Here is a 230686-nt window from a genome sequence, read left to right on the forward strand (position 1 = left end):
AGAACCTGCCGTATTTACGGGAGATCTCAATGGGGAGCATGAAACTGAATGGTACCGGCTCTTAGCTAAGTCTGGATTTCTCAGGGATACCTATAACCTGGTAAAACATCCCTATGCAAACAACACTTCGTTCAATGGATTTGGCAAGGAAGTAAGCGGCTCCGGAATCATTGACCATGTTTTTGTGACCAAAGACTTCACTGCCAGCAGATGGGGTATTTTAACGGACACTTATCACGGTAAATATCCATCAGACCATTGTCCCATTTTAACAGAAGTAACCCTTAAATAGATGAGTACAGATTCACGCAGGGAGTTTATTAAAAAAGCAGCTTTACTTTCCGGAGGGGCCGCCATCATCAATACCTTACCCCCGGTCATTCAAAAAGCAATGTCTATAGATCCAGCCTTGGGCAGCACCTTTTATGATGCCGAACATATTGTTTTTCTCATGCAGGAAAACCGTTCTTTCGATCATGAATTTGGCACCCTGCAGGGGGTGAGAGGGTTTAACGATCCCAGGGCAATTGATCTGCCGAACAAAAATAAGGTCTGGCTGCAATCCAATAAAGAAGGTGATACCTATGCCCCTTTTCACCTGAATATCAAAGAGACTAAAGTTGCCTGGATGGGCGCATTACCGCATAACTGGACCGACCAGACCGATGCCAGAAATGGCGGAAAATACGACCAGTGGCTTAATGTTAAAAAAGCATATAATCCTACTTATGCCCATATGCCGCTTACAGTAGGTTATTGCAAAAGAGAGGATTTCCCTTTTTATTATTCACTGGCAGATGCCTTTACCGTATGTGATCAGAATTTCTGTTCTGTTATTGCAGGTACCCACCCTAACCGTTATTACTGGATGACCGGTACTGTGCGCGAAAAGAATAATGCTGAGGGAATTGCACATGTATGGAATATCAGTAACTATGATAAACCCACTTTAAACTGGAAAACATTTCCGGAACGCTTAGAAGAAAATGGGGTTTCCTGGAAAATCTATCAGAATGAATTAACCATGGGCTTTGGCTTAAATGGCGAACCCAGTGCATGGCTGAGTAACTTTGGCACCAATGTGCTGGAGTATTTTGAACAATACAATGTACGCCTTCAGCCCGGTGCTATAGCCAATCTGCAGGAGAAGAAGAAATCTTTGCTGGAACAAATTTCCGCTGCACCAGCAGAAAACCTGACTGAAGAGCAGCAGAAAAGTGTAGCTGCTTTAAAAAGATTGCTGCTTAAAACTGAAGAAGACGAGAAAAATTATACGATGACGGCCCATAATGCCTTGTCGGAAAAAGCCAGAAATTTAAACGCCAAAGCCTTCGGTGTCAATACTGGCGACCCTGATTTCCATACGCTTGAAGCTTTCCGGTACAATGAAAATGGAACTGAACGTGAATTGAACATTCCTAAGGGAGATATTCTGCATCAATTCAGGAAAGATGTGGATGAAGATAAACTGCCAGCAGTATCCTGGCTGATGACACCAGCCAACTTCTCCGACCATCCGGGTGTGCCCTGGTTCGGTTCCTGGTTTGTAAGTGAGGTAATGGAAATCCTGACTAAAAATCCGGAGACCTGGAAAAAGACCATTTTCGTGTTAACCTATGACGAGAACGATGGATATTTTGACCATGTCCCTCCTTTTGTACCTCCGCATCCATTTAAAGAAAATGCAGGTAAAGTATCCGAGGGCCTGGACGTAAAACTTGATTTTATCACTAAAACCCAGCAATTCAACCCATCAATGAAGGAAAGTAACATCCGGGAAAGCCAGTTAGGATTGGGTTATCGTGTCCCTATGGTAATCGTTTCCCCATGGACGCGCGGCGGCTATGTATGTTCTGAAGTATTTGACCATACGTCGTCCCTTCAGTTCCTGGAGAATTTCCTGGAGAAAAAGCTGAATAAAAAAATTATTGAGGAGAACATCACTCCCTGGAGAAGAACTGTTTGCGGCGACCTGACCTCAGCATTCAGAACTTATAACGGAGAAAAAATTGAACAGCCAAAGTTCCTGGAGAAAACAGCTTTTATAGAGAAAATATATTCCGCTAAGTTCAAAGAAGTACCCGATAATTACAGAAAACTGAGCGAAGAAGAAATACAGGCCATCAATACAGATCCGCTGTCTTCACCTTATTTCCCGCAACAGGAAAAAGGTATTCGTTCTGCCTGCGCATTGCCTTATGAATTATATGTCAGTGGAGCGTTTAACGACGACAGGTTCACGATTAGCTTTAGCGCAGGAAATAAAACTTTTGGTAAAAAATCAGCTGGCTCGCCTTTTACCGTTTACGCCATGAACCCTTTTAAAGGAGAAACGCTGCGTGTGTGGAACTATACCGTAGCTGCAGGCGATACCTTACAGGACGAGTGGCTTACACGAGATTTTGAAGGTGGGAATTACCATTTAAGGGTATATGGGCCCAATGGTTTTTTCAGAGAGTTTATAGGTGCCACACATCCTCAGCTTACCATAGAATGCCGGTATGAACCGCATCCTGTTCATCCTTTAAAATTGAGCGGAAATATGATCGTTACCGTAACCAATACAGGAAATTACCCACAGGAATTGACACTCGAAGATTTGAGTTATCAAAAAGGAACAAAGGTTTTAAAAGTGGCAGCGAACAGCAAAACAAGTACTTTACTTGATCTTTCAAAATACTACAACTGGTATGACTTTAGCGTGAGCAGTAAAAGTAACAGCCTTTTTAAGGAAAGATTTGCCGGACGTGTAGAAACCGGCATGGCAACCAAAACAGATCCTTTAATGGGCAGAATGGTGAGTTAATGTAAACCGGCATTATTTTTATATGTTATATTTGTATATAAGAATAATCACTAGACAATAGATCATGGATACTACTCATCAGAATAATCCTTATTACTCCAGAACAGACGATACCTTACTCCATGTAGATAATGCAGAATGGAAAAAGATCCTTCCTGCTGATCTCTATACTGTTGCGAGATTACAGGGCACAGAACGTGCTTTCACTGGTCAGTACTGGGATAGCGAAGCAATAGGCACTTATTATTGTGCTGTTTGCGGTAATAAATTATTTAAATCGGATGCCAAATTTGCAAGCAGTTGCGGATGGCCAAGTTTTTTTGAGACGGTAAAACCGGATAGCGTGCACTATAAAGAAGACAACGCATATGGCATGCGCCGTGTTGAAGTTACCTGCGGCCGCTGCGATTCACATTTAGGACATATTTTTGACGATGGCCCTGCACCTACCTACAAAAGGTTCTGCATGAATGGCGTTTCCCTGGAATTTGAACCCGACCAGGTTTAATATTTTCTTATCCCCGGAAAATTACCGGGGATAAACTATTAATGAAGGAGTGTTGCCCTGAAGGCATGAAGACCCGAAACACCCTGCAGATCTTCTACCTCAAAGTTTTCAATTGTATCTCCAAGAATGCCTTCCTGCTGAAGGATTTTAAGATAACCCGCATACTCTTTTGCTTCAGTTTCACTGGAATATACAATAGTGATCCTGCCCATATGGGTAATACGTTTCTGCGTATCCTTGATCATGGCTTTATCAATGCGTTTTTTCACAATTTCAAACCGGGCATTGTAACTGCCATCCACGTCAAACCGCTTTTCATCCATTCTGAAACGTATCGACAAGGTTGTATTGTAAACAAGGACCAGGGTAGTTACCTCCAGCGGATAAGGGAGTTCGGCTTTTAAATGATGATGGGCAAGTTCCATTTCACAAAGCACCCGCAACTGCCATAAACGGAGAGCATATAATTTTTCCAGGCTAAAGTTTTGAAGTTGTGAAATAGAAGCACCAATATACAGGTTATGCTCTACGCCATCCGTTTTAAATCTTTCATAATAATGAGGAAACATTGCCTGGGCCTCATCCTGCCTGTCATCAATAATAGAGGCTAATTTTTCGTTGATTTGCCCAATAGTAGCCTCATATTTTCTGCGGTAGATATGGAAGGCCCCGCTTTCTTTGTCAGTTTCCTTAAAATAACCGGCTATAATCTGCTGCTGACCAGTGTGGACAATCGTTGTTAAACGGGGATGAACATTAAGGTCAATATAATTATAAACATACTGCTCTGTACCAGCTTTAAGTGACAAAGAAACGTCATTGAGAAAATAATTGAGGCGCTGAGTTTCATCTTTAAAAGATTCTACCCCTTCCTGCTCTTCAATCCGTTCCAGAATTTCGATCAGTGTAACCAGCTGATGCTTCAGGTCATTTTGTACACTTGAATTACGGGCTTCAGATGATCCTTTGATATCAACCTGACCATATAAGGGATACACATCCGGAAAAACGATCTCTTCAACGGTTTCTTCTTTTCCTGCCTCCTGGGCAGCGATTACCCGTTGTGCTTCCTGTTTGAATTTCCAGTATACACTGGCATGGATCGTGGTAAACTGATCTTGTATAAAAGCCTGGACCTGGTGCTGAAGTTCAGCAACCAGCCGGTCTATAGAATCGGTTAAAAATGGCATCACCACCTCCAGCTTATTGGCATTGATGCTATTCAATTCCTTAATTCTGGGAGAAATCAATTCTACCACACCCAGCAGCACATTATTCTTCACTACCGGGGCCAGGATAAAACTCCCTATATCCTGTGCAAGAAACCTGCTGGCCAGTTGGCTGTCTGGATTTGCCACCAGAAACTCTGCCGTATCAGAGACAGCAAAAAACACCTTCTTTTCAATCAGGTGATGAAAAGAACCCATACATAATATTTCTTTATCGTACTTCTCGGCATCATCAGGCAGGATAAAACTCTTCATCGCGTGCCCAAAAGAAGCTACCCTAAACCTGCCCTCTTCCTGATTAAAAACCGTAAAGCCTATCCTGATGTCAGGTATCCTGTAAATAGAGCGGAAAATTGACTCTACGCTGCGCTGAAAATCGACAGAATTTAGCACCAGCAATTTCTCTTTAAAAATAGAAACTGCATTTTCTACGGTAGCATCAAACAAGGTCATGATCGCAAAACCTTTCAACAACCAGCTATCCTTCGGAAATTTTTCTTTCCATAATTCCAGGTTATCGTAATTATCCAGCAGCAGGTCAATATCTTCAGGAGATATAGGTAAAGACTTATCTGTAGCCAGTATCTCCAGATAATCGGCATTGTACAAAATGCGGTAATGTTTAGTAATTCCGTTGGCTGTAGGGATATCATAAAACAGGGGCCTGCCAAAATCCAGCTGGGTACCATAAAATTCATTAAGGATCAAACAGCAGCTCAACACATAAAACTGGTGCTGGTCAAAATCCCTGATATTGATCTCAAATTCTTTACCGGCAGCATTCAGAATGTTCCTGAAGCGTTCAGTATGGTTAAAAACAACATTTCTATAGGGAACACTGACAGCTTTAATTTCGTTGTGTGTAAGTACTGCCGGAAAATAGTCGGTCAATAAGCGGCTGATCAATTCTGAATGCTGTTCTACCTGATCGGCCGAGGTGATACCCTCTCGTAATTCCGGATATTGGGAAACCTCTTTCAATAGTGAGCGGGCCAGCTCAGCACGTTCCCCGGTTCCTTCTGCCTGAACTTCCATACCTTCAATCACATGATCAAAGGATAACTTTACCACAAAAGGAGTATCTTCAAAGGAAATGAGATTCATTAGCTAAAGTTAAGAAAAGCGTTTGGAAACTGTAAGTTGATGTAAATTTAATTATTGAGGATCTACATCAGCATCCCCATCGGTTGACGCTTCTGAATTGATTTCCTGGATAACTTCATCCAATTCTGTAGAACAGCGGTATAACATATCAAGCATTTCTGCTTTTTCGATATCATCAGCGGAAGACTTAATCAATAAAGTCAGTGCCAATATAGAAGCTACAGGTTTACGGATCTGGTGCGAATTTAACCAGGATACCGTTTCTAGCTTTTGATTTTGAAGTCCTATTAATGTTTCACGTTCCTTACGCTCTGTGATATCATTTTCCACAGAGATATAACATTCCAATTTTCCCTGGGCATCAAATACAGGGGAAAGATTAAGTGAAACCCAATACTCCTTTCCAAGTTTGGTATGCTTAAGGAGTTCTGCACCAAAAGCTTCATTTTTTGACATTGCAATTTGAAGTCGCTCAACAACCTGCCAGTTATTCTTTTTACTGTACAGCATTTCTACATGACTATGGCCTATTACTTCCGCATCCAAATAACCTGTTACTACTGTAAATGCCGGATTTACCCAGGTAATCTTACCTTCCGGATTGGAGATAATCACCGGGTTATGAATCCTGTTTAAAATTTCTCCGGATCTTTTGAGATCTTCAATATTACGTTTTAATACATCAATATCTTTTATTGCACCTATTACACGTGCGGGTTGTCCTGCTTCATTAAATAACAAATAGCCCTGATCATAAATATATTTATATCCTCCGCCAGCAACCTTTATCCGGTATTCCGAAAACCAGGATTTCTCTCCGGCCTGAATCTTTAACGTAATGAAAGGTTTGACATGTGCAAAATCTTCCGGATGAATAACAGCTATCCACCAATCCAAAGTATCGCCGATCTCATCGGAACTGAATTGGGTCAATTTTGATATTTGATGATTAAAGCTGATTTTTCTTGAAGGCAGGTCAATATCATAAATCACATCCCCTGTGGCATTGGATGCGAGATCATACCGTTCAAGTGCTTGTTTTAAACTGATATCTTTTTCTTTATCAGCCGTAATGTCTGTAAAATAAACAGCAATACCCTCTTCAGTTGGAAAAGCAGAGAGGCGAAGCCATTTATTAAAGACCCTAGAAAAGTCATCCAGCTTTACAGGTATTTTCTCATCCATCGCCTTTTTTTCCAGAACATAGAAATTACTTGATTCTAACTCAGGGAAAATCTCCAAAGCCCTTTTTCCGACCAGATCTTCCTTTATTCCTGTAACGGAATAGAAATTTGAATTCGCCTTTGTGATTATCCAATCCCTGTTAATGGTCACATAACTATCTGTGATACTGTTTAGTGTATCCTCTAAAACAGCATAATTTTTTGCCAGCTGTTTCTTTTGTACGTTAAGTTCTGCATTAATTTCCCGCAGCTGTTGTTCATGGAGGAACTTTTCAGTGGTGTCATGAGCCACTACCATGATCAGGTCTTTATGATCAAGCTGTGTTTTATGAGAATTAACATCCACATAGATCATGGTACCATCTTTCTTCAAATGACGCCATGTGCCCGATTCATAGGCATTATCTTTCATCCGGAGGTAAGAAGCTTTTACCTTTTCAACATCTTCGGGAGGAAGAATATCCATCACGCTCATAGAAAGAAACTCCTTCCTTGAATACCCATAAGCTAAAATTGCTGCATCGTTCACTGAAACGAACTTGAAAGTTTGTGGGTCATAAAACCAGATAGGACTAGGATTACCGTCATAGAGGTTCCGGTATTGTTTTTCATTGTAGGTGATCTTCCTCCGTTCCCTGTCAATTAATAAAAAAAGCAAAAAACCCGTTAAACATATAAAAAATATGCGTTTACCCGTATGGAGGGTACCTGCCAGTTCACTATTCCGGGTAACCCACAAAACTACCTTATCACCAGTAAAAATCCAGGTTATACCAGTAACAACATAAATAAGTGGTACTCTAAATCTTCCTCTTGTCATCCATCACAAATCTACGTAGAAGATACGAATTTTTATTTCACTCACAAAAATTTGACGAATTGCACAGCAGATTTACATCTTTATGTGTTGATTATTTTAGAATCAAGATAATATTTACGTATCGGCTCAAAACTGTCATCCATCTCATATACCAGCGGAATGCCTGTAGGAACTTCATAATTCACTATATCATCATCAGAAATATGGTCCAGATATTTAACTAATCCCCTGAGTGTGTTGCCATGTGCAGCAATCAAAATATGTTTTCCTGCTTTTAGTGCCGGTGATATATTATTCTGATAAAAAGGGATCACCCGCTGCATCGATGTTTCCAGACTTTCGGTAAGCGGCAAAAGTGTTGGATCAACACCTGCATAACGTACATCATGATGTGGCGCACGCGGATCATCTGCCGTTAAAGCTGGTGGAAGTATACCAAACCCCCTTCGCCAGGTCATTACTTTTTCGGCGCCGTATTTTTCTGCTGTTTCTGCTTTGTTCAAACCCTGAAGGGTGCCATAATGTCTTTCATTTAACTGCCATGCTTTAGTTTCAGGAATCCATAGGGAATCCATTTCTTCCAGCACCAGGTGAAGGGTTTTTATCGCCCTCTTTAATACCGAGGTGTAAGCGGTATCAAAAGTAAAACCTGCCTCAGCCAATAATTTTCCTGCCTGAATGGCTTCATTTCTTCCCTGTTCACTCAGGTCTACATCCTGCCATCCTGTAAATCTGTTTTCCAGATTCCACTCACTTTGTCCGTGCCTGATTAAAACTAATTTGTTCATGATGCTAAAGCTAATACGTATTAAACGTCTAAAACAGGCAATTAGTTCGGTCAAATTTTAATTCCGATTCCGATGGTCCCGGTTGGAATAAATATCACTGATCTCAATATTCATTTTCAGGATATGCTGTACAAGATCGTATACTACGGCTACATTATTATCTGAGGTATCAAGAAATTCAAATTCTTCCCATCCTGTTCCATAAAAACCTTCATCCATAGACATTTCTGCATCTATTTCCTGATGAATGATCAGCCTGCATAAAAAGAAAAATGCATTGGCGGCGGTAAAGGGTAATTCCATTATCGCAGAGGAGATATTATCATCAATCAGTCCATCTGCATAATAATAAAGATCAGAATAGATCTGGCTGGCTATCTCATGTAACCTTTCATCGGTATATAACTCTTCCAGGTCAATGGCATACATGATACGGAAGGTATCTATCGTAGCATCAATATAGGCAATACATTTATTGATCGCTATTGAAATATCATCCTCAGCCGCATCGAGCAACTGGAAATGAAGGTCGGCCGTTACATCATCTTCATCCATCCCCAGTAAATCCGGCAATTCACTTTCCAGAATTGCTTTATAACCATACTCTGCAAATTTCACCGTAGAGAAACTTAAAATATGGATCACCAGAGGAATAATATCTTCCTTCGCATATTTAGTTACCGCCATAATTCTTCAATGAGTTTTAAATATAGCTATTATCTGAAACAGATTTTAAAATTCCTAAAGTTTCGTCATCTACCTGCCCAAACAGGGATACTCCCTTTGCACCATGCTGAAGCGCATATTGTATACCCAGTTTCAATTCATCCTTAGATTTAAAATCAGACAGGTAAAGCCCGGCATATAAAGGAAACTTTCCGGCAAGGAAATGTGTGCCTTCCGTTACAGCATCGCCAATCCATTCTACGGGCTCTTTATAAAAACCATGATAGATCATAGGGCATACACCGCTAAGGTTCCAATTGGTCCAGTCCTGGCGCACATTTCTGCGGGCCACTTCTGGTGTTGGAAATACGGCAGCAGTAATCTGCTTTTTATGTTTTACGGCTACATTGGCCAGCCGGTTTACGATAGCTGTAATCTGATTGTAACGGTACTGTCGCCAGGAAAGACTGGCTTCAGGAAAAGTAATAGCCGACAGATCTTGTCCGCGGAAGGCCTTAAAACCTTCCCGACAAACACTGCAATAACAATAATCATATTCCGGTAATTCCTTCGTTTGCTCTATCTTATAATTCTGCCATAGATTAACAGGCAGGATCACATCACAATACCGCACATAATCCAGGTGAATGCCATCTACATAATCTTTATTGAGTATTTCCTGTACTTCATTTTCCAGGTACTGACGTACTTCGGGCCTTGATGGGCATAACCACCGGTAATAATCCACATATGGCGGATGGGTGATACAGCTTTCACCATTACGGTTTACGGCATACCATTCGGGATGTTCTTTCATGACCGACTCAATTTTCCTGTTCATGGTCCATATCCAGCGATGGGCTTCCAGTTTTTGCGCCTTCGCAGCACGAAAATGTTTTTCACTATCTGCTTCAAAGAAAATACCCCTTATACCGGCATCATAGTATTTTTTGTAAAGCACTGCCAGATCTTCTTCTTTATCCGTCAATTTAGGATTCGTCCATACCCAGTGTTTCCATCCTTTTTTTTCTGTGCTGTTTACCACCACCGATGCACTCGAGGATAAAGGGAGTACGGCGGCTGCAACACCTGCAATCAACCCGGATTTAACGAAATTTCTTCTGTTGCTCATTACTTTTCGATTTGCACCAGGCCTTCCTGGTTGATGGTCAATGTACTTTGTTTATCAGCTTTAAGGCTTAGATAAAACTGGTGGTTAGTGGCTTCCATATCCAGCGTATTGGTAATTCCTTCCAGTTCAAAAGTGGGTTTAATACCCAGCTCTTCTAAAGTTACCGCATATTTACCTTGTTTTTCCAGGTATTCTTTTTGCCTGTAATAAACCAGCCACAGATAATTTCTTTGTTTTTCGGCATAGGGAAGCTCAAATGGAGGCTGTACCTGTCCGATAGGTGCCGCACTGAATTTCAGGTAACCCCAGCGCTCAGGATAATGCATATTGATCAGCCCCTGGGGCGACCATACCCAGTTATGTTCAGGAAGATTTTTTCCCAGTGAGTCTGTGTTTTTAACATAATGACCATCCTTTACGGTAGTTCCCCACTCTACCCTGGAGAAATTGATCCTCCATGACTCGCCATCCTGAGGGGCTGCCATATTGCCGTTCCCCATCCTTAACGCCGAAAAAGGAATGGCCATCTCTACTGTCCAGCCTTTATCTGTATCTGAAGGATTATTCAGTGTTCCCTGAACTCTCACCGCAGAGCGCATGCCCAGTGCTTCCCAGCTTGCCAGTCCGCCGCCATTATTGCGGTAAGGTTTAGGCAGAAAAAGGTCCCAGATTGTATTGATTGCATTCACTTCAATTTCGAAATACTGATGTGCATGGTTATTAGGGTCTATAAATATTTCAAAATCGTTATCCTGAAAAACTACTTCGTCATGTTTTTTCACATTTGCCCAAACATGAGGGTCTTTAACCTCCGCAGCGATATATAAATAATTTTTATCCCACATCATTTTAAGGCGTGTATTAAAATAAGGTGCAGGTTGTTTGTCCCCTTCAATATCTGTAAAATTATCTGTCCAGGGAACATTGCTCCATAATTTATCAGAAATATCACCATCTATTACAGGTGCAGCTGTAGTAGACATCGCGGTGTATTGTTTGGGAACGGTAAAAAGAGATTCCAGTCCTTTAAATGACTCCTGCGCTTGTGCAACACCCGAAAAAATAAGCGGGAAGCTGATCAGCGACAATAAAGCCGGTTTACGAATAAACTTTAAAGGTTTCAATGATGCTTTATATAACATTTAAAAGGATTTAGCTTAAATAAAATTTGGCTTTTACACAATTATGGGATAATTAAGGGAAAAATAGGAATTTACATCAAGTTTCTCCGCACATCTCCAAAATAATAATATTTTTCCGTAAATTTAACTGTTCAAACAGATATATATAAAACACAGCGATTAAAAATATTTTGTTTATTATTTATAATAATTTGAAATCCAGAGGTCTGCTTAAACCGTATATAGTACCTTTTACCAAAAAAATTGGTTTAATTTAATAGCCTGACCTTATATGAAAAAATGGATTGTTACGGTCTGGTTAACGCTTCTAATGGTAATCATTTTTAGTTTTTTCTGGTATAACCAATTAGTTTACAGCCTGCCTACTCCTGTACCATCCGATTACAAAACGGTGCGTACAGGGCAGAAAATCAAACTGGCTTCCCCCTTAAATTTTAACAATAACAAACCTGTATTTCTCCATTTTTTTAATCCCGACTGTCCATGTTCCCGGTTTAACATCGACCATTTTAAGTCGCTCGTCAAAACTTACCACAACAGGGTAAACTTTGCAGTCGTATTGATGACTGATAAATCCAATTCAGCAGAAGAGGTTAAAAAAAGATTTGGGATCAGCGTTCCTGTTATTGCAGATTCAACGGTGGCAGCTTTATGCGGTGTATACTCCACTCCGCAGGCAGTGGTATTAAATGCAAACAGGGAGCTTTATTATAGAGGAAATTACAACAAGAGCAGATATTGTACCGACGCCAAAACAAGTTATGCTTTAATCGCCCTAGATGGCGTATTGAATAAAAAGCATATATTGAACGAAGATATATTTGCCCTAAAGTCGTATGGTTGTAAATTACCTAATTGCAAAAATTAATGGCTGATTTCACTTCTACAATTTCATTTACTGAAGACCGTACCATAGAGGACTATAGATTTAATGTAAAGAAGAGATCAGACAGACTGATCAATTATTTTCTAATCAGTTTTTTTATCGCGGGGCTTTTCTTCGCTAGTTTTTACGGTACCTGGAATATTGCTTTTGGCGTTGGCGGGACTACATTATTGGCCTATTATTCCATCAAATGGGGCTTGCCCAATTCTAATCTCTATCAATATGTACTCAGTGTTTGCCTGGGGATATTTATGGCGCAGTTCATTTACCAGATGCACGGCATGTTTGAAATGCACTTCTTTGCTTTTATTGGAAGTGCCATTTTAATTACCTACCAGAACTGGAAACTGCAGATCCCCATGCTGGTTTTTGTCACGCTACACCATCTGGGCTTAAACTACCTGCAAAGCATAGGTTATGGGAATGTATATTTCACCACTCTGGATTACCTGGAAATACAGACAATGAGTATTCACATCCTGCTCACCGCAGTGATCTACTTTATCTGCGGATTATGGGCATACAACCTCAATAAGTACAGCGGGCTGCAACGCTCCATGATGCTGCATATTGAACAACGGAAAGCACATGAAGAAGCGCTGGAGAAATTAAATCAGGACCTGCTCCTTTCTAACCAGGTTGCTATAGATGCCAGAAGGGATGCAGAACGTTCTGCACAAGCCAAAAGTATTTTCCTGGCTACCATGAGCCATGAGATCCGCACCCCAATGAACGGTGTAATGGGCATGACTTCCCTGTTGAATGAAACCAGTCTTACAGAAGAACAGGCAGATTATGTCAATGTGATCAGTATCAGCGGAGAAGCTTTGTTAAGTGTGATCAATGACATCCTGGATTATTCTAAAATTGAATCCGGTCATCTCGATCTGGAAGATCATAGTTTTGAACTTTCAAAATGTATGGAAGATGTGATGGATTTATTTACGCGTAAAGCGACTGCCCAGGAAATTGACCTGCTCTGTGAAATAGACCATCGTTTACCGGATGTATTAATAGGCGATGGATTTCGGCTTAGGCAGATCCTGATCAACCTGGTGAGTAACGCCATGAAATTTACCCAGAAGGGAGAAGTCCACCTCAGCGTAAAACAGCATGCTGTTGAGAATGAAAAAGTAACCCTTCTGTTTGAAATACGTGATACAGGTATTGGAATCCCCGAAGAAAAAATGTCTACCCTGTTCAAAGCATTTTCACAGGTAGACTCTTCTAATACCAGAAAATATGGCGGCACAGGGCTCGGTCTGGTGATCAGTGAAAAACTGGTTAATTTGATGAACGGAAATATCAGCGTAAAAAGTAAATTAAATGAAGGCACTACCTTTTATTTTACAATCGATGTAACGATAGGCATACTTAAAGAACAGATCTCTGCTGTACAGGAGCAACTGCAAAATGAAGGAAAGAAAATACTGGTTGTAGATGATAACCTTACCAACCTGAGGATCCTGAAAACACAATTGGAACAATGGAATTTCATCCCTGTGATCAAGAACAGTCCGGAAGCAGCATTGGTTATGCTGGCTGTTGAACACGATTTCCACCTTATCATTACTGACATGCAGATGCCAGGAATGGACGGGATAGAATTGGCAAAAAATATCAAAGCGAAAAACATCACTACACCCATTATTTTACTAAGTTCAATTGGTGATGAAAGCAGGCATAAATACCCTGACCTGTTTGCTGCCGTACTGAATAAACCAGCAAAGTCTAAACAACTGCAGACCATCATTCATCAGACACTCAACCAGCACGGGGCGCTGAAATCCATTAAACCAAAAGAGAAGTTAACCAATTTATTATCAGAAGATTTTTCTGACCATAACCCATTGCGCATTTTACTGGCAGAAGATCATCCGATAAACCTTAAACTGGCTACCCGGATTTTAAACAAATTGGGTTATGCACCTGATCTGGCGCAAAATGGTATAGAAGCCGTAGAAATGTTTAACAGACAAAACTACGACGTTATTTTAATGGATGTATTAATGCCGGAAATGGATGGCCTGGAAGCCACCAAAATTATCAGAAGCACCAGCAATCCACAGCCTGTTATCATTGCCATGACTGCCAATGTGATGCCAGAAGACAGAAATGAATGTATGGTAGCTGGAATGGACGATTATCTTTCAAAGCCTATTCATATCGAATCGCTGATGAACATGCTCAAAAAAGCATCTTCAGGTAAGAAACCGTACAAGTCCATTAACTAACTTGTTCTTTTTCCGCTCATCAATTTATCTACAGCTTCTTTAAATGAACCCGCGGGACTTACTTCTCCGGAGTTGATAAAAAAGATCTCATCGGCATTCTCAATGGTGTTTAAACGGTGTGCGATAATGACCAGCGTAGTTTCCTTAGGCAGATTATCCAATATCTGCCCAAGCAGCTGTTCTGTAATCGTATCTATATTTGCTGTAGCTTCATCCAGGATAAGCAGTTCCGGTTGTCGTAATACCGCCCTCATAAAGGCGATCAGTTGTTTTTGGCCTATACTCAAACTATCCCCGCCAGACAGGATATCCGTGTCCAGTCCTTTGTCGAAGGTAGTGAGCAGTCCCTCCAGCCTGGCGGCTTTTAATACACCTATAAACTCTTCACTGCTATATTTATGGAAGCGCTCATTACTGTATAAGATATTTTCCTTTACCGTGCCGGTAAATAGAAAAGGTTCCTGTAATATAAAACCTATTTTTTCTGCTCTTTCTTCAGGTGTATAACTGCGGATATCCCTTCCCTTAAGCAATACTGTTCCCTGCTGCGGATCATATAACCTGGCCATAATAGAAGCCGTAGTAGTTTTACCACCGCCGGTAGGCCCAACCAGCGCATAAGTTTTACCCGGCTTCATGGTAAAACTGATATTATGCAGGATCTCATATCCGCCGGTATAGCCAAAGTGTACATTCCTGAATTCCAGTACTGCATCTGTCTGCTCCTGCCCTGTTTCGGCAGAAAGGGTAACGAGGTTACTGCTCAGCGACAAGATCTGGCTGATCCTGTCCCATCCTGCCAGTGCTACCTGGAAACTTGTCCATAGAGACGCCAGCTGGCGCAGCGGATTGTAAAAGTTAGTGGCATAGGAAAGATAACTTACCAGCAGCCCCACGCTAAAGTTACCCTGCGTGATCAGGTAAATTCCAAAGGATAGTACCGTTAACTGTGCAATGGAAGAGAAAAGGCCAAATACAGGCAGAAAGACACTATTTGCCAATCCTGAACCGATAGCCGTGCGGTAATTTTCCTGGTTAACGGTATCAAACCTTTTCCTGAAATAGTCCCTGCGGTTAAAGGCTATGATCACCTTAAAATTGTTCAGGCTTTCCTGTATTTCAGCACTCATACCACCGGTACTTTTTAAATTCAGCGCATTTTTGTGTTTTACCCAGGGAGAAATAGCCCTTGTAAAGATTAAAATGAACAAACCAGGAACCAGTGTGGCCAGTCCGAGTTTAACGTTAATGATCAGCAGGAAAATGCCGGCTCCAATCATCATCATGATACTGCTGATGAATTGCATCAGCGCCTGCGAGAAAAACTGGTTTAGTTTATCTGTATCGTTATTCACTCTCGAAATCAGGTCACCTGCTTTATTTTCATTAAAAAAAGCAACAGGCAATTGCTGGATTTTATTAAAAATGGCATTCCGCAACTCAAAGATAATCCGCTGCCCTATTCCACCCATTAAGCTGGTCTGGAAATAACTCGTTATAAAAGCCACAAGATACATGGTAAGCAGGATTCCCGAGAATACCAATACACCATGATACTGTTTGGTTTGGATATATTTATCTATGGTGTGGCCAATTAAAAAGGGCCCCAGTAAGTTCAATGAAGAGTTTAGCAGTATAGCCGCTAAAGCAAGGATAAGTTTTTTTCTTTCCTGCTCCACCAGTTTCAATAAGCTTTTTAACCCTGTCCAGGTTGAGCTTTTTCTTTCTCCTGCCGGCTGGTTATTTAAATTATAGTTCATATTGACTAGTGCTTTGTTGAGAGTTAAAGATCTGTACATATTCGGGACAGCTGCCCATCAGTTCTTCATGTGTACCGGCTGCCAGCATTTCCCCCTGCATCAGCAGGATGATCTTGGCGTAATTTTCTACTGACGCAATTTTTTGCGTAACAGAAATTAAAGTGAGGCCCGGATAATTCAAGCCGATATTTTCCAGGATCTTTTGCTCCGTCTGGTTATCTACCCTGGCTGTAAAATCATCCAGCAGCAGCACTTTTGGATTAACAGCCAAAGCCCTGGCCAGCATGATCCGCTGTTTTTGTCCTCCGGAAAGGCTCAGTCCCCTCTCAGAAACCTGGGTATCCAGTCCTGCGGGCAATGCATCTACAAAATCTTTCAGTTCTGCAGTAGCGATAGCTTTTCCCAGCGATTCGTCCGTTACCGTATCACTAAAAGCAATATTTTCCCTGATGCTCATGTTAAACATGATGCTATCCTGAAAAACAAATCCTACCTGGCTATGGAAGGCTTCTGCGTCGTAGGCATCAATCGGCTTCCCGTCATATAGAACAGATCCTGATGTAGCCGGAATCAGGCCTGTAAGCAGATAAAGCAGTTGGGTTTTACCGGCAGCAGTAGGTCCTATAACCGCAATCTTTTCACCTGGTTCAACCTTAAAAGAGATATCTTTCAGGATAGCTTTCTGCCCATAGCTGATTTGGATATTTTTGATTTCAATCTCTCCGCTAACAGCAGTGTCCAGTTTTCCTGTCTCCGGCTGGTCTTCTGTATCCAGCACCTGGCTGATCCTGGCAAAGGAGGCCGTAGCCTGTGCAATCACATTACTCATAAAACCTATTACAAGAATAGGAAAGATCAATAAAGCCAGGTAACTGTTAAAAGCGGCAAAGTCTCCTATGGTCATGCTGCCGTTGATCACGTAATGCCCGCCTAAAGCAAGGATCGTTAAACCGGCCATATTAGCAGTAAAAACAATAATGGGAATTAGCCAGGCAAACAGCCTGAGAATAGATACACCAATATCTTTTGCCTGGTTACTTGCCGCAAAAAACTTATCATACTCCAGTTGCTGCGAATTGATCACGCGGATCAGGGCAGAGCCCAGGATACTTTCATTAATTACTTTGTTTAACCAGTCGATCACTTCCCGGCTTTTTTTAAATAACACCTTAACTTTTTTCAGAACCGTATAAAAAGCCCCTCCAATAATGGGGATGATCGCTATTGTGGTTAAGCCCAGTTTCCAATTGATCGTGAGTAATAAAACGCTAGCTCCTATGATGATAAATAGCGAGGAAACAATAGACACGATAGCCTGTGAAACAAACAATTTGATCGAATCTACATCAGAAGTAAGATTGGTCAATAATTTTGAAGGATTGGCCTTTTCAATAAAAGCAAAGCTTTGTCCGGATATTTTCACCGCAATGCGCATTCTTAAATCACGCGCCACCCGTTCGGAGGCAAAGGTTTGCACTATTCCCTGCAGGTAACTGAAAATAAAGATGATCACCGCCACACCCAAAAATTCTTTGATCATTATTTGATAAGAAAAATTGCCGCTATTGTATGCATCTATTCCATGACCGATCAGCCTGGGTAACCATAAGTTTAAGCCATTACTAAATAAAGCGAAAAGAATAAGCAGGGTAACCATACCAGCGTAAGGACGGAGCAGGCTAAAAAGTCCCGGAGAACGCTTTTTATCGCTATTAATTTGTTCTTTCATTATAATCTCATTTGTTTCTCCGCTTTAACCGGCTTTAAATAAAACCAATTTTGGAGAAGCTGATGAAGTTATAAATTTTTATCAACTTTCTAAATTATCATATCATGAAATGAATGATCTGCCAGATGATCATGCGGTTCCGGATCAGCTAAATATTAAACCATTATTGAAATCAGTTGTTGTTGCAACTCATCATTTATATGCAACACAAATTAATATCATGCCAGAAGGACCATCCATCATCATCTTAAAAGAATTGTTAGAACCCCTGCATTTGGTTGGAAAGGAAGTGATTGCTGTTAGCGGCAATACCAGCATTGATATAGAAAGAATGCTTCACCAGCAGGTGAAAGCCATTAAAAGCTGGGGTAAACATTTCCTGATCTGCTTTGATGGATTTACATTAAGGGTGCATTTCATGATGTTTGGCAGTTACCGCATTAACGAGCGAAAAGGAACAGCAGAAAGGTTGCGGCTGGAATTTATTGACGCAGAGTTTAACTTGTATACCTGCTCGCTTACATATATAGAAGGCGATATCAATAAAACCTACGACTGGTCGGCCGATGTTTTATCCGATCAGTGGAACCCAAAAGCTGCGTTGAAAAAGCTGGGCTTAAAACCTGATGTACTGGTCTGCGATGCCCTGCTAGATCAGGAAATATTTTCAGGCGTAGGAAATATTATCAAAAATGAGGTGCTGTACCGCATCAGGGTACATCCCTTAAGTCAGATAGGCAAATTACCTCCCGCAAAGTTAAAAATCCTGATTGCTGAAGCACGAATTTATAGCTTCGACTTTTTAAACTGGAAAAAGGAGTTTACCTTAAAAAAACACTGGCTGGCTTATCGCCAAAAAATCTGTCTGCGCTGTAACCTTCCCTTCCATAAAGAATACCTGGGCAGAGGTAAACGCCAGACTTTCTACTGCAGCAATTGTCAGAAATTATACACGGCCCTGAAAACAGGGCCGCAAACTATTAAAAAAAGCCTACCTATTTAAAAAAGTTCCTGTTCATCAGTATAATAGGTTTTTCGCGCACCTACTTTTTTCATCTTTATGGGTACTCCCGATGGGCTATTTGTTTTTTTAGGAGAATGGATCTTTAGAAAATCCCTCACTTCACCAGAGATAATTTCCGGGTGAACCTTTTTGATTTGTTTGATTGCATTTTCCAATACATGCCGGACAGCTTTTGACAGGTCTTTTAATTTGGCATCAGGAATTTTGTCTGAAGCCGAAAAAGGCGATATGCCTGCCTCCCAAAGAATTTCATCTGCATAGGCATTACCAATACCACGGATCACATGCTGATCTGTCAGTACGTTCTTAATTGCAGCTTTTTTCGAATTTAATACCTGCTTAAAAAAATGCGGATCTACTTCCTTCGCCAGTGCATCAGGTGCCTCATCAGCACCCGGATCGAGTGTTGCCTTTGCCATCCCCCTAAAATCGGTGAGGGTTAAACTTGTTCCATCCTTAAATAGCAGGTCAACAATTGTATATTTTGGCAGCTCTTTTTTATTCTTTAGCAGCTGAAGTTCTCCGTTCAGCATCAGGTGCATACTCAGGACAGCCTTATTTTCAAATTCAAAATATAATTCCTTACCTAAACGGTATACTTTTTTAAGCTTTTGTTTTTCCAGTGCCTGCTGTATCTCCTTTACAGGTACATTCAATTTTTTAATATTCTTAACGGAGATCTCTTTCAGCTCTTTACCATTAAGCTGATGATCAAGATTATGACTAAAAACTTCAAGATCTGGTAATTCGGGCATAGTTAAATGATTTATTGCTGGATTAAACCAAAATACAGAATAAAAAGTTTCAATTGTATATCTTTTTTTAAAAGAGCTGATGGATAACAGATTATCCTTTTAAATCATTATATTCGGTTAATCATCAAATGCTCTCGAATCACATTTTTTGATCTTAACTTTTACGGGGATGAAGAAAGTGATTGTACAGGATGCTGATTGCGATCTGCTGGAAACGATAACCATCGTTTTACAAGAAGGGGAATACACCGTCTTACCCTTACTTTTGTGCAAAGATATAATTTCTCAAATCCCTATTTTCAATCCCCAACTGGTAGTATTGGATTTTAGGTTATATGGCGAAGAGTGTACACATCTCTGCAAACTCATCAAAAAAGATTTTCCGGATCTTCCTGTAATCGCCATGAGCTGCAATTCCAATATTGAAAATGAATATCAGGATGCTGGTTTTGACAATTTTATCATCAAGCCTTTTGATATAGAACATTTACTTGACGTCTTACTGCAATACTAATGAACCTCTATGCAGGTGTGAGTAATCCACATTAAATTTTACTTATTATCAATCACTTAACATACTTATCCACATTAAGTGTGAGTAAGTATGCATATCATTTCCAAACACTTCTCATCAGAGCGTTATCTCTCACCAACCGTTAACACCGGTATTTTACATATTTTATGTAAATTCGGATAAACTAAACCTTATTTATAAAATGAAGAAAATTTTTATTATGCCTTTGGTGGTCATCATCGCTGCAGCTTCTGCCTGCAATAATAAGCATGACCAGGCGGGCAGCGAGAAAACAGGTTCATCGTCTACAGACCCTTTTGCAGAGGCAAGTACACTGGCCTATCATGCACCCGACTTTGATCATATAAAAAATGGAGACTTTCAGCCCGCACTGGAACAGGGAATGAAAATTCAGCTGGAAGAAATGCAGCGCATTGCTGATAATACAGCTGCGCCGACCTTTGAAAACACCATGATACCCATGGAAAAAAGTGGGGCCATGTTATCAAGGGTAAGCAATGTGTTTGACCTGATGACAGGGGCCAATACCAATCCCAGCTTACAAATTATAAAAGAAGCAATTGCTCCCAGACAAGCAGCCCATAATGATGCCATTTACCTGAATGCCAAACTTTTCAAACGAATAGAAACTATTTATAATAACCTCGCAAACCTGAAACTGGACGCAGAGTCAAAACGGTTGGTGGAATATGACTACCAGCAATTTATCCTGGCTGGTGCAAAGTTATCTGATGCTGATAAAATACTGCTTAAAAAACTCAATGAACAGGAGGCGTCTTTAAATGCCAAATTCTCCAACCAGCTGCTGGCAGCCAATAAGGCCGGAGCACTCGTGATTACAGACAAGGCAGAACTCGCAGGACTTTCCTCATCAGATATTGACGCCGCAGCTCAGGATGCAAAAGCAAAAAAAATGGAAGGAAAGTGGTTAATCCCATTACAAAATACCACTCAGCAGCCCTTGCTGCAATCATTAAGTAACCGTTCAACGCGCGAAAAATTATTCAATGCCTCCTGGAACCGTGCTGAACAGAATGATTCCAATGACACAAGAGGTACCATCTCTAAACTGGCTAAGCTGCGTGCCGACAAAGCAAAATTATTAGGCTTCCTTAGTTATGCAGCCTGGAAACTGAGCGACCAAATGGCTAAAACACCAGCAGCAGTAGACCAGTTCTTTGCGCAGTTAGTGCCTGCTGCAACCGCCAAAGCTAAAACAGAAGCAGCAGAGATACAGGCGCAGATCGATAAAGAAAAAGGCGGTTTTAAAGTACAGCCCTGGGATTGGAACTATTATTCAGAAAAAGTAAGGAAAGAAAAATATGACCTTGATGAAAATGAGATCAAACCTTATTTTGAACTGGATAAAGTATTACAAAATGGTGTTTTCTACGCGGCTAACCAACTATATGGCTTAACTTTTAAAGAGCGTCATGACCTGCCTGTTTACCAGAAAGACGTAAGGGTTTTTGAAGTATTCGATAAAGACAATTCTAAAATTGGTTTATTCTACTGCGATTATTTTAAACGCGACAATAAAAATGGAGGGGCCTGGATGTCAAATATGGTAGGCCAATCCAAATTACTGGGTACTCAGCCAGTGATTTATAATATATGTAATTTCACCAAACCCGCAGCAGGGCAGCCGGCCCTGATCAGCTTTAGCGATGTAACCACGATGTTCCATGAATTTGGACATGCCTTGCATGGGTTCTTCGCTAGTCAGCAGTACCCTTCCCTTTCGGGAACAAGTGTTGCACGTGATTTTGTAGAGTTTCCATCTCAATTCAATGAGCACTGGGCACTGGATCCAAAAATATTAAAAAATTACGCTGTACACTACCAGACAGGCAAACCAATGCCCCAGGTTTTAGTAGACAAGATTAAAAAAGCAGCGGCCTTTAACCAGGGTTACAAGCTTACTGAGCTGCTTGCTGCTGCTTCCCTGGATTTAGCATGGCATAAATTACCTGCAGGAGATGCACTGCAAAAAACAGATGATTTTGAGAAAGCATCATTACATCAGTTAAAACTCGATCTTCCTGAAGTTCCTTCACGCTACCGCACTTCCTACTTCTCCCACATCTGGGGCGGAGGATACGCTGCAGGTTATTACGCTTATCTATGGACAGAAATGCTGGATGATGATGCTTATTCCTGGTTCGAAGAGCACGGCGGCCTGAACAGGGAAAATGGTCAGCGTTTCCGTGATATGATCCTTTCCAGAGGAAATACGGAAGATTATGGTAAAATGTTCCGCGATTTTAGAGGACATGATCCTAAAATACAACCAATGGAAATTAACAGAGGACTGATTGCTAAATAATTATACAACCTCAGCGGAAGACCATAGTAAACCGGTCTTTCGCTGAGATTTTAGAAGTATCCTCAATTACTGTTACCCCCATTTCCCTAAGCCTATTCTGGCGCGGTAAAGGTCTTCCAGATTGAATTTAAATTCCGGAAAAACCGCAGATATCAGTTCCTTATTATAAAAATTCCCGCCAGTAGATTGATACTTTTGATGTTCATTCAGCTGGTAGATATAGAAGTACTTTTTCTTTGGATGAATTACCCAATATTCTTTTACACCTGCTTCTTCATAAATTTCAAACTTGTCTATGAGTTCCCTTTTGTTACTTCCTGTTGATAAAATCTCTATAATAAGATCAGGCGCGCCTATACATCCTCTTTCATCAATCTTATTCTGATCACAAACCATACAGATATCCGGCTGTATTACTGTATAAATGTCTTCATCAGCAGTAGATTTCTTAGGCAGCCTAACATCAAATGGCGAGATAAAAAGCTCACAGCCCGGGCAGGATAATACTGCAGAAAGTTTAATGTACAACAAACCACATAAATGCTGGTGTGTGGTAGATGGCCCAGGACTCATCTTAAATACTTTTCCTCTGATCAATTCCAGCCGGTCGTCAAACTTCCAGCTGAAATAGTCCGCATAAGAATATGTTCCTGAAAAATCGATGTCAGATACCTTACTGATAGGCTCATCATCCAGTATAGAACGGTAGGTTTTAATTTTAGCAGGTTTCCTTTTTGCAGTAGTTATAGATTTCTTTTTCATTAATAATTAATTATTAAGAAACAAATTTACTAAGCTGATTGCATTAATAAAAACATTTGTTCTGACCTAAATATCAATATAATAATGATTTGCGATTCATTTTTTCAATTTCCACCAGAATATCTAGCCCTGTTAAAGATTGTTCAAGTTATCTGTAAGAATATTGAACCTGCTATACGAAAAATATCAAAAACTGCGGTTAAGCTTTCCTGATTGAAGGTTATCACGCATACCCATCCATTTGTTTTTGAATCAGTCGGTTTTAGTACTGTACTTATAACAGACGGCCTGAAGTAAATTTTTGATCCTATTTCTTTATCGATGTGAAGTAACTTCGCTATACTGAAGTCAATAGTGTGGATATCAATATTTGGTCTAGATGAACCGCTTTTAGTAGATAAGACAATAAGCCCATTGGAAAAATCAATTCAGCTTGTGTTCTTCCAATCGTTAATTCAGAGTAATCAAATGTTTTTAATATGCTTACATGTTTGAACATTTTATAAAACGTAGAATCATCCAAGTTTATTTTAATATTTGTGCTTTTTTTATCACGATAATCAATTTTGATTTTAACTGCAAAGCTATACGTTGCAACGGAATCCTGCCATTTTTAAACTTGAAATTGTCCGCTTTAACTTAATACATCATTAAGCCTATGGTTATAAGGAGATTGGAAAACCAATTTTGGCTTTTCCTACTATAATGTTGAAGATCCTTATGTTTTAAAAAATGCATTTTGCTCTTATAGATTTACTAAGCATGAATATCCTTTACCGGAGTGGTTTAAGACACTCCGGTCGAGGATTGAAAAATCAATTATTGCGATAGTTTAGCAAATCGGGAATAGGATCTGAGATGAGTAAAACGGCGATATGTAAAACGACCACTTTACAAAAAACTTATAAAACTAATCCGGTTTGTAATTTAACACTATTGATTTTTTAAAGATTTTTAGTCGGCATATCTATAGCTTTTCCATCTATTACAGACTGAATATTTGCGGCGGTGATTTGTTCAGCGTCTGTTTTAGCTACAATTATTCCATTTAATAAACCTACTAAAATAGGACGGCTAGAGAAGATCAGTAAAAGATGGACAGGTGATGACAGCTAGGGCGATTCGTCCTGGCTTCATTTTAGATTACTACTTACAACGTAAGCTAACACTACAGCACAGGTTCCATTTGCTGTAGTGTTAGCTTACAATTGATCCATCAAATTATAACTGGTACAAGTCGATGGACTTAGTATCAGGAAAATTAGAAAAAGCAATTGAAGTAACTGTAACCCCTCCTAATAAAGATGTATATCTGGATAACTTCATTTGGCTGCATGCAAAACTCACGAAACAAAGCTAAACTGGAAAACCAAAATGATGGACTTCGTTTCTCCATTTTACAAAACATGCTACAATGGAATTGATAACACAATCCACGCTTGAAAAAGTTAGAAAAAAAGCAGAGACTAACTCCTGCCAAACGAATGGGGAGGCACCATTCGTTTAATAAATTTTTGAATACATATGACTTATCTACATAGTATGATATTTTATATAGACTCTCTCAAATATGTTTTCAGTATTATCTTTGAAAGTAAACAACACAAGTTTGTCAAGATTTGAATGACTACCTGAAGCTAATATTTTAAATGGCACTTTTAAAGAATCTCCAGGTAAAATAATGACGTTTTTTCTTAATTTAATTGATATACATTCACAACTAACTATGTAATTAATAATATTAAGTTTAGAATTGCCGACATTGTAAATTGTTAAATTAGAATTCTTAGTTTCACTTGGTTGTACAATTCCCACATCTATTGGGTTGGATTTAAATATAGGCTTTTCTTCTTTACACGAGAAGAATAAAATAATCGAAAAGAGACTGAAATATAGATACAATTTATACAAGGTAAAAAAGATTAAATTACGTAATGTTATTGATTACTTTAAGCAATAATAATACAGCTAAATATCATTAGAACATGTACCGGTACAATTAGAAGAACCAGTAATGCCACACGTGCCTTTCTGTCTACATGAGTTGTCGTTACAGGTAGCGTTTAGTACTCCGCAAGAAATGGAATAGTAACAATCACAACTAGTGACAACGTTTGGTATTAATATTCGGTTTGAAGTATTATTTAAATCATTTATATAATTATCGGCTTTTTGGATTGAAAAATTGTCGTTAAAATATGCACATTCGATAAGTAAGTAAAGCTGCTTTCTGGTGAAATTTTCACCGAAATACGGTAAATTTTTTTTTAGAAAAATTTCACCTTGAGAGGGATCTTCATATAATTTTTCAACAGTAACTGAATTTACAAAATTTTGAATTGCGACTATTATTGCTTTTTGTCGTGTATTGAGTGTCAATGAATCATTTTTCAAAATGGCATTCCATTTAGCGTTCCATAGTTTTTGCTTATCATTTGAAGAAAGCAAACTATAACTTTGTCTCAATTCCAATATCGACGTTGATTTTAGAACCTGCTTTGTAGCAACGGATAAATTCCGATTTACATCTTCAATTTTAGTTGAATCTTTAGTACAACTCATGAAAAATAAAAATGGGAGAGTGAAAAATAGATGTTTTCTGATTAGCATATGTTTTATTTATTTGAATTTTGAGATTAAAGTAATATATTTCGTTCTTTGTAAGTTAATAAATTAATTTCTTTATTATTATAAATTTATATAATAAGATTTAGTGTATTATTGATGTAACATCAATAATACACTATTACTAACATTAAGCGATGATTTTCGATTATTAGTTTAGTGACTGCTAAGTAATAGGTGTTTTTGGAATAATTTATTTTAAAAATAAAATATGGTTATGTGATATAATGTATTTTAATCTGTCAGTTTAGATCATTATTTTATAGCCTTAGTTTTGAAAAGAATAGCAATAAACAAATTTTTAATATAAACTACATTATGAGTTTTAATATTGATAATCAAACATATAGGGATCTAAACATATTTGACAGTTACTCGGAGCCTATTTATAATATGTTCAAAGGTACAAGAACATTAGGCGCAAGGGATTTGTTAAAAGCAATAATGCAAAATCCAAGCACTGATATTCAATATATTTCATCCAGGAGAGATGCGATAAAATATTTCTTTGATAATAAATTAAGTCTCGAGATAAAAAACGAGAATTTAGATTTAATAGAATTTTATCTAAACTCCAATGGAAGAAAATCTGAAAAAAATTTGATCGATTCATTTGTAAAGTATGTTACAAAAAACTCCAGTAATGATTACTATATAATTAAGACAGGGCTTAAAAATCTTATAAAACTAGTGAAATATATCTCTACTTTTAATTTAGAGATAATGGCAAAGGATGATGTACCCGACAGTTTGATTAAGATTTCAGAAAAAATCAAATCAATTATTGAGGTTGGATTATTATGTGATGCAATTAGGCTTAATGAAGATACTCTTAACTTCTATCAAATAACCAAACTTGATCATGCCTTTCGAGGTGAGGAAAAAGACAAAATTTTTGAATTTTTGCAAATTGTATATGAATTTGATGTCTTAGAAAGTCTGGCTTTAACAACAAAGAAGAAGGGTTTGTGCTTTCCAGAATATATAGATGGCGATGATATTAATGTTTCTATAATCAGTTTATTTCATCCACAAATACCGAATCCGGTAAAAAATGATATCGTCTTTAAAAGAGAAGATAATATTCTTTTTTTAACAGGTTCAAATATGTCAGGAAAATCATCTTTGCTTAAATCCCTTGGCTTAATTATTTATTTATCACACTTGGGTTTTCCTGTACCTGCTACAGCGATGAAAACAACAATATTCAATGGCTTAATCACAACAATAAATTTGCCTGACGATATCAACCAGGGATTAAGCCACTATTATAGTGAAGTCAAAAGGGTAAAACAGATTGCTTCTGCATTACTTGAAAATGATAAAATGTTCATTATATTAGATGAATTGTTTAAGGGTACCAACGTTAAAGATGCATTTGACGCTTCTTTACTAATTATCTCAGAACTTACCCATATACATAATTCGGTTTTTTTAATCTCTACTCACATCATGGAGTTAGCCGAAGTATTAAATAAATACAAAAACATTTCATTCAAGTATTTAGATACCTCCTATGAGGAGAAAAAAGTAAGATTTACATACAAATTAACAGATGGCATCTCTAGTGAACGCTTAGGGATGTTCATTGTTGAGAATGAGGGAATAGTTGATATAATCAAAAAAGCAAGTTACAAGCAAAAGAAATGATTAACCCACTTTGTCAGGATTTCTACAGCTGTTTGTTGCATGTGCAAGGTCGTACCTAATGGTACACCAGGATCAGTAATTGGAAAGTAAAAGACCAGTAGGGGTTCTCCCGATTCCTTTTATGTAGATGGAGATAAATACGTCTTCGTGGAATGCACCATAATGGAGCGTGTTGCTAGTGCAAAGAGCTTTCACAAAAAACTAACCGATGATGTTGAGCATTGCTTTGATTATGCAATGACCGTTATTCATTACTCTCGGAAGAAAACCGTAACAAATACGTAACAGACCAAATTTTGCATTTTTAAAAATAGTTCGTAAACTGCTTTTGTAAGATAGAAAAGGACATTTTGCCTTTAATATGGCGGTTAGGCTACAAGACTCATAATCTTTTACTCAAACACTTTTTCAAATCGTGTTAAGATTGATTTAAGTTTTCTAATATTTTTTTCGGAAGCAATGTTGAATAAATTAGATTATCTTTTTTTTATCTAATTTCGAACAATGACTTCATTTAAGCCGACCCTAAAAAAATTGACTATAGTCAATCTGAAATTCGCACTACTAACAATGTTTTTGGTGCTCTTTACGCATGCAATAGCCTACCTGTCACATGAATATTCGCACTCGTTTCTTGCTTGGATTTTAGGTTTTAAAGAAAATCCCCTTGCACTTGACTATGGTAGTCCAACATGGCGTAATATTATATTGTTAGGTGATATCGACGAAAACGTAAATTACAAGCAAATTATAGACAGTGGCAATGGTGTATCGGGAGGAATAATCGCTCTTGCGGGTGCCGGAATTGGTAATGGCTTACTCTATTTTTTATGTTATTGGCTAACTAAACTGGACCGTATACGATCAAGTCGTGGCGCTACAATGTTTTTATTTTGGCTATCATTAATGGGAGCTGCCAACTTATTAAGTTATGCACCGCTAAGAGTGATTACTGATCATGGAGATATGGCAATAGCTGCGGGATGTTTTGGCATTTCTACTTGGGTATTATTCCCTTTTGTAACAGCCGGCTCAATGTATTTGATTTATCACTTCTTTTTTAAAATGTTTCCTCAAAATTATCTAAAAGTGGTTGCTGGTTCAAGCCTTAACCTTGTATTTACGATTACAATGATTTCGTATTGGTATTTCGGTTTTTTTGGAAGTGATGGCACAACAATTATCCCCATAATATCAAAATATCTCTTCATCCCTTTTTCAGCAATGTTTTTGGCTTCCAGATATCTTGATCTTCCTTCGCTGTTACAAGAATTACCCAAAAAAAAGTAATGTTCACCTTGAATTTTTAGTACGCAATTCTATTTGATTATTAATCCCGATATATATAGTTCCTCTGCGTTCTCATAGAACAAGCTCGAATCAGGCACCAAAAGATTATGAGTCTTCTACTCTACCAGTTTTTTTTCGCTATCAAATATTTAAAAAAACCCTCTATAAAGGTTTTTCACCCCAATTTAGATAAATTATATTAAATCCTAAAAAACTCTAAAAATTATTTGAAAACATTCTTATATTTTCAAAACTTGGTGATGGATAGATATTTTGACCGAACATAATGTACTTATTAGAGCTAGCAATAAAGCGATAGTCCGAAGCAATCGAAATATTAATCTAGGTGTTATTAAACAGCTTTTATAAAATTTGCAACAAAAGCAATAAGTTAAAACATAATGAATTAACAGTATCTCATGAATCTATATACCTCATGTAATTTTGTTTTAGGCTAAGCGAACAGTTATAAAGATTTGAAAAGGGCCCTTTATGAGTCGTAGTGAAATAAAAAGCCATTTCGCTAAGCCTGCCAGGTAGAAAGAATACTGTGTGAAGCGGCCACAGTACACCATTCTGTTGTAATATTTGTCATTACTAGCATTATTATTATTAAACGGTGGAATAATGATAGTTTCTTATACAAATGATCCTTCCATTATTATGCTACCAACTATCATAAAAAGGCACACATGCGTTGTTTTTTTTTTGCGTTATGAAAGCCGAACCGAAAAACCAATGTCTCTTTCTTATCCTGAAAACCCAACCTCTATAGGCGATCACTTAAGAAAAAAGGGACGGGGCTAAAACTAAATCAAAAAGACGTGGCGACGGGTTGCAGATTGGATCAATTCCAGCCGGTCGTCAAATTTCCAGCTGATATAGTTTGCATAAGAATAAATTCCTGAAAAATCGATATCAAATACCTTACTGCTAGGCTAACCATCCGGTATAGAACGGTAGGCTTTACTTTTTTCAGGTTTCCTTTTTATAGTTATTATAGATTTCTTTTTCATCATCCATTGACTGCTAAGAAATAATTTTACCAAGCTAATTACATTAATAAAAATTTTTGTCCTGAGATAAACATCAGCATGTTAACAAATTACAAGTTATTTTCAAATTTCTATCAGAACGTCAAACCATGTTAAAGTATGTTAAAGTTATCTGTAAGAATACCGGATATACTAAATTAGAAATATTAAAAAACTACGCTAAATTTCTTAACTCTCTTATGCAGCAAACTATCCGTAAATTTTTGTTCTTATGTTCTTTTGTCCCACTTGCAGCTTCGTCCATTGAAGCGCAAACCATCATTAAAGGGTATGTATCAGATGAACAGCAGAAGCCTGCTGGTTTCGCCACTGTCAGATTAGCAAAGACATCAGATTCAACACTCGTCAAAACTACATTAACATCAGTTGATGGAAACTTCTTTTTTGAAGAGGTACAATCAGGGACTTACCTGGTTACCGTAGAATGGATAGGCTACCATAAATCAGTTAGTAATCCTTTCAGCTTAACTATCGGAAACAAAGAAATTACGTTAAAAAACATCCTGCTGCAACCGGAGACAAAACTGTTAAATACAGTCAATATCAATGGTAAAAAACCATTGATAGAAACAAAAGGCGGAAAGACGATACTCAATGTAGGCAGCAGTATCCTGTCTGCTGGAAACTCAGCCCTGGAAATACTCTCCAAAGCACCGGGTGTTACGGTAGACAGGGAAGGAAATATTAGTTTAAAAGGTAAAAGCGGGGTCAATGTAATGATCAACGGAAAACTCACCTATTTATCTGCTGCACAACTGGCTACTTTATTACGCTCTACTGAAGGGAATACGATTGAAACCATTGAGCTGATGAGTAGTCCCCCTGCAACCTATGATGCTTCAGGCAGTGGAGGCATCATCAATATAAAATTAAAGAAAAACAGTAATTACGGAACCAATGGTACTGTTACCGCAGGTACAGGTTACGGTAAATTTTACAAGAACAATACCGGGATCAACTTTAATCACCGCACTAAAAACCTGAATGTTTTTGGCAGTTATACTTATACAAATGATAAAGAATACCAGGATCTGGATCTTGAACGCAGTACAAAAGCAAGCAATGAAACTACTTATTTTAGTCAGCAGGGGCGTAACATCACTAAACTGCAGAACAACAACTACAGGGCCGGGCTGGATTATACCATCAATAAAAAAAACACGATAGGCCTCTTATTTAACGGGTATATCAACAACAACACCAGTAACAATGAAAATAAAACATGGATAGGTAACCAGCCCTCTAAAACAGATTCTTCCATCCTGGCCGAAAACACCGGTAAAGCCAGCTTTAAAAATCAATCCTATAACCTGAATTACAAATCCGTACTAGATACTTCCGGGCAGGAGCTCAGTGCAGATGCAGATTATTCACAATTCCGAAGCAATAGCCAGACTGTATATAACAATTATTTTTACAATAATCTTGGCCAGTCTTTTAAAACACCGGTTATCTATCGGAATGCAACACCTTCTACCGTAAAAATATGGTCGGGCAAATTAGATTATACCATTCCATTTACGGCAAAAACCAAACTGGAAACCGGGTTAAAAAGCAGCTTTGTACAAACAGATAATGATTTCCAATTTGAAGACTTTCAGTTTAACACGTGGAAAAATGACCCATCAAGGAGTAACAGGTTCATTTATAAAGAAAACGTGAATGCCGCTTATGCCAATCTAAATACTGAATTTAACTCCACCTCCCTTCAGGTTGGTTTACGTACAGAACTTACCCATTCAGAAGGCAACTCTCCTACCCTTCAGCAAATAGTGAAAAGAAATTATACAGACCTGTTTCCCAATCTTTCCCTGAGCCAGAAATTATCCGACCAGAATGATATTGGGTTCTCTTACAGCAGAAGAATTGACCGGCCTGATTATCAGTCACTCAATCCCTTTCTGTATTTTAACGACTTGTATACGTATGCCCAGGGAAATCCATTACTCAATCCGCAGTATACCAATTCATTTGAGTTTTCTTACAGTTATAAAAAGATACTTAATGCCACACTTGGGTACAGCCATACCAGAGATGTAATTACCACCACATTGATTACAGATACAATTAAAAAAACTATTCTGATCAAAGATCAGAATCTGGCGGCACAGAACCTCTATAATCTGAATGTAAGTATGCCATTAACCATTACAAAGTGGTGGAATACGACAAATACTATTACCCTTTTTTACAGGAGCTTCAGCTCACCTGATCTGATGGGTGCTTCATTTCACAGCGGAAAAACTTCATACCTGCTAAACACCACGCAATCCTTTACTATAACGCCCACCATCAACGCAGAACTTTCCATGAACTACCAGTCGGCGCAGGTTTATGGCACTTATGCTGTAAAACCACTATATAATATGGATATGGGATTAAGCAAATCATTCGCCGGCAACAGGGCAAATATAAAAGTGGCAGCAAACGATGTATTCAATTTCATGAAAGCAAGGATCAGCAGCGCGATACCGGGTCAGGATTACCAGCTGATACAAAAAGAAGAAACCCGGGTTTTCAGGATAACGTTTAGCTATAATTTTGGAAGCAGCCTGATCAAAGCAGTTGCCACGCATGTCAACGCATCTGATACTGAACAAAAGAGGGTAAAATCAGGTAACTGACCTTTTATTCTATTATCCTGCTAAATATTTAAAAAAAAATATACGGTAACACAATAATCTCCCATTTTTAACGCTTATGTATATGAGAGCGTTAATTAGATGGCGGGGATAATCTGAAAGGATTATCCCCGCTTCTTTTTTGAAGAAGTTTTTTGACTATCTATTAGCAGTAAAAATCAGCCTGAATTTTAGCAACAGCTTAAAAATCAGGACTGAAACTAAGCTTAACACCGTAAGGGTTAACACCCTGGTGTTCCAGGTAATTGAAACGTTTGATAAAATCTACACGTAATATTTTAAAGATATTACCTATTCCAAAACCAGCCTCTGTATAAGGTGTATTACCTAAACTATAAGTACCATTTCCTCCATTTGATCCTGTGGGAAATTGATACAGGCCCTGACTAAACAAAGGGTTATTTTCGTTACGTAAACCACCATATAAAACTTTAAGGGATAAATATTCCCTCCATTTGAGGTGTTCTATCAAAGGTATTTTGTTCAGGAAGAAGCCTTGAAAGGCTTGCGTAAAATTAAATCCTACATAATGATCACTTACAAATTCCAGGTAGTCCATCTGGTTGTAAGCATTGGGATCATAAGCGATAGATTGATTAGCCGGACTGATATTCAATAGCGGAAACGGAACCTTCCCGCTGATCAGGTTGCCCAATACGGTGACATCAGCATATCCAAGCTGAGAAAAATAAAACCGCTTGTAAATATTTGCACTCATGTTGGTATAAGAATAAGCCCCATCAAGAAACCCCTTAAAGGCATGGTTGATCTGCAAATTGAATATCGGATATTTGCTATGGATGGTATGGCGCAACATTGTTCCCTGGATGATCTGCTCATGGGGTGCATAACGTAAGGACAGATCAACTTCACTCGTGGTCAGGTCATGTATAACCGTATGGTCGGCATCATTCATCTGATAAACCAATGTTCCCGCAGCCTGCTGGTTCCAGTTTTTTATACCAATATTGTAGGAAAAGTGATTTTCAAAATCCTTTACATAAGCTACCGAATAAATTCTATTGTATAACCAGTAATCTGTCTTGCCTGTATGAAATGAAGTTAATGCAGCCTGCGAATTATTAATGGCAAAGGTTTGTCCTGGCAGGTTAACATCATACAAATAACTTACTTTAAAATAATCATTTGGATAACGGTACGGAGGTGTTTTATTTAGTGAAAAATAGGTACTTACGTCATATTTCGCTTTCTGGTCTTTTGTACCATAGGCGGCATATCCATCCAGATAGATATTTTCATTAAATTTTGGTGTAGTCCTTCCACCGATCTGGAAACGTCCCCCCTCCTGATTGTTAAAAGAAAAAGAAGAGCCCAACTGGCCTATTTGTATAGGTCCCGCGTTTGCATAACCTCCGGTAATTGCAGAGGCAATCCAGGTTGTCCTTTTGAAGGAAGGCATATTTTGTAACCTGTTAACTTTGGCATAAACCTGGGCCTGCTGACTGGTTAGCGTGTCTGTACGATGCTGTGCCCAATAACTTGTGTCCGTCTGACTGGAACCGACCAGGCTTTGCTTGCTCTTACCTTTGTAAAAATCGGCTACAAGCGGCGAATCCAGTTTATAGTTTGAAAAAACAGCCGTTCGTTCTCCAAAAACACCCATTCCTTTGTTCTTTAAAACACCGAAATCTGCCGCTACGTCACTTTTCATGAGGTAATAACGTCCTCCGGGGAATTTCTTAAAGTCTTGACGGACTTTCAGGCTACGCATAAAATTGATATTGATCTGCCGGTTTACATTCAATTCGCAGGATTCAACGGCATAGTTGCCGTCCAGCGTAACCAGCAACTTTCCCTCAAATAACAGATCACCTTTATTCCGCGGAGTAAAACTGATTTCAACCAATTTTTCATTGCCCAATTTTACGGTATCCTGAATAAAGAATTTGTAAAAATCAGGGGCATGATCAGAGATTGGACTCAAAAACTGGTTACTGATAATAAAAATATTGTTTTTATAAATGTCGATACTGTTTCCATATAAACGGTTCATGTAAGTATCCAGACCTACAGTATCAATGAATTTGATAATATTAATCCCTTTCTCTGCATGCAGCACCTGAATAGATTTTTCAGGATTTTTGCGGTAGAAGTTCTGGGACAGCTTTTCATTAAAATAAACCGGAAGAGAGGTTTGTTTTTGCCCGTTTATTCTTGAGGCTGTATCCAGCATAAACTTATATTTGCTGAAAAAGTGACTATTAAGCAGCTTTGGAGACATATCGAAGACGGATAAGCCGATACGTTCATACAGATCATATTGAAGATAATCTGTGTTTTGCATACGGTTCTGCTCCTTGTGGTTAATTACCTGTTGAATCAGTTCCACAGCGGGGTTTCCCTTGTTTTTGTACTTCTTCAGTTTCCCAGAGCTGATAGCAACTTCTTTTAGCTGGTTCTGACTACCATGAAGCCTAATTTGCAACTCATTAACCTGACCAGCCTTTATTATTTTTGTTACCGACTGATAACCTACATAAGAAAACGTTACCCTGCTGAATAAACCCGGGGCGCTCAGCGTAAATGATCCTTCTGCGTCAGACCTGGTACCGATGTGATTGTCACTAAAACTAATATTGATAGATGCCAGCGACTGCCCGCTAACAGCGTCCATAACTTTCCCTTTCACCAGCGTGGTAACCTGGGCTGTGCTATCTACTTTTTGTGCAGCACTAATAAAAGGAGCTAAAATAAGGAGAAGAAAACTAAGCTTCTTCAACTGGGCTTTATCCAAAAGCGGATACATCAACTTCCCCGTGGAAGCCAATTTTGTTTTTCTATTCCGAAACGACAGTGACAAATTGAATTATTTATTAGTAAACATTAGAGTAACTGTTTTGTCATAGAAAAAGTTTGAGAAATGATATTTATTAGAGCAAAATTAATTTCTAATTTTGAATTATTTCTGAATATAATGAAGTTAATCTTAAAAACAAGCCATCATTGAAGAATATCATTCGGTCAACAAAAGTATAAATCTGCTGAGCCCGGCAATATACTGTACAGCACCTTATTACAAATCGCATCCGGAAGAGGGTTGTAAACCTTCTTTATCTTTAGTAAATGACGGTTTACCCTGTTTAAACGTAACGATCCATATACTATCATAATCGTCATCAGGCCAGATCAGGTCGTTTCTGTTAATGCCCAGGGCACTGATAATAGCGGGGATTCCTGAATGCTCCCAGCAGATCAGCACCGTACCCTTTCTCGTTAACAGATCGGTTGTTAAACCTATCGGGTCCTTTTGTTTATGACTACTGTTGATCACCAGGTTGTATCGGGCGGCCAAAGGGACAACAGTTTGAAACATCCTTGCATGTTTTGTTGAATCTCCCAAACCCAAACCGGGTACAAAGGTAAATTCCGGAACTCCAAATTTAGCCACAATCACAGCTGGCAGCATCCTGGATCTGTTTAAACCCTGACAAGTTAAATTATCGCCCTTAACCGGCTTCTCTGCATGACGTATAAAAACAAGTCTTAAATCGTTTGATTGTGCCTTCACTGCAGATTGGGCAAATACTGTTATAAAAATGAGCAGGATAAAGTTGCTTAAAGTTTTCTTCATTTTTTTGAATAGGAATACCGGTTGCCGGGCAAATGATCAGCTGCTGCAAAGAAACCTGTTAAAACTGGATAAATACTGATTTTCTGGTGCTGAGCAAATCAATAACTTAATTTTAACACTATAGTAACAATCATATTAAGACCCCATTAAACCACCTCCTCTCAAATAAATTGATAAATATTCATGCCTTTTTCTTTCTATCTTCAGAATTAATTCAGAGTATATCTCTTTTTTTGTGAAAGGAGCTTCGACATTAAAACCAAGCGGGCAGCCTGCCGATAAAAAAAATATACTTGAAAAAAGAAAAACTATGTCAATATTAAAAACAGCCTCAATAGCCCTATTGCTTATCAATTTTTGTACAGCAATACAAACCGATGCACAAACAAAAACCGGTATTCATTTATTGCGTACCGATAAGATATATAGTGATGCCGGATGGGATTATCTCCTTGCCGATCATGCCCAGCAAAAGCTTTATGTTTCGCACGGTACACAAGTGAATATCCTGAATGAAAAAACGGGTGATTCTCTCGGGGTAATCACCAATACCCCTGGCGTACATGGTATATTGATCCTGCACGATCTGAAAAAAGGTTATACCACTAATGGAAAAGCTGGCGACTTAACTGTTTTTGATATCAGTACCAATGCGGTTATCAAAAAGATTAAAGCCGGTGAAAATCCTGACGCTATCTTTTATGATGATTTTTCGAAAAAAATATATGTATGTAACGGACGTAGCCTGGATATGAGTGTAATTGATCCGGCAACGGACAAAGTTATTGCTACCATTCCTCTGGGTGGAAAACCAGAAACTGCTGTATCTAACGGAAAAGGAAAAATATTTGTGAATATTGAAGATAAAAATGATGTTTTATCTATCGATGCCAAAACGCTTAAAGTTTTACAACGCTTTAAACTGGAAGGTGGAGAAGAACCTTCAGGCTTAGCTATCGACAGGCTCACTTCCCGCTTATTTGTTGGCTGTGGAAATAAAGTATTGATAGTACTCGATGCGCAGACCGGTAAAAAGATCAGCACCCTTCCTATTGGTGACGGATGCGACGGCGTAGCTTTTGACCCTTCATTAAAACTTGCCTACAGCTCTAATGGCGACGGTACATTAACTGTGATTAAAGAAATTAGCGCGAATCAATTTAAGGTAATAGAAAACATTAAAACATTTCTGGGAGCCCGCACCATCGCTTTAGATTATACCACTCACCATATTTTCCTGCCTACTTCAGATTTTAAAAGTACAGAATTTGAAGGAAAAAAAGCAATCCGTATACCGGGTACTTTCAGGGTACTGGAGTATGGACAGTAAATTTTTCTTACTGCAAAAGAGCTGCAGAAAAGCCCGGTACTTTTAGGGCCGAAATACTTTTTCCATTTTTATCCATATACGGTTATCCTGCTGAAAAACTCCGGGGGTGATAAAGGGCACTAGTGATCTGTCCTTAAAAATCCAGGAAATAATAACCAGAGTTTGTACTCGGCTTGTTGGGGGACGGCTTTGTATAAGTCCGGGAAAGTCCGTTTGGATACGCTCTAAGGACGTTTTTACTAGTTAAAAATACGAACTTACTATTCAGGCAGACGGACTTTCCCCTGATTAGATCAAAGCATGGTCAGGCTCGTGACCGGGCGGTGAGCGATTAAGATTATATAAAATATCACTAACAAAATAAATTCCTATAACCAAGAATTAACATTACTATCCATATATTTTTACATTCCAAAAGTTTAGAAATGGGAAGAGCCTTTCTTCCCATTCATGAGATAAAAAGGCACGCTGTCCCTCCTTTTCTTCTTCAGTCAATATTCCGGATAATCGTAAACTAGAGAACAAGCTTTCGTAGTAGCTATCAATTGATGCAACTTTCTCTGGATCGGTATAAGTAACCAATAGGTTCAATTCGGGATTGGGAATGACAGGAGGAGTTTGATTATTCATTATAAGTTGATTTTACAGTTATTGATTCATTCTCGCATATTGATTAACGACCATTTACATTCAGGTAGCTTTTAAACTTCCTGATAGTCAATAAGTTTTTTCAGGATATCCAGACATTCCTTATCTTTCACTACAGCAAGTGCATCGATTATCATTGATCCATTATCATCCTCTAACCTGACATAATATTTAAACAGCGCAGCGATCATTTTATCCCTTAAAGCTTCGTTAGCCTCTCCTTTAATTCTTTCATATACAATGGCATAACTCACAGTTTCAAAATCAATTAAAACTTTCGTTTTTATCCTTTCGATCATAAACAGCGCATATTCTTTAGAATCTAATAAAACACTATCCGGGATATTGCGCCCATCATCAAATTGGTATTGATCAGAAAAACTCTTTGCTAAAGCATTGAAGCCTGTTATATCTTTTTTTGACAGCTGATCATGTAGCTTAACCTGCAGATCTGTTAGAAGATGTCTTCCCATATGCCCCAGCACATCAGCATGTAACAGGTGATATGAATAATCAGACATTTCTGGCTGATACTTCTCTATGAGATCATACAGCAGGTTAGTATATCTGAACGACTGGTTGTCCTTGTGATACTGATTATCTTTTGTGAACTCTGGCGATACTTTTACCGTATCCGTTTCCACCGCATATAGAAATTCATTCTGGCATCTGTATTTTCCAGAAGCACGGCCAGAAAAGTCAAGATCATAAATATTTGAGACATCAGTTTTATGTACCGTTATTTTAATATCGTCTCCTGGTTCAAAGTGAAATTCCCTGGCTACTGTTATATCCATTAGATAACCAGTCAGCAATAAGGAGAAGTACAAAGGTTTGGATTGACCTTTCAGTTCGAAGATGTATGAGCTGCCAGTATTAGATTTAGGCTGTATTTCTGTTTTTATGGTATTTGACAACCTATGAGGATCTATTCCTTTCTCATAGACCACTAGAAAAGGCCTGCTGATCGTTCCCTCCTCTAAAACAATTTCAAATACTACGTTCTTTTTAGCAGGCGATGTAACGACAACCTGATTGCGTTTTGCATTTACACGTGATAAAGCTAGTTTGGAAGTTCGGTTTAATGTGGATTTCATCTGTTTCATTTTTTTAGGGTTAATATTTTGTGGTTCATTTTCAGAATTATACATAAACCTTTTAGCAGATTGATGTAAAGGGGTAGCTATGGTGATGAGCTTTGCAGCATTTATCGATTCTGCCATTGCCGGGCGGTTTAAACAAAAATTACTCAATAGAATGAGGAAAGCTAATACCCCATTCATAGACGATATTTTTAGGCATAACATGCCCATTAAGCAGTTTTTTGCTTTCATTTTTTGAGATGCTAAAAATTTAAATGATGTATTAGGAGGAATTATAGGTAGAATAAGCGGTTAATAAAATGCACAGCGGCCGAGAAGTATTACCAGTAACCAACCTAAATAGCCGGCCGCGTGTGCATTCATCTTCAGTCCGGAGGTTCGATGATGTTTTTAAATGAATGGATCGGGTTAATTCGCATTGTGGTATGTATTTAGTTTACCAGAGTAAGGGCTGATTGTCCCTCTCCTATTTCCTCAACGAAATTTTAGACATAGGAAGGCCTTTAGGATTAAATCCTTGTTTTTTAGTGATGGAGAATTAAGTTAAAAAGCGGAAAGTTTAGCTGGGTGGTTTAAAGAACGCCTTGTTTCTAATGGAAGTGACAGAGCCAAACAGCACAGTTTGATGATCTGTAAAATGCCTGTGGGCATTCGCTAAATGATTAAAACAGAATAAGCTGTAATTTCGATTTTCCATTGTTATCCATTTTAAGGCATTGAACAAGGAAACTTGTAAGGGGAGCGAAAAGAAATATGGTCGCTCCCCGTACGCATCTGTACCCCCTAGTATGGGTGAGAACGAATTCTCTAAACACGCAATACGGAGAACGCCCATATCTCTACCGCAAAGGTAAAGAAATTGGGCATTTTATCATCCGTAACTTTGCGTGTTTTTAGATTTACTAGGTCTACAGATGCAAAGTTTCTTTGATAGAATACCATCAATTTATAAAAAGTTCATCAGTCTCTAACACTTAAGAACTACAATACAAATATACGAACATTCTTGAATTAACATCTAAAAACAAAATATATTTTATATTTAATTAATATTTAAATCTATATAAACAATTTTTGATAACATATAAAAATATTATGTATAAATAACCATATACCCAAGTGAAGACATCTTATTTTAAAAGAAGGTAATTCCTCATATAAAATATAGAAATATTAATCTGCTGGAATATAAACTGATCATGAAGATATTTTAGCTATACAGGCGGCCAGCCTAGGCAGGTTGTTCCTATTCACCAAAAAAGGCCATATTTGGTGAACGTATTCACCAAATATGGCCTTTTTTGGTGAATAGAAATAAAACTATGATTAAAAGAGCCTTATAGAATCTATTAGAAACCTAAGTAACCTACTGATATAATGGCATCTAAGTTTTAATAATTAATAGATTTAGTAGAAAAACCTGAAATTCCGATTTTTCTACCAAAAGCATCTGTAGAAAGCTCATCTTCTTATTCAGCATACAATGCCAATCAATATCAATGAGTGTACGCGAAAGCAATCTTACCTATTCCGGAAATTATAAATCTGTCCTTAAAACCGCTCCCTGGCTTGCATTAGTTACTAGCGCCCTATACTGACTATCGAAAATCATTGCGTAAACGGCACCAGGCAACCAATAACCAATTCTCTGTTGTGCTGAGTAGGGCAAAAGGCTCTACTAATCTCTCAGTAGCCTGGTCAGCTTCATTGAGATATTCGATTTTTACTACAGAAAAATTAGTAAGCGCAAATTGCAGATCAGACAGGTTATTGCTATTTTTTTCACTGTTAATATTTTGACTAAATCGGGTACGAACGGCAAGCAGGTTAGCTTTGTCTTTTACTTTATGTCCTAATACAGCTTTGATCTTATCAATTGCCTCTGAATAATCTTTAACAAACGAGGCATCTTTGTTCTTTAACACTAATTGTTCGGCAAGAACTAACGCATTAGCCTGTTTTTCGGTAAACATAACTGGCGGAACCCTATAACCCTCCATTAAAGTGTAACCTTTGCCATCTTCTGTCAAGACGGGTACACCTGATTGCTCCAATGCCCTGATATCCCTGTAAATAGTTCTGGTACTTACAGAAAACCTGTTAGCCAGTTCTGGTGCGGTTACAATTCGTTTGGTTTGCAGCTGGGTCAAAATTGCTACCAGTCGGGAAAGGCGGTTAGTGTCGTTATTGTTCATGATTTAAGATCGTCTAATTTACCACCTTGCTTTACTATCCGATACTATTGAATGCGTTATAATTTTCTTGAACAACATACAAATACCAGCAGGTTTCTAATACGCCATAAAAATAGGTTTCTCCAGGAACTGGAAAAACTCCTTTTAAGATGATTTTAGAAATTACCAAACATACATTTTCATTCGTTTAAACAAATAATTGTATTTTTACACGTTATGCTGTGAAAAACCGATTTAACACTATTTCATCGGCAGGGAATTAGATATTCAGTTTTAAATATAGCGGGGATTTTGATGGATGTACTTAAAAGAAACAATGTAGTTATAAAGGGAAAGGGTACATCTCCCATGCTGTTTGCACATGGTTTTGGCTGTGATCAGAATATGTGGCGTTTTATCACACCTGCATTTGAAGATAGCCATAAAATTATTTTATTCGATCATGTAGGAGCAGGTAAATCTGACTTAACAGCATATCATCCTGAAAAATATAAAGAATTAGATGGTTATGCTCAGGATATAATGGAGATTATAAATGAGCTGAACCTGGTAGATATTATTTTTGTTGGGCACTCGGTTAGTGCGATGATGGGAATACTTTCAGCAGAACAGGCCCCCAACTTATTTAAAACGTTGATTTTAGTGTCCCCATCATCTTCTTATATTGATGATAAAGATTATATAGGAGGATTTAGCAGAAATGAGATTGATGAACTATTAGAATCTTTAGATACAAATCATATGGGTTGGTCAATGACTATGGCCCCATTGATAATGGCCAATCCCGACAAAACTGAACTGGGTGAAGAATTAACAAATAGCTTTTGCCGTACCGACCCAACTATTGCCAAGCAATTTGCACGCGCAACTTTTCTCACCGACAGCCGAAGCATACTTCATTCATGTATCACTCCGGCACTTATACTTCAATGTTCAAATGATATTATTGCGCCTGTAGAAGTTGGTGAATATATTCATAAACAAATGGTTGACAGTAAGCTTGTGATTTTAGATGCAACTGGCCATTGCCCGCATTTGAGTGCCCCCGAGGAAACTATATCAGCAATGAAAGGTTATGTATAATATGTTGCCAGATCCAGAGAATATAAACAATTTAAACCTCGAGAATGATTTTGAGGATTTTCTCGAACATTCAGTATCTGGTTATATTTCTACTAAGCCAAGTGGTGAAATTATCAGAACAAACTCCAGGTTAGTGGAATGGTTAGGTTACACTAAGGAAGATTTGATTGGTAAACGTATCACCAGTTTATTGGCTATGGGCAGTAGGATCTTCTATGAAACCCATTTGTCACCCTTATTAAAATTACAAGGATTTTTTGAAGAAGTATCTGCTGAATTATTATTAAAAAACGGCACTAAGCTACAGGTTCTTTTAAATGGTTATGTTAGAAATGATGAAAATAACAAACCACAATTTATACGTTTAAATGTATATCGGGCTACCGAAAGAAAAGTTTATGAGCAAAATTTACGTCTTGCAATTATTGATGCGGAAAAAACGTTAATAGCAGAACGAGAATTAGCGACACTAAGAGAGCAGTTTATAGCTGTTTTAGGTCATGATTTAAGAAATCCCTTGGGCGCAATAAAATCCGGCGCATCGCTTTTAACCCGCTCTGCCTTATCTGACCGCGACAAATCAATTGTAGGGATGATTAAAAACAGCAGCCTGCGTATGGAAGAATTGATAACTAATGTAATGGATTTTGCCAGGGTACGGTTAGGTGGAGGCCTGTCCTTAGATCTGAAAGATATATTAATCGAACCAATTATTTTACATGTTACAGAGGAGTTACGGGTAATCTTTCCTGAAAGAACAGTAACTGTAGATTTTGAAGTCAAAAATACAATTACTTGTGATGCAGGCCGTATTTCACAATTGTTGTCAAACCTGGTTGCTAATGCCCTTACACATGGTTCAGCGAATGAGCCTGTAAATGTAAGCGCTAAAATAGAGCTAAATTATTTTGAGCTTGCAGTTTCAAATGGTGGTAAGCCGATCCCGGAAGATGTACTTGAAACATTATTTGAACCCTTCACACGGGAGGGAACCACTCCAAGTCAGCAAGGCCTGGGCTTAGGATTGTATATCGCCGCTGAAATAGCCCGCGCGCACGGAGGAAATTTAACGGCCACCTCTACTGCTGATGAAACACGCTTTACATTCCGTATGCCACTTCTTTCGATAAAATAAGATAGTCGCACAGCAATCTTACCCTAATCTGTTAACTTTGAAAGATGACCCCTAACCGCGTTATATTTTTCATATTTGATAGTGTTCACCTCCTCGATCTTGCAGGTGCAGTAACCGTTTTTTATGAATCAGGATGTTGTGGAAAGAAATACGATATGCATTATGTTTCGCCATATACCAATCCGGGAACCTCATCTGGTCTTGGATTTACACATGTTGAACCACTCAGCTCAGTAAAAGTTAATAAGGATGACATCGTCATTGTAGCCGGAATGGAAATTGAAAAGTGGAACAGGGCAGATGATCATCTTTGGATACCCTGGTTACAGTCTGCCGCTGCAACTGGCGCCACAATAGCTTCAATTTGTACGGCAGCTTTTGCCCTTGCCGCTGCAGGGCTCTTAAATGGACAAAATTGCACTACGCACTGGGCATGGACCACAGCATTACAACAAAAATATCCCTTGCTTAAAGTGATAGAAAATAAGTTATTTGTGCAAAGCGGCCGGATATTTACCAGCGCGGGAATTGCTACAGGTATTGATCTTGCGCTCTACCTTGTTGAAGAGCAGCACGGGGCGGCTTTTGCGCGTCTTGTGGCAGAAGATATGGTTGTTTATATACGCAGGGATGGAGCTGAAGCACAAAGCAGCATTTATCTGCAAAACAGACAGCATATTAATCATCAGATACATCAGGTACAGGATTATATCACTAAACATTTGCAGCATAAAATAACCATAGGAGAACTGGCGGAGTTAGTTTTTATCAGTCCGAGGAACTTGACACGGCTGTTCAAATCTGCCACCGGAATCACTATCGGACAATATATTCAATTGCTGAGACAGGAAAAAGCTAAACACCTTCTTAAAACCAAACAAAAGATAGCCTGGATAGCGAAAGAATGTGGTTTTAAAAGCAGTGCTCAGCTGCGGAAGTTAGTTAAAGAAGCAAATGATTAAAACAATCGTATAATGGCCGGATTGTGACTACGGCTGTCCTGATTTGTTAATTGTATTCACTTAATTTTGGATTTCAATAGTACATTTATGAAACAGCTATTAGTCGCACTTTTTTTTATTCCCTGCTTTGCATTTGCGCGGGTTAATAAAACTACCTATGTATGTCCGCCATGCAATCGTACATGTGATACCGCTACTTATCAGCAACCTGGCGTTTGTGCGCATTGCGGGATGACTTTAGTCGAGAAAAACCGACAAGTGTCAAAGGATCAAAAAATAACGATTTGTTTCTATTTGTATGATGGCGTAGAAGTTCTCGACTTTGCAGGGCCTATGGAGGTCTTTTCCTACGCAGGCTTCAAAATCATCACTGTCGCAAAAACTAAAGCCCCTCTTTTGTCACAGGGAATTTTAAAGATAACTCCAGATTACAGCATTAAAGATGCCCCGCAAACAGATATTTTTGCAGTATTTGGTGGCTCAGACGAAATAGCAACAGATGATCATGAAGTTATTGCGTGGATAAAATCAAGGGACAGTGCTACTAAAAGCTATTTTTCTGTTTGCACTGGTGCATTTATTCTTGGAAAGGCAGGTCTGCTTGATCAACTTACAGTGACCACTTTTCATAAAAGCATAACAAATCTTCAAAAGGCTGTGCCGAAAGCTAAAGTGCTTCAAAATGTCCGCTATGTTGATAACGGCAGGGTAATCACCACAGCAGGAATATCGGCTGGTATAGATGGTGCTTTGCATCTGGTTGCAAAACTGAGGGGGAAAGAAGTAGCAGCAGCAGTTGCAAAACAAATAGAATATGATAAGTATGTGCCTGAACAAGGGATGGATCTCTCGAACAAGCAATTGTCAAAAACCCAAATCTCCAGCAGTCTGCGTTAAACGTTGATTTGCTTTCAACAACCTTAAAACAATGCAACGCTAACTTGATCAGGATACCTTAATCTTTTCCAGTGATTTCTTTTCGGTGTTCCATTCCCCAATTTGTCAGGTTGTCTATGATGGTCTGTAATGTTTTGCCGTGTTTGGTGAGTTCATACTGAACAGTTACCGGGTGCGTGTCTAAAACTGTACGTTCTACCAATTTGTTGATTTCCAGTTCTTTTAATTCCTTGCTCAACATTTTGTTCGAAATACCAGGTATATCATTCAAAACATCAGAAAACCTTCTTTTGTTATAGTGGCAGATAGATGAAATGATATAGATCTTCCATTTCCCATTGAGTACATCCATGGCATCATGGACAGCCATCATCTCTTTTTTTCGATCTGTTTGAAATTCTTTTTTGCAGTCCATAAGTTACTTTGTTACTTCAAGGTTACTGTTACTTTTTGATACAAAGTTACTAATATAAATTCCATTGATCTAAATTTGTAGCTCAAAATTCAATAAATAAAATGAGCAAACTAAAGAACAAAGTAGCCGTGGTTACAGGTGCATCAAAAGGAATAGGTGCATCTATTGCCAAATATTTCGCTGCCGAAGGTGCAAAAGTTGTTGTGAATTATGCTTCAAGCCAGGAAGGTGCCGATAAAGTTGTTAAAACTATAACCGATAACGGTGGGGTAGCCATTGCATTACAGGGCGATGTAGCAAAAGAATCAGATGTAATCAGGCTGTTTGACGAAACAAAAAATACGTTCGGAACTGTGGATATTTTGGTAAACAATGCTGGCATTTATCAGTATGCGCCAATTGAATTGGTAACTGCAGAATCTATCCAACAGCATTTCAACATCAATGTATTAGGCTCGCTGCTGGCCATCCGTGAAGCGGTAAAACTATTTGGTGATAAAGGCGGAAATATTATCAACATCAGTTCAAGCGCCAGCAATACACCTTTGCCCACAGGCTCTGTATATTCTTCAACCAAGGCAGCATTAGATGCAATTACCATTTCTTTATCGAAGGAATTTGCCGGAAGAAACATCCGTATCAATTCCATTTTACCAGGCGTTGTAGAAACCGAAGGTTCGCATAGCGCTGGCTTTATTGGCAGTGATGCTGAAATAAAATTGGTTGCCAATACGCCGCTTGGCCGTACCGGACAGCCAGAAGATATTGCAAAAGTTGCCGTATTTCTTGCTTCCGATGATTCAGCCTGGATTACAGGAGAGAAAATTTCTGTTTCCGGCGGTATTTACGGACTCTAAAGATTGATGTATGCTTACAGATAAACAAGGAAAACAATCACCTCTCCTGCTACTGATCTTTAAGCAATTATAACCTAAATTTAAATAAAGTGGCGGGGGTTTATATCATCAACCTTCGCTCTCATTAATAACTATAAATAGAATAAAAAATGGCACAGAACAATTATACAGGAGCGTTACAGAAACCAATAGGTTCAGGGTTTAACGCAACCTCAACTACAAATGATGTAATTAAAGGAATTGACCTTAAAGGAAAAATAGCCATTGTTACAGGTGGTGGCGCAGGTATTGGAGTGGAAACGGTTAAAACGCTCTCAAAAGCAGGCGCAACGGTTATCGTACCTGCAAGAGATGTAAAAAAAGCAAAGGAAAACCTGAAAGGAATAACCAATGTTGAAGTAGAAGAATTGGATTTGATAAATCCTGATTCTATTGACGCTTTTGCGGATAAGTTTCTAGCTTCGGGCAGACCATTACATTTGCTCATTAATAACGCAGGAATTATGTTCGTGCCCTTACGCCGTGATGTAAAAGGAAATGAATCACAACTGGCCACCAATTATCTTTCGGTTTTTCAGCTTACCGCCAGATTGTGGGAAGCGCTGAAAAAAGCGGATGGCGCAAGAGTGATCAATGTTTCTTCTTTGGGACACCATTTTGCACCTTTCAATTTCGAAGACCCGAATTTTGAAAATCATGAATATCAAACATTACAGGCTTATGGACAATCAAAAACCGCTGTCAATTTGTTTTCGCTTGAACTGGACAATCGTGCGAAATCATTTGGCGTAAGGGTTTATTCAGTACATCCCGGCAATATCTGGGGAACAGAATTGGCCAGGGAAGCTCCAGTAGAAATATTACAGCAATTTGGCTTCCTGGATGACAAAGGAAATCCTGTACAGGAAGTTATTGATTCGCTTAAAACCATTCCCCAAGGTGCGGCTACAACTGTATGGGCTGCCACGAGCCCGCTATTAAATAAAATAGGCGGTGTATACCTTGAAGATGGCGATATTGCTGAATTAGCTATCGATTCATCCATCCCAAATGGTGTAAAACCTTATTCTCTGGATGAAACCAGCGCCAAACAATTGTGGAAACTGACCGAAGAATTAACAGGCGTTACATTTAACGTTGCTTAATTTTTTTTACCAATAATTCAACCGGGTAATAGTCAAACTAATTTTGACTATTACCCGGTTGATTAGTTATTATGTTTGCATTTTCCATTATTGGAAATCCATTCGTCACCTCTATTCAGCCGGATAATTTTTCTGCAGCTGTTCTATGAATTGATCCTGCTGTCTGATCATTTCTTTATGAGTAGATAAGAGTTTGTTCTGCGTTTTGATCACCTCTTTCAAAGCAGCTACGTGTTTAGTGTCTTTTTCTTCAGTCTTCAATAAGGTGATGAGCTCTTCAGCCTCATAAAACTGAAAGAAATTGACCTTCAGCACATCAGAAATCTGTAGGAGTGAATTTACATCAATAGTCTCCATCTGAAAAATATCTCTCAGAAAAACATTTCTGTCACGTAACAGCTTAACGAAACTACCCTGAGAGAAACCCTGTCTTTTCATTTCCTTCCAAATCAGCATTCCAATCTGTACTTTCATATGGCCTTATTAATACAATTAATAACCTTTAAAGGTTATCTATACATTATGTAGATATCAAAACGGTAATATATTACGTAATTCTGTATGAATTCTGAACTTAACTAAAAACTTACATTAGCGCTATCCAGAATTTCTTCAGAATTCCCTTTTATTATTGTGTTTCAAAACTATCTATCGTTATGGGGCACTACGAAGTTTTAAAGACCGTAAAAGAATTTTGTACGGCACTGCTAACGCAAAAATTAGGGAAAGATCTGTCTTTCCACAACTTATCCCATACTATTGAGGTAGTTGAAGCTTGTAAGGAAATTGCCCTGGAGTCTTGCTTAACCCCTGAAGAAATAGATATCTTATGTATCGCAGCCTGGTTTCATGATGTTGGTTATTGTTATACCTATGAAAACCATGAATTTGAAAGTGTCAATATCGCTGCAACGTTTCTTAATCTATTCAAAACAGATGAAGCAATAGTGAAATTGGTTGTAGGCTGTATACTTGCTACTCAAATCCCCCAGCAACCCAATACAATTTTAGAAAAGATAATTTGTGATGCAGACCTTTATCATCTTTCCAGAACAAACTATCATCAGTATGAGCAGGCCTTAAGAAAAGAGTGGGAAGTTCACCTTAGATTATTTTATACCGATGCAAAATGGAATTTGACAAACTATAAATTACTCACTGTACATAGTTATTTTACCTTTTATGGATTACAGGTACTTCAGCCAGGAAAAGAGGAAAACATCAAAAAATTGCGGCAATTACTTCCTCCTGAAACCTAAACCCGGCCGACATTTTAATCCCGATTTGATTACCACCAGAAAAAACGGTTAGGGGCTAATGGCTCCTGCCGTTTCTTTTTTGGCTGATAACATCTCCTGATTACTCTGAGGATTACAACCGCCAGCAATACAACTATAAATCCACAAATTACCGTGATAACCAATGGATGTGCTTTAAGGTATTTAGCGGCAATCCTTGGCAACAGGAGCAGCAGGATATATTTTTTAGAATGTCCCATTTAAAGAAAATCCGGCAGCCCTCTGCTGAGATAAAGGATCTATTTGCTGATACATCGGTGCAAGTGAATATTTCATCGTAGTATTTTTACCCAGCACCAGTTTTTTCAGGTGCGGATAGATCAGGTAAGCCAGTTTTGTAGAAGCAATACCAAAACCTGCACCGGCAACCACATCACTTACAAAATGTTTGTTATTATACAACCTCAATACACCGGTTGCTGTAGCGACAAAATATCCGGCATAACCGATCCAGGGAGAAACATCCCTGTATTCCTGGTTTAAAAATTCAGCCTCTGCAAAAGCATTGGCTGTATGTCCCGAAGGGAAAGAAGCATCATTGGAACCATCAGGGCGTTTCCTTCCTACCCACTTTTTCACCCCAGACGTGGAAACGCCCATGATACCTTCTGATATGACAAACAATGCTGTTGCATCGGTTAAATTATGCTTTCCCTTTACGCCTAAAAAATTTAAGGCAAACACTGCTGCCCCAGGTGCAAACTGCATGTAATTGTCTAGATGATCGGCAAACAAAGGATGATCTTCCTGCAGTTCATCTCTTGTTGTAAAATCCAGTCTCCTGATTGCATTGTTACCCAAAGAAATTAACCCGTAAGTGATAAAAACAGCAGGCACAATAAAGGACTGGACCTTTGGTGGATCCTGACCTCTCATCACTGAAGTTTTTTGCGGTCTTAAACTGGAATCCCGGGTAGTAGGGGTAACTGTCTGAGCAAATATAAATCCGGGTAAACTTACCGCCAGAATTAAAAAGAAAGATTTCATAAGCACTATTTCTTTGACCATCTGATTTTCCACAGGTCGAAAGCAAATAAACAGCGCAATCCTGAAGTAAGTCTGAATATTCCAGTAGTATCAAGACAAATACTACAAAAAAGCCTGTGCGTAGCGTCGTATCAGCTCGTTAAGCTATCCCAGTAAAACACAAAATGATGTTGTTCATCAGCAAAATGATATTGGATCTTCACGCCAGACTGATCGCAGATTTGCTTCACAATGGAAAGCCCCAAACCGTTATGCTGGCTATGCTGCGCTTCTTTGTAAAAACGATTAAATAATTTGAGCTTATCGAGTGGTTTACCATTTCCGGTATTACTAATCTGCAGCAGTCCTGCTTTCAATTTAATAGTAATATTCCCTCCTTTAACATTATGCCTGCCAGCATTGCTCAACAGGTTATTCAACAGGATCTCTATCAGTTCAGGATTTATAATCAGCGAAGAGTGATCCAGAACAGTTATAACATCAATCCCGTTACCCATCCAGAACTCCTTAAACTGGTCCAGTTTCTCTCTAACCCGCTCCTCCATATCGATTAGTTCTACCTGCCCATATTGAAGGTTCTCTATTTTTGCGAGCAGGAGCAGCGACTGATTTAACTTGGCCAACCGGTGTATACCAGAATAAATACTTTTTAAGGCATCACTCTGACTTTCCGACAATCCCTCCTCTTGTATCACCAGGTCTAATTTAGAACGCATAATAGCCAATGGTGTCTGCATTTCATGCGATGCATTTTCTGTAAATTCCTTTAATATCCTGTAATCATCTTTAGCGCTGTTAATCACTTCAGAAAGGGTGTGGTTCATAAAAGAAAACTCCTCGATATCAGTTTCTGGTAAACTTGGCATTACTTTATTTCCCAGCTTAAATCCTCTCAGTTGATTAATAGTTGCATAGAACGGATGCCATAATTTTCTTAAGATCAATTGGTTCACCAAAATAGAAATCAGGATAATAGCCAGCATCATCCCCAGGGTAGTAAAAACTATGGTCAGCGTGAGCAGCTTTGTTCCTTCCAGTGGTTTATCTATATTAATTTCATACAATTTCCCTTTTACTTTTTGTGTGAAAATCAGCTGACGGAACATCCCCATACGATGTTCTTCAGGATCGTAAAGCCTAACCAGTGAATATTTCTTTTTAACAGGCGCCGGAATCACATGGTAATTAACGTCTACCTCTTCAAAGTTTTTAAATACAGGCAGCGCATCGTTTTTACCTACATATTCCTCCAAACGTTCTTTGTATTCTTTCAGTGTATCATCCAGCTCATGGATCAGTACTAAATTGATAATACCGTAATAAACGGCCCCCGAAATAATGAAAACGGCAATCATTACCGTCAGGTTGATGCGGTTATACTTGGTAAATAGTTTCATTGAGTTGTTGAAACAGGTATGATGAATTTATATCCCATACCATAGATGGCTTTAATGTAATCAGGGCAACCAGCCTTTATCAGCTTATTGCGTAAGTTTTTAATATGGGAATAGATCGAATCGTAATTATCGTACAGATTTACATCATCGCCCCATAAATGATCTATGATAGCTTCTTTAGTAACAACCCTGTTTCTATTGGTGATTAAATACGTTAACAGCTTAAACTCTTTACGTGTTAATAGAACGGATAAACCATCAACTACCAGGGCCTTACCTTTAAGGTCCAGTACCAACCCGCCAATAACGATTTCTTTACACCCAGCTTCAAAATAATTCTTCATACTATCCGACAGATCCTTTTCGTCTTCGATAATCAATAATTTCATGACCAATTAAAAGCAAAGAAATAAGGCAATACTGATTTAATTCTGTAGAAGATCAAATACTTAATCATTTGATCATACCTTCTAAATATCAATTTAACCCTAATCTAAATTTCCGAAAGCAACTTCAAACATTCCTCAAAATTGACAGCTAACATCGCCTATTATTCAGTTGCCATACTTAAAAAATGGGATAAATAAGATGGGTAAGGAAAATTATGAAGACAAGAATGAAGGGCTTTCAGCAAAAAGCTGAAAAGAAAGAACAGCTATTAACAGGTCTTGTTATCTCTATAGTTTTACTAAGGTTTGTATTTGTTTTTATCATGGGGCCAATGCCACAGGATGCCTATTATTTTTTCTACAGTCAGCATCCTGCATTGTCTTACTTCGATCATCCGCCCATGATCGCTTATCTGCTCAGTATGTTTACTACTGTTTTAGGTAAAAATATCATCGCCATAAAATTTGCAGATACTTGCACTACGCTGGCGGGCATAGCCCTGTTTTATCAGCTGGGAAAGTGTTTTCTGGAAGGGCAAAAACTGACTAACGCTTTATATTTATTGTTATCCACCTTAATGGTAACTATTCTATCATTGGTATCCACGCCCGATACCCCATTGGTTTTATTCTGGACCTGGTCACTATGCCTGATTTACCAGGCAATTTTTAAAGACAAACCCGTTTATTGGTTGTGGTCGGGCATAGTGATGGGGCTTACTTTTGACAGTAAATACACCGCTATATTACTGCCTGCCGGGGTCATTTTGTTTTTATTATTATCACCAGCATACCGTCGTTCATTACTATCAGTATGGTTCTGGCTCTCTGTAATTAGCTTTTTCATTGTTATTTCCCCGGTAATCGTCTGGAATGCCCAGCATCATTTTGCTTCTTTTAAATTTCAGGGTGCTTCCAGGGTAAACGATACCACAGGAATACATATTCAGCTTAAATATTTCTTCGGTTTGATCGGTCACCAGTTGCTGGTGGTGATGCCTGTTTTATTGATTGCCATATTTTATTATACTTTCCGTGTGAGTAAAAAACGTCAATTCAGCTTTCCCAGGATTGAGCCAAAAACACTTTTTCTATTATGCTTTTTTCTGCCGATGATCTGCGGCTTTACATTCGTTTCGTTCTTTTGCTGGGTAAAACTGAACTGGCTAATGCCGGCTTATATCACGGGTACGATTTTGGCCGCCGGTTATCTCCCCCGAAAATGGGTAACGTACCAGGTCTATTTGTCTCTTGTCATACATCTGTTGCTGGTTGTAGAGATTATTTTATATCCGTTTCCGGTACAGTCTGATGATACATGGTTTGGCTGGCAGGACCTGGCTGCACAGGTTACACAACTTAAGAAAACGTACCCGAAAACATTTGTATTTTCTGCTGATGGTTATAAAACCTCCGCAGAACTTAACCTGCTGATGAAAGGTTTTACCTATTCGCAGAACGTGATTGGCGAAAATGCATTACAATTTGATTATGTTAATGCCGACCTATCTGTGCTCCACGGGAAAGATGCCTTATTTATTGACTCAGATCCACATTTTAAAAACGAAGAAAAATCAAATCAACCGAATGGGTCTTTGCTTCATTATTTTAGCTCAGTAAAAGAATTACAGCCGATTATCATCAGGAAAAATGGGAAAGCCGTCCGCAAATTCCTGGTCTATTATTGCAGTAATTACGCGATCACAAATTTATAACCCATTCCATAAGCAACTTTGATATAGTCAGGACAGCCGGCCTGCACCAGCTTTTTACGCAGGTTTTTAATATGGGCATAAATAAAATCGTAGTTATCTGCCATCTCAATATTACTTCCCCACAAATGTTCTACCATAGCTTCTTTAGTGACCACTTTATTTTTATTACTCACAAAGTACAGCAGTAACTCATATTCCTTTCTGGTAAGCGGGATTTCCAAGTCGTCCAGCTTTAATGTCTTTTGAAAAATATCCAGTACAAGCTGATCAATGGTGATCTTATTTTTTCCTTCAAAAGAACGCCTGCGTATAATTGAAGTTACCCTCGCACCCAACTCTGCCAGATGAAAAGGCTTAGACAGGTAATCATCGGCACCTGTTTGTAATCCAGCAATTTTATCATCCAATGAATTACGGGCACTGATAATGATCACTCCTTCTGCCTTACCCATAGCTTTTAATTCCTTTAGCACATCCAACCCATTGCCATTGGGCAGTGTGATATCTAAAATGATGCATACATACTCATTCAGATGAATTTTTTGCATGGCAGCATAATAATCATAAACCGGCTCGCAAAGAAAATCCTCACTGGCCAGGTAAATACAAATACTATCAGAAAGCTCTTTTTCGTCTTCTATGACTAACAGTTTCATTGGGTCTGGATTAATTGCTGCCAAATTAATTCACAAAACTGTTTTAATTCTGTTTTCATAGGATCATCATCAATTGAATAAAGGAATACCAGCCTATACTGAATAAGGTTCGCTGAGTTAAAATGCCCCGATTAAAGATTTATTCAAAAATATTCTTTTGTTATAAAACTATTCACTACGTTAGCAGTGTAATACTTAACTACTACACTGATGATAGATATTTCAAACTTATCCTTTGGTTACAGCAACAAGCATTTGCTGTATAAGAACCTCTCCCTTTCCATCCAAAATGGAAATATTTATGGTTTGCTGGGGAAAAATGGTGCTGGTAAATCTACGCTCCTAAAAAACATTGCTGGTATCTTATTCCCTACTGATGGAAACGTTACCGTGGATGAAATGAACCCGAAAAGGAGAAATCCCTCCTTCCTGAGAACTGTTTATTACATTCCTGAAGAAGTATATGTCCCTGCATTAACCATCAAACAGTACTTAAGTCTTTTTGCCGTTTTTTATCCGAATTTTAATGTGGAACAACTCCATAAGTATTTAAAGGAACTGGAGGTAGAGGTTCCTGGTAAACTCAATGCTTTGTCTTTCGGTCAGCAGAAGAAATTCATTATTGCTTTTGGATTAGCCTGTAATACCAAAGTGATATTGATGGATGAACCTACCAACGGATTAGATATTCCTTCAAAATCGCAGTTTAGAAAATTGATTGCCTCAGTAATGACAGAAGAACGGATCATATTTATTTCCACTCATCAAACCAGGGATCTGGAAAACCTAATTGACCAGGTGATCATCGTGGACAACGGGCAGTTATTATTACATGCTTCCATAGAAGAAATTTCTCAAAAGCTCTATTTCGAAACGGTCTCCGTAATCCCTGCCAATAACAAAATCTTATATCGTGAAAATGATCTGAAAGGGACGTCTATTGTAAGAGAGAATTTAACAGGTGAAGACTCCCGTATCAACCTGGAATATCTTTTCAACGGCGTAACTGCAGAACCTCAATTAACCAAAGAAATTTTTCAAAACAATTAACCACTCTCATGAACGATACATTTAACATTACAAGGTTCGGCTGGCTTTTTAGAAAATCAATCCTGGAACGTCCAACATTAATTTTAGGTTCCATAGCGGCTACTATGGCCATTACTTTTCTCTGTTATGCTTTTGTACAGGCAACAATTGGTGTTGAAAGGGCACAGGTAGTCTCTTTCATGGCTGGTTTTTTTATTGGAGGAAGTTTAATGGCCTCCTCGGTATTCAATTATTTTTCCTCGAATGCCAGCGGATCGTCTTTCCTGATGCTCCCTGCCTCACATTTTGAAAAATGGTTGTGCGGAATTTTAACAGCCGGAGTATTATTTACCTTAATCTTTTTGGGGTTTTACCGCGTAATCGATATTTTTTTTGTAAACCATTACCGCAATGGTCTTGATCCAAATAGCCCTGGTTATCAGAATCTCTATCATTCAGTAGATGTATTCGCTTTTGATAATCGAATTGCCCAAAGAATATACCTCATGTACGTGAATGTAGGGGCAACAATGCTGTTAGGTTCTTTGTATTTTAAAAAGGTAAGCTATATCAAAGTAGCACTTATCATCTGCACTTTTGTCGGCTGCACTTACCTGCTGAACCTGGTATTCATAACCTTTCTGTTCAAACATGTTGATGCGGCCAATCCCTTTGATCATGTATTCTTAAAGGTTGGAAATGAAGTAGGATTAATAGGCTTGCCCTACCCATTAGATAACGCTTTTCATATTTTATCACTTTATATTGTTCCAGCAATATTATTGTTAGTCGCCTACCTGCGACTTACGGAAAAAGAATTTTAAATGGAGTTTAGAGAAAAACAATCAATTTATCTACAGATAGCAGAATATGTATGTGAACAGATCTTACTTAAAAGCTGGCTGCCCGGCAATAAGATCTTAAGTATCCGCGACCTGGCCATATTCATGGAAGTAACGCCAAATACCATACAGCGTACTTATGATTTTTTGACCCAAAAACAAATTATAACGAACAAACGTGGTGTCGGTTATTTTGTAGAAGATGAAGGGATAGAACGTGTACTGGCTTTTAGAAGGGAACAATTTGTAGAAAATGAATTACCCGTAATTTTTAGAAACATGTACCTGCTTAACCTTAGTGCAGAAGAATTTAATACCCGGTTCAAAGATTTTATTAAAGAAAATTTCAACTAAAAAATTATGAAACTCAGTTCAATTATACTCCTGGTTATGCTGGCTTTATTTGTAACCAGCTTATTTGCCTCCGATCTGATCCTTAAAGACAGATACAATAAAATTGATAAAAGCGATGTATACTGGAATTATGAAAAAATATTAGAAAAACCCTTTAAACATATTAAACTTACAGGCGGGAATCTTACCAATATTGTATTCGAGCAAAACAAAAATTGCTCGGTGAGGGTTGCGGACTTCTGGGGTGGTTTTAAAAAGAGTAATATCAAAGCCTCTGTTGACCATGACACCTTATTTATTGAACTTCCTAATAACTATACCGACCTGATAGAAAAATCCTGGATGAAAAGTAAAGTCCTGGTTCGCATTGCAGCTCCAGAATTGTTATCGGTTGAAGGTTTTGACACTAATTTCGAAATCCAGAAATTCCAGCAGAAATCGTTAGATATTAATTTATCAGGCAAATCAAGACTAGAAGTAGAAAGTAATAATCACACTTTTGACACCCTTAATATTGTCCAAAAAGATTCTTCGTCAGTTGTTTTTGAGATGAATCCAGATATAAAAGAGTCACCCGATATGCAAGCCAGATTAGTAAATGCGAAACTGCAGGGAGTTTCCGCACTGGATATTGGGCACATGAAATTAAACAGCAGTAAACTTAATATTGGAGATAGTGCCGCGGTAATCCTTTCCGGTAAGTCTATAGGAAAAAATAAATAATTGATACTTTCAATAAAGTTGCACTGCCCCAACAAGTTAGACACTTTACGGGGCAGTGCAGTTTTTAAATTTTGGGGCGTTCAAGGTTGCAAAAAGGCTATTTTATTTTATTCAACCAGCAGACGGTAAGTACAGCTGTAGCGCACACTGGTATAAGATTAACAATTGTATACAGACAAGAGCAAGCAGGTTACACTACAGAATAATTACAGATTTAACTCTTAATATTACGAACCAGAACTGTTAAGCTATCCCTATGCTCAGGCAAAGATGATCATTTAAGGAGTTAGCGTATACATAAACAAAAAATTATGTGGTGGATATATGCACTCTTATCGGCGTTTTTTGCCGCAGTTACAGCCATCTTAGCCAAGATTGGTATTAAAGGAATTGACTCTAACCTGGCTACTGCCATAAGAACTGTGGTGGTTCTTATTTTAGCCTGGGCTATTGTCTTTTTTAAAAATGACCATCACGCACTGGCAAGCCTTACCCGGCAAAACTGGATCTTCCTTGGCCTTTCTGGTCTGGCGACCGGACTTTCCTGGGTCTTCTACTTTAAGGCGCTGTCTATGGGCAGGGTTTCACAGGTGGCGCCTGTTGATAAAGCCAGCGTCGCCATTGCCATCCTGCTGTCTGTTGTTTTCCTTGGAGAACCTTTAACCCTTAAAACAGGTATAGCGGTGCTCCTGATCATTGGTGGAACGCTTGTACTTATCTTTTGATAAATACGGTAAGATCAAACTATTCTGCTGTTATCTTATCAGAAGGAAGCCAGTTATCTGTTCCTCCCAATATATTTTTCACCGTATAAAGCTTTGCTTCTTCAGCACTCAGCTGCTTCGACCAGATCATATGATATATTATAAAGTTGTCCGCGGACCTTTGATAATTAAATCTTAAAAAGGAAATATTGCTTTAAAACTCATATTCCTGCCCATATTGTAAATACCTGAATGACCACTGGAAGAAGCGGAATAATATTCAAAATACTTTAACCGGTTTAAATTCGATTGATAAGCTTTATCAAATACATTATCTACCTGTACAAAAAGATTACAAAAGGTCTTTCCTGATTTACGTTTTAAGATTGTACCGGCACCGGCATTTAACAGTGCATAACCCGGCGTAGCCGTTTCAGTATTGTCCAATGCATAAAAATGATGCTGCGCAGCATAGGCATCCATTTCAGTTTTAAAATAAACCTCAGAAAAAATACCTTCTGTTTTTTGCAGCGTAACCTTCAGCTCAGAACGCAAATGCAATGGCGGGATAAAGGGAATATACTTTGCAGCACCGTTTGATGATTCAACCAATTCCTGGTTTTTGTTAATACCGGTTACATAAGAAATACTGTGGTTAAAAGCCAGCCATTTTAAATTCCGGGGATGTATATTCACAGTAAACTCTGCGCCATATAACCTGGCTGCCGATTGCTGATATTGATAAGTACTGTTACCGGGCACCAGTACTACCGGATTCCCCTTGGCGTCAGTTAATTTTGACTGATAGATATAATTGTTTACATAGTTATTGAAAAATTCAGCGATCAGATCCACATCTTTCAGGTAAGAAATCAGGCCGATATCTTCCTGGAGGCTAAATTCAGGTTTAAAACCCCGGTTACCCAGATAAACAATATGTGCACCCGGATCGAGCCCGTTTGAACCAATTTCAGTGATATTAGGGGCACGGTATCCGCGGGCCACATTTCCTTTGAGCAATAACTGCTCACTTACATTATAGGTTAAGCCCAGGCTCCCTGAAAAACCATGATAAACATTTTTAAACGCGGGAAACTGTAAATGTGCACCTGCGGTATCCGGCAGCCTGACCGAATGCTCAAATCCATTTTTTGCATTGGGGCCAACATAAAAATTGTTCCAACTGATCTGCCGCCTGTCATACCGGATGCCACCAGACAGATCCAACTTTCCGAAGTTCTTTTTAGCAAAGAAGAACATTCCGGCATCAAATAAATTATAATCCGGAATAGGGAAATCTGTAGCCTCCTTACTGCGGTTACCCTGGTACATTCCATTGATGCCTGCAGTACTTTCAATACCGCCAAAAGCTGGTAAATTATATTTCACATCATAATTCAGTGTATTGAGCACTACGTATAACCCTGCCTGTTCCGGTAGTGTGGGATGATTATATTCCCTCCGTATACTTTGCTGTAAACCAAATGAAGCACTCAGCGTTCCCTCCCCCAGTTTAACCTCATTGTGGCTATAGATACGATAATGCTGTATATGCTGATGAAGAGGTGATATCGTGTAAGACTTTAATTCATCGTCGGTTACAAGCGGTCTGTTTTTAATCTGGTCAGTATTCGTTTCACTTACCTGCCGGGAAAATTCCCGGGATAGTGAATCGCGACTACCATCGGGTATTTCCTGCTGGTTATCATATAGGGTAGCTGCAAATTGCGAATAACCCCATTTTTTATCTACCCTGCCCATGGCGGATAAATTATATTCCCTAAATCCTGTATTGTATACCAGGCCATCGATTTTATTCTGATAATCATGTGCTGCTTTAGCGGTAGACCTGAAAGTATACTTCCAGTCGCCTTTTTTATAAGACAGTCCAAGCGATGTACCTATCATTCCATTATTGGTATGGTAATCTGTAACCACATCACCTCTTATCCCTTCTGTATAACCTTCAGGTACCGCCGGAATCAGGTTAATCACGCCGGCTATTGCATCAGATCCATAAGTTAAACTGGCAGGGCCTTTCACTATTTCGGCACGGCCGATACCATACTGATCTATCTCGATCCCATGTTCATCTCCCCATTGCTGTCCCTCCTGCCGTATACCATCATATAAAGTCAGCACCCGGTTATAGCCTAATCCCCTGATAAAAGGTTTGGAGATATTTGGCCCTGTAGTTACTGCATTTACACCAGGAACACCCTTTACAATTGCATCAATAATATTATTGTTTACTTGTTCATTCATCTCCTTTTTTGTCATTACAGCGATCGGTACAGGATTTCTCCGCAAAAGCGTAGCTCTGGAAACACCTGTAACCACCACCTCATTTAATTTATTATGGTCTTCTTTAAGATTTACATTTAAGGTTGTGCCCAAACCAGGATGAATAGTTACCCGGATGAGTTCCGTTGCATAACCCATTGCAGATATTAACACCTGATAAGTACCTGCCGGGACAGCAGTAAAATTGTAATCCCCTTCAGCGCTGGTAACCGTAGCCATTTTCAGGCTTTTGATGGAAATAGTAATATGGGCCATTGGCCCGGCCTCTGCAGTTAGTTTTCCTTTTAAAGATCCATTTTGTGCCTGAACAGCAATGGAGGTGATCATCACCACTAAGAAAGATAGAATTTGTTTCATGTCTGGTTTATATTTAAAGTCAAAGCAAGTAAAAATAATTAGTTATACCTAATTTTATAAATTAGTATTTACTATTTTATGTTATTTGCTTTATTTATCTATTTTTGCAGACAGCCTTATCTGTCATCCATGAATACCTTATCAGAAGAAAATTATTTAAAAGCTATATTCAGCCTTACTCAAAAATCGGAAGAGAAAATAAGCCCGACAGCAATTGCCGAAACGATGGGTAACAATGCAGCCTCTGTAATTGACATGCTCAGAAAGCTAACGGATAAGCAGTTAATAGAATATGATAAGAAACAAGGTGTTCGTTTCACGCCAAAAGGCCTGAAAGATTCCATTCTCATTGTGAGAAAGCATCGTTTATGGGAAGTGTTTTTAGTAGAAAAATTGGGATTTCATTGGGATGAAATACATGATATTGCCGAAGAGCTGGAGCATGTGAGCAATATTTCAATGGCAGACAGACTGGATAAATTCCTGGGGTTCCCGGAATACGATCCGCATGGCGACCCTATACCTAAAGCCAATGGGAAATTACCTAAACCCTTTACCATCAGCTTAACTGAAGTAACCATAGGTAATACTTGTAAAGTGGGCGCTGTAAAAGATACAAGCAGCTCTTTTTTGCAATACCTGCTAAAATTGGGGATTGGTATTGGGTCGACAATAAAAGTGCTGGAAAGAATAGATTTTGACAAGTCCCTGGTCATACAGATCAACGGCCAGCATACCAATACCGTTTCTCAGCTCTTCAGCGAAAACATTCTTATTGCTTAAATGACGCAAAAAAGCCCAAAAGCAAATCGTTAATGATCTCCGGTGCTTCCAATACAACAAGATGGGAAGCATTTGGCACCACGTGGATATGCTCTGTATGAAGCGCTTCCGAGAGCATTTCGGCCGTTAATACAGGCGTACTTGTATCTTCTTCTCCCACAATCACCATTGCAGGAACGGAAATCTGCTTTAATCCCTCCAGGTTATCCAATGTAGAGATCATATCCCACATCGACGCATGAAACAATGGCTCCTGCCGGATAAGGATCTTGGTGATCAGGTCGATCACATCCGGCCGGCGTTCAGCAAAACCTGGTGTAAACCATCTCGCCAGTGATACCGGAGCTAATGCCCTGATACCTTCATTACGAACAAACCTGGCGCGTTCTTTTAAGGCAGTGCGTACCGGCTCCGGAAAGGTACATGATGTACCGATCAGCGTTAAAGAACGCACAAGATCCGGCCGTTCCAGCGCAGCTGTCTGAATGACCATCCCGCCAAAGGATATACCTGCTAAATGGACAGGTCCCGCATTTAAGTCTGTGATCAGCCGGATCAAAACTGCTGCGAATTTTGTAAAGGACAGTTCACCGGGTAACTGCTCAGAAAGACCATGACCAGGTAAATCAAGTGCAACTACATCATAATCCTGTTGAAGCGCAGCAATTTGACTTCCCCATAGGGTAAGATCCAACCCAACGGCATGGACCAGCACAACCGGGGTACCGCCACGGGGACCAGTTCTCACTTTATGGATCGTATAATGATCTGAGGCTGAATGATTTTCCATTTATACTATATTGATTAAAATGTTTTTTGTAATTTTACTATGGCAATTGTTACAAAACACTAATAATTGTAACTTGACAACAAATGTAAGGCAATAACGTATCTCCCAGCATTATTTGTCACATTATTACAAATTCATTATGAAACCAAAAGAAATTGACAAGGCAGATATTGAGATCCTGATGGATGTAGATTTTTTAGTTTCTGTTATTGTTGCTATAGGGGAAGTAGCCAATATCACTGGTGTGCCACAAAGGAAAATCAGGTATTGGGATGAAAAAGGGATCATCGAACCCGTAGATAAAACATCCACCTACAGGCAGTATAATTATTTGAACATCAAAAAAGTTGTATTGGTACAGGAACTGCTGGATGAAGGTTTTACCCTGGATGCGGCGGCTAAAAAGGTAAATGAGAGGTATACCAAAGTGGCTGAAGTATTTAAGCGTGTATCAGCATTAAAAGATCATCAGAAAAAATAGCTGTAGCCCTAACCTTATTGCACTTCTTTACTCTGTAAGCTCATTCTTTATTTGAAAGGGCCACTCCTTTTGCAGCTTTGACTTGATCAGGTAAACTACTATTCCTGTGCCAATAACGATCAAACCACCTATAACCAATGTAAGGCCGGTGGCTATAAGAATACCGCCCCACATCAGGATAGCTAAATATACCGGTAATGGGAAAAATGGCATTTTATAAGGAAATTCAACTTTCGTTCTTGCTTTTCTCAGCAAGAGCAAGCCCACTGCCTGCGCTATAAACTGTACCAGTATACGCATGGCCAATATCGCACTGATCACATCACTCAGTTTAAATAACAAGCTAAAAACAAAAGCAACTCCCCCTAAAAACAACAGTGAGATATAAGGGAAATTCCCTTTGGGATGGAGTTTTGCAAATATTTCAAAAAATGCTCCATCAGCTGCCGCAGCATAAGGAACCCTGCTATAACCCAGCGTAGCTGAAAATACAGAAGCAAAGGCCACCAGTAATACCAGACAGGTAATCAATTTTGCGGCAAACGGGCCAGCCAGCTGCTGCATAAATTCACTGATCACAAACTTACTGTCTTTTGCCTGCTGCCAGGGAATAACACTCACCACGCTTACATTCATACACAGGTAAAGCAGCGCAATGCCGGCAATGGAGAGGAACATACTTCTTGGGATGTTCTTTGAAGGATTGATAATATCCCCTCCCAAATGGCATACGTTATAATAACCCAAATAGCTATATACACTTTTCACACTGGCAAAACCAATGGCCGTAACAAAAGCAAAGTTCAGTGTGAGGCCATCATTCATATGTTTGATGGGATGCATAAAATTGCCATGGGCAATCCCTCCGCCGATAATCCAGAACATGGTAAGCAATACTGCCGACCACAATACAACGCTTATTTTACCAATAGATTCAATTTTACGGTATAGCAACAGCACAATGGCAATTACCACCCCGCCACTTAATGCCTTAGCAGCAATTACAGGTAATGGCAGCAGATAAGAGAAGTAGGCCGAAAAACCAATTGCAGCTGAAGCGATCACCAGTGGTGCCTGGATCATAGTTTGCCAGACAAATAAGAAACTCATAAGTTTGCCCCAATCCTTTTTGCCATAAGTTTCTTTAAGGAAATTATAAGATCCCCCGGCCAGTGGAAAAGCGGCGCCCAGTTCACTCCATACCATTGCATCCACCATGGATAAAAAAGCACCTGCCAGCCATGCATATAAAAAGAAAGGGCCATTCATCATTCCTATTACCATCGGTAAAGTGATGAATGGCCCTATACCTACCATATCAGTCATATTAATTGCAGTAGCCTGCAACAAGCCGAGGCTTCGTTCCGGAGTTTTTTGAGACATATATTCTAATTCTTTGACTGGTTTTTAAAGCCGGAAAAGAGCTGCGCTAAAGTTACAGCTTCCGTCAGTGCTTTTTGTCAAAATAGAACAATGTTTGCTCAATTACCACAATAACGTTCCGGTATAAAGACTATCAGAAATATGTTTTCGGTCGGAAGCAATAAAAGCCACATACGTATGCACCGTAATTTTCTCGTGATATCTTGGTATGCTGATATTTTCAACACCTTCCTTTCTTTTCGCTCCATCCAGTATACAAAAGGAATGATGTTTTTCGGGACAGTAAGCAATCAGCATGACATGATCATTAAGTTTCATTCCCGGCAGTGTCAATTCAGTATTCCAGGTAAATTCCAGGCCAATGTCTGTTGTCTGTACCTTGACTTCGGTATTTACAGGAATATCCCCCTTACTAAAAATAGCTTTGGTAAAATCTATTTGCTGATCAGGATATGCTCCGCTTATAGCACTCTGCCAGTTCAAAGCTGTAGCCCTATTATAGGAATTGGACACTGTATTTTTTACTTCCAGTGCAAAACCTAACTCTACAAATTCCGTTGCATGCCTGAGTAAAACCGATAATAATTTAGTCTTCTGCCTGACAGCGAGTTGAGCTAAAGTCGCTGGTTTTTTCGTGATTCCAATTCCTCTTGAAACCACTTGTCCGTTTAGTGGGTAAGAAACTGTATCTCCCAGTTTCCCTGTTAAAACACCATTTTTTAAAATTGCCATTTTTTATTTGATTAAGTTATACCATATACAATTATACTTAAGACGATATACTAAAGACATTGTTACATTTTTCAGTTAATAATTAGCTTTATTTTAATAACATTCTGAATATCCCCTGGAAGGTCTTTGGAAAGGCGTTGGTTTATCCCAGGGATAAACCAACGCCTTTCCAAAGACCTTCCAGGGACTACCCAACATTTATTCAAAACAAAACCAAAATAGGTCAGATTTTTATCTTGCTGTATATTTCAATAGGCTATTAAATCGTTTTAATAATAAAACACAAAAAGGAATAATAATTAATAAATATTAAACTTAATTAAAGTAATAAAATAATTCATTATATTTACAGTACCAATCTAAATCATTGCAAGTATTATTATAAATAGTTAACAGGTTATTGAAGCAAAGTATTTTTAAACAAACAGCGCTATTAAGCGAAAACAGCAGGAAACTACTCTTCTGCTTTTATTAAAACTGCTGCGACCAAAAAGCCTTAATATTTAATTCACCCACACTGTTGGGGGGTAATCTTACTGTAATGATAAATTATAAAGATCTTTCTGATCATGAATTGATAGATTTACTAAAATCTGATGATCATCAGGCATTCAACCATCTCTTTAAACGTAACCAGGCACTTTCATTTTCATTCACCTACAAAAGGATCAATGATAAAGAATCAGCAAAAGACCTGGTTCATGAAGTATTTGCCGATTTATGGGAAAACCGCCTTTCGCTCAACATTCCCGGAAATTTTCAGGCTTACCTTTACACGGTTCTCAGAAACAGGATTATCAATCAGTACAGACGTAAAAAGATAGTTCAAAAATATATAGATCATGCCACGGAACACTCCAGCCAGGCACATACCGGCACAGATCATCTGGTACGAAATAAAAATTTATCAGCATTAATTGAAAAAGAAGTAGCTGCACTTCCGGATAAGATGCGTCTTGTATTTGAATTGAGCAGAACGAATTTATTTTCCCGAAAACAAATAGCGTCACATCTTAATCTTCCTGAAGAAACTATTAAAAGCCGTATGCGCAGAGCACTTATAATTTTAAAAAACAGGTTGGGAACGGATGCATTGATAACGGCTTAGTACCTGGTTGATTTACATGACTGTAATCGTATTACAACCTGTAAGCAGTTTCCTGTTTTGCGGCCGATAACACTAAAAAACTTTGAACGGTAGCGATGTAAGGCATCTTATCCAGCTTTTCACGCAGGAAAGTATTATAAGAAACCATATCCGGCATGATAATTTTTAACATAAAATCATAATGTCCTGTTAAATGATAACATTCCATTACCTCCGGACATTTGGTCAGCTCTGCCTGGAAATCTTTTAATACTTCTTCGGAATGGCTGGTGAGCTGCACATGAGGAAAAGCAACGAATACAGCCCGGATCTTGTCCAAATCAACCACTGCTACTGTCTTTTTAATATAACCCAGTTCTTTTAAACGGCTTACTCTTTCCGCAATCGGACTTACTGTTTTATTTAATTGATAGGCTAATTCTTTATAGGTCATTAGTCCATCCTCCTGCAGTAAATTTAATATCCCAAGATCAGTTTGATCCAGTTTGTAATTATTCATAGTAAAATGATATACTTAGTGTATTTAAAATCAAATAAAGCAACGGAGAGCATTTACAACATTAGCATCATACAGGCTAATCTAAACCATTTTATTCTGATTAAAGAATAAACAAGGTTACAAAAATATAATTACACTTAGTGTACAAATAACAACAGTTAGACCCATCTTAAAAAGCCTGTAAAATAAAATTCTGCCATTTCAGGATTATCAAAACAAAACCAAATTATAAAGATATTTTAACCCGCTAAACAGTTTTTTTTACCAAGTATGATCAATTGTGAATTGATAAATTATTAAAGTCCTCAACTTTGCAATAATATTAAATCTAACCAAAATCAAATGTCAGTAGTAAAGAAACACAATTTCGGGGCAGGCCCCTGTATCTTGCCTCCCGCTGTGATGGAACAGGCTGCAAATGCAATCATCAACTGGAACAACATGGGGCTGTCTATACTCGAAATATCGCACAGAAGCCCTGAATTTGAAAGTGTAATCCTAAAAGCACAGCTACTGATCAGAGAACTGTTAAATGTACCCAACAACTATGAAATCCTTTTTTTACAGGGAGGGGCAAGTAGCCAATTCTCTATGGTTCCAATGAACTTCCTGAAAAACCCATCCTATGGGGCATATCTGGATACAGGTTATTTTGCACAAAAAGCAATTAAAGAAGCTGGCTTGTTTGGACAGGTAGAAATTGTTGCTTCATCACAGGATAAGGACTATTCTTATATCCCTGACATCATTGAACTTCCACAGGGAGCCGCTTATTTGCATTGTACATCAAACAATACCATTGAAGGTACACAAATGCTCAGCTTCCCGGAAAATACAGCTCCGCTGATCTGCGATATGTCTTCAGATATCTTTTCCAGGTCTGTAGACATCAAAAAATTCGACCTGATTTATGCAGGTGCCCAAAAAAACCTGGGACCGGCAGGCATGACCCTCATCATTGCCAAAAATGAATTTTTAAACACTGCGAAATCACCTGTGCCTTCCATGTCAGATTATCGGATTTACCGCGATAATATGAGCATGTATAATACCCCTCCTGTGTTTTCCATTTACGTGGCCCTACTGAACCTGATCTGGCTTAGGGACCAGGGAGGGATTTCCGCGATTGAATTGCAGAATGTAAAAAAAGCAAATACACTTTATAGAGAGGTAGATCGTAACCCGCTGTTCTATGGAACTGCCAATGCAGCACATCGCTCAAAAATGAATGTAACGTTCAAAATGCACGACCCTAAATTAGAAGAAGAATTTTTGCGGTTCGCAGCAGAAAATGGAATTGTAGGAATCAAAGGATACCGCACCGTGGGCGGCTTTAGAGCATCTCTTTACAATGCACTGCCTTTATCGAGTGTTGAATTTTTAGCCCAGCTTATGCAGGATTTTGAGCAAAAGAAAAACCCGGTACACCAATCATCTAACCTCGAAACTGCAAATCACTAATATGGCAAATATAAAAGCATTCAGAGCGCTTAGAGCTGGTTTAACTGAAAAAGGAAGCCTGATAAAGGATCTTAAAATTATTTTAGAACCCTCGTCAAATTATTCGGAAAGCCTTCAGCCTTACCTTTCCTCTTTCAGGCGCCTGATGCTGAATAAGTCATTGTATATTGAAAATGAACCCGCCATTTACATTTATGAAAATTGCGGAAGAAATGGTAAACAAAGGGGCATATGGGCATTGACAAATGTGAATGACCATACGATAAATGATATCATCCTGCATGAACAAACGATAACCGAACAGGAAGAAAAAATCAAAACTTACCGTGAACAAATCGGACTGGAAGGGGAACCCATCTTACTCACTTATCTACCCCGTGTTGAGCTGAACATACTGATCGAAAAAATAATCCAATCCACACCGCCGGAGTATTATTTTCATGAAGGGGTTTTACATCAGCTCTGGAAAGTAACCAGTACGGCCGTTATTGAAGAACTAAAAAGGGAATTCTCAAATTTAAAAAACCTGTATGTTGCAGATGGCCATCACCGGCTTGCCGCAGCATTGAGCTTGCAACATGAAGAGGAACAATGGATTTCAACGTTATATGTAGCCACAGATCAACTTAACATCAGAGAGTTTAACAGATTGATTCTTCCTGACACGCACATTAACAGGGAGGCTTTACTGGAACTGATCAATCAGTATTTCCTTGTTTATGCCATTCCAGGCAATACCCCTTTTCGCCCTGCCCGTCATCATCAAATGGGAATGTGCCTGTGCGGGAAATGGTACCAGCTGGACTTAATGGAAGATAAACATCCGGAAATTGACGCCACCATTTTGCAGGAATATATCCTGGAACCGTTTTTTAAAATTGAAGACCCGCGTGATGATTCGAGATTAAAGAATTTAGATCCTTTGGATGGCTGGGCAAAGTTAATCGTGGAAACCAAAGAAAATTTATCTTCTATAGCGTTTACACTGTTCCCAATGACAGCAGATCAGCTAATTAGTTGTGCAAATGAGCAGAAGACCCTGCCTCCAAAATCAACATGGATTGAGCCAAAAATACCTTACGGATTGTTATTGCACTGGTCAAAACAACCCGACCTCAAAGAGATCGTATCATGATGACAACAGACAATTTACTATACAACTGTGCTGTATTTTTATTCTTAGTGATTGCGCTGGTTTTGATTGTCAACGCATGGAACTTGTTCCGTGAAAAGAAAAACAGTGATGATGATTTTACACATTGGCTGTAAGCTATATCAGCCAATCCAGAAAACCGGCAGCTTTCTGTTTACTCACTACTGGTTTATGTGCAACTGCGACGTTTAAATTTACCGTTATGGTACGCGTGATACTCGTAGAAAGATCTTTTATGGCAGTTTTATTCACCAAAAACTGACGATTAATACGGTAAAAAGAGATACCCATCTGCTTTTCCAGCTCTTCCAGGCTCTTTTGCACAAAATAAGACTTCGCTTCAAAGGTAACCAGCTGCACTAATTCATTCTCCAGGTAAAACAAAGCGATCTCTGTAAATGCAACCGGAAGGATCTTGTCCTTATACCTCACCAGCATACGGTCTCCCCTGTGGTTTCTCTTTTCCAGTAGTTCCAGAATCAGGTTATGACTGAGCGGACTGAGCATATCTTTCAGCTCCCTGTATTTAGACATTGCCCTGGCCACCGTTGTTTTATCGAATGGCTTCATGATGTAATCAATACTATGCGTTTCAAATGCACTCAACGCAAATTCATCATAGGCTGTACAAAATATGACCGGTGTTTTAAGATGGGCTTTACTCAATATGTCAAAGCTGGTTCCATCACCCAGTTGTATATCGCAAAATAACAGGTCGGGCGCTTCATTTTCTGCAAAATAGGCCATTGCCTCTCTTACGGAATGTAACATGGTTACTACCTGCGCTTCCGGCTGAACCTTCAGAATGGTTTCCTTCAGGTCTTCAGCGGTATTCCGCTCATCTTCTATGATTATAATTTTCACTGTTCGTTAGTTTTAAACTGACATAAAAATAAGATTGACCCGTCAGTATGATGATCTTCTCTCCGGTTAAACTTTCATACCTTTCACTCAGGTTAGACAATCCGCTGCCCATAGAATGTTCCTTGTCGTAATTAGGCCGGTAATCATTTTTCACCGTAATAATACCGTCCGCTTCGCTGATTTCAATGTGCATAGGTTCTTCTTCTGAAAAGGAATTATGCTTAATCGCGTTTTCTGTTAGCAGCTGTAGAGTAAATACAGGCAAATAACTGCTGTCCCTGATATCTTCACTGATATCGATGGTATAATATAAGGCATCGCCTAACCTTACCTTTTGCAGTTCCAGGTAGTCTGAGCAAAAGCTGAGTTCGCTAGTCAATGTGGCCGAGCTGCCCTTCATAGATGACATAGATGCCCTTAGAAAATTTGATAATTTAACCAGATAATTAGAGGCTACCTCCGGTTGTCTATGAATAAGCGATTTAATGGTAGTTAAGGCGTTAAATAAAAAATGAGGGTGGATCTGTTGTAAAAGCAATCTATTTACAGCTTCAGAATTAGCGATTTTCAGTGCTGCATTTTCAAGGCTTACCCGCATCCGTTCATGTTGTGAGAGTACAAACTCTTGCCAGGTCACAATAAAATAGGTAATCAGTGCACTTTGAAGTATCGAGTAAATGACTAAAGATCTCCCCTGAAAATGAGATTTATAATCATGGAGCAGGATTTTAATCTTGATGAGATAAACAACCAGCATGTTATTTAACATCATTGGAAAAGCCCCAAGCAGAGAGATCAGCAAAAATGCACATAAGGTAAGTTTAAAGCTACGCAGGTTCCGGCTATATAAAAACCAGATAATAAATATCGAAATAAAGTTCAATATCATGATCATCAAAAACATGTCGCATGCATTAACGAATGAACTTTTTGCATTTTCACGTTCCATCCAGTTCGTAAAGAAGAGAATGGTTGTCAACGTCATGGTCGAAAATAAAGCCATTCTGATCATCGCCCTGATAGGAAAAACTTCGGCTATTTTATTAAAGATGGTTATCATATACTAAGCTAAGATCCACATTTTTGTTCATTTATCATTTCGGGAAGTAAACTACGCAATTACTTGCCTTGTCTAAAAAACGGCAGGAATGAAATGGTGAAATTTACAAAAGGCGTAGTACTGTTCTTGTTCTGTACAAAATAGGTATTCCAGCTATCGGTACGTTTAGCCAGCCTGGAATCTATAGTGGAGAAAAGACCGCCGTAAACACCTAATATCAGCTTTTTAGTCACGCGGTATTCATAAGACGGGCCTGTTTTTAGTTCTACCTGCGTAGAGCTTACATCCTGCGGCAGCGGAGGCTGGTTCAGGGAAAAGAAAGAATAACTACTGCTCAGCTCTGTACCAAATGAAACCCAGCTATTGGGGGTCACCTGTCTGCGCAGGGATACCCTGCTCGGCAGATCAAAAAATAATTCTGTTTTGCCATCGCCAAACTTTTGCCAGTAGCTAAAAACGGGAAGTACCGGAATAACCGACGAACGGTCCAGTATGACGGCTACACCAATTGTAAAAGCATGAGTTGCTGTCCGCTTTAGCGGAAAGACGATACTGCCTAAATAACTCACCTTTTCTACCGTGGATAACTGATCGGTAAGACCTGCCAGTGTACTGCTATAAATAACCGGAGAATGGAATAATGAATCATTGTGAGAGAAGGTAACAGCAAAACCAACTGTCTGACGGTTAAAGTTCATGTCCTTTACCGGAAATTGCGGATTAAAATCCTGTACCTGGTCGATTTGATAATGCTGGTTTACATAACTAAAAGATCCAACTAAGCTATTATGGCCCCACTGTGAAAAGGGAACATTAAAGTTAGCCTTTTCACGTGTCAGCCTCAATTTACCTTTATACAAAGGGTTTCCATAAAGATTGGCGGTGGTGTTTCCCCCATCAATAAACTCTGTAGATATTGCACCCTGCCTTAATATTGGATAAGCAATTGCTGCCTGATCCAGATACACGCGCTTGATGGAATCTACGTTTACTTTAGTTTCAGTTTTTTTTGCAAGTGTTTGCGACAAAGCGGCGCCCATCCAAATGTTTAAGCAAATCAGTATTAAAATTATTGTTTTCATGTGATATCGGATTACTGTACAGACATTCCTGAACAGGGTTAAATAATTAAATAGCGGGTACTTTTTCAAGATTAGTTTCAGGCTTTTCCTGAAACCTGACAATCAGTTTATCGATGATCAGGTACATGGATGGCACAACGAAAAGCGTAAGGATCATGGAACTGGTAAGCCCGCCAATAATTACCCAGGCCATCCCATTTTTGATCTCCGAACCAGCACCAGTGGCTGTTGCAATGGGCAGCATTCCCAGTATCATGGCCAGCGTGGTCATTAAAATTGGTCGCAGACGCTCTTTACCCGCTTCTACAAGCGCATCTTTTGCAGAACGTCCTTCACTTTTCAGCTGATTGGTAAAGTCGACGATTAGGATGGCATTTTTAGAAACCAGCCCAAGCAGCATCACAATACCTATGATAGAAAATATATTCAGCGTTTCCATGCTCAGCGCCAGGGCCAGCAAAGCCCCGATAATGGCTACCGGAATAGAAAACAATACCACAAAAGGATAAATCAGGCTTTCATATAATGCAACCATGATCAGGTATACCAGCATAATAGCGGTAGCCAGTGCCAGCCCGAGGCTACCAAAGGCATCGGCCTGGTTCTTTACATCCCCAAGATATTCTATGGAAATACCATCCGGCAGTTTAACACCGGTTAGTTTAGCTTTGATATCATCTGCAACGGTGCCAACCGGGCGGCCAACTACACTCACATTAACAGTAATGGCGTTGACCCTGTCACTCCTTTGCAGCACACTTTCCCCAAGGGCTTCCTTTACCTCAGCAAATTGAGAGAGCACAAAACTTTGTCCGTTGTTATTGGTAAAAGACAGGTTTTTAACATTATTAATATCACTCCGGTTGTGGCTGTCGAGGCCAATCATGATATCATAATCATTACCCGACTGCTTGAATTTACTTTTATCATTTCCACTGAAGGAGTTTTGCAATGCAGCACCAATCTGGCTGGCATCCAGTCCGAGTATAGCCATTTTATCGCGGTTGAGATTGATCTCTATATCCGGCTTCTGGTCTTTTACAGAGAGTTCAACAAACTGTGTACCCGGGATAGTAGTAATGATTTTTTGATAAGCTTCTGCCGTTGCCCTTACTCCTTTCAGGTCTGTCCCTTTGATAGCGATTTGTATAGCCGCCACATTACTGCCACCGGAAACAGATACTGTTCCAAAAGTTACTTTTACACCGGGTATCATGGCGCTCAGTTTCTTTTGCATCGCCAGTCCGAAATCCTGTGAAGAAAACTTGCGCTGCTTTTTATCTACGAGACTGACAGTAAGTTCCGACAGATTAGCATTATTAGTGGTACCGGCAATACTACCTGTTACAAAACCAATACTGGAAAAAACATTCACCACCGCTTTTTGTGAGAGCAGTGCTTTTTCTGCGACTTGAGTAGTGATATTGGTTTGATAAAGAGATGCCGCAGGAGCAAGTTCCAGTTTAATGATCACGGTTCCCTGATCACCGTCAGGAATAAAAGTAGAGCCAATAAATCCTTTTCCAACCAGTAAGAAGGAACCAAAGATCAATAAGATCACAAAAGAAAGGAGATAACGCTTTTTATGCAGCACAACCCCCAGAAGTTTCGCATAATCTTCTTTAAGCCGCTCAATAAAATTCTCAAAACCAAGATTCAGTTTCCCCCAGAGTGTGTCGGGGTTCATCATTTCAATTTTACCAAAACGGCTGGCCAGCATAGGTGTAACGGTGAAGGAAACAAACAAACTCATCAGGGTAGAAATAACCACAACCATCGCAAATTCTCTCAAAATGGCGCCAATCAAGCCGCCAGCTAATGCCAATGGTAAGAACACTACCACGTCTACCAGGGTAATGGCCAGTGCTGTAAAACCGATCTCGCTCCTCCCCTCCAGGGCAGCTTTTACACGGTCGGACCCCATCTCCAGGTGACGGTAAATATTTTCAAGCACCACAATAGAATCATCTACCAGGATACCTACCACCAGCGACATTGCCATGAGAGACATCAGGTTGAGTGAAAAACCCATCAGATGCATCGCTATAAAAGTAGGAATGATAGAAGATGGCAGGGCAATCAGGATAAACATTGAACTCCTGACGCTATGTAAAAAAGCAAGCATCACTACCCCTACAATAAGCACCGCTAAACCCAGATCTTCCATTACCGCATCAGCGGAAGCTAAAGTATAAATACTCTGGTCCCTGGATATACTAAATTGAACACCCTGTTTTGCATATTGATGTTCAATGGCAGCAAAACTGGCTTTGGTCAGCTTACTTACATCCACCGCATTGGCATCCGTTTGTTTGATGATCTGGATTCCTATAGAAGGCAACCCGTTGATATGATTAATGGCAGTAGCTTTTGCCGTACCATCCACCACTTCAGCAATATCACGCAGATAAATGGTACCACCTTTTGCATCCTGTGAAACAATCAGGTTTCTCATCTGGTCCATATCAGTCACCTTGGCATCAAAAAGAATAGATAGCTGCTGATCTTTTGTTTCCAGGCTTCCTGCCGGGAAAGATTGATTGGCATTACTGATGGTCTTTGTGACCTCGCCAATAGCCAGTCCGTAAGCCCTCAGTTTGCCCTGGTCTATATTCACCCTGATCTGTCTTTCATCACCGCCGATAATGTTCACCTGACCTACACCCTGCACATTTTGCAGCACTGCTTTCAGCTGTTTATCAATCAGATCGTACAATGCACGCGAGTCCAGTTTAGAAGTAATACCTGCACTGATCACCGGGGCATCATCCAGGCTAATCTTATTGACCACTGGTTTCTTCACGTCATCAGGGAGGTCATTTTGCGTTTGATCGGCTTTACGCTGTATATCCCGCTCTGCCTTATCAACGTCTGCAGTACTTTTTAACTGAACCGTGATCAATGATATTCCTTCCTGAGAAGTGGATGAGATTTTATCCAGTCCTTCTATGGAAGAAAAAGCATCCTCCAGTTTTTTGGTAACGGAGCTCTCCACTTCAGAAGCTGAAGCACCGGTATAAATAGTACTCACACTAACGGTATTGATCTGAATTTTTGGAAGCAGGTTATAGCTTAACTGAAAATAGCTTTCGATACCAAATATGATGAGCACCGTAAAGATCACAATGATCAGTAAGGGTCTTTTGATGGAAATTTCTGTAATAGACATATGCTTATAAATTATTTGGATATACTTACCGGGGTACCGTCCTTAAGATTGATTTGTCCGGATAAAACCACCACATCATTCTTATTCAGCCCACTTAATATTTCAATAAAATCACCCATTTCCCGACCTGTGACCACAGTTTTTTGTCTTGCCCGATTATTTATCACCACATAAACAGAAGCATTCTGCACACTTTCTGCCAGGGCTTCCCGCGGAATAACCAACACCTGCTGGCGGGTATATTTAGAAAAATCAGCATAAACAAAAGTTCCTGAATGCAGTACATATTGAGGATCACTATCGATCATCACTTCAACCGCATAACTATGGGTGGCATCGGCCTGGGGGCTGACAAAGGAGATGGTACCGTTAAATACTTTGCCACGGTACACTTCTGTTGTGATCTTTACATGCTGCCCTTGTTTAACCTGGTAAACTTCGTTCTCGGTAAGATTAACCTGTACTTTGATCTCTGATACATTGACTATAGTAGCGATCTCGGCACCCGCATTTACAAATACCCCCTGTTCAACATCTTTCACAGAGATAATGCCGTTGGTGGGCGACTTCAAACCTGCATCATCCAGTTGTTTTTTAGCGTGATTCAGCTGATTTACTGCATCGTTGTAATCCTGCCTGGTTTGGTTCAGTTTTTCTTCTGTTGCCGCATGGCCGGCATATAGTTCAGTATAGGTTTGAAGGTCGTTTTTCAACTTAGAGAGGTTGGTTGCTGCCTTTTGCTGATCCAGCTGAAGTAATCGGCTATCCATTACAGCCAATACCTGACCCTGTTTTACCCTGTCGCCCAGTTTAAATTTTAGATACTGGATGGTACCACTGCTGGCAGCCAAAACTTTTGCTTCCTGAAAAGGGGCCAGTGTACCCGTTTTTTTGATGCTGAGATCCAACAGCTGTTCCTGAACGCCGCCTGCTTTCACTGGAATACGGACAGCTGTGGCTACCACAGGTTTATTCTTTTCGTCCAGTTGTTTTTTATTGCTAAACAGCTTAAAGGCAATTAACAGGATAATTACCACGATGATTATGCGGATGATGTATTTACGTACCATATCGATTGATTACAAAGAATTATAAAAGTTTTGAAGTGTGCCGTTAGACTTTTCCAGGTCGATCTTTGCCAGGTAAAAGTTATAGAGGGAAGTGAGGTAATTGTTTTCAGCCTCCTTTAAGGAACTTTGCGCATTGAGCCAATCGGTCAAATCTGTTACCCCTTTTTGGTATTGAAAATCGGTAGTTTTAAAGACCGACCGGGCCAGTTCTATGTTCCGGCTGTTATTGTCTACATCACTTTGCGATTTATTGAGTTTGGTTCTGGCATTTTCATATTCCAGACGGAATTTATCAGCATCCAGTTTCACGTTTTCCAGCGCATCGAGGTGTTTAAATTTTGCCTGGTCATACTGGGCATTTCTTTTATAAAAATTAAAAAACGGAATGGATACCTTAAAGCCCACGGCAGAAAAGGGCGAGAGCTGGTTAAGGGCCGGGCTCAGTTCTTTACCAAAACCCACAGCACCATAACGTGCATAAGCGGTAAGCTTTGGTAACCCTTCGGCTCTAATCTTTTTTTGATCTATCCCCAGCAAATCTGCATTTACCATGGCCAGCTGATAATCCGAACGATTGGTAACCTGGAAGGCACTGCTATTACTTTTTAGCAGCATATCATGGAGCGGTCCGGCAGCCGGACTCTCAATTTCAAGGGCGTTGTCCAGCGAATAGCCCATTGCATTCTTCAGCTGATTTTCTGAGTAGGTTAAATTGCTCTCGGCAACGCTGATCTGGGAACGGGTATTATTGTAATTCACAGTAATCTTATCCAGGTCTGACTGTATGGCTACTCCTTTTATTACTTTCAAAGAAGAGAGCTGCATCTGGCTGTTATAGGTGGCCAGATTAATGTTCAGCAGGGAAAGCTGTTCACGATACACATAGATCTGGTAATACGAGGTGCAGATATTATAAATGATCGTTTCATTATTTTGCTGGATGTTCAGATCAGCCTGATGCTTGCTGTATTTGTTTGCTTTTAAACCGGTTAGCAGCGACTGATCATATATAGTTTGATCTACTTCTGCCGTCCCTGTTGTATTGTATTTTTGAGTGAAGGAAATCCTAAGGTCATTTGGGCCCAAAATCCCGGCAGGGATAATTGATTCCTGCAATTTAAGGTTATTGTCCAGGCCGGCATTGACATTAAAGGATGGTAGATAAGCAGCAAGCGCTTCCTTGCTCTGGGCATCGGCAGCCTTTCTGTCGTTGGCGTATATGTTATTGCTCCGGTTATTCTTTAACCCGTAGGCAATGCAATCTTTTAAGCTCCATCTTTGCTGGCCATAAACTGTAACAGAGGTGAAGTAAAGGATAAAAAAGAGATAATATTTATGTATCATTTTTTTATGGATAATGTTCTTTCCAGGTATCGTTTACCTTTGATTTCCACGACAAAACTGTACAGTATCCGGATGAATAAAAACTAAAGCTCACCGAGGCGGGCAAAATGAAGGGGGAAACATAATTTTTAGCCGGGAAGCAAAATGTATAATTTGATTTGAAAACAAAAAGGGCACCCTATAGGCGCCCCTTCTGCTTTTTATCAAATAAATTGCTGCTATTTTTAACTTAAAACAAGTTGTTATTTCCCTAAGATTTCCGTTAACTTTTGTTCTAAGGCTTCACCTTTTACATTTACAGCAATGATCTTTCCTTCCTTGTCAATCAGGTAATTCTGCGGTATCGAAGTTATTCCATATAACTTAGCTGCTGCATTGTTCCAAAAGTTCAAATCAGATACCTGTGTCCAGGTAAGATGGTCCTGATGAATGGCTTTTATCCACGACTCTTTTTTTCCTTCCTGATCCAGGGATACGCCCAGCACAGTAAAACCTTTACCATGGTATTGCTGATAAGCTTTAACCACATTGGGGTTTTCTGCCCGGCAGGGCATACACCAGCTGGCCCAGAAATCTAGCAGTACATATTGTCCCCGCAGGTCTGAAAGTTTAACCATTTTGCCTGCGGTATCCGGCAACTGAAAATCAGGGGCTATTTTACCAATCGCAGTGATTCTGGTAGCTTCTATTTTGGAAACAACTTCTTTTGCATAATTGGTGTTTTTATAGGTAGCACCCAGCTTGTTATAAAGGAACTCCGCTTTATCTACCGGCATACCGGAAAACCTGGAATCCAGCAGGAATAAAGAAGCAAAAGCATCAGGATGCTGAAGGACAAATTTTTCCAGACGAATGCCATCGGCCTTTTCCTGCTCAGCATTAAGACTTTCATAATATTTAATGATCTCCGCGTATTTAGGATCTTGTTTGGTTAGCTTTTCCATGTAATCTGCCCCATATTTTTCATTGAGTTTCGCCCTGATCTGCTGCGCCGCTATATTGCCTGGTTCTACAAACTGATTGTACAAATCATTATCCGGAGCATCTTTGACAACAGAATTGGCTATAGTTTCCAGATCAGCTTTGATATTCACTACGCCCGGCCTGGCTACCAAAATTCCGTAAGGGGCATAACCATGTTTCTTTTTTGCTTCAAATTCGCTATAAAACATATACCTGGATGGCCCTTTATAAGCAACTGAAATGGAAAATGTCCCATTTTTTACCGTTACAGAATCGTGGTCTTTGGTAGCGTGATTGTATAAAATCAGTTTGGAACCATCATAGATTTGATCAGTGGTACCTTCAAAAGTTATTTTTTCTGCTTGTTGTGCTTTCGCTTTGGTCAGTAAACCTGTAATCAGGCCTAATGAAAGTAAAATCTTCTTCATTTAAATTTAATTTTTAATAACGGATTTTAATTTTTGGTCCAGCCCGCCTTCATTATTACCTTCTACGCCCGACCGCCAGATTATTTTACCAGCAGGATCTACCAAAACCTGTGTAGGTAATCCGCTGATATTATATTTATAACCAATATCTGTAGCCTTATCACTAACCAGTATTCCATTTGCCCCCATCTTTAAACCCTGCAGTACATGTTTCCATGGAAGCCCGTCTTTTTTAACCGCCGCCCTCCAGGCATCGGGAGTTTTATCATCAGAAGCCACCCCTATAATTTCGAACCCTCTATCTTTGTATAGGGCATACAATTCTTTCAAATGTGGATTTGACTTTCGGCAGGGCACACACCAGCTGGCCCAAAAATCTACCAGCACATATTTCCCTTTCTCATCTGATAGTTTTAACGGTTTACCATTGATATCAACTGTTGAAAATTCTGCTGCCATCGCCCCTGGAACACCCACTTTTCTTTTAGCAATCTGCTCCATCACTGCTTTTCCATAATAACTATTTTTCACAATTTCAGGGAAGCTATCGTAGATCGTTTTCAAAGAATCCAGAGACGACCCCCTGTCAAAAGAAACCAAATAGGCTTTGACATAAGATTTTGGATAACTCTTCATAAAATTATTATCGAGCTCTTCCGCATCCTGATGATAGGGAATCAGTACCCAGTTTTTCATTTCCTGATACGCAACATTACTTCGTTTATTGACTGCAGTAAGGGTATCCATCACATTTGCCCACTTTTTCTCTAACCTGGCCCTGTTTTTACGTAATACCTGAAATTCATCATTGGCAGGTGAGCCTGTTAAGGTCACGTTTCTGATGTCGTTCCCGGCAACAGTAATTTGCATATCCCTGGCTTCCAGAAAAATCTGCGTATTATGGAGATCGTCATAACCCATCCTTTTAAAGTTATTACTTAAATAACCTATGCTCGCTCCGTCAATCATTCCCTTAAAGGTAAACCGGCCGTCTATTACCTTTGCGCTATCTAACTTCCTAACGCCTGCCTCATTGATATAAAGCATATAAAAAGACGAATTGGTAACCGGGCTTTTTACCTCTCCGGAAAGGGTAAACTGATTGGATGGATGTTTTTCCTGTGAGAACGTATGTATTGAAATAAGGATTAATAATCCTGTTAGGAATTGTTTCATTGTTTTGCTTTTAAGAATCAAGATGAGCCGGTAATGATTTTATGGCCCATCTTGTTCTGGTTTAATAATTTAGTACCCCGGATTTTGTGTCATTTTGCTATTGCTGGTGATCTCTGCCTCAGGAACAGGTAAGATTAAAAGAGATTGTGCGGTGAGGCTGGGCACCATCGCTTTAACGGTAGCAAAGGGCAATCTTCGCAGCGCCAGCCAGTCCTGCCCTGCTTCGCCGATGAAATTCTTCATCGATTCTTTCGCAATCAGCAGCTGTAACCCTGCATTGGTGTGTTCCGCTTCAACAGCGGAGAAATCAGTAAGGCCTGCGTGTGACATCACCGTTTCTAACAATGTCCTTGCTTTTGCCTGGTCCCCTCCTGATGTGACTAAAGCTTCAGCTTCCAGCAAATAAGCTTCAGTTAATCTAAAGGCATAACTGTTCTCCGTAATTGGATTAGCCACCGTAACAGGGAATACGCCGGGGTAATATTTGGTAAAAGATGCAATAGTGCCATAAGAGGTTGAACTTCTGTACTGGTACAGCCAGGTATTTCTTGGATCATTTTTTAGCAGTGAAACCAAAGAATCCGATCCGTAATACTGGTTAAAATACAGGTAATTCTGGTACTTATAATCCTGCTGTGGAGCTGTATACGGCTTTACCCCCAAAATCACCTCATTACTGGTAAGGGCTTTCGACCAGAAGATATCTTTTACGTTACTTTCCAAAGTAAAAGAACTGCTGGTAATCACATCATTGGTAAGGCTGATCACAGAAGCCATATCGCCACCTGCGTTTCTATTGATCAGCACCCTCGCTTTAAGTAATTTTGCTGCCGATACATTGGCATACCAAATATCTGTATTCAGCGCAGGGAGGCCGGCAATAGCATCATCCAGATCGGCTATGATTGCGTCGTAACTAGCTTTAACAGTAGCCCTTGGAAGATTGATATTGCTTACATCCACAAATTCCGTTCTCAGGAGTATCCCATTTGCACTGCTGATGTCATTGTACTGACCATAATAAAGCAAAAGCTCACTATCGCCATAGGCCCTCAGGAACTTCGCCTCGGCAATCATTTGCGTTTTTTTTGCTGCCGCGATACTATTTACCGGGGCAACATTTTTCAGGAAACCATTGGCCGCATTGACCAGTCCATAACCGTAGGTCCAGATCCTGTCTACAAAGGGAGAAGTAGAGATATAATTATGCACACCAAAAGCGTTTCCGGTAATGGTACTTACCATGGTACCGGCCAGTACAGAGGGAAGCCCCTCGTTGGGGTCCGACCATAAAATTGTGGGTACGTTATTATTATCCACGCCTGATGCAGCAAAGCGATAATAAACACCATTTAAAACTGTGGAGGCACTGGTTGCATCGGTGATCACGTTCCCGTCTACCTGGGAGGTAGTAGGCAGCACATTCAGTTCCTTTTTACAGGCGCTCATACTGCAGCTTAGGAAAAGAAAAAAAAGTATTTTAGTTATGTTTTGTTTCATATTAGATATTTTAAGGATTAGAAACCAACTCTTACACCCAGCGACATGGTACGTACCGGAGGATAATTACTGACATCAAAATAACCGCCCGCAACACTATAGCTATCATTGGTAGTTTCTGGATTTGTACCCGGATATTTTGTAATGGTAAACAGGTTAGTCGCTGAGGCGAAAACTGACAGGTTTTGCATTCCTGATTTTTTGATCCACGGCATGTTTTTGTTAAACCTGTAGTTCAGTGTTAGCGTCCTTAGTTTGATATAAGAAGAATTATACACACTCAGGTTGGTACTTCCTGTATTAGCCAGCGGTTCATCAATTAATCGTGGTCTTGACGATCCTGTGTTGGTAGGCGTCCAGTGGTCAAGCATGGTCACATTTGCATTGGAAGTACCGTTGAACTCTAAACTGGAAACATCATCTGCCCACATCAGTTTACCGCCGTAGGAGTAGGTAAAATACGCGGTCAGGTCAAAATTCCTGTAACTGAAACCTTCTGTAAAACCACCATAAAACTTAGCTTCCCCATTGCCAATAATTTCTGTGTTTGAAATAGGCCTGCCATAAGCATTAGGTGCAGCAAGCACATACATCGGATCTCCAATGGCTAAATACTTATAGATTAAACTGGAATAAATTGGGCCCATGGCTGCTTTATAGGCATCTAATTGCTGTTGATTCTGGATGATACCAGTGATCTTACGCCCAACAAGCAAACCCAGCGGCTGGCCTTCAATAATTGCTGTATTATTTCCCGTTTCTAATCCGGTCAAACTTCCCAGTTGCCCAACATTGGCACCCAGCAACTGGTTAACCATCGATCTGTTCCAGCTAATGTTAAAGGACATGTTCCATTTAAAATCTTTTGCTTTGATCAGGTCTCCGTTTAAAGCAACTTCAAATCCCTTATTCGTAATATTGGCTACATTGTTCAATTCCGAAGCATAAGAACTGCTTGGTGCTACCGGCAGGTTTAATAATACACCATTGGTTTTTTTATGGTAATAGTCAAGCGTACCCGATAGCCTGTTGCCAAATAAAGTAAAATCTAAACCGGCATCAACCTGTTTGGTAGTTTCCCATTTCAAAGCATTGTTTCCTACTTGTGTTGGCAGTAAGGCACTCGCCCCGGCATAGGAAGCCGGAGAATATAAGGTACGGTACATCTGGTCGCCGATGTTCTGCGTACCGGTTACCCCGTAGCTGGCCCTGAATTTTAAATCATCCAGCCAGGTTACTTTCTTCAGGAAATTCTCCTGCGACAACCTGTATCCAATGGCTCCTGAAGGAAAATACCCGAATTTATTATCCGGTCCGAATTTGGAAGAACCATCAGTACGTCCTGTAAAAGTAAGCAGGTACTTATCCATGTATGTATAGTTTGCCCGCAGGTAAAAGGAAAGCAGATAACTTTGAGGAGAGGTAGGATTATCACCGCTCACTTGCAGCGGAGTAGTTGCCGAAGATAAGGACGTCAGCGTCTGATCGTTCGGATAACCTGTTCCTGTAGCGGTAAAATAACTATATTTCCTGGTTTCATAAGAAGTTCCTGCCAGCAGGTTAAGCTCATTTTTCTCATCCAGCTTTTTGTGATAGGTTAAGGTATTCTCCACAAACCAGTTGGCCAGCTGACTGTTGGAATTACTGCCTATACCACCACTGGCATCTGAATTTCCAGTGTAACTGCTTACACTAACATAACTTGGGTTATAGTTTCGCTGGTTATAACTCTGCATATTTAAGGACACCATACTCTTAAATTCCAGCGCTTTACTGATATGCAGTATGGCAGCCGTTGAGCCCAGCAAGTTGAATGTTCTTGAATTATTTATCGCTGTACTTAAAGCCAGCGGATTTTGAAAACCCTGGTAGGAAGCCCCGACAGCACTAAAATTAGTAAAGTTGCCTGTTGCATCATAAGGAGAATAATCTGGTCTTGCCCTTAGTGCCTGTGAATAGGTTCCATCAGAAAGATTTTGCTCTGTATAGGCCAGGTCGATATTGGTTAAAAAGCTAAAATGGCTGCTGATTGTATTTTCCAGGTTGATCTTTCCTGATATCCTTTTGTAATCCGTACCGATCACCACCCCCGGCGAATTGTTGTACCCGATGGAAGAGTAATATTTGGAACCTGCACTACCGCCCTGTACAGCAACATCAGCATTATTTGATACTGTGTTCCGTGTAACCAGGTCTATCCAGTTGGTATTGGCGGTGCCAAAATATGTTCCGGGGCTATTAACGATAGAATTTACGGTTGGGTCCTGCGCCAGCCCCAATGCAGCACGGTAATTATAGCTGTTTTGGGCAGACTCCGTTAACATTGATTTATACTGGCTTGCATTTAATACTTTTTCAGTAATTGGGGAAGAAACTGTAGTATAATAGTTGGCGGTAATCTGTGGCCTCATATTAAAACTACCTCTTTTGGTGGTGATGATCACTACCCCATTGGCGGCTTTTGACCCGTAGATCGCTGTAGAAGAAGCGTCTTTAAGAATACTGATGGATTCTATATCTTCAGGATTTAAACCGTTGAGGGCATTTAAACCATTAACAGAAGAAGATGACAGGGCAGAGCCACTACCAGCTCCTGAACTGATATCACTGCCTGCAGGGTTAGGAGTGTTGTATCCGGGATTGAGAAAGCTGGACTGTATCTGAACGGGCACACCATCGATGATATAGAGCGGATCGTTACCTCCCAGTAAAGAAGATGAGCCCCTGATCCTGATCTTAACTGCGCCTCCGGGAGATCCGTCACTCTTAGTAACCTGCACCCCCGCAGCTTTACCTGCCATTGCATTATCAATAGTGGTAAAAGGAACATCTTGTACCTGCGCTGCGTCAATGGTAGATACAGAACCGGTCAGATCTTTTTTCCTGGTGCTGCCATAACCTACAATAACTGTTTCTGATAAGCTGTTTGTAGCTGAGTGCAGCAGGATGGATACATTGCTTTCCGCTCCGGTTATTTGGTATTGTGTTTTGGCGAAGCCGATAAAAGTAAATTCTGCAATATCTCCCTTTTCAGCTTTAATACTGAACCACCCTCTGCTGTTGGTAATGGCAACAATAGGTTTACCCTTAATTTTTACAGATACGCCTGGTAAGGTATTCCCCAAAGAATCGGTAACCTTACCGCTAACTTCCACAGGAAAATTAAACAGATCAATGACCCTGTCTGTCAGCGTTTTTTCCTTGACGATGACAGATTGCGCATCCATCACGTAAGATAGCGGCTGATCTTTAAAACATAAGCCGAGCACCACTGAGATATCAGCATTGGCTACATGTATACTTACAGGTTTTGAGTTGCTTAACAGCTTTCCGGTGTAGAAAAACTGGTAGCCGGTCTGGGCATGTATTTCCTTAAATAACTTTTCCAGAGGAACGTTTTTCTCTGAAATAGATATTTTCTGGGCTACCCCTTTCGCGCTGACATGCAGCAAAGCTAAAAACAACATTAACACAGTTAATTTCATAATCCGCAGGATTTTTGAAGAAAGGTAAGACGGTGTCTTACCCGGAAACAGAGCGTAAAAATTCATACATTTGAATGGGTTGGATTTAATTTTTCAATAGTTCATTAACATTGGCATTTGGTGATTGAGTTCAATCTTTTTCCCGGGGATGTTGGTAGCATCTCCGGTTTTTTTGAACTTAAAGGTTAAGGCATAACCACTACCCTCCTTCCCTCAACTTTAAAGTGTATTTGTCCCGTTAGTTCTAATTTTCTCAACACATCATTCAGCTGCTGCGATCTGGCAACAGACCCTGCAAACCAATCGTCAGGAATAGCCCCTTCATATTGTACGTCTATATTGTACCATCTGGACAGTTTTTTCATGATACTTTCAATATGCTCATGGTTGAATAAAAAGTTGCCGTTTTTCCAGGCAATAGTAGCTTCAGCATCGTCTGGAATCACCTTTAAAGTGGCAGCAGCCAAAACAGACTGCTGACCAGGTTTTAAAATGCAGTTTAGGGTATTGCCGGAAACTTTTACAGATCCTTGAAATAGACTGGTCTTCGTTTCATTTTCCTCAGCATAAGAGCTGATGTTAAAATGGGTGCCCAGATCTTCTACCTGCTGCTGACTGGTTTTGACGATGAAAGGCTGACTGGCATTATGGGTAACTTCGAAATAGGCTTCGCCTTTTAATTCTACGGTACGGTTCTTCAGGCCTGCAAATGAAGCCGGATATTTTAAAGAGGAAGCAGCGTTGAGCCATATTTTTGTTCCATCAGGCAAAACTACTTCATACTGCCCGCCTCTTGGTGTTTCGATTGTATTGTAGGATGAACCTGAATTGGCAGTATTTGCTGAACCACTATAGACCAATTGCCCCTGTGCTGTTTGAGAGATTTGCATACCGGTCTGATCATGGAGCGTATCCGTCGCGGTATTGTTCAGGACAACACGTTTGCCATTACTCAGGGTTAAATAAGCTTTATTAGTGCCTGGTGAGACATTATTCACATAAACAGACTGATTTTTCCGGGCCTGATGATTTACAAAAAGGAACAGGCTTGTCCCTGCAACGATCAAAATAACCGCTGCCGCAGCGAACCGCAGCCATACGGTCACAGTCCTGAGCGGAGCTCTTTCCGGCAGGGATGCTTTGAGGGATTGCCATACCTGGTCCAGATCTTCATTTAATTCCTGCTCCACCACAGGATGAAGACCCTGTGAAGATTTTAGCTGTACAAACCAGGAATCGAGCAATTGCTTTTCCTGTTCCGTACATTGACCATTGCTGAATTTCTTTAATAAGTCCTGAGCTTCTTTATTATCCATAGCTTAGAAGATGATGTTTCATCTTTGTTATAACTATAGACCGGTAACATGACCAGTGGGCCCAGAGAAAAATACTATTTTTCTTAAATTACTTCAGATTAAAAAGAATAAGCAGATAAATGAAGACACCAAACCTCAATCTTAATATTTTTAGTGCATTATTAACCTGATTTTTGACCGTTTTTTCAGAAATGCCCAATTTTGAAGCTATTTCTTTATGCGTATAATTCAATTTACGGCTCAATTCAAAAACTTCGCGCATTTTTTCAGGAAGTTGGGAAATTTCCTTTTCGATGAGTAACGAAAGCTGGTTCTGACGTACCAGATGGTCTGTGGCGTTTTCGTTATGTTGGATAAACTCAGCTAGCGAAGATATATATTTCGACTCTACCTGTTTGTGGGCAATGACTTTAAATATCGTATTGCGTACAGCGGTATATAAGTAACCTGCTAACTGCGACTCCAGTTTAAAATCCTTTCTGTTACTCCACAGGGCCGCAAATATTTGTTGTAAAATATCTTTTGATTCTTCACGGTCCCTTAGCAGATTAAAAGCATGAATATAGAGAACAGCTTTGTACCGGCTATAAATTTCAGCAAACGCATTTTGATCATCTTCCCTAATCAGGGAAATCAGCTCAACATCAGAAAGTTCGCCGTAAATGATCATTACATACAAATATGGAAAAATGTAATGATAATATAACATTATCTTTAAATAGCATCCACATCACCTTCACTAACCTCAAAAAAGCAGACAATTTGCAAAGCGTTTGATTGACAACAAATTAACTAAGTCTATACATTGATACAAAGATATCTATACATGAAGATATAAAGAATGTTTCCCGAAACCCTGGCTAGACATTCATAAGTTATAAAGGATAAGCCGTTTCGCTTTTCGTTTCAGAAAGCACAAAAAAACTTTGTACCGTACTAATATTGGCCAGCGTAGCGAGTTTATTTCTCAAAAAAAGATGATAAGTGTCCATATCGCTGGTAGCGATCCTGAGAATAAAATCGAAGGCGCCTGTCATCTGAAAACATTCCATTACCTCACTAAACTTTCCTACTTCCTTTTCAAATTCGAAAAGCGTAGCTGCTGTATGTTCTTTTAGCAGCACCTGAGAAAAGGCAATCAGGCTTTTGTCAATCTTCTTACGGTCAAGGATGGCAACAACACGCTTGATGTAACCCTGTTCTTTTAATCTTTTAATCCTTTCATGAACAGTAGCAATAGATTTATTCAGCTTAAAGGCCAGCTCCTTATTGGTCTGCGTAGCGTCTTGCTGTAAAAGCCGTAAAATTTCCAGGTCGGTGGGGTCAAGTTCAGATATCATAATAGAGAAAATACAAATCGAAAAAAGATATAATAACCATTTAAATTAAGAGGCATTAATAGAAATACTAACAATTTAACAGCTAAATTCCATAAAATTTACGGATATACGAACAACTATTGTTATTATAAATTGCATTACGGAGTTTTACCGAAATATTAAACACGTTATAAAGCTGTAAAATGTTAAGTGAAACCTTAGAATCATCCTGTTTAACCATAAATCTTAAGCACAAATTTGAGCATTTGTGGCATTTGGTAGGCAACACCCCGATGCTGGAATTACACTATACTTATAAGGGTAACACCGGAAGGATTTATGTAAAATGTGAACACTATAACCTGACAGGAAGTATCAAAGACCGCATCGCATTGTTCACTTTATACAATGCCTATAAAGAATGCAGGATTAAACCCGGAGACACGATCATTGAAGCAACAAGTGGTAACACCGGGATAGCATTTGCTGCTATTGGCAAAGCATTGGGCCATCCGGTAAAAATTATTATGCCTAACTGGCTGAGCAAAGAAAGAATAGATATTATCAAAAGTTTAGGCGCAGAAGTGATCCTGATCAGCAAAGAACAGGGTGGGTTCTTAGGTAGTATCCAACTGGCAGAGACCATGGCTTCAACAGATCCATATACCTTTTTACCCCGCCAATTTGAAAACCAGGATAACCCAAGGGCGCATGAAGAATCAACAGGTGTGGAAATATGGGAACAGCTAAAATTAAATCAAGTCAGCCCTGATGCTTTTGTAGCAGGAGTTGGGACCGGCGGTACGATCATGGGTGTGGGCAGGTATCTTAAAAGCCAGAAACCATCGGTAAAGATACACCCGCTGGAACCTGCAGAATCGCCTACCTTAACTACCGGATACAAAGTGGGAAGCCACCGCATACAGGGTATATCTGATGAATTTATCCCCGAAATCGTTAAACTGAATGAAGTTGATGAGGTAATCCAGGCATGCGATGGTGATGCCATCCTGATGGCTCAGAAATTGGCCGGTCAGCTGGGTTTAGCGGTAGGGATTTCATCCGGAGCTAACGTAATCGGCGCGATCAAACTGCAGCAGCAGCTTGGATTTGACAGTTGCGTAGTCACTATTTTCTCCGACAGCAATAAAAAATACCTGAGTACCGACCTGATGAAAACAGAACCAGTGAAAGAAGGGTATCTCAGCCCTGATACAGAATTTATCGATTATCATCCAATCGGCAGGTTAAAATAATCTACCAGGAACCATTTCAACTATAACTATTCAACATGAAAAAACTTATTTTATCCTTCATCATCGCTGTAGCAGCAATCTCTGCACACAGCCAGATCTTAAAACCCGTTACCTGGAGTTACGCCGCAAAAAAGACCAGCGCTACGGAAGCTACTATTTTTATGAAAGCCACAATTGATGCAGGCTGGCATATCTATTCGCAAAATTTAAAAGATGGTGGCCCTATTAAAACCACTTTTACCTTCCCCGCAGCAAAGGATTATACGCTTGTAGGAACAACGATGGAGCCTAAAGCAATCACCAAACATGAGGATACATTTAATATGGACGTTAGTTTTTTCGAAAAAAGTGTGGTTTTTCAACAAAAAATCAAGCTTAAAGCCGGACAGACTATTGTTAAGGGCAGCGTAGAATTTATGACATGTGATGATAAACAATGTCAGCCGCCAGAAGATATTAGTTTCAGCATTCCTGTAAAATAGTATTACAATGAAGGCAAAAATAATGTTCATTGTAATGCTGATGCTGGTCATCAATTCCTATTGCAGTTTTGCACAGGGAACTGATACCGCTGGGATTCAGTTTACGGAGATCAAAGATAGTGTCCCGGCAGCCACCGCAGTCAAACCTGCAACTGTAGTACGATCTTCTTCAAAAAGCAAAGAAATAACAGCGAAAAGCAGCACTGCGAAAAAACAACAGAATGTGCAACAGTCTTTTTGGGGCATCTTTTTAGCGGGGTTTGTAGGTGGGCTTGCAGCTTTACTGATGCCCTGCATTTTCCCGATGCTGCCTTTAACCGTTAGTTTTTTTACCAAGGGAAGTGAGAAAGGAAAAGCTTTTAACCGGGCAGCGCTATATGGCTTATTTATTATCCTGATCTATGTTGTATTGGGATTACTGGTAACTGTATTGTTTGGTGCTGATGCGCTGAACAGCTTATCTACCAATGGTATTTTCAACTTCCTGTTCTTTCTCCTGCTCGTTGCTTTTGCAGCTTCCTTTTTAGGTGCTTTCGAAATCACCCTACCTTCTTCATGGGTGAATAAAATGGATGCCAATTCTGATAAAGGAGGAATAGCAGGATTATTTTTCATGGCCGGCACCCTGGCATTGGTATCATTTTCCTGTACCGGTCCTATCATCGGAACACTACTGGTACAAGCCGCTACCAGCGGGGCATTATTAGGCCCGGCTATAGGAATGTTTGGCTTTTCGCTGGCGCTTGCTATCCCATTTGTATTGTTTGCACTTTTCCCTTCAGCTTTAAGCGCATTGCCTAAATCTGGTGGCTGGCTCAACAGCGTGAAAGTGGTACTGGGGTTTCTGGAGCTGGCCTTCGCTTTAAAATTCCTGAGTAATGTTGATCTTGCTTACCACTGGGAGTGGTTTGATAGAGAGATCTTCCTGGTATTGTGGATTACCATATTCGCATTGATGGGTTTCTATCTTTTAGGGAAGCTGAAGCTGGCACACGATAGTGAGCTGAGTTATGTCTCGGTACCGAGATTGCTCCTTTCCATTATCGTATTATCCTTTACAATGTATATGATACCCGGATTATGGGGAGCACCGTTGAAATCAATCTCAGCTTTTCTTCCGCCACAGCAAACACAGGATTTCGATTTGTATACACCAACGTTAATCCCTGCTACAGGCAGCCAAAATGTTCCAAGCTCTTCCGGCCCGCATAAATATGCAGCAATCTTTCATGCTCCATTAAACCTGGATGCCTTTTTTGACTATGACGAAGGTGTTGCCTATGCAAAAAAAGTGCACAAACCAGTGCTGATAGATTTTACCGGGCATGCCTGTGTAAACTGCAGGAAAATGGAAGCAAACGTATGGCCGGATAAAGAAATCTATAAAATGATTAGTCAGGATTACGTATTGATCCAGCTATATGTAGACGATAAAACTGAAGTAGATGGCAAAGATGTAGTCACTACCTCAACAGGTAAAGTGTTAAATACCATAGGTAAAAAATGGAGTAACCTGCAGGCTGAAAAATTTCAGTCAAATTCGCAGCCATTTTATGTATTACTAAATGCTGATACTGGTCAGCCATTGGTAAAACCAAATGGAGCTGATTACGAAACAGCAAATTATAAAAAGTTTTTAGATAGCGGGCTAGTTGCCTGGCATCAATAAGAGTTTATCAGATGGTGGATGCCAATGATAAGTTAGGTAATAGTTAATAGTGGAACCGCCTCGTTCTGAGGCGGTTTTTTTATTTTAATCCTGTCTATACATGACCAGGAACAAGTAAACTGAAATAATCAGTCAAAATCTGCCCGGCTTCGATTTTCAAAAAATCAAGATCTTCATCTTTAGGATGGCTCTCTCCTTTTTTCAAAGGTTTTAAACCCATGGCTTCACGGCGCAGGTTATTTTTTTCAAAGGCCTTAGTCTCATCAGCATCACGTTTCTGCTTTAATGTAACTTCATTCAGCGAAACTGTTTTCTCATCCTCCTGTTTCTTAAAGTCCGCAATATCCTCCAGGAGGTATTTATAACTTGCACTGTTCCTCATTCGGTCATCATGTAGCTTACGCAATTGAGGAAGCACCTGGTCAAAATTACCTGCTTTTGTATAATTACTCTGTTTGATCCTGTCAAAAGGTAATGCCGAAGGTTCGGTATCTTCACCATATTTATCCAGCGGGATAAGCGCAGGAAAATCGATATCAGGCACTACTCCTTTATGCTGGGTAGAATTGCCGCTTATCCTGTAAAACTTGGCGATGGTTAGGTTAAGCTGACCAAGAGAACGGTCTTTACCTTCACTTTTAGCAAATAACTCTTTAATTCCAGGATTGAGCATATCATCCAGGTTGTATGCATTTTGAACAGTGCCTTTTCCATAGGTCTGTGTACCCAGGATCAGTCCGCGGCCATAATCCTGTATCGCACCCGCAAAAATCTCAGAAGCAGACGCACTCAGCCTGTCAACCAGCACTGCCATTGGCCCAGCCCAGGTGATACCCGGATCATCGTCTTCATTTACCTCTACCTGGTTACGGGCATCACGCACCTGCACCACCGGGCCGGTTTTAATAAACAGGCCGGTCAGGCTAACTGCCTCTACCAGCGAGCCTCCTCCATTTTGACGCAAGTCTATCACAATACCATCTACGTGCTGTTGTTTAAGCGTATCCAATATCAGTTTCACATCACGGGTAGTACTTTTATAATTGGGATCATGGGCACTATAAGCAGCAAAATCAAGGTAAAAAGCAGGCACGTTGATAATCCCAATTTTTACGGTTTTACCATTTTCCTGATAAGTGCGGATTTCCTTTTTGGCCGACATATCCTGAAGGATGATCTTTTCCCTTACCAATTCAACAATTTTAGGTTTCTCTGAATTGATCTCGCCTTTAGGCAGAATTTTCAATCTGACGATAGTACCCTTCTTTCCGCGGATCAGCGGAATAGCATTATCCCTGCGCCAGCCAATGATATCCTGAAACACGCCGTCCTTACCTTGCGCTACACCGATGATACGGTCGTCAATATTAATCAGGTGACTCTTGGCAGCAGGACCACCAGCAATAACTTCTTTAATGGTGATGTATTCATTTTCTGAATTCAGGCTTGCTCCTATGCCTTCTACGGAGCGCGACATCTCAATGTTAAACTCAGCGGCATTAACCGGGTTAAAATAACTGGTATGGGGATCTATAGCACTGGTTAAAGCATCCATAAATAGCTGCATTACATCCTGACTTGATAAACTGTTAGATTGCGATAACAAACTTTGATAGCGCTTTCTCAGGGTCTCTTTATTTTTAGCCATATCCGGACTGGCCAGTTTTAAATTTAAAAGGTCATACTTCACGCGTTTGTCCCATAAATCGTTCATCTCTGCAGGAGAGCTGATCCAGGGTAACTGATCACGGTCGTAGGTAAACTCATCTTTCTGGTCATAATTATAATCTTTGTCCAGCTGGCTGAGCGAATACCGTATACGCTCGTTGTATCTTTTTTTATATGTATTAAAGATATAAAATGCATTATCCAGGTTACCTTCGTTGATATCATCATCCAGCGTTGTTTTTAGCCCCTCAAAGCCCTGAATATCTGAAGCCAGAAAATAACTATGGTTTTCATCCAATGCCTTAATATAATGCGTGAATATCAATGCAGATATAGAATCGTTAATCGCTAATTTTTTATAATTATATCTGGTGATCATTTCTGCGATCATCTTGCAAACTACATTTTGCTGCTTTCCCGGATGTAAATCTCCCGGTCCCGCAACAGCAGGCAGTTGATGGGACGAAGCTTGACAGGAGAGTGCTGCACAGAGTACAAAAAAGAGATATACTTTTTTAAACATGTTCTTAACCGTTATGGATTCTAAATTATTTCTAAACATTAATATGATGTAAGCGATGAGGTTGATCTGCTGCGCTAAGAACATAAAGGTAAAAAGAACCTCCTATGATTGAATATTTATTTATCAGCCGCATATCATCTTTGGTTTTGGCTCAAAATGAGTATCTTCAGATCTTATCTTCAACCATGACCAGACTTTCCTCATCAACGTATTTTCTCCTTTCCTTTTTATTGTTACTTATCACTTTACGCAGTTTCGGCCAGACAGAAAAGGCAGAAGCCGAGTTACAGGGTATCATGAAAAAACTGGATGTTGTTGGCCTCTCCGTGGCTGTAGTAAAGGATGGAAATATCATTTACACTCATTCTTTCGGACTAAAAAACATCGCGCTCAATACTCCACTTACGGATAAAGATATCTTCAGGATTGCTTCCATCTCAAAATCTTTTTCTGCAACTTCTATCATGCAGCTTGCTGAAGCTGGAAAGCTGTCTTTAAATGATGATTTCAGCGATCTCATTGGCTTTAAGGTAAGAAATCCAAAATATCCGGAAACCGTGATCACACTTAAAATGATCCTTTCGCATACTTCCAGTATCAACGATAGTGAAGGTTACCTGAGCCTCGATGTCATCAATCCGGCAAAAAATCCAAACTGGGAAAAGTGTTACAGTGACTATGAACCCGGAAAAGGTTACAAATATTGTAACCTCAATTTCAACATGACGGGTACGGTAATAGAAAAAGTTTCCGGAGAACGTTTCGATAAATATGTTAAACACCACATTTTAGATCCGCTGGGATTATATGGTGGTTACTGCGTTGACGACCTCGACTCTACCCGTTTTGCCACAATTTACGAATATGATTCCGTTGCAAAACAGTTCAAACCTTCTCCGGGAGCCTATGCGCCACGCAGGGAAGAGATAAAAAATTATGTAATGGGTTACAGTACACCGATATTCTCTCCCACAGGGGGAATGAAAATCTCTGCAACCGACCTGGCAAAGTACATGACCATGCACATGAACCAGGGCGAATACAAGGGTGTTAGGATTATCTCCAAAAAAAGCGCAAAACTGATGCAAACCAAAATCTCTGAGGAAGAAGGTTATGGCCTGGCCATTAGCAACCGCACCAACCTCATTCCCGGCAAATTAATGACCGGCCACATCGGCGAAGCATATGGATTGAACAGCGCCATGTTTTTCCAGACAAAAGAGAAATTTGGAATCGTTGTGATTACCAATGGATGCAGCCCCACAGAAACTGATGGCATCAATGACCTGTTAAGGGCAGCTACCATCAGTTTGTACAACAATTTTATTGCTTCACCAAAAAGCCATTAAAGCAGGGTTGTTTCTAAAGCCTGTTCCAGTTTGCTAATGGTAGAAAGGGTTAAGTTTTCTCCTCCTGACACTATCTTAGAGATGAGCTGACGGGAAACACCCATCCTTTGTGCCAACTCAGACTGAGACAACCCTTTTTCTTTTATTGTCATTAATATTTTAACGGCAATTTTCCTGGACTTATCGAGCCAGTGTTTATTCTTTTGGTGCCATTCTGCATCTGCTATCCAGCCATTATCCGGAGTAGCCAGATCTTGTAATTTGTTTTTGTTGTTTTCTACTGTTTTCATAATAAATTCATTTCATGAAATCCTTCTAAATCATATACACCCTGCTCTTTTAAAAAAAATTCACACCAGTTCATTTTTATCAGTTCATGCCTGGTATGCTCCCTTTCCTGCATGCTTCGTGTGAGTTTTATTGCCCCACCCGTAATCATATAAATGCCATCCATAGTTTTTAAAGCATATATTCTTAACCAGCTTTTTGACCTAAGGCCATATACCTTGCGGTTACTGAATACTGAGTTCTTTTCTTCCTGATGTAATGGTTTAAAAAGGTCCTCCAACCCTTTGCTATCACCTGATTTTGCCAGTGACAGTACTGTTTGCTGTAACTGATAAGCTTCTTCAATTGTATTAAAAATTGCATCTTCAATTGGAGAATTCTTATAAAATTCTGTGTTTAAATCTTTTGCATTCTCTTCAAAAAAATTCTCCAGGTATGCTGTGTCTGTCCAATTTTTAAATAGTCTTCTAAATTCATTTACAGGATATTCTTTATATTTAGCTGAGTATATATTCCCAAAGATATGAATAATTTCCATTTTGTCAATATTTAAGTTTACATTTTTTAAAAAATAATTTCCATTAATTCCCTATTACGACTACATCTATCTCCAAGAGACAAAATAACATCATTATATTCATATTTAAAACATTAATTAAATAAAAAAGAAAATTAAGCCTAGATATTAATCTATCTCACTTAAAAAAAATATACGAAGCTTTATGGAATTTTTGAATAAGTTCATCTTTATATAAATTTGATAAACCCGCAATATGAAAAAATTACCCTTGTTATTCCTTTCCCTGATCTCTCTATATCTTTTTAGCTGTAATCAGGGCAGTGGCTCTAAAACTACTGTCAAATCAACAGATACCGTATTTAAATTATCCTGCTACAGGGCTATTGACGGTGAAGACACCGCTTTTCTGCAGTTAAAGGATTTCAAAAAGAGAACAGAGGGAAAGCTGTTATTCAAGTTCTTTAAAAAAGACAAAAATGATGGAGACATCAAAGGAACTTATAAAGGAGATACCTTGTTTGTAAATTATGGTTACCATGTGGGTCAGGAAACCAACTGGCATATCAATCCTGTAGCGTTGCTAAAAAAAGATGGAAAACTAGTTATGGGAGTAGGAAAAATAGGCTATCTTCTGGGTATTCCTTATTTCGATAAAAAAGTGCCGATAGATTTTGAGCAAGGCAGATTTACTTTTGAGCCTGTAGAATGTTCAAAATAGATGTTGTTATAACCCTACGCTTAAGATCTTCTTGAATGTGATAGCTTAGGATTGCGGCTTTGATGAATAATAGCGATAATTACAATTTGCTGTAAATCATCACTTATGTAAAAATGGACAGCATAAGGAAAAACTTCTGTAAAAGCTGTTCTTACATTTCTATATTTAATTTCATAGCCAAAAGGATTATTCACAATCTAGAAATGCACTTTTTTACTTCAAGAGAAAACTCCCTTTCTAAACCAGCTTTTTGCTCCTTATACCAATATTTGGCCTCTTTGATATCTGATTTTACAATATCAAAGTAATGTATTGTAAAGCCCATTAATTTACTTATCCAGTTCGTCTATTAACTCTGAGATTGGCAAGATTCTAGAAGGATCTTTTTCTATAGCATCGAGACGATGATCAATGATCTCTTTGTGCCATTGAGGTAATTTAGAATTCATATGATCTACTTCAGGATATTTATTTCTTATCCTCTCCCATTCTTTGATAGGAACCTGGACAGCTGTAACTTGTCCTTTTTCGTTCGAAAGATATTGTACACTCATAATAACAAATTTAAAAATTATCCTGCAATAATTGTGCGAAAATTTACATCTTCATTTTTCAATTCGCTCTTCCAATCAGTCAGCTTCATAAAAGTAACCAATCCCAATTAATTTTCAATTAAGAATCTTCCTGAATAAATATAATAAAGAAGATAATAAGCTTTAATAAAAAAGGACAAACCTTTCAGTTTGTCCTTTTTTATTAAAGCTTATTATCTTAATCTGCAATCGCCCTGAACATCAGTGCGCCAACAGTTAAATTCGTCCGGCTGTCGATCAATATAGCAGATCCGTTAGCTTTATTTTCTGAATACAGATCATAAGCCAGTTCATCCGCTGTTTTGATCACTACACGGCCAATATCATTCAGTTTAAATTCATGTGCATCTTCTTTCTCGAGCGTATTGATATTCACTTTGTGCAGGATATCTTTCACTTTACACTTCGTTAGCTTACTGTTGTGCTGTAAGAAATAAGTGATGGAATCATCCATTGGTTTATTGTCCATCCAGCAAAGATCAGCTTCAATCAGCTGTGAGTTTTGCGGTAAATGTGCAGAGTTTACCAATACATCCCCCCTGCTGATATCGATGTTATCTTTCAGGTGTAAAGTAACTGACATCCCCGCAACAGCTTCTTCCGGTGTTTTTTCAAACACTTCTATTCTATCAATCACAGAACTGCTGCCTGAAGGCAATACAGTCACCTTATCGTTCACTTTAAAGGCTCCGCTAAGGATCCTTCCGGCATACCCCCTATAATCATGAAGTTCATCTGTCTGCGGCCTGATTACCCATTGTACGGGCATCCTTGCATAATCAGACGTCTGGTTGCTGGTTACCTCTACGGTTTCCAGGAAATCCAGCAGGCTGGTACCTTCATACCAGGGCATGTTCTCCGATTTATTCACAATATTGTCGCCGCGTAAAGCACTTACAGGGATAAACGTAACATCGTTAAGGTTAAGGTTCGCAGCCAGTGTTTTGTAGGTTGCGGTGATGTTGTTATACACTTCTTCACTATAACCTTCCATATCCATTTTATTGATACATATCACTACATGGCTTACGCCTAACAGAGAAACCAGATAAGAGTGACGTACAGTTTGTTCTACTACGCCATTTCTCGCATCGATCAGTATAATAGCCAGGTTTGCTGTAGAAGCACCGGTAACCATGTTACGGGTATACTGAATATGTCCAGGGGTATCTGCAATAATAAACTTGCGCTTCTCTGTCTGGAAATATTTATAGGCTACGTCAATGGTAATGCCCTGCTCTCTTTCTGCACGGAGTCCGTCAGTTAAGATCGCCAGGTCAATGCTGCCATCGTCATTTTTACGGTTAGACTGCTGTAATGCTTCCAGCTGATCTGCCAGAATTGAATTGGTATCATATAACAGGCGGCCAATAAGGGTACTCTTACCGTCATCAACGCTTCCTGCTGTAAAAAATTTGAGTATGTTCATTTAAAAGTATCCTCCTTTTTTGCGGTCTTCCATTGCTGCTTCCGATACTTTATCGTCCAGACGGGCCCCACGTTCACTTATTTTTGATGCACTGATTTCATCTATGATATCATCGATCTGATCAGCTTCAGATTCAACAGCTGCCGTACAGCTCATATCTCCTACGGTACGGAACCTTACCATACGGTTGGTTACGATATCGGCTTCATCCATATTGAGGAAAGGAGATGCAGCCATCAGCTGTCCGTTTCTGGTAATGCAGTCCCTTTGATGAGCAAAATAGATAGATGGCAACGACATATTTTCACGACGGATATAATTCCACACATCAAGCTCTGTCCAGTTGCTGATAGGAAACACCCTTACATTTTCCCCTTTATGGATCTTACCGTTATAGATGTTCCATAATTCAGGACGCTGACGTTTAGGGTCCCACTGACCAAACTCATCCCTTACAGAGAAAATCCTTTCTTTGGCCCTTGCTTTTTCTTCATCCCTTCTGGCACCACCTATACAGGCATCAAAACCATGTTTAGCGATAGTATCCAGTAAAGTAACCGTTTGCAGTGAATTTCTGCTGGCGTTTTTACCTTTTTGCTCCACCACTTTACCTTCATCGATAGATTCCTGTACATAACCTACGATCAGTTTTTCGCCTAAGCGTTCCACCATCTGGTCCCTGTAAGTAATGGTTTCTTCAAAATTGTGACCGGTATCAATGTGTACCAATGGAAAAGGAAACTTACCGGGACGGAATGCTTTTTCGGCAAGCCTCACCAAAGTAATGGAATCTTTTCCTCCCGAGAACAGCAATGCCGGTTTCTCAAACTGGCCGGCTACTTCGCGCAGAATATGAATTGCTTCTGCCTCTAATTCGTCTAAATAATCTAAGTTATATTTACTCATTTGTTTAAATTATGCTGTGACATGCAAGCCACATTCCTTCTTCGACTGATCTTCCCACCACCATCTTCCGGCTCTGAAATCTTCACCTGGTGCTACTGCCCTGGTACAGGGGGCGCAACCGATGCTGGGAAACCCTTTGTCGTGAAGAGTATTATATACAATATTGTTCTTCTTAATATATGCTTTAACTTCATCCAGGCTCCAATCGAAGATAGGATGAAATTTGATCAGCTGGTTTTGTTCGTCCCATTCCAGGTTAGACATATCATGTCTGTTGAGGGATTGCTCTGAACGGATTCCAGTCACCCATAACTTGTTTCCTGCCAGCGCTCTCTTTAATGGTACAATCTTACGAATATTACAGCATTCTTTTCTGTTTTCTACAGATTCATAGAAGCTGCTGGGCCCTTTTTTTGAAATCATTTCTTCCAGAGCGGCCGCATCAGGATAATAAGCATAGATAGGTTTCTGGTAATTTTCCAGTGTCCTGTTCCATACGTAATAGGTTTCCGGAAACAGGCGTCCGGTTTCCAGTGTAAATACTTTTACAGGAATATCATTAGCAAAGATCATGTCCGTAATCACCTGGTCTTCCCAGCCAAAACTGGTAGAAAAGGTAATTTGTCCGGGAAACTTTTGCGCAAGGAAACGAATGGCCTCTATGGGTCCAAGTTCCTTTATCTGCGCAGCTATTTCATCCAAATATGCTTCCATTAGAATAAGGGATGTTTTAAAATAAAATTAATTATACTCTTGATGCTGACAAGGATTACAATGATCCCTACTGCTACCATGATGCTTTTTGCAGAGATCTTGTTAGATACCCGCGCCGCTATCGGTGAGGCAAGCGCACTGCCAATCACCAATCCAGCTATGGCTTCCCAGTGTGCAGATTTTAACATCGTAAAAAAGGTGAGCGAGCTCATCGTAGCAATAAAAAAACGGGTTAGTTTAACCGTTCCCAGGGAGAACCTTGCGCTTCTTCCTCCGGCAATTAACGTAGACAGCACGATAGATCCCCATCCGCCACCACCAACAGCATCAATAAAACCACCAAATAAACCCAAAAGGCCTATTTTTCTGATCTTGCCCCCCGCTCTTTTGCGGGAGATTTTAAAGGCTTTGGACAAGATTACCCCGCCCAAAATTAAAGTATACAGAGAAACTACAGGTTTCGTATATTCCTCGTAATGTTCTAAAGATGATAAAAGATAAGCACCGGCAACACCACCAATGATACCGGGGATGATCAGCATTTTGAACATCTTCCAGTTTACATTGCCCATCTTGTAATGCATCCATCCAGCTATCCCGTTACTCATGATCTCAGAAAGATGGACCCCCATACTGGCTGATGCCGGCGGTATGCCCATCGACAAAGAAAAGGCAGTTGAAGTAACACCATAAGACATGCCGATGGCACCATCAATCATGGAAAATACAAAACCAGCACCCAGAAACCAGTAAAATAAAGGATTAATTTCTGCTACATAGGCCTGAAACTGGGGTTCTCTATGCCAGCATACGGTAACGATCACCGCAATAAAAAGTACAATAGCCAGCCAGATAATCCATTTAAACCTGGCGAAAGAAGGTCTGTTGTCCTTAGGCTCAACGAGCGAGGCACTTACTTCATTTAATTTTTTAACTTTTGAGGTGAAGTCCCCCTGTAAGGTATTTCGGAATTTACTCATTTGCTGTAAGGTGATATCAAGTTCGTCCGGTAGGCTCTCATTAAATAATTCTTTTAATCTTTTGGCTATAGTAGGCGATCTGCCGTTAGTAGAGATAGCGATTTTCAGGTCTCCTTTTTTAACAACGGATCCCAGGTAAAAATCACATAACTCAGGCTTGTCCGCCACATTAACCAGTAATTTCAACACATGTGCATCACGTTTAATCTGCTCGTTGAGCACATTGTTATTGGTAGCGGCAATGATAATATCCGCCTGCTGCAAGTCAGCTGCCGCATAACTCTTTTGGAGTAAGGTAAGCTGAGGCAAACGCGCCGCCAGTTCAGTAACCTCTTCGCAGATCTGTTCTGCAATAATGGTTATTTTTGCATGTTCGCTCTGGCTCAGTACAGCAGTTAATTTTTCCAGTCCCACAGGCCCTGCACCAATAATTACGGTATGTAAGTGGTTCAGTTTTAAAAACACAGGAAATAGCTGGTTACCTTCCAATTCTCAAACGTTAACTATAACTCTTCTTTTATTGCGGCAAAAAAATCTTTGATCGGCTGAAACTGTGGATGCAATGAAACTACTTCGCCAAATACCAGGATAGCTGGTGCGCCAATACCTTTTTCTTCGACCACTTCCATAATCGTATCTACAATGCCCACAGCCAGTTTTTCATTTTCAGTAGACCCGCCTTGTATAACCGCTACAGGTAAATTGTTTTTTCCTTCCTGCTGATACAATTTCACGATCTCTTTTAATTTCTTAAAGCCCATCAGCACAATCACTGTTGCTTTTGTCCTTACGGCCTCATAAAGATCATTTGAAATCTTGCCTGATGCCGTTGTTCCGGTAACTACCCAGAAGCTTTCGCTCAAACCCCTGTGCGTAACAGGAATCTGCTGTAAGCCAGGAACAGCAACAGAACTTGATAAGCCCGGGATCATCTCCGCAGGGATGCTATAACCCGCAGCAAAATCCAGCTCTTCAAAACCACGTCCGAATACAAATGGGTCGCCCCCTTTTAAACGCACCACATGACCATAGTTCAATGCATAATCTACCATGAGTTTATTGATGGCTTTTTGCGAATAAGAGTGCTCACCGGAACGTTTGCCTACGTAAACCTTAATAGAATCTACAGAGGCATAATCCAGTACTTTTTCATTAACCAGCGCATCATATAAGATCACATCTGCATCTTTTAAAGCATTTGCCCCTTTCATGGTGATCAGTTCCGGATCACCCGGACCAGCGCCAACTAGCGTGATCCTGGGTTCTCTTATTTTTCTCTTTGATGAGGTGATCATGAGGCAAACTGCGCCTCTCTTTTCGCCTTCATCGCTTTATAAAATTCTGTAGCCTGGTTAAGGTAAGTAACCGCAAACTCTTCCGTAGGTTCGTTCTTATTGATCTGAAGAACCAGTTCGTTAAAGGTTGAAGATAAAGTTACCTCTCCTGTTTCTACATAATGGGCATCAAATTCTCTCAGGATACCAATTTGTGTACTACTGTTTACGCCTTTATCCAGCAGCATTGCTTTTGCTGTATTCACAAATACACTGTAAGAATGGTAGATCGCATCCGACCAGGCTTTGCCTTCAAAAGCTTCGCCTGCCCAGTTTAACTTCTCTTCACCTTCTAATAATAAAGTAGCTACCAGATCGATCACCACACCGGCACATTCACCAACACCAATAGCAGTTTCAAAAGTTTCTTCGTGGCCCCAGTCTACATACTCGCTGTCTGTTAATGTACTCAGATCGGCAATTGGTTTAAGCAGCTGATAGAAATAATCTTTTCCTTTAGCATCATAATAAGCATGGAAGCTTTCTTCTTCAGCCGAATTGGTATGAAAATCATCAAGCACAGCTCTTAATACTGCCGGTGCGCGTTTAGTTGGTGTTTTGATCACACGTTCTGCTACCCTGCCTTCGCCATCTCCTACTGTTCCACCGCCCAGCATTACCTGTACTGCAGGAACAACTTTACCATTTGCTTTTACAGAACTGCCATGAAAACCAATGTGCGCCAGGCCATGCTGACCGCAGGAGTTCATACATCCGCTTATTTTTATTTTGATATCCTTGTCGTAAATCAGATCAGGATACTCATCGTAAATCACATTTTCCAATACTACTGCCAAAGACATACTGTTAGAAATACCCAGGTTACAGGTATCTGTACCAGGGCAGGTAGTTACATCTGCAATACTGTCAAATCCAGGTACTGCAAAACCAAGCTCGTTCAGGTTGTTGTATAAAGGCAGTAATCCTTCTTTACGGACAAACTTTAGCAGCAATCCCTGATTTTGGGTAATGCGGATTTCATCTGCGGCATAAGAACAGATAGCATCTACTAATAACCTGGCTTTATCGGTTTTGATATCCCCTTTTGGTATTTTAATATATACACCATAAAAACCGCTTTGCTTTTGTTCAAATACGTTGGTGTCCAGCCATTGCTGGTAATGTTTTTCATCCGCAGGTGTTTTACCGGCTTCAGTTACAGGTTCAGGAAGAGCAGGCTGAGGAACCGTATCCCTGTCAATTTTGAAAACCTTGGATTTATTAGCCTTTACTTCTTCTGTGATTAAACGGCTTACTTCTTCCAGCCCCAGTTTTTGCACCAGGTATTTCATTCTTGCTTTATTCCTGTTGGTTCTTTCTCCGTAACGGTCAAAAACGCGCAATACAGATTCTGCATAGGGGATCAGCTCATCTTCATGAAGAAATTCATGAACAACACTGGCCAGGAAAGGTTGTGCGCCTAAACCACCGGCAAACATCACTTTGAAACCTCTTTCGCCAGCTGCATTGATTTTAGGGATAAATCCCATATCATGAATATAACTGAAAGCCGTATCTTTCTCTGTAGCAGAGAAAGAGATCTTGATCTTTCTGCCCAGTTCCTGGCAGATAGGGTTTCTTAAAAAATATTTAAAAACAGCCTGCGCATAAGGCGAAACATCAAAAAGTTCATCGGGGTTAATTCCTGAATCGGCCGAAGAAGTAACGTTTCTTACGGTATTACCACAAGCCTCTCGCAAAGTGATATCATCACGTTCAAGTTCTGCCCAAAGTTCAGGCGTACGGTCAAGACTTACATAATGGATCTGGATATCCTGTCTGGTCGTTAAATGCAGGTTACCGCTGCCATACTCATCAGATACGTCTGCCATACGCAGCAATTGCTGAAAAGTTACCTTTCCAAATGGCAATTTAATACGTACCATTTGTACTCCTGGCTGACGCTGACCGTAAACACCTCGGGCCAGCCTTAAGCTGCGGAACTTTTCATCGTGTATTTTTCCCTCGCGAAAAGCACGGATCTTCTGCTCAAGATCGATGATATCTTTTTCAACAATAGGATTTTCTAGCTCTGTTCTAAAACTTTGCATTTCAGTAAATCTTGGTTTTGGTTTAATTTGTTGAGAGACAAATTACCATCTCTGTGCTTCAAATATAGACAATCTATATAGAATATAATATAATCTATATAGAAGTTATAGATTATAATCTCAAAAAATGACAAACCATTTATATGGAGTTTGGCGATATCAGGATGGCCAAAAGCCATAAAAAATAAAATCCTGAGTGATGATCATCACTCAGGATTTCCATAGGAATTAAATTATTACTTAATCATTTTTATCATCTTTCCGCTCAGTGAAACAGCAGCACTATCAGAGAGATTATAATTGGTTTTTACAATTTTCGGATCCAACAAAGTAAGACTACTTTTTCCGGGCACGTCCAGCTGTGCAGTATCGATTTGATTATCTCCGGAAAGTATCAGTTCAGCACCGCCTTTTACTTTATCTCCAACAATGGCGTGCAGGGTATGCAACTGCATCCCGTTCAGGGATATATTTACATTCTGGCAAAGCTGAACATAAAAATTATCCGATTGGTAACCCTTTACTGAAGAACCTACCCCAGGATAACTTTCACTTAGTTTATTACTAAAATAAGAAGAAGTAACCACCGCATTCAGTTTTTTGGTAATGACAATTACTTCGCCCTTCCATGCCCTCTCACTCTGCGCTCTGCTATCAGGTGTTAAATCCATTATCAGCGTATCCCGATTAACGTTAAACACTACATTATTTTTCACTCTTCTATTGATCCAGACACCTTCTTTATCTCCCTGTTCTATCTGTACGCCGAGTAAATTAGCGGCATGGATATCAATATTTTCTATTCCTTTTACCGGTGTAAATGACATATCTGTGAAACGGCTTTTATATTCCCCGCTCAGGTAAACTTTTTTTAGCTGGTAATTAAAAGCGGTTAAACTGCCCAATGTAACCAGGCATATTCCTATAATGAACATTGTACTTATCTTCATGATCGTTAATTTATTTGTTTTCTAATTTGAACAGCTCAAAACGCTGTTTGATCTCCTCCATACTGATGTCCAGAAACTGCAGGGTTTTAAATAGTTCCGGAAGCTCCTGTCCCAGAAAGCGCTCTTTTCTAAAACCAATTATTTTTTCTTTTGCATCCAGGCTAACGAAAAAACCAATCCCGCGTTTGTTCATGATCACTTCTTTCCCCTGAAGGAACTCGTAAGAGCGCATTACGGTATTTGGATTTACCTGAAGTTCTACAGCTAAATCTCTTACCGATGGAATCTTTTCATTCAGCACCCATTTCTCTAAAAGTATATTGTCACCCACATAGGCTGCTATCTGCAGATATATTGCCTCGTTTTCTCTAAATTCCATCTTATACTTGTTTTTCTTTCAGTTTAAAATAAGCGGTAGTCCATAATAATACAGTGAGTGCACAGACCATGAGGTTAAAAATCATATCCGCTGACTCATTTGGATGTATTGGATGAAAAATGGTATTTTCCACCACATATAAGTTTTTAAATGGTGCTGTAGCATGTACTGTTGCATCAAACATGGAATGGATCATACCATAATTTACCATAGAGATCAGTGCTAAAAAAACAAATAAAACAAAGGTTGTTTTAACAAAGTGTAGCTTCTCAAAGTATATTGCCCCAAGAAAAGCAACCGAATGCAGGACTATAAAGGCCAAATAGCAGAAAAAAACTACCGGATCTTTGATACTCAGCTTCATCAATTCATTATGCATCAAAGAATAATGATTTGGAATCTGAATAATAACACTATCCACCGCATAAAAACATAGGATAAACAGGAGTTGGAAAATCACAAAGGAATAAATCCATGCCACCAAAAATCTTTCAAAATGTGAGATTGGCAGTGTTAATGCAGGAATTGCTTTTTTCTTGCTGCCCAATTCCGAAAAGATCATACTGGTAAATATCGTTCCCGAAAAAATAAGGAAAATAAAAAAGTATACAACTTGTATTTTGACAGGTACCATCCCGTTATTAGAATATGCAAAAAGCCCAAGCACGATGCTTAAAATACCTGTTAATACGGCAACAGACATTAGATAAGTGCTAAACTGCTCCCTGCTATGTTTATTGAATAATCTAGAAAATCGGGTAAAACTGAATATGTTGTTCATGGGTTTATTTTAAGAGGTCAATGATAGATGTATGTCCAGAAATAATGGCGTTAAAAAGCATTTCCATATCCACTTTTCCATATCCCTCACCAGTATTTATACTGATGGTATTTGCGCCGATCATATTCTCTTCCTTATAAAGGATGTGCTCCTGGTTAGCTTGTGAAGCTCTAGTAAACTGAATACGTTCAGCAATGGTATCCAGTGAACTATTTAACACAATCTCGCGTTCATGCAGCACTACCAGTGTATCGATCAGGCTATCCAGGTCCCTTACCTGGTGGGTAGAGATAATGATACAACGGTTATCCGTTAATGCAGAGGCGATGATCTTGCGGAACTGAATTTTGGAAGGTATATCTAAACCATTTGTTGGTTCGTCCATAATCAGCAAGCTGGTATTTGTGGCTAACCCAAAAGAGATCATCACTTTTTTCTGCTGACCAAACGAGAGCTTATGAAGCGGTTTGTTAACAGGAGCATCAAACAACTCCAGCATTTTCAGGAATTGTCCTTTGTTAAAGTTCGGATAAAAATGTCCGGTACTTTCAATGAACTGCTCTGCGGTCAATGCAGGCATGTACAATTCTTCAGGGATGAAAAACAATTCCTGCAAAAAGGCCGGCAAACGCTTAGCGGCATGGTAACCATTTACGGTACATCTTCCTTCCAGCGGATAAACGAGCCCGGCTAGGTTTTTCAGTAAAGTTGATTTTCCTGCCCCGTTTTTCCCTAATAAACCATAAATATGGCCAACCTGCAGCGACAGGTTAAGGTTTTTAAACAGCAATGAATTTTTGTTGTAGCCGAAGCTGAGATTAGTAACTTCTATCATAATCGTTGCATTCTAGTGTACTAGTTAAATAGTACAGTACAAATTTATCAAAGAAAATGAATATTCCAACTTTATTAAAAAAAAGACAAAAAAAAAACCCGGACATCCATCCGGGTATTTTCTTTATCAACTAAACCTTAACAAGAGTTACTAACCAAATATTCTCTTGCCACAAACATAGCTGTCTAATATAAAATCTATGTTAAAATTTTATGATCTGTAAATACAGCCATATACAGCAGCCAAAGCTTAGTCACATGGAAAGGAATTTCGCTGTGCTATTTTTTTTTTATTTAAATTTCGCCTCTTTTCATTTTACCCCTGATACAGAAATGCTGATTCTCACTTATATTATCCTTTTTTTAGCTGTTGTCTACTTACTGATCTACTTATATAAAAAGAACTTTTTAGAAGCATCTCAACGGGCAGAGCTGAAACGGGATTGGGGAAGCGCAAAAAATGGCAGGTTCTTTCATTTCGATTCCATAGAAAACTATTTCTTAAATACTATCAGTGAATCTGCAGACAAGCTGCAGCTGATTTCTGATAAAATAGCAGACGATCTTTACCTGAATGATGTGTTTAAACTGATCGACCGTACCATATCTAAAGTGGGGCAGCAGTTTTTATATGCCCGGTTACGAACCATAGACAAGGATCCAAAAGATCTATATATACAGGATGCTTTCGCCGAGCTGATCACCGCAGATGAAAAGCTAAGGGTAGATACCCAGCTTAAGCTATTAAATCTGCAGAAAAATGATTCTTATTATTTTCAGGATCTTGTTTATGCAAAAAAAGTAGAGCGCCCCGGTTTTATGCCTTTCGTTTATTTCCTCACTTTTTTAAATATCGCCTGTCTTTGCGGCGCCTTTTTTAAACCCGGTTTACTACTGGTTTTTATGGGTGTATTTATGATCAATTCGGGGATTCACTTCTGGAATAAAAACAATGTTAGCGTACATACCTCATCGCTGGGGGAATTTCTTAAAGTTTTTGATACTGCACAGCAACTCAATGCAGATCCAAAAATACAGCGTCATTTTCCGGATACCAACGAGCTGATGAGGGAACTTACCCCGCTAAAAAGAAAAATGATAGGCGTGCGGCTTGATAGCATGGCTGAAGGCGATGCAGCCGTGATAGGTTTTATGCTCTTTGAATTGCTCAAAATAGCCTTCAATATAGAGATCATCTCTTTTTATTCTGTGATTGACTCCTTACGTGCAGAAAGGGAAAATCTAAAAAAACTGTTCATCTATGTAGGTACGATTGATGCAGCAATTTCTATCTCTTCTCTAAGATCATCCATGGACGAATACTGCAAACCGGATTTCAGCCAGGAGCATATACTCCAGGTAGAAGACATAAAAAATCCGCTGATTGCAAACTGCATTCCTAATGATTTACTGCTTGACCATAAAAACCTGCTGCTTACCGGCTCCAATATGTCGGGCAAAACTACTTTCATCAGATCTGTGGGAATGAATATGATCATGGGTCAGACGCTACTCACCTGCATGGCTAAAAAATTCGTGATGCCATATTCAAAAATATTCTCTTCTATTACCATATCTGACAGCCTGCTGGAAGATAAGAGTTATTATTTTGAAGAAATGAGGATCATCAAAGAATTTATCCGTGAATCTGAAAGTGAAGCCCCTTGTTTTTTTATTCTGGATGAGATCTTTAAAGGGACCAACACTATTGAAAGGGTGTCTGCTGGAAAAGCCATTTTATCTTACCTGGCAAAAAGCAATAATCTTGTTTTTGTTTCCACACATGATACAGAATTAAATGAACTGCTAAAGAGTGAATACGACCTTTATCATTTCACCGAAACTGTAGAAGCAGAAGAATTAATCTTTGATCATACCATTAAAAAAGGATCATTAAAGACAAGGAATGCAATCAGGATATTGGAAATTAACGATTACCCGGCATCTATCATTACCGATGCCAATGCGACGGTAGACCTGCTGACGAAAGATTAGACAGAGACCCTGGTATGGCTTACAATTTCTTTGATCAGCATATCCAGTTCATCGGCACTTTTATTAAGCAGCTCAATAAGTTCCTTTCCTTCTTCTGAAAGCTTAACCTCATTTAAAAGAGAGATCAACCCGATAATATTGGCTACAGGTTTTCTGATCATGTGCGATTGGTTCATGGCAATTTTCATAAACATCTCTTTGTTATCATCAATAGTTTTATGGGCCAGCGACAAGCTGCTGCTTAGAGAGGAGTAATTGGCCAGTTGCAGCAATTTCTGCTTATGGATATTGGTGAAAGACCCAAACCACAATACCAGCTTCCTGTCTTCATCATAATAAGGTTCTGCACGTAATAAAAACCATTCAGGATCTTTTCCTTTTGCATGCAGCCTGATTTCTTTTTCCAATTTTCTTCCACTCTCCAAACACTCCCTCCATGAAACAACTACAGCTTCCCGGTCTTCATGAAAAACTCCATTGAACTTCCTGTAATCAATAACAGTGCCCTCACTAAAATAGTCTTTAAGCTTCTGATTAATAAAATTCAGCTCCCCTGTGGGCAAGGCAGTCCAGATTAAATTTGGAATGGTATTGGAAAGAAATTCAAATCTTCTCTTTTCCTCTTCAGCATACCGCTTAGACTGCAAGAGTTCTGCTTCATATTTTTTTCTGTCGGTAATATTTTGTACTGTCGCATTGACGGCAATAACCATCCCCTCTTCATCTTTATAAGCTACGGCATTAAACAAGGCGTCAAAATTACCGTTGGGCCCGATAAAGCTGAAGTTGATTTCACTGGCAAAACCACGGATGCTTAGCAATGGGGTGATCACCATCTCATAATATAAATTTCCTCCAATAGCTAATAGAGAAGTGAATTTTAAATTATAGATCTCTTCTTCAGTTAAGCCAATCCACCTGGAAAAAGTTTCGTTCACACGCAGGATACTACCATCAGGAAGAAAAGAAATAAAACCACAGGGTGCCTTTTGATACAGATAATCAGAATTAGTGATCTCGGCAAACCGTAAAGGCTCATTTTCTATAAAGGATGATCTGCTCATGATGAATAGATAAAATTCCTGATCGCGCTAATCACTTTTTTCGGGTCGCTCAATTGAGGAAAATGGCCTACAGTATCTAAAAGATGCAGCCGGTTTCCAGGTGTATGCTGCTGAATATACCGGGCAACTTTCTCTGAGGTAAGAATATCCTCCCTGCCCTGAAGCGTCAAACTTGGAATACTGAGCCGCGGCAGGTGTTTTCTATGATCAGATGAGAAAGTAACCTGCGCAAACTTCCTGGAGATCTCAGGGTCTGAAGTACAGAAATTTTCTGTAAAATGCTGATCAAGAACAGGTATTTCCATAGCTGTATCAGAGGTTACAATGGGTCTTGACCATCCCAGATGGTTATTGTCCATCACTTCCAGCAGTGCATCCAGGTCGTCCTGTTCCATCCCCCCATAATAATCATGATCATTGATATAACGTGGTGAAGGACAGATAAAAATAAGTTTACTAAATAAATGAGGTGATTGTATTGACGCATGCAGGCCAATCATACTGCTTACAGAATGACCTATAAAAATCACCTTTTCCAATTCCAGTTCCCCGCAGATTTCGATCACATCCTGTACATATCCATCCAGTGAACTGTAACGAATTGTATCATAAGCACTAAAATCAGAGCATCCGGCTCCCACATAATCAAACAACACCAATTTAAAATCATCCAGAAAACCCGGCAAAATTGATCTCCATGTATGCTGATCACAGCCAAAACCATGCGCAAACAATAATGTCTGAGTGCCTTTACCTATAATTTTCACATTGTTTCTGGTAGAAATTTTATTCATCAATAAAGTATCGTTAATACTCATAAGTTATTGTTATAATTCACTTCAAGAATCTGACGTTATAATTGAAAACATTCTAAATTTTAAGTGATTAAATGCATATTAACCTATCAACAACCGAAAATATAATATTCAAATAGATATTCTGGTAATCTAAAGGAACAAATTGACTGTATTATCATATTAGGCAAAAGATGTGCCATGTATGACATAGTTTATTAAAATGTTTTTATATTACAAATAGAATAATTTTTTCGCCCCAACTCAAATTTGATAATTAATAGAGAAGCAAAAAATAAATCAGGCCATAAAGGCCGCTTTTAATTGCTGATCTGCGCATAACGTGCTTTTTTATATACATCGTCCTGAACATGTATCTTCAATTTTTTGAAGGTTTCCAGCGGACCTTTAGTAGCGAAAAGATTAATTAACCATGCAGGAATACTTCCCATAGGGTCTACTTCCAGCACATATTCTGCCTGAACCATATTCTTACTGACCGGAGTAATGGTCCATTGTCCAACAGAATGGTTAATCCTCACAATGTTTTGCTTTTCTGCGACATAACCTGGTATACAGGGTGAATTAATGGTAACGACTTTATTTGGTGCCTGTGGCTCTACCTGAATATGTACTACATAATCACGGTTTTTAGCTGGCCAGGGAACTTCTACTTCCGAATAATAAATGAGTTCCAGCGGTGATATCTGTTTGATCATCACATTTTTTTTACTGTGGTATACCCATTCGCTGCAGGTTTGTATATCCATAATGGCTGCCAGCAGCTGTGTAGTGGTTGCCTCTAATGTACAGCTTACTTTCACGGCTTTGATACTGGAATTTTGCATTGGGCGGGTATAAACTTTAATTCCTTCCTGGTTTGTTGATAAAGTCCATTTATCCTGTGCACTTGCGGTAGAGAAAATGCCAAAAAAAAGAAAAAGCAATATAATGTGGTAAAAACTGGCAGAACGGTACATAAAAAATAAATCTGGAATATAATTCGATTTGGTTCCAAAAGTACGCAATATTAGTAGCTAAGACCTTTTAAATGGCTGAATTTAAAGTCATCAACACGTAATTATGCAATGTGGTATTGTTTTGTTTGTAACGTTTCTATATATTTGTTTAACAAAAATCTAAAAACTCTCATCATAATTTTATTTTTATCTGAAGTAAAAAACCCTAATAACAGTATCACAGTCATAGCACCAAAACCAAATTCTATGAGAAAATACCTTTTAGGCGGAGCAGGATTAGTTTTTAGTACACTTGCACTGACCATTATTAGCTGGACACCGTCTTTAAATGGTGTTTCTACCGCTAAAACTGTAACTGAAGACTCGTTGTATACCCAGTATGTCAGTAAGATCTACACAGGGGCGCATCTTCAACAAGCAGGACTTAATCCTGAAGTATTTCAAAAGGCATTAACCGGGTTTTATAATCTGAAAAGCAGTGGCAAGATCTCCACGGAAAAATCTATTCTGACGATTGCGGATTTTGATGTAAACAGCACTAAAAAACGACTTTGGATTATTGATCTTAAAAAAGATTCACTTTTATTGAATACCTGGGTAGCTCATGGTTCCAACAGCGGAGCCGATATGGCCACACGTTTTTCTGATGCCAATGATTCTAATGAAAGCAGCCTGGGCTTTTATGTAACCGCCGAGATTTACAATGGTAAACATGGCCGCTCATTAAGGCTTGATGGTATGGATGAAGGTTATAATTCAAACGCACGCAAAAGATCCATTGTAGTGCATGGTGCACCTTATGTAAGCCAGAGTACCATTGATCAACTGGGAAGGCTAGGTCATAGCCAGGGCTGCCCGGCAGTCCCTGCTGAGTTATCAAACCTGGTGATCAATACTATTGAAGGAAAAACTGTTATTTTTATCAATGGAAGCGACCAGTCTTATTCTTCAAAATACCTGGATACACATCTGGCAGCAAACAGTATTATCCCTATGCAGGACACTACCAGTACTTTGATTGCACGTATATAGAATAAAGGAGCGGGTTAAACCGCTCCTATTTTTTGAAGATAAGTATACAGTATTCTATCCAGTCCATATACATCTTTTCTTACCTGAAGGATATTTCCGTCATCAACCCAGGAAGTGTAATAGGTTAAATAAACCGGAACTTTTTTGGGCAGGGCGATATTGGTAGCAACAGCAGCAGCCGTATCATCAGCAGTACTATCCATCTGTTTTTTGATTTGTTCAAATTCGGTACCGTCCCCAAACAGTGCATGAGCCAGATCCAATGGTTTTTCTAAACGCACACAACCATGGCTAACAGCCCTCATCGATTGGCTGAAGGCAGCTTTGGCAGGTGTATCATGTAAGTAAACCGCACTCTTATTGTTAAACAGGAATTTTATTTTACCCAAAGAGTTATCTGCACCAGGACGCTGCTTAAACTGGTACTTTTTACCTGCGCCGGCATCAGACCAATCGATCAGCTCTGTATCTTCTACCAGTTGTCCTTTTTCATAAACATCGATATTATGACTGGAAAGGTAATACTTATCGGCCGCAGCCTCTTTGGTAATTTCATTGCTGGCTATACTCTGCGGAATATTCCATACAGGATTAACCTGCACACTGTGGATCAGGCTGTTTAACTGAGGTGTTTCCCTTGAAAAAGAACCCGCCTTTGCCCGTCCCTCACCTACACAGACCTTCATATTCAGTACAGACTTCCCTGCTTCCATCACATCAAGCCGGTAATCGGCAATATTTACGATCACATATTTTTCATCTAAGGGTTTATTTTTCCAGCGTAATCTTTCCAGGTTGATCTTTAAAACTTTCTGTGTTTCCTCTACGCTAATGCCGGGTGCGGCGGTACCCTCTTTTAATGCCTTTTGCAGGGCGATGTACTGCAGATCTTTTGGCTGGATACTATCCAGGTACTGCCTAAAATCAGTCAGGTCAAAAATGTGGATCATTGCCAGACTATCCGGCCTTTTAGTATCGGTATAGTAGGCTGTATAAATACTTTTGGGACTAACTACGCCGTACTGCAGGGCATTGCTATAACTAATCAATGAATTAGCTGTTAACAGCTCCAGCCTGGCCAGTGTATGGTAGGCTTCATTAACAGTTTTTATCCCATTTTTATCGTATAACTTATTGATTAGTGCACCAAATTCCTGGGCACGAAAAAAACCAGGGTCCAAACCATGCTCACCAGCTTTGTTAAAATAAGAAAAAAGCAACTGCATTCCCTTGTTGTGAATATTTTTTAAGATCATCACCGGCTCATAACCGTTCTGTTCATAAAAAGCAGCTGTTAAGCCAGGATAGCCTAAATTTTGATGATAAGCCAGTTCTTTTTTGAAAACTTCGGCAAAAGCGTCATTGTCTATTTTTTTAAATACTTTATTTCCGGTCTCAGTAAATAAAGTATTTCCAAGGTCCGATTTGCTTTTATGACAGCCCTGTAACATTAACAGCACTCCCATAATAAATACAACAATAACTGTTGTAACAAGCTTTCCAGCAAATAATTTTTTAACCATATCTTTAGCAACACCCATTTAATTATAATTGTTTAACGATTTTATCAAGTTAATCATAAGAACGACTCCTGATCAAATTAAATATTATCCTGCTGTAAATTCAAAGTTTTGATTAATCTAACATTTTCGATATTTTGCTGTTAAATCAATGGAAGCTGTGCATTCAGGCTTCATTACCATTCAAAGAAAAAATACAAAATAATGAAATCAATAAAATCTTATGCTGCATACGCTGCAGAAAAACCACTTGCCCCTTACGCACTTGATCGCCGCGAACCGGGAGCTAAAGATGTAGAAATAGAAATCTTATTCTGCGGTGTTTGTCACTCAGACATCCACACAGCACGTAACGAATGGGGAGCAACCCAATACCCTGCAGTACCTGGTCATGAAATTGTAGGTAAAGTTACCCGCGTAGGCGAATCTGTAACGAAATTCAAAGCAGGTGATACGGTAGGTGTAGGCTGTTTTGTAGATTCATGCGGTCATTGCGACAATTGTAAAGACCACCAGGAACAATACTGTGAAAACGGTAATACTCAAACTTATAATGCTCTTGAACAAGATAAAAAAACCCTTACCTACGGTGGTTATTCTACCCACATCGTAGTTACAGAAGGTTTTGTACTTTCAGTATCTGACAAATTACCTTTAGAAAAAGTTGCACCATTGCTTTGCGCAGGTATCACTACCTATTCTCCTTTACGCCATTGGGGAGTAAAAGCAGGTCATAAACTGGCCGTTGTAGGTTTAGGCGGATTAGGACACATGGCAGTAAAACTGGCAGCCTCTATGGGTGCTGAAGTTACCATGTTAAGCCGCTCACCTAAAAAAGAAAAAGATGCAGCAGAATTAGGTGCACATCATTTTAAACTGACTACCGAAAAAGATACCATGAAAGAACTGGCTAACACCTTTGATTTCATTATCGATACCGTATCAGCAGAGCATGATTATAACGAATACCTTGCTTTATTAAAAACAAATGGGGTAATGATCTTATTGGGTGTTCCACCGGTACCAGCTACAGTTGCTCCGGGACAACTGATCTTCGGCAGACGCAGTCTGGTAGGATCTTTAGTTGGCGGAATTAAAGAAACACAGGAAATGCTTGATTATTGTGCAGAACACAATATCACATCAGATGTGGAAATGATCCGTATGGACCAGATCAACGAAGCCTATGAGCGCACCCTTGCAGGTGATGTTCATTACCGTTTTGTAATTGACATGGCTACGATCTAAATTTTATCATCCCTCTACTCGTTTACCATAACTGTAGAGGGATATTTTACTTGTCCCTCCCGGTTCACGGCTCAATTGTATTTGTGTACCAATCCTTTCTTTTAAGGCTTCCACATGGGAAATAATCCCTATATTTTTTCCGCCGGCCTGCAAATTTTCCAGTGCAGTGATTGCCACATCCAGCGTTTCTGCATCCAGGGTACCAAAACCTTCGTCAATGAACAAAGAATTGATCTGCACCTTACGGCTTGCCAGATCCGATAAGCCTAATGCCAGCGCCAGGCTCACCAAAAAGCTTTCCCCTCCTGAAAGTGTAGACATTGGCCTGATCACATCAGCCTGATAGCCGTCAATGATCTGCAGGTCCAGATCCTTTTCCGGGCTTTTTAAAATACTATAACGGTCACTCAACCGCAGCAAATGACGGTTGGCAAGCTCTGTTAACCGCGCCAGGGTTAAGCCCTGGGCAAAACGGCTGAATTTCTTTCCATCTGCAGAACCTATCAAAACGGATAACTGCTGGAAACGGTCAAACTCTTTTTGCTGGCTCTCTATCTGCTGTGCTACTTCGGTATGTTTAAGCTTCAGCAGATCGTCTTCTGAGAGGATGCGGATCAATCTTCCTTTTTCCTGCTGAAGAAGTGATATTGCCTGTCCCTGCTCTTCCACCAAAGGCAATAAAACCTCTTTTGTGTTTTCTGTTTTATTTTTTTGACGTTCTGTAACCAATTCTTTTTCAGTTGCAGTCAACAGACTTTTCCCTGAAGCTATTTTTTGTGTGGATTCTTTTTGCAATTCTTCGGCAGACTGAGCTTCCTGATCAGGAAGATATAATTGTTTCAAATCTTCTATAGAAGATAATCCTTCCGTATTTAATTGTGCTGTTAGTTTCTCCAAATGCGCATTAAACAGCTGTTTGCTGTTTAGAAATGAAGTATTCAACGTAGACTGCCGATCTTCGATAATACGCACTCTTTCCTGTTTTTCCTGTAAAGCAAGCTGAAGGTTTTCAGTTTGATCCCTATTCTTTTTTACCTCTTCCGTTAGTAACAACCGTTCCTTTGCAGGATCCTTTAATCCAAAAAGTTTCTTACGCTCTTCCTGTAACTGCTCCAGGATAATGCTTGCTTTCTTTAACTGATCATTAAGCAGCTCAACGGCATTCTTCTTCTCGCCGATAGCTTTTGCAATATTGTTTAATTCCGTTTCTTTCTCCCGAAGATCGGGCTGAAGCTGATGGAGTTCCTTTTCTGATTGATGATAATGATTGTAACGGTTATTTAGGCTAAGGATTACCTCATCTGCCTGGCCGGCATTAAATTCAATGCTTAATGGCGTTAGTAACTGAACACAACTGTTATGCAGCGCTTCCATTTCAGCAGTCGCTGTCATCAAATCATTGGCCACGGCACTGATTTGTTTTTCGGCAAAAGTGACGGTCAGCTTTGCCTGTTCTGCTTTGTTTTTCTCCAGGGCCAGCTGTTCCTTTTGCTGATTTACTCCTGTTTCCAACACACTGATCTCCAGCTGGAAATTTTTCACTAGCTGCAATTGTTTATTTAGCGCATCGTACTGAGACTTTTTTTTATGAATAACTGCGGTTATAATATCCACCTTATCAATATTAAGAGGTTTAGGTAACCGCTCGTTATTCAGCTGAAACTCCGAAAGGATCTGTGCCAATGAATTTTGAGACACAAGCATTGATTGGTCCCCCGCTTCAATTTGATTGCTTAGTGTATTGACAATAATTGATTGTGCATCGAGTCTCTGCTTTAGCAGTTCCAGTTTCACTTGTTGCTGATTACGACGTTCTTCGGTCTCGGTGACCCTGGATGGGTAATGCCCATCTACAAATGGATGATGAACAGAGCCACAAAGCGGACAGGGCCGCTCTACCTGTAATTGCAAACGATCGGCATCATATTTCTGTACCTTTACTTCCAGCTCATAGATCTGCTGCAGGTGTACCAGCAACCCTGCTTCATACTGATTTTCCTGTTGAAGGTTATTCAATAAACTTTGTTCTTCTTCTTTCTTCTGCTGGTAGTTAACTAGTGTTTTGAGCAGGGCATTTTTATCCTGCTCCAGTTTGTGATAGGAACTGGCCAGTTTGAACTGCTGTTCTGAGGTATTGATCAGTACAGGCAGCTGTCTTAATTCTGCTTCCAGATCTTGATCGGCTTTACCTTCCAGAACAGCATCAAGAGATGCTTTTAGCCGCTCAATAGCGGCATATGAATTTAATAACTGCTGATCAGCTATTGTGATATTTTTCCGGCTCTGCTGTAACTCGCCAGCGGCCCGATCTTTCTGACTGATATGTTCCTGCTGTACTTGTTCAGCAGCGCGCTTTTTTAATGCTAATGATGCCAATTGTTGGGTAAACTGCCTGAAAACAATTACTGTTTTATCCAAAACGGCATCACTCTCCTTATCCTTTAACCACTGGCTAAGCTGCTCAATTCTCAGTTGAATGGTTTTTAACGCTTCGTTCATCCCGGAACGTAAATTTTCGGTAACCTGAAGGTTTAACCTTGCTGCTTCAAAAGACTGACCGGTTTGTTCATATTGGTTTTTAGCCTGTGTAATCAGTAAATCTTTTTTACTGACTTCCTCGAAAACAGGCCCCATTTCTAAAAGTAATTTCTCTTTTAGCGCCGTTTGCTGTTTCGATGCCAGCAATAAATCATTAGTCTGCTTTTCCTGTTTCAGCACTTCAGGATACTGCAGTTTGGCTTCGGTCAGATCAAGATTTATCTTTTGCTGCTGATTTTCTATGATAGTAAGCTCTGCCAGTGCAGGGCGATGAACCAATGCCCGCAAATGCTGCTGCAGCTGAATAAACCGTGGTTCATGTGCTGCATGAAATAACTCTGCTGCCGAAAGATCGGTTAACAGTTCCTGTTTCCTGGATTCCAGTTTCTCCAGGTTATCCAGCCAGATCAGTTGATCTCTCCATCCCGATTCTTCCTTCTTCAGCACAGTTTCCTGATCTGACAGTGCCTGGAGAGATGTTGAATAAGCCTCTCTTTCTTCAACCGTCAGCAAAACCACATGATCCAGCCTACCCCGCAGGTGATCAAGTTTCAAACGCTCCTCCCTCGCTTTTTCATAAGCAGCGACAGATAACTGTGAATAGATTCCTGTATCAGTGATCTTTTCTAACAATTCACTTCTTTCATTCTCATCTGCTTTTAGAAAGCGGGTAAAATCGCCCTGCGATAAAATTACAGAACGAAGGAACTGGTTATAATCCAGTCCGCATAGTTTAACAATCTCTTCCCTTACATCGTTTAGCGGGTGTTCAATAATGATCTGTCCTGTCAGCGCATCGGCCAACTCCATCTTTTGCGTTTGGAGCTGGCCATCGGCCCTGCCGCGGCTGCGCCTGATAGACCATTTGGCGCGGTATAATTTATCCCTCACTTCAAATTCTACTTCTGCGTAGGATTCTGCCGTATGACGGGTCATAATTTCAAATACGTCTTTACTGTGACGGTGCACCCTGCCATAAAGTGCGGCAGTGATGGCATCCAGTAAAGTAGTTTTCCCTGCCCCTGTGGGGCCTGTAATTGCAAATATTCCGCTTTCAGTGAATGGAGGCCTATCAAAGCGGATTTCGTGCTGTCCCTTAAGGGAATTGAGGTTCAGAAATTTAATGCTGATAATCTTCATGGTCTTTCTTCCTTTTGGATCATATACTCCTGTACTTCATTAAAAGCAGTCAGCAATACCGTATGGTCCTGCTCCGGATAAGCCGAAGCGCAGCACTTTAAAAATACTGTTTTGGGATCGAGATCTGTTAAAGCCATAGCTTCTGCTGTTTGTTCATCCAGGTTTTGTGCTGCTTTTATTCTGAACTGTCTTGGAAACAGGCGTTCTATAAATGGCTTGTTCACAATCAGCGAATTCAGCTGTTCTTCCAGGTCAAAAATAGTGCTTTCTGTTTCCACCTGAATTTCTACCCACGCAGGAAATAGGGTATGAGGATCTCCCAGTAAAACGAGTTTTGTTTTTACCTTTTCAAAATCTCCCTTAATGCGGATCAGCCTGCGTGTGCAGGGAACTTCAAGCGTTTCGAGACTGGTCATTTCCCCCTCCTGAAATTCCAGGATAACTACCTGCTTTTTATCGTCAGTTTCTGAAAAACTTAAAGGAATGGGCGAACCGGAATACCGGATATGGTTGAGCTGATTGATTAGCTGCGGGCGGTGAATATGCCCCAGGGCAACGTAATCAAACTCTTTTGGAAACTGATCACCGCCAATCTGCCCGAGATTACCTACATGGATTTCCTTTTCACTGTCGGATGTACTTGATCCGGCCGCAAAAAGATGTCCGGTAGCAATAACCGGAATATGGTTTAGCTTATAGTTGCTGATATGTTTTAAAAAACGGTGGTAATGGTCGGTAATTCCCTGCTTAATTCTGCTTTCCCTTTCTTCCATTGTTTCACCTGCTACAGAGAGCCTGATGTCACGATCGCGCAGAAAAGGAACTGCACAGACAACCAGCTCCAGTTTACCCTCATGGCTGATCTCTATGATCTGGTCGGTAAATTCTTCAGGAACCCCGCCAATGATATGTACATTAAAATATTTTAAAAGGGATTGAGGGGCATTGAGTGTGCTGATCGAGTCGTGGTTGCCCCCAATAATGATCACCTCGCGGCAGCAGGTATCTTTTACCTGCCTTAAGAAGCCATAATACTGTTCAAAAGCAGTATTAGAAGGACTTCCGGTATCAAAAATATCGCCTGCAACAATTAAAACATCAATCTTTTCTGTTTGTAAGGTTACGATTAACCAATTCAGAAAAGCCTGATGCTCGTCGGTGCGTTCACTTTGTTCTAATCTTTTGCCCAGGTGCCAGTCGGCAGTATGAAGAATTCTCATTGTCGTCTGCTAAATTAAGCAATTGGATAGACAAATGGTTCATCTGTCCCTCAGCTTATGGCTGTCCCGGCGTAGTGGTAATCACGCTATCCACTACAAATTTACTTACACCTCTCCAAGGAAGGGTGTGCAGGTACTCTTTATAATGCAGTTCCAGACTTAAGCCGGCACTTTTATTCAGCCTGTCTGTCACTTTCTGGTCCTGTACGGAAAACATAAATTCATTGGAAGCAACGGTACCACCAGTTTGCGAGCGGATACCACTCTGGATCAAACGTCCTTCATTCGTTTTAAAAACGTAACCTTTTTTAACAAAATAGTTCAGTTGTCCGGCTTTAACCCCTTCCCCAAAAACGAAATAATAACGGTAGTAAAAGAATCCTGCCAGCAGGAGGATAATGACCACAAAGATGATGGGCCCGATATTACTTTTTGATTTAGTTTTTGTAGTACTATAATTTTCCATTGAAGAGGTTTTTCATTAATAAATTAAATGTATTTACCGGTTAAGATACTACCACGATCATTTTCATTGTTTTTGAAAGTGGTATGCCCCCCGGATTTCCTGTTCAATATCCAATAATTATTCCACAATTATCTATTCTTTGTGAATATTGCCCTTATAACAACACCTCGCAGAGATAACCTTGCTGTTGCAGCAGGGTAACTATTTCGTCACGACTGCTTTCTACGCAAATTGCCCTTAATACTTTATCCACATCTTCCAGATCAATAGTCCAGTTATTTGCGCCAATCAGTTCATTTAACTGAATAAATAAAGGCGACTGATCAGAATATTCTTCAACAGATGTCCTGAAAACCAGTACAGTTTTCGATTCTTTTTCTGTCCTGAAATCCCACGGTTTAAGGGCTTCTGCGGATTGTGCAGAAGCCCTAACATAATTAATTACCCCAGTCCAGAAGCTATGGGTTTGGTTTTTCATTTCCAGCCCCCGCCTAAGGCTCTGTACAATTCAACCTCAGCATTCAGCTGATCAGTTTTAATGGTAGCCAGATCAAGTTCACTTTGCAAAGCATTACTTTGCGCAGTAATCACTTCCAGGTAGTTTGCCATTCCGCTTTTGAATAACAGATTTGCATTATTCAAACCCAGTTTAACTACACCAACCCTTGTATTAGCTATGGTATATTGTTGTTTTAATTTCTCAATTTTAATCAGTTGATCGGACACGTCTCCAACAGCAGTTAAGACTGACTGTTTGAATTGGATCACCGTTTTATCACGGTCTACCAGCGCCAGTTCATACTGTGTTCTCATCTCTTTATGCTGGAAGATAGGCTGGGTAATTCCGCCGGCAACCATACCGAACAGAGAACCCGGCAAGTTGAACCAGTTTTTAAACACATAAGAATCTACACCACCAGCGGCACTGATCACAAATGAAGGGTAAAGACTTGCTTTGGCAATGCCTACTTTGGCATTGGCTTTAACCAGTTCCAGCTCGGCGCTTTTCACATCAGGTCTTAAGCTGACCATGGCAGCAGGGAAACCTGTTGACAAATTATCCTGATCCTGCAATGAACCCAACAAACCAGCCCTTGCAATAGATTTAGGGAAAGCACCGGTAAGAATACTCAATGCATTTTCCTGCAGGCCAATCATCTGTTCCAATTGCGGAACCAATCCGGCAGCTACCAGCTCCTGGGCTTCTGCCTGCTGGATAGCCAGGGAAGTTGTTTGTCCGGCATCAAATTGCAACTTGATAATGGTTAGTGTGCTATCATTCAGGGAAAGGTTTTTCTTTGCTATATCCAACTGAGTATCCAGCATAATAAGGTTGTAAAATCCTTCTGCAACATTAGCTACCAAACGTGTCTGCACTGCTTTTTTCGCTTCTGCAGATTGTAGAAAGGAAGCGCCGGCTTCTCTTCTCTGGTTACCTATCTTATTCCAGATATCGGCTTCCCAGCTTAATCCTACAGTTGCATTGTAATCCTCGATGTGTTTTGCCGTAGAATACTGGGCAAGGCTCAATCCATTCAAACTGTTATCAGAATAACGGTTAGTGCTTGCATTTACCTGTAAATTGACAGTTGGAACATTGCCTAACTTAGCTTGTTTAAATACCAGCGACGCTGACTCTATATTTTTTACTGCGATCTGTATATCATAATTATTGATCACAGCGGTATCGATCAGGTCCCTGATTGCTTTTTCCTTAAAGAACTCTTTGTAAGGAAGGCTGGCGATACTCAGGCTATCCGTAGCCGTACTGTTCCTGAATTGTTCAGGAGCAGCATGGGTAGGCTTTGGAATATCCTTCGAAACTTTACATGCACCCGCAGCAAGCAGTACTAAAAGCACGATATATATATTTTTATACGATTTCATATTCTTTGGGGGTATTTTCAATTTCAATTGTTTGTTCGGGTACACCAGAAACTTTTTCCTGCAGGAACTGGAAGATCACAAATAATACAGGGATAATAAACAGTCCCAGGATAACTCCGGTGATCATACCTCCGGCAGCACCAATACTAATGGAGTGGTTACCCAAAGCAGATGGACCAGTTGCCCTCATCATTGGGGTAAGACCTGCTACGAAAGCCAGCGATGTCATAATAATCGGACGCAGCCTTAATTGTGCAGCTTCCAACGCGGCTTCAACCAGCGTCTTCCCGGATTTTCTATGCTGCACGGCAAATTCTACAATCAGAATCGCATTCTTAGCGAGCAAACCAATCAGCATGACCAGTGCAACCTGTACATAAATGTTATTTTCAATTCCTGTTAAACCAATGGCAGCAAAAACACCGAACACACCAGTAGGAATAGATAAGATAACAGCAAATGGCAGGATATAACTTTCATATTGTGCAGAAAGCAGGAAGTAAACAAATACCAGACATAAACTGAAAATAACTACAGACTGTCCGCCGGAAGTAATTTCCTCCCTTGTCAAACCTGAATACTCATAGGAATATCCTGTTGGCAATTGTTTTGCAGCTACTTCATCTACAGCCCTGATCGCATCTCCGGAGCTAAACCCAGGTTTAGGAATCGCGTTGATCTCGATAGAGTTAAACAGGTTATAACGGGAAACCGTTTCTGTACCATATACACGTTTCAGTTTGATCAGTGTATTGATCGGTACATTTTCGCCATTTCTATTTTTAACAAATACTCCATCCATAGAAGAAGGATCGGCACGATCAACCACATCGGCCTGAACCATTACCCTGTAGTATTTACCAAATCGGTTAAAGTCTGAAGCCTGTGCACTACCAAAATAAGCCTGCATAGTAGATAACAACTCTTTGGTAGAAACGCCTAACTGTTCTACTTTAGCTTCATCCACTTCCATTTGCAGCTGTGGATAATCTGCTCTAAACGTTGTAAAGGCAACGGCTATTTCAGGGCGTTTCATCAGCTCGCCAATAAAATTATTGGATATACCGCTGAACTTATTCAGGTCGCCACCTGTTCTATCCTGAAGTACAAAATCCAATCCATCCACGTTACTGAAACCAGGAACGGTAGGGAAAGTGAAGACGAAGAAATTGGCACCTTTTATTGAAGCCAGTTTACCTCTAACAATATTCATAATGGCAGTGATATCCTTTACATCTCCTCTTTCCTTTGTAGGTTTTAGCAGAATAAACATCGCACCTGCAGAAGGGCCGCTGGATTGTGTAAGTAAATTGAAACCAGATAATCCATTATATATTTTAGTAAACGCTAAGGGCCTGATTAAGTCTTCAGACTGTTTTACTACTGCAGTAGTTCTCTCTAATGACGCACCTGCAGGCATAGACAAGGAAATAGCAATAAAGCCCTGATCTTCTGAAGGAATAAATCCTGTAGGTGTTCTTTTCACCATCCAAACGGTGGCCAAAATCACTACAACTAAACCAGCAATACCTATCCATTTGGTTTTGATCAGGAATTTCACACTGTTTACATACCTGTTTGTCAGGGAAGTAAAACCGGTGTTAAAGCCAATAAAGAAACGCTCTTTAAAGCTCTTTTTAACCACCTCGCCAGCATGACCATGAGCCATATGTACATTCTTCAGGAACAAGGCACATAAGGCAGGACTCAGCGTTAATGCATTTACTGCAGAAATTACAATTGCAATAGCCAGTGTAAAGGCAAACTGTCTGTAGAACATACCAGTTGATCCTTCCATAAAACCAACGGGAAGGAACACGGCGCTCATCACCAGTGTAATGGAAATAATTGCCCCTGTTATCTCATGCATGGCCGATGCCGTAGCTAATTTTGGAGGAAGGTGTTCATGTTCCATCTTGGCATGCACTGCCTCCACTACCACAATCGCATCATCCACCACAATACCGATGGCCAGTACCAGCGCGAACAGCGTTAATAAGTTAATAGAGAAACCAAAGATGGACATGAAAAAGAACGTTCCTAAAATCGCTACCGGAACTGCAATAGCAGGAATCAGTGTAGATCGGAAATCCTGTAAAAAGATAAATACAACAATAAACACCAGGATAAAGGCCTCGATCAGAGTATGTATAACCTGATCAATGGACTGATCCAGGGATACCTTGGTATTGTATAAATTTACTACGTGTATGCCTTTTGGAAAGTCTTTCTGGGCTTTTTTAATGAATTTATCGATCGCGATCTGGATATCATTTGAATTGGATCCGCTCAATTGCTGAATCGCGATATTTAATCCTGTTTTACCGTCAATACGGGTAAGACTGGAATAAGTATAAGCACCAAATTCAACCCTCGCTACATCTTTCAATCGGAGGAATGAACCATCAGGATTGGAACGAATGATAATATTCTCATACTGCTCTGGTTTGGTCAGCTTTCCTTTATATTTTAATACATATTGGAAAGCCACTTTGCTGCTTTCACCAAACATACCCGGTGCTGCTTCAAGATTTTTATCTTTAATGGCTGCTGTAACATCATCAGGTGTTAAATTATAAGTTGCCATTTGCGCTGGCTTCAGCCATACGCGCATCGAATAATCTTTACTACCACCAAAAATTACGGCTGCACCTACCCCTTGTATCCTTTTAATCTCAGGGATTAAATTGATCTGGGCATAGTTGTCCATAAAAGTCTGATCATACTTTTTTTCGTCATCAGTAAACATACTGAGTACCATGATCAAACTGTTCTGCTGTTTAGCAGTGGTTACCCCTGCTTGTACTACCTCTGTAGGTAACTGACTGGTAGCTTGTGATACACGGTTTTGTACATTCACCGCTGCCAAATCCGGATTTGTTCCCAGTTTGAAATACACCGTAATGGTGAGGGACCCGTCATTACTTGCAGTAGAGCTCATGTACGTCATGTTCTCTACCCCGTTAATAGACTCTTCTAAAGAAGGCGCTACTGAACGAAGTACAGTTTCAGCATTTGCACCAGGATAAAGTGCCGTAACCTGAACGGCGGGGGGCGCAATATCAGGGAATTGCTGTAAGGGTAGCCTGGTCATTCCCAGGATACCGAGTATTACCAACAGAATGGAAATTACTGTTGCTAATACAGGTCTTTCTATAAATCTTTTAAACATGATTGTTATGAATTATCTTTTTGCAGTTTTAACTGGTTCTTCTTTTAATTTTTCAGGTTTAATGACATCACCATCTTTAAGTTTATCGATACCTTCATAAACTATTCTGTCGCCTGATTTCAATCCGTCTTTTACCAGGTAATTTTCTCCGCTGGTACCCTGGATGGCAATAGGTTGTCTGCTCACTTTATTCGAATCTCCAACCAGGAACACGAACATTTTATCCTGTACTTCCACTGTTGAAGATTGTGGGATCAAAATAGCATCCGGGTGTTGCAGGCTTAATCTGATTTTACCAGTATTTCCTGAGCGCAAAAGACCTTGTTTGTTTGCAAATGTAGCTCTCAGAGAAATGGAACCTGTTTGTTTATCAAATTGTCCGTCAACCATATCTACCTTGCCTTGCTCTCCGTAAACACTGTTATCTGCTAAAACTAATGATACACCCGGCAGTTTCTTTAATCTTTCTGCGGTAGTACTTCCAGGATATTTGGCATTAAAGGCCACAAAATCATCTTCACCTAAAGAAAAGTAAACATGTACTTCATGTGAATCAGAAAGTGTTGTTAGTGCAACTGCATCGGTTGGAGAAATAATACTTCCTTGTTTTTTAGGCAGTCTACCAACATTACCCGCTACAGGAGCCTTAATTAAAGTATAACCGAGGTTGATTTCTGCAGCAGCCACTGCTGCTTTTGCCTGTTCAACACCTGCCTGTGTAGACTGGTAGGTTGCTGTAGCAGTTTTTAATTGAAATTCTGAAACTACCTTGTTTTTAACCAAAGGAGTTAATTTATCTACTTCTATCTGAGCATTGATGACCGCTGCCTGAGCTACATGTAATAAAGCTTTCGCATTATTTAATGCTTCTCTGAAGGGGCGTTCATTGATCTTGAACAAAGGTTGTCCCTTTTGTACCTGGGCACCTTCGTTTACCAGAATCTGATCTAAGATCCCGGAAACTTGCGGGCGTATTTCCAGATCAACTGTTCCCTGAATTGAAGCTGGATAATCTGTATAAGTTGTTTCTGAACTATTTTGTAAAGATATAACCTGAAGAGATTGAGGTTCAGGTGCGGGAGCCTGAGCCTGATTGCCGGCACACCCGGCAAATAGTATCGCCATTAGTAAAATTGAAGTTCTCATAACGTTTGTCGACTGATTTAACTTGTAAATAAAAGGGGTATATATATTAGTGATTATGTGATGCATGAATTGATGTTTTAACATGTAAATGATTTAACAGCGTTAGCTGTTTAGAGAAAAAAAACGTGACACTTTGAGAGGCTTTCTTCCTGGTACTGAAAGAAATGGTGTATAGATAATTTAACAGCGTTAAGTATTCCATAAAAAAATATTAGTCGTTTATTGCTTTAATAATTCCATTGATCGCATCTTTTAAAATATGCTGATTCATTTCGTCGTTGGTGCCTTTTCTTACCAGGTTGATAGAGATCAGGCCGTGGATAATAGACCAGAAGGTAAAATACTTCCGGCAGATAATTTCTTCACTGGGGTTTGGATCTGTCATAATTGCCGCGATAGCGTCATAAGTCAGCTTTCTTGCAGCTTCGGCTTCGGGCTGGCTTTTCACCATTTCACAACAGATCATGTCTACACCAAACATCAGCTGATAAAATTCTTTATGGGTAAATGCGAAATCCCAATAAGCCATCCAGATTGCAGCAAGCTGTTCTTCCGGAGTTATACATTTAGCTATCGCTTCTTTGAAATCATTTAGCAGCAACACATTCCCCCTGCGGGTAAGCTCCAGCAAAATGCCCTCTTTATTGGCAAAATACTCGTATATAATAGGTGCTGTATATTCAATTTTATCTGCGATCTTACGCATACTCAGCGCCTGCCATCCATCTTCTTTTACGATTTGCAAGGCTGCTTCAATAATATTGATCCTAGTTTCTTCTTTAAGTCTTTGAATTCTCTCTTTGCTACCCATGGTAAACTTCTCCTGTGTAAATTAATCTAACAGTGTTAGACAAATGTATAACTAGTTTTCTGTATCTCTATCAGCCGATTGTAAAAACGCATCGAACAATATCATTACATTTTTAACGCAAATGATATAAATAACTTATTATCGGTAATTTAAAACAGATAACCTAACTGATATGGATGTTTTTTTTATATCGAATAAATGAGATTAAGATGAAAAAGGCATCATTTTCCCGCATGAGCACGTACCACTTTTATCCTCAATGCTAAAAAGCTTCAGGAAATAATTGTAAAACCCAATCCGGTCCTTCATCGCCATCTGTCCTTCGCCTTTATTACATTCTATTGCACCGTTAATAATATTGATCGTCATTCCAAATCCTGGCTGATAGCCAGATTTCAATTCTGCGGCAGAAGGTTTCCATACACCAGTAATCACATCGTGTGCTGATGGCTTCTGCCCTTGTGGTGTCATCCAGAAATATAAAGCTGTTTTAAAAGCCAAGACAGGATCTGTACTTACCTGCTCCGGGTTATTTAACAAAATATCCTTGTTCCCCAGGATACAGGTAGACGCAAATCCATAATTTCCGTTATAACTTAACTGTAAAGGACCACGTCCATAATAACTGGCACCTTTTACTGCCGGATAAATCTTATTAAGAATCACGTAAGAAGAACTGGTATCTATCTCTTGTTTTAACATCAGGCCATCATTATATTGGTGATCTGTTCCGTTACGGGTTTCATGGGCTATCTGTGCGAAAAAAGCAGCGGCCTCTTTTTTATCCAACGTCCTGTTTTTGTCACCACAAAAGTTGTCATAATCTAAATCAACCACAGTGTATTCCTGCTTTTTCGCCCAATCCTGATCCCAGTCATCATCCTGTCTTACTATAGTTGATACACCGCTTAATTTATCAATTCTGGTAATTTTATAGATCCACTGCCCCCGTTTTTCAATTTTCACTTCAACATTACCCATTTCATCGATCGCTTTTTTAAGAGCAGCATAGGTAAAAAATTGACTGTGCTGTGGAAAAAACTGATTAAAGTCTTTTTCTGAAAAAAATGAAAGTAAGGATGTTGCAGGTTTTTGATGGATGGGTTGCTTGCAGCCAAGCCCTGAGAGCGCCGCCATCATAGTCAGTATAACCAACATGCCAGTTTTAAAAGTTTTACCTCTCTTATTATATCTGATACCCGACAGTATTTCCATGCTACAACTACTCACAATAAATGTGCCCGCTGTAATAATTTCACATAGTTTAACGTTTATTTGCGATAACAGGAACAGATCAAAGAATACTTTTTGAAAGATTACAATCCAATTTACGAAGGAAACGGGAGCCCGGAGATTGTAAAAACTTTAGAAAGCTGCTAGAGAAACATACCGTGAGCGGAGCCAGAAAAAAAAATAATTTCTGTGTTCAGGAATATGCAGATGCCCAGCGCTTGCATCCTGACTACCTGTGCAATGTGATCGAAAGTAAAACACATTAAGCAATTGGTACCTGAATCAAAGAAAAAACCATTGCAGAAGCCAAATCATTACTACAAAATTCGTCTTCCTCTGTCAAAGAAATAGCTTATCTGCTGGGCTTTACCAAATCGGCATATTTTAGTAGCTATTTCAAAAACATACGGATATGTCACCTGTTTGATGTAGAAAAAACATCGTACAGCTATCTCTTCGCCATTAAGCTGAACAATAGCTGCATCCTGACTATTTTTCAAAAATCAATATATCCTGAAAGAAAATACCCGGTTCTTCTTTCCAGTTGCCTGGATAATACTGATTCAGTTTCAAACCTGAATTTTTTATTAGGATTTCCATTCCTTCTGGTGTAACACCAATCACATCTTCAGGAACTTTAGCCTGTTTTGTAGTCATCCAGTTTTTGGAATCATACGCATTTACATCAAAGATCCATTCGTTTTGAGGGGTGCTATGAAACCTTCCGTGCGCATCACTTCTTTTTACCAGCGATTCTTCATAGTCGTCATTTAAAAAGAAAAAAGTAACAATTGCTTTTCCGCCTTTTTTTAACACCCTATGGATCTCCTTCAGATAAAAAGTAGCATCAACTTCATTCATATGTGTCCATACAGAAAGTGCTACAACCAAGTCCCGCGACTCATTTGCAATAGGCCATGGTTTTAACAAAGAAGACTGATCATTTGCATAAGTAGCATTGGCAACATCCAAATGAATAAAATCATAATTACTCATTTTGAAATGGCTTTTGCAAAAGTTGATATCCTCCTGCATCACATCAATTCCCGTGTAGGTTCCACCTTCTCCTACGAAAGGTTCTGAAGATATTCCCAGTAATCCGGTACCGCAGCCAATGTCCAAGATTTTATTCCCGGTTTTGTTTTCCAGAGCCTGGTAGATGATGGTTTGAAATATACCAATCACATGTGCCCACTCTGCATAGGACATTTTTCCGCCCCTTCTATTTTCAAAACTGGGTATTAAACGTATGTTTCTAGTTCTTTTTATATGTCCTTTATCTGTATCCCGAAAAATTTCATCGATCAGTGGAAACGGGGTTTTGTTCATAATGGCAAAATAAAACAATTATTTCTTTGAAAAAAATCAGGGACTTCATTTGCCTTCTTTTATTTTGGTTTTCCACTACTTTGTTACACATTGATTAAAAAGAGATTATAATGTCATTGATTTCAATCATTATTAACTCAAACAAGATCAAATTTTATGTGTCTTATCCTCCTATAGCTAAACAGCCAAAGCTGACCGCCATCTTTTTAAATCATCTTAAGTAAGGCATGCTCCACGCCCCGTATTTCAGCCAGGCCTTTCAGGCGCCCGATACCAGAATATCCGGGGTTAACCTTTTTCTTCAGGTCGTCCAGCATTCTGTGCCCATGATCCGGACGCATAGGAATACTTAGTTTTCTTTCCTGCTGAATTTCAACCAGCTTCCTGATTACCCCAAACATATCTACATCACCTTCCAGGTGGTTGTCTTCAAAAAAGTCACCAAATTCGTTTCTTCTGGTACTTCTCAAATGAACAAAGTTCACTCTTTCCTTAAACTGTTCGAGAATAGCAACCAGATCATTATCTGCTCTTACGCCCAATGAACCCGTACAATAACACAATCCGTTAGCCAGGGAAGGTACAGTTGTAAAAAGTCTCTCTAATTGTTCAGCGGTACTGATGATTCTTGGCAAGCCAAATATGGCGCAGGGAGGGTCGTCCGGATGAATCACCATTTTTATTCCATGTGCTTCCGATACCGGGATCACCTCTTGCAGAAAAGCAACTAAATGCTGGAAGAGCCGTTCTTCATCAATACCGGCATAAAAACCGAGTGTAGTGAGAAAATCTGCCAGCCCAAAACTTTCTTCGCTGCCTGGTAGTCCGGCAATAATATTACGCTCAATTTTAAATTTTTCTTCTTCATTCAGACCCTTGAAATATAACGTTCCGCGTTCCAGTTCCGCGGGCGTATAATCCGCTTCAGCTTTCTCCCTTTTGAGTATAAAAACATCAAAAGCTACCAGGGCCGCTTTGCTGAACAACAAGGCTTCCGCACCATTTGGCAATTTATAATCGAGATGTGTCCTGGTCCAGTCCAGCACAGGCATAAAGTTATACGTAACGGTGTTAATGCCGCAGCTGGCCAGATGGGCAAGGGATAATTTATAGTTCTCGATATATTCCTGGTAATTTCCTTTTCTTACTTTAATGTCTTCATGGACGGGTAAACTTTCTACCACAGACCATACCAAACCAGCATCATGGATCAACTGCTGGTGCGCACTGATATCCTCCACCGACCAAACCCTGCCGTTTGAAATATGATGCAATGCTGAAACAACACCGCTGCAGCCTGCCTGTAAAATATCTGCTAAGCTAACCGGATCATTCGGCCCGTACCAGCGCATCGTCTGTATCATTTTAAACATGGTTTATTTATTAAATACTAACAATTCTATTTTAATAAGAAAAGACTAAAGTTTTATCGGGAGAGCCGAGTTTGGAGCTCTTTTGAGCATCTTTATAAGTCATATGAAAGATATTGGTCTGATCATCAAAAAGATCATACAAAACAGTACTGGTGACTTCTAATTTACTGATATACGTTACCTTGGCAGATTCCATGTAGATCACAATTGCTTCCTTATCGTTTTCAAATCCGATATAAGTTAGCGGCAGTGGTTTTCCATTAACACCCAATGTAAAATGGGTACTCATGTATTTATGGATCAGGGCATCCATTTCATTGTGCCTGGCCCCGGACGAAAGATCGGCCTTAACTTTATATTTCTTGCCAATCAGCTGTTCAAAATCGTCAATAAATACCCTGCAGCCCACTTCTATCGTTCCACTTTTAAAATTATAATTTAATTCTGAAGAGCTGAGATGCAACGGATGTTTGTCCCTTTTTTCATACGCCAAAAGATCGGCTGGTTTAAAAAAACAACAGATTACGTAACAAATTAATAGAGATTGGCGGACTAAAGGCGACATAGTTTCGATTTAATTTTTTCAATACAAAAAAACGTTTTAAATTTAGACTTACAACAAAAAACTTAAAATGAATAAAACGCTACTTACCATACTTTTCCTCGGTTCTTGTTTACAGGCCTCTTTTGGACAAGATATTCAAAACAACCCGGGAAGCAATCACGGGAACAAGTTTGAACAATTGGGGACCATTCTTAACACGCCCAATGAGCAACGTACCGCCAGCGGTGCGCCTGGTGTAAAATACTGGCAGCAACGTGCAGATTATGATATCAAATGTAACCTGGATGAACAAAACCTGCAGCTTACCGGTGCTGAAAAAATCACTTACTTCAACAACTCTCCTGATGTGCTGACTTATATCTGGTTGCAGTTAGATGAGAACGAACACAGCAATATTAACAATGCAAATTATCAGAGCAGTTCAAAAATGCCTGAGATTGCAACCACTAAAAGTATAGACCGCGAAATTGATGCTGCAAGTACTATAGATAATGGAAACGGTGTTTCTATCCTCAAAATCACCGACGCCTTAGGAAAAAACATAAAATATACGGTTAATAAAACCATGATGCGTGTAGAGTTGCCTGTACCTTTAAAATCAGGTCAGCAATTTGTTTTCAACGTAAACTGGAAATATAAAATCACCGACAGGTTAACCCTTGGCGGCCGTGGTGGTTATGAATACTTCCCTGAAGATGGCAACTACTTGTTCACCATGACACAATGGTATCCAAGACTATGTGTATACAGTGACTTCCAGGGATGGCAAAATCATCAGTTTACCGGAAGAGGCGAGTTTGCTTTAACCTTCGGAAATTTCAAAGTACAAATGACTGTACCTGCAGACCATGTAGTTGGCGGAACAGGAGAATGTATCAATTACAGCGCTGTATTAACCCCTGCTGAACTTGCAAAGTATAACCAGTCTAAAACCGCTGCAGAACCTGTAGAAATTGTAACACTGGACCAGGCTAAAAAAGCAGAAGTAGCAAAAAGTAAAGCCACAAAAACCTGGGTATTCCAGGCCAATAACGTGCGCGATTTTGCATGGACTTCTTCCAGGAAATTTATCTGGGATGCAATGGGCCAGAAAATTGACGGCAAAACTGTCATGTGCATGAGTTATTATGGTAAAGAAGCCTACAATTTATACAGAAATTACTCTACCAAAGCTGTAGCACATACGGTTAAAACCTATTCACATTTTACCTTCCCTTATCCATATCCTGTAGCACAGAGTGTAGAAGCTTCCAACGGAATGGAATACCCGATGATCTGTTTCAACTACGGAAGGACAGAAAAAGACGGTACTTACAGTGAAACCGCAAAAAATGGAATGCTTGGTGTAATTATACACGAAGTAGGACATAACTTCTTCCCGATGATAGTGAACAGTGATGAACGTCAGTGGACCTGGATGGATGAAGGATTAAACTCTTTTGTGGAATACCTGACAGAAGAACTTTGGGACAATAAATTTCCTACCAAAAAAGGAGCAGCCTATAACATCGTTGATTATATGAAATTGCCGAAAGATGAACTGGAGCCAATTATGACCAATTCCGAGAACATTACCCGCTTTGGTCCTAATGCCTATACCAAACCTGCAACGGCGCTTAATATTTTAAGAGAGACCATCATGGGCAGGGACCTGTTCGATTATGCTTTCAAAGCCTATGCGAACAGATGGGCTTTTAAACACCCCACCCCTGCTGATTTCTTCAGAACAATGGAAGATGCCAGCGGTGAAGACCTGGATTGGTTCTGGAGAGGCTGGTTCTATGGTACCGATGCCTGTGATATTTCACTGGATACCGTAAAATTTGCCAAAGCTGATGTAGATTCTAAAATTCCTGCTTCAAAAACCAGAATGGTGAAAATAGCACCGCCTATGGTAAATTCATTTGATGATATTTCTAAGGTAAGGAACAGGGATGATAAAAGTATCCAGTTCTATACCGACAAGGATAAAGCCACACAGGATTTTTACTGGAGATATGACAGGGGTTTAGAAAAATATGATGCTGCTACGGAACATAAACAGGAAACAGCATCTCCATTTGAAGCACTGTCTTCAGAAGATCAATCCAAATATGCAGGTAAGTTCTTTTATGAATTATCCTTCAGCAATAAAGGCGGATTAGTGATGCCTGTCATTGTAGAATTTACCTACACCGACGGAACAAAGAAAATTGACAGGATACCTGCGCAGATATGGAGACACAATGAGCAGCATGCTTCTAAATTCTATGTTCAGGATAAAGAAGTAGCTTCGATACGTCTCGACCCAATGCGTGAAACTGCGGATATTGATGAGAGCAATAACACCTGGGGAGGCAAAGCGCAGACTTCAAGATTCGAGTTGTTTAAACAAAAGGCTGCCGCCGCGCGCGGGCAGTCTGTTGGCATCAATCCAATGCAAAATGTTAAGGGTACACTCTAAGTTATTTTAATAAAACAGACACCTGCCGGGATTAAACTTCCGGCAGGTTTTTTTTTGTGCCGCTTTTTGTCTGGAAAAACCGGCTATAACTCGTCTAAAAGGCTTTTTCAAAGCACCCATAAAGTCATATAGATATCAAATTAAGTGTCTTACTCCCTTCTCAGCATGCTTAGATATAACATTTTAATGACTTAGCTGTTTATTTAAGGAATTAAGGCGTTTTCCAGATTTTATATGGCCAGAAATTTGTTAATTTGAACCGTCATTATAAATGAAGCAACGCTCATAAACAAGCAATATGTCCAGTACACAAAAAACAGAAGAAAGTTCTCATATCTTATCTATTGATATTGGCGGAACAGGAATCAAAGCCTGTATTTTAACAAAGGAAGGCGAGTTATTCTCCGATTACACTAAACTTCCTACCCCGCTGGATTCCACCCCCGAAGCAGTAATTGAAGTGATCCATCAATTGGTAACTCCTTTAGCTCCCTATGGAAAAATAGCCATCGGATTTCCAGGATTTGTAAAATTAGGTGTGGTAGAAACCGCCCCTAATCTGGCAAAAAATAAATGGACCGGTTATCCCCTCGCACAGCACATCAGCGATCTCCTGAAAAAACCAGTAAGATTGATCAACGATGCAGATCAGCAGGCATTGGGCATCATCAGTGGTAAGGGTTTCGAAATTGTACTGACTTTAGGTACCGGTTTTGGTACTGCACTAACTTATGATGGCGAATTGCTCCCCCATCTTGAACTGTCGCATCTTCCTATTACAAAAAACAAAGACTACGATGCTTATATCGGAGATAAAGCTTTTGTAAAAGAAGGTAAAAAAGAATGGAACGATAGATTGCAGCGGATCATTGAAATCTACAAAACAGTGTTCAACTATGACGAACTCTATCTTGGAGGAGGAAATGCAAAACATATCTCTTTTGATTTAGACCATAACATCCATGTTGTTTCCAACAGGGATGGAATTAAAGGTGGTGCCAAATTATGGGCAGCCAAAGAAAAATACCACGTTTTTACCACGCATCCAAAAATAAATACATCAAATGGAAAGTAAGTACACATTAGGAATGATAGGCCTCGGAACAATGGGGCGCAATTTATTACTGAACATGGCCGATAATGGCTTTGCAGTTACGGGTTACGACAAGGACTCGAAGATGATCGCGAAACTCAAAGAAGATGGAGCAAAACACAACCTTACGGCCTACTCTTCTCTAGAAGATTTTGTTCAAAGCCTTGAATTACCAAGAAGAATTATGCTTTTGGTACCCGCTGGCCCAATCGTTGACAGTGTAATTAAAGAACTTCAGCCTTTATTGGATAAAGGTGATATTATTATTGATAGCGGAAATTCTCATTTTACAGATACCAACCGAAGAATCGCTGATCTTTCTGACGCAGGAATACATTTCTTCGGAATGGGTATCTCTGGCGGAGAAGAAGGTGCCCGTTTTGGCCCTAGTATCATGCCAGGTGGCGATAAAGAAGCTTATGGTTCTATGAAAGCTATACTGGAAGCTGTTTCTGCAAAAGTAAACGGCGATCCTTGTGTAACTTATATTGGCCCGGGTGCTTCAGGTCATTTTGTTAAAATGGTACACAATGGTATCGAATATTCAATGATGCAGCTTTTAGCTGAATCATACGATATCATGAAAAATGCACTGGATTATTCAAACGAACAAATTCATGAGGTGTTTACCAAATGGAACAATGGCCGTTTGAAATCTTTCCTTTTAGAGATTACTGCAGAAATCTTCCTGGTTAAAGATGATAAAGGTACTGGCAACGACCTGCTGGATATGATCAAGGATGAAGCAAAATCCAAAGGTACAGGAATGTGGACTTCACAGGTTTCTATGGATTTACAATTGCCTATTCCTACCATCAATGAAGCCGTAAGCACCAGGGACCTTTCGAAATTTAAAACGCTTCGTGTAGCTTTAGCCAAAGCTTATCCGGAAGCTAAACCTACAGCAGAGAATAAAGAACAATTTATTGTTGAACTGGAGCAGGCGTTATATTTCTCTGTGATCACTTCTTATGCACAGGGTTTACACTTGTTATGGCAGGCATCAATCTCTTATAAATATGAGCTGAAATTGCATGAGATTGCCCAGATCTGGCGCGGTGGATGTATCATCAGGGCTGAATTTTTAGAAGATATTTACCAGGCTTACAAAAAACAACCTGCTTTGGAACATTTATATGCTGATGCAGGTGTTCAGGCTAAAATTACGGAGATCCTTCCCGGAATGAAATCTGTAGTGGCCCATGCTGCTAAAAGCGGACTGGCTATCCCGGCATTTGCTTCTGCCCTGTCTTACTTTGATTCCTTAAGAACAGCAAGAATGCCATCTAACTTAATTCAGGCACAAAGAGATCTCTTTGGTGCACATACATTTGAACGTACAGACGCAGAAGGAACTTTCCACGCCATCTGGAATCCGAAAAAATCTTAAATTACAAAAGATGAAAACAAGTAAATGCCTTAATCCCACTATCTTTGTCATATTTGGTGGCACCGGTGATTTAAATTTGCGCAAATTAGCGCCAGCAATATATAACCTGAACTCTGATGGCTTTATGTCTAAAGAGTATGCAATCATTGGAACAGCAAGAAAGAAGTTAACTGACGATGAATTCCGTACTACCCTGATGGGCGGTATCAATTCATTTTCCCGCGCCGGAAAAGTAAAAAAAGATCAGTGGGAAGAGTTTGCTAAAAATGTATATTACAGCTCTTCAGATGTATCTGCTCCAGAAACTTTTACCGATCTGAAAGCCAGCATTGAAAAATTAAAGAAAGCATTTGGCCCTAAAGCACAGGTAATTTATTATCTGGCAGTAGCACCAAATCTTTTCCCCCTGATTGCTGAGTGTTTACAAAAATACGACCTGGTTGGTACAGAAGAGGATTGCCGCGTAGTAATTGAAAAACCTTTTGGACATGATTTAGAGTCTGCAAAAGAATTAAATAAATTATTAGCTGGTATCTTTTCTGAGAAACAGATCTACAGAATTGACCATTACCTGGGTAAAGAAACTGTTCAGAATATCATGGCCTTCCGTTTTGCCAACTCTTTCTTAGAGCCGCTTTGGAACCGTAACCATATTGAGCATGTGCAGATCTCTGTAACAGAACAATTGGGTGTGGGTGATCGTGGTGGTTATTATGACGGATCAGGCGCTTTAAGAGATATGATCCAGAATCATATTCTTCAGTTGCTTTGTTTAATCGGCATGGAAACACCTATTAACTTTGATGCCGATGAAATCAGGAACAAAAAAGTAGATGTATTAAAAGCAATGCGTCCTTTCAGTCCCGAAGATATCCGCTTAAGCACTGTCCGCGGACAGTATTCTAAAGGATGGGTAGAAGGAAAAGAAGTTCCTGGATACAGAACTGAAAAAGATGTAAACCCACAATCCAATACAGAAACTTTTGCAGCAGCCAAATTCTTTGTAGATAACTGGCGCTGGCAGGGAATACCTTTTTATGTACGTACAGGAAAACGTTTATTCCAGACTTCATCCCTGATCACGATACAATTTAAAGATGTTCCTCACCAGATCTTCCCTGCAGGTGTTGCAGAACACTGGCAGCAAAACAGGCTGATCATCAGTATCCAGCCTGAAATGAGTATCCGTTTACAGGTTCAGGCCAAAAGGCCAGGATTAGACATGGTACTTAACCCTGTTGATATGGTGTTCGATTACAAAGGAACTTATACTGCACAGGCCCCGGAAGCTTATGAAACCTTATTGTTAGATGTAATGACAGCTGATCAAACACAGTTTATGCGTGCAGATCAGGTAGAAAGTGCATGGGAACTGGTAATGCCTATCGTAAATTCGTGGGAAAGTAAAACTTCATTGAGCTTCCCTAATTATCCGGCAGATTCATGGGGACCTGAAGATGCTGAAGCATTAATCGCAAGAGATGGATTCCATTGGTTTACATTACCCTTAAAAAACAAGGATTAGAATGAACTTACTCATCTATAAAACAAAAAGTGAGCTGCTGAAAGATTTAGCGGAATACGTAATTACGATCGGCGAAAAGGCTATTGCAGAAAAAGACTGCTTTAATTTTGTGCTTACCGGCGGTAATTCTCCAAAGGATTTATATTCCATGCTGGCTACTGAATACCGGGAAAAGCTGGACTGGACAAAAGTTTTCTTCTTTTTTGGAGATGAGCGCAATGTTCCTCCAGGCCATGCGGATTACAACGGATTGATGGCTAAAAAGTCGATCATTGACCCGCTCAATGTAGCTTCAGATCATGTCTTTTTTGTAGATACTACGCTGGCTCCTGCAGATGCAGCATCAGCTTATGCAAAAATCATTACTGATCATTTTAATGGCGCTGAGCTAACGTTCGATCTGATTTTATTGGGAATGGGTGATGAAGGACATACCGCTTCTTTATTCCCTTATACTACAGCCCTGGCCAATAAAGAAGTGAATGTAGTAGCTAATTACGTAGAGAAATTAGCTGCCGACAGGATCACCTTTACCGCGCCTTTGATCAATAAAGCAAAAAACGTTGCCTTCCTTGTTTTTGGAGAAGGTAAAGCAGATGCAATTAAACATGTGGTGGAAGACGATCCGAAAAATCCGGACCTGTATCCATCACAGCTGATCGATCCGGTTGATGGTGGTTTAACCTTCTTCCTGGACAGTGAAGCAGCAAAATTGCTGAATAATTAACAGCAGAAAATTTTAAAAAAGCCCTGTTCCAGTCATGGAACGGGGCTTTTTTATGTGATAAGGCATCCATTGCGGGTTTACTGTCGTATACCTAATTGTTTATTCCCCCTATTTTAACGTCAGATGGAACAAATCCTTTCAGTTTATGTTATACTATTTTACGACCTGCAATTTCTTTAATGGTAAATTTTCAAACAGATATTTTAATTATTGGAGGCGGACTTGCAGGGCTAACAGCGGCATTGCATTTGCAACAGGCAGGCTTAGAGGTCATACTCGTTGAAAAAAATACTTATCCCCATCATAAAGTATGCGGAGAATATATTTCCAATGAAGTTCTTCCTTATCTGAAATGGCTGGATGCGGATCCGGAAGTATTATTACCTACTGCAATTAAGCGACTCCACTTCTCTACCTTGTCTGGCAGGAGCATGACAACCAGCCTCCCGCTTGGAGGGTTTGGGCTTAGCCGTTATAGTCTGGATCATTTCCTCTATCAAAAATTCATCAGCAAAGGTGGAACTGTGATCCATGATACTGTAGTGAGCGTGAACCATGAAAATGATTTCAGGGTGATGACCCAGGATGAAAAACAAATATCTGCAAAACAGGTGATTGGTGCCTATGGCAAACGGGCGGCTATCGACATCAAATTAAAAAGGGGTTTCATGCAGCATAAATCGCCTTTTCTTGCGGTAAAAGCACATTACTCAGGAGAGTTTTGTAGTGACATCGTTGGGCTGCATAATTTTAGCGGCGGTTATTGTGGCATATCTAAAGTTGAAAACGAAAAAATAAATATTTGTTACCTGGCTGATTATCCTACATTTAAAAAGTACAAAAATATTACTGCCTACCAGCAGCAGGTTCTTTATCAGAACAGGCACCTGGAAAAAATCTTTGAAAGCTGCAATTTACTGTTTGAAGCGCCGTTAACCATCAGCCAGTTATCCTTTGGTACCAGGGAAGCCGTAACGGGTCACATCTTAATGATCGGAGATACTGCAGGCCTGATACATCCCCTTTGCGGAAATGGGATGAGCATGGCAATACATAGCGCAAAAATCTGTTCAGAGTTACTGATACAATTTTTCCGGGGAACAATTAAAAGTAAAGCTGTATTGGAAAAACTTTATATTTCATCCTGGAACGCACAATTCAAATCCCGCTTAAAAATGGGTAATACCTTATCGGCTATTTTAAAAAAAGAACGTCTGGCAGATGTGGTATTAAGCGGAATGCTGCGCGTCCCTTCTTTACTGCCGCTGATCATAAAAAAGACGCATGGAAAAACTTTAACTGTCAATGAATAAATGTTTGTAGATACCACTTATAGAAGTACAGCCTCCGAAATTATGGATGATTTCCAGATGGAAGGAGAAGTACTAAGAAATGCGCTGGATAAAATAGCCAGTATTAACCGGTTACTCGGCGGAAATAAAGTTACCCTCGGAGGAGTGAAATGGCTGCTCAAAGGGCAACCAAAATCCACTGTCTTTCGTATTACAGATATAGGTTGCGGAAATGGAGATATGCTGAGGGCATTAGCGGAGTATGCCAATGAAAATGATTTAAACTTTATACTGACTGGTATAGATGCAAACAATTTTACGGTAAAACATGCCCGCAGTTTATCAATGGATTATCCGAACATCAGTTACCTGTGTAAAGATATATTTGATGAACTGCAAACTGTTCAGCCCTGGGATATTGTATTGTGTACGCTTACTTTACATCATTTTAAAGAGGAAGAGATTATCAGTCTGCTGCAAAGTTTCCGGCACTCGGCAAGTTTGGGGATAGTAATCAATGATCTGCAGAGGAGTATGTTAGCCTATTATCTTTTTAAGGCATTGTGTTTTGTATTTCGCCTCAATGACATGTCACGCGAAGATGGGCTGGTGTCTATCCTTCGTGGCTTTAAAAAGTCAGACCTGCTGACCTATACAAAAAAGTTAAATTTTAAAAATTACAGCATTAACTGGAAATGGGCATTCCGCTACCAATGGATCATAAAAAAATAGCATGAGTGTAAAAGTAAAAGCCGTAACTAAAGTACTGCCTGAGCATTCGAGAGAGACTGCAGATATTATCCCCTTTTTGGATGTGTGGCTGCATGGGCAGGAAGACCGTTTTGTAAGGAAAGTGAAAAAGATATTCGAAAATGCCGGTGTAGACGGAAGGTATTCTATTATGTCGCCCGAAGAAGTATTCAGCAGCCTGAGCTTTGAGGAAAGGAACGATATCTATATCAGGGAAAGTATCAAATTAGGAGAAACAGTACTGCGGAATGCACTGGATAAAGCAGGATGGCAAGCTCAGGACCTGGATTATATCATTACAGTAAGCTGTACAGGAATTATGATCCCTTCCCTGGATGCCTACCTGATCAATGCCTTACATTTGCGCCAGGATATTATCAGGCTGCCGGTTACGGAAATTGGCTGTGTGGCCGGGGTTTCGGGCATGATATACGCTAAGAACTTCCTGAAGAACAATCCGGGCAAACGGGCAGCTGTAATTGCTGTGGAGTCCCCTACCGCCACTTTCCAGATCAATGATTTTTCCATGCCCAACATTGTCAGTGCGGCAATTTTTGGAGATGGGGCAGCCTGCGTATTATTGTCTTCTCATTCGGATGATAATGGACCTGAACTGGTTGCCGAAGAGATGTACCATTTTTATGAAGCCGAGGAGATGATGGGTTTTAGGCTCAGCAATACCGGCTTACAAATGGTACTGGACATTAGGGTACCCCAAACGATTGCCGATCATTTTCCTGCTATTGTTCATCCTTTCCTGGCTAAGAACGGATTGGAAATTGGAGATATCGATCACCTGATCTTTCATCCCGGCGGTAGGAAGATCGTAGAAATTGTAGAAGAATTATTCGGAACGCTGGGCAAAAACATAGACGACACCAAAGAGGTACTTCGGTTATACGGAAATATGTCGAGCGCCACAGTATTGTATGTGCTGGAAAGATTTATGGACAAACAGCCTGCACCGGGAGAAAAGGGATTGATGTTAAGCTTCGGGCCCGGATTTACCGCACAAAGAATTTTATTGCAATGGTAAGCTATTTTTGTATTTACTTTACGGAAATTTAAGACAATGATGAACGCACAGGAAATACTGGCAAAGCTGCCTTACAGCAAACCTTTTTTATTTGTAGATGAGTTGCTGCAAATTGATGAAAACGGATCTGCCGGAACATTTACATTTGATAAAGACCTTGATTTTTATAAAGGGCATTTTAAAGATTCTCCGGTTACACCCGGAGTAATTTTAACAGAAACCATGGCACAGATAGGGCTGGTTTGTTTAGGAATTTATTTATATGGCGACAGTAATGCAGAAATGAAGGCACATGTAATGCTTACCTCTGTGGCCGTCGATTTTATGAAACCTGTATTCCCGGGTGAAAAGGTAACAGTAACTGCAAAAAAAGTATACTTCCGCTTTAAAAAGCTGAATTGTAATGTAGTGATGAAAAATGAAGCGGGTGAAACCGTTTGCAAAGGAAATATCTCTGGCATGGTGACAGCAAAACTGCATGACTAAACGCGTGGTGATTACCGGACTGGGAGTTGTTTCGCCAAATGGTTCAGACCTGGCTCAATTCAGACATTCGATTAAGAATGGGGTGTCTGGTATTCAGCATCATGCTGAACTGGAACGACTCCTGTTCTCCTGTCAGATTGCCGGAATTCCGGTGATTGACGAAGAACACCTCCGGCAATATTTCAGCGCGTTGGAATTAAGAAACCTGGACAGCAAAGGCATTGTTTATGGCGTTATTGCCGGAATGGATGCCTGGAAAGATGCAGGTTTAACAATGGGAAATCCGGATGAGCCCGACTGGGATAGCGGTACTATTTTCGGAACAGGCACTTCAGGAATAGATAAATTCAGGGCTGCGATCTATAAAGTTGATGATTTGCAAATCAGGAAACTGGGCAGTACTGTTGTAATACAAACTATGGCAAGTGGTGTAAGTGCCTTCCTTTCCGGGAAGCTGGGACTAGGGAATCAAGTAAGCACGAACTCTTCTGCCTGTGCAACTGGTGTAGAAAGCATTTTAATGGCTTATGAACGCATCAAATCCGGAAAGGCAACGATTATGCTGGCGGGCAGCACTACTGACAGTGGCCCTTATATATGGGGTGGTTTTGATGCCATGAAAGTTTGTACTTATAAACACAATGAAACACCGGAACAAGGCTGCCGGCCAATGAGCAGCACGGCCAGTGGTTTTGTACCCGGTGCCGGTGCAGGGGCTATGGTTCTGGAAACACTGGAAAGCGCCCTGGCAAGGGGTGCCAGGATTTACGGTGAAATTCTGGGAGGCCACATTAATTCGGGCGGTCAGCGAGGCTCGGGAACCATGACAGCTCCTAACAGTGATGCTGTACAACGCTGTATAACGATGGCACTTAAGGAATCAGGGGTAGAAAAACACGAAGTAGAAGTTATCAATGCACATTTAACAGCGACAACCAAGGATACACTCGAAATTGAGAACTGGGCAGCAGCACTAGGCAGATCGGGCAGGGATTTTCCTTATATCAATTCTATCAAGGGGATGATCGGTCATTGTATCAGTGCCGCCGGTAGCATTGAATGCGTTGCTTCAGTTTTACAACTGGCTGAAGGTTTTATTTTTCCGAATGTAAATTGTGAAGATCTGCATCCCGACATCGAAGCGATCGTAGACCGGGAGCGAATTCCACAGATTTGCCTGGATCATCAGTTCAATATATTGGCTAAGGCAAGTTTTGGCTTTGGTGACGTTAACGCCTGTATAATTTTAAAACGATATGAATAGAGAGAAAAGCGAATTGTTAATCGAAATTAAGAAAATTGTAACGCCTTATACAGAGGATAAAGCGGCTCTGGAAAACATCAGTGAAGACACCGATTTTATTAAAGATCTGAAGATCAATTCGGCAAACCTGGTGGATATTGTACTGGATGTGGAAGAAGAATTTAACATCGAAATTGACAATGATTCAATGGCCAGGATGCTCACCGTTAGTGCAGCGATAGAAATCATTGAAACAAAACTGGAAGAAATTGATAGGAAATGACTTGGTTGACCTGGAACAGGCCCGGCTGGACAGCAACTGGCGCAGAGAAGGATACCTGGCTAAAATCTATACGCTAAAAGAACAGGAACTGATCTTACAGTCGCCTTCTTCAGATACTACCCTCTGGCTGTTATGGACTATGAAAGAAGCCTGTTATAAAATTGTAAACCGCATGACAGGTGTCCGTCAGTTCAGTCCGTTAAGCTTTGTTTGCCAGGATCTCCTTACAGATGACATACAGGCCACAGGACGCGTTAGATACAAAAAGCATGAATATATCACCCGCAGTACCGTCAGTGATCAGCTGATCCATTCTATTGCTGTTTCCAGGATCACTTATTTTAAAAACTTGAAATCACATTTCCTGGCAAATGACCAGGCTTATCTTCAAAAATTCAATCGTTTATCCACCGGTTATAGATTGATAAAAACCACATCAGGGCTTCCTGAGCTCATCCATTCCGTTACCGGTAACAGGCACGCAGTTTCAGTAAGTCATCACGGAAAATACCTCGCTATTGTTTATTCAGATTCTCTTCTATTAACAGATTAATAATCCCATCGGCCATACCTACCCTTGGAACATGGATCTGTTTGATACCGGTCCATTTCATCAGGGTAATAAAGATTTCACAGGCCGGAATGATCACGTCTGCACGATCCGGATTTAAATCGAAGATCTGCATTCTTTCTTTCAGGGAATGTCCGTTCAGCTGGTTATAAAGTGATTTTAATTTCATGAAGGTTAAAGGCATACCTTCCTTTTCATTGGCCATCTTATATAACTTATTGATATTTCCGCCGGTACCAATACCTGCCAGGTTTTTATGGGCTTTGGTCTGCTCTTTTACCCAGAGTTTCATTTCCTCCCAGGTTTCTTCCTTATCCTGGTTGTCCAGAATACGTATTGTTCCAATATTAAAAGATTTGGAAGCTACAGGTACTTTATTTACAAAAACAGAAAGCTCAGTACTGCCTCCGCCAACATCAATGTACAGATAATTTTTATTGATATCGAGGTTTTTTTCAATATGGTTTGCATAGATAATATTAGCTTCCCTCTGTCCTTCAATGATCTCCAGGTCGAGGTTAGCTTTCTCTTTAATCAGCTTTATGATTTCCTGTCCATTTTCTGCTTCACGCATAGAGGAAGTAGCGCAGGCCAGGTATTCAGACACCTGATAAACGTCCATCAGGTTTTTAAAAGCTATCATTGTTTTCAGCAGGTCTTCGATTTTACGTGCAGAAATCAAATGATCAAGAAAAGCATCGTCGCCCAAACGTAAAGGTACCCTCACCAGTGTATTTTTTTTGAATTCGAACCCCTTTTCGGTATAGGTTATATCTGCGATAAGCAGTCTAACCGCATTAGAGCCAACGTCTATCGCAGCATATCTCAGCATAATATTTTACTGGTGTTTGGTTTTTAAGTAATTATAAGTTTGAACCTGTGCTCTCACCTTTGTGCTGAGTCGGTTTTTATGATATTTGTTGTTATTCATCCTGGTGATATCTCTGGATTTTACATTATCCTGCAATTGAAAATCAATGATATCCCTGATCTCCTGTTTCACATCTTCATCCAGTACAGGAAAGCCAACTTCCACACGGTGTTCGAAATTCCTGCTCATCAAATCGCCGGAAGACAGGAAAATTTCTTCCTTACCGTCGTTTCCATAAATGAATACCCGGGCATGCTCCAGATATCTGTCGATGATACTGATGGCGGTAATGTTTTCACTGAAGCCTTTTACACCAGGAACCAAACAGCAAATACCACGGACAATCAGCTGTATCTTTACGCCTGCATTGCTGGCCTCATATAACTTTTCGATAAAACCTTCGTCAGCAAGACTGTTTACTTTAAAAATCAGGTAAGCTGGTTTGCCGGATTTGGCAATTTTAATTTCGCGGTTAATCAGCGTATAAAACTTTTTCCTTGATTCTAAAGGAGAAACGATCAGATGTTTAAAGCCCGAAGCGACTGTCTTTTTGTTCAGCGCAGCAAACAGCTTGATCAAGTCATGGGTAATTTCCTTTTTTGCGGTAAAAATACTGTGATCACAATATAACCGCGCTGTTTTTTCATTGAAATTGCCTGTTGCCAGGTTAGCGTAATATACAGGCCGCCCACGTTCTATACGGGTTACCAGGCAAATTTTGGAATGCACTTTATAATCTGTCAACCCATAGTTTACATGTACTCCTTCTTCCTCCAGCCTGTTTGTCCAGAAGATATTGGCGCGTTCATCAAATCTTGCTTTTAATTCTACCAGGCAATTTACCTTTTTACCGTTTTTAGCGGCATTAATCAATGCATTGATTACCCTTGAATTTTCCGCCAGTCGGTATAAAGTAATATTGATTGCGGTAACCTTGGGATCTATGGCTGCTTCACGCAGAAATAAAATGATATAGTCATAAGACTGGTATGGCAGATTAATGAGATAATCCTTTTCTGCCAGTTTATCAAAGATACTTTGTGTACGGTGTAAGCCATGTACTTTTAGAGGAACGCTGGGTGCGTATTCTAAACTCTTGTCCCCCACGTTCGGGAACCTGATAAAATCACCAAAACGATGGTACCTGTTTCCGGGAATTAAGCTTTCTGCCTCAATTTTCAATTTGGCCACCAATACGCTTAACATATCAAATGGCATTTCTGTATCATACAGTAAACGCATAGGTTTACCCTTCTTACGTTTATCCAGACTTGTCTTTAGTTCATCGATAAACTTTTCACTCACATTTTTATCAATGTCCAGTTCTGCATCTCTGGTTAGCTGTATAGAAAAAGCATCCAGCTCATCATATTTAAATACATAAAAGATATCATCTAAACAGTACTTGATAATATCCTCGGCAAGAATGATAAACTTTAAGCCATTAGTCTCCGGCAGCACCAGAAACCTTGGCAATTCAGGAGGCAGTTCAATTAAAGCATAACGTTCTTCTTTCTTTCCTGACTTCTTTTTTAGGCGTACAAAAAAATAGAGGTAACGGTCTTTTAATTCAGGGAAAGGCTTGTCCAGATCAACCATGATCGGTACCACGTTGGAAAGTATCTTATCCCTGAAATGTTCTCTTACAAACTCTCCCCTGGCTACGTTTAGCTGGGTATCATTTAAAATAAAAATACGGTTTTGCGCCAGTTCATTAATTAGTGTAGCCTGAAAAAGCTGCTCAAATTTACGTTCCTGTCTAACTACAATATTTTTTATTTCATTGAGTATTTTTTTTGGATTAAATCCTAATAATTCTTTTGTTTTGTCGTTCAAATTGGACAGTCTGGTCATTGTAGCCACACGTACCCTATAGAACTCCTCCAAATTAGAAGAGAAAATAGATAGAAATTTAATCCGTTCAATCAGGGGGACTGTTTCATCAGATGCCTCCTGTAATACACGTTCATTAAAATATAACCAGCTGATCTCTCTATTTAAAAATGGTGCCTTTTTCTTAGCCATGGAGTAAAATCAAAAAAATCCCTATCGGGAAGGATGCCCAAAACTGCAAATTCTATTGTTAATTCAATGTTAATTATTTGATCATTAACAGTTCAGGAACAACTATTCTTTTACGTCTTCGTTTGATTTTTCAACCGGGGCTTCTTCAGCAACATCAGTTTTTTCCGAACTTACTGTAGCTGCAGGACTAGTTGCATAGGTTCTTTTTCTAACAGCTGGTTTGGTAGTTTTTTTGACTGCAGGAGTAGCTTTAACAGTAGCAGCAGGGATAGTATCTGCAACTTTCTCAGTTTTAGCAACAAGTGTTTTAGCCGGGCTTTTTGCAGCAGCATTCCCTGGTTTAGGTCCTCTTTTAGCACCCTGAAAAGGAGTAGCGGCAGCAGTTTTAGCAGTTGTTTTTCTTGCACTAACTGGTTTACTGACAACTTCTTTAGCTTCAGTTGCAGCGGCAACTACAGGAACTTTAATACTGCTCGTAACAGGTGTAGCTTTTGCCACTGCTTTTTTCACTTCTTTTACAGCTTTACCAGTACCTTTTACAACCGTATTTTTGCTCTGTTTTACTTTAGATTCAATTTGCTTTTCAGCCTTTTTCAGTTTAGCCTCCTCTTTTGGTGCGCTATCATTTGTTATTTTAAATTTCTTAACCATTTTGGCAGAAATTTCTTTAGCGGCTTTAGCAATGTCATCACCTATTTTTTCAGCGTCATGGCCAAGGTGGTTAATGGCTTCGATAAATTTCTGGGATAAACTTAATTCTAATTCTTTTTTAACTGCTTTTTTAGCAAGTTTTTTCTGCACTTTTGGTTTACGGGTTTTCATATGTATATATTTGTTGTTTATGGTATGAAGCTTGCATTAATTAACGCAGGTCTCATTATTTATGTTTAGCCTTGACGTTAAGTAATTAACGTCTTAAATCTAATATTTTTTTTATTCTAAAGCTATAATCATGCCCACTTTCGATATTGTAAGTAAAGTTGACGCGCAGACATTGGACAACGCAATGAACAACGCAAAAAAAGAGATCCTTAACCGCTATGATTTCTCTACTTCTAAGAGTACCATTGACCACGATAAAAAAACCAATATCATTACCATCGTTACTGAAGATGATATGCGTTTGAAAGCCATAGAAGATTCTATTATTTCACGCATGATGAAACAAAATTTAGATCCTAAGAGTCTTGATTTTGGTAAAGAAGTTTATGCTTCCGGAAATATGATCAGGAAAGAAATTTCCATCAAAGAGGGAATAGATAAAGAGACTGCCAAAAAAGTAGTGGCAAAAATTAAAGCCAGCGGATTAAAAGTTCAACCTTCGATGATGGACGACCAGGTAAGGGTACAAAGCAAAAATATTGACGACCTGCAAAAGGTTATTGCTTTATGTAAAGGCGAAGATTTCGGCCAGCCACTTCAGTTTATCAACATGCGTAATTAAGTTTTAAAATGGAGATCACAGAAAACGGCTTTCTCTTTTCTGACGATAAAAATAAGATTGATGCAATAGCCATACATGATTACCTCAGTACACAGTCTTATTGGGCACAGGGAATTCCATTGGCAACTGTAAAGAGATCTATCGCTAATTCTCTTTGTTTTGGCGTTTATAAGGATAAAGAGCAGATAGGTTTTGCCAGATGGATAACCGACACTGCTACTTTTGCCTATCTCGCGGATGTATACATCAAAGAGGAATTTCGCGGACTGGGTTTATCAAAAAAACTAATGTCACTAATGTTATTTCATCAGGATTTGCAGGGATTGAGAAGATACCAGCTGGCTACCAGGGATGCACATGGTTTATATAGCCAATTTGGTTTTGCAGCATTGGAAGATCCGGATAATATCATGGCAATTGTCATCAAAAATGCCTACAAAAAAGCCATCGATAACTAGTCATCGATGGCTTTTTTTATTTATTAACGTTTAATCTAAACGCTGTCCTTTAACACCTTCTTTAGTAATGATTACAGGTTTAATCAGCCCATTTTCATCAAAAGACATTACATCTATACAAGTCTCCCTGTGGTTACCATCTGTTTCTGTTAATGGCCTCCTGTGGTAAACAATATACCAGAGATCTTTTTTTGCGTTGTGAATAATAGAGTGGTGACCTGCTCCTGTTGCAATCGCCGGGTCTTGCTTTAAGATTTTTCCGATTCTTTTGAACGGACCAAGCGGAGAATCTGACATCGCATAGGCAACAGAATAATCAGGGCCTGTCCAGCCACCTTCAGACCACATGAAATAATATTTTCCTTTTCTCACGAACATATAGGGACCTTCAACATATTTGTCGGGAGTGATCTCTTTGTACGTTTGTCCGTCTTTAAAAGGAACCAGTGATTTAAAATCTTTACTCAGTTTTACGATATTACAATGCGACCAGCCACCGTAGATCATGTAATATTGGCCGTCTGTATCTTTAAATATAAACTGGTCTATCGGCTGTGCGCCATTATGGAAACTACCAACAAGTGGTTTACCAATTAAATCTTTGTAAGGTCCACCGGGATGATTGGAAACCGATACACCAATACCGCCCAGTTCTTTATCATTTTGAATATCATTGGCGCCAAAGAATAAGTAGTACTTATTTTCTTTTTCTACAATACCAGGCGCCCACATCGCTTTTTTAGCCCATTTAACGCCTGAAGTATCTAATACATGCGGATGTTTTGTCCAGGTAATCAGGTCTTCAGAGCTAAAAGCATCCAGGAAAACCTGTTCCTTATAGGGTGCAGAAAAAGTAGGATATACCCAATATTGTTTATTAAAAATAGCAGATTCCGGATCGGCATACCAACCCTTAAAAATAGGGTTTCCTGAAGTTGTTTTTTCCTGTGCAAAACTGCAGGTAAACACTGCAGAAACCAGTAAAAATGTAGCGGCAAAAATTCTCATAAGCGGGTTTAAAAATTAGGCGTATTCCAAAGGGTGAGTTCAAACGGTTTTTACGTCAGTCTCATTGTAATCCTTAATGTCGCTAATATAGCCGTTCAGGATTAAAAAGTCGAACAACGGTTTAGCATCAGGCGTAACCGGCATATTCGCAGTAGTAATGACCTGGTTTGATTTTTTATCCAGGTAAGGATAAGCAAATAACTTTACATTCTGACTGAACATATCACTTACATAACTCATCAGCTGACTGGAATAATTTTCACCAAAATTGCTGGAGTTAAATACAAATTTAAGGTTATTGATATTGGTAGATATGCCTACGCTTTTCGGTTTACACCTGCCCAGGTATTTAGCCAGTTTATTGTGACGTGCAAAGTTGGATACGATGACCAGGTTACCGGTTTTACACATTTCTTCTGCACGCTGGGCTACAGCCCGCAGGTCAATATCTTCGTGGTTGATTTCATCCGCGGTCAGCACATTGGACAACAATACTTCAATCAATACGCTCAGGTTTTCTTTTTTTACATGTTCGGTTCTTTGAAACTGATCAACCGCTTTATTGAACATGCTAAAATTAGGCAGTGATTTCTGCGCATATTTTGTCCTGAGGATCATGATGTCTTTTTTGTACAGCAGATCTTTAGCCAGGCAAGGGTTACCCAGAGAATCAAAGATGGCAGCATCAGAGAAGTCCTTTACAATCAGGTACAAGTTCAGCAGGATATTGTTGATGTTTTTAAAAACAGGTCCGCTAACAGAGATCAAGTCGATTTCTACAGAACCTACAGTTAGGTTTTCTGCCAATGACTCAATCATATTTTTCGGCTCATTATGATAGTAAAAAGCCGCATAAACCAGATTTACACCTATAGTGCCTAATACGTTCTGCTGTAAAGCAGCATCCGTATCCAGTAACCTGACATGAAAAAATATCTCATTGGGTTCTCCGCCTGGTTCAGTCTGAAATTTAATTCCAATCCATCCATGAGGATCATTTGATTTGTTATAATTCAGTGTGGTTACCGTATCTGCGAAAGCAAAAAACGTTCTGGAATCATATTTTTCACCGCTTAACCTTTCTGTAAGTAGTTCAAATTCATGGTTAAGCATCTTTTTTAGCCTCGACTGGCTTACATATCTTCCTGTTTCTTCTGCACCATATATCGCATCACTAAAGGTCATATCATAGGCAGACATAGTTTTAGCCACTGTTCCCGAAGCTGCACCGGCAGTAAAAAAATTACGTGCTACTTCCTGCCCTGCCCCAATCTCAGCAAAAGTTCCGTAAATATTAGGGTTTAAATTAATATTTAAGGCTTTACGCTTGGTATCAAGAATTTCTCTTTCCATTCCGCAAAAATAGCACAAATGCCCGAATTTGAGGGATATTTTTGTCTATATTGGTCATCTGATGCTAAATGTAATCGATCTAAATATCCAGTTTTTTAATCAGGAAGAACGCTCCTGGCACACCGCAGTAAAAAATATCAGTTTCAAAACAGAAAAAGGAAGGGTACTTGGGATAGTTGGCGAGTCGGGTTCCGGTAAATCTGTCACTTCATTTTCCATTATGCGCCTGCACGATCCGCAGAATACCAGGATTGGCGGTGATATTCTGTTTAATCAGGTCAGCTTACCTGCTTTATCCGATCAGGAGATGAATACCTACCGGGGAAACCGCATCGCGATGATCTTTCAGGAACCTATGACATCTCTTAACCCTGTTTTTACCTGTGGTTACCAGGTGCAGGAAGCCATTATATTACACCAGCATTTAAGTAAAGCAGCAGCCAGGGAAAAAACCGTCGCACTTTTTAAAGAAGTTCAATTACCGCGTCCGGAACTGCTATTCGATACTTATCCGCATCAAATTTCCGGCGGACAGAAACAAAGGGTAATGATCGCCATGGCTTTAAGTTGTAACCCAGAACTGCTCATTGCCGATGAACCCACCACAGCCCTTGATGCCACCGTTCAGCAAACTATCCTGCAACTGCTCCTTAAAATAAAAAAAGAAAGGGATATGGCTATGATTTTTATTTCGCATGACCTGGGAGTGATCAGTGAAATTGCGGACGATGTTGCGGTGATGTACAAAGGAGAAATTGTGGAGCAGGGACCGGTTACACAGCTTTTTCATCATCCGCAACATGCCTATACCAAAGGTTTGCTGGCCTGCAGGCCTTCCCCTTTGTACCGTTTAAAAAAATTGCCGGTGGTGGCAGATTTCATGGGGGCTAATGCCGTCCAGGAAATCACCCATCTGCTGGCTGCCAATAGTTATACACAACAGGAGATTGATGACAGAAGGAAAAAATTATATGCTTCCGCTCCGCTCCTTGAAATTAAAAATCTCTGCACCTGGTATCCTTCGGTTAAAGCCGTTGACGACGTCAGCTTTAAGCTTTTTCCGGGAGAAACACTCGGTCTGGTTGGAGAATCAGGATGTGGTAAAACTACACTGGGCAGAACCATCCTCCGGCTCGCGGAACCTACCTCGGGTTCGATTTTTTTTGAGGGACAGGATATTACCCATTTAAAGAACAGTGATTTAAGAAAACTGAGAAAGGAGATCCAGCTGATTTTCCAGGACCCCTACTCTTCTTTAAACCCCAGGCTAACTGTAGGCAGCGCACTGATGGAGCCACTGCTGGTACACCGGTTATTTAATTCTGAAAGACAGCGCAAGACCCATGTGCAGCAACTGCTGGAATTGGTAGATCTGCAGCCCGACCATCTAAACCGTTATCCACATGAATTTTCCGGCGGTCAGCGTCAGCGCATTGTTATTGCCCGTGCGTTGGCCCTGCAGCCCAAACTGATTATTTGTGATGAATCGGTATCTGCCCTGGATGTTTCTGTACAGGCACAGGTATTGAATTTACTGCGAAGATTGCAGCAGGAATTAGGTCTTACCTATATTTTTATCACACATGACCTGGCTGTGGTGAAACATTTATCAGACCGCATGATGGTGATGAATAAAGGGAAAATAGAGGAAGAAGGTTTCCCGGAAACCATCTATGAACACCCAAAATCCACCTATACAAAAAAATTAATCGCAGCAATTCCCGGCCTTTAAGACCATAAGATTCGTTTCAAAGTGTTACCTTCGACATATTGACAAAATACTATGGCAAAAAAGAAATCTTCCCAGATAAAAACTGTCTTAACACAGTTGATAAGCGATGTTCTGGAGAATAGCAATATTGAAGCTCTGAATTACAAACAGGTTTCAGCCAAATTGAATATAAATGATGAAGAGTCCAGAGAGACTATTTTAGAAATATTAAAAGAACAGGCCCAGAAGGGTGTTTTTTCAGAACCTCAAAAAGGCAAATTTAAACTGAAGGACTTGAAAACCTTTATCACCGGAAAAGTTGACATGACCGCCGAAGGCGCAGCTTTTATTATTCCGGACGACGAGTTTGAAAAAGATGTGTTCGTTTCTGCACGCAAGCTGCACAATGCCCTTCATGGGGATAAAGTAAAAGTTTATATCTACGCCAAAAAGAGCGGCAGAAAAAATGAAGGTGAAGTTGTAGAAATTATACAACGGCTAAAAACCGATTTTATCGGTGTGATCAAAATATCAGAAAGGTTTGCTTTTGTGACCGTTGATGATAAAAAGATGCTGCACAATATCTTTGTTCCGCTAACGGACCTGGCTGGTGCAAGAAACGGGCAAAAAGTACAGGTAGCGATTACCGACTGGCCCGAAGGTGCTAAAAACCCTATTGGAAAGATCATCAATATCCTGGGTACCCAGGGAGAAAACGATACGGAGATGAATGCGATCCTGGCTCAATACGGCTTTCCGCTATCCTTCCCGCCGGAAGTTGAGAAAGAGGCCAATGATATTCCTGAGCAGATCACCGAAGAAGAACTGAAAGACCGCAGGGATTTCCGTGAAACCGTTACTTTTACGATCGACCCGGCAGATGCAAAAGATTTTGATGATGCCATTTCGTTTCAAAAGCTGCCCAACGGCAATTACGAAATTGGTGTTCATATTGCCGATGTTTCACATTATGTGCAGCCTAAAACTTATCTGGATAAAGAAGCTTACTCCAGGGCTACTTCCGTTTACCTGGTAGACAGGGTAATCCCTATGCTTCCGGAAAGGTTAAGTAACGGTGTCTGTTCTTTGCGTCCTCATGAAGATAAACTTTGCTTTGCTGCAGTTTTTGAACTGGACGAGGAAGCGAACATTCATCATGAATGGTTTGGCAGAACGGTTATCCATTCCAACAGGCGCTTTAGCTATGAAGAAGCACAAGAGGTGATAGAAAATAAAGCTGGTGATCATGCTGAAGAAATTCTTAAACTCAATGAACTGGCTTATATCCTGCGCGACAGGAAGTTTAAAAACGGTGCCATTAGTTTTGAAAGTACGGAAGTAAAATTCCAGCTGGATGAAAAAGGGAAACCTACGGGGGTTTACGTGAAAGAGCGTAAAGATGCCCACAAACTGATTGAAGATTTTATGCTGCTGGCCAACAGAAAAGTGGCTGAATTTATCGCTAAAAAAGGCAAAGGCAAATCAAAATACACTTTCATTTACCGTTCCCACGATTCTCCTAACCTGGAAAACCTGGGTAATTTTGCTTTATTCGCTGCACGCTTTGGTTATAAAATCAATATGAAAACGGATAAGGATATTGCCAAATCACTCAACTTCCTGATGGAAGATGTGGAAGGTAAAAAAGAGCAGAATGTGCTTACCCAGCTGGCTATCCGGTCTATGGCTAAAGCCGTTTATACAACAAAAAAAACCAGCCATTACGGACTGGCCTTTGACCATTATACCCACTTTACCTCTCCTATCCGCCGTTATCCGGATGTAATGGTCCACCGCTTGCTTGCCGCTTATCTTAACGGAGAAAAATCGGCCAATGAAGAAGAATATGAAACCGCAGCTTCGCATTCCTCAGCAATGGAAAAACGCGCTGCCGACGCAGAACGTGCTTCCATTAAATACAAACAGGTAGAATACCTGGAAGAAAATGTGGGCAAACTCTATATGGGTATCATCTCCGGTGTTACTGAATGGGGAATGTATGTAGAACTGATTGAGAACAAATGTGAAGGCATGATCAGGCTGAAAGATATCGCCGATGATTTTTATGTGCTTGATGAAAAAAACTATTGCATTGTAGGACAGCGCAAGAAAAAAAAATACCAGCTGGGCGATGAAGTAAAGGTAAAAGTGAAAAAGGTAGATCTTTCCAAAAGGCAGATCGATTTCTCATTAGTACAGGACTAGCGGTGGGTAATCATCAATCAAAGGCCGTTATGCTGCTGTTGCTGATTATCTCTGCTACCGCAGTCATGGCACAGCAAAAATTGAGGGGTACCATCCTGGAAAGAAATACAGGAACACCTGTTCCCTTTGTTACCGTACAAATAAAAAATTCAACAAGTACGCTAACCAATGAAAATGGTGATTTTGAATTGACCCTACCTGCCCTGCCTGCTGAACTCAGTATTTCACATATCAATTACAACCCGGTTACCCTGCAGGTAACAACAGCTGATGAACGGGTTAAAGTTTACCTTGATCCAAGGGTGATGAGCCTGAAAGAAGTAACCGTTGGCAATCCCGCGATTACGATCATGCAGGAAGCCAGTGATAAAGCGCGCAAAAATATCGATAAGGTATATTACAGCAAGGCTTTTCTCCGGCAAACTGCTTATCAGGATGGAAATCCGTCTTATTTGAATGAAATAGTTTTTAATGCCGGATGGAAGCCCTATGGTTTATTACTCTGGGAACCTACACAGGCCAGGCATTTGGAGGGGCCAAAGGGAATTTCTTATACCAATACAAGTTTCTGGTCGTTCGTCATATCCGGTTACGTGTACAATTCGGCCCTGCTTAAACCACTCACCAAAAAAGTAGATTCTTTGTATACCTTTAAACTGGCAGGTACATATGAACAAAACGGACAGGAAATTGCCAAGATCATCTGCACGCCAAGACCTTCGGTTAAGCTGAAGCGGTTTGAAGGGATCTATTACGTGAATACTGTTACCAGTAATGTAGTAAAAATAGAAGGAACAATTAAAGGGTTGAACTTCACCAATGCAGGCCCTACGAAAGTTAAAAATAAAGTGGCCGTTTTTATTGCACAGTATAAATTAAATAAATTTGGAGATAATGTATTGGATTATTCTATTTTTAATACCTCGAACAAACTCACCGCATTGGGCATAGGCGTAGAAAACACCGATATGTTCTCTACATTATACATGATCGATGATGAGTCAGTAGACACTTCACAACTGAAAGAAGTCAGATCTGATATTAATGATGCCGATCTGGTAAAAGCCACTACCTTTAATGCAGATTTCTGGAGAAACAACCAGGGTATCAAAAGAACAGAAAAGGAACAAAACGCAATTGAAATTTTAGAAAAAACACCCCATTAAGAAAATAATGTATACCATTCCTGAACTACAACAATTAGTAGAAGCGGCAATCAATCGAGTTGAATACCCCAAGCAGCCCTCCAACCTTTACGAACCCATACGTTATATTATGCGCCTCGGCGGCAAAAGGATCAGGCCGGTATTGTTGCTGCTTTCCAGCGAGTTGTTCAACCCTGATGTAACGATAGCTATTGAAGCCGCCCTGGCGATTGAAACCTTCCATAATTTTACGCTGATCCATGATGATATTATGGACAATGCTCCATTACGAAGAGGCCAGGATACCGTACACATCAAATGGGGGGTAAACAATGCGATATTAAGCGGAGATGTAATGATGGTGGAAGCCAACAAACATCTTACACTTTTAAATACAGAGGTGCTTAAAGATGCACTGAATTGTTTTAACAGCACCGCACAGGGTGTTTGTGAAGGACAGCAGCTGGATATGGAATTTGAGCAGCGCGAAGACGTAAGTATTGATGAATATATCAATATGATCCGTTTAAAAACGGCCGTTTTATTAGGAGGTTCCATGAAACTAGGCGCCATAGTAGCAGGGGCAAGCACAGCTGATGCCAGCCTGCTTTATGATTTTGGAGAGAATTTTGGAATCGCTTTTCAGCTGCAGGATGATATCCTGGATGTATATGGAGATCCTCTTAAATTTGGCAAGCAGGTTGGCGGCGATATTATTTCCAATAAACAGACCTTTCTCCTGCTCAAACTAAAAGAGCTGGCTAACCCGGATGATTTAAAATTGCTGGAACAACAATCCTACAATACAGATTATCCTTCAAAAATAGAATTCATTACCGCACTGTACAGCCAATATAAAATAAGAGAACTGGCAGTAACAGAAATGAAACATATTTTGGAAATAGCTTTTACATCACTGGAGAAAGTAAGTATTGAAACTGCTAAAAAAACAAAACTTACTGAGCTTGCAACTTCATTAATTAATAGAGAGCATTAAAAAAGGAACAAGCTAATTATCAACCAGGTGTTTTATTTTATCATAAGTTAAAGGCTTTGTAAGGAAGTCTTTAACCGACTTATGGGATAGCGCCCTGGCGCGTTCTGCGGGATCAATTGTAGAAGAGATGATCACTACGTCCACTAAAATATTTTGTTCTTCCAGCAGCCTTAAAAAGTTCCATCCATCTATCTCCGGCATATTCAGATCCAGCAGGATCAGATCTGGCAGATTATTTTCTTTCAGGTAGTCCAGCGCCAGTACCGGATTATCAAACTGTACCACTTCTTTATTTTTATTGTACTTGGTAATGATCATGTGGTGCAGCTTGTTGGTTAGAGAGTCATCGTCTACCAGCATAATCCTTTTGGAATCTGTGATGGTTACATCGCCAATAAAATCCTGTACAACCTGCCCTTTATTTAACAGCCTGTTGAGCATCTTGATAATATCATCCAGTTTTTCTGCCTGTACATTAATATCTGAAAGCAGCTCTTTTATTTTGTGGGTATCGAACGATTCCATATCCGGAAAGTTCAGCATACTGGATAAACTCAGAATATTGGTAATGGGAGCGCGAAGATCATGTGAAGCCAGGTGAGAATATTCATCCAGCAGTTTCATTTGGTTTGATTTTCTATTGTTGTCAATCACAGTACATACTACATAGGGCTGCTCTGGATCAGTGAAAACAGGAGTCAGCACAATCTGCAGCAACACATCATCTCTGTCATCCAGCTTGAGTCTCTTTTCAATATTAAAAGACTTGCCTTCAAAACATTCTGCCACCAATTTAGAGAATGCTTTTACATACTTTTGAGAAATGATTTCCACAAAAGATTCCCCAATCACCGGATCTTTTGCTAAGAAATACCCTATTTTCTCTTTGGATTGGATGTTGAAAAAAGTAATGTGATTTTTTTTATTGAAAAGAAAATAAGAATTGTCAGCATAGTAATCACAATGAGCGTTAAGCTTCATAGCTGATTCCCTTTAATTTGACACAAATACAAGCATTCATTTTAATATCTTTTGACATTTAACTATTTATTTTAAATCCGGATTTTGTTTAAACCCGTAAGTATTTGACACGCATAAATTAACTATGGTGCGATAATTGCGATTTTACACAATACAATAAAGTCACAAACCAACAAAAAAAATATTATTTATGCAAGAAATTCTGTCAAAGAAAATATTAGGAGAGAGAATTAGGTCCCTAAGAATCGAAAAGGCTTATGCTCAAGCTTATGTAGCTGATTTTTTAAACTTGTCAAGAAGTAATTACTCTCAGATAGAACTGGGCAATCAATATCCTTCATTTAGCACTTTAAATGCACTTTCTAAACATTACGACAAGAGTTATGAGTGGCTTCTACATGGTGTAGAGGATACACAAAATGAGCCTAAGATCAAGCCCTTTGAAACGATATTACAAGATCTGGAATCAAGCCTTAAAAACTTTTCTGCTTCACTGAAACAACTGGAGAATGAATTGCAGCATATTAAAAAGACGCTGGTTACTAACTAAAAAATGGTCAAACAGCAAAAAGGCCACAACTGATCGTTGCGGCCCTTGAATAATAATAGAAGAAACTATTCTGCCGGAGCAGCTTCTGTTTCTACAGCAGGTTCAGCTTTAGCAGCTTTTTTTGCCGGTGCTTTTTTTGCAGGTGCTTCAGCAGCTTCAACTTCAGCTACAGGAGCTTTAGCTTTAGCAACTTTAACAACAGGTGCAACAGTTTCCGCAACCTCAGTAACCACAGCTACAGGTAATACAGAAACATATGATTTGTTATCTTGTTTCTTTTTGAAAACTACAGTACCGTCAACCAAAGCAAATAATGTATGATCTTTACCGATACCTACTCCTTTATCAGGATGGTGTTTAGTTCCGCGCTGACGTACTAAGATGTTTCCTGCAATTGCATTCTGACCACCAAAGATTTTGATACCTAAGCGCTTGCTATGTGACTCACGTCCGTTCCTGGAACTACCGGCTCCTTTTTTATGTGCCATTTTGTTTTATATTTTATGAACCAGCAGTGTAACCTGCCCGTTTATTGTTTAACAAATAATTATAAACTGATACCAGAGATCTGGATTTTAGTGAAATACTGGCGGTGGCCATTTTTCTTTTTGTAACCTTTTCTACGTTTCTTTTTGAAAACGATTACTTTATCGCCTTTTAAATGAGACACGATTTTAGCTGAAACGATTGCACCTGCTAATAATGGGGCACCTACGGAAATTGTTCCTCCGTCTTCAACCAACAATACATTGTCAAATTCAATACTAGCGCCTTCATCTCCTTGCAAACGGTGTACAAAAAGGTGCTGGTCTTTTGCAACTTTGAATTGCTGTCCTGCTATATTTACTATTGCGTACATTGTTAAATAATTAGTATTTTAAATTGTTTATTTTTTTATCGAGGTGCAAATATAGAATTTATATTTATAATTCCATAACGAATTACTTTTTCTTATTATATCTTTCCTGTGCATCATTGATGGTTCCCTCTACCAGCTTCCTCATTTGCCCGGCCACATCCCTTAGTTTAGGAATATCATTAAAGTCGGTCACAAAGATCACCTTTTTAGACTTACGTTTGTAATTGAACTGAAATACATAACGCAGTACTTTGGATTTGTTCAGGTCTGTACCTGCATTGGAAATTACATCAGGGAAATTCCAGTAGCCCAGCTCATCAGCTTTATTGTGCAGGTAAATAATGTCTGTTTCTCTGAGTTTTACATTGGTTTTGATCAGTGAATCTTTTGCGTCCAGGTACTGGTATTCGCCGGTAGCAGAGTCATAAAAATTGGGAAGATCATTTCCTAAACCCCATTTGAACTGGAAGGACACAAATTCGTCAGATCTGAAAGGGGCATTTCTAATAATTGGCGTATAGTAAATTACACAATAGGCCAGAAAGGGAACAACAATAGTTAGCAGTAAAAATATTTTTTTTGCGTTGGTACTCATATATAGTGTAAATGTATAAAATAATTAATCTTGGGCTTCGGTTAGTTCTCCCTCCCACTTGCTGACTACAGCAGTAGCGATGCTATTACCAATAACGTTTGTGGCTGACCTTCCCATATCCAGTAAGGGATCGATACCGATCAGCAATGCCAGTCCCGCTTCAGGAATATTAAAGCTGGCAATTGTGCCGGATATCACTACGAGCGCGGCTCGCGGCACACCAGCAATACCTTTACTGGTAAGCATCAGGATGAACATCATCGTGATTTGCTGCTGAACAGATAAATGGATACCATATGATTGCGCGATGAACAGTGAAGCAAAGGTCATATATAACATGGATCCGTCGAGGTTAAAAGAATAACCCAATGGCAGTACAAAACTCACAATTTTATCCTTACAGCCAAAACGCTCCAGCTGCAGCATGGTTTTAGGATAAGCAGCCTCACTGCTGGCCGTACTAAAAGCCACCAGTACTGGCTCTTTCATCCTGTTCATCAGATTGAATATCCTTCCTTTAAGTACAAGATAGCCAATCATGATCAGCAGCAGCCAAAGCATCAGCATACTGGAGTAAAATTCACCAATAAATAAAGCATAAGTAGACAAAACGCTTAAACCCTGCTTGGCCACAATAGCTGCCATGGCACCAAATACGGCAAAGGGTGCAAAGTTCATTACATAACCTGTCATTTTAAGAATCACATGGGCAATCGCATCAAAAAATTCTATTACCTTTTTACCTTTCTCCCCAATGGCCGCTGTGGCTACACCAAAGAACAGCGAGAAGACCACAATCTGCAGAATTTCATTGTTCGCCATCGCTTCGATCATACTTTTAGGTACAATGTGGGCAATAAAATCTTTGGCAGAAAAAGCCGTTTTCTGGATTCCTGTGTCTGCATGACTTTCGGGCAAAGGCAGATGCATCGCTTCTCCGGGCCTGAAAATATTTACCATGATCAGTCCCAGGAACAAAGATAATACAGAGGCACTGAGGAACCAGAGCATGGTTTTGCCCCCTATCCGTCCTACGGCCTTAATATCCCCTACTTTAGCTACACCAACCACCAGGGTAGTAAAAACAAGCGGGGCAATGATCATTTTGATGAGACGGAGAAAGATGTCACTCAGGAGCGTAAGCGGCTCCAGTTTTTCTTCCCTGATCTTTTCATTTTCCTTTTTTATGGTCAGCACTGCCTTTTTCTGACTGCTGAGTTGAACATACTGAACTGAAGTTGTATCTTTTATCCCATCCCGTCTGATATCAATATTTTTCACCAGGGCATCTGACGAAAGAATTTTGTTATTATAGGTTCCGAAAGAATTTATATTTAATATATACCCCAGAATAATGCCAAGGACCAATGCCAGAAATATAAAAAATGTTAATCTGTTGTTTTTTGACATTCCAGTTGAGCGTAATTTTTTCCGAGCGTAAAACTACGATAAATAAAATGTTTTTAAAGATTGTGGAAAAGCTAAGAAAAAACAATTTGGCTGTAACAATTCTTTACCTTTCTGGTCAAACCACAAAAACAAAGCAGATTGGATCAGAAAGACCTCTTATTTAAACAAATCTTCGATGAAAATTCCAAGAAGATCTTCCATTTATGCTATGGTTATACCGGCGATGCCGATGCCGCAAACGATCTGCTGCAGGAGACATTCTTAAAAGTATGGCAAAACCTCGATAAGTTCAGACAGAAGTCGCTGATCTCTACCTGGATCTACCGAATCGCGGTAAATACCTGCCTAACTTATCTCAGGACAGAAAAAAGACAGGCCAAAGATGAACTGACAGATAGCATCATAGAAAACAAAACAGAAGAATTTTCTGAGAAAAATGAGCAGGTAGCTCTTTTATATACATCCATATCAAAATTAGAGGAAAACGACCGTTTAATTATTACCATGGTACTTGATGAGCTGCCTTACAATGAGATCGCAGAAATTTCAGGTATCAGTGAAGGAAATCTTAGGGTTAAGATTCACCGGATTAAACAAAAACTCACCGAATTATACAATCAACATGCAAGAATTTGAACATATACAATCCCTTTGGCAATCACATTCTGTAGAGGTGAAAATCTCTGCAGCGGAGATGCTGGAACAGGCGAAAAAAGAGGTGAATGCACTGCGCACCAAGTCTCTTTTTAACATCGCGGGAATGGTGATCTCATTTATTGCGATCAGCTCGTTACTGGTGTTCTTCAGTTTCAATTCCTGGACCACTACTTTAGGAATTGGTATTATCGTACTGGCAGTAGCCATTTCTACGTTATTGCTTTACCGTGAACACCGTTTGATTTCACGAAACGATTTTACCGAAAACCCGGGGATATTTTTGGCCAGGCTGCATGATTATCAGCTGAGCCGCTTCAATTTATACAACAAGTTATACTGGTTTTATGCCATAGCAATTTCTCTTGGGTTTATCCTATTTTTCTTTGAAACGCTGCAAAACCTAAGTACCTGGATACAAGCAGCCATCATTCTTTTTACCGTGATATGGATGGCTTTCTGCGCTACCATACTCCGCAGATCATTCATGAAAAAGGAGAAAGAACGAATTGACCTGCTCATCGAGAAATTCGAAAGGATTACTGCGCAGTTTGAAGAAAAAGGATAAATATAAAAGGCCCTTAAATCGCTCTGATTTAAGGGCCTTTTAGTAAAAATAATTTCAGCTCTATTTAGTGTCTTTAACTTCGTCCACTGAAAAAATATTTCCCCTTAAATGATACACCAGTGTTTTCATGGCGCCTTTTTGAAGCGTGCTATCCGTAGAATTTACAATAGGAAACGATCTGAATAACTCTCCATTTTTCATGGTATACTTATCATTTCCCGCATAGATCTTCTTCATCTTACTGCTTAGCGGGGGGAAGCTCAGTTTATTAAAGTTATTGTTGCTGTATTCGTAAACATTGAGATCTTTTACATTTTTCTTGCTCAGCAGCTCAATGTATAGTTCCGGATTACCGTCATTGTCCAGATCCATATTCCATACATCAGTAATAACTCCTTTGCGTTCTACGGATTGTGACCTGTAGTTGTTCTTTACTGAATCAGACATCAGCAACAGGTAAGCACCTACACTATCCACGCCTTTTCCCCAGCTCACTACCTCATAATTCAATCCCGGTTTGATAATAATATCTTTGTAAAAAGGAAATTGCCCGGCGTGTTTCTTCACTGTTGTTTCGGTCTGTACCGTTGCTGCTTCCGGGGCATCCAGTTTCATTGGTGCGGTACGATGACAGGCAAACAAAAACAGCAGCCCCACTAAAAGTGCCGACTGCTGTAAATTATATTTAAAATTCGTTCTCATCTTGGTTCATTGCTTTAAGGGATCATTAAAGCTACCAGTAACTTGTTCTTCCTGATTTGAAAGCAAATGTTACTGGTACTTTATTGTAGCAATTTATACTAAAAAAGGATTTTAACCAAATTTAAAAAGTTAAATAGGCTATTTAGCCCCATTGTTCAATATCGTATCGGAAACCACACTGCGTTTGCCATTTGGCGTAATCACAATCGTTTTGAAATCCAGTTTCTGTCCTTTTGGTACATCGATCTTTAACGGTGTAGTATATTGATTGGATACTTCAGAAGGACGGGTATTATCTAACGTGTAATAGATCTTGGCACCCTGTACAGGAGCTTTTAACTCCATCGTGATGTTGTCTCCATCCAGTTCTTTATCTGATTGTCCAATTGGTCCTGGTACCCAAAAATTAGTACTGGTTTTATCCAGGCGCGCCAGGTGCAGCGGCAATCTATCCTCAGAGAAATTCTTCAGGTCTTTTTTGGCTACAGGTGTCCAGGCAATTTCGCTCAGTGCCATCATTCTTGGTAAAACCATATACTCTACCTTAGCGCCGGTTTCGATATATTCCGTCCATAAGTTGGCCTGTACACCTTCAATAAATTTTTGCTGATCGGCATTTAACTCTGCTGGAACAGGGTCATAAGCGTAAATCTTTGAATATGGATCTACACCGCCAATGTTGACCGGTTCGTCAGGTGATTTTGATTGTGCATGATCTACGTACAATCCATTACTTCCCGGGGTCATAATTACATTATGATTCAATTTAGCGGCAGCGATACCACCTTCAACACCTCTCCACGACATTACTGTTGCATTTGGTGCCAAACCGCCTTCCAGGATCTCGTCCCATCCAATAATCGAGCGGCCTTTGGAATTGATATATTTCTCGATACGGGCGATGAAATAACTTTGCAGTTCGTGTTCATCCTTTAATCCTTTATCTTTAATTAGCTGCTGGCAGAAAGGCGATTGTTTCCAGTATTCTTTAGGACTTTCATCACCACCAATATGGATATATTTTGATGGAAATAAAACCATTACTTCATCCAGCACATCTTCTAAAAACTTAAAGGTATATTCTGTTGGGGCATATACATCATCAAACACTCCCCAGGTTTGCTGTACCTGTTTTCCTTTTCTTGAACCTGACCACGGCGCTTTAGGATCGATATAGGTATCCCTTTCCGGAAAGCAGCTCAACTGAGGGTAAGCAGCGATGGCAGCAGAACTATGTCCTGGCAACTCAATTTCAGGAATTACGTTGATAAATCTTTTGGTCGCATAGGCAACCACTTCTTTTACTTCTTCCTGTGTATAATACCCCTTTACAAGCTTATTATCGGTGGTTATACCGGGATGGTGACCAACAATGGAGCCGCTTCTTTCAGCACCTATACTGGTTAGCTTTGGATATTTTTTTATCTCTATCCTCCAGCCCTGATCTTCAGTTAAGTGCCAGTGGAAATTGTTTAACTTGTACATCGCCATCAGGTCGATATATTTTTTAACAAAAGACACAGGGAAGAAATGTCTTCCTACGTCAAGGTGCATTCCCCTGTATTTGAATCTTGGATAATCATTGATCACGCTGGCCTGAATATCAATTTCATCCCCTTTTTTCTCAGGCATCATCTGCATCAGCGATTGTACCCCATAGAACAATCCTGCTCCTTTACCTGTAACGGTAATACTTTTGGCGTCAACCTTCAGGGTATATCCTTCTTCCGGCAACTGATCTGCACCATCAGAACTCAATATAATAGCATGCTGTGTGCCCGTTGCCTTAGTGGTTCTTAAAGCAAAGCCGCCTTTAGCAGCAATATACGCATTCAGCATATCTGCAGTAGCCGCATTGGGTGCTTCGTTAGAAACCAATACCACAGTTTTATCCAGTTTAAAATATCCCGATTGTCTTTGCACCGATACCGGCGCAGGAATAATTCCAAGATTTTCATCGGTCTGGGCCTTTACACTCATCGTAATGCAGGCGAGTACCAGGCCTGAGATCACTTTCTTCATAATTTATAGTTTTGGTTAACGTTGATTTTCTTTTCCAGTCTGATATCTGTAGAACCTGCGCCAAGCATCAGGGTAAAATCCCCTGCTTCTACTACGCGCTGCATTTGCTGGTTCATTAAACTCAGATCATTTTTATGCAGGGTAAATTCTACTGTTCTTGTCGCGCCTGCCTTGATATTTATACGGCTGAAAGCCTTCAGTGTTTTAACGGGTGTAACTACGGAAGAAACATCATCACGAAGATACAATTGCACTACCTCATCACCATCTATGGCACTGCTGTTAGTTACCTTGAGACTCACATTCACCGTCAGGTTGTCTCCTGCATTTACTGTTGCATCCAGATCGCTATACACAAATTTGCTGTAGCTTAGCCCATAACCAAAAGCATATAACGGAGTTGCAGGTCCTTCTACATAATCATGCTTAGATGAATTCTGGTAATTGTAATAATCAGGCAGTTGTCCTACTGATCTCGGAACAGATATCGGCAGTCTCCCGGCAGGATTATAATCACCAAATAAAACATCAGCAATGGCATCTCCGCCTTCCTGTCCCGGATACCAGGCAGTAATGATAGCGGCAGCGTTTGCAGCAGGCCAATTCAGGTTTAGCGGCCTTCCGCCGATAAATACTACCACTACCGGTTTCCCGGTTTTTACTACAGCCTGCAACAATTCAAGCTGTTTACCCATCAGGTCTAAGGTTTCCCTGTCATATCCCTCACCGGCTTCCATATCACTTACTTCAGCAGTACCTTTACCAACTATTGCTGCTCCGGTACTGATATATTCGGTTTTAAAATCGCGGGCACTTGATCCGCCGATCACCACTACTGCTACATCCGATTGTTTTGCTGCTGCTACTGCTTCGGCAATATGCACATTGGCAGTATCCCTTATCGCACAGCCTTTCACATAATTGATTTTTGCTGCAGGCAGCTTAGCAGTAATCCCTTCCAGAACAGTAATTATAGCTTTTGGATCCTGCGGAGCAGTATAATCACCCAGCTGGTTATAAATATTATCAGCATTGGGTCCTATCACTGCGATAGAACTAATAGTTTTCTTCAATGGCAATACTGCATTTTCATTCTTTAACAGGATGATGGATTCCTGTGCTACCTTACGGGAAAGGGTAACAGTAGCTTCCTTCCGTACTTCTTTTCTAGCCAATTTAGGATCTACATAAGGATTTTCAAACAAACCCATTTCGAACTTCATCGCTAACAACCGTCCTGTAGCTTCGTCTATGCGTTGCATAGAAACCGCACCATTTTTAATCGCTTCCAGCAAAGGAGCCGAGAAAACAACACCACCCAGATCGTTATCCAATCCTGCGTTCATTGCCAGTGCGGCAGCATCAATATTGTTTGCCGCAACATGCTGCGTGAGCACTAATCCATCGATACTTCCCAGATCGGATACAGAAAAGCCTTTGAACCCCCATTGTCTGTGCAGCAGGGTATCCAATAAATAGGGGTTACTGCTACATGGAACGCCATCAACAGAATTATAGGCGGCCATGATAGACAAAGCACCAGCTTTAATCGACGCTTCAAATGGTGGCAGATAACTCTGGATCAGTTCTCTTCTGCCGGGATTAATCAGACCTGCATTATGGCCCCCTTCAGGACTTCCATAAGCAGTAAAATGTTTTAAGGTAGAAATGACGTTTACACCGCTGCCGATAGTATTATCCTTTCCCTGGAACCCTTTCACCATGGCTACGCCCATCATGCTATTTAAAAATGGATCTTCACCATAAGTTTCCTCTACCCTTGACCACCTAGGTTCGCGTGCCAGATCCAGCACCGGGCCATAACCAATATGTGCCCCCTGTAACCTTGCTTCTTTGGCAATAGCCGCAGCCATGGATTGGATCAACATAGGATCCCAGGTACTGCTCTGCCCGATAGAGGTTGGAAAAACGGTAGTTCCGATAGCCATGTGTCCATGCGGACATTCCTCGGCAATCAATACAGGTATTTGCAACCTGGTATGTTCAATAATATATTTTTGCAGTGCATTGGTTGCCAGTGCTGCTTTATAAGGATCCAAGCCAGTTTCCAGGGTTTTTCTTGTCCATGGATCTGCTCTAAGCGTTGCCCATAACATGCCATACTGGTTAGCCGCCACAGTTTTTTTAAACTTCTCCGAAGCAACTACGCCATCACCTTTCTTCTCATACATTTCCCAGCCCAGCAAAGTTGACAGCTGACCAACTTTTTCTTCAACGGTCATTCTGCCAAGAAGATCTTTTACCCTGTCGGCCACCGGGGCCTTTGGGTTCTTGTAAAGCGGTACTTCTTTTTTCTGTGCAAACAGGAACGCAGGACAGGATATAAAAAGAACTGGCAAAAGCCAGTTCCGTAATTGAGTTTGATTGATAAACATCTTTTAATGAATGTTAAATTATGTCAGTAAATGAGGGCGTTTCTGATACACTTCCCACAGAAATTCACCAAATATGGTATTTGCCCAGGCAAACCACGGGCGGGTAAACGTTTCGGGATGATCCTTCTTATAGGATTCATGCATAAAACCTTTTCCTGCATGACTTGCCTTTAACCAGGCCACACATTGTTTGATTTCTTCATCATCTGTACTGGTTAATCCCCTGGCAATAATGCTCAGCGGCCAGATCATATCCTGCTCCTCTACATGGGGCCCACCTATTCCTTCACTGGAAGTACCTTTATAGAAATAAGGGTTATGTTCAGACAAGGCGAATTTGCGTGTGTTCTGATAAACAGGATCTGTAACTTTTACAGCATCAAGGTAAGGCAATGAAAGCAGACTTGGTACATTGGCATCATCCATCAGGTTAACGTTTCCAAAACCATCTACTTCAAAAGCATAGATTTTGCCATAAACCGGATGTTCTACCTTTGCGTATTTTTCAATTGCCGCCTCTACTTCCTGCGCTAAAGCAGTTAGTTCCGCAGCCAAAGCTTCATCCTTCTGCACCACGGTCATCATTTCTGCCATCTGTTTTAAACTCACTACAGCAAAAAGATTAGAAGGGATCAGGAAAGGAAAAATGGTAGCATCATCACTTGGCCTGAACATCGAACAGATCAGTCCTACAGGTTTAACCGGAAAACCATAACCTAACATGGGCAGGCTGTCCGTAGGTTTGGCCGTATTCCGCTGAAAGTGGTAAGGTCCCAGTCCTGTTTTTCTTTGCTGCTCTTTAAAAGTAGCCAGGATCAGCTTTACGCCAGATTTCCAACGCTCGTCATAAGGAGCAGTATCACCTGTCATTTTCCAGTAGTTATAAGCCAGACGCATGGTATAACACAGGGAATCTATTTCCCATTTGCGCTCATGTACTCCTGCCTGCATCGTAGTATGATCACTCTGCCATTCACTTTTCTGATCGCCGCTATGGTAAAATGCATTGGCATAAGGATCTTTCAGTACATAAGTAGTCTGACGGCTAATGACCCCCGCAACCAATTGTTGCAGCTTTTTATCCTGCTTCATAAAAGCAAGATAAGGCCAAACCTGCGCAGAGCTATCCCTTAACCACATGGCATCAATATCACCGGTGATCACATAGGTATCCGGTTTACCATCAACTGTGGAAAAAGTAACAGTTGTATCCAGGGTATTGGGCAGACAGTTGTTGAATAACCATCCCAGTTCTTTGTCGGTAACTTTTTTCTGGAATTCCAGAATAGCCTTTTCTACGGCAGGGCTGCTGAATTTTCTTTTGTTCAGCGGCACCCTTACATTAGGATAAGCCAGTTCGAAAGCACTCAGCTCATTGCTTAAAAAAAGCCCCGCGCTCAGCAAACTGGTTTTGGTAATAAAATCTTTTCTATTCATTATATCTGGTTTAATATCGTATCGGTTTTTTTGCCAGCTTTATAACCTAAAGTAGCATAATAAAATATAAATAAATAACATGGAACCATGATCCAGTAGGCCTGCTGAGGATTTACTACATCGGCAAGCGCACCATAACACAAGGGAATCACTGCTCCTCCTGCAATACCCATAATCAGTAAAGAGGAAGCTATTTTTGTAAATCTGCCAAGGCCAGACAAAGCCAGAGGCCATATCGCCGGCCAAACCAGTGAATTGGCCAAACCTAACAGGGCGATGAACAACACGGAAACATAACCTGTAGTGGAAATGGCAATAATTACCAGGACTACCCCTAAGGCTGCAAACCATTTCATCGCTTTTTCCTGACTGATATATTTAGGAATACAGATAATTCCAATCAGGTAACCTATAATCATCCCGAGCAGGGTAAAGCTGGTAAAAAACTTGGCCGTAGCCAATGGGATTCCCTGGTAAGAACCGTAACTGATTACTGTATCACCAGCCATTACCTCTACACCTACGTAAAGGAATAGTGTTAATACACCCATTAGCAAATGCGGAAACTGAAACACACTGGTTTTACCGGCTGTAGCTGCAGATACACTTTCATCTTCAACATCTGCATCGATCTCAGGCAGATCGGAAAAATAGATCAGCACTGCCAGGACCACCAATACAGCAATGATTCCTACATAAGGAAGGATCACCCTTGAAGCCAGGTCGTTCAGCTGACTTACCTTTTCGGCAGCACTCATCGTGAGTAAACGGTGTTTAAAGCCATCTACATCTTTCAGCGCAATAGCACCCAATGCAATAGGTGCAATGGCACCCGCCACTTTATTACAGATACCCATGATACTGATTCTTTTGGCGGCACTTTCGGGTGCACCCAGGATCGTAATATAAGGGTTAGATGCAGTCTGTAATAAGGCAAGACCTGTACCCTGTACAAACAAACCCAGCAGAAAAAGAACATAGGTACGCGACAGCGCGGCTGGAATAAAGATCAGTGCACCCAAGCCCATCACTATCAATCCTAAAGCCATACCTTTTTTAAAACCTGTTACTTTTAATACGGAGGCCGATGGTATAGCCATCACCAGGTAACTGATATAAAAGGCAAAAGCCACCAGGTAAGATTCAAAGTTATTGAGCTCACAGGCAATTCTCAGATAAGGGATCAAAACGGAATTTAACCAGGTTACAAATCCGAATATAAAGAACAATGCCCCGATAATATAAATGGGCTGGATTCCTTTTTTTGCTGTTGTTGTCATTTAGTATTGCTTGTTATAAGAGATGATTAATATTAGAATTTCCATTTCACAAAGGCTTCCATAGCCTCGTACTCTGCCAGTCCAAGCTGATCGTATGCTTTTGCGGTTTCTGTTGTACGTGCTTCTGCCCTTACCCAAAACTCTCTTGAATCATCTCCAGGGAACACAGGAAGATCTTTTTGCGACTGGTGTTTGAAGATAGCCAGTCTTTTTCTTTGCACTTCCTGCGGCGATAAAGGCACACACATTTCAATTTCGTAAGTTTCGAACTCGTGCCATGCACCTCTGTACATCCATAACCAGCAATCCTTTGTCCAGTCTTCTGTAGCTCTCAAACGGATCATGGCTTCAATGATAATATTGAAACAAACTTTATGCGTTCCATGCGGATCTGCAAAATCACCGGCAGCAAATATCTGATGTGGTTTTACTTTTTGCAGCAGCTCCATCGTTTGGATGATGTCATCCTCATAACTTACATTTTTCTGGAACTTACCCCTGTCATAAAAAGGAAGGTCCTGGAAATGGATACGCTCATCCGTTAAACCGGCAAATCGTGCACCCGCAATCGCTTCTCCTTTTCTGATCAGTTTTTTAACGGTACGAATTTCTTCAGGGTCTGTCTGGTTAGGCAGTTTTTTGCTGATAAAATCGCGCATACTATGATAGGTAGCTTTTAAGGCTGCAGAATCTTCGCCCCTTGATTCTACAAAATCAATATTGAACTCCATGAAACGCAATACATCATCATCCCAAACTGCGGTATTTCCTGAAGTCTGATAAGCTACATGTACTTCATGTCCCTGATCTGCCAAACGGATAAAAGTACCGCCCATAGAAATTACATCATCATCAGGATGCGGAGAGAAGATAATCACACGTTTGTGATCCGGAGCTGCACGTTCCGGACGTTGACTATCATCTGCATTTGGTTTACCACCCGGCCAGCCGGTAATGGTGTGCTGCAATTTATTGAATATCTGAATATTGATATTGTACACCGGACCACGTTCTGTAGCCAGCTGTGCCATACCATTATTGTTGTAATTGTCTTCTGTTAACTTCAGGATCGGTTTACCCAAAGTTTTTGCCAGCCAGATTACCGCTTTAGTTACCTGACGATCTTCCCAATGGCAGTCTTTCACTAACCACGGTGTATCAAAACGCGTTAATGAAGTAGCTGCATCCTGATCCAGGATAAACTCAACATTTTGCGACAGTTGTAAGAAAGTAGCCGGTACTTCTGAAGATAATTCGCCTTCCACTGCTTTTTTAACGATAGAAGCTTTTTTCTCGTTCCAGGCCATCAGGATAATTTCCTTTGCCTTGAAGATGGTACCGATACCCATGGTGATCGCTTTGGTAGGCACATTGGCCACGCCACCAAAATCACGTGAAGCATCTCTTCTGGTCAGATCGTCTAATGTTACCAGACGTGTACCTGAGTTAGGCGCAGATCCCGGCTCATTAAAACCAATGTGGCCTGTTCTTCCTATACCCAGCAATTGTAAATCTATCCCTCCAAAACCGCTGATCTTCTGCTCATATCTTAAACAGAAATCTTCAATTTGTTCCCTTTCCAAAAGACCGTCCGGGATATTTATATTTTCGCGTTTGATGTCGATATGGTTGAACAGATTTTCGTTCATGAAACGAACATAACTCTGGTCGGCATCAGGTTTCATTGGATAATACTCATCCAGATTAAAAGTAACTACGTTATTGAAACTTAATCCTTCCTCTTTGTGTAATCTGATCAGTTCTTTGTAAACCTTAACAGGAGTGGCTCCGGTAGCCAGACCTAATACGGCCTGTTCACCTTTTTCCTGTTTTGAAATAATCAGTGATGCGATTCTTTTTGCAACCTCTACGCTTGCAGTTTGTTCATCACTGAATACGCTTACGGGTAATTTCTCGTATCTGGTTTCTTCCAGCAAATTTAATCTTGACATGCTTGTTATGTATAAAATTTGAGTTATGGGTTTATCTGGATTGTTTGGTTGTCACCTGTATAATTTGTGAGGGTCAGCATAGGTATAGCAGCTCCTTTTTCCGGGTTATAATCAATAATAATCTTTTTTTCTGCTCCCGGAAGAACGGAGAAATAATTATCATCATAAAATACAGGTAAAATCCTTTGTTTGGTACCGGCATCTACTAATGAAATACGATTAAAGAAACTTACCGGATTATTTGCCGGGTTGGCTAAAGTCACTTCAATCTTGCCCGATTTCAATTGTCTGGCGTGGGTGTTCAGCTGAACGGCTTTCAGTTCGTTCAATCCTGAATACATTCCTTTGTCGTCTGCAATCCAGTATAAGTTATTGCTCAGCAATTTCTGATGTTCATCCAGTAACTGCAGGGAAAGGAAGGAACCTTTTTTAGCGGAAAGTTCATCGACTTTCTTTTTGATAGATTCAATCTTTTTAATGCTTGATGGATCCATAAAGCAGAATACCTGCATAATATCGGTTACTTTCCCATCCATATCATATGATTTGGCAACCAGCATAATATTACGTTTGGCTTCGAAACTATTGTTCACTACCATTACGGTTCCATCTACCGGATTATACATGGAATGCAATGATTCACTTCCTGAACGCAAGCCGAATAAACAGGCATTCGGGTCAAGGTAATAATCATACATCTGTCCGCGCATGGATGTCCATGGATTCTGGGTTTTCCAGATGATTACACCTGTATACCAATCCCACATGTGTGAGCTAAAACCTTCCATCAGGCCTCTGTACTGATTGTAGTTAACCAGCTGTGCTTTTTTAGCAAAATCTGCCAGATTGGTAGGTTTACCGTAAGGTAAAATATGGTCTTCATAACCTACACCCAGGTAATTGTGGTAATCCCATACTGAATCTGCTTTTTCTGAAGGGCCTTTAGGCTCACGTTTGTCTTTTGCGATAAACTGAGGGGCAACCTGACTGGCTGCCGGCATGATCTTTTGAATAGACTCCAGATCTCCAACACCTACAGAACCCACTTCAGAATTGAAAGGGAAAGTTCTGGTATTCCAGAAGGTAGAAATATCCTGTATACCGTATGGGCCATCACCATTTCCGCCCAGGGTATTTTTAGACATATCATCAGAATTTGAATATTCTACGAACCAGCGTGTACCATCTAAAGCAGGTAAAATAGAATCACGCAGAGGAACAAGAATATCTTCCGGAGGAGTAATCTCATTTCCACCGCACCAGATGGCTAATGAAGGGTGATTTCTTACCATTTTAATCATATCTGCAGCCGATTCCAGGAATAAATGGTGATCGTCAGGATATTGCCTGCGTGTCCATTGATCTTCCGATTTCATAGGGTCTACCCATCTGCCATTGCAGTCGCCAGACATCCAGAAATCCTGGAACACAAGGATACCATATTTATCACAGGCTTCAAAAAATTCAGGGCGTTCTATCAGTGAACCTCCCCAGATCCTGATCAGGTTCAGGTTCATATCACGGTGATACCTGATCTCGGCATCATATCTTTCTTTGGTAAAACGAAGCATGGCATCAGACATGATCCAGTCGCCACCTTTAATAAATACTTTCTGTCCGTTTACACTAATCTGCTTGCTGCTGGTGGTACTGTTCCAGGTAGCTTGAATTTCTCTTACCCCTACGCTCACCGTCTGGCTGTCACAAACTACCGTACCTTTTACAAAACTAACATGTAAAGGATACAGGTTTTGCTGTCCATAACCACTTGGCCACCATAATTTAGGATTCTTAAGGCTTAAGTCGGCGAATTTAATTTCAGCAGTGCTATTAGGCATTAAGGTAACAACCTTTACCATTTTCTGACCGTCCAGCGTATATACCAGACTTCCGGTTACTGCTTTAGCAGTTGAATTTTTCAGTTCGGCAGAAACTTTAATAATAGCAGGTGCCTGAGGACCCGAGGTTAAACGTTTTCCGGGAACTAAAGTGATCACATGCGGATTGTCTAAACTTACAGCACCCGTTCTTTCAATATAAACTTTATCCCAGATACCTGTGTTTCTATCCCTGATCGGACGGATCCAGTCCCATCCGGCAGTGTATTGAGAAGATACGCCGCGGGCGATTGTTCCGTCGCCACCCTGACCACCGTTAGGGTTACCTACCACATCTGGTGGATGAACGATCACGGCCAGCCTGTTGGTGCCTTTGATCAGCAACTTGGTAATATTATAAGATTTTCTAAGATACATTCCTTTAAAAGGTGCTGTATTCACTTTTTTACCATTCAGAAAAATATCACAGCTGTAGTTTATCCCTCTGAATTTTAACCATACCTGTCCGTCAGCAGAAGGGATGGCCTCTTTAAAGTCTTTAACAAACCAGTAGGTATAAAAATCCCTTCCGGTTTCGTAAATGTCTTTGATATGGGCATTGTTCATTCCAAAATATGGATCAGGAACTTCTTTATTGGCCAGCATTGTGGTTAATACGGTACCGGGAACAATAGCCTTTTTCCAGTCGGCCGTAGAAAATGAATAGTTTGAAATTTCAGTACCCTGAGCTCTAACCTGAGTAACAGGCTTACACAACCAGCCTGAATTAAGTTCATACTGATCCTGTGCAGAAAGATGCCCTGCAGCCGAAAGCAGGAGCAACAAGCAGCACAGTGTTTTAAGCCATTGAAATGAAGATGTTTTAAACATGAGTATAGATAAAAATAGTAATTTATTGCGTAACTGAATATGGACGGTCTTCTGGTTTTATACCCCATGTTGCAGAGGGTTTATCACCCATTATGATAACGATCTTACCACCTTTAACGATCTCGCTGTGCAGGATATAAGATTTAGTATAAGGTTTTCCGTTGAGTGTGATCGACTGGATGTATTTATTTACTGCCGAATTGTTTTTTACAGACATACTAAAAGTTTGTCCATAACCTACTTTTAATGTAGCTTCATTGATGACAGGGCTGCCAAACACATACATTCCGTTAGCCGGGTTCTCTGCATAAAAGCCTAAGGAAGATAAAATATACCAGGCAGACATCTGGCCTACATCTTCGTTTCCGCTTAAACCATCAAAATGGTCAGAGTACAGATTATCCAGGATATACCTTACTTTTTCTGCGGTTTTATAAGGCTGACCAGCGTAGGCATACATGTAAGTGATATGGTGACTTGGCTCATTGCCATGTGCATATTGGCCGATCAAACCGCTGATATCAGGAGATGATTCAGAGCCCATATCACCTTTTGCGGTAAACAGGGAATCCAGTTTAGCAACAAAAGGTTTGGTACCGCCCAATAATTTGGTCAGGCCTTCCACATCCTGTGGTACCAGCCATAAATATTGCCATGCATTACCTTCTGTATAATCATCCTGACGGTGAACTGCTCTAAAAGGACTAAAAGGAGTTCTCCAGGTGTTGTTCGCAAAACGGCCTCGCATAAAGCGGGTTTCCTTGTCAAAATAATTTTTATAGTTTTCACCGCGTTTGCTCCAGTAAGCATAAGCTTCATGGTCGCCGCGGTTCTTAGCTACCTGGGCAACCGACCAGTCTGCAATTGCATATTCCAATCCCATGGCTACAGATTCTACTGTACTATCGGCAGGAATAAAGCCGTATTTCTTTACTAGGTTTAGTCCTCTTTCATCTCTCATACCTGTAGCTTTTAAAGCTTCATAAGCAAGATCTTTATCAAAACCTTTAATCCCTTTCAGGTAAGCATCGGCCACTACGATCATACCAGGATTACCTACCATACAATCCGTTTCATTGCCCATCAACGGCCATACCGGTAATTTACCTGTTTGCTGATAGATAGCCAGGAAGCTGTTCACGATATCTCCTTCCCTTTCGCTGTTAATTAAGCTCATTAAAGGCATTGCCGCTCTATATGTATCCCATAGAGAGAAAGTAGTATAATTGGTAAAAGGAGCATTTTTATATACCTTTTTATCGGTACCCAGGTAATCGCCGTTCACATCATTATAGGTTGACGGAGCAATCATGGTATGGTACAATGCAGTATAAAAGATCTTCATGCGGGACAGATCGTTTGTTTTGATCACTACCCTGCTCAGTTCCTTATTCCAGGCATCATTTGCTTTAAGCACCTGCTGATTGAAATTCCAGCCTGGGATCTCTGCTTTCATGTTCAATTTTGCATTTTCGATGCTCACTGGTGAGATCGCTACTTTAATACGGATCGGCCCTGAAGTTTGTGCATCAAAAACAGCAAGTCCCAATACGCCTAAACCTTTCAATTCGGTTCCTGCTTTGGTATCGGTACTGTCAGATACAGAAAACTTTTTGATAGGCTTGGAAAACACAGCAGTAAAATAAATACGCTGATCTGCTGCCCAGCCTTTAGAATAACGGTAACCAGAAACGGTAGTGTCATTTTCCTGGTGGATGTAAGTTTCCGTAGGTTTATCCCACTGGATTCCCTGTTTCAGGTTGATAATGATTTTTGGTTCTTTCCCTGCGGGGAAAGTATACTGATGAAAACCAACTCTATTACTTGCCGTCAGTTCTGCTTTAATATGGTAGCGGTTTACCATCACACTGTAATAACCCGGCTTAGCTACTTCCTGCTGATGAGAGTAAGTAGAATAATATCCGCTTTGCTCATCACCTGATTTACCTTCGGTCAGCTTCACCTCACCTACTACAGGCATAATGGAAATATCGCCAAGGTCGCCAATACCGGTACCGCTTAAATGCGTATGAGAAAATCCTACAATGGTGGTATCACTGTAATGATAACCTGAGCACCAGTCCCATCCAGCAGATATATTTTTAAGCCCCAGCTGCACAGCGCCGAAAGGTACATCAGCACCTACAAAAACGTGTCCATGGCCTCCGGTTCCAATAAATGGGTCTACATATTTGGTTAGCTGTATGGCCGATTTATTTTGCGCCATACTTTGCCCGCTTAAAGCAGCTACGAAAGTAGTGCCCAGCAGTAATCGCTTTACTGGATAATGGAAGCGATGAAATCTAATTTTAAACATAGTTGTAATTATAGTACAGGATATGAAAAAGCCAATGCGCCGTAAACGGACGGGTTATTTTGTATATTGTCTGGAAGGTGAACGGTTACGGTCTCTCCTTTTAACTCCCACTGAACTGGTTTATTACTATTCAGCAAAATCATTTTACTTCCTTTTTTAGGGGCATTACCAGTCCATTGAATCGTTTTAGCAATACTACTATCCTTAAAGCAATAAATGGCATTTTTGGTCATCTTATCCTTGCTTTGTGTAAACCAGGTATTTCCATCATGGTACACCGCGGTGATCCGGGTAGCATAAATAGCCTTACCATTGGCTTTCATCCATTTTCCGATCTCTTCCAGGCGTGAAACAGCTACATCAGGGAAAGTACCATCAGGACGGGGACCAACACCAAGCAGTAAACTGCCACCTTTAGCTACCACTTCCACCAGGGAGCGGATCACTTCATTTGGTGTTTTATAATGATCATTGGGCACAAATCCCCAGGCATTGCCTAAAGTTAAACAGCTTTCCCAGGGATGGTCCAGCTGCTGCTCCGGAATTTTCTGCTCTGGTGTCTGGTAATTCTCATAAGGTCCGTGAACCGTTCTGTCTACCATAAGCAAACCAGGTTGCGCTTTACGTGCCATAGTGGCAATTTTAGGCATATCAATATCCTGGCTCCATTCAGGAATAGCTGCACCCCATGCCCTAACTTCTGGCGTTACGGTTTCCAGCGGACGTACCCATCCCCCGTCTAACCATAGGATATCTATAGAACCATAATTGTTCATCAGCTCACCAATCTGGTTAAAGGCGAAATTTTTGAACTGGTTCCATCTCCAGGAATACTTACGGATATCATAATTGGTATTGCGGTCTGGCGTAGCGTATTTAGACCACCAGAAATATTGTGAATGCCAGTCCGGTTTAGAGAAATAAGCGCCGATCATAAATCCCTGTTTTCTGAAGGAGTCGAAAACATACTTGGCCACATCGGCTTTCGGATTATCTTTGAATGGCCCGGAGGCAATATTGAAGTCAGATTGTTTGGTGTCAAACATCGAGAAACCATCGTGATGTTTGGTGGTAAAGATCATGTATTTCATACCGGCATCTTTACCTGCTTTGGCCCACTGATCGGGGTTAAACTTAACGGGATTAAACTGCTTGCTTAAGCCCCAGTACCATTTTTTGTAATCTTCATAAGCAACCGTACTATCAGGACGTTCTATCCAGGGTTCAGAGCAGAGTTCCCATGATTCAATAATTCCAGGGACAGCATATAGCCCCCAATGGATAAGCATTCCGAATTTCTGATCCTGCCATTTATCCAGTTTTGCTTTTACAGCTTCGTCTGCCGGCCACTCATAGATCGTGGATTGTTGATGGACACCATTTTGAGCTGCGGTTTTTAAGGATAAAAGTAAGAAGGCTCCAATTATCCAATTAAATTTTTTCATTCGTTTAGGTTGTTTTTTTTCAATCGTACTTACTGCTTCCTGTCTCCAGTCTGCAATGGGCGGTTATAGGTGATTTATTTGTAAATTTTATATCTATGAGGTGTAAATTTTATCATTATCATACAATTATCAAAAAAAAACGGGAGATCTGTTAAATCTGCCCGTAATATCTCAAAAAAAAAAAACAATTCCTACCGTATTGGTATTATTAAGCGTTTTTAGCTGAATAATCTATACGGCAGGAATTGCCGGAGCATTATTTATCCCAGTAAACCCTGGAAGTTAACTGATCTCCACCACTAATTAAAGCAACAGCAGCAGCGTAGTTTGCGCCGTTCACTGTAACTTCAGTAGCCGGATAAGGCATTCTTCTTGGAATAGTTCCACCTGTAACGTTTCCGGTATATTGTACCGGAGTTAATACAGGATAACCAGATCTTCTCCAGTTGGCCCAAACCTCGATAAAGTTGAAGTTTGCGATATCAGTAGCCCAGTATTGCTCGTTGATCATTTTCATTTCTGAACCTGCAACCAGAGGGTTGGCCGCTACATAAGCAGCAATATCAGCAGTAGCAATAGTAGAGCTTCCGGTAGACATTTGCGACATAGAGTTCAGTGCAGCGGTAACTGCATTTGAATAATGTGTGGCGGCAGTTCCCGCGGCCCAGCCCCTGTAAGCAGCTTCAGCCAATAATAGTTCTGATTCTGCATAAGACATGACAAAAAGAGGACCCGACTGTTGCATGTAAACAGCAACCCTCGGACGTGAATAACCACCCAGAGCAGCAATATCACCTGTAGTACCCGTTGCACCCGGATAATTTGGTGCTTTACTGATGTCAAATGCACCACCATTCTGATCGTAGCCGTTTGGCATACCAATCTGCGCGCTTGCGGCTGTATTTCCTGATAAAGTTTGGTCGGCATTGTTAGCTTTTCCAGCCAAAGGAATTTCACCGATCACCCCTAAACGAGGATCATTTGTTGCCCTTAACCAGTTGATATAGGTCTGGCTCCATCTTACCTGCTGAAAATCATCAGTAACCAATAAAGCAGCTGTATTTGCATTTTTCGTATCACTGTTGGAAGCATCTGTTTTCAGGATCGCATTGTCATCATTACTGGCCATGGTACCGCCTGCATAAGCTGTTTCAGCCCATGTTTTAGCAGTTGCCAGATCAGATTTTGTCAAACGCATCGCTATTCTCAGCATCAGCGAGTAACCCAGTTTTTTCCATTTGGTTACGTCTCCTGTGTAATAAAGATCACCTGAAACGGCCAGAGAAGTAGTATTCAGCGCTGTAATTGCCGCCTGCAACTGAGTAAGCATAGCAGGATAAATGCTTTGCTGTTTGTCATATGAAGGAGTTACATTACCTGTAGAAGCCAGTAAAGCCTGAGTAAAAGGAACATCACCATAAGTATCGGTAATTCTCTGGAACATCATCATCTCATTGATCTTAGCGATCTGGATTACATTGTTGTATTTTACCGGGTCCTGTGCATTGGCAATGATAATTGCCTGATTCATTTCACTTAGCGCAGTGTACGTAGTACTCCAGATTTCAGCCTGATAACCCACCGTTCCACTGGTAGTGATGTATTTATCACCGTTACCATAATAGTTTAAGGTACTGGCCAGTCCCTGCATCATCATTGACTGATACAACAATTGTGTATAACCAGTATTTGCATATTCCAGCTCTCCTGACGTAAGCAGGTAATTAGGATTATTATTTGCAGCCGTAGCTGATTTTGGGTCTGTATTGGTTTTCTCCAAATTCTCCTTTGAGCAAGAGGACAAAACCACAGCCGAAAAAGCAAAGTATATAAATATTTTTTTCATCTGATACATATTGATTTTTATAGGTGATGAAAATTGCATTAGCTTATTTATTAAGCTGATACAGGTTTCATTTTGTGTTCTATCTAAATTTAAAATTAACATTGAATCCGTAAGTTCTGGTGTAAGGCAAAGAACCACCTTCAACACCTGCGGAACCTACTTGTGAGGAGAATGTGTTTTCAGGATCGATATTATCTGTATGTTTCATGATCGTAAATAAGTTACGGGCAACCAGGTTCACGCTGATAGAAGAAAAAGGTATTTTACCCAGCATTTTTTGAGTGAAGGTATAACCGAAAGTAGCCTGACGGAATTTAATGAAACTGCCATCCAGTACCGATAACTTAGATATGTTGTTAATCAAACCTGTGTAGTAAGTCTGTGCATCAACGTTAGTTGTATTGGTAGCACCCGATTCCGTTACACCAGTAGCTACCACACCAGTTTCCCTGCCAACAAGCGTAGCTTTGTTCAACCCATATTCATAAGAATTGTATTCCGTAGCAGATAATACTTTATTACCAAACCTGTAATCGATCAGGAACGAAGCATCCCAGTGTTTGTAATGGAAATCATTCGTCCATCCACCATATATTTTTGGTAAACCAGAACCATAAGCTTTCAGGTCACCACGCTCAGGGATACCATTGGCACCGATAATGATATTTCCTTTGGCATCATACTTATAATCGTAAGCCATGATCTGTGCAACAGAATAACCCTGTACTACATCTACAAAAGCATTACCCGGTCTGTAGGTACCTGTTTGAATAGGCGCATTCGTAGTTCCGTCAATTTCCAATACCTTGTTCTTCACGGTAGTGAAGTTGAAACTTGAATTCCAGGTAAAGTCTTTAGATTTAATTGGTGTACCTGATAACAATAACTCTATACCTTTATTCTGTGTAGAACCTAAATTAACATATCTGTAATCATACCCTGAAGAAGTTGAGGTTGAAGCCTGAACTATCTCCCCTGTTGTTTTCCTGGTAAAGAATGAGGCATCAATACCGATCCTGTTTTTTAAGAACTTCAATTCTGTACCTATTTCATATTCTGTTAAAGAGTATGGTTTTAACTCTTCGTTAGGCAGGATATCACTGTATGTGCTTCTTGGCGTACCATTGATAGAATTGGCAATGGTGTAATATTGCTGGGTTAAATAAGCATCTGCCGGCTCACCGCTAGTTTTAGCATATGAAGCCCTTAATTTACCAAAGCTCAACCAATCCGGATGACCTAACTGCGAGAATACAAAACTTGTAGATACTGAAGGTGTAAAGATACTGTTGTTGTTAGTTGGTAAAGTAGAGAAAGTATCGTAACGTCCTGTAGTACTCAAGGTAATCAAACCTTTGTAGCTAAAATCTGCGGTATAATATACTGAAGGAGTTTTTAACTGGTGATAATCATAAACAACTGCTTTAGTCAGCAAGTTAGATGGGGTATATAAGTAAGGAACGATAAACGACTGACCGCTGGAACCTGTTTCCTGATAAGTATTCTGACGATAGTTACCACCCACACTTGCATTTACATTAAAATCTTTGAAGATATCTTTGTTGAAATTCAACAGGAAGTCTGCATTCATTTCTACTGTTTGTGCCTGGGTCAATGCATTTAATTGTCCCTGGTTATTGGTTGTGTAGGCGGTCCCTGTAGGGGTTACGGATAAATTTTCATCATTTGATAAATCATAACCGAACCTGCCCATCAGGGAAAGGTAATCTGTAAACTGGTACTTTGCCGACATAGCGGTAGTGATCCGTTTACGGCTATAGTTATTGACAAACTGACTGGTTACGAAATAAGGGTTGGTAACATAGGAGTTATCATTCCAGCTTGATTCTGCTCCGGTTAGGGAATTGTAACCTGGTGCCAGCGTTTTCACCCCCATACTGGTAGGCAGGAACGACACGGCATAATTGGCATTTAATGGTGAATCACTTAAATAAGGACGGTTTTTATCTTCCTGATCTACGTAGTTAGCCATTAAATTAAAAGTCAGCTTTTTAGTCAGCTGTTGCGTAGTACTGAAATTGAAAGTTTTTCTTTGCAGTCCACTGTTTTGCAGGATAGACTGTCCGTCTAAATCAGCAGCAGAAAAACGATAAGTTCCTTTTTCACCACCTCCTGCAATGGATACGCTATTGGTATAACTGGCTGCAGTACGGTAAAAAGTACTAATGTTATTCGTTACCGCAGAATAAGGGTGGTAACTGCCATCATAAGCAATGGTAGATGAACCATCTAATTTCGATCCCCATGAGTACAGGCCTGAACTGATTGCCGAAGCTACAGTAGTAGGTTTATTGCCTGCAACACCCTGACCATATTCATATTGGTAATCGGTATTGTTAATAGCGGTTTCAAATTGTGTATTCGAATTAAATTCTATCTGTACCTTTCCGGCTTTACCGCTTTTAGTAGTAATCAGGATTACCCCATTAGCTGCTCTTGCACCATACAATGCAGAAGCAGTTGAACCTTTCAGTACGGTCATGCTTTCCACATCATCAGGATTGATATTGCTGAATCCATCACCACCATCAGCTCCTCCGTATTGTCCGGCTGTTGATCTTACCGTATTGTCGATCGGAACTCCATCAATAACCAGTAAGGGTTGTGTGCTTCCTGTAAATGAAGTTGCACCGCGAATGGTTAATCTTACTGAAGCACCAGGGCCGCCAGTAGTACCGCCAACACTTAAACCAGCTACCTGGCCTTCCAGTGAATTGGCTACGTTGGATTCTCTCGCTTTATCCATGGTTGCACCGCTCACCTTAGTAACAGAATAACCCAGTGTTTTTTGATCTTTCGTAATACCCAGCGCAGTAACTACAACCTCAGTCAGGTCGTTTGCATTAGGTTTAAGGCTGATGTTCAAAGAAGTTTGTCCGTTAACAGGGATCTCCTGTGTAGCATAACTTACATAAGATACGATCAATACCGCATCAGAAGGTGCGCTTAATGTGTAAACACCATTAGCATCTGTAATAGCACCGCCTTTACCGTTTTTAATCTTAATGGAAGCACCAATTACCGGCATACCGGTTTCGTCGGTGATCTTTCCTTTAATAATAATATCGGCAAATTTTTCTCCCTGAGGAACGATAACGATCAGATTGTTTGGCAATACGTTATAGGTAAGTTCTGTATTGTTCAATAAATCATGAAGAACTTTGGCTATAGGCGCATCTGTTACATCAATATTGATGTTCTTTCCAGTGGGTACCTGGCGGTTGCTAAACATAAACCGGTAATCTGACTTCGCTTCAATTTGTGCGAGTACATCTGCAAATTCGGCAGACTTCAATTTTAAAGTGACTTTTTTCTGGGAATAAACTCCCGCAACAGCACTCAGGTTAAAAATCAGCAATAACCCACACGTTAGTTTCATGATGGGTAAGGATTCTATTGGCGCATTTTTATGAACTGCGCGGTGTAAGCGCGTAAAAAATTTCATACGATAATGATTAGTTGATAGGTTATAAAACAATTGGGTTGTTTAGCTGAAATTGGGACATAGATCGCCCACCTCATGTAATTAAGTCGTATTTTTAGTCATCTGATTTAGGTTAGGTTAGTGTTTTGCGGTTGTTGTTAAATAGGTTTCACTGTTAAAAAATGGACACGGTAGAATCATTCATAGAAAAATTAAATTTCTCTGTGAGTTGAAGAGCTTTGAGAGCTTCATTGATATTCTCCTTTTCAATTACGCCGGTAAATCTCAGCTGCTTTACAGTTTCACTCTGAAAATTGATATCGATATTGTACCATCTTTCCATACTGCGGGCAAGCGTTGAAAAATCCTCATTTTTGAAAGTGAGTTTATTTTCCGTCCAGGAGGTTTCTATAACTGTTGAGTGGTCAGGTTTAAAATAAGTTAATTGTCTTACAACGGCAGTTGCATTTTGCTTCGCGTTCTTCGTTCTTCTTCTTTCGTTACGCAAATTGGTTAACACCAGCTTTTGAGATGGCTTAAGAAAGATCTGCTTTTTTGCGGCGTCTTTTAGGGTAACTGTTATTGCGCCATGAATAAGTGTGGCTTCTGTTGAATTTTCATTTTCATAGGCCTGTACATTAAAAGTAGTGCCGACTACTTTAATGTCCATATCTTTTGTGTGTATAATAAAAGGATGGGCTTTATCTTTACTCACATCAAAAAAAGCTTCACCGCTTAAAAACACATCCCTTGTAGAGTCAGAAAAATTAGCCGGGTATTCCAGTCTGGTATCTGAATTTAAACGTACCTGAGTTCCATCCTTGAGCGTAAAAACAGACCTCACTCCTTTTGCTGTTTCTTTAACAATCAGTTCTTTTTTATAGGCAAAATAAGTATGGCAGGTAATAAACGTAAAACAGATCAGGAGCAAGGCGGCTGCAGCCTGATGTATCCATCCAAATCCGGCAGTAGCCGGCTGAGTATAAACAATTGGTTCTTCTGCTACCTTGTTGTATAAGGCTAAAGGCAGCTCTTCTTCTTCGGCCTCATCACCGCTGGTTATCCTTTGCTGAATGTTTTTAAATAAAATGCTGGAATCATATTCCTCTTTGTGGCTATTGGCCCAGAATGCCCGTAATAGCTCTTCTTCCTTTCTATCGTAATTTGGCTCTCCTCTCAAATAGGCTAATTCCCGCTGCTCGTCAACTGTGATTTCTCCAGCAAGATCCTTGGTAAGCAGCTCAATAAACCTATTTTTCTCCATTTAATATATATTACGACCAAGGTCATTTAATAGTAAGACAATATTTACAACCCAAATGCTTACAGGAAATCAAAATATATTTCAATAATTCTCAAAAAACATTTTATTTCTTTAACGCCGTAAGCATTTTACCACTATTATTGTCTAATTAATACCGTTATAAATTCAAAAAGACAACAGATGAAAAAAATCAGGCTAATAATTATAATGAATCTATTATTTAGTTTGTCGTTCAGCATTTCATATGCACAAAATAGCCTCGTTTCCAACAATTACACTACAGAAAAAGGTTTAAAACATTTAAAAATAGAAAGAGCAACTATATACACACCAGATACCAACTGGTTTTATAACCATCATCCGTCAGTTACTAAATTTAAAGGCAAGTTCTTCGCTATATGGTCTAATGGTATAAAAGATGAAGATTCACCGGGGCAACGGGTTGTTATTGCTACTTCTTCCAACTTCAAAGACTGGTCGGCGCCTGTAGTGCTGGCCTCGCCTTCACTCACTAATGATACGCTTAACGTATTAACTGCTGCAGGATTTCACCAGTTCAAAGATACCCTGGTAGCTTATTATGGTGAATACACCAAAAGAAAGATACATACCCGCCTGTGGGCTAAAACAACTACAGATGGTATTCACTGGAGTGAGCCTATTGATATGCATATGCCAGTAATTCCCAATCACGGACCGGAACCCACACAGTCTGGCAGGCTCATCATCAGTGGGAATTTTCTTTATCCTTATACGGACGACTACCGTGGATTATCGGGGTGGAAAAGAAGTAGCTTTTACCCGGATTCACTGCTTAAACAGGATAACTCAACAACCTTTTATAAACCGGCAGAAAAAACAGGCGTTCCCCCTTTATGCGAAGGTTCATTTTATCAGACTGATGATGCCGTTTTACATTTATTAGTGCGGGTAACTGGAAAAGGCTGGAAAGGCAGGTTATGGCTTTCACAGAGCGCAGACAATGGAGAAAAATGGTCTAAACCTGTAGAAACGCCTTTTAGTGATAATGACAGTAAATTTCACTTTGGCAGGTTACCCGATAAAAACTATTATTATGCGGGTATACCTGATACTTTGCATCATTATGACAGGAACCCGTTGGTACTGGCCCTGTCTGCAGACGGAAAACATTTTGACCGGCAGTTTATTATTGCTGATGAACCTTATCACATTAAAAAAAACGGATTATGGAAAGGCGGAGAGTATGGTTATCCCCATACGATGATTGATGAGGGATGGATGTATGTGATCATCTCCAGGAAAAAAGAAGCCATCGAATTAATCCGTTTTCCACTGGCACAATTAAAGAAGTAATTATTTCATGAATTTAGAGACTGTACTGTTTTTGCTTAGATAAGGGCTCATTTCTTTACTTAATTTCTGCATGGCCCTTAATACCTGGCTTTGAACAGTTTTGTGGGAAATATTTAAGATCTCTGACACTTCTTTGTATTTCATTCCATCTTCTTTGACCAGCTGGAATATAATCTTGCATTGCTGAGGCAGGGTATCAATAGCCTGATCTAATTTATAGAAAAGTTCCTTTTTTTCAATTTCCGCTTCAGGATTACTGTAAGCAACAAATTCCATAGGGCTATCTTCTATCTGCACCAAATGCATGAGTGAGTTTTTTTTGATATGATTCAGGGATCTGTTTTTAACGGAAATGAAGATATATGTTTCCAGGTTATCTACCTCCACCAGTTTCATTCGCTGGTTCCAGAAATTCACAAATACATCCGCTACAATTTCTTCTGCGATTTCTTTTTTGTTCACATACAACTCGCAAAATTTAATGAGTTTTGTATTCAATAAAATGAAGAATTTTTCAAATGATTGGTGATCATTATCAATGGCAACCTTAGTCCATAATCTTTTTAAGTCAAGTCCTTTTTCTATCAAAACAATATTATTAAATCGTTTTATCTACTTATTTTTTTTGAATTTATGATAAAAACGAGAGAACACAAAGGCATGTTACTGTTAAATAAAGTTAAAAGAAGCCGAACAAGCGTCAAGCAGACATTATTTCCTGCAATTATCCGATTAATTTATATAATTGATTTAAAAAGGTAAAAACAGATATTAAAATTGAACTAAAAAATTTATAAAAGAAGGATTAATAGTAGCCATATTAGATAATATTGAGGGAAATAATGCAAAATCAAAAAAGCCTGTTAGTTTTCACTAACAGGCTTTTCTTTCAATGCTTCTTTTTGAGTTTATGAATTTATGATGACATAACCTTTACTTCATCTTCTTTTGCGGCCAGGTAGCGTTCTGCATCCAGCGCAGCCATACAACCGGAACCTGCCGCAGTGATGGCCTGACGATAATAGTGATCCTGAACATCTCCCGCAGCAAAAACACCTTCTACATTTGTTTTTGTTGTACCGGGCGTAGTTTTAAGGTAACCTGTCTCATCCATTTCCAACCAGCCTTTAAAAATATCTGTATTGGGTTTATGACCGATAGCCACAAAGAACCCTTCAACTTCCAAATCTGTTTCTGCACCGGTCTGGTTATTTAACACCCTTAAACCAGTTACATTTTTTCCATTTCCTAAAACCTCTTTGGCTTCGGAATTATAAATAACTTCTATATTAGGTGTATTCAACACGCGGCTAACCATTGCTTTAGAAGCCCTGAATTCATCGCGGCGAACCAGCATATATACTTTTTTACACAATTTAGCCAGGTAAGTAGCTTCTTCCGCAGCTGTATCACCAGCACCTACAATAGCTACATCCTGGTTCCTGAAGAAGAAACCGTCACACACTGCACAAGCAGATACGCCAAAACCATTGTAATGCTGTTCACTTGGTAATCCCAGCCATTTCGCAGTGGCACCTGTAGAAATGATCACCGTATCAGCAGTAATAGTTTTGATTTCATCCACTACCACTTTATGCGGTGTGCTTGAAAAGTCTACCGAACTTACATAACCGAAACGGATATCTGTACCAAAACGTTCCGCCTGTTTGCGAAAATCTTCCATCATCTCAGGGCCCATTACTCCTGACGGATAACCTGGAAAATTATCAACATCAGTAGTCTGTGTTAATTGTCCTCCGGCTTCCATGCCAGTGTATAATACTGGTTTCAGATCTGCCCTTGCAGCATAAATTGCAGCTGTATATCCAGCAGGACCTGAACCAATGATCAGGCATTGAACGTGTTCTATTTCTTGAGAAGTATTCATATGATAATTTATAATAGCTATGTGCAAGGATGCACCAGCATGCTTTCTTTTACGCTACAAAAATAAGCTTTAATGCGGTATGCACCAAAGTTATAGCTTAGTTAATTGACATTTTTACCTTCAGCTTGCTTATCACGCAGCTTTTTACCTTTAAGCGAGGAGATTAGTTTACCGTTATCATATACATCCTCCTGCTTACCGTAATTTAACGTCCAGGTACCATTCTTTTTACCTGCCCTGAACAAGCCTTGCTCTTTGATCTTTCCGTCTTCATCAAAAAACTGAAAAGCCCCATGAGCTACCCCCTGCGAAAAGGTAATTACTTGTTTCAACTTGCCATCAGGATAGTTACTGAGCCATCTGCCCACACGCAGTCCGTTGTGAAAAATACCTGTCAGTTCAATAAACCGCTCTCTTCCATTGATCTCCGTACTGTAATTTACATTGTTGTTGTCTGGTGTGATCCAGGCATAATAAACAAATTTACCCTCGGGCACCTGCAGTTTATCATCTCTAAATGAACCCGACGTGAGCAGTATGCCATCAAAATTGAATTTTTTAAAGGTATATAGTGAATCTCCCGTGAGCTTGCCATAAACAGCATAGGTTGTTGCCAGTGTAGAATCTTTGGTGATCTGATCTTTATTGTCAAGCAAAATGGATTTAACCTGGCTATAAGAAGACAGGCCTGCTATCAATAAAAAAAAGCAGATGGTTATTCGTTTCATAGTAAGATCAAATTTAGTGACTAGGTCTGTATAATTCCGACATTGAATTGTCTTTTTATTGGCGACTGATTAGCGGCTTCAATCCCCATAGAGATCACTTTACGGGTCTCCAGCGGATCGATAATCCCGTCTACCCATAATCGTGAAGCAGCGTAATATGGCGTAGTCTGACTATTGTAACGGTCGGTAGTTTCTTTCAGCATTGCGGCTTCTTTTTCAGGAGTGATCGTTTCTCCTTTAGATTTTAACGCTGCAGCCTGTATCTGCATTAAGGTGCTCGCGGCCTGCGCCCCGCCCATAACAGCTATTTTAGCACTTGGCCAGGCATAGATCAATCTTGGGTCATAGGCTTTACCACACATAGCGTAATTTCCTGCACCGTAAGAATTACCAATGATAATGGTAAACTTAGGTACCACTGAGTTGGCTACTGCATTCACCATCTTTGCCCCATCTTTGATAATGCCACCCTGTTCAGATCTGCTGCCCACCATAAAACCGGTTACATCCTGCAGAAATACCAGCGGAATCTTTTTCTGGTTACAGTTCATGATAAAACGTGCCGCCTTGTCGGCACTATCAGAGTAGATCACCCCGCCAAACTGCATCTCTCCTTTTTTAGATTTCACTACTTTGCGCTGGTTGGCCACGACGCCTACCGCCCAGCCATCAATCCGGCCTAAGCCGCAGATGATGCTTTGACCATATTCCTTTTTATATTCTTCAAATGCCGAATCATCCAGTAAACGGTTTACGATCTCATGCATATCGTATTGTTTTTCCCTGTTTTCTGGAAGAATGCCATAGATCTCTTCGGGGTTGAGTTTGGGTAAAGCAGGTTTTTCACGGCTAAAGCCGGCCGACTGAGGTTCGCCCAGCATACTCATGATCTTTCGGATGCTATCCAGACAGGCCTGATCATTCGGGTGTTTGTAATCTGTCACACCTGATATTTCACAATGCGTAACAGCACCGCCGAGGGTTTCATTGTCTACCTCTTCCCCTATCGCAGATTTTACCAGATAAGAGCCCGCAAGAAATACCGAACCCGTACCTTCAACAATCATGGCTTCATCACTCATAATTGGCAAATAAGCGCCTCCTGCTACACAGGAACCCATAATCGCAGAGATCTGGACAATTCCTTCCGCAGACATCAGGGCGTTGTTCCTGAACATCCTTCCAAAGTGTTCCTTATCCGGGAAAATTTCATCCTGCATCGGCAGATAAACACCTGCACTATCTACCAGATAGATCACCGGCAAACGGTTTTCCATCGCAATTTCCTGTGCACGAAGGTTTTTCTTAGCCGTCATAGGAAACCAGGCACCCGCTTTAACCGTTGCATCATTGGCCACAACCATACACTGGCGGCCCGAAACATAACCGATCACGCAGACTACCCCTGCCGAAGGACATCCCCCCTGATCGGCATACAGATCTTCCGCAGCCAAAGCCCCCAACTCCAGAAATTCTGTGTTTTTATCAATCAGGTAGGCAATCCTTTCCCGGGCCAGCATTTTACCTTTTTCTTTTTGCTTAGCCGCACTTTTCTCCCCGCCACCTTTATATATTTTCTTTAGCCGGGTCTTTAACTCATACACCAGCTGCTTATTAATATCTTCGTTTTTATTAAATTCAATGTCCATGCTGGCAAGATAAATTATTCCTTCAAATTAAGGAAACACCGATACAAATATTATTGCGGAAAAACAGGCTTATTGTGAGTTATACACTAATGAAAGGCACATCTGCCAAATCAGGTTTTGTCCCTGAACCAAACATCATCCGGGGCCGACTGGAAGATTTTCATCTTTTCCAGCAGTACAAGGGGATCGTCTGAATCAATCACCAGTGCCCTGTTTTTTTCTTTCAGTAAACGGTGCTGCACCATCACGTCCATTTGCGCAAAAAGATGATCATAATATCCGCCAACATTTAATACGCCTATTGCTTTTTCATGTAAGCCCAGCTGAAGCCAGGTCAATACTTCAAAAAACTCTTCCAATGTGCCAAAACCACCGGGAAGAATGATAAATCCGTCGGCAAGATCGGCCATTTTCTGTTTACGCTCATGCATATTCTCTGTAATGATCAGCTCTGTAACGGCTGTATGCCCCACTTCCATATCAAACAGGAATTGCGGAATTACACCCGTCACTTCTCCGCCACGTTTCAGCACTTCATCGGCTATAATTCCCATTACGCCTACACTGCCTCCGCCATAGATTAAACGGATATTTTGATCAACAAAAGCCTGCGCCAGATGCTCAATAGCAGTTCTTAAAAGAGGGTCGCCATTAAAGTTGGCTCCACAATACACACAAATAGATTTCATAGAAAAATTAGGGTAAAAAAAAGATGATTTACATACCGCCCTGCAGTATGTAAATCATCTTAAATATAGTGAATTACGAGTTACTGACGTGAATAATTTGGTGCTTCTTTCGTAATAGAAATATCATGTGGATGGCTTTCTCTCATTCCTGCTGCAGTGATGCGCACAAACTTGGCTTCCTGCAACTGGTCGATGGTTGCAGCACCACAATAGTGCATCCCTGCCCTCAGGCCACCTACATACTGATAAATTACTTCTGCCAGTGTGCCTTTGTAAGGAACACGTCCTACAATACCTTCAGGAACCAGTTTGGTAACTACATCTTCATCATCCTGGAAATAACGGTCTTTAGATCCTACCTGCATCGCTTCTACAGACCCCATACCGCGGTAAGATTTAAACTTACGTCCTTCGTAAATGATTGTTTCGCCCGGTGATTCTTCTACCCCTGCAAACAATGAACCTGCCATAATTGCGCTGGCCCCAGCTGCAATTGCTTTTACAATATCTCCTGTTTGTTTGATCCCGCCATCAGCGATTACAGGAATACCAGTTCCTTTCAGTGCCTGTGCGCATTCAAAAACAGCGTATAATTGAGGCACTCCCACACCCGCAACTATTCTTGTTGTACAAATTGAACCAGGCCCTATACCTACTTTAACCGCATCGGCACCAGCTTCGGCCAGAGCCCTTGCGGCATCAGCCGTAGCAATATTCCCAGCGATAACCTGCAGTTCAGGAAAACGCGCTTTAACCGCTTTAACCATATCGATCACACCTTTTGAATGTCCGTGAGCTGTATCCACCACAACCACATCTACTCCCGCCTGTACCAGGGCAGCAACACGATCAATGTTATCGGCAGCAACACCTACTGCGGCACCAACCCTTAAGCGGCCGCGTTCATCTTTACAGGCTTTGGGATAATTTTTATATTTCTGAATATCTTTAAAAGTGATTAGTCCCCCAAGCTTACCACCCTTGGTCACTACAGGAAGTTTTTCAATTTTATAATTCTGTAGAATCTCTTCTGCCTGAACCAGTGTGGTTCCTTCAGGTGCAGTGATCAGGTTTTCACGGGTCATCACTTCAGAAACCGGGCGCTGCATGTTCTTTTGAAAACGCAGGTCGCGGTTGGTGATAATGCCTACCAGTTTATTTTCTTCATCGATAACCGGGATACCGCCTATCTTAAATTTAGTCATGATATGTAAAGCATCCGATAAGACCGCATTGGCACGTAAAGTAACAGGATCCTGGATCATTCCGCTTTCCGAACGTTTTACTTTGGTGACTTCCTCAGCCTGGCGTGCGATACTCATATTTTTATGGAGTATACCTATACCCCCTGCCTGTGCAATAGCAATAGCCAGTCCCGATTCGGTAACGGTATCCATCGCAGCAGAAACAATTGGTAAATTCAGTCGTATTTTTTTTGTCAGTTGACTTCCGGTGTCCACATCGCGGGGAAGTACTTCAGAATATGCAGGAACTAATAATACGTCATCGTATGTTAATCCTTCGGCAATAAATTTATTTGGGTCGAGTTGCATGAGCAAATAATTTTTAGGAGTTATTACTTGCCGGGCAAATCTACACAAATTTTATCAATTCCGAAATAATTCACGGTATGACTGGCCTGTAATTGTTAGGAGCTTGTTTTACCAAATTATACATTAACTGTACCCTAAGTAAAGGGTAACTGAACCTATTTGGCCATATAGGTACAGTTACTGCGCTCTCAGGTCACTGTATAGGCTTACTTTGGTAAAACAAATGTCGAATAAGTGCTAGCTAAGATATAACGACAACCCAACCAGTATCGCTTTTAAAAGTAAAAATGGTAATTAAAATAGAGGTCAATCTACCTAGCGGATTAAGGATTTATATAAGCAAGAAATTTAAATGAGGTTTATATTTTTCCTTTTAAAAAATTAGAATTAATATTGCTTTATACGCTCACGCTCATGTATAAATTGTACCCCTTATTTTTAATCATCCTGTTATCAGGTATACTTAAATTATCAGCACAGTCCCTCCAATCACCAGATCCTAAAACTTTTAAATTCGGCAAGGTGACCCAGGAGGAATTTGACACCAAAGCTACTGGTGCAGATTCTTCTGCTGCTGCAATTAAATTGTTTGATATTGGTACCGGGTATTTTGAAGTGAGCCACACTTCCGGCGCTTTAATTTACGCCTTTGAAAGACGCGTGAGATATAAAATACTCAGCAAAAACGGCTATAATCTGGCTGATCTGGAGATATCGTTATACAATAACGACAAAGGATATGAGGAGAAGCTGTCCACGCTGACAGGCGCTACTTATAATCTCAGCGGCAGCAATATTATAGTCAGCAAAATGAATAGCGATGCTAAATTTTCCAGCCGCCGCGATAAGAATCATACTGTAAAAAAATTCACTCTTCCCAATGTAAAAGAAGGATCTATTATCGAATACAGCTACAAGACAGTATCAGATTTTATTTACCAGCTTGACGACTGGTATTTCCAGAGCCGTTATCCTTGTAAATATTCGTCTTTTACTATTACCATACCTCAATATTACAACTATAAAATATCTGCCGGTGGTTATATTAATATCCAGCAGGACAAACCTGCAGAGGTTTCACAATTGTTTTATATTCCTTCAGACCAAATGCATCCCGTTGCTTCAACAGTAAATGCACTTGCCTTAAAAACCCACTATTACGCACAAAATGTTCCGGCGATAAAGGATGAAAGTTACATTACTACTATCAGCGATTACATCAGCAGAATTGGCTTTGAATTAAATACGGTCCGGTTTCCAAACGCTGATCCTAAAGATTATAATTCTACCTGGCCAAAAATTATTGCCGAGATGATGGTACATGAGCATTTTGGAGGATTTATCAAAAACAACGGGTATGCGGATCAGCTGGTTAAGGGAATTTTACAAGACGAAAAAGATCCTGATGCTCAAATGAACCTGATCTTTAACTACGTAAAAAACAATATCAAGTGGAACGGGACTTACAACGATTACACAGAAGTAAATGATCAGAAAACGGTGCTGGAAAAGAAATCCGGAAATTCAGCCGAAATCAATCTCATCCTTCTTAATTTGCTTACTACTGCAAGACTGGAAAGCTATCCTGTTTTACTGAGTACCAGGAATAACGGAACCCATCCCGGGTACCCGCTGTTATCAAAATTCAATACTTTGATTATCCAGGTAGAAATTGATGGTAAAAAACATCTGCTGGATGCTACCGATAAAAACAATAGCAGTGACCTGCTCAGTTATCAGGACCTGAATCATAAGGGATTAAAATTAAACCTGAGTACAAATGAAGGCGAATGGATATTTCTGGAAACAAGTAAACCTAATATTAGCAGTACGCGGTACAACTTATTGCTCAATACAGAAAATAAGCTTACCGGGAGCCTGCTTCTTTCTGCGTCAAATTACAAGGGACTAAACAGGAGAAAAGCTTATCAGGAAGCAGCAAGCCAGGAAGAATTTATCAAAACTTATAAAAGTTCAAAAACCGGGCTCAACATCAGCAATTACAGCATCAGCAATTTAACCGAACCCATAGAACCGCTCATAGAAACTATGGATGTGGATATTGAAGACAATATAGAAGAGGCCGGGAAGCTGGTTTATTTTAACCCCCTGTTATTTCAACGAACTAAAGAAAATCCTTTCAATTTAGAGGAACGAAACTTTCCTGTAGATTTCGCATATCCTTTTGATGAAAATTATAGTCTGATTCTTGATTTTCCTGCGAATTACCAACTGGATAAATTACCCAAGAACGAAAAGTTTGTATTGCCGGATGCAGGGGGATCATTTATGATCACCTATACCGCTGAAGGGAATAAAATTGCGATTATTAGTAAATTAAATATATCCAAACCCATATTTAGTGCTAACGAATATTATACTTTAAAAGAATTATACAAGAATATTGTACGCAAGCAGGGAGAACAAATTGTATTTAAAAAACCATAGGTTTAAACATTTAATCATTAGCTACCTTCCTTAATCACCGTAACCATTAATTACATTAAAAGATATAATTATTTATTTCACTTAAATAGGGTTAAATATTTTTTATTAATTAAATTTAATATTACTATTGCATTTACAAAATGCTCCCCGATGTATAAATTATTAAAATTAAGTTTAATAATCCTTTTCTCAGGATTAATTAAAGTAGATGCGCAAACTCCGCAGACTGCACCCCCTGCCCACAAATTCGGAAAAATAACTCCTCAGGAATTCGAAACTAAAGGTTTTGGACAGGATTCTGCAGCTGCTGCAGTAAAGATATTCGATATTGGAGAAGGTTCTTTTGATATCAGTACCAGTACAGGCGGTTTCGTTTATGTATTTTCAAGACATGTACGTTATAAAATCATCAACAAAAACGGATATGACCTTGCCGATCTGGAAATTCAGCTTTATCATGGCAACAAAGGGTCGGAAGAAAAGCTTAGTGCAATACACGCAGCCACTTATAACCTCAATGACAATAAAATTGAGGTGAGTAAAATGGCTACGGATGCAAAATTCACCAGTCAGCTGGATAAAAATATTATCATTAAAAAATTTACCCTCCCCAATGTAAAAGAAGGATCGATCATTGAATATGAATATACTACAACCTCCGATTTTACCTTTAAGCTGGATGACTGGTATTTCCAGAGTTCATATCCATGTAAGTATTCCTCTTATACCATTAAAATCCCCGAATATTTTCAATATAAGCGTGCGTTGGGTGGTTATATTTATGTTCATCAAAACCCCTCTGTACCGGTTACCCAAAACTATTACTTTACAGGCACAAACAATTCCAAGCCAGAAACGGTAACCTCCACCTCTACTGAAACACAATATTTCGCGGAAAATATTCCTGCGATAAAAAGCGAAAATTATATTACTACACTTCAGGATTATATCAGTAAAATAGGCTTTGAGTTAACCTCTACCAGCTTTCCCGGTTCTTCTTATAAAGATTATAGCTCCAGCTGGCCTAAAATCGTAAATGAAATGATGAATGAGGAGAAATTTGGCCAGTTCATCAAACATGATAATTATTCAAAAGGACTTTCCAGCACAATTGTGAAAACTGAGAAAGACCCCGAACTGCAAACAAACCTAATCTTCGATTACATTAAAAACAATATTAAATGGAATGGAAAATATAGTTATTATACTACTGAAACAAATCAAAGGACTGTTCTGGACAAAAAATCAGGTAACTCTGCAGATATTAACCTGAGCCTGTTCTTGCTTTTAAAGGCCGCAGGGATCAACTGTTATCCTGTTTTATTGAGCACCAGAGCAAATGGTGCGCACCCTGGTTATCCATTAGAAACAAAATTTAACAATGTTATTGTTCAGGTAGAAATTGGAGATAAAAAGTTGTTACTGGATGCCACTGACAAGAACCATGTTTGTGACCTGATCAGCTATCAGAATTTAAACCATCAGGGCTTAAGAATAGATCTGAATATGATGGATGCGGAATGGATACCGATAGAAAATATCAATCTGAGCAGAACAAATGTAATGTACATGCTCACCTTAAAAACTGACAATACCCTTACTGGGAGCCTTGCCATTTCGTCAGATAATTATGATGGTTTACAACGGAGAACTGCTTACCAGTCGGCGGCAAGTGAAGCTGAATTTCTGAAGACCTATAAAAGTAATAAAACCGGTTTAGAAATTAGTAATTATAAAATTTCCAACCTGGACCATCCAGATCTGCCATTGATGGAAACAATGGATATTACGATTGAAGATAATGTTGAAGACGCAGGAAACCTTGCTTACCTGATGCCGATGTTATTCGAACGCACCAAAGAAAATCCATTCAGTTTAGAAGAGCGAAATTTCCCTGTAGATTTTGCCCACCCTTTTGAAGAAAATTTCAGATTAACCATTGATTTCCCTGCAACTTATCAGCTGGATAAATTACCTAAAAATGAAAAGTTTGTTTTGCCAAAGGACGCAGGTTCATTTTCAATCATCTACGTAGTTGAAGGAAATAAAATAGCTATCAGAAGTAAGATCAATATATTAAAACCCATTTTCAGCGCTGATGAATATTATACTTTAAAAGAATTGTATAAAAACATTATTCGCAAGCAGGCTGAACAAATTGTATTTAAGAAGTCATGAAAATAAACATCTATTTGTTCACTATCTTATTAAGTTATGCAGGTGTGGCAAAATCACAGGAGAGTTATGATGTCACTAAAATTCCTGCAGAACTAATAAAGAACTCAACAGTTGTTGTGCGTAACGAGGAGCAAAACCTGGTTGTTAAAAGTTTAAGCAACGCTACATTGAGTTATAAAACAGCCATTACCATTTTAAGCAAAAATGGCGACGGTGCTGCTCAGATGTCTGAATATTATGACAAGTTTTCTTCTGTCTACAACCTGAAGGCAACGATGTATAATGCCCAGGGCGTTAAAATAAAATCTTACAAAAGCGCCGACTTTAAAGATGAAAGTTTAACTGCTGATGGAACAATGTATGACGATGACAGAATGAAAAAACTGGAATTTCTAAACACCAATTATCCTTATACCATTGAATATAGTTATGAAAAGGATTTTAATGGTTACATCTATTTCCCTACCTGGAGCCCGCTGGATGAATTTGGCTGTTCGGTAGAAAAATCGAGTTATACATTGCAAAGTCCGCCGGAGATTAAATTCAACTTCTTAAAAAGCGCTGGTATTAAAACCGATTCTGCTGTAGTCAATAATAAAGTAATCTATAAATGGTCATGCCAGAATCTTGCTGCTATTGAATATGAACCAATGGCGACCGGATTGGCTGAAATCACACCATGGGTAAAGACCTCTCCCAATCAGTTTGAATATGATAATTCAATAGGAAAGGTAGATAACTGGAAAAATTTGGGATCCTGGATGTATGCACTGAGCTCACAGGTCCAGACACTTCCTGAAAGTACCAAAGCAACAGTAAAAACCCTGATTGCCAACGCGAAAACGGATAAGGAAAAAATTGATATTCTTTATAGGTATTTACAGTCCAATACCAGATACGTAAGTGTTCAACTGGGCATAGGCGGCTTTAAGCCAATAGACGCATCAAAAGTTGCTACGGTGAATTATGGTGATTGCAAGGCATTGTCTAACTATATGAAGACATTGTTATCAGAAGCTGGTATCCAATCAAACCTCGTTATACTGGGCTCTGGTATGCCATCACTGAATCCCAAATATTCGAGTTTCGGACAAACGAACCATATGATCTTATGTGTGCCCGCCGCTAAGGATACCACCTGGCTGGAATGTACCAGTCAATATATCCCTGCTGGTTTTCTTGGAAATGACGATGCTGCACGTAATGTATTGTTAATCACCTCCGCCGGCGGAAAACTGGTAAAAACACCGGTATATAGCCCCGAGGAAAATTTTCAGAACAGAACTACTACCGTAACTTTAACCCCCGATGGATCGGCAGATATTTTGATTAAAACAGATTATGGCGCCTGCCAGTATGAAGATCATTTAGGAATGATGCTGATCGAACCTACAGACCAGCGAAAACGGTTACTCAACAGCCTTGGAATACCCAATATGGAAATCTCTACGGCCAGCTTCACACAACCTGATAAAAACACGCCTAAATTAGAAAGCAGGATCGCCTTGAAAAGCACACAAATGTTAAGTGAAGGCGGCGACAAGTTATTTCTAACACTAAACCTTTTAAACAGGAAAGAAAGCGTTCCTCAGAAAGTTGAAAACCGCAAAACTCCTTTTGCCCTTCCCTACGGATTTAAAGATACAGATGAAATTATCTATACCCTTCCCCAGGGGTATAAAGCCGAGTTTATACCCAAGGATGTTGTCCTGGAATCAGAGTTCGGAAAATATACATCGAAAGCGATACTGAAAGACAATACCATTGTGTACACCCGCACACAACGGATCAACAGTAAAAAATATCCTCCTGAAAAATATAAGGACCTGGTAGATTTCTATAAGAAAATCTATCTGGCAGATAAAGAAAAAGCAGTACTGGCTAAAGTAAATTAGCCAGTACTAGGCTTATTTTTTCCCTACAATAACTTTAGTGAAGTCTGCAGTATTCAGGTACTTGTTGGCCAAAACCTGTAATTCTTCGGCAGTAATTGTCTTTACCGTATGAATATAGTTGTCATAATAATCATAACCCAATCCTGAGAAATAGATATTTTTGAACTTATCTGCATGGGAGAATGCATTTTCTAAACTCCCCAGCATAGAGCCTAACATATAACTCCTTACCAGATCCAGCTCTTCAGCGGAAACCAGTTCAGATTTTAACAGATCGATCTCTTTTTCAATTTCAGTCAGCGCATTGCTGCACACATCGGCACCTACTTCTGTTGCTATGAAAAAATACCCGGAATCTTTCATGGAAACGATTGCGGAACCAATTCCATAGGTATAACCTTTATCTTCACGGATATTAGCCATTAAACGTGAACCGAAATAACCGCCCAGCAAACAATTCATAACCTGAAATCCAGGAAAATCTGTATGTGTCCTGTTGATGGTTCTTACCCCCATCCTTATAGCCGACTGGATCGCATCAGGACGCTCAACAAAGAGTTCTCCCTTTACAGCAGGCTCAAATGAAAACTGGTTCACAACAGAGGCAGACTTATTGTTCCATTCTTTTCCAAAAAAGTTATTGAGCAAGGCAAATTCTGCGTCTTCAAATTTACCGGCAACAAATATTGTACAGTTCTCAGGTTTATAAGCAGCGCTGAAATAAGCTGTCAGGTCATTTCTTTCCATCGCCTGATAATCATCCATACCGATATCAGAACCATAGGTAGACTGGCCAAAAATGGAATTGGCAAAATTCTTCCTGGCAATAAAATCATTCTTCTGCAGGCTTACTTTTAAAGACTGCTGCTGATTTTGTTTAAAAATATCCAGTTCTTGCTGAGGAAAGATACTCTCATTTAAGATAGACCATAAAATAGGCAATACCGCTTCCAGATGTTTAGTTAGCGTATATACCTTGATATTGGATTGATCTGCACCATAATCGGTTTGCAGAAAAGCACCATAATAATCTACTTCATCAGCAATTTCCCTTGCAGTTAAAGTGCTGGTTCCATTATTGATCAGGTGGCTTACGCCAATAGCCTGCAAGGGCTTGGTCTGATCCCAGTTTACATTTTCAAATACAAATTCAATACGGACCAATTCCTGTTTACCGGCATTAATGGTAAACACTTTAATGCCGTTATCCAATTCCTGTTGTTGAGGAGCAATAAAATTTATTTCATTAACCTGTTTGGATTCAGGCGTAAGCGTACGATCAAGCATTTTCGGAGGTTAAATAATATAAAGTTGAACATTGCTCTCTAACGAAAGTCTTTTTTGCGGCCTGCAGTATTTTTTGGGCATCTACAGCAAGGTATTTATCGATCTCTGTGTTTAAACCTTCTGCATCGCCCAGCAACTCGTAATAAGCAAGGTTCATTGCTTTGTCCAGCAAGCTCATTTCGGCAAATACCATAATAGATTCTGATTTGTTCTTCACTTTGGTCAGCTCTACCGGGGTAACTTCTTCCGTCGCAATTTTATGGAGTTCTGCCCACACCGCATTTTCGGCAGTTTCCATGGCCACTCCCTCACTCAATTTGCCTTCTACCACAAACAAACCTTCATCCATACTGCTCGTAATATATGCATGAACATCACTGAACAACTGCTGCTCTTTCAATAGGCTATTGTACAATCTGGAAGACTGGCCCTGAGAAAGAATGTCTGACATCAAATCGTATGCCTGATAATATTCATCTTTACGGGAAGGCATTTTAAAGGCCATATAAAAAGCATTTAGCGGAACCTTTGCTATGATAGTTTCTTTTCTTTCTTCTGTCTGTACAGGTTCTGCAGGTAAATTCCTGACATATTTATCCCCGGCAGGGATAGGACCAAACCATTTTTCCGCCAGTAATTTAATATCTTCAGTTTTTACATTACCTCCTACCACCATAATGGCATTGCTGGGGTTATAATGTTTTTTAAAGAAGGCCTTAACATCTTCCATCTGCGCATTTTCAATCTGCGCCAGGTCCTGTCCAATGGTTGCCCATCTGTAAGGATGTTTTTTGTAAGCCAAAGGCCTTAACTTCAACCATACATCGCCATAAGGCTGGTTCAAATACCTTTGCTTAAACTCTTCACAAACGACGTTACGCTGTGTTTCCAGACTTTTTTCAGAAAACGCAAGACTCAGCATACGGTCACTTTCCAGCCAGAATGCGGTTTCAATATTGGTTGCCGGTAAGGTGATATAATAATTAGTAATATCATTACTGGTGAAGGCATTGTTTTCTCCCCCCACCCTTTGCAAAGGTTCATCATAACTTGGGATATTTACAGATCCTCCAAACATCAAATGCTCAAAAAGGTGCGCAAAGCCTGTTTTATCCTCTTCTTCGTCCCTGGCTCCAACATCATATAGAATGTTCAATACTGCCATGGGCGTTGTATCATCTTCGTGTACAAGTACACGTAAGCCATTAGCCAGTGTAAAACGATTAAAATCTACCATAAAAAAATATAATTCAGCCAAATATAAGAATAATGAGTTAGGCTAAAATATGATATTTCTTAAACGTGGATTAAAATGGATAAAGGTACATTTTATAGACATTCATATTAGATTTTTGGGACAAATGGGATTGTTTAACGGAATTACCCCATCAACCGATTCAATTAATAAGAAGCGTTAAATAAAGCCACCCCGAATTATCCGGATGGCTTTATTTTTCTTAAGCTTTATCCGTGTTCGATTTTATACCATCTAAACTATCCAGTATCAGATCGATATGATCATCATTCATCGACGCATCCGTATATTTTACCATTACTGCCGAAAAAACATAATCACCTTCATCAAAATCTTTAAGATGACTGTGTGATACCAATGCATAACCCAAATCGCCCAGGTTATTCAGTTGATTTTCAAATGAACTGATGTTATCCTCTACTACTACCTTATATTCCTTAGCCATAATTTTCTTTATTTTTTTTAAAGGTGATCATCAAAATAGAAAATTCAAAGTTTTCATCCAAAACAATATAGGTTATAGCATTTAATGACTGATAATGTGATAATCTCGTGAAATAAAAACAGGAGAACTTATGGTATATTTGTGCTATGAATACTGCCGAATTATTACAAAGGGCTCTGCAATTCGACTTTTTAAGTAAAGAAGAAGGTGTGTTTCTATACCATAATGCTTCAACAGCCGACCTGGCCTTTGTGGCCAATGAATTAAGGAAAAAACAAGTACCAAGTGGCAAAGTTACCTGGCAGATTGACCGCAATGTAAATACAACCAATGTTTGTATTGCCAATTGCAAGTTCTGCAATTTCTTCAGAAGACCCGGACATGAGGACAGCTATATCACTGATATAGAAACTTACAAAGTGAAAATCGAAGAAACTTTCAGACTTGGAGGCGATCAGTTGCTGTTACAGGGAGGACACCATCCCGACCTTGGACTGAGCTTTTACGCCGACCTTTTCAGAAAATTGAAGGAGCTGTATCCTGATCTTAAACTGCATGCTTTAGGTCCGCCGGAAATTGCACACGTAGCTAAACTGGAAAAAATATCCCATACCGAAGTTCTAAAGGCATTAAAAGAAGCAGGAATGGACTCTTTACCTGGTGCCGGTGCCGAAATCCTCAATGACAGGGTAAGAAGACTGATCTCCAAAGGTAAATGCGGCGGTCAGGAATGGCTGGATGTAATGCGTGCAGCCCATCAGCTGGATATTACAACCTCTGCAACCATGATGTTTGGCCACGTGGAAACTATAGATGAAAGATTTGAACATTTAGTTTGGATAAGGGAAGTACAAAGTGAAAAACCTGAAAGTGCAAAAGGCTTTTTAGCCTTTATCCCATGGCCTTTTCAGGATGATGGTACTTTATTAAAACGCCTGAGAGGCATCACCAATGATGTTTCCGGAGATGAATATATCAGGATGCTTGCCCTGAGCAGGATCATGCTGCCTAACATCAAAAATATACAGGCTTCCTGGTTAACAGTAGGCAAGAACGTAGCACAATTGTGCTTACACGCGGGTGCAAACGATTTTGGATCTATTATGATTGAAGAAAATGTTGTTTCTGCAGCAGGTGCCCCTCACCGTTTCACGGCAAAAGGAATACAGGATGCCATCAGGGAGGCTGGTTTTGAACCACAACTGAGAGGTCAGCAATACAACTACCGTGATATGCCAGAGCAACTGGAAGAACAGGTAATCAACTATTAAAGGCAAGTAATAGATTATTCAGAAACGGGTAATCAAATATCTCTGCTAATTTGGTATAAAAAACAGAAGAGGACAATTTGTCCTCTTCCTATCTTAAACCTAAACAAACTATTATTCTATTCTTATCTGATAAATAAAGAAGCAATAGCTAATACTGCCTCTTTTGTTAAAGGCTCATCAAAAGAAGCTGTTGCAGCTGCTGTAGAAACCCCCAGACTAGTAATATCAACACCAGCCTGTGTAATGTTATCTTCACCAGCATAAGTCATGTCTAACTGTGGAACACCACTATCATTCGCACCAGTAATCCATGGTGTTAAAGCTGTCAAACCACCTCCTTCAGTAGTTCTGCGTGCCTGACGAATGTGTGAAGCGTGACGTGCTTCAACTGAATGTATCTGTAAAGCTGTTTTTAATACACCTGGTGCACTGATTAAATTACCGGCCTGGCCTTTATAAGCTCTTACGCCTGTATCTTCAAATCCTTGTGCTACAGCCAGGAAAGTTGGGAAGCTGGAGAATACTGTAGGGAAATTACCTTTTGCAGTATAATCAAAATTAGCTGCTGTGAAACTTACCGGTGTACCACCCGAAGCAGTGATCGCTCCTTTTAACAAAGCAACGTGCTCCATTTCGTGAGTAAGAATGGTGTTGATTGCACTGGTGTGCACTCCTGAAGGAACTAATCCTGATGAAGCAGCACCTGTCTGATAAAAATAAAACTCAATATATTCTAAAGTCAATGCGAAGTTCAGTACATCTAAAACTGTTGATGAAGTCTGTCCGTATGCTTTTTTGAACATTGAACCTAAGGCAAGAGGAACCGCAGCCAAAGCTACTTTAGATCCAAAACCATAAAATTCTTTCATTGCTGCTCTGCGGGGACTTATACGTTCGTATATTTCACCATCTACTTTTTCAATTTCTTCTAATATGTTTACGATATTCATGATGTTCTGATTAAGATGTTGCTGTTGGTAAGTTAGATCCGTTAATTGTAGTTTTCACATATGTTTGTGCTATTGCAAGCACATCCTTTGGTGCCCTTGCAGCATCCAAACCATTTAAATCGATTACAGTTGAATCTGCAAACGTTCCATCACTGATCAGATCGCGTATCAGAGCAGCATGGCGTGCTTCAACTGAAACGATTTTGCCAGCAAGCAATAAATAATCTGCAGACTTGATCAGGTTACCAGCACCATTATAAGCTGAAACACCCAAATCTTCGAATGCTTTAGCCGTAGCCAATACATTTTGTCTTACACTGAAATTAATTGAGGTAAAATCTACTGTTAAACCAATGATCGCAGAAGCTCCCAGGGCTTTTTTGAAAAACTCTCTGTGCGCTATCTCATGATCCCTGATGTCAGTTAACAAACCCAGTTCATAAGCAGAGATACCAGAATATGGAGATTGTACTACAGCAGTATAAAATGCAGCTTCCAGTTGTTCTAAAGCATAAGCGTAATTTAAGATACCAACATCACCTGATCCTAAATTAACTCCTGCACTATTGCCTGTATTTTGGTTGTCTTTTTTACATCCGGCAGCAATCAAAGCTATACCGGCTGCTCCCGCTCCTGCATACTGTAAGAAAGATCTGCGTTGGAGGGATGCAGTCAGGATACCGCTTTCTTTGTGCAGTAATTCCTGATCTTCTGGTTGGAAATTTTTCATAGGTATTATTTTAAATAATGGGTTCGATTATATTTTTTTATGTTTGCGTATATAGCTCCACATACGGGGGAAAAAATGATTCGGTTTTGACATAAACTGGATTACTCCCTTGGGCTCTGTCAATTATTATTTTCACCCTATAAGAATTAAACGCCTGTGCTTAATGTAATTATAGTTGATGACGAAGAATTTGCCCGCTCTTCCCTGTATTTTCTCTTACAGGAAAACTGCGAAAATGTACGCATCTGTGGAATTGCAAAATCTGTAGATGAAGCGCGCGAATTGCTTTTAAATGAGGACATTGATCTTATTTTTCTGGATATCGCCATGCCCGGAAAAAATGGCTTTGAACTGATTCCGGATGCTAAAGCTCACCATGCCCAGGTAGTATTTACAACTGCATTTGACCAGTATGCTTTGAAGGCAATTAAAGCCAGTGCACTGGACTATTTATTAAAGCCTATCGACATTGATGAACTCAGGGAAACTGTAGAAAAAGCAGCTAAACTGATAAAACATAACGCGCCCGAAGCTGATAAAAGTGAATCTTTGAAGCAGCTTGCCTCAGTGTTATCCGACAGATCTGAGATCCGAAAGCTCAGTTTACCCAATGGCCAGGGTTATACGCTGATCGGGGTAGATGAGATTATCCACATCGAAGCCGATAGCAATTATTCTGTTTTTCACTTGGAAAACAGGGAGAAAATTACAGTTTCCAGGATCCTTAAAGACTATGAGGAGATCCTTCCTGATGACCAGTTTGTACGTATCCACAAATCCAGTATTGTAAACCTGAATTATTTGAAAGAATACAATTCCAAAAACGGACTGGAAGTTTTGCTGAAAAATGGAGAAAAAATTGCAGTTTCACGCAGAAGGGCAAGTGTTTTTGTGGAAAAAGTTAAATTATACACCAGTTTTACAAGTGAAAAGTAAAGTAATAGCATCCTTTTTAAAAGGATCTCTGCTAGTTATTCTTTTGTTTTTACCGGGCATTTATGCTGCCGGACAAAGCCCTTTTATCAAACATTACAGTACTAAAGACGGCCTGCCCAGCAACAATTGTTATTTTACACTGCAGGATAAAAAAGGTTATATCTGGATCGCTTCTGACGCTGGCGTAAGCCGCTTTGACGGGAAGGTTTTTGAATCTTTTTCCATTGATGAAGGTTTGCCCGATAACCAGATCATCCGCCTCAATGAAGACCGTACAGGAAGGATCTGGTTTTCCGCATTCAATGGCCAGCTCAGCTACTTTTACAATGGAAAAATCTACAATGAGCATAACAATAAACTACTCAGGTTACTCAAATTCAGCGGAATAATTATATCATTTTTTGAAGACAGTAAAGAAAACCTCTGGCTTGGAACCAATAAAAACCTGCTGGTTAGATGGGATGGAAAGTCAGTCAGGAAATATACTTCCGCCAGCCATTCCGGTCAGTTTATCAACACTTTTGTATATGAAGATAAAGCCGGGAAAATATGGGCCAGCAGCGCCCATTGCCTGCACCTGTTTGACGGATCTACTTTTAAACGGGTAAAACAAACTATTGATCCATTTTCTTATAAAACAGCTGTAAACCTGCCCGACAAAACGATGCTTTTTTTAGACAGTAAAGGGCTCAATTTTAATGATGGAGAACAGCAAAGGCTCACCTTAAAGATAGATAATTCACTGCTGACTGATAATCCCGGATATTTTTATGCTGAAAATGAAAAGGATATCTGGTTGACTAACAATTCCGGCGTTTACCACCTTAAAAGCGATGGATCGCAAATACATTACCTTCATCATATCACTACCAGCCAGGCAATCAAAGACAACAAAGGCAACATGTGGTTCACCACAAATAATGGTATTTATATGTTGCCCGAACAATCTAAAAGGATATATGTGATTGATGAACATACCGGCTTAAGCAGTAATGGTGTGAAGAGTATCATGAAAGACCGGCTAAACAGGTTATGGCTGGGATTGGACAATGGAGTGATCGATATCCTTAAAAAACCGACTAATGTAGTGAGCAGGATTGATCTGCCCGATAAAAAGAAATTCGGCAGTATTAAACAGCTGGCGATGGATTCTAGCGGAAAAATAGTCTTTTTTGCTTCAGATTATGGGCTGGGTAGCTTAAAAAATAACGGGGAGATCACGGGAGCGATCTCTTATCTGCAAGAGACCAATAATTTTGGTTTCGTACTCAAAAATTTCAGCCTCAGCAGAAATAACCATCTTGCGATGGCACTTTCATCAGGAGTAGTGCTATTGAACGACCCTGTTCATCAGTTATCATTTAATTCCTCTGCTTATAAAGAAGGGGGAAATTTTTTTAGCAGCAGGTCTTACCGGGTATATTATGACCAGTCAGAAAATCTGTGGTTCTCCAATACCAGCGGCTTAGCTCAATTTTCAGCAAAAAAATTGTACACGCGTTATCTCCAGGACTCATTGCTCACCAAAAGAATAAATGATATTGCCCAGCTGCCAGATAGCACCCTGGTATTGGCTACAGATGGATATGGCCTGCTTTTTTTTAAACACAACCGGCTGATCAGGCATCTTACCCGTAAAAATGGACTTGCCAATAACATCTGTAAAAAAATTTTTCTTCAGAAAGATTATATATGGGTAATCAATAACAGTGCAGTAAACAGGGTTTTCCTGAAAGGCAGTTATCCGGTAGAAACATTTGAGTATACCAATAGCCTGCTGGATAATGATGTTAACGGCCTGTATGTTGATAGGGATACTGCCTATTTTGCCACAAACCACGGCCTTGTTTTTTTTGAAAGTAAAGCCTTTAACAAGTTGCAGGAAGCCCCAGTGGTAATGATTTCAGCAATTAATACCCGTAAAAAACGACTGGATATTAACTCTCCTTCTATAGTCCTGGAACCGGGAGATAACAACATCGTTTTTTATTACAGCGCTATTGATTTTCAAAACAATACCCTTTTATACCGGTACAGGCTAAAAACCAGTGGCAGCTGGACAGAGACAAAAAGCAGGCATCTGGAGTTTTCCTCCCTCTCACCTGGAAAATATACCTTTGAAATCAGTGCTAAAACCAGTAACAGCCAGTGGAGTAAACCTGAACGTGTAACCTTTGTACTCAAGGGGCATCCGTGGCAGTCTTTATGGTTCCTGTTTTTACTCCTGCTGATAGCGAGTATTAGCTTTTACAAAATAGCGGTAAAGATAACCAGACAGCAAAAAGATAAGGAGCAGCAGAAATTAGTTTTAAAGAACAGGATACTCATGCTGGAACAACAGGCCTTACAGGCCATGATGAATCCTCATTTTGTATTTAATGTAATGAATTCCATTCAGCACTACATCAATACAAAAGATACTTCTTCTGCCAATAAGGTATTAACAGGGTTTGCGAGACTGATTAGAAAAAACCTGGATATCTGTACAAAAAGTTTTATTTCACTGGAAGAGGAAATCGAATATTTAACGCTTTACCTGAGCCTTGAAAAAAAGAGATTTGGAGAAAAGTTCAACTACACGATCACCGTTGGGGAAAATATTGATCAGGATGAAACGATGATTCCTTCCATGATCCTGCAGCCCTATATTGAAAATGCGATCTGGCATGGGATTATGCCGCTGGAAGAAGGTGGTGAAGTTGAGATCAGTATTGATCATCATGGTGCTGATAAACTACTGATAAAGATTATCGACAATGGTATAGGAATAGACAATTCCATAAAAGATAAAAGGGGCCACCATGAGAGTAAAGGCATGAACCTCACCCAGGAGAGGATTAACCTGCTCAACCAGATTGAAGAGAATCCCATACAAATATACATCAGTCAGAATGGTAATTCCGGCACAACGATCGCGATCACTATTCCCAACTGCTAGTCATTTACCGTTTACTCAACCAAACCTACCACTTACTAAGTATAATTGATATCCTATTAAAATAGCATTAAACTTGTTATAGATATTAAAGCAAACTTAGTTTGTAAATCGTTCTTATAGAATTGGTAAAAGATATTTTTTCACCTAACCTAAAACTTATCTCAATTCAGGTTTCATTTGTGTGTTAAAAGTGGTAAAGCCAAAACTTTACCACTTTTTTTTTGCAAAAAAATTAGTTATCTGACCAGCAACCGGTTGAACTTTCTTAGCATAATTTTGAAAAAAGTTCTTTTTTTGAAAAGCTTTTTATGTTAATTTTGGATAGGGAAAAAAATCAATAAAATAGCCTTAGTGCTATTTAAAAAGATTTTTCGTAATTTTAACATATCAATAAATTCTGGCAATTTTATTATTAGACAAATGGCAAATCCAAAAAAATCCGTTAAGAAAGGTTCATTAGATGATCAGGCGCAGGACAAGGAAATGAATGATGAAAATTTTGATGACACCACAGAAACCAAGAAGAAGTTTGACGACGATGATGACGATGATTTTGACTTGCCGTTAGATGACCTGGATACGTTCGACGATTTTGATGACGAGGACGATAATTACTAAATCATTCCGATTCACCCATATTTACAGAGCATCTTAAACCAAGATGCTTTTTTATTTAAAATCCAATTTCATCCCTGATGCAAATCATTCCTGTTACCAGTTCACAGACAAAAAAAGAGTTTTTAGCCGTTCCGCATTCTATCTACCAAAATGACAAAAACTGGATCTGCCCACTGGACCAGGATGTGGAAAAAACCTTCGACCCTAAAAAAAACCCATTTTTTAAACATGGTGAATGTAGCCGGTGGATACTTAAAGATGATCAGGGTATAACTATTGGCCGTGTTGCTGCTTTTATCAATACTAAAAAGGCATATCACTACGAACAGCCTACCGGGGGAATGGGATTTTTTGAATGTACGAACAACCAGGAAGCCGCCTTTAAGCTGTTTGATACCGCACAGGATTGGCTGAAAGAAAAGGGAATGAAGGCCATGGATGGTCCTATTAATTTTGGGGAGAATGATACTTTCTGGGGATTACTGGTAGAGGGTTTTACCCCGCCTTCTTACGGGATGAACTATAATCCTGCTTATTACCAGGTCTTTTTTGAAAACTACGGCTTTGTAACTTCCTATCAGCAAATCACCAATCACCTAAACGTAAGGGCCCCATTCCCCGAACGTTTTACAAAAATTGCTACCTGGGTGGCTAATAAACCGGGGTATACCTTTGAACATTTCTCTAAAAAGAATGCAGAAAAGTATGTAAACGACCTGATGGAAATCTATAATGATGGTTGGAAAGATTTTGAAAACTTCGTGCCGATCAAAAAAGAGACCCTACAGGAGAGTTTTAAGCAGATGGAGGCAATCATGGATGAAAAACTAATTTGGTTTGCTTACCTGAACGGAGAACCGGCTTCATTCGTAGTTATTATCCCTGATGCTAATCAAATGATAAAGGATTTTAACGGCAAACTGGGTCTAATTGAAAAGTTGAAATTTGTTTACAGAAGATGGAAAGGCGTAAACAGGATGAGGGCAATAGTGATGGGGACTAAAACAGCTTATCAAAAACACGGATTGGAATCTGCTTTATTTATTAAGCTTAAAGAATATGTACTCCCGATGGAGCAATATGACGAACTGGAGCTTTCCTGGGTAGGTGATTTTAATGATAAAATGCTCTCTATTCATGAAGCAACAGGTGCCACTTTTGGAAAGCGGCACCTTACGCTGCGTAAATTGTTCTCTTAAAAAAGAGATCTATTTTTCCCTGATCTCTTCGTAAAGATCAATCACCTTCTTTTGAAGTTTGATGATCTCTTCTTCTCTCAGTGAAAGTTTCGCTTTAAGGTTATTGATCTCTTCAAAGTTTACCGATTGAGGGTTTTCCCCTTCTTTAGAGATAATGTCCATTGTTGAAACTTCAAAAAGGTTAGCGATCTGAGCAAGTCTTGAAATGTTAATGTCTGTAATTCCAGTTTCAATTTTAGAAAATGCGGGAATAGAGATATTTAATCTTTTAGCTACTTCGCCTTGGCTCCATCCGTTTTTCTGACGAAGCTGTCTGATGTTTTTACCGATAATGTTCATTTTTTATAAATTTAGGTGTGTTTTGTTCTTCAATTATTCAACTCATGTGCCAGTTTAACTAAATCAATACCGCCAAAATTGCCTGAGCTCATCATTAGCAGGTTGGTATTGGTAAAATCAAGTCCCCTCAAATATTGTTCAAGGGTATCGGCATTGTCAAAAAAAGTAAGCCTGCTGTTCTTAAATGCTGTTTGAACATCAATTACTGTAAAAGGTTTAATTTTTTTTTGTTGAAATGTCTTTTCATCAATATATACGATAGAATTATCTGCCTGGATCATTGTATCTGCATATTGCAGTAAAAAATTTTTATTTAAACTACTAAATGTGTGTAATTCTATACAAGCTACTAACTTTCTTTCCTCAAATTGTGACTTTACTGCCTCAATTGTCGCTTTTAACTTGGATGGTGAATGTGCAAAATCTTTATACACACTGGTATTATTTTTAGCAAATAACAACTCCAATCTTTTAGCAGCCCCTTTAAAGGAAGTAATTGCCTGATAGAAGTCAGCCTCATTAATCCCAACCGCTTCACAAACCAATTTCGCAGCGCTTAAATTCATAAGGTTATGATCACCAAAAACTTTCAGCGGCAGGTTTTGAGGAAGTAAATATGTTACACCATCTTTAACGCTGTGCGGTGGGATTTCGTACCCGGTTTTAGTGATTAACGATTGGTTTGCATCAACAATATTACATAATTCTTTATCACTCTCACAATAGATTAATATTCCCCCAGGTTGTATCGTATCAATAAATATTTCAAATTGCTTTAAATAATCCTCAAAAGTTGGAAATACGTTAACATGATCCCACGCTACACCACTGATTACGGCAATATTTGCTTGATAAAGATGAAACTTTGGCCTCCTGTCAATTGGAGAAGCTAAATACTCATCTCCTTCAATAATTATCATCGGTGCCGAATCAGTTACCTTTACCATGGTATCAAATCCTTCCAGCTGTGCCCCTACCAGGTAATCAAAATCCTTTCCGTGGTAGTTAAGTACATGCAGGATCATAGAGGTAATAGTGGTTTTACCATGGCTGCCTCCTATAACTACCCTTACCTTATCCTTGGTTTGCTCATAGATATACTCAGGATAAGAATAGATCTTTAGCCCAAGTGTACGCGCACGCAATAATTCCGGGTTATCCACCAGTGCGTGCATACCTAATATCACCGCATCGAGATCCGGGGTAATAGATTCTTCAAACCAACCCATTTTGTCAGGTAGTAAGCCATACCTGGACAGTCTGCTGGCAGAAGGTTCAAATATCATATCATCAGAACCAGTCACTGTAAAACCTTTTTTGTATAAAGCTATTGCAAGATTATGCATTGCACTTCCCCCTATAGCTATAAAATGTATTCGCATCTCAAATATTAAAAAAAATAACGTAATTAAAGAATTTTTTTCATTTTAATTCTTTTTAAATCGCGCAGCAACCCATTCCCCTATTTTTTTGTGGCTAACGTAACTTATATGTAAAAGTTTACAGGCATCTGTAATCATCTCTAAATCGGGCGATTCATAAAAACCACTAAAGTAGATTTCACCGCCGCTTTTTAGTACTTCAGCATATACCGGAATCTGGTCAAGCAAAATATTACGGTTAATGTTTGCCAGAATGATATCGTAATTTAACCGGGGAATTGTTTCTTTACCCCCGCATAAAGCAGTGATATTGGTTATACCGTTCAGTGCAGCATTTTCTTTAGCACTCAGGTAACAAACTTCATCGTTATCTATCGCAAAAAGTTCTCCCGCACCTCTTTTGGAAGCCAGAATAGCTAGTATACCAGTTCCGCAGCCCATATCGAGGATCAATTTATCTCTCACAGCTGCCTCCAGAACGTATTGCATCATCATCGTGGTAGTTTGATGGTGCCCGGTACCAAATGCCATTTTTGGATCGATAACAATCTCGTACTCATATTGAGGCTGGGCAGGATGAAAAGTTGCCCTTACATAACAGTTATCCGCTATAATCAGCGGTTCAAAGTTTTTTTCCCATTCTTCATTCCAGTTCTCCGCTGCAATTTCTGTTACAGTAAAGTTGTATTCAAATTCATCTTCAAACTGAAGAAGTGTATCGTCAAGGGCTTGCTGCTGATAACTGTCGTAATCTATAAATGCAGAAAAACCATTTTCAGTATCTTCAAATGTATTGAATCCAATTTCGGCCAATTCATTGATCAGCAGGTCCTGCTGATACCCCTGAATACTAATAAAGCTAAATGTTACCTGAATATACTGCATTAAGCATTAAAAGTTTTAACGATATCTGCAAAATCACGCGATTTCAGAGAAGCCCCGCCTATTAATCCACCATCGATATCTTTCTGTGCGAACAGCTCTGCAGCATTTTTAGGATTACAGCTTCCACCATATAAAATAGAGGTCTCTTCTCCTACTGTCTCGTCATATTGAGCAGTAATTTCGGCACGTATAAATTCATGTACTTCCTGAGCCTGCGCTGCGGTAGCAGTTAATCCTGTACCAATAGCCCAAACCGGCTCATAAGCGATAACTATTTTAGAAAAATCTGCTGCACTTAAATCAAACACACCATTTTCCAGTTGTCCTCTTAAAATTTCAAAGAAATTACCGTTGTTTCTTTCATCCAATGTTTCACCGATACAAAAGATAGGTGTTAACTGGTTAGCCAGGGCAATCTTAGTTTTCTCGGCAAGCAGGGCATCACTTTCAGCAAAATACTGACGGCGTTCTGAGTGTCCGATAATTACATATTCACAACCAACAGATTTGACCATTTTAGCAGAGATTTCACCTGTATAAGCTCCACTTTCTTTTTGGTGACAATCCTGTGCACCGATTTTAACTGTTTCCCCACCCAATTTAGACAGACTGTTCAAATGGATAAAAGGAGCGCATATGATAGCAATTTGGTCGCCTTTTTTTTCATCTCTAACGATGTTAACGATTTCTGAAAACAAAGAAATACCTTCTGCGTAATCTGTGTTCATTTTCCAATTTCCTGCTACTATTTTCTTTCTCATAATTAATCTATTGTTATTTCGGTTGTACTATTATTTTAATCTCAGCTTAGGTTGTTACTGCTATATATTGTTAAACGTCATAATTACACTAATAAGTGCGAAAGTAAAAAACTCTTATTTAAAAATGCCTATAAATTGACGTTAATTTGAAAATTTCGGCCAAGATATCTTTTTCTAACTGATTAAATTCAATATTTCTGCGTTCAAATACCTTTTCCGTAGTATCAACTAGTTTATCCAGCCTGTAATCCTCAAATCCACTGGCACCGCCCCATGAAAAATCGGGAACAAAATTTGGCGGGTAACCGCCTCCGAATACGTTAGCACCAACACCTACTACCGTACCTGTATTGAACATCGTATTGATTCCGCATTTGGCATGATCTGCCATGATCAATCCACAAAACTGAAGACCCGTTTTACGGAAGGCAGTCTGTTCATAATCCCACAACTTAACCTCTGCGTAGTTATTTTTAAGATTTGAATTATTGCTGTCGGCCCCCATATTACACCACTGCCCCAATACTGAATTTCCCAGATATCCTTCATGTCCCTTGGAAGAGCTTCCCCAAATCACCGCATTGTTAATTTCTCCGCCTACCCTGCTATATGGCCCTATCGTAGTTTGCCCGTAAATCTTACTGCCCATTTTCACCACTGAATTTTCACAGAGCGCAAACGATCCCCTGATATGGCTACCTTCCCAAACCTGTGAGTTTTTACCCAGATATACCGGACCATTCAGCGTATTAAACGTAGAACATTCGACTTCCGCACCTTCTTCAATAAATATATCATCCCCCAGCAGCATATTTGTAGAACTTAAGCTGGCTGAAGTCCTGCCCTGGGTTAACAACTTAAAATCAGCTTTCAGCTGAAGATCATTGTTTTTAAAAATATCTTCAGGATATACGATCCGTGTAAATGTCCCAGGATAATCCACAGGGTTAAGCGTTGCCGCCTGGGCTAAGCTCAGCAGTTCACCGGGATTAATCTTAAAAGCAAGGATGATTTTATCCTGCCTGAGCACTTCGCCTTCACGAAGCATAGTAATTGCTTCAAATAGAAATTCGTCAGGGCATACAGCGCCATTGATAAAAGTATCCGCATCGGGATGGATGGTATATTTAGCGGACAGATAATCTGCCGTATAGTATCCGGGGGTCTGCCCTGCATACCTTCCCCATTTTTCAGCTATGGTTAATATGCCTAAACGCAGATCGGCCACGGGCCTGGTGAAAGTGAGCGGGCGCAGGGAGAACCATGAGCTATCGTCGAATAAATTAAAAGATACCATGGGTGCAAAAATAAAAAAAGTCCCGAAGCATACGCATCGGGACCTTAAGATAATTTCTTATATGGCTAAAATTATTTCTTAGCGTAACGGGTTTTGAATTTATCAATACGACCAGCAGTATCTACCAGTTTCATTTTACCAGTGTAAAATGGGTGAGAGGTGTGCGAGATCTCTAATTTATATAGAGGGTACTCATTACCATCTTCCCAAGTAACAGTTTCTTTAGTATCTACACAAGATTTAGTTAAGAAAGAATATTCGTTAGACATATCTTTAAATACTACGAATCTATAGTTTGATGGGTGAAGATCTTTTTTCATATGAATATATACTTATTTGTCGCTTATTTTGAAGGTTGCAAATATCCAAATTATATTCTTTATATACAAGAATTAATGTAAAATTATGTACTATACTTTTTCCAGGTTTCTATTTTCTGTTTCTGCCGGCTAATGTATTCATCTGCAATTACTTCTGCCGATGGTAGTTGAGAACGTCCAATCAGCAGGGATTTCATCCGTTCTTCGTTTACATCTGCACGGTATAATATATTCATCATTTTAGAGATATCATTATCCAGTAACCAGGAAAAAGCATAGATCATTTTTTCCCTGATCATCTCATCAGATAACTCTTCTTCCAATTCAAAATCCTTACTGATGATCCTGATCAGCGATTTATTCTCCTCCATCAGCTGCAGTTTTAATTTCCTGGCACAATTCTACCAGCACACCATTTGTGCCTTTCGGATGCACAAAACAGATGAGCTTATTGTCGGCCCCCGGTTTAGGTTCCTCACTTAACAACACAAATCCTTCGTTCTTTAATCTTTCCATTTCCTGGCGGATGTCATCCACATCAAATGCAATATGATGAATACCCTCTCCTCTTTTTTCGATGAAAGTACCCACCGGGCTGTTAGCCGCCGAAGCAGCAAGCAGCTCAATTTTGTTTTCACCGGTCAGGAAAAAAGCGGTATCCACTCCCTCCGAAGCAACCGATTCGCGTTTGTATGCCGGAACACCCAATAACTTTGCATAAAGATCACAGGATTGATCCAGATCTTTAACTGCTATGCCAATATGTTCAATTTTATTCATCTGAAGATTTAGCGTTAGAAAAATGTAAAAATGCATGTTTTGCAGTTGCTATCATAGGGCTTGTTTACAATTTGTGGTAATCTTTTTTTGTACATTTGTAAAGTAGAAAAGAATAATTCACAGCCAATGGAACTTCCTATTTATCTAGATAACAATGCAACAACACCTCTCGACCCAAGGGTGCTTGAAGTGATGCTGCCTTATTTAACCAGTAAATTCGGTAATGCCGCCAGCCGTAACCACGCTTTTGGCTGGGTTGCAGAAGAAGGCGTGGATTATGCCCGTGAACAGGCCGCTAAATTAATTGGCTGTGCGGATAAGGAGATCATCTTCACTTCCGGCGCTACAGAAGCAGATAATCTCGGTATCAAGGGCGTGTTCGAAATGTATCATGAGAAGGGAAATCATATCATTACTGCAACTACAGAACATAAAGCTGTTTTAGATACCTGTAAACATCTGGAAAAGTTAGGCGCCAGGGTAACTTATCTGAAGGTAAAAGAAGATGGCCTGATCGATCTTGCTGAACTGGAAGCAGCAATGACAGAACAAACGATACTGGTTACCATTATGTATGGAAATAACGAGATCGGTGTAGTGCAGCCCATTAAAGAAATATCAGCTATAGCCCATAAATACGGTGCTTTATTCATGACCGATGCAACACAGGCAGTTGGTAAAATACCTGTTGACGTGAATGCAGACGGAATAGATCTGATGGCTTTTAGTGCGCATAAAATGTATGGCCCTAAAGGTGTTGGTGTGTTATATGTACGCCGTAAAAACCCAAGGGTAAAAGTAACGGCACAAATGGATGGCGGCGGTCATGAGCGCGGTATGCGTTCAGGCACATTAAATGTACCTGGTATAGTAGGTTTAGGTAAAGCCTGCGAACTGTGCCGCTTAGAAATGGATGAAGAAGCCAAACGTCTTTCTGCCTTAAGGAATAAACTGGAAAGCGCTTTGGGCGAAATGGAAGAAAGTTATGTGAACGGCAATACAGAACACCGCCTGCCGCATGTATCCAATATATCTTTCAAATATGTGGAAGGTGAAGGATTAATGATGGCCATGAAAGACCTTGCCGTTTCTTCCGGTTCGGCCTGCACCTCTGCATCACTGGAACCTTCTTATGTATTAAAAAGCCTGGGCCTTTCAGATGACCTTGCTCATTCTTCTATACGTTTTGGCCTTGGCCGTTTTACCACCGAAGAAGAAATTGATTATGCAATTGAAAATACAAAAAAAGCAGTTGACCACTTAAGAAATCTATCCCCGCTTTGGGAGATGTTTAAAGAAGGAATTGACCTGAGTAAAATTGAATGGGCTGAACATTAGTTTTAGTAATCATCATCCTACAAAACAATAAAAACGACACCCTGATAAAGGACCTGAAAATTAACAATGGCATATTCAGAAAAAGTAATGGAACACTATACCAACCCACGCAATGTTGGTACTTTAGACAAAAACAGCAAATCAGTAGGTACTGGTTTAGTTGGCGCTCCTGAATGCGGCGATGTCATGCGTTTGCAGATTGAGGTTGATGAAAACAATGTGATTACTGACGCCAAGTTTAAAACCTTTGGCTGCGGCTCTGCCATTGCTTCTTCTTCTTTAGCTACAGAGTGGTTAAAAGGTAAAACAGTAGATGAAGCCATGACGATTGACAACATGGATATCGTGGAAGAACTGGCGCTGCCACCTGTAAAAATCCACTGCTCTGTACTGGCAGAAGATGCCATCAAATCCGCTATTAACGATTACCGTGTTAAAAATGGAATGGCACCAATTGAACTGGCAAAATCACATCATTAAATATTACTTTATGGCATGCTTTTAGCAGCCGATTAACAGATTTTAAATCAATAAGCATATGATCACTATAACAGAAAAAGCAAAAGGTAAAATTGATCACTTAATGCAGGAATCTCAAATGGACACCAATTACTTTTTACGGGTTTCTGTAAAAGGCGGAGGATGTTCAGGGTTAACCTATAATTTAGATTTCGATAACGAACAAAAAACAGATGATCAGTTTTTTGAAGATAAAGGAATACGTATTGCATTGGATATGAAATCATTTTTATACCTCGCAGGTACGGAGCTTGACTTCACAGATGGTATAAACGGAAAAGGTTTTAATTTTAACAATCCCAATGCAACCCGCACTTGCGGATGCGGAGAGAGCTTCTCCGTTTAATTTCTACCAAATGACATTGAAAAGGGCGCCTATGGTGCCCTTTTGTCATGAAAAAAATTTTCTGGTACCCTGTAGCTGCTTGTTTTCAGTATCTTGATTGTGTTTTTAGTGTAAAAAACTTTATTATTGCCTCGCAAAACATCAAATATGGTATCATTTAACGAATTTTCTACCGTTCCAGGTTTATTAAGAAACGTGGTAGAAAACATTCATCCGCCTGAAGACACTTTTCTTATCCACAAAAAAAACGAAGAATGGGAGAATATCTCCTTTAAGCAAACCTTAAACAAGGCTGACGCAGTTGCTGCATTCTTCCTGGAAAAGAAAATCGTTAAAGGCGACCGCCTGGGGCTGATCATTGAAAATGGCCCGGATTATGTTTATTACGACCAGGGCATTCAGCAGATCGGGGCAATCAATGTATCCATCTACCCTACCCTTTCAGAACAGGAAGTAGAATATATCATTAATGATTCAGGGATGAAAGCCATCCTGATTGGTAATCCTTTCCTCTACAAAAAAGTTTTAAAAATTGCCGATAACTGCCGCGCATTATTATATATTATTCCCGCATTTGCGGAATATGCTAAAACAGTTGTTCCTGGAGACCTGCACGCTGAAGTCATCAGTTTTGAACAGCTGCTCGCATCGGGTACAGACTTAACCCCTTCTTATCAGTCACAGATTACGGAAAGGCGTACAGCGCTGCGCCCCTCAGATACATCTTCCCTTGTTTATACCTCCGGCACTACCGGTACGCCTAAAGGTGTGATGTTATCTCATGGAAATTTTGTAGAAAATGTCAAAGTGTGCCTGCAGCAAATTCCAGTGATTGATGAAACCGATGTTTTCTTATCGTTTTTACCGCTGTCGCACGTTTTTGAACGGACAGCAACCTACCATGTCTGCTGCGCACAGGGCTGCAGGATGGCTTTTGCACAAAGTTTAGAGCTGCTGGCTAAAAATATGGGTGAGATTAAACCAACGGTGATGAACTGCGTACCCCGCTTACTGGAGCGTATTCACGACAAAGCCATTAAAAGCGGAACTGCCGACGGAGGATTAAAGTCTAAGATTTTCCTCTGGGCACTGGAAACAGGAAAAAATTACCGCCAGAAATTCGAAGCCGGACAAACACCGGGACTGTTCTTATCCACAGAAAAAATGATCGCCGAAAAACTGGTTTTCAGTAAGATTAAAGAGAAAACCGGTGGCAGATTAAAGTTTATGATATCCGGCGGTGCAGCACTCCCTAAAAATGTGGGTGAATTTTTTGGCAACCTGGGTATTAAAGTACTGGAAGGATTCGGATTGACAGAAACCTCACCGGTAATGTCTGTTACAGAATATGACAGACAGGTTTATGGCACCGTAGGACGTGTTATTCCCGGTATAGAAATCGGTATTCAGGATGTAGAAACCAAAGACATCATCAATATTCAAACCCATGAAACATTCAATGAAGATTTTGAATGTGCAGAAGGAGAGATCATTGTTCGCGGTCATTGTGTAATGCAGGGGTATTTTAACAAACCTGCCGAAACCGCCGAAGCTATTGATAAGAACAACTGGTTTCATACCGGTGATATAGGCCGCTTTTATAAAGGTAACCTCCAGATCACAGACCGCTTAAAAAACATGATCGTAAATGCTTATGGCAAGAATGTTTATCCTACCCCTGTAGAAAATATCTACCTGAAAAGTATGAAAATTGAACAGCTGTTTTTAATAGGTGACAAAAGAGAATACCTAACGGCTATCATTATTCCTAACAGGGAAAGCCTTCAGGAACATTTTAATTTACCAGATGCCTTTTTCACGCAACCGGAGATCTTCATCAGCGAACCACAGATCATCGACTGGATTGGTCAGGATATCAAAAAGTTTTCCAATGAGCTGTCTAAGTTTGAACGGATAAAGAATTTCAAGGTGAAAAGAAACCCCTTCAGTATGGATGAAGGAGAGATCACACCTACCATGAAAATAAAGCGTAAGGTAGTAGAAAAGAAATACGTGGAAAGTATTAATGCCATGTATGCCGCATCAGTTGAAGCTGATTAGAATTTTCTAACAAAACACCCTTCTTATTTACTATTTTTGCGGAACATTCGAATGGTTATCATTCGAATGTTCGTCATTATAACCTTATCCGGCGAAAGCCGAATATTTAAAACATATGAGTACAGGACTATCAGAACAAGAAGTATTGCGCAGAAATGCGCTTGTCCAGTTACGTGAACTGGGAATTGACCCCTATCCTGCCGAGGGTTATGAGGTCAACGCAAACGCAGCAGATATACTAGCCAACTTTGAAACCAATAAGGAAGCTTATCAAAATATAAGTTTAGCCGGAAGGATCATGACCCGCCGTATCATGGGAAGTGCTGCTTTTGCAGAATTACAAGATGCTACAGGCCGTATCCAGGTTTATTTAAAGCGGGATGAACTTTGTCCTGATGAAGATAAAACATTATACAATACTGTTTTTAAGAAATTACTGGACCTTGGCGATTTTATTGGTATCAAAGGGTTTGTGTTTTTAACACAAACCGGCGAAATCTCTATACACGTTACTGAATTCAAGTTATTATCGAAATCGCTAAAACCACTGCCAGTGGTTAAACGCGATGAAGAAGGAAATATATTTGACGGGTTTACAGATCCTGAATTAAGATACAGACAGCGTTATGTAGACCTGACCGTAAACCCAGGCTTTAAACAGATCTTCATTAACCGCTCAAAGGTGATCAGGACCATGCGTAATTACTTTGATGAGCAGGGCTGGATGGAGGTAGAAACCCCAATTCTGCAGCAAATTCATGGAGGTGCAGCGGCACGTCCCTTTGCTACACACCACAATACGCTGGACATGCCTTTGTATTTGAGGATTGCCAATGAATTGTATCTAAAAAGACTGATCGTTGCCGGTTTCGATGGTGTTTATGAATTTGGAAAAATGTTCAGGAATGAAGGTATGGACCGCACGCATAATCCTGAGTACACAGCAATGGAAATCTATGTGGCTTACAAAGATTATATCTGGATGATGGCCATGGTAGAAGAATGTCTGGAAAAAGTAGCCATAGCTATCAACGGTACGCCTATCGCAAAAGTTGGAGAAAAGGAAATCAATTTTGCAGGACCTTATGAAAAGCTCACCATGTACGAATCGATCCAGAAATATACAGGGATCGATGTATCGGCCATGACCGAAAACGAACTGATAGCTGCCTGTAAAAGTTTCGGCATTGAAGTGAACCCAAGTATGGGCCGCGGAAAGCTGATCGACGAGATATTCGGCGAAAAAGTAGAGGCCAACCTGATACAGCCTACTTATATTACCGACTATCCTCTGGAAATGTCGCCACTGGCTAAAAAACACAGAAGCAAAGCAGGGCTGGTAGAAAGATTTGAACTCTTCGTAAACGGAAAGGAAATTGGCAATGCCTATTCTGAATTGAATGACCCGATAGATCAGAAAGAACGTTTTGAAGATCAGTTAAAATTAGCCGCCAGAGGCGATGATGAAGCGATGGTAATGGATGAAGATTTTGTCCGCTCACTGGAATATGGAATGCCTCCTACCTCAGGGTTAGGTATTGGTATAGACCGTTTGGTGATGCTAATGACTAACCAGACTACTATACAGGAAGTATTGTTCTTCCCTCAAATGAGACCGGAGAAAAAAACAAGGGTAACCAGCGATGAAGATTTTGTCAAAGCAGGAATACCGGCAGAATGGGTTCAGGTGATCAGGAAAATGGGCTTTAACACAGTTGAAGATCTTGCCGGAGCCAATGCCAACAAGGTATTCAACGACCTCGGTGGAATGCGCAAGAAATTGAAGCTGGATTTAACAATGCCGTCAAAAGAAGAGGTAACCGCCTGGTTCTCTTAACACAAACATAATATAAACTTAAAGGCCTGCCGTAGTAATATACGGCAGGCCTTTCTTATTTTTATAAAACATTAAAATTGTATAGCTATGAACAACTCTAGTCTTGAAATAACTGAAAACGAATACTGCATAAAACTAAATAAAGATGCTTTTGACTTGTCGCTGATCCGTCAGCTGATCAAGAGGATCCAGTCAGAACAATTATTTTTTAGCAGAAGCAAAGACTATCTGGAGGATGATATCCTGAGCAGAGGCGGTCTGAATGAAAATGAGAACTTTGACAGTTTAAACGAAAAATAAAAAAAGCCACATGTTGTGGCTTTTTTTATACTCAATTTCTATTGATCACTATCTGTATCTTACCTGTTGCTGTTTATCCAGCATTCCCAGCTGATCTTTCATTTGTTTGATCTGATCTGCCAGCAACTTATTCTTATCGGCTTTCTTAGCCTCCGTAAGATACATTTGCGCTTCTCTCTTGTTACGTTTACCCATTGCAATACCAGCTAAGCTGAGCTTGGCTAATGCAATGTTATGATCCATCTGCATACCCAATGAAAGTGCTTTCTTAAAATATTTCTCTGATTGCATTGGTGCTTTCCTGGACTCTATCAATCCTACCAGCAGATTGTAATAACCATGCTGCATCCTGATCAGCTGTTTTTCATAATTGGTTATTCTGTTCAAATAACCTTCGGCTTTCGGCATATCGTCTTTACGCAGGAACCATTGTGCAAGCAGCATATTTTCATTGTAGAAAAAGGTTGCAATAATGATGATACTGATCAGCACCGCTAAAACACCCCATCCCCAAAAACCGAAAATCATAAGTGCTATAGCAGCACCCAATATCACAAAACCTGCAATAAGTCTTACTATGTTTGGCATATCTGTTTTTAAATTATTTTTTTTGCAAATATCGTGTTTATATACCGGATATCAGATTTAAAATCACAATTATTATACACCCGTTGAAAACAAAATGTATCGTGGCACATGCAAAATGAGCAGCCGATAAACCAAAACAATGAACATTTGAAGCTTATATTTGTTACCAATCTGACAAATCAGCATTAAAAGAAATATATAACATATGCACAATTCATATACACGTGAGGAATTGGCAACTTCGCAAGAGATGCAAGGAAGATACGACATAGAATATCCCGGTTATCAACCAGACCAAAAAGCCATCAGTCACTTAAAAACCTTGATTAAAAATAAAAAAATAACCATTGTTTTGGGTACCTGGTGCGGAGACAGTAAATTGCAGCTGCCACGGTTTTATAAAGTCATGGATGAAGCCGGTGCACAAGATGGACAGGTAACGCTGATCTGCGTGGATGAATCGAAAAAGGCAGAAAATGGCCTGATTGATCATTTAAACATAGATCGTATCCCGGTGTTTATCTTCACGGAAAATGATATGGAAATAGGTCGTATAACAGAGTCGCCATTGTCTTCGCTGGAAAACGATATGGTTGAAATCTTAACAAAAAAATAGAAAAATGTCTGCAGCGTTAGAACCGGGCTGGTTAAATGTGCTCGAAACTGAATTTGAAAAACAATACATGAAAGACCTGAAGGCTTTTTTACTGAGTGAAAAAGAAAATGGTTTTACCGTATTCCCAAAAGGTGCTGACATTTTCAATGCCTTTAACTACACGCCTTTTGATAAAGTTAAAGTAGTGATTCTTGGTCAGGACCCCTATCATGGGGATGGCCAGGCACACGGCCTGTCGTTCTCTGTAAAAAAAGGGGTTACCGTTCCACCCTCCTTAAAAAATATTTACAAAGAACTGGAAACAGATATAGAGGGCTTTAAAACACCAAATCATGGTAACCTGACACAATGGGCAGAAGAAGGTGTTCTTTTGCTGAACGCCACACTTACCGTTCGTGCACATCAGCCAGGATCACATCAGGGAAAAGGATGGGAAGCATTTACCGACCAGGCTATCAGTCAATTATCAAATCAAAAAACAGGCCTCGTATTCTTATTGTGGGGGAAATTTGCGCAGAATAAATCATTACTGATCGATGAGCAAAAACATACGGTGATCAAATCAGCACATCCTTCGCCTTTTTCTGCTTACAATGGTTTTTTTGGAAGTAAACCCTTTTCTAAAACCAATGCGGCTTTAACCAAACAGGGATTACAGCCTGTTAACTGGCAAATCAGCTAGTTAACAGGCCAGGAGCCTTTTTTTAATATTCCAGAGGAACGATAGGTTCTTTTTTTGTAGTAGACATAATCATCATCGTTTGAAAAGTTTTCACTACGCTGATCTTACTGATTTTGTCCATAATCAGACGTTCATAAGCCTTAATATCACTTACATATACCTTTAAAAGGAAATCGGCCTGACCAGTAACGTGATGACATTCAGTGATTTCCTTGATCTGGTTCACTTCATCCAAAAATATCTGGATGGTATTATTTTTATGAAAATCTAGTTGCACCTGGATAAAGGTTTTAATTCCCAAACCTAATTTTTCCTCATCAACCAGTGCATGATAACTCTTAATAAAGCCAGACATCTCTAACTTCCTCACCCTTTCCAGCGTAGGTGCTGGCGATAATCCAATTTCCTGAGATAAAAGCAGATTGGTTATTCTCCCGTTTTCCTGTAAAAGTTTAAGTATTTTAAAATCTATTTTATCTAATTCTGCAGCCATTTTATCGATATTGAACTCAAAGATAGAATATCGCTTGTCAATCCGCCAAATTTAATTCTAAAAATTATCAATAAAATTATGCTTTATTTTATAAAATAATTTTTAGATTAGACTAAATTTACAATTAGAGCAATGCAATCTTTCACTGAAGAGAACTATCTGAAAACCATCTATCATCTATCACAGGTCAATGAAAGCCCTGTGCAGACCAATGCCATAGCAGAAAAGATGCAAACCAGGGCTGCATCGGTTACTGATATGCTAAAGAAACTTTTCGATAAACAGCTGATCGATTATAAAAAATACCAGGGAGTGACCTTAACTACCCATGGTGAGACGGTCGCTATCGGCGTAGTAAGAAAACATCGCTTATGGGAAGTGTTCCTGGTAGAAAAACTTCAATTCAGATGGGACGAAGTACATGAAATTGCAGAAGAGCTGGAGCATATCAATTCTGCAGCGCTGGTAGAACGGCTGGATGAATTTCTCGGCTTTCCAAAAAGGGATCCGCACGGAGATCCCATTCCAAACAGGGACGGAATTTTTGAACCCTCCCTAAACGTTAACCTGCATCAGATCCCAAAAGGAAACTATGCAGTTATTATAGGCGTAAGCGAGCATTCGCCTGCTTTTCTGAGGCACCTGGAAAAACTGGAACTCACCATCGGCGTGGTACTGGAGCTAATTGAAATTACTGAATATGATGGTTCCGTGGAACTGCTCGTGAACAACAAAAAAATTAATATCAGCAGGGAAGTTGCACAGCATATTCTCGTAAATCGTAAAGAAACCGTATAGATAGAACGCTCCATGAAAAACTCAGAATCGTTAAGCGAAGTACATGAAAGTGTAGATACCAGTAAAAGGACAGGCTGGAGAAGACTCCTCTCTTTTATAGGACCAGCCTACCTCGTGAGTGTAGGATATATGGACCCTGGAAACTGGGCCACAGACCTGGCCGGAGGAAGTAAGTTCGGCTATCAGCTGATCTGGATTTTACTGATGTCTAACCTGATCGCCTTGTTACTACAATCTTTAAGCGCCAGGCTGGGGATAGTTAGGGGACTTGACCTGGCGCAAGCTTCAAGAAATGCGTATCCTAAATGGGCCAATATTCCATTATTTGGTTTGGCACAAACAGCCATTGTAGCATGTGATCTTGCCGAAATCATTGGTATGGCAATTGGTTTAAACCTTCTTTTTGGCCTTCCACTGATCTGGGGTATCAGCGTAACCATTTTTGACACCGTTCTTCTATTATTTCTGATGAATAAAGGAATGCGCAAAATGGAAGTATTTATCGTTTCCATGGTTTTTATTGTTGGCTTATCCTTTCTTGTAGAAATGTTTATTGTTGAACCTTCATTCAAAGAAATTGCCAGGGGGCTTCAACCTTCTTTTTTATCGGGACAAGCCTTGTATATTGCTATTGGGATTATTGGGGCTACAGTGATGCCACATAACCTTTACCTGCATTCTTCCCTGGTACAAACCAGAAAATTTGACCGGGATGAGAAAGGAATCAGAGAAGCGATAAAATTCAATTTCATTGATACCGCAGTAGCATTAAACCTTGCTTTTTTTGTCAATGCAGCTATTCTGATCCTTGCCGCCGCTGCTTTTTTTAAAAATGGCTTGCATGAAGTAGCCGAGATACAGGATGCCTACAAACTATTGGGACATATTTTTGGCAGGGTTGCCCCCACCCTTTTTGCATTGGCTTTAATCGCTGCCGGTCAAAGTTCAACCGTTACCGGTACGCTTGCCGGGCAGATCATCATGGAAGGACATATTCATTTGAGGATACAACCCTGGCTACGCAGGTTTATTACCCGCTTGCTGGCTATTATCCCCGCCTTTTTTACTATTCTGTATTACGGAAACGACGCCTTGGGCGGATTGTTGATCCTGAGCCAGGTGGTGCTGAGTTTACAGTTGGGATTTGCAGTAATCCCGCTGATTCACTTTACCTCCGATAAAAAAGAAATGAAAGGTTTTGCGATCAAATTATGGGTTAAGGTTATTGCCTGGGTAAGCGCTGCAGTTATCGTCATCCTGAATATAAAATTAGTAATTGAACAGATCACAAGCTGGTCTAAAGCAGCAGATGGCTGGTATATGTATATACTGATTATACCAATAGCCATCCTGATAGGCCTTTTCCTGCTGTATATTTTTATTTATCCCCTGTTCATCAAGAGTAAAATCAGAAGTAATGTACCTCACGGAAATGCTCTTGAAATAGAACATATAGAAAAGATCCACTATACGAGGATTGGCATTACAGTAGATTTTTCTAAAAATGACCTCAATACCATCAAACATGCGTTAATCCAGGGAGGAAAACACGGTGAATATCATCTGATCCATATTGTAGAAACAGCTGTGGCCCGCTACCATGGAAAAACAACTATGGACCATGAAACATTGAGTGATACGGATAACCTGGAAAAATACAGCTCAAACCTAAAAGAACTTGGCTATCATGCTATCCCGCATATTGGTTTTGGTAATGCTTCGAGAGCTATTGCCGATATCACCAAAACCAACGACCTGGAATTACTGGTTATGGGTGCCCATGGCCATAACGGATTAAAAGATTTAATATTTGGCACGACTGTGGAAGCAGTAAGACATAAAATCACCGTTCCTGTTTTAGTGGTCAGATAACCATTTAAAATAGGGCGGCTTGTAAAATTCAGATAAAGCTGTCGTAAATCGACATTTCTTTCTGATATTAGCGAATTCTATGAAGAACGACATTCAAATAAAAAATAAAAGAGCTTACTTC

General features: G+C 39.9%; 194 protein-coding genes (2 of these 194 cut by a window edge). 80 read left to right on the plus strand and 114 right to left on the minus strand.

Features of this window, described 5'->3' with window-relative positions; all coding sequences use genetic code 11:
• From GSQ84_RS01935 to msrB, 3 genes are all read left to right on the plus strand, one after another.
• On the plus strand, positions 1–292 hold the 3' portion of the coding sequence (locus GSQ84_RS01935; RefSeq protein WP_174238625.1) for an endonuclease/exonuclease/phosphatase family protein. 548 nt of this gene lie to the left of the window's left edge; 292 of the gene's 840 nt are visible here — the last part of the coding sequence; its start codon lies off the left edge, out of view; its stop codon occupies positions 290–292.
• Positions 293–2806, plus strand: a complete 2514-nt coding sequence (locus GSQ84_RS01940) for a phosphocholine-specific phospholipase C (protein WP_158795567.1) — start codon at positions 293–295, stop codon at positions 2804–2806.
• A 64-nt stretch (positions 2807–2870) separates the two neighbouring features.
• On the plus strand, positions 2871–3314 hold the full coding sequence (gene msrB / locus GSQ84_RS01945; protein WP_158795568.1) for a peptide-methionine (R)-S-oxide reductase MsrB: 444 nt from the start codon (positions 2871–2873) through the stop codon (positions 3312–3314).
• 38 nt (positions 3315–3352) lie between these two features.
• Here msrB and GSQ84_RS01950 read toward each other — a convergent pair whose 3' ends face one another.
• The 6 genes from GSQ84_RS01950 to GSQ84_RS01975 form a co-directional block, all read right to left on the minus strand.
• Positions 3353–5647 carry a GAF domain-containing protein gene (locus GSQ84_RS01950; protein ID WP_158795569.1) on the minus strand — a complete coding sequence of 765 codons (2295 nt, stop codon included), beginning with the start codon at positions 5645–5647 and terminating at the stop codon, positions 3353–3355.
• A gap of 51 nt (positions 5648–5698) precedes the next feature.
• Positions 5699–7651: a PAS domain S-box protein gene (locus GSQ84_RS01955; protein WP_158795570.1), complete on the minus strand. Its 1953-nt coding sequence runs from the start codon at positions 7649–7651 to the stop codon at positions 5699–5701.
• A gap of 80 nt (positions 7652–7731) precedes the next feature.
• Positions 7732–8439: a 2,3-diphosphoglycerate-dependent phosphoglycerate mutase gene (gene gpmA, locus GSQ84_RS01960; RefSeq protein ID WP_158795571.1), complete on the minus strand. Its 708-nt coding sequence runs from the start codon at positions 8437–8439 to the stop codon at positions 7732–7734.
• A 57-nt stretch (positions 8440–8496) separates the two neighbouring features.
• On the minus strand, positions 8497–9126 hold the full coding sequence (locus tag GSQ84_RS01965; protein WP_158795572.1) for a hypothetical protein: 630 nt from the start codon (positions 9124–9126) through the stop codon (positions 8497–8499).
• A 16-nt stretch (positions 9127–9142) separates the two neighbouring features.
• Positions 9143–10237: a family 10 glycosylhydrolase gene (locus tag GSQ84_RS01970; RefSeq protein WP_158795573.1), complete on the minus strand. Its 1095-nt coding sequence runs from the start codon at positions 10235–10237 to the stop codon at positions 9143–9145.
• Positions 10237–11379 carry a carbohydrate-binding family 9-like protein gene (locus GSQ84_RS01975; RefSeq protein WP_158795574.1) on the minus strand — a complete coding sequence of 381 codons (1143 nt, stop codon included), beginning with the start codon at positions 11377–11379 and terminating at the stop codon, positions 10237–10239. Before GSQ84_RS01975 ends, GSQ84_RS01970 begins: the two co-directional genes overlap by 1 nt.
• 271 nt (positions 11380–11650) lie before the next feature.
• On the opposite strand from GSQ84_RS01975, the gene GSQ84_RS01980 reads away from it, so the two are divergent.
• Positions 11651–12247 (plus strand): redoxin domain-containing protein, encoded by a 597-nt coding sequence (locus GSQ84_RS01980; protein ID WP_158795575.1) that lies wholly within the window; start codon positions 11651–11653, stop codon positions 12245–12247.
• Entirely contained in the window at positions 12247–14499 is a 2253-nt protein-coding gene (locus GSQ84_RS01985) for a response regulator (protein ID WP_158795576.1), read from the plus strand. The genes GSQ84_RS01980 and GSQ84_RS01985 overlap by 1 nt, the downstream gene beginning before the upstream one ends.
• Here the strand turns inward: GSQ84_RS01985 and GSQ84_RS01990 are convergent.
• Positions 14496–16259 carry an ABC transporter ATP-binding protein gene (locus tag GSQ84_RS01990; RefSeq protein WP_158795577.1) on the minus strand — a complete coding sequence of 588 codons (1764 nt, stop codon included), beginning with the start codon at positions 16257–16259 and terminating at the stop codon, positions 14496–14498. The two genes, GSQ84_RS01985 and GSQ84_RS01990, sit on opposite strands and share 4 nt — an antisense overlap.
• Entirely contained in the window at positions 16249–17988 is a 1740-nt protein-coding gene (locus tag GSQ84_RS01995) for an ABC transporter ATP-binding protein (RefSeq protein WP_158795578.1), read from the minus strand. The genes GSQ84_RS01990 and GSQ84_RS01995 overlap by 11 nt, the downstream gene beginning before the upstream one ends.
• Positions 17989–18097: 109 nt before the next feature.
• Between GSQ84_RS01995 and GSQ84_RS02000 the strand changes: the two genes are divergently transcribed.
• Positions 18098–18991 (plus strand): DNA-formamidopyrimidine glycosylase family protein, encoded by an 894-nt coding sequence (locus GSQ84_RS02000; protein ID WP_254070760.1) that lies wholly within the window; start codon positions 18098–18100, stop codon positions 18989–18991.
• On the opposite strand, the gene GSQ84_RS02005 is transcribed toward GSQ84_RS02000, so the two are convergent.
• Positions 18988–19767, minus strand: coding sequence for an Fpg/Nei family DNA glycosylase (locus GSQ84_RS02005; protein ID WP_158795579.1), 780 nt, complete (start codon positions 19765–19767; stop codon positions 18988–18990). The two genes, GSQ84_RS02000 and GSQ84_RS02005, sit on opposite strands and share 4 nt — an antisense overlap.
• 169 nt (positions 19768–19936) lie before the next feature.
• Between GSQ84_RS02005 and GSQ84_RS02010 the strand changes: the two genes are divergently transcribed.
• Together GSQ84_RS02010 and dcp are read left to right on the plus strand one after the other, a co-directional pair.
• Positions 19937–20281, plus strand: coding sequence for a response regulator (locus GSQ84_RS02010; RefSeq protein WP_158795580.1), 345 nt, complete (start codon positions 19937–19939; stop codon positions 20279–20281).
• A 202-nt stretch (positions 20282–20483) separates the two neighbouring features.
• Entirely contained in the window at positions 20484–22628 is a 2145-nt protein-coding gene (gene dcp, locus GSQ84_RS02015) for a peptidyl-dipeptidase Dcp (protein ID WP_158795581.1), read from the plus strand.
• Positions 22629–22700: 72 nt separating this feature from the next.
• On the opposite strand, the gene GSQ84_RS02020 is transcribed toward dcp, so the two are convergent.
• From GSQ84_RS02020 to GSQ84_RS02030, 3 genes are all read right to left on the minus strand, one after another.
• A complete protein-coding gene (locus GSQ84_RS02020) occupies positions 22701–23390 on the minus strand; it encodes a Uma2 family endonuclease (protein ID WP_158795582.1) in 690 nt (229 codons plus the stop codon).
• 1533 nt (positions 23391–24923) lie between these two features.
• Entirely contained in the window at positions 24924–25301 is a 378-nt protein-coding gene (locus tag GSQ84_RS28320; protein ID WP_371416346.1) for a DUF1573 domain-containing protein, read from the minus strand.
• A gap of 57 nt (positions 25302–25358) precedes the next feature.
• Positions 25359–26000, minus strand: a complete 642-nt coding sequence (locus GSQ84_RS02030; protein ID WP_216848848.1) for a bacteriocin fulvocin C-related protein — start codon at positions 25998–26000, stop codon at positions 25359–25361.
• A gap of 333 nt (positions 26001–26333) precedes the next feature.
• On the opposite strand from GSQ84_RS02030, the gene GSQ84_RS02035 reads away from it, so the two are divergent.
• The 3 genes from GSQ84_RS02035 to GSQ84_RS02045 all read left to right on the plus strand — a co-directional run bounded on the left by GSQ84_RS02035 (position 26334) and on the right by GSQ84_RS02045 (position 32634).
• Entirely contained in the window at positions 26334–27665 is a 1332-nt protein-coding gene (locus GSQ84_RS02035) for a hypothetical protein (RefSeq protein ID WP_158795585.1), read from the plus strand.
• A 504-nt stretch (positions 27666–28169) separates the two neighbouring features.
• The gene (locus tag GSQ84_RS02040; RefSeq protein WP_158795586.1) at positions 28170–28955 is read left to right on the plus strand and encodes a hypothetical protein; all 786 of its coding nucleotides are present in this window, start codon (positions 28170–28172) and stop codon (positions 28953–28955) included.
• 1234 nt (positions 28956–30189) lie between these two features.
• Complete coding sequence (locus tag GSQ84_RS02045; RefSeq protein WP_158795587.1) at positions 30190–32634, plus strand: TonB-dependent receptor domain-containing protein; 2445 nt, start codon at positions 30190–30192, stop codon at positions 32632–32634.
• Between the two features lie 199 nt (positions 32635–32833).
• Here GSQ84_RS02045 and GSQ84_RS02050 read toward each other — a convergent pair whose 3' ends face one another.
• Both GSQ84_RS02050 and GSQ84_RS02055 read right to left on the minus strand, forming a co-directional pair.
• On the minus strand, positions 32834–35473 hold the full coding sequence (locus GSQ84_RS02050) for a DUF5686 and carboxypeptidase-like regulatory domain-containing protein (protein WP_158795588.1): 2640 nt from the start codon (positions 35471–35473) through the stop codon (positions 32834–32836).
• A gap of 213 nt (positions 35474–35686) precedes the next feature.
• Positions 35687–36244 carry a histidine phosphatase family protein gene (locus GSQ84_RS02055; RefSeq protein ID WP_158795589.1) on the minus strand — a complete coding sequence of 186 codons (558 nt, stop codon included), beginning with the start codon at positions 36242–36244 and terminating at the stop codon, positions 35687–35689.
• A 310-nt stretch (positions 36245–36554) separates the two neighbouring features.
• On the opposite strand from GSQ84_RS02055, the gene GSQ84_RS02060 reads away from it, so the two are divergent.
• Entirely contained in the window at positions 36555–37574 is a 1020-nt protein-coding gene (locus GSQ84_RS02060) for a YncE family protein (protein ID WP_158795590.1), read from the plus strand.
• A 390-nt stretch (positions 37575–37964) separates the two neighbouring features.
• Here the strand turns inward: GSQ84_RS02060 and GSQ84_RS02065 are convergent, their stop codons facing one another.
• The 3 genes from GSQ84_RS02065 to GSQ84_RS02075 all read right to left on the minus strand — a co-directional run bounded on the left by GSQ84_RS02065 (position 37965) and on the right by GSQ84_RS02075 (position 41520).
• Complete coding sequence (locus GSQ84_RS02065) at positions 37965–38204, minus strand: hypothetical protein (RefSeq protein WP_158795591.1); 240 nt, start codon at positions 38202–38204, stop codon at positions 37965–37967.
• Positions 38205–38275: 71 nt separating this feature from the next.
• Entirely contained in the window at positions 38276–39445 is a 1170-nt protein-coding gene (locus tag GSQ84_RS02070) for a hypothetical protein (RefSeq protein ID WP_158795592.1), read from the minus strand.
• 1478 nt (positions 39446–40923) lie between these two features.
• Positions 40924–41520, minus strand: a complete 597-nt coding sequence (locus GSQ84_RS02075; protein ID WP_158795593.1) for a YafY family protein — start codon at positions 41518–41520, stop codon at positions 40924–40926.
• 294 nt (positions 41521–41814) lie between these two features.
• On the opposite strand from GSQ84_RS02075, the gene GSQ84_RS02080 reads away from it, so the two are divergent.
• The 4 genes from GSQ84_RS02080 (at position 41815) to GSQ84_RS02095 (ending at position 45597) form a co-directional block, all read left to right on the plus strand.
• Positions 41815–42603 (plus strand): alpha/beta fold hydrolase, encoded by a 789-nt coding sequence (locus tag GSQ84_RS02080; protein WP_158795594.1) that lies wholly within the window; start codon positions 41815–41817, stop codon positions 42601–42603.
• A 1-nt stretch (position 42604) separates the two neighbouring features.
• The gene (locus GSQ84_RS02085; protein ID WP_158795595.1) at positions 42605–43738 is read left to right on the plus strand and encodes a PAS domain-containing sensor histidine kinase; all 1134 of its coding nucleotides are present in this window, start codon (positions 42605–42607) and stop codon (positions 43736–43738) included.
• Positions 43739–43782: 44 nt separating this feature from the next.
• Positions 43783–44700 (plus strand): GlxA family transcriptional regulator, encoded by a 918-nt coding sequence (locus GSQ84_RS02090; protein WP_158795596.1) that lies wholly within the window; start codon positions 43783–43785, stop codon positions 44698–44700.
• A gap of 87 nt (positions 44701–44787) precedes the next feature.
• Positions 44788–45597, plus strand: coding sequence for a DJ-1/PfpI family protein (locus GSQ84_RS02095; protein WP_158795597.1), 810 nt, complete (start codon positions 44788–44790; stop codon positions 45595–45597).
• Positions 45598–45655: 58 nt separating this feature from the next.
• On the opposite strand, the gene GSQ84_RS02100 is transcribed toward GSQ84_RS02095, so the two are convergent.
• Complete coding sequence (locus tag GSQ84_RS02100; RefSeq protein WP_158795598.1) at positions 45656–46012, minus strand: helix-turn-helix domain-containing protein; 357 nt, start codon at positions 46010–46012, stop codon at positions 45656–45658.
• A gap of 101 nt (positions 46013–46113) precedes the next feature.
• On the opposite strand from GSQ84_RS02100, the gene GSQ84_RS02105 reads away from it, so the two are divergent.
• Complete coding sequence (locus GSQ84_RS02105; protein WP_158795599.1) at positions 46114–46869, plus strand: SDR family NAD(P)-dependent oxidoreductase; 756 nt, start codon at positions 46114–46116, stop codon at positions 46867–46869.
• Positions 46870–47018: 149 nt separating this feature from the next.
• A complete protein-coding gene (locus tag GSQ84_RS02110) occupies positions 47019–48014 on the plus strand; it encodes an SDR family NAD(P)-dependent oxidoreductase (RefSeq protein WP_158795600.1) in 996 nt (331 codons plus the stop codon).
• A gap of 111 nt (positions 48015–48125) precedes the next feature.
• Here GSQ84_RS02110 and GSQ84_RS02115 read toward each other — a convergent pair whose 3' ends face one another.
• Positions 48126–48488 carry a hypothetical protein gene (locus GSQ84_RS02115; RefSeq protein WP_158795601.1) on the minus strand — a complete coding sequence of 121 codons (363 nt, stop codon included), beginning with the start codon at positions 48486–48488 and terminating at the stop codon, positions 48126–48128.
• 182 nt (positions 48489–48670) lie between these two features.
• Between GSQ84_RS02115 and GSQ84_RS02120 the strand changes: the two genes are divergently transcribed.
• Positions 48671–49273, plus strand: a complete 603-nt coding sequence (locus tag GSQ84_RS02120; protein ID WP_158795602.1) for an HD domain-containing protein — start codon at positions 48671–48673, stop codon at positions 49271–49273.
• A gap of 225 nt (positions 49274–49498) precedes the next feature.
• Here the strand turns inward: GSQ84_RS02120 and GSQ84_RS02125 are convergent, their stop codons facing one another.
• The 3 genes from GSQ84_RS02125 to GSQ84_RS02135 all read right to left on the minus strand — a co-directional run bounded on the left by GSQ84_RS02125 (position 49499) and on the right by GSQ84_RS02135 (position 52085).
• Entirely contained in the window at positions 49499–50299 is an 801-nt protein-coding gene (locus GSQ84_RS02125) for a phosphatase PAP2 family protein (protein WP_174238626.1), read from the minus strand.
• A gap of 131 nt (positions 50300–50430) precedes the next feature.
• Positions 50431–51696: a HAMP domain-containing sensor histidine kinase gene (locus GSQ84_RS02130; RefSeq protein ID WP_158795603.1), complete on the minus strand. Its 1266-nt coding sequence runs from the start codon at positions 51694–51696 to the stop codon at positions 50431–50433.
• The gene (locus GSQ84_RS02135; protein WP_158795604.1) at positions 51693–52085 is read right to left on the minus strand and encodes a winged helix-turn-helix domain-containing protein; all 393 of its coding nucleotides are present in this window, start codon (positions 52083–52085) and stop codon (positions 51693–51695) included. The genes GSQ84_RS02130 and GSQ84_RS02135 overlap by 4 nt, the downstream gene beginning before the upstream one ends.
• A 215-nt stretch (positions 52086–52300) precedes the next feature.
• On the opposite strand from GSQ84_RS02135, the gene GSQ84_RS02140 reads away from it, so the two are divergent.
• Entirely contained in the window at positions 52301–53800 is a 1500-nt protein-coding gene (locus tag GSQ84_RS02140) for a glycosyltransferase family 39 protein (RefSeq protein WP_158795605.1), read from the plus strand.
• On the opposite strand, the gene GSQ84_RS02145 is transcribed toward GSQ84_RS02140, so the two are convergent.
• Positions 53779–54456 (minus strand): response regulator transcription factor, encoded by a 678-nt coding sequence (locus tag GSQ84_RS02145; protein ID WP_158795606.1) that lies wholly within the window; start codon positions 54454–54456, stop codon positions 53779–53781. The two genes, GSQ84_RS02140 and GSQ84_RS02145, sit on opposite strands and share 22 nt — an antisense overlap.
• A 210-nt stretch (positions 54457–54666) precedes the next feature.
• Here GSQ84_RS02145 and GSQ84_RS02150 point away from each other — a divergent pair, with 210 nt between their 5' ends.
• From GSQ84_RS02150 to GSQ84_RS02170, 5 genes are all read left to right on the plus strand, one after another.
• Positions 54667–55506, plus strand: coding sequence for an ATP-binding cassette domain-containing protein (locus tag GSQ84_RS02150; RefSeq protein ID WP_158795607.1), 840 nt, complete (start codon positions 54667–54669; stop codon positions 55504–55506).
• A gap of 8 nt (positions 55507–55514) precedes the next feature.
• The gene (locus GSQ84_RS02155) at positions 55515–56309 is read left to right on the plus strand and encodes a hypothetical protein (RefSeq protein WP_158795608.1); all 795 of its coding nucleotides are present in this window, start codon (positions 55515–55517) and stop codon (positions 56307–56309) included.
• A complete protein-coding gene (locus GSQ84_RS02160; RefSeq protein ID WP_158795609.1) occupies positions 56310–56681 on the plus strand; it encodes a GntR family transcriptional regulator in 372 nt (123 codons plus the stop codon).
• Positions 56682–56687: 6 nt separating this feature from the next.
• Positions 56688–57404 carry a hypothetical protein gene (locus GSQ84_RS02165; protein ID WP_158795610.1) on the plus strand — a complete coding sequence of 239 codons (717 nt, stop codon included), beginning with the start codon at positions 56688–56690 and terminating at the stop codon, positions 57402–57404.
• A 311-nt stretch (positions 57405–57715) separates the two neighbouring features.
• On the plus strand, positions 57716–58129 hold the full coding sequence (locus tag GSQ84_RS02170; protein ID WP_158795611.1) for an EamA family transporter: 414 nt from the start codon (positions 57716–57718) through the stop codon (positions 58127–58129).
• A 174-nt stretch (positions 58130–58303) separates the two neighbouring features.
• On the opposite strand, the gene GSQ84_RS02175 is transcribed toward GSQ84_RS02170, so the two are convergent.
• The gene (locus GSQ84_RS02175; RefSeq protein ID WP_158795612.1) at positions 58304–60769 is read right to left on the minus strand and encodes a TonB-dependent receptor; all 2466 of its coding nucleotides are present in this window, start codon (positions 60767–60769) and stop codon (positions 58304–58306) included.
• A gap of 129 nt (positions 60770–60898) precedes the next feature.
• On the opposite strand from GSQ84_RS02175, the gene GSQ84_RS02180 reads away from it, so the two are divergent.
• Entirely contained in the window at positions 60899–61552 is a 654-nt protein-coding gene (locus GSQ84_RS02180; RefSeq protein WP_158795613.1) for a metal-dependent transcriptional regulator, read from the plus strand.
• Here GSQ84_RS02180 and GSQ84_RS02185 read toward each other — a convergent pair.
• Positions 61542–62342, minus strand: a complete 801-nt coding sequence (locus tag GSQ84_RS02185) for an alpha/beta fold hydrolase (protein WP_158795614.1) — start codon at positions 62340–62342, stop codon at positions 61542–61544. The genes GSQ84_RS02180 and GSQ84_RS02185 overlap by 11 nt on opposite strands.
• Before the next feature lie 139 nt (positions 62343–62481).
• Between GSQ84_RS02185 and GSQ84_RS02190 the strand changes: the two genes are divergently transcribed.
• Positions 62482–62823: a MerR family transcriptional regulator gene (locus GSQ84_RS02190; protein WP_158795615.1), complete on the plus strand. Its 342-nt coding sequence runs from the start codon at positions 62482–62484 to the stop codon at positions 62821–62823.
• A gap of 27 nt (positions 62824–62850) precedes the next feature.
• Here the strand turns inward: GSQ84_RS02190 and GSQ84_RS02195 are convergent, their stop codons facing one another.
• Both GSQ84_RS02195 and GSQ84_RS02200 read right to left on the minus strand, forming a co-directional pair.
• Positions 62851–64206 carry an APC family permease gene (locus tag GSQ84_RS02195; RefSeq protein ID WP_158795616.1) on the minus strand — a complete coding sequence of 452 codons (1356 nt, stop codon included), beginning with the start codon at positions 64204–64206 and terminating at the stop codon, positions 62851–62853.
• 102 nt (positions 64207–64308) lie between these two features.
• Positions 64309–64938, minus strand: a complete 630-nt coding sequence (locus GSQ84_RS02200) for a DUF6266 family protein (RefSeq protein ID WP_158795617.1) — start codon at positions 64936–64938, stop codon at positions 64309–64311.
• Positions 64939–65479: 541 nt separating this feature from the next.
• Between GSQ84_RS02200 and GSQ84_RS02205 the strand changes: the two genes are divergently transcribed.
• Entirely contained in the window at positions 65480–66046 is a 567-nt protein-coding gene (locus GSQ84_RS02205; protein WP_158795618.1) for an RNA polymerase sigma factor, read from the plus strand.
• Positions 66047–66077: 31 nt separating this feature from the next.
• Here GSQ84_RS02205 and GSQ84_RS02210 read toward each other — a convergent pair whose 3' ends face one another.
• Positions 66078–66545 carry an Lrp/AsnC family transcriptional regulator gene (locus GSQ84_RS02210; RefSeq protein WP_158795619.1) on the minus strand — a complete coding sequence of 156 codons (468 nt, stop codon included), beginning with the start codon at positions 66543–66545 and terminating at the stop codon, positions 66078–66080.
• A 342-nt stretch (positions 66546–66887) separates the two neighbouring features.
• On the opposite strand from GSQ84_RS02210, the gene serC reads away from it, so the two are divergent.
• Genes serC through GSQ84_RS02225 form a run of 3 tightly spaced genes read left to right on the plus strand, consistent with a single transcriptional unit; the run spans position 66888 to position 69275 of the window.
• Complete coding sequence (serC, locus tag GSQ84_RS02215) at positions 66888–68006, plus strand: 3-phosphoserine/phosphohydroxythreonine transaminase (RefSeq protein WP_158795620.1); 1119 nt, start codon at positions 66888–66890, stop codon at positions 68004–68006.
• Between the two features lies 1 nt (position 68007).
• Positions 68008–69141 (plus strand): DUF1015 family protein, encoded by a 1134-nt coding sequence (locus GSQ84_RS02220; protein WP_158795621.1) that lies wholly within the window; start codon positions 68008–68010, stop codon positions 69139–69141.
• Positions 69138–69275, plus strand: a complete 138-nt coding sequence (locus GSQ84_RS02225) for a hypothetical protein (protein WP_158795622.1) — start codon at positions 69138–69140, stop codon at positions 69273–69275. Before GSQ84_RS02220 ends, GSQ84_RS02225 begins: the two co-directional genes overlap by 4 nt.
• Position 69276: 1 nt before the next feature.
• Here GSQ84_RS02225 and GSQ84_RS02230 read toward each other — a convergent pair whose 3' ends face one another.
• The 13 genes from GSQ84_RS02230 to GSQ84_RS02290 all read right to left on the minus strand — a co-directional run bounded on the left by GSQ84_RS02230 (position 69277) and on the right by GSQ84_RS02290 (position 87956).
• A complete protein-coding gene (locus GSQ84_RS02230; protein WP_158795623.1) occupies positions 69277–70023 on the minus strand; it encodes a LytTR family DNA-binding domain-containing protein in 747 nt (248 codons plus the stop codon).
• A complete protein-coding gene (locus tag GSQ84_RS02235; protein ID WP_158795624.1) occupies positions 69998–71083 on the minus strand; it encodes a sensor histidine kinase in 1086 nt (361 codons plus the stop codon). Before GSQ84_RS02235 ends, GSQ84_RS02230 begins: the two co-directional genes overlap by 26 nt.
• A gap of 59 nt (positions 71084–71142) precedes the next feature.
• Positions 71143–72165 carry a DUF6268 family outer membrane beta-barrel protein gene (locus tag GSQ84_RS02240; RefSeq protein WP_158795625.1) on the minus strand — a complete coding sequence of 341 codons (1023 nt, stop codon included), beginning with the start codon at positions 72163–72165 and terminating at the stop codon, positions 71143–71145.
• 46 nt (positions 72166–72211) lie between these two features.
• The gene (locus GSQ84_RS02245; protein ID WP_158795626.1) at positions 72212–75334 is read right to left on the minus strand and encodes an efflux RND transporter permease subunit; all 3123 of its coding nucleotides are present in this window, start codon (positions 75332–75334) and stop codon (positions 72212–72214) included.
• A gap of 11 nt (positions 75335–75345) precedes the next feature.
• On the minus strand, positions 75346–76404 hold the full coding sequence (locus GSQ84_RS02250) for an efflux RND transporter periplasmic adaptor subunit (RefSeq protein WP_158795627.1): 1059 nt from the start codon (positions 76402–76404) through the stop codon (positions 75346–75348).
• A 9-nt stretch (positions 76405–76413) separates the two neighbouring features.
• Positions 76414–77748, minus strand: a complete 1335-nt coding sequence (locus tag GSQ84_RS02255) for a TolC family protein (RefSeq protein ID WP_158795628.1) — start codon at positions 77746–77748, stop codon at positions 76414–76416.
• 242 nt (positions 77749–77990) lie between these two features.
• A complete protein-coding gene (locus GSQ84_RS02260; protein ID WP_158795629.1) occupies positions 77991–79139 on the minus strand; it encodes a TlpA disulfide reductase family protein in 1149 nt (382 codons plus the stop codon).
• Positions 79140–79145: 6 nt separating this feature from the next.
• Positions 79146–80315, minus strand: coding sequence for a TlpA disulfide reductase family protein (locus GSQ84_RS02265; protein WP_158795630.1), 1170 nt, complete (start codon positions 80313–80315; stop codon positions 79146–79148).
• 69 nt (positions 80316–80384) lie between these two features.
• Entirely contained in the window at positions 80385–81815 is a 1431-nt protein-coding gene (locus tag GSQ84_RS02270; protein WP_158795631.1) for a RagB/SusD family nutrient uptake outer membrane protein, read from the minus strand.
• A 17-nt stretch (positions 81816–81832) separates the two neighbouring features.
• Positions 81833–85366, minus strand: a complete 3534-nt coding sequence (locus GSQ84_RS02275; protein ID WP_216848849.1) for a SusC/RagA family TonB-linked outer membrane protein — start codon at positions 85364–85366, stop codon at positions 81833–81835.
• Between the two features lie 119 nt (positions 85367–85485).
• Positions 85486–86616, minus strand: a complete 1131-nt coding sequence (locus GSQ84_RS02280; RefSeq protein ID WP_158795633.1) for a FecR family protein — start codon at positions 86614–86616, stop codon at positions 85486–85488.
• A gap of 88 nt (positions 86617–86704) precedes the next feature.
• Complete coding sequence (locus tag GSQ84_RS02285) at positions 86705–87286, minus strand: RNA polymerase sigma factor (RefSeq protein WP_158795634.1); 582 nt, start codon at positions 87284–87286, stop codon at positions 86705–86707.
• A 205-nt stretch (positions 87287–87491) separates the two neighbouring features.
• A complete protein-coding gene (locus GSQ84_RS02290; protein ID WP_158795635.1) occupies positions 87492–87956 on the minus strand; it encodes an Lrp/AsnC family transcriptional regulator in 465 nt (154 codons plus the stop codon).
• 182 nt (positions 87957–88138) lie between these two features.
• Here GSQ84_RS02290 and GSQ84_RS02295 point away from each other — a divergent pair, with 182 nt between their 5' ends.
• The 3 genes from GSQ84_RS02295 to GSQ84_RS02305 are packed head-to-tail and all read left to right on the plus strand — an operon-like array spanning position 88139 to position 91342.
• Positions 88139–89191: a PLP-dependent cysteine synthase family protein gene (locus tag GSQ84_RS02295; RefSeq protein ID WP_158795636.1), complete on the plus strand. Its 1053-nt coding sequence runs from the start codon at positions 88139–88141 to the stop codon at positions 89189–89191.
• Positions 89192–89226: 35 nt separating this feature from the next.
• A complete protein-coding gene (locus tag GSQ84_RS02300) occupies positions 89227–89673 on the plus strand; it encodes a protein-disulfide reductase DsbD domain-containing protein (protein WP_158795637.1) in 447 nt (148 codons plus the stop codon).
• 7 nt (positions 89674–89680) lie between these two features.
• Complete coding sequence (locus GSQ84_RS02305; RefSeq protein WP_158795638.1) at positions 89681–91342, plus strand: protein-disulfide reductase DsbD; 1662 nt, start codon at positions 89681–89683, stop codon at positions 91340–91342.
• 94 nt (positions 91343–91436) lie between these two features.
• Here the strand turns inward: GSQ84_RS02305 and GSQ84_RS02310 are convergent, their stop codons facing one another.
• Entirely contained in the window at positions 91437–93533 is a 2097-nt protein-coding gene (locus GSQ84_RS02310) for a carboxy terminal-processing peptidase (protein WP_158795639.1), read from the minus strand.
• Between the two features lie 104 nt (positions 93534–93637).
• Between GSQ84_RS02310 and GSQ84_RS02315 the strand changes: the two genes are divergently transcribed.
• A complete protein-coding gene (locus GSQ84_RS02315) occupies positions 93638–94882 on the plus strand; it encodes a serine hydrolase (protein ID WP_254070761.1) in 1245 nt (414 codons plus the stop codon).
• Here the strand turns inward: GSQ84_RS02315 and GSQ84_RS02320 are convergent.
• Together GSQ84_RS02320 and GSQ84_RS02325 are read right to left on the minus strand one after the other, a co-directional pair.
• A complete protein-coding gene (locus GSQ84_RS02320; protein WP_158795640.1) occupies positions 94879–95172 on the minus strand; it encodes a helix-turn-helix domain-containing protein in 294 nt (97 codons plus the stop codon). The genes GSQ84_RS02315 and GSQ84_RS02320 overlap by 4 nt on opposite strands.
• Complete coding sequence (locus GSQ84_RS02325; protein ID WP_158795641.1) at positions 95169–95708, minus strand: hypothetical protein; 540 nt, start codon at positions 95706–95708, stop codon at positions 95169–95171. Before GSQ84_RS02325 ends, GSQ84_RS02320 begins: the two co-directional genes overlap by 4 nt.
• Before the next feature lie 235 nt (positions 95709–95943).
• Here GSQ84_RS02325 and GSQ84_RS02330 point away from each other — a divergent pair, with 235 nt between their 5' ends.
• The gene (locus tag GSQ84_RS02330; protein WP_158795642.1) at positions 95944–96408 is read left to right on the plus strand and encodes a hypothetical protein; all 465 of its coding nucleotides are present in this window, start codon (positions 95944–95946) and stop codon (positions 96406–96408) included.
• A 329-nt stretch (positions 96409–96737) separates the two neighbouring features.
• On the opposite strand, the gene GSQ84_RS02335 is transcribed toward GSQ84_RS02330, so the two are convergent.
• The 11 genes from GSQ84_RS02335 to GSQ84_RS02385 all read right to left on the minus strand — a co-directional run bounded on the left by GSQ84_RS02335 (position 96738) and on the right by GSQ84_RS02385 (position 107360).
• Positions 96738–96962, minus strand: a complete 225-nt coding sequence (locus tag GSQ84_RS02335) for an addiction module protein (RefSeq protein WP_158795643.1) — start codon at positions 96960–96962, stop codon at positions 96738–96740.
• A gap of 217 nt (positions 96963–97179) precedes the next feature.
• A complete protein-coding gene (locus tag GSQ84_RS02340; protein WP_158795644.1) occupies positions 97180–98430 on the minus strand; it encodes a sulfate adenylyltransferase subunit 1 in 1251 nt (416 codons plus the stop codon).
• Positions 98431–99336 carry a sulfate adenylyltransferase subunit CysD gene (cysD, locus tag GSQ84_RS02345; RefSeq protein ID WP_158795645.1) on the minus strand — a complete coding sequence of 302 codons (906 nt, stop codon included), beginning with the start codon at positions 99334–99336 and terminating at the stop codon, positions 98431–98433.
• 9 nt (positions 99337–99345) lie between these two features.
• Positions 99346–100050, minus strand: coding sequence for a phosphoadenylyl-sulfate reductase (locus tag GSQ84_RS02350; protein WP_158795646.1), 705 nt, complete (start codon positions 100048–100050; stop codon positions 99346–99348).
• Positions 100050–101519 carry a TSUP family transporter gene (locus tag GSQ84_RS02355; protein WP_158795647.1) on the minus strand — a complete coding sequence of 490 codons (1470 nt, stop codon included), beginning with the start codon at positions 101517–101519 and terminating at the stop codon, positions 100050–100052. Before GSQ84_RS02355 ends, GSQ84_RS02350 begins: the two co-directional genes overlap by 1 nt.
• Positions 101520–101533: 14 nt before the next feature.
• Complete coding sequence (cobA, locus tag GSQ84_RS02360) at positions 101534–102325, minus strand: uroporphyrinogen-III C-methyltransferase (protein WP_158795648.1); 792 nt, start codon at positions 102323–102325, stop codon at positions 101534–101536.
• The gene (locus GSQ84_RS02365) at positions 102322–104415 is read right to left on the minus strand and encodes a HEPN domain-containing protein (protein WP_158795649.1); all 2094 of its coding nucleotides are present in this window, start codon (positions 104413–104415) and stop codon (positions 102322–102324) included. The genes cobA and GSQ84_RS02365 overlap by 4 nt, the downstream gene beginning before the upstream one ends.
• 236 nt (positions 104416–104651) lie before the next feature.
• Positions 104652–105365, minus strand: a complete 714-nt coding sequence (locus GSQ84_RS02370; RefSeq protein ID WP_158795650.1) for a hypothetical protein — start codon at positions 105363–105365, stop codon at positions 104652–104654.
• Between the two features lie 10 nt (positions 105366–105375).
• A complete protein-coding gene (locus GSQ84_RS02375; protein WP_158795651.1) occupies positions 105376–105744 on the minus strand; it encodes a GntR family transcriptional regulator in 369 nt (122 codons plus the stop codon).
• A 1-nt stretch (position 105745) separates the two neighbouring features.
• Positions 105746–106525 (minus strand): hypothetical protein, encoded by a 780-nt coding sequence (locus tag GSQ84_RS02380; protein ID WP_158795652.1) that lies wholly within the window; start codon positions 106523–106525, stop codon positions 105746–105748.
• Positions 106526–106529: 4 nt separating this feature from the next.
• Complete coding sequence (locus GSQ84_RS02385) at positions 106530–107360, minus strand: ATP-binding cassette domain-containing protein (RefSeq protein WP_158795653.1); 831 nt, start codon at positions 107358–107360, stop codon at positions 106530–106532.
• A gap of 257 nt (positions 107361–107617) precedes the next feature.
• Here GSQ84_RS02385 and GSQ84_RS02390 point away from each other — a divergent pair, with 257 nt between their 5' ends.
• The gene (locus GSQ84_RS02390; RefSeq protein WP_158795654.1) at positions 107618–109354 is read left to right on the plus strand and encodes a DNA mismatch repair protein MutS; all 1737 of its coding nucleotides are present in this window, start codon (positions 107618–107620) and stop codon (positions 109352–109354) included.
• Here GSQ84_RS02390 and GSQ84_RS02395 read toward each other — a convergent pair.
• The 3 genes from GSQ84_RS02395 to GSQ84_RS02405 form a co-directional block, all read right to left on the minus strand.
• On the minus strand, positions 109351–110418 hold the full coding sequence (locus GSQ84_RS02395) for a PAS domain-containing protein (protein ID WP_158795655.1): 1068 nt from the start codon (positions 110416–110418) through the stop codon (positions 109351–109353). The two genes, GSQ84_RS02390 and GSQ84_RS02395, sit on opposite strands and share 4 nt — an antisense overlap.
• Positions 110415–111236, minus strand: coding sequence for an alpha/beta fold hydrolase (locus tag GSQ84_RS02400; RefSeq protein WP_254070762.1), 822 nt, complete (start codon positions 111234–111236; stop codon positions 110415–110417). The genes GSQ84_RS02395 and GSQ84_RS02400 overlap by 4 nt, the downstream gene beginning before the upstream one ends.
• Before the next feature lie 296 nt (positions 111237–111532).
• A complete protein-coding gene (locus GSQ84_RS02405; protein ID WP_158795656.1) occupies positions 111533–112192 on the minus strand; it encodes an START domain-containing protein in 660 nt (219 codons plus the stop codon).
• Between the two features lie 246 nt (positions 112193–112438).
• On the opposite strand from GSQ84_RS02405, the gene GSQ84_RS02410 reads away from it, so the two are divergent.
• Positions 112439–113224 carry a murein L,D-transpeptidase catalytic domain family protein gene (locus GSQ84_RS02410; protein WP_158795657.1) on the plus strand — a complete coding sequence of 262 codons (786 nt, stop codon included), beginning with the start codon at positions 112439–112441 and terminating at the stop codon, positions 113222–113224.
• A gap of 14 nt (positions 113225–113238) precedes the next feature.
• Here the strand turns inward: GSQ84_RS02410 and GSQ84_RS02415 are convergent, their stop codons facing one another.
• A complete protein-coding gene (locus GSQ84_RS02415) occupies positions 113239–114765 on the minus strand; it encodes a L,D-transpeptidase family protein (RefSeq protein ID WP_254070763.1) in 1527 nt (508 codons plus the stop codon).
• Positions 114766–114948: 183 nt separating this feature from the next.
• Between GSQ84_RS02415 and GSQ84_RS02420 the strand changes: the two genes are divergently transcribed.
• Positions 114949–115992: an NAD(P)-dependent alcohol dehydrogenase gene (locus GSQ84_RS02420; protein ID WP_158795658.1), complete on the plus strand. Its 1044-nt coding sequence runs from the start codon at positions 114949–114951 to the stop codon at positions 115990–115992.
• A 6-nt stretch (positions 115993–115998) separates the two neighbouring features.
• Here the strand turns inward: GSQ84_RS02420 and GSQ84_RS02425 are convergent, their stop codons facing one another.
• From GSQ84_RS02425 to GSQ84_RS02480, 12 genes are all read right to left on the minus strand, one after another.
• Entirely contained in the window at positions 115999–119670 is a 3672-nt protein-coding gene (locus GSQ84_RS02425; RefSeq protein ID WP_158795659.1) for an AAA family ATPase, read from the minus strand.
• On the minus strand, positions 119667–120890 hold the full coding sequence (locus GSQ84_RS02430; RefSeq protein WP_158795660.1) for an exonuclease SbcCD subunit D C-terminal domain-containing protein: 1224 nt from the start codon (positions 120888–120890) through the stop codon (positions 119667–119669). Before GSQ84_RS02430 ends, GSQ84_RS02425 begins: the two co-directional genes overlap by 4 nt.
• A gap of 55 nt (positions 120891–120945) precedes the next feature.
• Positions 120946–121356, minus strand: coding sequence for a hypothetical protein (locus GSQ84_RS02435; protein ID WP_158795661.1), 411 nt, complete (start codon positions 121354–121356; stop codon positions 120946–120948).
• A gap of 154 nt (positions 121357–121510) precedes the next feature.
• Positions 121511–121834 (minus strand): hypothetical protein, encoded by a 324-nt coding sequence (locus tag GSQ84_RS02440; protein ID WP_158795662.1) that lies wholly within the window; start codon positions 121832–121834, stop codon positions 121511–121513.
• A complete protein-coding gene (locus GSQ84_RS02445; RefSeq protein ID WP_158795663.1) occupies positions 121831–123243 on the minus strand; it encodes a TolC family protein in 1413 nt (470 codons plus the stop codon). Before GSQ84_RS02445 ends, GSQ84_RS02440 begins: the two co-directional genes overlap by 4 nt.
• The gene (locus GSQ84_RS02450) at positions 123230–126415 is read right to left on the minus strand and encodes an efflux RND transporter permease subunit (protein WP_158795664.1); all 3186 of its coding nucleotides are present in this window, start codon (positions 126413–126415) and stop codon (positions 123230–123232) included. Before GSQ84_RS02450 ends, GSQ84_RS02445 begins: the two co-directional genes overlap by 14 nt.
• Positions 126416–126427: 12 nt before the next feature.
• On the minus strand, positions 126428–127561 hold the full coding sequence (locus tag GSQ84_RS02455; protein ID WP_158795665.1) for an efflux RND transporter periplasmic adaptor subunit: 1134 nt from the start codon (positions 127559–127561) through the stop codon (positions 126428–126430).
• 211 nt (positions 127562–127772) lie between these two features.
• The gene (locus GSQ84_RS02460; protein ID WP_158795666.1) at positions 127773–128372 is read right to left on the minus strand and encodes a TetR/AcrR family transcriptional regulator; all 600 of its coding nucleotides are present in this window, start codon (positions 128370–128372) and stop codon (positions 127773–127775) included.
• A gap of 204 nt (positions 128373–128576) precedes the next feature.
• The gene (locus GSQ84_RS02465) at positions 128577–129587 is read right to left on the minus strand and encodes a chitinase (protein WP_158795667.1); all 1011 of its coding nucleotides are present in this window, start codon (positions 129585–129587) and stop codon (positions 128577–128579) included.
• Positions 129588–130094: 507 nt separating this feature from the next.
• Positions 130095–130934 carry a class I SAM-dependent methyltransferase gene (locus tag GSQ84_RS02470; protein ID WP_158795668.1) on the minus strand — a complete coding sequence of 280 codons (840 nt, stop codon included), beginning with the start codon at positions 130932–130934 and terminating at the stop codon, positions 130095–130097.
• Between the two features lie 206 nt (positions 130935–131140).
• Positions 131141–132307 carry a mannonate dehydratase gene (uxuA, locus tag GSQ84_RS02475; protein WP_158795669.1) on the minus strand — a complete coding sequence of 389 codons (1167 nt, stop codon included), beginning with the start codon at positions 132305–132307 and terminating at the stop codon, positions 131141–131143.
• 31 nt (positions 132308–132338) lie between these two features.
• The gene (locus GSQ84_RS02480; protein WP_158795670.1) at positions 132339–132800 is read right to left on the minus strand and encodes a DUF6702 family protein; all 462 of its coding nucleotides are present in this window, start codon (positions 132798–132800) and stop codon (positions 132339–132341) included.
• Positions 132801–132939: 139 nt separating this feature from the next.
• Between GSQ84_RS02480 and GSQ84_RS02485 the strand changes: the two genes are divergently transcribed.
• The 12 genes from GSQ84_RS02485 to GSQ84_RS02540 all read left to right on the plus strand — a co-directional run bounded on the left by GSQ84_RS02485 (position 132940) and on the right by GSQ84_RS02540 (position 145693).
• Positions 132940–135315: a M1 family metallopeptidase gene (locus tag GSQ84_RS02485; protein ID WP_158795671.1), complete on the plus strand. Its 2376-nt coding sequence runs from the start codon at positions 132940–132942 to the stop codon at positions 135313–135315.
• Positions 135316–135613: 298 nt separating this feature from the next.
• Positions 135614–136390 carry an ROK family protein gene (locus tag GSQ84_RS02490; RefSeq protein ID WP_158795672.1) on the plus strand — a complete coding sequence of 259 codons (777 nt, stop codon included), beginning with the start codon at positions 135614–135616 and terminating at the stop codon, positions 136388–136390.
• Entirely contained in the window at positions 136380–137798 is a 1419-nt protein-coding gene (gndA, locus tag GSQ84_RS02495) for an NADP-dependent phosphogluconate dehydrogenase (RefSeq protein ID WP_158795673.1), read from the plus strand. The genes GSQ84_RS02490 and gndA overlap by 11 nt, the downstream gene beginning before the upstream one ends.
• Positions 137799–137808: 10 nt before the next feature.
• On the plus strand, positions 137809–139323 hold the full coding sequence (gene zwf, locus GSQ84_RS02500; protein WP_158795674.1) for a glucose-6-phosphate dehydrogenase: 1515 nt from the start codon (positions 137809–137811) through the stop codon (positions 139321–139323).
• Position 139324: 1 nt separating this feature from the next.
• Positions 139325–140050 (plus strand): 6-phosphogluconolactonase, encoded by a 726-nt coding sequence (gene pgl, locus GSQ84_RS02505; protein ID WP_158795675.1) that lies wholly within the window; start codon positions 139325–139327, stop codon positions 140048–140050.
• A 179-nt stretch (positions 140051–140229) separates the two neighbouring features.
• Positions 140230–141363 (plus strand): NAD(P)/FAD-dependent oxidoreductase, encoded by a 1134-nt coding sequence (locus tag GSQ84_RS02510; protein WP_158795676.1) that lies wholly within the window; start codon positions 140230–140232, stop codon positions 141361–141363.
• The gene (locus GSQ84_RS02515; RefSeq protein WP_158795677.1) at positions 141364–142074 is read left to right on the plus strand and encodes a methyltransferase domain-containing protein; all 711 of its coding nucleotides are present in this window, start codon (positions 141364–141366) and stop codon (positions 142072–142074) included. It abuts the gene before it with no gap.
• Position 142075: 1 nt separating this feature from the next.
• A complete protein-coding gene (locus GSQ84_RS02520) occupies positions 142076–143128 on the plus strand; it encodes a type III polyketide synthase (RefSeq protein WP_158795678.1) in 1053 nt (350 codons plus the stop codon).
• A gap of 36 nt (positions 143129–143164) precedes the next feature.
• Positions 143165–143614: a 3-hydroxyacyl-ACP dehydratase FabZ family protein gene (locus GSQ84_RS02525; protein WP_254070764.1), complete on the plus strand. Its 450-nt coding sequence runs from the start codon at positions 143165–143167 to the stop codon at positions 143612–143614.
• On the plus strand, positions 143607–144878 hold the full coding sequence (locus GSQ84_RS02530; RefSeq protein WP_158795679.1) for a beta-ketoacyl synthase: 1272 nt from the start codon (positions 143607–143609) through the stop codon (positions 144876–144878). The genes GSQ84_RS02525 and GSQ84_RS02530 overlap by 8 nt, the downstream gene beginning before the upstream one ends.
• Complete coding sequence (locus GSQ84_RS02535) at positions 144871–145140, plus strand: acyl carrier protein (RefSeq protein ID WP_158795680.1); 270 nt, start codon at positions 144871–144873, stop codon at positions 145138–145140. Before GSQ84_RS02530 ends, GSQ84_RS02535 begins: the two co-directional genes overlap by 8 nt.
• Positions 145127–145693: a 4'-phosphopantetheinyl transferase superfamily protein gene (locus GSQ84_RS02540; RefSeq protein WP_158795681.1), complete on the plus strand. Its 567-nt coding sequence runs from the start codon at positions 145127–145129 to the stop codon at positions 145691–145693. The genes GSQ84_RS02535 and GSQ84_RS02540 overlap by 14 nt, the downstream gene beginning before the upstream one ends.
• Here the strand turns inward: GSQ84_RS02540 and GSQ84_RS02545 are convergent.
• The 3 genes from GSQ84_RS02545 to GSQ84_RS02555 form a co-directional block, all read right to left on the minus strand.
• Entirely contained in the window at positions 145656–146543 is an 888-nt protein-coding gene (locus GSQ84_RS02545; RefSeq protein ID WP_158795682.1) for an exopolyphosphatase, read from the minus strand. The two genes, GSQ84_RS02540 and GSQ84_RS02545, sit on opposite strands and share 38 nt — an antisense overlap.
• A gap of 6 nt (positions 146544–146549) precedes the next feature.
• Positions 146550–148607 (minus strand): polyphosphate kinase 1, encoded by a 2058-nt coding sequence (gene ppk1 / locus GSQ84_RS02550; protein WP_158795683.1) that lies wholly within the window; start codon positions 148605–148607, stop codon positions 146550–146552.
• A 102-nt stretch (positions 148608–148709) separates the two neighbouring features.
• On the minus strand, positions 148710–149429 hold the full coding sequence (locus tag GSQ84_RS02555; protein WP_158795684.1) for a hypothetical protein: 720 nt from the start codon (positions 149427–149429) through the stop codon (positions 148710–148712).
• A gap of 130 nt (positions 149430–149559) precedes the next feature.
• Here GSQ84_RS02555 and GSQ84_RS02560 point away from each other — a divergent pair, with 130 nt between their 5' ends.
• Together GSQ84_RS02560 and GSQ84_RS02565 are read left to right on the plus strand one after the other, a co-directional pair.
• A complete protein-coding gene (locus tag GSQ84_RS02560; protein ID WP_158795685.1) occupies positions 149560–150051 on the plus strand; it encodes a YajQ family cyclic di-GMP-binding protein in 492 nt (163 codons plus the stop codon).
• An 8-nt stretch (positions 150052–150059) separates the two neighbouring features.
• Complete coding sequence (locus GSQ84_RS02565) at positions 150060–150509, plus strand: GNAT family N-acetyltransferase (protein ID WP_158795686.1); 450 nt, start codon at positions 150060–150062, stop codon at positions 150507–150509.
• 30 nt (positions 150510–150539) lie between these two features.
• Here GSQ84_RS02565 and GSQ84_RS02570 read toward each other — a convergent pair whose 3' ends face one another.
• The gene (locus GSQ84_RS02570; protein WP_158795687.1) at positions 150540–151517 is read right to left on the minus strand and encodes a glycoside hydrolase family 43 protein; all 978 of its coding nucleotides are present in this window, start codon (positions 151515–151517) and stop codon (positions 150540–150542) included.
• A gap of 39 nt (positions 151518–151556) precedes the next feature.
• Positions 151557–152870, minus strand: coding sequence for a nicotinamide mononucleotide adenylyltransferase (locus GSQ84_RS02575; RefSeq protein ID WP_158795688.1), 1314 nt, complete (start codon positions 152868–152870; stop codon positions 151557–151559).
• Between the two features lie 61 nt (positions 152871–152931).
• Here GSQ84_RS02575 and GSQ84_RS02580 point away from each other — a divergent pair, with 61 nt between their 5' ends.
• The 4 genes from GSQ84_RS02580 to GSQ84_RS02595 are packed head-to-tail and all read left to right on the plus strand — an operon-like array spanning position 152932 to position 158928.
• Complete coding sequence (locus GSQ84_RS02580; protein WP_158795689.1) at positions 152932–154602, plus strand: ABC transporter ATP-binding protein; 1671 nt, start codon at positions 152932–152934, stop codon at positions 154600–154602.
• A gap of 51 nt (positions 154603–154653) precedes the next feature.
• The gene (gene rnr, locus GSQ84_RS02585) at positions 154654–156786 is read left to right on the plus strand and encodes a ribonuclease R (protein ID WP_158795690.1); all 2133 of its coding nucleotides are present in this window, start codon (positions 154654–154656) and stop codon (positions 156784–156786) included.
• A gap of 29 nt (positions 156787–156815) precedes the next feature.
• Positions 156816–157952, plus strand: coding sequence for a carboxypeptidase-like regulatory domain-containing protein (locus tag GSQ84_RS02590; protein WP_158795691.1), 1137 nt, complete (start codon positions 156816–156818; stop codon positions 157950–157952).
• Positions 157953–157959: 7 nt separating this feature from the next.
• Entirely contained in the window at positions 157960–158928 is a 969-nt protein-coding gene (locus GSQ84_RS02595; protein ID WP_158795692.1) for a polyprenyl synthetase family protein, read from the plus strand.
• Between the two features lie 12 nt (positions 158929–158940).
• On the opposite strand, the gene GSQ84_RS02600 is transcribed toward GSQ84_RS02595, so the two are convergent.
• Complete coding sequence (locus GSQ84_RS02600) at positions 158941–159909, minus strand: response regulator (RefSeq protein WP_158795693.1); 969 nt, start codon at positions 159907–159909, stop codon at positions 158941–158943.
• A gap of 190 nt (positions 159910–160099) precedes the next feature.
• Here GSQ84_RS02600 and GSQ84_RS02605 point away from each other — a divergent pair, with 190 nt between their 5' ends.
• Positions 160100–160459: a helix-turn-helix domain-containing protein gene (locus GSQ84_RS02605; protein ID WP_158795694.1), complete on the plus strand. Its 360-nt coding sequence runs from the start codon at positions 160100–160102 to the stop codon at positions 160457–160459.
• Between the two features lie 65 nt (positions 160460–160524).
• Here the strand turns inward: GSQ84_RS02605 and rpmA are convergent, their stop codons facing one another.
• From rpmA to GSQ84_RS02625, 4 genes are all read right to left on the minus strand, one after another.
• Positions 160525–160947 (minus strand): 50S ribosomal protein L27, encoded by a 423-nt coding sequence (gene rpmA, locus GSQ84_RS02610; RefSeq protein ID WP_158795695.1) that lies wholly within the window; start codon positions 160945–160947, stop codon positions 160525–160527.
• A gap of 59 nt (positions 160948–161006) precedes the next feature.
• Complete coding sequence (gene rplU, locus GSQ84_RS02615) at positions 161007–161318, minus strand: 50S ribosomal protein L21 (protein WP_158795696.1); 312 nt, start codon at positions 161316–161318, stop codon at positions 161007–161009.
• 82 nt (positions 161319–161400) lie between these two features.
• Positions 161401–161913 carry a hypothetical protein gene (locus GSQ84_RS02620; protein ID WP_158795697.1) on the minus strand — a complete coding sequence of 171 codons (513 nt, stop codon included), beginning with the start codon at positions 161911–161913 and terminating at the stop codon, positions 161401–161403.
• Between the two features lie 24 nt (positions 161914–161937).
• Complete coding sequence (locus tag GSQ84_RS02625; RefSeq protein WP_158795698.1) at positions 161938–163323, minus strand: dicarboxylate/amino acid:cation symporter; 1386 nt, start codon at positions 163321–163323, stop codon at positions 161938–161940.
• 138 nt (positions 163324–163461) lie between these two features.
• Between GSQ84_RS02625 and GSQ84_RS02630 the strand changes: the two genes are divergently transcribed.
• Positions 163462–163959: an RNA polymerase sigma factor gene (locus GSQ84_RS02630; protein ID WP_158795699.1), complete on the plus strand. Its 498-nt coding sequence runs from the start codon at positions 163462–163464 to the stop codon at positions 163957–163959.
• On the plus strand, positions 163946–164545 hold the full coding sequence (locus GSQ84_RS02635; RefSeq protein ID WP_158795700.1) for a hypothetical protein: 600 nt from the start codon (positions 163946–163948) through the stop codon (positions 164543–164545). Before GSQ84_RS02630 ends, GSQ84_RS02635 begins: the two co-directional genes overlap by 14 nt.
• A gap of 60 nt (positions 164546–164605) precedes the next feature.
• On the opposite strand, the gene GSQ84_RS02640 is transcribed toward GSQ84_RS02635, so the two are convergent.
• The 12 genes from GSQ84_RS02640 to GSQ84_RS02695 form a co-directional block, all read right to left on the minus strand.
• Positions 164606–165247 (minus strand): hypothetical protein, encoded by a 642-nt coding sequence (locus GSQ84_RS02640; RefSeq protein WP_216848850.1) that lies wholly within the window; start codon positions 165245–165247, stop codon positions 164606–164608.
• Between the two features lie 138 nt (positions 165248–165385).
• Positions 165386–167269 carry a beta-N-acetylhexosaminidase gene (locus tag GSQ84_RS02645; protein ID WP_158795701.1) on the minus strand — a complete coding sequence of 628 codons (1884 nt, stop codon included), beginning with the start codon at positions 167267–167269 and terminating at the stop codon, positions 165386–165388.
• The gene (locus tag GSQ84_RS02650) at positions 167266–169665 is read right to left on the minus strand and encodes a glycoside hydrolase family 3 C-terminal domain-containing protein (protein ID WP_158795702.1); all 2400 of its coding nucleotides are present in this window, start codon (positions 169663–169665) and stop codon (positions 167266–167268) included. The genes GSQ84_RS02645 and GSQ84_RS02650 overlap by 4 nt, the downstream gene beginning before the upstream one ends.
• 18 nt (positions 169666–169683) lie before the next feature.
• Positions 169684–171102, minus strand: a complete 1419-nt coding sequence (locus GSQ84_RS02655; RefSeq protein ID WP_158795703.1) for a glycoside hydrolase family 125 protein — start codon at positions 171100–171102, stop codon at positions 169684–169686.
• The gene (locus GSQ84_RS02660; protein ID WP_158795704.1) at positions 171102–172382 is read right to left on the minus strand and encodes a sugar MFS transporter; all 1281 of its coding nucleotides are present in this window, start codon (positions 172380–172382) and stop codon (positions 171102–171104) included. The genes GSQ84_RS02655 and GSQ84_RS02660 overlap by 1 nt, the downstream gene beginning before the upstream one ends.
• Before the next feature lie 32 nt (positions 172383–172414).
• The gene (gene nagB, locus GSQ84_RS02665; protein WP_158795705.1) at positions 172415–174334 is read right to left on the minus strand and encodes a glucosamine-6-phosphate deaminase; all 1920 of its coding nucleotides are present in this window, start codon (positions 174332–174334) and stop codon (positions 172415–172417) included.
• Positions 174335–174357: 23 nt separating this feature from the next.
• Positions 174358–177042 carry a glycoside hydrolase family 2 TIM barrel-domain containing protein gene (locus GSQ84_RS02670; RefSeq protein ID WP_158795706.1) on the minus strand — a complete coding sequence of 895 codons (2685 nt, stop codon included), beginning with the start codon at positions 177040–177042 and terminating at the stop codon, positions 174358–174360.
• A 22-nt stretch (positions 177043–177064) separates the two neighbouring features.
• Complete coding sequence (locus tag GSQ84_RS02675) at positions 177065–179359, minus strand: GH92 family glycosyl hydrolase (RefSeq protein ID WP_174238627.1); 2295 nt, start codon at positions 179357–179359, stop codon at positions 177065–177067.
• Positions 179360–179367: 8 nt separating this feature from the next.
• Positions 179368–180804: an alpha-L-fucosidase gene (locus tag GSQ84_RS02680; protein WP_158795707.1), complete on the minus strand. Its 1437-nt coding sequence runs from the start codon at positions 180802–180804 to the stop codon at positions 179368–179370.
• A 256-nt stretch (positions 180805–181060) separates the two neighbouring features.
• Positions 181061–182650, minus strand: a complete 1590-nt coding sequence (locus tag GSQ84_RS02685) for a SusD/RagB family nutrient-binding outer membrane lipoprotein (RefSeq protein WP_158795708.1) — start codon at positions 182648–182650, stop codon at positions 181061–181063.
• 79 nt (positions 182651–182729) lie between these two features.
• The gene (locus GSQ84_RS02690) at positions 182730–186116 is read right to left on the minus strand and encodes a SusC/RagA family TonB-linked outer membrane protein (RefSeq protein ID WP_216848851.1); all 3387 of its coding nucleotides are present in this window, start codon (positions 186114–186116) and stop codon (positions 182730–182732) included.
• Between the two features lie 154 nt (positions 186117–186270).
• Entirely contained in the window at positions 186271–187359 is a 1089-nt protein-coding gene (locus GSQ84_RS02695; RefSeq protein ID WP_158795709.1) for a FecR family protein, read from the minus strand.
• A gap of 207 nt (positions 187360–187566) precedes the next feature.
• Here GSQ84_RS02695 and GSQ84_RS02700 point away from each other — a divergent pair, with 207 nt between their 5' ends.
• A complete protein-coding gene (locus GSQ84_RS02700) occupies positions 187567–188694 on the plus strand; it encodes an exo-alpha-sialidase (RefSeq protein WP_158795710.1) in 1128 nt (375 codons plus the stop codon).
• On the opposite strand, the gene GSQ84_RS02705 is transcribed toward GSQ84_RS02700, so the two are convergent.
• From GSQ84_RS02705 to guaB, 6 genes are all read right to left on the minus strand, one after another.
• Complete coding sequence (locus GSQ84_RS02705) at positions 188695–189282, minus strand: RNA polymerase sigma-70 factor (RefSeq protein WP_158795711.1); 588 nt, start codon at positions 189280–189282, stop codon at positions 188695–188697.
• A gap of 328 nt (positions 189283–189610) precedes the next feature.
• A complete protein-coding gene (gene trxB, locus GSQ84_RS02710; protein WP_158795712.1) occupies positions 189611–190582 on the minus strand; it encodes a thioredoxin-disulfide reductase in 972 nt (323 codons plus the stop codon).
• A gap of 101 nt (positions 190583–190683) precedes the next feature.
• Positions 190684–191310, minus strand: a complete 627-nt coding sequence (locus tag GSQ84_RS02715; RefSeq protein WP_158795713.1) for a toxin-antitoxin system YwqK family antitoxin — start codon at positions 191308–191310, stop codon at positions 190684–190686.
• A 20-nt stretch (positions 191311–191330) separates the two neighbouring features.
• Positions 191331–192959 carry an acyl-CoA carboxylase subunit beta gene (locus GSQ84_RS02720; RefSeq protein WP_158795714.1) on the minus strand — a complete coding sequence of 543 codons (1629 nt, stop codon included), beginning with the start codon at positions 192957–192959 and terminating at the stop codon, positions 191331–191333.
• A 110-nt stretch (positions 192960–193069) separates the two neighbouring features.
• Positions 193070–193648 (minus strand): TIGR00730 family Rossman fold protein, encoded by a 579-nt coding sequence (locus GSQ84_RS02725; protein WP_158795715.1) that lies wholly within the window; start codon positions 193646–193648, stop codon positions 193070–193072.
• Positions 193649–193728: 80 nt separating this feature from the next.
• Positions 193729–195201 carry an IMP dehydrogenase gene (gene guaB, locus GSQ84_RS02730; RefSeq protein WP_158795716.1) on the minus strand — a complete coding sequence of 491 codons (1473 nt, stop codon included), beginning with the start codon at positions 195199–195201 and terminating at the stop codon, positions 193729–193731.
• 414 nt (positions 195202–195615) lie between these two features.
• Here guaB and GSQ84_RS02735 point away from each other — a divergent pair, with 414 nt between their 5' ends.
• The 3 genes from GSQ84_RS02735 (at position 195616) to GSQ84_RS02745 (ending at position 201722) form a co-directional block, all read left to right on the plus strand.
• On the plus strand, positions 195616–197649 hold the full coding sequence (locus tag GSQ84_RS02735; protein WP_158795717.1) for a DUF3858 domain-containing protein: 2034 nt from the start codon (positions 195616–195618) through the stop codon (positions 197647–197649).
• 150 nt (positions 197650–197799) lie between these two features.
• Positions 197800–199827 carry a DUF3857 domain-containing protein gene (locus GSQ84_RS02740; protein WP_158795718.1) on the plus strand — a complete coding sequence of 676 codons (2028 nt, stop codon included), beginning with the start codon at positions 197800–197802 and terminating at the stop codon, positions 199825–199827.
• Positions 199824–201722 carry a DUF3857 domain-containing protein gene (locus tag GSQ84_RS02745; RefSeq protein ID WP_158795719.1) on the plus strand — a complete coding sequence of 633 codons (1899 nt, stop codon included), beginning with the start codon at positions 199824–199826 and terminating at the stop codon, positions 201720–201722. The genes GSQ84_RS02740 and GSQ84_RS02745 overlap by 4 nt, the downstream gene beginning before the upstream one ends.
• Before the next feature lie 12 nt (positions 201723–201734).
• Here the strand turns inward: GSQ84_RS02745 and GSQ84_RS02750 are convergent, their stop codons facing one another.
• From GSQ84_RS02750 to GSQ84_RS02760, 3 genes are all read right to left on the minus strand, one after another.
• Positions 201735–203009: a pitrilysin family protein gene (locus GSQ84_RS02750; RefSeq protein ID WP_158795720.1), complete on the minus strand. Its 1275-nt coding sequence runs from the start codon at positions 203007–203009 to the stop codon at positions 201735–201737.
• A complete protein-coding gene (locus GSQ84_RS02755) occupies positions 203002–204246 on the minus strand; it encodes a pitrilysin family protein (RefSeq protein ID WP_158795721.1) in 1245 nt (414 codons plus the stop codon). The genes GSQ84_RS02750 and GSQ84_RS02755 overlap by 8 nt, the downstream gene beginning before the upstream one ends.
• Positions 204247–204466: 220 nt before the next feature.
• A complete protein-coding gene (locus GSQ84_RS02760) occupies positions 204467–204709 on the minus strand; it encodes a hypothetical protein (protein ID WP_158795722.1) in 243 nt (80 codons plus the stop codon).
• A 146-nt stretch (positions 204710–204855) separates the two neighbouring features.
• On the opposite strand from GSQ84_RS02760, the gene mqnC reads away from it, so the two are divergent.
• On the plus strand, positions 204856–205980 hold the full coding sequence (mqnC, locus tag GSQ84_RS02765) for a cyclic dehypoxanthinyl futalosine synthase (protein WP_158795723.1): 1125 nt from the start codon (positions 204856–204858) through the stop codon (positions 205978–205980).
• Between the two features lie 122 nt (positions 205981–206102).
• Here the strand turns inward: mqnC and GSQ84_RS02770 are convergent, their stop codons facing one another.
• Positions 206103–206930 carry a ferritin-like domain-containing protein gene (locus GSQ84_RS02770; protein ID WP_158795724.1) on the minus strand — a complete coding sequence of 276 codons (828 nt, stop codon included), beginning with the start codon at positions 206928–206930 and terminating at the stop codon, positions 206103–206105.
• A gap of 10 nt (positions 206931–206940) precedes the next feature.
• Complete coding sequence (locus GSQ84_RS02775) at positions 206941–207660, minus strand: ferritin-like domain-containing protein (RefSeq protein WP_158795725.1); 720 nt, start codon at positions 207658–207660, stop codon at positions 206941–206943.
• 156 nt (positions 207661–207816) lie between these two features.
• Between GSQ84_RS02775 and GSQ84_RS02780 the strand changes: the two genes are divergently transcribed.
• The 4 genes from GSQ84_RS02780 (at position 207817) to GSQ84_RS02795 (ending at position 213351) form a co-directional block, all read left to right on the plus strand.
• Positions 207817–208596, plus strand: coding sequence for a LytTR family DNA-binding domain-containing protein (locus GSQ84_RS02780; protein ID WP_158795726.1), 780 nt, complete (start codon positions 207817–207819; stop codon positions 208594–208596).
• Positions 208508–211534, plus strand: a complete 3027-nt coding sequence (locus GSQ84_RS02785) for a sensor histidine kinase (protein WP_158795727.1) — start codon at positions 208508–208510, stop codon at positions 211532–211534. Before GSQ84_RS02780 ends, GSQ84_RS02785 begins: the two co-directional genes overlap by 89 nt.
• 420 nt (positions 211535–211954) lie before the next feature.
• Entirely contained in the window at positions 211955–212152 is a 198-nt protein-coding gene (locus GSQ84_RS02790; RefSeq protein ID WP_158795728.1) for a hypothetical protein, read from the plus strand.
• A 77-nt stretch (positions 212153–212229) separates the two neighbouring features.
• Positions 212230–213351 carry a GNAT family N-acetyltransferase gene (locus GSQ84_RS02795; protein WP_158795729.1) on the plus strand — a complete coding sequence of 374 codons (1122 nt, stop codon included), beginning with the start codon at positions 212230–212232 and terminating at the stop codon, positions 213349–213351.
• A 9-nt stretch (positions 213352–213360) separates the two neighbouring features.
• On the opposite strand, the gene GSQ84_RS02800 is transcribed toward GSQ84_RS02795, so the two are convergent.
• The 8 genes from GSQ84_RS02800 to mce form a co-directional block, all read right to left on the minus strand.
• Positions 213361–213690: a helix-turn-helix domain-containing protein gene (locus tag GSQ84_RS02800; RefSeq protein WP_041884843.1), complete on the minus strand. Its 330-nt coding sequence runs from the start codon at positions 213688–213690 to the stop codon at positions 213361–213363.
• Between the two features lie 29 nt (positions 213691–213719).
• Positions 213720–215072, minus strand: a complete 1353-nt coding sequence (gene murC, locus GSQ84_RS02805; RefSeq protein WP_158795730.1) for a UDP-N-acetylmuramate--L-alanine ligase — start codon at positions 215070–215072, stop codon at positions 213720–213722.
• A gap of 45 nt (positions 215073–215117) precedes the next feature.
• Complete coding sequence (gene prmA, locus GSQ84_RS02810; protein ID WP_158795731.1) at positions 215118–215957, minus strand: 50S ribosomal protein L11 methyltransferase; 840 nt, start codon at positions 215955–215957, stop codon at positions 215118–215120.
• On the minus strand, positions 215957–216718 hold the full coding sequence (gene tpiA / locus GSQ84_RS02815) for a triose-phosphate isomerase (protein WP_158795732.1): 762 nt from the start codon (positions 216716–216718) through the stop codon (positions 215957–215959). Before tpiA ends, prmA begins: the two co-directional genes overlap by 1 nt.
• A 118-nt stretch (positions 216719–216836) precedes the next feature.
• Entirely contained in the window at positions 216837–218015 is a 1179-nt protein-coding gene (locus tag GSQ84_RS02820) for a GlmU family protein (protein ID WP_158795733.1), read from the minus strand.
• 71 nt (positions 218016–218086) lie between these two features.
• A complete protein-coding gene (locus tag GSQ84_RS02825) occupies positions 218087–218335 on the minus strand; it encodes a type B 50S ribosomal protein L31 (protein ID WP_090554400.1) in 249 nt (82 codons plus the stop codon).
• Positions 218336–218418: 83 nt separating this feature from the next.
• The gene (locus GSQ84_RS02830; protein WP_158795734.1) at positions 218419–218706 is read right to left on the minus strand and encodes a hypothetical protein; all 288 of its coding nucleotides are present in this window, start codon (positions 218704–218706) and stop codon (positions 218419–218421) included.
• Entirely contained in the window at positions 218693–219115 is a 423-nt protein-coding gene (mce, locus tag GSQ84_RS02835) for a methylmalonyl-CoA epimerase (RefSeq protein WP_158795735.1), read from the minus strand. The genes GSQ84_RS02830 and mce overlap by 14 nt, the downstream gene beginning before the upstream one ends.
• A gap of 126 nt (positions 219116–219241) precedes the next feature.
• Between mce and GSQ84_RS02840 the strand changes: the two genes are divergently transcribed.
• The 6 genes from GSQ84_RS02840 to GSQ84_RS02865 all read left to right on the plus strand — a co-directional run bounded on the left by GSQ84_RS02840 (position 219242) and on the right by GSQ84_RS02865 (position 225516).
• Positions 219242–220453, plus strand: a complete 1212-nt coding sequence (locus GSQ84_RS02840) for an IscS subfamily cysteine desulfurase (protein WP_158795736.1) — start codon at positions 219242–219244, stop codon at positions 220451–220453.
• 66 nt (positions 220454–220519) lie between these two features.
• Entirely contained in the window at positions 220520–220933 is a 414-nt protein-coding gene (gene iscU, locus GSQ84_RS02845) for a Fe-S cluster assembly scaffold IscU (protein WP_158795737.1), read from the plus strand.
• Positions 220934–220991: 58 nt separating this feature from the next.
• Complete coding sequence (locus GSQ84_RS02850; RefSeq protein WP_158795738.1) at positions 220992–221318, plus strand: iron-sulfur cluster assembly accessory protein; 327 nt, start codon at positions 220992–220994, stop codon at positions 221316–221318.
• Positions 221319–221465: 147 nt separating this feature from the next.
• Positions 221466–223379: a long-chain fatty acid--CoA ligase gene (locus tag GSQ84_RS02855; RefSeq protein WP_158795739.1), complete on the plus strand. Its 1914-nt coding sequence runs from the start codon at positions 221466–221468 to the stop codon at positions 223377–223379.
• Positions 223380–223494: 115 nt separating this feature from the next.
• Positions 223495–225216 carry a lysine--tRNA ligase gene (gene lysS, locus GSQ84_RS02860; RefSeq protein ID WP_158795740.1) on the plus strand — a complete coding sequence of 574 codons (1722 nt, stop codon included), beginning with the start codon at positions 223495–223497 and terminating at the stop codon, positions 225214–225216.
• Between the two features lie 87 nt (positions 225217–225303).
• The gene (locus tag GSQ84_RS02865; protein ID WP_158795741.1) at positions 225304–225516 is read left to right on the plus strand and encodes a hypothetical protein; all 213 of its coding nucleotides are present in this window, start codon (positions 225304–225306) and stop codon (positions 225514–225516) included.
• 48 nt (positions 225517–225564) lie between these two features.
• Here the strand turns inward: GSQ84_RS02865 and GSQ84_RS02870 are convergent, their stop codons facing one another.
• A complete protein-coding gene (locus tag GSQ84_RS02870; RefSeq protein ID WP_158795742.1) occupies positions 225565–226104 on the minus strand; it encodes a DUF2892 domain-containing protein in 540 nt (179 codons plus the stop codon).
• Positions 226105–226309: 205 nt separating this feature from the next.
• Here GSQ84_RS02870 and GSQ84_RS02875 point away from each other — a divergent pair, with 205 nt between their 5' ends.
• Together GSQ84_RS02875 and ung are read left to right on the plus strand one after the other, a co-directional pair.
• Positions 226310–226720, plus strand: a complete 411-nt coding sequence (locus tag GSQ84_RS02875; RefSeq protein ID WP_158795743.1) for a thioredoxin family protein — start codon at positions 226310–226312, stop codon at positions 226718–226720.
• Between the two features lie 4 nt (positions 226721–226724).
• Positions 226725–227402, plus strand: a complete 678-nt coding sequence (gene ung / locus GSQ84_RS02880) for a uracil-DNA glycosylase (protein ID WP_158795744.1) — start codon at positions 226725–226727, stop codon at positions 227400–227402.
• Positions 227403–227424: 22 nt separating this feature from the next.
• Here ung and GSQ84_RS02885 read toward each other — a convergent pair whose 3' ends face one another.
• Positions 227425–227895 carry an Lrp/AsnC family transcriptional regulator gene (locus tag GSQ84_RS02885; RefSeq protein WP_041884810.1) on the minus strand — a complete coding sequence of 157 codons (471 nt, stop codon included), beginning with the start codon at positions 227893–227895 and terminating at the stop codon, positions 227425–227427.
• A gap of 132 nt (positions 227896–228027) precedes the next feature.
• Here GSQ84_RS02885 and GSQ84_RS02890 point away from each other — a divergent pair, with 132 nt between their 5' ends.
• The 3 genes from GSQ84_RS02890 to smpB form a co-directional block, all read left to right on the plus strand.
• Positions 228028–228693: a metal-dependent transcriptional regulator gene (locus tag GSQ84_RS02890; protein WP_158795745.1), complete on the plus strand. Its 666-nt coding sequence runs from the start codon at positions 228028–228030 to the stop codon at positions 228691–228693.
• A gap of 12 nt (positions 228694–228705) precedes the next feature.
• Entirely contained in the window at positions 228706–230565 is a 1860-nt protein-coding gene (locus GSQ84_RS02895; RefSeq protein WP_158795746.1) for an Nramp family divalent metal transporter, read from the plus strand.
• Positions 230566–230644: 79 nt separating this feature from the next.
• A protein-coding gene (gene smpB, locus GSQ84_RS02900; protein WP_158795747.1) for an SsrA-binding protein SmpB crosses the window boundary here: on the plus strand, positions 230645–230686 show its 5' portion. Its footprint extends 408 nt past the window's final position; only the first 42 of its 450 coding nucleotides appear in the window; its start codon is at positions 230645–230647; the stop codon falls past the right edge of the window.

It is taken from the genome of Pedobacter sp. L105 (assembly GCF_009765875.1).
GTDB lineage: Bacteria > Bacteroidota > Bacteroidia > Sphingobacteriales > Sphingobacteriaceae > Pedobacter.

Coding starts and splice junctions, on each gene's coding strand:
- GSQ84_RS02785 (WP_158795727.1), top strand. CDS start 208,508: ATGGAGAAAAAATTGCAGTTTCACGCAGAAGGGCAAGTGTTTTTGTGG.
- GSQ84_RS02620 (WP_158795697.1), bottom strand. CDS start 161,913: ATGAGTACCAACGCAAAAAAAATATTTTTACTGCTAACTATTGTTGTT.
- GSQ84_RS02380 (WP_158795652.1), bottom strand. CDS start 106,525: ATGAACAACATATTCAGTTTTACCCGATTTTCTAGATTATTCAATAAA.
- GSQ84_RS02460 (WP_158795666.1), bottom strand. CDS start 128,372: ATGGGTAGCAAAGAGAGAATTCAAAGACTTAAAGAAGAAACTAGGATC.
- GSQ84_RS02535 (WP_158795680.1), top strand. CDS start 144,871: ATGAATAGAGAGAAAAGCGAATTGTTAATCGAAATTAAGAAAATTGTA.
- GSQ84_RS02070 (WP_158795592.1), bottom strand. CDS start 39,445: ATGGCAGAATCGATAAATGCTGCAAAGCTCATCACCATAGCTACCCCT.
- GSQ84_RS02325 (WP_158795641.1), bottom strand. CDS start 95,708: ATGGAAATTATTCATATCTTTGGGAATATATACTCAGCTAAATATAAA.
- GSQ84_RS02340 (WP_158795644.1), bottom strand. CDS start 98,430: ATGAACATACTCAAATTTTTTACAGCAGGAAGCGTTGATGACGGTAAG.
- GSQ84_RS02690 (WP_216848851.1), bottom strand. CDS start 186,116: ATGAAATTTTTTACGCGCTTACACCGCGCAGTTCATAAAAATGCGCCA.
- GSQ84_RS02635 (WP_158795700.1), top strand. CDS start 163,946: ATGCAAGAATTTGAACATATACAATCCCTTTGGCAATCACATTCTGTA.
- GSQ84_RS02455 (WP_158795665.1), bottom strand. CDS start 127,561: ATGAGAACTTCAATTTTACTAATGGCGATACTATTTGCCGGGTGTGCC.
- GSQ84_RS02260 (WP_158795629.1), bottom strand. CDS start 79,139: ATGAAGAAGATTTTACTTTCATTAGGCCTGATTACAGGTTTACTGACC.
- trxB (WP_158795712.1), bottom strand. CDS start 190,582: ATGAATACTTCTCAAGAAATAGAACACGTTCAATGCCTGATCATTGGT.
- GSQ84_RS02075 (WP_158795593.1), bottom strand. CDS start 41,520: ATGAACAATAACGACACTAACCGCCTTTCCCGACTGGTAGCAATTTTG.
- GSQ84_RS02425 (WP_158795659.1), bottom strand. CDS start 119,670: ATGAAGATTATCAGCATTAAATTTCTGAACCTCAATTCCCTTAAGGGA.
- GSQ84_RS02145 (WP_158795606.1), bottom strand. CDS start 54,456: ATGAAACTGTTAGTCATAGAAGACGAAAAAGAGCTTTCTGATAGTATT.
- GSQ84_RS02290 (WP_158795635.1), bottom strand. CDS start 87,956: ATGATATCTGAACTTGACCCCACCGACCTGGAAATTTTACGGCTTTTA.
- prmA (WP_158795731.1), bottom strand. CDS start 215,957: ATGCAGTATATTCAGGTAACATTTAGCTTTATTAGTATTCAGGGGTAT.
- GSQ84_RS02640 (WP_216848850.1), bottom strand. CDS start 165,247: ATGAGAACGAATTTTAAATATAATTTACAGCAGTCGGCACTTTTAGTG.
- GSQ84_RS02205 (WP_158795618.1), top strand. CDS start 65,480: ATGATAAATTATAAAGATCTTTCTGATCATGAATTGATAGATTTACTA.
- GSQ84_RS02465 (WP_158795667.1), bottom strand. CDS start 129,587: ATGGAAATACTGTCGGGTATCAGATATAATAAGAGAGGTAAAACTTTT.
- murC (WP_158795730.1), bottom strand. CDS start 215,072: ATGCGAATACATTTTATAGCTATAGGGGGAAGTGCAATGCATAATCTT.
- GSQ84_RS02685 (WP_158795708.1), bottom strand. CDS start 182,650: ATGAAAAAAATATTTATATACTTTGCTTTTTCGGCTGTGGTTTTGTCC.
- GSQ84_RS02130 (WP_158795603.1), bottom strand. CDS start 51,696: ATGAAACTATTTACCAAGTATAACCGCATCAACCTGACGGTAATGATT.
- GSQ84_RS02100 (WP_158795598.1), bottom strand. CDS start 46,012: ATGGACTGCAAAAAAGAATTTCAAACAGATCGAAAAAAAGAGATGATG.
- GSQ84_RS02120 (WP_158795602.1), top strand. CDS start 48,671: ATGGGGCACTACGAAGTTTTAAAGACCGTAAAAGAATTTTGTACGGCA.
- GSQ84_RS02175 (WP_158795612.1), bottom strand. CDS start 60,769: ATGAAACAAATTCTATCTTTCTTAGTGGTGATGATCACCTCCATTGCT.
- GSQ84_RS02250 (WP_158795627.1), bottom strand. CDS start 76,404: ATGGTACGTAAATACATCATCCGCATAATCATCGTGGTAATTATCCTG.
- ung (WP_158795744.1), top strand. CDS start 226,725: ATGTCTGCAGCGTTAGAACCGGGCTGGTTAAATGTGCTCGAAACTGAA.
- GSQ84_RS02280 (WP_158795633.1), bottom strand. CDS start 86,616: ATGGATAATAAAGAAGCTCAGGACTTATTAAAGAAATTCAGCAATGGT.
- GSQ84_RS02645 (WP_158795701.1), bottom strand. CDS start 167,269: ATGAAGAAAGTGATCTCAGGCCTGGTACTCGCCTGCATTACGATGAGT.
- GSQ84_RS02335 (WP_158795643.1), bottom strand. CDS start 96,962: ATGAGTGTACAATATCTTTCGAACGAAAAAGGACAAGTTACAGCTGTC.
- GSQ84_RS02255 (WP_158795628.1), bottom strand. CDS start 77,748: ATGATACATAAATATTATCTCTTTTTTATCCTTTACTTCACCTCTGTT.
- GSQ84_RS02365 (WP_158795649.1), bottom strand. CDS start 104,415: ATGCAAAGTTTTAGAACAGAGCTAGAAAATCCTATTGTTGAAAAAGAT.
- GSQ84_RS02565 (WP_158795686.1), top strand. CDS start 150,060: ATGGAGATCACAGAAAACGGCTTTCTCTTTTCTGACGATAAAAATAAG.
- GSQ84_RS02155 (WP_158795608.1), top strand. CDS start 55,515: ATGAACGATACATTTAACATTACAAGGTTCGGCTGGCTTTTTAGAAAA.
- GSQ84_RS02770 (WP_158795724.1), bottom strand. CDS start 206,930: ATGAATATCGTAAACATATTAGAAGAAATTGAAAAAGTAGATGGTGAA.
- GSQ84_RS02265 (WP_158795630.1), bottom strand. CDS start 80,315: ATGAAACAATTCCTAACAGGATTATTAATCCTTATTTCAATACATACG.
- GSQ84_RS02445 (WP_158795663.1), bottom strand. CDS start 123,243: ATGAAATCGTATAAAAATATATATATCGTGCTTTTAGTACTGCTTGCT.
- GSQ84_RS02110 (WP_158795600.1), top strand. CDS start 47,019: ATGGCACAGAACAATTATACAGGAGCGTTACAGAAACCAATAGGTTCA.
- GSQ84_RS02235 (WP_158795624.1), bottom strand. CDS start 71,083: ATGATAACCATCTTTAATAAAATAGCCGAAGTTTTTCCTATCAGGGCG.
- GSQ84_RS02405 (WP_158795656.1), bottom strand. CDS start 112,192: ATGTACCGTTCTGCCAGTTTTTACCACATTATATTGCTTTTTCTTTTT.
- GSQ84_RS02415 (WP_254070763.1), bottom strand. CDS start 114,765: ATGGGTGTTGCTAAAGATATGGTTAAAAAATTATTTGCTGGAAAGCTT.
- GSQ84_RS02470 (WP_158795668.1), bottom strand. CDS start 130,934: ATGAACAAAACCCCGTTTCCACTGATCGATGAAATTTTTCGGGATACA.
- gpmA (WP_158795571.1), bottom strand. CDS start 8,439: ATGAACAAATTAGTTTTAATCAGGCACGGACAAAGTGAGTGGAATCTG.
- GSQ84_RS02180 (WP_158795613.1), top strand. CDS start 60,899: ATGAATACCTTATCAGAAGAAAATTATTTAAAAGCTATATTCAGCCTT.
- GSQ84_RS02295 (WP_158795636.1), top strand. CDS start 88,139: ATGTTAAGTGAAACCTTAGAATCATCCTGTTTAACCATAAATCTTAAG.
- GSQ84_RS02240 (WP_158795625.1), bottom strand. CDS start 72,165: ATGAAAACAATAATTTTAATACTGATTTGCTTAAACATTTGGATGGGC.
- GSQ84_RS02450 (WP_158795664.1), bottom strand. CDS start 126,415: ATGTTTAAAAGATTTATAGAAAGACCTGTATTAGCAACAGTAATTTCC.
- GSQ84_RS02510 (WP_158795676.1), top strand. CDS start 140,230: ATGGTAAATTTTCAAACAGATATTTTAATTATTGGAGGCGGACTTGCA.
- GSQ84_RS02735 (WP_158795717.1), top strand. CDS start 195,616: ATGTATAAATTGTACCCCTTATTTTTAATCATCCTGTTATCAGGTATA.
- uxuA (WP_158795669.1), bottom strand. CDS start 132,307: ATGTTTAAAATGATACAGACGATGCGCTGGTACGGGCCGAATGATCCG.
- GSQ84_RS02670 (WP_158795706.1), bottom strand. CDS start 177,042: ATGTTTAAAACATCTTCATTTCAATGGCTTAAAACACTGTGCTGCTTG.
- GSQ84_RS02035 (WP_158795585.1), top strand. CDS start 26,334: ATGAGTTTTAATATTGATAATCAAACATATAGGGATCTAAACATATTT.
- GSQ84_RS02125 (WP_174238626.1), bottom strand. CDS start 50,299: ATGAAATCTTTCTTTTTAATTCTGGCGGTAAGTTTACCCGGATTTATA.
- GSQ84_RS02840 (WP_158795736.1), top strand. CDS start 219,242: ATGGAACTTCCTATTTATCTAGATAACAATGCAACAACACCTCTCGAC.
- GSQ84_RS02440 (WP_158795662.1), bottom strand. CDS start 121,834: ATGAAAAACCAAACCCATAGCTTCTGGACTGGGGTAATTAATTATGTT.
- GSQ84_RS02190 (WP_158795615.1), top strand. CDS start 62,482: ATGAAACCAAAAGAAATTGACAAGGCAGATATTGAGATCCTGATGGAT.
- GSQ84_RS02060 (WP_158795590.1), top strand. CDS start 36,555: ATGTCAATATTAAAAACAGCCTCAATAGCCCTATTGCTTATCAATTTT.
- GSQ84_RS02195 (WP_158795616.1), bottom strand. CDS start 64,206: ATGTCTCAAAAAACTCCGGAACGAAGCCTCGGCTTGTTGCAGGCTACT.
- cobA (WP_158795648.1), bottom strand. CDS start 102,325: ATGATCACCTCATCAAAGAGAAAAATAAGAGAACCCAGGATCACGCTA.
- GSQ84_RS02105 (WP_158795599.1), top strand. CDS start 46,114: ATGAGCAAACTAAAGAACAAAGTAGCCGTGGTTACAGGTGCATCAAAA.
- GSQ84_RS02895 (WP_158795746.1), top strand. CDS start 228,706: ATGAAAAACTCAGAATCGTTAAGCGAAGTACATGAAAGTGTAGATACC.
- GSQ84_RS02200 (WP_158795617.1), bottom strand. CDS start 64,938: ATGGCAATTTTAAAAAATGGTGTTTTAACAGGGAAACTGGGAGATACA.
- GSQ84_RS02850 (WP_158795738.1), top strand. CDS start 220,992: ATGATCACTATAACAGAAAAAGCAAAAGGTAAAATTGATCACTTAATG.
- GSQ84_RS02555 (WP_158795684.1), bottom strand. CDS start 149,429: ATGAAAACCCGTAAACCAAAAGTGCAGAAAAAACTTGCTAAAAAAGCA.
- GSQ84_RS02830 (WP_158795734.1), bottom strand. CDS start 218,706: ATGGAGGAGAATAAATCGCTGATCAGGATCATCAGTAAGGATTTTGAA.
- msrB (WP_158795568.1), top strand. CDS start 2,871: ATGGATACTACTCATCAGAATAATCCTTATTACTCCAGAACAGACGAT.
- GSQ84_RS02755 (WP_158795721.1), bottom strand. CDS start 204,246: ATGGTAGATTTTAATCGTTTTACACTGGCTAATGGCTTACGTGTACTT.
- GSQ84_RS02185 (WP_158795614.1), bottom strand. CDS start 62,342: ATGGAAAATCATTCAGCCTCAGATCATTATACGATCCATAAAGTGAGA.
- GSQ84_RS02825 (WP_090554400.1), bottom strand. CDS start 218,335: ATGAAAAAAGATCTTCACCCATCAAACTATAGATTCGTAGTATTTAAA.
- GSQ84_RS02410 (WP_158795657.1), top strand. CDS start 112,439: ATGAGAAAATACCTTTTAGGCGGAGCAGGATTAGTTTTTAGTACACTT.
- GSQ84_RS02625 (WP_158795698.1), bottom strand. CDS start 163,323: ATGTCAAAAAACAACAGATTAACATTTTTTATATTTCTGGCATTGGTC.
- GSQ84_RS02275 (WP_216848849.1), bottom strand. CDS start 85,366: ATGAATTTTTACGCTCTGTTTCCGGGTAAGACACCGTCTTACCTTTCT.
- GSQ84_RS02890 (WP_158795745.1), top strand. CDS start 228,028: ATGCAATCTTTCACTGAAGAGAACTATCTGAAAACCATCTATCATCTA.
- GSQ84_RS02300 (WP_158795637.1), top strand. CDS start 89,227: ATGAAAAAACTTATTTTATCCTTCATCATCGCTGTAGCAGCAATCTCT.
- mqnC (WP_158795723.1), top strand. CDS start 204,856: ATGAATACTGCCGAATTATTACAAAGGGCTCTGCAATTCGACTTTTTA.
- GSQ84_RS02400 (WP_254070762.1), bottom strand. CDS start 111,236: ATGAGTATTAACGATACTTTATTGATGAATAAAATTTCTACCAGAAAC.
- GSQ84_RS01980 (WP_158795575.1), top strand. CDS start 11,651: ATGAAAAAATGGATTGTTACGGTCTGGTTAACGCTTCTAATGGTAATC.
- GSQ84_RS01975 (WP_158795574.1), bottom strand. CDS start 11,379: ATGTTATATAAAGCATCATTGAAACCTTTAAAGTTTATTCGTAAACCG.
- GSQ84_RS02285 (WP_158795634.1), bottom strand. CDS start 87,286: ATGATCATTTACGGCGAACTTTCTGATGTTGAGCTGATTTCCCTGATT.
- GSQ84_RS02605 (WP_158795694.1), top strand. CDS start 160,100: ATGCAAGAAATTCTGTCAAAGAAAATATTAGGAGAGAGAATTAGGTCC.
- gndA (WP_158795673.1), top strand. CDS start 136,380: ATGGAAAGTAAGTACACATTAGGAATGATAGGCCTCGGAACAATGGGG.
- dcp (WP_158795581.1), top strand. CDS start 20,484: ATGAAGAAAATTTTTATTATGCCTTTGGTGGTCATCATCGCTGCAGCT.
- mce (WP_158795735.1), bottom strand. CDS start 219,115: ATGAATAAAATTGAACATATTGGCATAGCAGTTAAAGATCTGGATCAA.
- GSQ84_RS02870 (WP_158795742.1), bottom strand. CDS start 226,104: ATGCCAAACATAGTAAGACTTATTGCAGGTTTTGTGATATTGGGTGCT.
- GSQ84_RS02085 (WP_158795595.1), top strand. CDS start 42,605: ATGTTGCCAGATCCAGAGAATATAAACAATTTAAACCTCGAGAATGAT.
- GSQ84_RS02385 (WP_158795653.1), bottom strand. CDS start 107,360: ATGATAGAAGTTACTAATCTCAGCTTCGGCTACAACAAAAATTCATTG.
- GSQ84_RS02800 (WP_041884843.1), bottom strand. CDS start 213,690: ATGAACATTATCGGTAAAAACATCAGACAGCTTCGTCAGAAAAACGGA.
- GSQ84_RS02715 (WP_158795713.1), bottom strand. CDS start 191,310: ATGAAACGAATAACCATCTGCTTTTTTTTATTGATAGCAGGCCTGTCT.
- GSQ84_RS02315 (WP_254070761.1), top strand. CDS start 93,638: ATGATTGAATATTTATTTATCAGCCGCATATCATCTTTGGTTTTGGCT.
- rnr (WP_158795690.1), top strand. CDS start 154,654: ATGGCAAAAAAGAAATCTTCCCAGATAAAAACTGTCTTAACACAGTTG.
- pgl (WP_158795675.1), top strand. CDS start 139,325: ATGAACTTACTCATCTATAAAACAAAAAGTGAGCTGCTGAAAGATTTA.
- GSQ84_RS02080 (WP_158795594.1), top strand. CDS start 41,815: ATGGATGTACTTAAAAGAAACAATGTAGTTATAAAGGGAAAGGGTACA.
- GSQ84_RS02395 (WP_158795655.1), bottom strand. CDS start 110,418: ATGAGCAGATCATCCTTTATAGAAAATGAGCCTTTACGGTTTGCCGAG.
- GSQ84_RS02885 (WP_041884810.1), bottom strand. CDS start 227,895: ATGGCTGCAGAATTAGATAAAATAGATTTTAAAATACTTAAACTTTTA.
- GSQ84_RS02420 (WP_158795658.1), top strand. CDS start 114,949: ATGAAATCAATAAAATCTTATGCTGCATACGCTGCAGAAAAACCACTT.
- GSQ84_RS02005 (WP_158795579.1), bottom strand. CDS start 19,767: ATGCCCGAATTACCAGATCTTGAAGTTTTTAGTCATAATCTTGATCAT.
- GSQ84_RS02160 (WP_158795609.1), top strand. CDS start 56,310: ATGGAGTTTAGAGAAAAACAATCAATTTATCTACAGATAGCAGAATAT.
- GSQ84_RS01950 (WP_158795569.1), bottom strand. CDS start 5,647: ATGAATCTCATTTCCTTTGAAGATACTCCTTTTGTGGTAAAGTTATCC.
- GSQ84_RS02655 (WP_158795703.1), bottom strand. CDS start 171,102: ATGAATAGAAAAGATTTTATTACCAAAACCAGTTTGCTGAGCGCGGGG.
- GSQ84_RS02370 (WP_158795650.1), bottom strand. CDS start 105,365: ATGAAGATAAGTACAATGTTCATTATAGGAATATGCCTGGTTACATTG.
- iscU (WP_158795737.1), top strand. CDS start 220,520: ATGGCATATTCAGAAAAAGTAATGGAACACTATACCAACCCACGCAAT.
- GSQ84_RS02150 (WP_158795607.1), top strand. CDS start 54,667: ATGATAGATATTTCAAACTTATCCTTTGGTTACAGCAACAAGCATTTG.
- GSQ84_RS02760 (WP_158795722.1), bottom strand. CDS start 204,709: ATGGCTAAGGAATATAAGGTAGTAGTAGAGGATAACATCAGTTCATTT.
- GSQ84_RS02020 (WP_158795582.1), bottom strand. CDS start 23,390: ATGAAAAAGAAATCTATAACTACTGCAAAAAGGAAACCTGCTAAAATT.
- GSQ84_RS02790 (WP_158795728.1), top strand. CDS start 211,955: ATGGCAAATCCAAAAAAATCCGTTAAGAAAGGTTCATTAGATGATCAG.
- GSQ84_RS02660 (WP_158795704.1), bottom strand. CDS start 172,382: ATGACAACAACAGCAAAAAAAGGAATCCAGCCCATTTATATTATCGGG.
- GSQ84_RS01965 (WP_158795572.1), bottom strand. CDS start 9,126: ATGGCGGTAACTAAATATGCGAAGGAAGATATTATTCCTCTGGTGATC.
- GSQ84_RS02545 (WP_158795682.1), bottom strand. CDS start 146,543: ATGCTGAGATATGCTGCGATAGACGTTGGCTCTAATGCGGTTAGACTG.
- GSQ84_RS02040 (WP_158795586.1), top strand. CDS start 28,170: ATGACTTCATTTAAGCCGACCCTAAAAAAATTGACTATAGTCAATCTG.
- GSQ84_RS02680 (WP_158795707.1), bottom strand. CDS start 180,804: ATGAAAAAATTTAATTGGATAATTGGAGCCTTCTTACTTTTATCCTTA.
- GSQ84_RS01955 (WP_158795570.1), bottom strand. CDS start 7,651: ATGACAAGAGGAAGATTTAGAGTACCACTTATTTATGTTGTTACTGGT.
- guaB (WP_158795716.1), bottom strand. CDS start 195,201: ATGCAACTCGACCCAAATAAATTTATTGCCGAAGGATTAACATACGAT.
- cysD (WP_158795645.1), bottom strand. CDS start 99,336: ATGAGTAAATATAACTTAGATTATTTAGACGAATTAGAGGCAGAAGCA.
- GSQ84_RS01970 (WP_158795573.1), bottom strand. CDS start 10,237: ATGAGCAACAGAAGAAATTTCGTTAAATCCGGGTTGATTGCAGGTGTT.
- GSQ84_RS02350 (WP_158795646.1), bottom strand. CDS start 100,050: ATGGAAGCATATTTGGATGAAATAGCTGCGCAGATAAAGGAACTTGGA.
- GSQ84_RS02700 (WP_158795710.1), top strand. CDS start 187,567: ATGAATCTATTATTTAGTTTGTCGTTCAGCATTTCATATGCACAAAAT.
- GSQ84_RS01940 (WP_158795567.1), top strand. CDS start 293: ATGAGTACAGATTCACGCAGGGAGTTTATTAAAAAAGCAGCTTTACTT.
- GSQ84_RS02720 (WP_158795714.1), bottom strand. CDS start 192,959: ATGGACATTGAATTTAATAAAAACGAAGATATTAATAAGCAGCTGGTG.
- GSQ84_RS02740 (WP_158795718.1), top strand. CDS start 197,800: ATGTATAAATTATTAAAATTAAGTTTAATAATCCTTTTCTCAGGATTA.
- GSQ84_RS02170 (WP_158795611.1), top strand. CDS start 57,716: ATGTGGTGGATATATGCACTCTTATCGGCGTTTTTTGCCGCAGTTACA.
- GSQ84_RS02045 (WP_158795587.1), top strand. CDS start 30,190: ATGCAGCAAACTATCCGTAAATTTTTGTTCTTATGTTCTTTTGTCCCA.
- GSQ84_RS02725 (WP_158795715.1), bottom strand. CDS start 193,648: ATGAAATCTATTTGTGTGTATTGTGGAGCCAACTTTAATGGCGACCCT.
- ppk1 (WP_158795683.1), bottom strand. CDS start 148,607: ATGGCTAAGAAAAAGGCACCATTTTTAAATAGAGAGATCAGCTGGTTA.
- GSQ84_RS02225 (WP_158795622.1), top strand. CDS start 69,138: ATGATGACAACAGACAATTTACTATACAACTGTGCTGTATTTTTATTC.
- serC (WP_158795620.1), top strand. CDS start 66,888: ATGTCAGTAGTAAAGAAACACAATTTCGGGGCAGGCCCCTGTATCTTG.
- GSQ84_RS02595 (WP_158795692.1), top strand. CDS start 157,960: ATGTATACCATTCCTGAACTACAACAATTAGTAGAAGCGGCAATCAAT.
- GSQ84_RS02575 (WP_158795688.1), bottom strand. CDS start 152,870: ATGGAAAGAGAAATTCTTGATACCAAGCGTAAAGCCTTAAATATTAAT.
- GSQ84_RS02430 (WP_158795660.1), bottom strand. CDS start 120,890: ATGAGAATTCTTCATACTGCCGACTGGCACCTGGGCAAAAGATTAGAA.
- GSQ84_RS02875 (WP_158795743.1), top strand. CDS start 226,310: ATGCACAATTCATATACACGTGAGGAATTGGCAACTTCGCAAGAGATG.
- GSQ84_RS02270 (WP_158795631.1), bottom strand. CDS start 81,815: ATGAAACAAAACATAACTAAAATACTTTTTTTTCTTTTCCTAAGCTGC.
- GSQ84_RS02165 (WP_158795610.1), top strand. CDS start 56,688: ATGAAACTCAGTTCAATTATACTCCTGGTTATGCTGGCTTTATTTGTA.
- GSQ84_RS02330 (WP_158795642.1), top strand. CDS start 95,944: ATGAAAAAATTACCCTTGTTATTCCTTTCCCTGATCTCTCTATATCTT.
- GSQ84_RS02220 (WP_158795621.1), top strand. CDS start 68,008: ATGGCAAATATAAAAGCATTCAGAGCGCTTAGAGCTGGTTTAACTGAA.
- GSQ84_RS02095 (WP_158795597.1), top strand. CDS start 44,788: ATGAAACAGCTATTAGTCGCACTTTTTTTTATTCCCTGCTTTGCATTT.
- GSQ84_RS02525 (WP_254070764.1), top strand. CDS start 143,165: ATGATGAACGCACAGGAAATACTGGCAAAGCTGCCTTACAGCAAACCT.
- GSQ84_RS02775 (WP_158795725.1), bottom strand. CDS start 207,660: ATGAAAAATTTCCAACCAGAAGATCAGGAATTACTGCACAAAGAAAGC.
- GSQ84_RS02580 (WP_158795689.1), top strand. CDS start 152,932: ATGCTAAATGTAATCGATCTAAATATCCAGTTTTTTAATCAGGAAGAA.
- GSQ84_RS02140 (WP_158795605.1), top strand. CDS start 52,301: ATGAAGACAAGAATGAAGGGCTTTCAGCAAAAAGCTGAAAAGAAAGAA.
- GSQ84_RS02010 (WP_158795580.1), top strand. CDS start 19,937: ATGAAGAAAGTGATTGTACAGGATGCTGATTGCGATCTGCTGGAAACG.
- GSQ84_RS02030 (WP_216848848.1), bottom strand. CDS start 26,000: ATGCTAATCAGAAAACATCTATTTTTCACTCTCCCATTTTTATTTTTC.
- GSQ84_RS02490 (WP_158795672.1), top strand. CDS start 135,614: ATGTCCAGTACACAAAAAACAGAAGAAAGTTCTCATATCTTATCTATT.
- rpmA (WP_158795695.1), bottom strand. CDS start 160,947: ATGGCACATAAAAAAGGAGCCGGTAGTTCCAGGAACGGACGTGAGTCA.
- GSQ84_RS01995 (WP_158795578.1), bottom strand. CDS start 17,988: ATGAAAGAACAAATTAATAGCGATAAAAAGCGTTCTCCGGGACTTTTT.
- GSQ84_RS02820 (WP_158795733.1), bottom strand. CDS start 218,015: ATGGTATCTTTTAATTTATTCGACGATAGCTCATGGTTCTCCCTGCGC.
- GSQ84_RS02065 (WP_158795591.1), bottom strand. CDS start 38,204: ATGAATAATCAAACTCCTCCTGTCATTCCCAATCCCGAATTGAACCTA.
- GSQ84_RS01990 (WP_158795577.1), bottom strand. CDS start 16,259: ATGAACTATAATTTAAATAACCAGCCGGCAGGAGAAAGAAAAAGCTCA.
- GSQ84_RS02135 (WP_158795604.1), bottom strand. CDS start 52,085: ATGAAATTATTGATTATCGAAGACGAAAAGGATCTGTCGGATAGTATG.
- GSQ84_RS02390 (WP_158795654.1), top strand. CDS start 107,618: ATGGAAAGGAATTTCGCTGTGCTATTTTTTTTTTATTTAAATTTCGCC.
- GSQ84_RS02090 (WP_158795596.1), top strand. CDS start 43,783: ATGACCCCTAACCGCGTTATATTTTTCATATTTGATAGTGTTCACCTC.
- GSQ84_RS02855 (WP_158795739.1), top strand. CDS start 221,466: ATGGTATCATTTAACGAATTTTCTACCGTTCCAGGTTTATTAAGAAAC.
- GSQ84_RS02695 (WP_158795709.1), bottom strand. CDS start 187,359: ATGGAGAAAAATAGGTTTATTGAGCTGCTTACCAAGGATCTTGCTGGA.
- GSQ84_RS02305 (WP_158795638.1), top strand. CDS start 89,681: ATGAAGGCAAAAATAATGTTCATTGTAATGCTGATGCTGGTCATCAAT.
- GSQ84_RS02320 (WP_158795640.1), bottom strand. CDS start 95,172: ATGAAAACAGTAGAAAACAACAAAAACAAATTACAAGATCTGGCTACT.
- GSQ84_RS02650 (WP_158795702.1), bottom strand. CDS start 169,665: ATGTTTATCAATCAAACTCAATTACGGAACTGGCTTTTGCCAGTTCTT.
- GSQ84_RS02530 (WP_158795679.1), top strand. CDS start 143,607: ATGACTAAACGCGTGGTGATTACCGGACTGGGAGTTGTTTCGCCAAAT.
- lysS (WP_158795740.1), top strand. CDS start 223,495: ATGAGTACAGGACTATCAGAACAAGAAGTATTGCGCAGAAATGCGCTT.
- GSQ84_RS02485 (WP_158795671.1), top strand. CDS start 132,940: ATGAATAAAACGCTACTTACCATACTTTTCCTCGGTTCTTGTTTACAG.
- zwf (WP_158795674.1), top strand. CDS start 137,809: ATGAAAACAAGTAAATGCCTTAATCCCACTATCTTTGTCATATTTGGT.
- GSQ84_RS02310 (WP_158795639.1), bottom strand. CDS start 93,533: ATGTTTAAAAAAGTATATCTCTTTTTTGTACTCTGTGCAGCACTCTCC.
- GSQ84_RS02055 (WP_158795589.1), bottom strand. CDS start 36,244: ATGAAGAAAACTTTAAGCAACTTTATCCTGCTCATTTTTATAACAGTA.
- GSQ84_RS02560 (WP_158795685.1), top strand. CDS start 149,560: ATGCCCACTTTCGATATTGTAAGTAAAGTTGACGCGCAGACATTGGAC.
- GSQ84_RS02750 (WP_158795720.1), bottom strand. CDS start 203,009: ATGCTTGATCGTACGCTTACGCCTGAATCCAAACAGGTTAATGAAATA.
- nagB (WP_158795705.1), bottom strand. CDS start 174,334: ATGTCAAGATTAAATTTGCTGGAAGAAACCAGATACGAGAAATTACCC.
- GSQ84_RS02745 (WP_158795719.1), top strand. CDS start 199,824: ATGAAAATAAACATCTATTTGTTCACTATCTTATTAAGTTATGCAGGT.
- GSQ84_RS02520 (WP_158795678.1), top strand. CDS start 142,076: ATGAGTGTAAAAGTAAAAGCCGTAACTAAAGTACTGCCTGAGCATTCG.
- GSQ84_RS02590 (WP_158795691.1), top strand. CDS start 156,816: ATGCTGCTGTTGCTGATTATCTCTGCTACCGCAGTCATGGCACAGCAA.
- GSQ84_RS02435 (WP_158795661.1), bottom strand. CDS start 121,356: ATGGAAAATTATAGTACTACAAAAACTAAATCAAAAAGTAATATCGGG.
- GSQ84_RS02210 (WP_158795619.1), bottom strand. CDS start 66,545: ATGAATAATTACAAACTGGATCAAACTGATCTTGGGATATTAAATTTA.
- GSQ84_RS02865 (WP_158795741.1), top strand. CDS start 225,304: ATGAACAACTCTAGTCTTGAAATAACTGAAAACGAATACTGCATAAAA.
- GSQ84_RS02000 (WP_254070760.1), top strand. CDS start 18,098: ATGAATGATCTGCCAGATGATCATGCGGTTCCGGATCAGCTAAATATT.
- GSQ84_RS02375 (WP_158795651.1), bottom strand. CDS start 105,744: ATGGAATTTAGAGAAAACGAGGCAATATATCTGCAGATAGCAGCCTAT.
- GSQ84_RS02245 (WP_158795626.1), bottom strand. CDS start 75,334: ATGTCTATTACAGAAATTTCCATCAAAAGACCCTTACTGATCATTGTG.
- GSQ84_RS02675 (WP_174238627.1), bottom strand. CDS start 179,359: ATGTTTAAAATTAGATTTCATCGCTTCCATTATCCAGTAAAGCGATTA.
- GSQ84_RS02115 (WP_158795601.1), bottom strand. CDS start 48,488: ATGAAAGTACAGATTGGAATGCTGATTTGGAAGGAAATGAAAAGACAG.
- rplU (WP_158795696.1), bottom strand. CDS start 161,318: ATGTACGCAATAGTAAATATAGCAGGACAGCAATTCAAAGTTGCAAAA.
- GSQ84_RS02515 (WP_158795677.1), top strand. CDS start 141,364: ATGTTTGTAGATACCACTTATAGAAGTACAGCCTCCGAAATTATGGAT.
- GSQ84_RS02600 (WP_158795693.1), bottom strand. CDS start 159,909: ATGAAGCTTAACGCTCATTGTGATTACTATGCTGACAATTCTTATTTT.
- tpiA (WP_158795732.1), bottom strand. CDS start 216,718: ATGAGAAAGAAAATAGTAGCAGGAAATTGGAAAATGAACACAGATTAC.
- GSQ84_RS01985 (WP_158795576.1), top strand. CDS start 12,247: ATGGCTGATTTCACTTCTACAATTTCATTTACTGAAGACCGTACCATA.
- GSQ84_RS02570 (WP_158795687.1), bottom strand. CDS start 151,517: ATGAGAATTTTTGCCGCTACATTTTTACTGGTTTCTGCAGTGTTTACC.
- GSQ84_RS02795 (WP_158795729.1), top strand. CDS start 212,230: ATGCAAATCATTCCTGTTACCAGTTCACAGACAAAAAAAGAGTTTTTA.